Genomic DNA, 169,582 nt, shown 5'->3' with positions numbered 1-169,582 from the left:
CCTTTAAAGAAAGCGTAATAGCTCACTAGTCGAGTCGGCCTGCGCGGAAGATGTAACGGGGCTCAAACCATACACCGAAGCTACGGGTATCACCTTCGGGTGATGCGGTAGAGGAGCGTTCTGTAAGCCTGTGAAGGTGAGTTGAGAAGCTTGCTGGAGGTATCAGAAGTGCGAATGCTGACATGAGTAACGACAATGGGTGTGAAAAACACCCACGCCGAAAGACCAAGGTTTCCTGCGCAACGTTAATCGACGCAGGGTTAGTCGGTCCCTAAGGCGAGGCTGAAAAGCGTAGTCGATGGAAAACAGGTTAATATTCCTGTACTTCTGGTTATTGCGATGGAGGGACGGAGAAGGCTAGGCCAGCTTGGCGTTGGTTGTCCAAGTTTAAGGTGGTAGGCTGAGATCTTAGGTAAATCCGGGATCTTAAGGCCGAGAGCTGATGACGAGTTACCCTTTGGGTGACGAAGTGGTTGATGCCATGCTTCCAAGAAAAGCTTCTAAGCTTCAGATAACCAGGAACCGTACCCCAAACCGACACAGGTGGTTGGGTAGAGAATACCAAGGCGCTTGAGAGAACTCGGGTGAAGGAACTAGGCAAAATGGCACCGTAACTTCGGGAGAAGGTGCGCCGGTGAGGGTGAAGGACTTGCTCCGTAAGCCCACGCCGGTCGAAGATACCAGGCCGCTGCGACTGTTTATTAAAAACACAGCACTCTGCAAACACGAAAGTGGACGTATAGGGTGTGACGCCTGCCCGGTGCCGGAAGGTTAATTGATGGGGTTAGCTAACGCGAAGCTCTTGATCGAAGCCCCGGTAAACGGCGGCCGTAACTATAACGGTCCTAAGGTAGCGAAATTCCTTGTCGGGTAAGTTCCGACCTGCACGAATGGCGTAACGATGGCGGCGCTGTCTCCACCCGAGACTCAGTGAAATTGAAATCGCTGTGAAGATGCAGTGTATCCGCGGCTAGACGGAAAGACCCCGTGAACCTTTACTATAGCTTTGCACTGGACTTTGAATTTGCTTGTGTAGGATAGGTGGGAGGCTTTGAAGCGTGGACGCCAGTTCGCGTGGAGCCATCCTTGAAATACCACCCTGGCAACTTTGAGGTTCTAACTCAGGTCCGTTATCCGGATCGAGGACAGTGTATGGTGGGTAGTTTGACTGGGGCGGTCTCCTCCTAAAGAGTAACGGAGGAGTACGAAGGTGCGCTCAGACCGGTCGGAAATCGGTCGTAGAGTATAAAGGCAAAAGCGCGCTTGACTGCGAGACAGACACGTCGAGCAGGTACGAAAGTAGGTCTTAGTGATCCGGTGGTTCTGTATGGAAGGGCCATCGCTCAACGGATAAAAGGTACTCCGGGGATAACAGGCTGATACCGCCCAAGAGTTCATATCGACGGCGGTGTTTGGCACCTCGATGTCGGCTCATCACATCCTGGGGCTGAAGCCGGTCCCAAGGGTATGGCTGTTCGCCATTTAAAGTGGTACGCGAGCTGGGTTTAGAACGTCGTGAGACAGTTCGGTCCCTATCTGCCGTGGACGTTTGAGATTTGAGAGGGGCTGCTCCTAGTACGAGAGGACCGGAGTGGACGAACCTCTGGTGTTCCGGTTGTCACGCCAGTGGCATTGCCGGGTAGCTATGTTCGGAAAAGATAACCGCTGAAAGCATCTAAGCGGGAAACTTGCCTCAAGATGAGATCTCACTGGGACCTTGAGTCCCCTGAAGGGCCGTCGAAGACTACGACGTTGATAGGTTGGGTGTGTAAGCGCTGTGAGGCGTTGAGCTAACCAATACTAATTGCCCGTGAGGCTTGACCATATAACACCCAAGCAATTTGCGTCGGCTCTCTAATCCAGAGCAACCAGATTGCGGTGTGTGAAGACGAAACGAACCGAAAGTTCGAAAGACTCACAAAACACCGAAGCTATCACATACCCAATTTGCTGAAGCGAGGCCAACTGGTCACGACTCAGTACCCGAATTTCTTGACGACCATAGAGCGTTGGAACCACCTGATCCCATCCCGAACTCAGAAGTGAAACGATGCATCGCCGATGGTAGTGTGGGGTTTCCCCATGTGAGAGTAGGTCATCGTCAAGATTAAATTCCGAAACCCCTATCTGCGTATGCAGGTAGGGGTTTTGTTTTTGGCGTGGAAAAAGCATGCTCAATCGAGCACAAATTGGCGCAGTTATTTTTGTCCCGGGACACTAGAATAGGTCCAACTTTTTCAGAGTCAGAGCGCTTATGCCGGATTCGGTTGACGCCAAAGAGCTGTCAGAATTACCACTGGAAAATCTGGTTGCCTGCCATGAGTGCGACTTGCTCATGCGTAAGCCAGAACTCGCCCATGGCGAAAAAGCCCTGTGCCCGCGCTGCGGCTACGAGCTTTATGCCAATCGGTATAACGTCGTACAGCGCAGTCTCGCACTGGTCATAGCCGCCTTGTTGTTGTTTATTCCGGCGAACTTTTTACCCATCATGCAGCTCCATCTACTCGGGCAGTCTTCGCAAGACACTGTCTGGAGCGGCGTTGTCGCCCTTTTTGACACGGGCATGCAAAGCGTTTCAGTGATTGTATTCCTGTGCAGCATGGGGATCCCGCTGCTCAAGCTGCTGTGCCAACTGGCCGTATTGTTGAGTATCCGTTTTGATGTCGGGCGCAGCTACGGTTTGTTGCTCTATCGCATTTATCACCATATACGCGAATGGGGGATGCTCGAGGTTTACTTCATGGGCGTGCTGGTGGCGATCGTCAAACTGGCAGATATGGCAGCCATCACCGTCGGCCTCGGCCTGGCGTGCTTCATTGGTTTATTGCTGATTCAAGTCTGGCTGGAGGTTGTAATGTCGCCTCACCAGATCTGGCAAGCGCTATCAGGAGAGGATGCCCATGCGGGCGATTGATGCAGGCATTCTGATTTGCAAGGAATGTCATGAATTGAACAGGCAGGAAGCTGATACCGACGAGCAAGTCTGTACTCGCTGCGGAGCGTTGGTGCATGCCCGCAGCCCGAATAGCCTGGTGCGTACCTGGGCATTGCTTATTACCGCCGCCATTCTTTACATACCGGCCAATTTGCTGCCGATCATGACCGTGAACTCCCTCGGCAAAGGCGCGCCCAGCACGATCATGGCGGGTGTGATCGAGTTGGTGCACTACGGCATGTTCCCCATTGCGGCCGTGGTTTTTATCGCCAGTATCGTGGTGCCCACTTTCAAGCTGGTGGGCATTGCTCTGCTGCTGTTTTCCGTGCAGCGCCATCAGCCCCTTTCGGCTCGCCAGCGTATCTGGATGTACCGTTTCATTGAATTCATCGGCCGCTGGTCGATGCTCGATATCTTTGTGATTGCCATCCTCGTGGCGGTCGTGAATTTTGGGCGGCTTGCCAGTATCGAAGCCAATCTTGGCGCCATCGCTTTCGCCTCGGTGGTGATTCTGACGATGCTTGCCGCAGTAACTTTTGATCCCCGACTGATTTGGGATAACACGGAGTCGGACGACGACCATGACTGATTTGCCTGTAGCGAAAACCCGACCGGCTTCGAACTGGTCTGCCATTTGGGTGTTGCCCCTGATCGCCTTGATCATCGGCGGCTGGCTCGGCTGGCGTGCTTATAACGAGACCGGTATCGAGATTCAGGTACGCTTTGAAAGTGGCGAAGGTATTCAGGCCAACAAGACCGAAGTTGTCTATAAAGGCATGTCGGTCGGCAAGGTAAAAAGCCTCAAGCTCGATGACGAAGGCAGTTCCAAAGGCGTGATCGCCAGCATCGAAATGAACAAGGACGTAGAGCAATACCTGCGCACCAGCACGCGTTTCTGGCTGGTCAAGCCGAGCGTGACGTTGGCAGGGATTACCGGTCTTGAGACGCTGGTTTCGGGCAACTACGTTGCGATCAGTCCGGGCGAGGGTGAACCGGTTCGCAAGTTCAAGGCCCTGGCCCAGGAACCGCCACTCTCCGATGCCCAGCCCGGTCTGCACTTGACCATCAAGGCTGATCGCCTCGGCTCGCTAAACCGCGGCAGCCCGGTGTTCTACAAACAGATCAAGGTAGGGCAGATCAAGAGCTATGTGCTCTCCGAAGACCAGAGCACCGTTGAACTCAAGGTTTTCATCGAGCCGACCTACGCCAAACTGGTACGCAAACACACACGATTCTGGAACGCCAGTGGCATCAGCATCGATGCCAATCTGTCGGGTGTGAAGGTTCGCAGTGAATCCCTGGCCAGCATTGTTGCCGGTGGTATTGCGTTCGCTACACCAGAAAACCGCAAGGACAGCCCGCCTACCGACCCAAGCCTTCCGTTCAGACTGTATGAAGACTTCGATGCAGCGGCGGCCGGTATCCGGGTCAAGGTCAAGCTCAGCGACTTCGAAGGCTTGCAGGCCGGTCGTACGCCGGTGATGTACAAAGGCATTCAGGTCGGCAACCTCAAGGCGCTGAAGGTCGATCCTGATCTGTCCGGGGCCACCGCCGAGTTGACGATGGACCCGTTGGCCGAAGATTACCTGGTCGACGGCACGCAGTTCTGGGTGGTCAAACCGTCGATTTCTCTCGCCGGGATTACTGGTCTCGAGGCGTTGGTAAAAGGCAACTACATCGCTGTGCGTCCTGGCGACAAGGGTGCCGCACCGCAACGCGAATTCGTGGCGCGGCCCAAGGCGCCACCCCTGGATCTGCGTGCGCCCGGCCTGCACCTGGTGTTGTTCACCGAAAACCTTGGCTCGCTGGAAGTTGGCAGCCCGGTTCTCTACAAGCAGGTCAAGGTCGGTTCGGTACAGAGCTATCAGTTTTCGCGCACCAAAAAGCAATTGATCATCGGTGTGCATATCGAGAAGGAATACGAGGATCTGGTCAACGCCTCGACACGCTTCTGGAATGCCAGCGGCATCACGCTCACGGGTGGACTGACCGGTGGTGTTCAAGTCAAGAGTGAATCGCTGCAAAGCCTGATGGCCGGCGGTATCGCGTTTGAAACCCCGGAAGCCAAGGCGCCGCTACAAAAGCGCATTCCACGTTTCCGCTTGTTCGCCAGCCATGACGACGCCACGCAAAAGGGCGAGGTGATTACCATCAAGGTAGATCGCGCCGATGGATTGCGTACGGGCACGCCGATTCGCTTCAAGGGCCTGGATGTCGGCAAGATCGAAGACGTTGACCTGAGTGACGACCTGCAATCGGTGCTGCTGACCGCGCGGATTACGGAAGTGCCGGAGCGCATCGCCCGGGTTGGCAGTCAGTTCTGGGTGGTCAAGCCTGAACTGGGGCTGATCAAGACATCGAACCTTGAAACCCTGGTGACCGGGCAATACATCGAAGTGCTGCCGGCTGCCAAGAATCTGGGGCCGCAGAAAAGCTTCATGGCCCTGGCCAGTCCGCCTGAAGCTGTAAAGCGTGAAGACGGTTTGAGTCTGGTGCTCAGCGCCGCTCGTCGCGGTTCGCTGAAGGCCGGCGTGCCGGTAACGTATCGCGAAATCACGGTGGGCAAGGTAACGGGTTATGAATTGGGGCAAACCGCCGATCGTGTCCTGATCCATATCCTGATCGAACCGAAGTACGCGCCGCTGGTGCGTAGCGGCACGCGCTTCTGGAACACCAGCGGTTTCGACTTCGATGTCGGACTGTTCAGAGGTGCAACGGTGCGCACTGAATCCCTGGAGACGATGATTCAGGGCGGTGTCGCCTTCGCCACGCCGGACGGCGAGCGCATGGGCAGCCCGGCGCGACCGGAGCAGACCTTCGCGTTGTTCGACAAGTTCGAAGACGAATGGCTGACCTGGGCGCCGAAGATTTCGCTGGGTAAATAGTCTGAGGGTTATGTAGCGTCAGTGATGACGCTTTCGCGGGCAAGCCCGCTCCCACAGGGGACTGGGTTTTTCCTGAAGAAATGCGATCAAATGTGGGAGCGGGCTTGCCCCGGGCGGCGTTCCGACGAAGAGGCCCTGAAGTTCACTGCAAAGCTAAATGGCAGACCAATGAAAAAGGCCGCGATCCAATGGATCGCGGCCTTTTTCATTGCCTTCGATTCAAGCCTCAGACCGCATCCAGCTCCGGTTCATCCGCTTGTTCGTTGACCGTCGCCTTCACCTGATCATGACGACGGATGTACTTCCAGTCCGCCTCGTCGATGTAGATTCCGGCCGGGCCGCTGCCGCCTTCCAGGTCGATGGCGACACTGGCGCAGACCTGTGGCTTCACGCTCGCCAGGATCGGCACGAAGCCCAGTTGCAAGCTGGTTTCCAGCAAGGCGGCCTGGTTCTTCTCATCGATGTCCGCTGCCTCATCGAGGTAGTACGGCAGGCGCACGCGACCGGCCTGGTCACGGTCCATCAAGTGCAGCAACAAATACATGTTGGTCAGCGCCTTGATGGTCATGGTGGTGCCGTTGGACGCGGCGCCGTCGATGTCGGTGTGAATCACCGGTTGGCCGTTGACCTTGGTGATCTCGAACGCCAGCTCGAACAAGTCCTTGAGGCCGAGCTGGTTGTGGTTCGCCGCCACCAGTCGCGCCAGGTATTCCTTGGCTTCTTCGTTCTTGTTGTCCTGCTCGGCACTTTGGCTGAGGTCGAAGACCGACAGGGTTTCGCCTTCCTCGTACTGACCGGCGCTGTGGATGATCTGGTCGATGTGCTTGAGCGCTTCCTTGTTTGGTGCGAGCACGATGCGGAAGCTTTGCAGGTTGGAGACCTGGCGTTTGTTGATTTCGCGGTTGAACAGCGCCAACTGGTGTTCGAGGCTGTCGTAGTCGCTGCGGATGTTGCGCAGGGTCCGTGCGATGTCCGTCACGGCGGCACGGCGAGCCTTGCCCAGGGTCAGGGCTTCGTCGGTTCGGTGTGCATAGGCGTTGATCAACAGCTGCAGGCGACGCTCCATATCGTCTTCGCTGTCGAACTTGGCCACGCCCTTGAGGCGCACCTGAGCGTACAGCGCTTCGATCTGGCCATCGGCCCGCAGCAGGCCTTGCCAGCTGTCCTGATAGTCGTTGAGCAGCGGCAGCAGATTGTCCATGGAGTCGTCGATCGGGTCCATGAACGGCGTGCCGAACGGCAGGTCCGCCGGCAACAGCTGACGGCGGCGCAGGGCGTCGTCGAGGGTGCGTTGCTTGGCTTCCATGTCGCCGATCTGCCGGCCGACCAATTGCAGCTTGGCCGACAGTTGCTGGACGCGCTCGGTAAAGGCGTCGCTGGAACGCTTCAATTCGTCCTGTGCGGCTTCCATCTGAGCCATCTGTTCCAGCTTGTCGCCTTCTTCGGCGCTCAGGGTTTGCGCGCGACGGAAGTCTTCCAGGGCTTTCTGCGCATCCAGCACTTGCTGGTACAGCACTTCGGTCTGGGTCTTGCTCGCGGCGCGGTCGGCGGCCACGGCTTGCTGGGTTTTCAGTTGCTTGAGTTCTTTTTCCAGACGTTCTTTCTGGTCGCGCAGGGCCGCACGGTCAGCCAGGGCCTGCAATGCCGGTGGTTCGATGTGCGAGATGTCGATGGACAGGCCCGGCACTTCGAAGCGCTCACCTTTGAAGCCGTCGAGGATCAGCTCCACGGATTTCACCCAGTCGCCGTTTTCGTCGAGGGTGATGCCATGTTCGCCCAGCGGCAGGCTGAACAGCGCGCTGTTGAACAGGCGCATCAGGCGCTCGACGTCCTGCTGCGAGAACTCTTCGCGCAGTCGGGCGTAGCTGTTGTTGTCGGCGTGATCGAGCTGCTGCTTGACCGACTTCAGGCGTTTTTCCAGGTCGCGCAGGCGCTCGTCGAGGTCTTCGGCGCTGAACTGACGAGACTGCGCCAAGGCACCGGCCAGTTCATCGTGGGCGTCCTTGGCGGCCAGCAGTTGCTGCTCCAGCACCTTGACGTCATCGACCAGGGCAAAGCGATGCTTGAGCACCGACAATTCGCCGAGCCAGCGCTGGATGCCGGTGATTTCCCGTTCCAGGCGCATCAGTTCCTGAGTGCCACCGCGCTGGTCGTTTTGCAGGGCGTCCTGCTCATTGCGGTAGTGCTCGGCCTGAATGGTCAGCTCTTCCTTGCGCGCACTGGCGTAGTCCGACCAGGTGCCCAGCAATGAATCGAGCAGCGGCGAGATGCGGTGCAGTTTGCCGCGCAGAATGTCGCGTTGCTTCACGCCGTTGGCCAATGCTTCGACCAATGGGCCGGCGGCCACCAGCGAGTTGTAGTCCTGCTCCATGCGTCGTACATCGCGGAAGGCTTCTTCGCACGCGGCAATGTAATCGACGCTGCCGGATCGCAGACTGTGTTCGAAGGCATCGAGGAACAGCTGCTTGAGTTTGGCCGCGGTGATTTCGCGCATGTGCAGCAGGTTGATGAACAGTGCGCGGAAGGTCTTCAGGCTCTGCTCACTGGTGGAGCGCAGCGGGATCAGCGTCAGGTCCAGCGGGATCGAGGTGTGGCCACCGACCAGCAAGCGGCGCAGTTCGTCCGGCTTGAGTTCGTAGGCTTTCAGGCCTTCGCGTTCAAGGTTGGTGAACAGCTCTTTCTGACGCAGGCAGGTGTCGTTTTTCTGGTAGTGGGCCAGGTCCAGCTTGCCAGCGTAGGCAAAGAACTGGTGACCGAAACCGCCACCGGGGCCGCGACCGACCACGCCGATCACGTGCGGACCGTGGGGCAGGTTGACTTCGACCAGGATGTAGCTGGTGTCCGAGGCGAAGTAGAAGCGCCGGGATTGTTCCAGGCTGTACTTGCCGAAGCTCATGTCCGACATGCGCGCCAGGATCGGGAACTGCAAGGCGTTGATCGAGGCGGATTTACCGAGGTTGTTCGCGCCGTACACCGACAGCGGCTCTTCCAGCGGGAACAGGCCGAGGCTGTAGCCGGCGGTGTTCAAAAGGGCAAAGCGGCGGATGCCGTAACGTTCCTTGCTCATGCGTCGAGCTCCTGTTCTTCGGCAATGGCCCGGGCCAGGGCGTCTTCTTCGCTTTCACTTTCGAATTCGCTCAAGTCGAGCGGATCGTCGGTCTGCAGCAGTTTTTCGTCACTGTCTTCATCGATCAGTACCGGTACCGGCAACGGCAGGACGCTGTGCAGGCTGGCGGCCAGATCGCGGTCCTGCTGCACCGACAGGCACACATCGAGGAAACGGTGCATCGGCGGCAGGAAACGGTAGACGCCGTTTTCTTCACTGGCGAAACCGAGCTGGGTCATGCGGCGCATGATCTTTTCTTCCAGCTCGTCCTGGGTCTGCACCTCGGCCTGGATGAACAGGTCGCGGTACTTTTCCAGCAGCGACGGCAGCTCATCGCGGCCGAGGCTGCCACCGTCGAGCACGGAGATCGGGTCGCGGCCCTGGTCGGCCAGGTGCTCGACGAGGATGAAGGTGAACAGCGCCAGGCGCTGGGCGGTCTTGTTCACCGCCGCTGCCGCGAGGTCCGGCACGAAGTAGTAGAAGCCGCGGGTGTCGCAGACCAGTTCAAAACCCAGTGCCTTGAACAGCGTGCGGTATTGGTCCTGAAAGTTCGACAACTGTGCGTACAGCTCCGGATCGCGGCGGCTGACGTGGTAACCCTTGAACAGCTCGCGAAAGATCGGCGCCAGATGGGACAGTTCGGATAGATCAAGATGCATGAGGAATGCTCGCAGAATTCTCGGCGGCGTCATCGCTGACCGAGAGCAGGGCGAAGGAGCGCAGGCTGACCTGGTGCTCGTGAGTAAGGTATTCGCGACGTTCCAGACGCTCGCGCTTGAAGCGTTTTTCCCGCGACAGGCGCGAGAACCAGTACAGCAATTCGTCGGTGGCGCCGTCCGGTTCCTGCTCCAGCAACCAGGTCATCAGGTCCGGCATCGGCAGGGCGTCTTCGCAGCGCTCGAGCATTTCCCGAACCGTGCGAGGCGCGCGTGGCGCATCGCCGCCTTTTTGGGTCTTGTGCGCCTTGGGGAAACGCGCCGGTTTCGGTTCGAAACGCGCTAGCGCGTAGACGTAGGCTTCAACCTGACTGGCGCTGCCGAGGAAAGTGCTTTGCGGCCGTGTGAACAGCGGCATCGCCGCTTGTGGTACGGCATCGATGCCCTTGCGCCGGATGGCGGCCAGGGCCAGCGCTGCGCCACGGGTCACGGCATTGTGCCGGCGGGCCTCTTCACGCAACGGCAAGAGCAGCTCGCGGGCATGGCGCAGGGTCAGCTGGGCGCTGGTCTGCATTTCGAGGATGCGCGCGTGGGTGCGCAGCAGCATGTCGTCGTCGACCAGGTGGCCGAGACGCTGCTGTTCGCTGAGCATCTTCAGCAGCACGGTTTCGACCTTGCGCACGCCTTGCTCGAAGGCGCCGTCGGCGTTCACCAGATCAATCATCGGCTCGACGTATTCGTCCCAGGTCGCCAGTACTTCCGCGTAACGCTGGCGCAACGGAATCTGCCGATCGCTGGTTTTCGCCCGTTCGGCGACGGCCACCAGTGCCTGTTCGTCGTTATCGAGTTTTTTCAGCACGTCACGCACGCGCATGTCGAGCAGGCGCAACTGGCGGGCCAGGTCATTACCGTCGCGAATGTCGAACGCGTCCTGGATATAGCCGGCCAGACGCTCAAGGTGGCGCAGGTAGGCTTCGATCTCCAGGCACAGGCCCAGGCGGTGTTCACGGCGCAGATAGGCGAGGAAGTCGTGAATCTGCGCATTGAGCTCGAAACGGTTCGGGCTTTTGGCCACGGGAACCAGGATGTCGAGGCGAATCCACACGTCGAGCAGGCTGGTAATGTCCTGCGGCGTGCTGTCGAGTTGCTGGGCGGCCAGTTGCGTGCGCAGTTCGTTGAGGCTCAGTGTGCCTTGGTCGAAGTGCTCGCACAGTGGCTCCAGAAGTGCCCAGTGTTCAGCGAGGGCGCGCAAGACGCGCTTGGGTTCGATCATCGGAATGGCCGGCTGGTTGGCGATTAAAAGCAGCGATTGTACTGCATCGGGGGCAATGCGATTCACTCTCGGGACGGGCTGTTGTTTTTTCTGTCCGTGAAGTCTATCGATCAACAGCGCGCGATCTTGTGCGAACGGCGGTAGAATCAGCGCACTTTAGTTATCCACAAGTGACCGACCTTTGCTTATCGAGTCCCGTCGTCGCGCTTATTTGAACGCCATGCAGGTGGTCAACTGGCTGCCGCGCACCGAATTGCCCTTTGCTGCGCCGTCGCGGCCCGAGCTGCTGGAGATACCCGAGCCGGCCGAGGCCGCGCCTATCGTACCGGCTGTCGTGGCTGAGACGCCCGTGACGCCTGTGGTCAAACCGGCCGAGCGGGTGAAGATCGAGGTGCCGCGACCATCGCTGGCGAGCACTCGCACCGGTGCCAAACCGGTGGAAGAGGCCGAAGAGGCACCCGTCGTGGTCAAGGCACCGGTCGTGCCGCCGCCGCGTTTCGCCCTGCAGTTGCTGCGGGCCGGGCGTTGCCTGCTGCTGGTGGAGTTACCCACAGGCGAATCCTTCCAGACCCGCGACCCTGCTTATCTGCTGCTCAAGGACATGCTGCGCGCCGCCGGTCTGCCGGACAGCCCGCAGATCGTCGGCGAGCCGGTGCGCTGGCCGCTGCTGGTGCGTGGCACGATGGATCAGGGCCCGGAAGCGGCCCGCGACTTCGTGCAAGGTTTTCTCTCGGTGCGCATGGAAGAAACGCCCTGCGCCTGCCTGTGGCTGATCGGCCTGCCCGCCGTGCGTTTTGCCGGCGAAGCGGATGCCGAGGCGTTCAATCGCGAGTTGCAGATCGAAGGCTTGGGCTCGGCCTGGGCGGTACCGGGCCTGGAATTATTAATGGAAGAGCCACAGCGTAAGGCTGATGTCTGGCAAGCCATGCGTCGGCTGATGGCGCGTTGGAAAGAATCGAATGAGTGACGCTGTATCGTTTCGCCCGATGACCGAGGCGGACCTGGAGACCGTGCTGAAAATCGAGTACGCGGCCTATAGCCATCCCTGGACTCGCGGGATTTTCCTCGACGGCCTGGGCAAGTACCAGATCTGGCTGATGTTCGAAGGCCAGCAACAGGTGGGCCACGGTGTGGTGCAGATCATCCTCGACGAGGCGCACCTGCTGAACATCACGGTCAAGCCGGAAAACCAGGGCCGCGGCCTGGGGCTGACATTGCTGGAGCATTTGATGTCGATTGCCTACAAGGCCGACGCCCGGGAGTGTTTCCTGGAAGTGCGCGACAGCAATACCGCAGCGTTCAAACTGTACGAGCGTTATGGTTTCAACGAGATCGGCCGACGCCGGGATTACTACCCGGCGGTGGGCGGTCGCGAAGATGCGGTGGTCATGGCCTGCACATTGGTCGATTGAGCTTAAAAGCTCTTCGCGAGCAGGCTCGCTCCCACAGAGATTTGTGTCGTACATAAAACCTGTGGGAGCGAGCCTGCTCGCGATGGCGATCTTTCAGGCACTGAAGATCAGCGCTTGCCGTCCATCGGATCGCGTCGCGCCATTTCCGCTTCATCCAGGCCATTGCCACCGCCAATATCGTCCTCATCGACGATGCTCAGGTCCCAATCCGCGCGTTTATCATTGCCCGCCTCATGAGCATCCCGGGCGCCGTCTTCACGGATCAGGGTTTCCGGGCTCAGGTCGTCGTCGGTAGGTTGATGGTCGCCGGTCGAGGCGCCCGTCAGGTCTGCTTCACGTCCGCGGCGGGGTGGCATCAGTTGTTCGCGCTCGTTTTCCGGCAGCTCGTCACCGATCCTGGCGCTGGGCTCTTCGGTGTCGAAATCCAGCTCGCGCACCGAGCCCATGCGGTCTTCGTTATCATCGACCGGTTCCGGTTGCACCGCATCGTACGGACGTCGTGAATCATTCATGGCAATTCCTCATACTGTAGGCCTTACTACGGTTGACCCACGTGGCTACCGAGAATTCCACCGGCATGGAGCCCCTTGTACCGGATCAGGAGAGTATCCGCATTTCGCGCGTGACCCCGACGGACGGTTGTCAGTCAAAGCTGCGCATCATTCTTGAGGCTTCAGAGCATGAACGAATTACAAGATCTGATTGATAACAACGAGCGTTGGGCCGCTGCGATCAAGGAGGAGGATCCTGACTTCTTCGCCAAGCTGGCCCGCCAACAGACCCCTGAGTTCCTGTGGATCGGTTGTTCCGATGCCCGGGTGCCGGCCAATGAGATCGTTGGCATGCTGCCGGGCGATCTGTTCGTACACCGTAATGTGGCCAACGTCGTGCTGCACACCGACCTCAACTGCCTGTCGGTGATTCAGTACGCGGTCGACGTACTCAAGGTCAAGCACATCCTCGTCACCGGCCACTATGGCTGCGGCGGCGTGCGCGCCTCGATGCAGGATCGCCAGTTCGGCCTGATCGACGGCTGGCTGCGCTCGATTCGCGACCTCTATTACGAAAAGCGCGAAGAACTCGCCAAACTGGACACCGAAGAAGAGCGGGTCGACCGTCTCTGCGAACTCAACGTGATCCAGCAAGTGGCCAACGTCGGGCACACCAGCATTGTGCAAAACGCCTGGCACCGTGGGCAGAGCCTGTCGATTCATGGCTGCATCTACGGTATCAAGGACGGTCGCTGGAAGAGCCTGAACGCCACCATCAGCGGCTTCGAGCAGTTGCCGCCGCAGTACCGCCTGCGTCCGTTCGAACCCCTGTAAAGCCCTTCAGCGCGGACTTTGCCGACGCCACTGTTGCAAAAACAGCTGGCCGTCGGCGTTCGGCGCTTCATCGAAGCCAGTGATCCAGCCCCGGCAGTTGTATGAACCGCAGCGGCAGGCGAACTGGCGCAGCAGTTTGTCTTCCGTGGCAGCGTAATCCATCGACAGCCAGTCACCTTTCTGAATGTCTTTGAGCGCCCACAACCACAGCTCACTCATGTCGAGAAATACGTTCGGGTCGCAAGAGTGGCGCAGCAGCCCGCAGAAATGCGGGTCATGGACATGAATATCCCGGGCCAGTTGTCGGGTATGCCGGCCACGACAGGGCAGCAAATGCCCCGATACCCGGCAGATCCGGCTTATGCGGGGAAACTCGCGCAACGCTGCCGCGGCCATGGGTGTGCCTTGGTCGTTCGAGAGAATCTCGAAATCGGCCAGGGATGGATATCCGAGGTACGGGGGTAGCTCCACAAAAGGGTAAATACCCTGCGGCGGCGGTGCGAGAGACTTGCGCAGTGCATCGGCTTTCATAACGATCCCTGTCGGCTGGGTGCTGCGACTTCCATCGGCTGACGATCCAGTCAGCGCTGCAGCACATGGAGTACGGCCCAAGCCTCTCGCAGATATCGCGGGCGGTCTACTGTCAAAACTGACAGATGGACTGCCGATAGTCGGTTTACAGCGGTGGCGCGGGCAGGGCGGTGGCCGGTGCGGGTGCCTTGAGCTGTTTGAGCTGCAACTGGATCGCTGCTGTCGAGCATTTGGCCGCCGCTTGTCCCGGCGTCAGGTTGCGAATCGAGGTGTAGAAAAGCGCACAGGTTTTTTCCTTCTCGGCCACTTGCCAGGTTTGTGTGCAGGTTTTCAGCTCGACATCGGCATTGCCGTCCGGTTGGCGGCCCATGACGGCCTGCCAGCATGCGGCACTCAAATCCTGACCCATGACTTTCAGCCCCGCCGCATCGGCCTTGGCCTTGGCATCGTTGCCGGAATAGCTTGCCGGATCGGCGGCATACCAGATGTAGCTTGGGTGGTTGGAACCCAGCACCCGCACCTTCACCCCGTCACTCGGGCTGATCGTCGCCAGCCCCAGCACATTCACGGTCGCCCCGTATTGTTGCTTGATCCAGTTACGCACCGGTGAGCCGAAGGCGACCATCGGCAATGTTTCACCGCTGGCGTGCAGGCTGACGTTCCTTACCATGGTGGTCTGGTAGTCGTTGAAGTAGCTGTAGACGCCCTCCAGGTCCTTGCCGGCGTTGGAGGGGGCGGCAATAGGGGCGATGTCGATGATGGTCTGAAAGGCCGGCGTCTGCTCGGCCGGGATGCCATTGATGGTGAGCAGCGAGGCCCACCGATCCGTGGTGGCGGACTTCAGGTAATCCTGGGCCTGGGTCAACGAATAGTCGGGCGGGAAGTGCAGCAACTCGACACTTCTGCGGTTCTCCAGGGCCATGCCCAGCGGCAGGAACAGGTACCAGCTGTACGCCCACTTGCCGTCGGCATTCAGTTTGCTGGCGCCGTTATAGGCCAGGTCACCGGCATCGAGCAGCGCTGCCAAAGGTTTTTCATAGCTATTGGGCACGCCGATGATTTGCGCGTGGAGCTGACCATTGTCGTTTTTGACCAGAACCTTCGCGTCGCCGTAGCCATCGCGCTGCACGCTCTGGGTCAGGTAATGCTCGACGGTTTGCTCGAGCGTCCAGTTGCGAAAGCAGATCACGTTGCAATTGTTGGGGTAGGCGAAGAGGCGGGTAACGCGTTCGGTAGTGCCCAGCTTCAAATTGACATCGGCGTGGGCGGTGGTGCTCAGGGTGAAGGCTGCGAGGGTGAGTGCCGCAAGTTTGAACATGCTCAGATCCTTTTCAGCGTATTAGACCAGCAGATACAGAAACCGACGGGCGGAACAACAAGGGGCCGATCAATACCGGCCCCCTTTCTTTTAGGTTACGGCATGACTGGCGGCAAATACGCCAGCGTCGTCCCCAGTGCCCATAACAACACTAGCACCAGTGGCGTGTGTACCAGTAACTGCACGAACGAGAAACCGATCAGGTCCCGCGCCTTCAGCCCCAGCACGCCCAGCAATGGCAGCATGTAGAAGGGGTTGATCAGATTCGGCAAGGCTTCGGCGGCGTTGTAGATCTGTACCGCCCAACCCAGGTGATAGTTCAGGTCATTGGCCACCTGCATCACGTACGGCGCTTCGATGATCCACTTGCCGCCACCGGACGGAATGAAGAAACCGAGGATCGCCGAGTACACGCCCATCAGCACGGCATAGGTGTCGTGGGAGGCAATGCTGACGAAGAAGGTCGAGATGTGATGCGCCAGGGTCTGCGCATCGGCGCCCTTGACCGTGGTCATCAGTGCCGCAATCGAGCCATACAGCGGGAACTGGATCAACACCCCGGTGGTGGTTGGCACCGCACGGGACACGGCATCCAGAAAGCTGCGAGGGCGCCAGTGCAGCAGGGCACCGAGCATGATGAACAGGAAGTTGTAGGTGTTCAGCCCGGAAATCGCACTGATGGCCGGTTTGGTCGAAAACTCATGGAACAACCATCCGGCAGCCAGCAGCACCAGCAGAATCGTCAGCAGCGGGCTGTGCTCCAGCCATTCGCCGGGGCGGGTGCGTGGTTGCAGCGGTGGCAGGTTGAAACTCGGGTCGACGCCACAGGCCTTGGCGTCACGCGCCGAATTCGGGCCGGGGGCGGTGGCGTAGGCGATGATCAGCGAAATCACGATCAAGGCCAGCAACATCACGCCGGACTGCCAGAGAAAGATCGTCTGGGTGAATGGAATCACCCCGGTGATCGACAGAATCGAGGGCGGCAGGCTACCCGGGTTGGCCTGCAATTGAGCCGCCGATGACGACAGGCCCAGGGCCCACACGGCACCGAGCCCCAGGTAGGCGGCGGCACCGGCGGCACGGTAATCCATTTTCAGATCGGTGCGGCGGGCGAGGGCGCGCACCAGTAATCCGCCGAACACCAGGGACAAGCCCCAGTTCAGCAGCGAGGCGACCATCGAGATCAGCGCGACCCAGGCCACGGCAGAGCGGCCGTTTTTCGGGATTTTCGCCAGACGGTCGATCAGTTTCACCGCCGGTGGTGAACTGGCGACCACATAACCGCCGATCACCACGAAGGCCATCTGCATGGTGAAAGGGATCAGGCTCCAGAAGCCATCACCGAAGGCCATGGCGGCGTCGGTGGGCTTGGCGCCCATGGCCATGGTGGCCACCGCCACGATAATCACCGCCAGGGCAGCAAACACCCAGGAGTCGGGGAACCAGCGTTCGGCAAAACTTGAACAGCGCAGGGCAAAGCGGGCGGAGCGGCTATCTTCGATATCAGCGGCCACGGGGGTACCTCGAATTTTTATGTTTGTAGTGGTCTTCGGGGCGGCAACCGCCCGTCTGGACAGACGCCAACATTAATTCAAGCCGTGGATTTTTGCGGGGCTGATTCGTGGCTATGGGACTTTGGTCTAACGGGTTGTCCGCCAGCGCGTTTGCGTAGACCATGGGCGCCTTGGTTTTTGCCTGTGCCAGAGTTCTTTACATGACTGCCAACACCGATTCGCGCCCGGCGCCGTTCAGCCGCTCGGACTACAAGACCCTGGGGCTTGCCGCCCTGGGCGGCGCGCTGGAAATCTACGACTTCATCATTTTCGTGTTTTTCGCCCTGACCCTCAGCCAGTTGTTCTTCCCGCCGGAAATGCCCGAGTGGCTGCGCCTGCTGCAAAGCTTCGGGATTTTCGTCACCGGTTACCTGGCGCGACCGTTGGGCGGCATCCTGATGGCGCACTTCGCCGATCGCCTAGGGCGCAAGAAAGTCTTCAGCCTGAGCATCCTGATGATGGCGTTGCCCTGCCTGCTGATCGGGATCATGCCGACCTACGCGCAAATCGGTTATTTCGCACCCCTGTTGCTATTGGTTCTGCGTGTTCTCCAGGGCGCGGCGGTGGGCGGCGAAGTGCCGAGTGCCTGGGTTTTCGTCGCCGAGCATGCGCCGGTCGGTCACCGGGGCTATGCCCTGGGTTTCCTGCAGGCGGGGCTGACTTTCGGCTATCTGATCGGTGCCTTGACCGCGACCTTCCTGGCGCAGGCCTTCACTCCGGCGGAAATTCTCGATTACGCCTGGCGTTATCCCTTCCTGCTCGGCGGCGTGTTTGGAGTGATCGGCGTCTGGCTGCGTCGCTGGCTCAGCGAAACCCCGGTGTTCATGGCCATGCAGGCGCAGCGCGAGGCGGCTGGCGAACTGCCGCTACGCACGGTCCTGCGTGAGCATCGGCTGGCCATTTTGCCGGCGATGATTCTCACCTGTGTGCTGACTTCGGCCGTGGTGGTGTTCGTGGTCATTACCCCGACCATGATGCAGAAAACCTTTGGCATGACCGCCAGCCATACCTTCGCCTTGAGCGCACTGGGCATCGTGTTCCTGAACATCGGCTGCGTGCTCGCCGGGCTGCTGGTCGACCGCATTGGCGCCTGGCGCACGGTGATGTTCTATAGCCTGCTGCTGCCGCTGGGCATCGGTGTGCTTTACAGCTGCCTGATCACGGGCGGTGACTGGGTCGGCCTGGCTTACGCCGTGGCAGGGCTGGCCTGCGGGGTGGTCGGCGCGGTGCCATCGGTGATGGTCAGTCTGTTCCCGGCGCGAATTCGCGTCTCGGGCATCTCGTTTACCTACAACATTGCCTACGCCGCGTGGGCGAGTGTCACGCCGCTGTTGTTGATCGGCCTGATGCCGTGGAGTCCGTGGATCTGCGTGATGTTCAGTGCGTTGATGGGCATGGTGGGCGTGGGCAGTGCGGCTTATTTCGGTGCGCGGATGCCGAGAATCGCAGGCTGTTCTGCCGCTGGCGCGCATTGATCGGGCGCGTCGTCACTATTTTTGTAGGACAAGCCTGAAGCACGCTTAAGAAAATGTTTCCAAGGCCGATGGTTAGGCTGCATATCGCTTTTTATCCCTGTCCATCGGTGCTTTCCCATGTTCAATAAACGCTTGAAGCAGGAGCTGTCGGCTCTTCGTGAAGAACTCTCCAGCCTCCAGCAAGTGAAGGAAAGTCTGGAAAGCGAAATGCTGGTGCTGACCCTCGACAGCGATGGACGGGTTCAGTCGGTCAATCAGAACTTCCTCGGCGAAATGCATTACAAGAGCGCCGACCTGATCGGCCGACACATCGACGACCTCGTCCCGGAACACGTGAAATTCGACGAATTCCAGCAACGCTTCAAGAGCGCGTTGACCCGTGGCGAGCACTTCGCCGGTGCGGTACGCCTGTTGCGTGGCTCGGGTCAGGAAGCGTGGTTGCGTTCGATCCTGCAGCCAGTGCGCTCGGCGGACGGTCGGATCAAGTGTTTCTCGATCTTCTCCAGCGACCTGACCCGCACCATCGAGGCCTCCCGCGAACACGAGAACCTGATCGGTGCGCTGGTGCGCTCCACGGCGGTGATCGAATTCGACCTCAACGGCAACGTGCTGACCGCCAACGACCGCTTCCTCAGTGGCATGGGTTACAGCTTGGCGCAGATCAAGGGCAAGCATCACCGTACCTTTTGCCTGCCGGAGGATTACAACAGTGCCGAGTACCAGAACTTCTGGCGTCGGCTGAACGCGGGTGAGTACGTGGCCGACCGTTTCAAGCGTGTCGACAGCCATGGTCGTGCGGTCTGGCTGGAGGCGTCCTACAACCCGGTGGTCGATGCCAACAATAAGCTCTACAAAGTGGTGAAGTTCGCCACGGTGATTACCGATCAGGTCAATCAGGAGCAAGCCGTCGCCGAGGCGGCCAACATTGCCTACAGCACCTCGCAGCAAACCGACCAAAGCGCCCAGCGCGGTAACGCCGTGGTGACCCAGGCCGTGGACGTGATGCGTGACCTGGCCAAACACATGCAAACCGCCGGCGACGGCATCGAAGCCTTGAACGAGCAGTCGCTGGTGATCGGCACCATCGTCAAAACCATCAGCGGCATTGCCGAACAGACCAACCTGCTGGCGCTCAACGCGGCCATCGAAGCGGCGCGTGCGGGCGAGCAGGGTCGCGGCTTCGCCGTGGTGGCGGATGAAGTCCGGCAACTGGCGTCGCGTACCAGCCAGGCCACCGACGAAATCGTCCTCGTGGTGCGGCAGAACCAGGACATGGCGCGCAACGCCGTGGCCTTGATGACCGATGGCAAACTCCAGGCCGAACAGGGCCTGGCGCTGGCGGCGGAAGCGGGCACGGTGATTGTCGAGATCCAGGACGGTGCACAGAAAGTGGTCAATGCGGTGGGGCAGTTTGCCAATCAACTCACTAACTGACCTGCGATCAGCTTTTGGTGGGAGTGGGCTTGCTCCGGGCGGCGTTCCGACGAAAGCGGTGTGTCATTCAACGCAACCGTGACTGAACTGACGCTTTCGCGAGCAAGCCCGCTCCCACAGGGTTACGTGGGCGCTACAATCGGCTCCTTTCCCCCAGGAGCAGACTTCCATGAGCGCTTCCCACCGCCGTCCGGTTCCCTTGTCCAAGGCTTATCGTCTGCTCAATCATGGCCCGACCGTGCTGGTCAGCGCCGCCAACGATGGCCGGCGCAACATCATGGCGGCAGCCTGGGCCATGCCGCTGGATTTCGAACCACCGAAAATTGCCGTGGTGCTGGACAAGTCCACCTGGACTCGCCAGTTGCTGGAAGCCTCGGGCACTTTTGTGCTGAATGTTCCCTGCGCTGCCCAGGCCGACATTGTGCAGACCGTTGGTTCGACCTCCGGCCTGGAGTTGAGCCAGGACCAAGGGCGCGACAAGTTCGAGACCTATGACTTGCAGACATTCACCGGCGAGTCGGTCGATGCGCCGATGCTCGAGGGCTGCGTGGCCTGGCTGGAATGTCGTCTGTTGCCGGAGCCGAACAATCACCAGCAATACGATCTGTTCCTGGCCGAAGTGATTGCTGCCCAGGCCGACGAGCGCGTGTTCAGCGAAGGGCGCTGGCACTTCGAAGGGCAAGACGCCTTGCGCACCTTGCACCACGTGGCGGGCGGGCACTTCCTGACCATTGGCGAGCCGGTGGACGGCAAGAGCTTGCAGCCGTAAGGTTTCGACTATTGAGGTTGTAAGCACATTCACCAGGAGGCCAGGCGATGAGAAAACTGCGTGTAGGGATAATCTTTGGCGGGCGCTCGGCAGAGCATGAAGTGTCGTTGCAATCGGCGAAGAATATCGTCGACGCCCTCGATCGCTCACGCTTCGAGCCGGTGCTGATCGGCATCGACAAACAAGGCCACTGGCACCTCAACGACCCTTCAAATTTTTTGCTGAATCAGGAAAACCCGGCGCTGATCGCCCTCAACCAGTCCAATCGTGAGCTGGCCGTGGTGCCGGGCAAAGCCAGCCAGCAATTGGTGGAAACCAGCAGTCAGGAACTGCTCGGCCATGTCGATGTGATCTTCCCGATCGTCCACGGCACCCTGGGTGAAGACGGTTGCCTGCAAGGTTTGCTGCGCATGGCCGATCTGCCGTTTGTCGGCTCCGATGTGCTCGGCTCGGCGGTCTGCATGGACAAGGACATCAGCAAGCGCCTGCTGCGCGATGCCGGCCTGGCCGTGACGCCGTTCGTGACATTGACCCGCGCCTCGGCGGCGCGCACCGGGTTTGCCGAGGTTCAGTCCCGGCTCGGTTTACCGCTGTTCGTCAAGCCGGCGAACCAGGGCTCTTCCGTGGGTGTGAGCAAGGTCACCGACGAGGCCGAATACAGCGCAGCGGTGGAGCTGGCGTTGAGTTTCGATACCAAGGTGTTGATCGAATCTGCCGTCAGCGGCCGCGAGATTGAATGCGTAGTGCTCGGCAATGAAGAGGCGATCGCCAGTGGTTGCGGCGAGATTGTGGTGCGCAGCGGGTTCTATTCCTACGACAGCAAATACATCGATGACACGGCCGCAGAAGTCGTAGTGCCGGCCAATATCAGCGTCGAGGCCAGCGAGCGTATTCGCGCCCTGGCCGTCGAGGCGTTCCAGATCCTGGGCTGCTCCGGCCTGGCCCGTGTCGATGTGTTCCTGACCGACAGTGGCGAAGTGCTGATCAACGAAATCAACTCGCTGCCCGGTTTCACCCGCATCAGCATGTACCCGAAATTGTGGCAGGCCACGGGCATGACCTACAGCGAGTTGGTGACGCGATTGATCGAACTGGCGCTGGAAAAACATCAGGTTCGGCAGGGGTTGAAGATCAGTCGTTAAGTGCGCTGCTGAAGGGCGCTGCGTTTATCCAGTTCACACGCGTTATCGTTAACCACCATCGCAGGCAAGCCAGCTCCCACAAAAGAACGCGCCCACGCCGAAACTGTAATTAAATGGACTCGCCCAAGCCGAGGCGTCTGTGCGCCGCGGTGGCATTCTTATAGAAGCCAACGACAGCGAGGGCGAGGCCATGAAAAAGCATACGATGTTCAATCAGTCTTTGTCAGCCGACGTGTCGGCGTGCACGACCGTTGCGGTAGATCTTGCAAAAAAGGTCTTTCAGGTCGCCGGGGAGGATGCTCTCGGCCAGGTAAAATTCGAGGATCGAATCAAGTCCCGCGAGGCCTTCCAGGTATTTCTGCACAAGCTTCCCGAGAGTGTGACGGTCTTGGTGGAAACCGGGCCAGGCGCTCAGGCGTGGGCGCGGTTACTGCAAATACAGGGCAATCCGGTCCGCATCCTGCCGGCCCAGCTTGTTGCCAAACATCGCTGTGGCCCGAAAAATGATCACAACGATGCGTTCGCTATCCTACGTGCAGGCCGCGATAGCACGATTTCAGCCGTTCCGGTCAAGAGCCCGGCGGCGCTCGCGATGCAGGCACTGCACCGAGCTCGACAGGGATATATACGGCGACGCACGGCGGTGGGCAATCAGATGCGCGGTTTGCTGCTGGAACATGGCGTGGCTCTGGCGCAGGGCGAAATGGCGATCAGCCAGCTCGTGCCTCGGATATTGGAAGATGTTACCCAGCCATTGCCCGATCTACTGCGCGAGCTGATCGCCGAACTGCTGGGTGAATGGAGTCAACTGGGTGAACGCGTCAACGTACTGACCGGCCGACTGGAAACGGCGGCGAAAGAGAGTGAGATAGCGAGGCGGCTGATGACTGTGCGCGGTGTTGGTCCAATCATCGCCACGGCGCTGCTGGCCAAGCAGACCGAGCCTGAACGCTTCGCCAACGCCCGGCAGTTTGCCGCGTACTTCGGGTTGGTGCCCAACCAGCACAGCAGCGGCGATAAAATCCGACTGGGCAAGATGTGCAAACATGGCGATGCCTACTTGCGCAGTCTGACGATCCAAGGAGCCCATGCTGTTTTAAGGCAGATACGATCTGACTCACAGCAGCCGGACGACCAACGTCTACAGCGTTGGATCTCCCGCCTGGGGCGCAAGGAGGCGGCAGTGCGATTGGCCAACCGCAACCTGCGCATTCTCTGGGTACTACTACAAAACGATCAGACTTATCATCGCCGGCCGGGAAATGGCCCCGAGGTGGCGATGAGTCACTGATCAATAGCGTTCTGCCACCGGGGCGTTAAGCCGCTCCAACCCATGCTAAAAAACATTGACCCCAGGTCAGACCGTCGCGGATTGATGCCTGGGCTCCTACCGGCCCTTGAGGCCTCACTGTAATCGGCATACCGCGCGCTTATCCAATGTTGGCCAGAAGCCGTTCAAGGCTTCCTCAAACAGGCCTGATACATAGATGCAACCGGGCAGCAGTGTTTAGAAGCAGGTTGAAAGTGGGGGCGAGTCCATACATAGGAGCCAGCTTGCTGGCGATGGACGCAAGTGCGCCGCGTTTATCCAGATCACACGCGTTATCGTTGACGACCATCGCTGGCAAGCCAGCTCCCACAAAGGACCGCGTCCGGGTCGAAAATGAAGTGAGTTCCAGACCAGTCAAGCCCCCCAAAAAGGGCCTGTTCACTGGCAGGCCTTTCATCACTCCAGCGCGTGACTCAATCCCCCAGCGCCTGCCCCTCACGCCGCGGGTCGGCACCTCCCGTCAGTGACGCTTTGCCCTGGGCGTCCTTGACCCGAACAATCGCCTGGGTGCCGCTGGTCATGTCGATTTCGCTCACGCTGTGCCCTTTGTCTTTCAGCGCCTGAATCAGCGCGGGGCTGAACTGGCCCTGTTCCAGTTCGGTCGGGCCGTTGCGGCTGCCGAAGTTGGGCAGGTTGATGGCCGCTTGCGCATCGAGATTCCAGTCGAGCAGGCCGATGGTGGATTTGGCCACGTATTCGATGATTTGCGAGCCGCCGGGGGAGCCGACAGTGGCGAGAAATTCGCCGCTCTGGCGGTCGAAGATCAGGGTCGGCGCCATGGATGAGCGCGGGCGTTTGCCGGGTTCGACGCGGTTGGCGACTTTCTGCCCGTTTTCCTCGGGGATGAACGAGAAGTCGGTCATCTCGTTATTGAGCATGAAACCCTGAACCATGATGTGCGAGCCGAACGCTGACTCGATGGTGGTGGTCATCGACACGGCGCCGCCTGCGTCATCGACGGCCACCACTTGCGAGGTGGAAATCCGCAGTGGCGAACGGTCCGGCGCATAGGCCACCTGGATGCCCGGCGGCGTGCCGGGTTTGGCCGTGCCCATGCTGCGTTCGCCGATCAGGGCGGCACGGCTGGCAAGGTAGGCCGGGTCGACCAGGCCTTTGACCGGCACGGGCACGAAGTCGCTATCGGCCAGGTACTGCGCGCGGTCAGCGTAGGCCAGGCGTTCGGCTTCAGAGATAAGGTGCACGGCTTGCGGGTCGGGTTCGCTGCCGGCCGGGGCTGTGGTCTTGACCGGTTTCAGCGGTGCCAGTGCCAGGCGCTTGTCGCGAGCCTCCAGGGCTTGCAGCGTACCGAGGATCTGCGCCACGGCGATCCCGCCCGACGACGGTGGCGGCATGCCGCAGACCTGCCAGCGCTTGTAGTCGGTACACAGCGGTGCGCGTTCCTTGGCCTGATAGTTGGCGAGATCGGTCAGGGACAGGCTGCCGGGGTTGGCGTGGCCCTGAACCTTGGCGGCGATTTCCTCGGCGACCGGGCCTTTGTACAGGGCATCCGGACCTTCGTGGGCGATGCGTTTGAACACGGCGGCCAGTGCCGGGTTCTTCAGGTGGGTGCCAACGGCTTTCGGGCTGCCATCGGCATTACGGAAGTAAGCCATCATTTCCGGAGAGCGTGGCATGGACGAATCTGCGGCGATCAACTGGTGCAGGCGCGGTGAAATGGCAAAGCCTTGCTCGGCGAGCCGGATGGCCGGTTCAAACAGCTGCGCCCAGGGCAGGCGTCCGTGTTTTTGATGGGCCAGTTCGAGGGCACGCAGTACGCCGGGCGTGCCCACCGAGCGGCCGCCAATCTGCGCCTGGGTAAAGCCCATCGGTTGTCCATTGGCTTGCAGGAAAAGTTTTTCGGTGGCACCGGCCGGGGCGGTTTCACGGCCGTCGTAGGTGCGCACGGCTTTGCCATCCCAAAGTACGATCAATGCGCCGCCCCCGATGCCCGAAGACTGTGGCTCGACCAGCGTCAACACCGCTTGCATCGCAATCGCGGCATCAATGGCCGAACCGCCCCGGCGCAGCATCTCCCGCCCGGCTTCGGCCGCCAGCGGGTTGGCCGCCGCTGCCATGAATTTCTCGGCGTGTTGAGTTTTCAGGTCAGTGCGGAAACCGGAAGCGCTTTCCGGGGCGAGCGGCAACGTCGGCACCGAAGCGTTGTTGCACGCGGCCAGGGTCAAGGCACTGACAATCAGTGCCAGGGCAGGCAGGCGATGGCGGCGCAAAGGGAAGGTTGAGAACACGTGGGGTACTCCGTCCGTTGGATCTACGATCAGTGGACTTTATCGGCCGACCGGGAGGGACGCAAACCGGGTCCCACGGCACTGACGTTTTTGTCCTTCATCAATGGCCGGAATTTCTGTAGGGTCGTTGCCAACAGGCAGGCCAGAAAATCAACAAGAGGCAGACATGCACACCGAGTTTCCAACCCAGCCCGGCTACCGCACCCAGCGTGAACAGTTCCTGGCCGCAGCGGCTGCCGCAGGCGCAACCTTGACTGAATATCCACACCCGCTCAAAGGTCCGTTCGATGAATCTCTGAGTACCGATGTGGCGGTGTTGGGTGATCCGGGCGCCAAGCGTCTGTTGATTGCGCTGAGCGGCACTCACGGGGTTGAGGGCTTCTATGGTTCGGGCTGCCAGATCAAATGGCTGCAGGAGTTGGGCAAGCGTTCACTGCCAAAGGATGTGGCCGTGGTCATGATCCATGCCATCAACCCTTGGGGCATGGCGTGGTTGCGCCGGGTCAACGAAGACAACATCGACCTGAACCGCAATCACCTGGATTTCCAGCGCCCGCTGCCGGACAACCAGGCGTATAGCGCCCTGCATGAAATCTATGCCTGCCCACAGTTGCACGGCCCCGAGCGAGAGCGTGCCGATGCCTTGCTCGACGAGCAGATTCGCCTGCATGGCTGGCCAGCGGTGATGTCGATTGTCGAGGGCGGCCAGCATGCTCACCCCGATGGCCTGTTCTATGGTGGGCTGGCGCCGAGCTGGTCAAACCGCACGCTGCACCGGATCGTGCAAAAGCACCTGGCCCATGCCGAAGTGGCCATGTGTTTCGACTTGCACACCGGCGCGGGTGAATACGGTCATCCGATGTTGCTGACCATTACCGAGTCGGCCTACCCGGCGCTGCCGGATGCGCAGGCGATCTACGGGCCTTGGCTCTACAGCCTGCAAACCGGCGCCGACACCCTGAGCGAAACCGGCGTGGCGGCGACGGCCACCGGCTACACCTCGCAGGCGTTGATCGATGCGCTGCCGCAGGTGCGCTTGATGCCTTTCGTCATCGAGTGCGGAACGTATCCGGGGCCGGACGTTCACCGCCATTTGCGCGATGACCACTGGCTGCATCTGTATGGCAATCCGGGTGACGCAACAGGGCGCGGGATCAAGTTGAATCTGCTGGAGCAGTTCTATCCGGCCGATAGCGATTGGCAGTCGATGGTCTGGTTGCGCACGTGGCAGATCTGGGAGCGGGCGCTGTCTGCATTGCCGACCGTGTAGGAGCGAGCTTGCTCGCGATGGACTCAAGAGCGCTGCGTTTAACCAGTAAACACGCGTTATCGTTAACGACCATCGCGAGCAAGCTCGCTCCTACATACAGGCATAAAAAACGCAGGCATAAAAAAACGGCTTACCTTTCGGTAAGCCGTTTTTAGTACTTGGTGGCTACACAGGGACTTGAACCCCGGACCCCAGCATTATGAATGCTATGCTCTAACCAACTGAGCTATGTAGCCAAGTGGCGCGCATTATTCACCGGTAACGGGGATGCGTCAAGCATAAATCTAAAATATTTCTCTGCGCTTTCAACCGTTTATCAAAATCTACCTTCCAGGCAGGGGTGAAGGGCGCCTGAGCAGGGCTACCGGATTCAACTCAAGCGGAAGCGCCCGGTGTTGTCGCTTAACGCTTTGCTGCCCTGACTCAGGGTGTCCGCTGCCTGGTTCACCGCGCGGGCACCTTCGAGCAAACGTAGCGCTGCCTGATCGACCTGCTGGATATTTCCGCTGACCTCGTCGGCGGTACTGGCCTGCTCTTCCACCGCCGTGGCGATGTGCGCCAGGGTATCGGTGACACTCTGCACCGCACTGGCGATTTCCCCGAGCCGTTCGCCAAGGCCGGTGACCGCTTGTGCATCACTCTCTGCCTGAGTGCACGCGGCCTCCATCAGGTTGACGGCCTCGTTCACGGTGTGACGCAGGCTGTCGACCGTGCCGGCAATCTGTGCGGTCGACGATTGGGTGCGCTGCGACAGGCTGCGTACTTCATCGGCCACTACCGCAAAGCCACGCCCTTGTTCGCCCGCTCGCGCCGCCTCGATGGCGGCGTTGAGTGCCAGCAGGTTGGTCTGCTCGGCGACGCCGCGAATGGTGTCGACCACCAGTTGAATCTGCTGTCCTTGCTCGCTGACTCGGCCCAATGCCGCAGCGGTTTCGTTCAGGCGTTGATTGAGCTGCTGGATGCTCGCGGTGGTGCGCTGGCTGTCGCGGCTGCTGTCGGCGGCAATGCGCCGGGTGTGCTGGGCGCTGCCGGACGCCTGTTCGCAACTGTGGGCGACCCCTTGTGAGGTGGCGGCCAGTTGCGTCGCCGCCGCGGCAATCTGGCTGATCTGCAACTGCTGGGCTTCGACTTCGCCCAGGGCGTCACTGGAGTGATGGTTGAGGGATTGCACCGCGTGGCTCAGTTGCAGGGTTTCGTGATCCACGCCTTGCAGGCTGGTGCGCAGTTGCACCACGGCGACGTTCAGCGCGGTGCTGATGACCGCCAGTTCGTCCCGTCCCTGAATCGGTACTTGCAGGCTCAGATTGCCATCGCGCAAGGCCTCGGCCAGTACCGTGATGCCGCTGGCGCTGCGGCGGATCGAGGCCTGCAAGCAGATGAACAGATACAGCGCGGCCAACAGCAGGCAGCCGAACACGACGGCCACCACAATGAACTGGCGGATCGCCGAGTCGTGGTAATAATCCAGGCGTTGATCCAGCGACACCAGCGACTGCTGGCGCAATGAAGCGAGGTCGGAGAGCAGGGCGTCGAGACTGCGCTCGAAGTCCTCGGGCTTGAGTTTGATGCTGCCGCCGAACACGCCGTCATCCAGCACCTTCAGGCCTGAGTCCAGGCGCTTGAGGCTGTCATGGTATTGCCCGGCCCAGGTTTGCAGGGCGCTGGGCAAGCGCGCTTCGAGCAGCCCCGCCGTTTTCACAAGCTGCTCTCGTGCATCGCCGATGCGGCTGCGCAGGTCGCGCAGTTGCAGTCGGCTTTGCAGGGTGAACTGCCCGGACACTACCGACGCTTGGCCCACCGCCGCCAAGCGACCGACCCGTTCGATCAGGTCGGGTGCGTGTTGGGTGGAGATCTGGGTCAGCAAGTAGGTTTCCAGCCAGGGTGCCAGTGTCAGGCGATTGTCCATGGCGATCTGCTCGCGCAAGGCTTGCAGGGCGCTCAGGGCGTTGGTGAAGCGATCGTAGCCATCCGGCCACCAGCCGACGCTGCCCAGGCTTTTTGAGTCGAGGCCATCGAGGGCGGTCTGCAGGGCCTGATAACGGCTCAGTGTTTCGCTCTCGGCAGCTTCTTTTTGCAGGGTATTGCCCAGTTCGGCAGTGGCCTGGCTGACGGCGGGCTGGACCGCATTGAAGGCGGCCATCGCGGCGAGGGTGGCCGGTGTCGGCTGGCGATTGGTTTCCGTGGCGCGCCAGCGGGCGGCGCGATCGCGCTGGGCGGTGAGCAGGTCATCCAGTGCGTCAAGGGCCAGCAGTTGCCGCACCCCGGCGCGTTCGCCGGAGATCAGGCTGAGTTTGTCGCGATAGTCCTGGCCGATCATCCACAGGCTGCCGGCCAAGGGCAGGATGAACAGCAAAAACAACAGCTGAAATTTACGTGCGAAGCCAAATCGCCCCAGCAGTGCGATCCCCGGTGATAAAAAAGCCTGCATGCCCCAAGACTCCTCTGGACACCACGCACCATTGGCGTGCGTCGGAGGTTGTTGCACCGCCGACTTGTGCCCGCTAAAAAGGCCTCGAAAGTTCACCCTTGTCTGCTCTGTAGGCCGACTCTGTGGCGAAACTTCCCATTGTCGGCCTCCTTTGTAAGGAAGCCGCGTTCAAGCCGACAAAGTAGGCAAGATTCAGACCATGGCGTTGCGCCATCAATGGTGTGGCGATGAAAACCGAGGTCGTTAGCAGGCTAAGGGGATGGCGTTGCCGCACTGAAAAATGGCACATTGGCGCACCTGCCCGTTTGTACCTCCTGTTGTCTGGAAATTCCCATGGCTATCAGCAACGCCCAGACCGGCTCAGTGCCGGCGTCCGCTACGCCCCAAAGCAGTCCCCTGGTAATGCGCATCATCGGTGCGGTGGCGCTGGCGCATTTGATCAACGACCTGATCCAGTCGGTGCTGCCGTCGATCTACCCGATGCTCAAGGCCAGCTATGGCCTGACCTTCACCCAGGTCGGCCTGATCACCCTGACGTTCCAGTTGACGGCCTCGCTGTTGCAGCCGTGGGTGGGTTACTACACCGATCGCCATCCCAAGCCGTGGCTGCTGCCAGCGGGTACGGTGTGCACCCTGGTCGGCATTCTGATGATGTCGGTGGTCGGCAGCTTCCCGCTGATTCTGCTGGCGGCGGGCTTGATCGGCATCGGTTCTTCGACCTTCCACCCTGAAGCGTCCCGCGTGGCGCGACTGGCTTCGGGCGGGCGCTTCGGGCTGGCGCAATCGACCTTCCAGGTTGGCGGTAACGCGGGCTCGGCGTTTGGCCCCTTGCTGGCGGCAGCGATCATCATTCCCTACGGTCAAGGGAACGTGGCCTGGTTCGGCCTGTTCGCGGTGTTTGCGTTGTTCGTGCTGTACCGGATTAGCCGCTGGTACGCCAACCACTTGAACCTGTTCAAGCTCAAGCAAGGTCAGGCAGCGACTCACGGCTTGTCCAAGGGCCGAGTGACCAGCGCGCTGGTGGTGCTCGGGTTGCTGGTGTTCTCCAAGTATTTCTACATGGCCAGCCTCACCAGCTATTTCACCTTCTACCTGATCGAGAAGTTCGACCTGTCGGTCGCCAGTTCGCAGTTGCACCTGTTCCTGTTCCTTGGTGCGGTAGCGGCGGGGACATTCTTTGGCGGGCCGATCGGCGACAGGATCGGGCGTAAGGCCGTGATCTGGTTCTCGATCCTCGGCGTTGCACCGTTCACCTTGTTGCTGCCCCATGTCGACCTGTTCTGGACCAGCATCCTGAGCGTCGTCATCGGCTTCATCCTCGCCTCGGCGTTCTCGGCCATCGTGGTGTACGCCCAGGAACTGGTGCCGGGCAATGTCGGGATGATCGCCGGGGTGTTCTTCGGATTGATGTTCGGTTTCGGCGGGATTGGCGCGGCGTTGCTGGGGCACCTGGCGGATATTCACGGTATCGAGTACGTGTATTACCTGTGTTCGTTCCTGCCGCTGCTGGGGGTGTTGGCGATCTTCCTGCCGCGTACGAAAAAGTCCTGATCCAGCACAAATCCCCTGTGGGAGCGAGCTTGCTCGCGATGTCGGAGTGTCAGTCAGTATCTTTGTTGGCTGACACACCGCTATCGCGAGCAAGCTCGCTCCCACAGAAAAGCAAAAACAAGGCACAAAAAAGCCGCGTATCAAACGCGGCTTTTTCATGGGCGTGTGGCTTACACGTTGAAGCGGAAGTGCATCACGTCGCCGTCCTTGACGATGTAGTCCTTGCCTTCCAGGCGCCATTTACCGGCTTCCTTGGTACCGGCTTCGCCCTTGTACTGGATGAAGTCGTTGTAGGCGATCACTTCGGCGCGGATGAAGCCTTTCTCGAAGTCGGTGTGGATCACACCAGCGGCTTGTGGTGCGGTGGCACCGACGCGCACGGTCCAGGCGCGGACTTCTTCGACACCGGCGGTGAAGTAGGTCTGCAGGTGCAGCATTTCGTAGCCGGCGCGGATCACGCGGTTCAGGCCAGGCTCTTCGAGGCCCAGGGCTTCGAGGAACATGTCTTTCTCTTCGCCGTCGTCGAGCTCGGCGATTTCCGCTTCGATCTTGTTGCACACCGGTACAACCACGGCGCCTTCTTCTTCGGCGATGGCGCGTACGACGCCCAGGTGCGGGTTGTTTTCGAAACCGTCTTCAGCAACGTTGGCGATGTACATGACCGGCTTGGTGGTCAGCAGGTGGAAGCCCTTGATCACCGCTTTTTCGTCGGTGCCCATGTTCTTCATCAGGCTGCGTGCAGGCTTGCCTTCGGTGAAGTGAGCGATCAATTGCTCCAGCAGACCTTTCTGGACCACTGCGTCCTTGTCACCGCCCTTGGCGTTGCGCGCGACTTTCTGCAGTTGCTTTTCGCAGCTGTCGAGGTCGGCGAAGATCAGTTCCAGGTCGATGATTTCGATGTCGCGTTTCGGGTCGACGCTGTTGGAGACGTGAATCACGTTCTCGTCTTCGAAGCAGCGGACCACGTGGGCGATGGCATCGGTTTCACGGATGTTGGCCAAAAACTTGTTGCCCAGGCCTTCACCTTTCGACGCGCCGGCAACCAGGCCCGCGATGTCGACGAATTCCATGGTGGTCGGCAGGATGCGCTTTGGATTGACGATGGCTGCCAGGGCTTCCAGACGCGGATCCGGCATCGGCACGATACCGCTGTTCGGTTCGATGGTGCAGAAGGGGAAGTTCTCGGCCGCGATCCCGGATTTGGTCAGGGCGTTGAACAGGGTGGACTTGCCGACGTTAGGCAGACCGACGATGCCGCAATTGAATCCCATGGTGTTTTCCCCGAGGAGTGAGTCAGGCCTTCTGGCTGTGCAGGTTTTTCATCGCGCGGTTCCATTCCCCGGCGAGGATATCCGGCAGCACGCCGAGGGCAAAGTCGATGCTGGCATCGAGTTTTTCCTGTTCGGCGCGTGGCGCACGACCCAGGACGAAATTTGAAACCATACTGGCAACGCCCGGGTGGCCAATGCCAAGCCGCAAGCGGTGAAAGGTATTCTGATTGCCCAGTTGCGCAATGATGTCGCGCAACCCGTTGTGACCGCCATGGCCGCCGCCCACTTTGAGCTTGGCAACGCCCGGAGGCAGGTCGAGTTCGTCGTGCGCCACGAGGATTTCTTCAGGCTTGATGCGGAAGAAACCGGCGAGTGCCGCCACGGCCTGGCCGCTGCGGTTCATGTACGTGGTGGGAATCAACAGACGAACATCCTGACCCTGGTGCGAATAGCGCCCGGTCAGGCCGAAATATTTGCGGTCCGCCACAAGGTTCACGCCTTGTGCGTTCGCGATGCGCTCAACAAAAAGGGCCCCTGCGTTATGCCGGGTCTGTTCGTATTCAGCGCCTGGATTTCCCAGGCCAACGATCAGTTTGATGGCAGTCACGATAGGGGCCCTTCATTGGAGTGGTGGATAACATCGCCGCAATCAGGGAGAGCGGCGAAAGTGGACGAAAGTTGCTCATTTACCATGATGTAAACTCCGCGTTCTCGCCCGCTTTCTCGCTATGCTCTAGTCCGCGATGTTTCCGGTCACTCCGGCGTACAGAGTAAAATTACTCTGCAGCGCCTTCTGCAGCTTCTGGAGCAACACGTGGAGCGTGGACGTTGGCAACAGCCTTGTCATCGCCGTGTGCCAGGGCCACGAACTCAACGCCTTTAGGCGCCTTGAGGTCCGACAGGTGAATGATCGAACCGATTTCAGCGTTAGCCAGGTCGACTTCGATGAACTCAGGCAGATCTTTCGGCAGGCAGGAAACTTCGATCTCGGCAACAACGTGCGAGATTTCGCCGCCTTTCTTGGTCGGTGCTTCTTCGTTGATGAAGTGCACTGGAACGATCGCGGTCAGTTTCTGGCCAGCGACTACGCGTACGAAGTCAGCGTGCATCACGTGGCCTTTGGCCGGGTGACGCTGCAGGGCTTTGATCACGACGTTCTGCTTGGTGCCACCAACGTTCAGCTCGATGATGTGGCTGTAAGCCGCTTCGTTTTCGAGCAGTTTGGCAACTTCTTTGGCCAGCATGCTGATGGATTCAGGGGCTTTGTCGCCACCGTAAACTACAGCTGGAACCAGGCTTGCGAGACGACGCAGGCGGCGGCTCGCACCTTTCCCCAGGTCGGAACGCACTTCAGCATTCAGAGTAAAATCGTTCATGTTGTATCTCCAAAATAACCACACTCGCCCCAGCGTTTGCGACCAGCGCTAAAGGCGATATGGGCAAAAAAGCCCCGCCCCGACAGGAATGCCGGGGCGGGGCGCTTTTCGTCAACGAGACATTTCGAGAAGGGCAGGGCCCTTAGCGGAACATCGCGCTGATCGATTCTTCATTGCTGATGCGGCGGACCGCCTCGGCAACTACCGGTGCGATATCCAGTTGGCGGATACGCGCGCAGGCTTGTGCTGCAGCGGACAGCGGAATGGTGTTGGTCACCACCAGCTCGTCCAGCACGGAATTTTCAATGTTCTCGATTGCCCGACCCGACAGCACAGGGTGCGTGCAGTAGGCGAAAACCTTGGCAGCGCCATGCTCTTTCAGGGCCTTGGCCGCGTGGCACAGGGTGCCGGCGGTATCGACCATGTCATCGACCAGAATACAGGTACGCCCTTCGACATCACCGATGATATGCATCACTTCAGAGTGATTGGCTTTCTCACGGCGTTTGTCGATGATCCCGAGATCCACGCCCAGGGATTTGGCAACGGCACGTGCACGCACGACGCCACCAATGTCCGGGGACACGATCATCAGGTTTTCGAAGCGCTGATCTTCGATGTCATCCACCAGAACCGGGGAGCCGTAGATGTTATCTACCGGAATATCGAAGAAACCCTGGATTTGGTCAGCATGCAGATCAACCGTGAGAACACGGTCGATGCCGACTACGGTAAGCATGTCAGCCACGACTTTCGCGCTGATAGCCACACGTGCGGAGCGCGGACGGCGATCCTGACGGGCATAACCAAAGTAAGGAATAACAGCAGTGATACGAGTAGCCGAGGAGCGGCGGAAGGCATCAGCCATCACTACCAGTTCCATCAGGTTATCGTTGGTCGGAGCGCAAGTCGGCTGGATAATGAAGACGTCTTTACCGCGGACGTTTTCATTGATCTCGGCGGTAATTTCGCCGTCGGAGAATTTACCGACAGAGATGTCACCGAGAGGGATATGCAGCTGACGTACGACACGCCGAGCCAGATCGGGGTTAGCGTTCCCCGTAAAGACCATCATCTTGGACACGCGCAGTACCTGAAGGCTGAGGGTAACCTGGATGAGTATAGGAAAATGGCAGGGGCGGCTGGATTCGAACCAACGCATGGCAGGATCAAAACCTGCTGCCTTACCGCTTGGCGACGCCCCTGTATCTGTTGCAACGATTACCCGGTAATCGGTTCCTTTAGAGCAGACTTTGAAGCTTGCGATGCAACATCGAAACGTTGCTTCCTTTTGCTACAAAACCTGTAAGGGTCTCTGTCAGAAGGGCCGAGACTTTATCAGCTTCAGCTTTGCTTGGGAAGCCCCCAAACACACAACTTCCAGTTCCGGTGAGTTTTGCTTCGGTAAATTTACCTAACAAATTCAAAGCGTTACGTACCTCTGGATAACGCCTTGTTACCACCGGCAAGCAGTCATTTCGACTGTTTCCCTTGGGAACGGGGCGCACTTTAATGGGAGGAGTGTTACGTGTCAACAACGGATCTGAAAAAATTTCTGCCGTACTTACAGAGACTTGCGGTACCAGCACCAGATACCACGGTTCTTCGGGGTCGACAGGGGTCAGTTTCTCCCCCACGCCCTCGGCGAAAGCCGCATGACCACGAACGAAAACCGGGACGTCGGCGCCCAGGGTCAATCCCAGGCAAGCCAGGCGATCTTCATCCCAGCCCAATTGCCACAGGTGATTGAGGCCGAGCAAAGTCGTTGCGGCATTCGAACTGCCGCCGCCAATGCCGCCGCCCATGGGCAGGATCTTTTCGATCCAGATATCGACGCCCAGCGAACAACCGGATTGCTCCTGAAGTTTTTTCGCGGCCTTGACGATCAGGTTGCTGTCGTGGGGCACGCCTGCGAACTCGGTGTGCAGCTGAATGACACCGTCATCGCGCAGGGCGTAGGTGATTTCGTCGCCGTAATCGAGAAACTGAAACATCGTTTGCAGTTCGTGGTAGCCATCTTCGCGGCGACCCAGGATGTGCAGCATCAAATTGAGTTTGGCCGGAGACGGCAAAGTCAGGCGATTGGCTGGCATGTCATGACCCCAGTTTGCGTGGTTGCCAGGCCTTGATCACCAGTGTGACGTCAAGGTCGGTGCCATGCAGCTTGATGCGCTCGGGCAGCCAGTAACCGTTTTGCTGGGTGTAGTCGGTGTATTCGACCTGCCAGCCATCCTGCTCGAGGTTGGCCAGGCGACTGTCGGTATCCAGGGTCAGGCGACTTTTGCTGTCCGGCGCGGGGAGCCCGCGTACCCACCAGGCCAGATTGGACACCGGCAGCTTCCAGCCCAGCTGTTCTTCGAGCAGCACTTCCGGATTCGGCGCGTCGTAGCGTCCCTGGTTGGCGACTTCCAGCGACACCTTGCCCGGACGTCCGGTCAGGCGAGCCGCACCGCGGCCCAGTGGTCCGGACAGGCGAATGTCGTAGTAATCCTGGCGCTGCAACCAGAACAGCGTGCCGCTGCCCGAGTCTTTCGGGGCGCGAATGCCGATCTTGCCGTCGATCTGCCAGCCATCGAGGCCGGTCAGTTGCTGTTTGTGCTCGCGCCATTGGGCGGCGTTGCCATGACCCTCGACCGACTCGCGGGGACCAAGGCCTGCGCAACCGGCGAGCAGGGCGATAAAACCGAAAACGATGAAATGGCGCAAAAACATAATCTTAAAGAGTCTCTGATCCGGTCAGGCGTTTGATTGTGCCACGCAGGGTCGGGCTGTCAGGCTGTTCCTTGAGGAATTTGCCCCAGACCTGTCTGGCTTCGCGCTGTTTGCCATTGGCCCACAGGACTTCGCCCAGGTGCGCGGCGACTTCCTGGTCGGGGAAGCGTTCCAGGGCCTGGCGCAGCAGGCGCTCGGCTTCGTCGAGATTGCCCAGGCGGTAATTCACCCAGCCAAGGCTGTCGAGTACCGCAGGGTCTTCCGGACTGATCTGGTGTGCCTGCTCGATCAGGGCCTTGGCTTCGGCGTAGCGCGTGGTGCGGTCGGACAGGGTGTAGCCGAGGGCGTTCAACGCCATGGCATTGTTCGGGTCGCGCTTGATGATCGTACGCAGGTCTTTTTCCATCTGCGCCAGGTCATTGCGTTTTTCCGCCTGCATGGCACGGGTGTAGAGCAGGTTCAAATCGTCCGGGTATTGCTCCAGGGCTTGATGCAGAACGCTCCAGGCCTTGTCGCCCTGATTGTTGGCGGACAGGGTTTCGGCTTCGATCAGGTACAGCTGGATCGCGTAATCCGGCTGCTCGTCGCGCTCTGCTGCCAGCTTTCTTTGGGCTTCGGCGGTCCTGCCGTTTTCTATAAGGATGTCGGCCTGACGCAATTGCGCCGGCAGGAAATCGTTGCCCGGGCCAACCTTGGCGTACTCGTTCAATGCGCCTTGCGGGTCGTTTTGTTCTTCCGCGATGCGGCCGAGGTTCAGGTGCGCCGAGTCGACGTGGCTGTCCCGGGCGATCAGGTCTTCAAGATAACCCTTGGCCTCGTTCCACGCCTTGGCTTCCAGGCAGACCAGTGCCAGGGAGTATCGCAGATCGTCGTCTTCCGGATACTGCTGAACCAGGCTCGAGAACTCGGCCTTGGCGTCGTCCATGCGGTCCTGTTCGACCAGCATCCGCGCATAAGTCAGGCGCAGGCGCTTGTCGTCCGGGTATTTCTTGATGCTTTTCTGCAGCAGCGGCAAGGCCTCGTCACCGCGATCGAGGGTTTGCAGCAGGCGTGCGCGCAGCAGAATCGGGGCAATTTCGTCGTCGTCCGGCGGATTGTCTTCCAGCAGTTTCAGTGCGCCTTTGGTGTCGCCATCCTGTTGCATCAGCAGCGCCTTGCCGAAAATCAGCTGGCTGTTGTTCGGATGGCGCTGCAGCAAGCGGTCGAAGCTTTTCATCAGGCCGTTGCGTGTGTCCTGGTCGGTGTCGGCCGCCGACAGCGCCAGGAAGTCGAAATGAGTGTCGCCCTTGCCTTGCAGGACTTTCTCCATATAGACCATGGAGTCGTCATAACGCCCGGCGCGGGCCAGCTGCACGGCAGCGGCGCGTTGCGCTTCGAGGTCGTCGGGGGCGTTTTTCGACCAGATCAGCGCGGTGTCCAGGGCAGCCTGGTCGGCGCCCAGGTATTCGGCGATACGGAATGCCCGCTCCGAGATGCCCGGATCCTGGGTGTTGATGGCCTGGGTCACATAGTTGTCCAGGGCAATGTCGAAACGATTGCGCTGGCCAGCCAGTTCGGCGCTCAACAGGCTGAAGACGGTTTCCTCGCTGAAGGAGCTGTAGACCTTCGGCTTTTCAGGGGCCGGGGTGCTGTCTTCAACCGGCGGCGTACCGTCCGACGAAACGGGTGCCAAGGCCTGGCAGCCGCTGAGGAAGACAAAAGCGAGGAGCAACGCGGAAGATCTATTCATATAGGAAGAGGACGACTAACCTGCGGTCGGATCATCATGACACAAGCTTTAGGCCAAACATAACCGGCCCGCCAATTTACCCAATCCCCGGACTTTCGCGATGCCCCTGTAGGAGCTGCCGCAGGCTGCGATCTTTTGACTTTGCTTTTCAAGATCAAAAGATCGCAGCCTGCGGCAGCTCCTACAAAGAGCCGAAACGAGAATTGCTCGCAACGTGAGTGTCGCCTACCGGCGCGATAGATATCGAGTAGTTGTTCTGATTCCGTCGAAGTAGGACAATTGCCGGCTTCACGTCACCATCAGCGACTTTGAATGGCCTTCCTTGCACTCGGTATTAACCACAAGACTGCTTCAGTAGACGTCCGCGAGCGCGTGGCTTTTACCCCTGAGCAGCTGGTTGAGGCCTTGCAGCAGCTCTGCCGACTCACCGACAGCCGCGAAGCTGCGATCCTCTCCACCTGCAATCGCAGTGAACTCTATATAGAACAGGATCACCTGTCGGCGGACGTCGTGCTGCGCTGGCTGGCCGAATATCATCATTTGAGCTACGACGAGCTGCGCGAAAGCGCCTATGTGCATGAAGATGATGCGGCAGTTCGTCACATGATGCGGGTGGCCTCCGGGCTCGACTCGCTGGTGTTGGGCGAGCCGCAGATTCTCGGCCAGATGAAGTCGGCCTATGCCGTGGCTCGCGAGGCGGGCACCATCGGGCCATTGCTCGGGCGGCTGTTCCAGGCCACGTTCAACGCGGCCAAGCAGGTGCGCACCGACACGGCCATCGGCGAGAACCCGGTGTCGGTGGCATTTGCCGCGGTGAGCCTGGCCAAACAGATTTTCAGCGACCTGCAACGCAGCCAGGCCTTGTTGATCGGCGCCGGCGAAACCATCACCCTGGTCGCCCGCCATCTGCATGACCTGGGGGTAAAGCGCATCGTGGTCGCCAACCGTACCCTGGAGCGCGCGAGCATCCTGGCCGAACAGTTCGGTGCCCATGCGGTGTTGCTGTCGGATATTCCGGCAGAGCTGGTGCGCAGCGATATCGTCATCAGTTCCACCGCCAGCCAGTTGCCGATCCTGGGCAAGGGGGCAGTGGAAAGCGCCTTGAAACTGCGCAAGCACAAACCCATTTTCATGGTGGATATCGCCGTTCCCCGCGACATCGAACCGGAAGTCGGCGAGTTGGACGACGTTTACCTCTATAGCGTCGACGATCTTCACGAAGTGGTCGCCGAGAACCTCAAGAGCCGCCAGGGCGCTGCCCAGGCCGCCGAAGAGATGGTCTCGGTCGGCGCCGAAGACTTCATGGTCCGCCTGCGTGAATTGGCGGCGGTGGACGTGCTCAAGGCCTATCGTCAACAGAGCGAACGCCTGCGCGACGAAGAATTGCAAAAGGCCCAGCGCATGCTGGCCAACGGCAGCAGCGCCGAAGAAGTGCTGGTGCAACTGGCTCGCGGGCTGACCAACAAACTGTTGCACGCACCGAGCGTGCAGTTGAAAAAGCTCTCTGCCGAAGGTCGCCTGGATGCGCTGGCGATGGCCCAGGAACTCTTTGCCCTCGGTGAGGGCTCATCGGATAGCTTTTCGGATAAAAAACCGCAATGAAAGCGTCACTGCTCAATAAGCTGGATATTCTCCAGGACCGTTTCGAGGAATTGACCGCCCTGCTGGGCGACGGCGAGGTCATTTCCGATCAGAACAAGTTCCGTACCTATTCCAAGGAGTACGCGGAAGTTGAACCGATCGTGGGCACCTATAAAGAACTGCTGAAAGTGCAGGATGACCTCGAGGGCGCCCAGGCTCTGCTCAAGGACAGCGACCCGGACATGCGTGAAATGGCCGTGGAAGAAGTCCGCGAGGCCAAGGAACGCCTGGTCACGCTCGAAGCCGACCTGCAGCGCATGTTGCTGCCCAAGGACCCGAACGACGGGCGCAACGTGTTCCTCGAAATCCGTGCCGGCACCGGCGGCGACGAGGCGGCGATTTTCTCCGGCGACCTGTTCCGCATGTATTCGCGTTACGCCGAGCGTCGTGGCTGGCGGGTGGAGATTCTCTCGGAAAACGAGGGCGAACACGGCGGCTATAAAGAGGTGATTGCCCGGGTCGAGGGCGACAACGTCTACGGCAAGCTCAAGTTCGAGTCCGGTGCGCACCGTGTGCAGCGGGTTCCGGCGACCGAATCCCAGGGCCGCATCCACACGTCGGCCTGCACCGTGGCGGTATTGCCCGAGCCGGACGAACAGGAGGCCATCGAGATCAACCCGGCCGATCTGCGCATCGATACCTATCGCTCCTCCGGCGCCGGTGGCCAGCACGTCAACAAGACCGATTCGGCGATCCGCATCACTCACTTGCCGTCCGGCATCGTGGTCGAGTGCCAGGAAGAACGTTCGCAGCACAAGAACCGCGCCCGGGCGATGTCCTGGTTGTCGGCCAAGCTGAACGATCAGCAGACCTCCGCCGCGGCCAACGCCATCGCCAGCGAACGCAAGCTGCTGGTCGGTTCCGGTGATCGCTCCGAGCGCATCCGCACCTACAATTTTGCCCAGGGCCGGGTCACCGACCATCGGGTCAACCTGACCTTGTATTCCCTCGACGAGATCCTCGCTGGCGGCGTCGAGGCGGTGATCGAGCCGTTGCTGGCCGAGTACCAGGCCGATCAACTGGCGGCGATAGGTGAGTAAATGACGATCATCGCCAGTTTGTTGCGTGCCGCCGATTTGCCCGACTCGCCGACGGCGCGTCTGGATGCCGAATTGCTGCTGGCGGCGGCGTTGGGCAAGTCCCGCAGTTTCCTGCACACCTGGCCGGAACGCATCGTGCCGAGCGAAGCGGCGCTGACGTTCGCCGAGTATTTGCAGCGCCGCCGCAGCGGCGAGCCCGTAGCCTATATCCTCGGCCAGCAAGGTTTCTGGAAGCTGGATCTGGAAGTGGCACCACACACGCTGATCCCGCGCCCGGACACCGAACTGCTGGTGGAAGCTGCGCTGGAACTGTTGCCGGCCACACCGGCCAAAGTGCTCGACCTCGGTACTGGCAGCGGCGCGATTGCCCTGGCGTTGGCCAGCGAGCGTCCGGCCTGGAGCGTCACTGCTGTGGATCGCGTGCTGGAAGCGGTGGCCCTGGCCGAGCGCAATCGCCAGCGTCTGCACCTGAACAACGCCAAGGTGCTGAGCAGCCATTGGTTCAGTGCCCTGGAAGGTCAGCGTTTTGAGCTGATCATCAGCAATCCGCCCTACATTGCAGCGACCGATCCGCATCTGGTCGAGGGCGATGTGCGCTTCGAACCGGCCAGCGCCCTGGTGGCCGGTGTCGACGGGCTCGACGATCTGCGTCTGATCGTCGCCCGGGCGCCGGATCATCTCGACGCTGGCGGCTGGCTGATGCTCGAGCATGGTTACGATCAGGCCGAGGCGGTCCGCGATCTGCTGCTGACCCGCGGTTTTGAAGAAGTCCACAGCCGCACCGATCTGGGCGGTCACCAACGCATCAGTCTGGGGCGCCTGCCGTGCTGAATGATCAGGAGTTGCTGCGTTACAGTCGGCAGATTCTGCTGCAACACATCGATATCGACGGCCAGTTGCGGCTCAAGGACAGCCGCGTATTGATCGTCGGGCTCGGCGGCCTTGGCGCACCAGTGGCGCTGTATCTGGCGGCCGCCGGCATTGGCGAGATGCACCTGGCGGACTTCGACACGGTCGACCTGACCAACCTGCAACGCCAGATCATTCACGACACCGACAGCATCGGCATGGGCAAGGTCGATTCAGCGATCAAGCGCCTGACGGCGATCAATCCCGAGGTCCGGTTGATCGCCCATCGCGCGGCGCTGGACGAAGACTCCCTGGCCGCCGTGGTGGCCGGGGTGGATCTGGTCCTCGATTGCTCGGACAATTTTTCCACCCGTGAAGCGGTCAATGCCGCGTGCGTGGCAGCCGGCAAACCGCTGGTCAGCGGTGCGGCGATTCGCCTCGAAGGCCAACTGTCGGTGTTCGATCCGCGTCGGCCAGAGAGTCCTTGCTACCACTGTTTATACGGGCACGGCAGCGAAGCCGAACTGACCTGCAGCGAGGCCGGCGTGGTCGGGCCGCTGGTGGGACTGGTCGGCAGCCTGCAAGCGCTTGAAGCGCTGAAGTTGCTGGCCGTATTCGGTGAACCACTGGTGGGGCGCCTGTTGCTGATCGATGCCTTGGGCACGCGCTTTCGCGAATTGCGGGTCAAGCGTGATCCGGGCTGTAGCGTCTGTGGTTCGAAACATGCGTGAAGCGCCGATTGGCGTGTTCGACTCCGGTGTCGGTGGGCTCTCGGTGCTGGCCGAGATCCAGCGCTTGCTGCCCAACGAGACGCTGATGTACGTCGCCGATTGCGGCAATGTTCCCTATGGCGAGAAAACCCCGGAATTTATCCAGCAGCGTTGCAGTGTGATGGCCGATTTCTTTCAGCAGCAGGGCGCCAAGGCCCTGGTGCTGGCCTGCAACACGGCAACGGTGGCCGGCGTCGCCGACTTGCGTCGCGACTATCGCGATTGGCCCATCGTCGGCATGGAGCCGGCCGTCAAGCCGGCCGCCGCCGCGACGCGCTCCGGCGTGGTAGGGGTGTTGGCCACCACTGGCACCTTGCAGAGCGCCAAGTTCGCCGCGTTGCTCGACCGTTTCGCCACGGATGTGAAAGTGATCACCCAGCCCTGTCCCGGGCTGGTGGAGCTGATTGAAAACGGCGACCTGCACAGCGCCGAGCTGCGTCAGCTGTTGGCCGGGTATGTCGAGCCACTGCTGGCGGCTGGCGCGGACACCCTGATTCTCGGCTGTACCCATTACCCCTTTCTCAAACCGATGCTCCGGCAGATGATCCCCGCGGACATCAGCCTGATCGATACCGGAGCCGCCGTCGCGCGGCAACTCCAGCGGCTTTTGGCCGAACGCGAACTGCTTGCCGCCGGGCCTGCCCGTGAAGCGCAGTTCTGGACCAGCGCTGATCCGCTTCATTTCAGAAATATCTTGCCGATACTGTGGAATACCTCTGGCGTTGTGCGAAGCTTCAACAGGTAGAAGGCTGTCTGGGGGGAGTACGAAAAATCGGGGTGAACTTCTGATAAATCGCTGACTTCTATAGTTTTGCTGGGCCAGGCAACAAAAAAATCATACGAAATCGTTCGGAAAAGGAAGTTTCTAGTGAAGCGACTATTCTGCTTGGCCGCGATTGCGGCCACATTAATGGGGCACACCTTTACTGCGCAGGCGGCAGGTGTGGAGTTCGCGGTTGGTCAGACCAGCGATTCGACCATGACGTATCGACTGGGCATGCAATTCGCCTGGGACCAGAGTTGGTGGCAGAGCGACGTGGGTCGTCTGACCGGTTACTGGGATGGCGCCTATACCTATTGGGAGGGTGACGAGAAATCCAGTAACCACAGCCTGTCGTTCTCGCCTGTGCTCGTCTATGAATTTGCCGGCCAGAACGTCAAACCCTACATCGAGTTCGGGATTGGCGTGGCGGCGTTTGCCAGCACCGAAGTCGAAAGCAGCGATCTGGGCAGCGCCTTCCAGTTTGAAGACCGCTTTGGATTCGGTTTGCGCTTTGCCGGCGGACATGAAGTCGGGGTTCGTGCGACGCACTATTCCAACGCCGGGATCACCACTCCGAACGATGGTGTAGAGAGTTACGCATTGCATTACACGATGCCGTTGTAAGCACCAAGGTCCCATGTGGGAGCGAGCTTGCTCGCGATGACGGTGTATCAGCCAACATTGATGTTGAATTTGAAGCCGCTATCGCGAGCAAGCTCGCTCCCACAGGGGGGCGCTTTGCTTTCAGTTCAGCGATACGCCGTCGAAATCCCCAGGCGTTCGTCGATGCATTCCGGTGCGCCCATCTCGAACTCCCGGCAGATCAGCGGACGTTTTTCGTAGATGGTGCACATCATCGTGTTGCGATCCAGTGCGGCACACCAGCCGTCGTCCAGGCGCAGCATGACTTCCCCGCCCCAGTCATCGGTATCGATGAACCGTTCAGGCACACCCGTGTCGGTGATCAGCATGACTTCGAGCTGGCAGCAGCAGGCAGCGCAGGTCGAGCACGTGACTGCGGGTTCCGCGATTTGCGTATGGGGGATGTTTTTCATGCCGCGCAGTGTAAGGCAGTCACCCGGTGCTGTGTGAAAGGTCTGACGGACGCCCAGGTATCGGCGCGTCCGGGATACCGCTGCCGATGATGGCGATTTTCAGGGTTGGTCCTTGATCGGTGGCTGACTGCGCACCATGCGTTTGCCGATCTCCAGTTTCACTTGGTCCGGCCGTTTGGAGAGCGGCCAGAGGGCAGCCATGAACGCAGCCGGGAAAGCGATTTCCAGCGGGCGGTCCTTGAGCTTTTCGAAGATGTGTCGTGCGGCTTTCTCCACCGGCCAGCTCAAGGGCATGGGAAAGCCATTTTTCGCCGTCAGCGGCGTTTCGACAGCCCCGGGGCTGATCACTGTGAGTTCTATGCCTTCAGGGGCCAGGTCGATGCGCAGGGATTCGAACAGGTAACGCAGCCCGGCCTTCGAGGTGCCATACGCCTCTGCCTCGGGCAGTGGCAGGTAAGTTACCGTACTGGCCATGGCAACCATATGTGGTGCGGTGCCGGCACGCAGCAAAGGCAGGGCGGCGTCGATGCAATAGGTACTGGCTAACAGGTTGGTACGCAACACGTGCTCGACAATCGCCGCATCGAACTGCCTGGCATCCACGTACTCGCTGGTGCCGGCATTGAGTATCACGGTGTCCAGCGAGCCCCAGTCCTCGGCAATCTGTTCGCCGATCTCGCGCACAGTCTGGCTGTCGGTCAGGTCACCGGCCACCACCAGCACTTGCCCCGGATAGCGTTGCGACAATACTTTCAACTGCGCTACCGAGCGCGAACTGACGGCCAGGTGCGCACCGGTTTTCAGGATTTCTTCGGCCATGGCCGCACCAATGCCACTGCTGGCACCGGTCAGCCAGTATCGTCGTGAGAGCGTACGACTCATCCCAATCTCCTTTTCAGCCAGGCCATTGCCCGGCCCAATACGGGTAAACATTTATAAAGCAAAGCCCCGGCATCAAGGTAGTCCCGGTGGCGGTGATTCATGATCCAACGGCGGCGTATTGCCGTGACGGCAGGTTTTTGAACGCCGTCAACGCTCGCGTCCGGGATGTGCTCAAGTCGACGATCGGTGAAGGGTAATCCACCCCACCAAACAGGCCGCCGAGATTGGCAGGGTTATGCACGTCTTTTTTATTCAGCCCAGCCAGTTCCGGCAGCCATTGCTTGATGAACACACCTTCGGGATCGAATTTTTCCGATTGGCTCAGCGGGTTGAAGATCCGGAAGTAAGGCGCCGAGTCGGTGCCGGTGGAAGAACTCCATTGCCAGCCACCATTGTTCGCCGCCAGATCGCCATCGATCAGGTGACGCATGAAAAAGCGTTCGCCTTCGCGCCAGTCGATCAGCAGGTTCTTGGTCAGGAACATCGCCACCACCATGCGTAGGCGGTTGTGCATCCAGCCGGTGGCCAATAGTTGGCGCATGGCGGCGTCGATGATCGGCAAACCGGTGCGCGCCTGTTGCCAGGCGGCCAGTTCATCGGGAGCGTCGCGCCAGGCCAGCGCTTCGGTTTCCGGGCGAAATGCGCGGTGCCGGGACACTCGTGGGTAGCCCACCAGGATGTGTTTGTAGAATTCGCGCCACAGCAGTTCGTTGATCCAGGTGACGGCGCCGGTGTTGCCGCTTTCGAACTCACCCTGATTGCTGTTCAACGCGGCGTGCAGGCATTGGCGAGGAGAAATCACCCCGGCGGCAAGATAGGCCGAGAGCTGACTGGTGCCGGGTTTTGCCGGGAAGTCGCGTTCGTTCTGGTAGTGCTCGATCTGCGCTTCGCTAAAGTTGTCGAGGCGACGCCGGGCTTCAGTTTCGCCGGCCGGCCACAGGCTGCGCAGGTGATCACCGGGTGTTGCGAAACCCTCGACGCTCAAGGGGATCGCATCGCTGGCAATGTTCAGCGGCGCTTGTTTGTGCGGCGCGCGTACCAGGCTGGGCATCGAGTGGTGCAGTCGTTCGTAGCAGACTTTGCGGAACTGGCTGAAGACCTGAAAGTAAGTGCCGGTCCGGGTCAGCACGCTCCCGGGCCTGAACAGCAATTGATCGAGGTAGCGGTGAACTTCGATGCCTTCGGCCTGTAGCGTACGGACGACCGCTGCATCGCGACGGGACTCGTGGATGCCGTACTCTTCGTTGAGGTGCAGCGCGTCGACCTGCCACTGCCGGCACAGGTTCAGCAATACGCTGGGCGCGTCATCCCAGCGGGGAGCCTGGCGGATCAGCAGGGGAATGTTCAGTTGACCCAGTTCGCGGCTCAGCTCGCGCAGGTTACGCAGCCAGAAGTCCACTTTGCAGGGCGCATCGTCGTGTTCCAGCCATTGCTCCGGACTCAGCAGGTACACCGCCACGCAGGGGCCACGAGCCGCGGCGGCCGAGAGGGCAGTGTTGTCATGTAGACGCAAGTCGCTGCGCAGCCAGATCAATTGCATAGAGGAATCCACGCGATTCATTTAAATCAGCCCGCGCTGAACGAGTACCTGATGTGCCGACAATGGATCTTCGGCCAGGTACAGGTCAGCGATTTCGGTGGTACTTGCGGACAACTCGGCGTGGTGGATGCACACCGTTGGTCCGGCAATCATTTTTGGGCAACTGACACCTTTGAAAAGTTTCGGCAGTTGCGCCAGGTTCATGGCCTTGCTGGAGTACAGCAGAACCCCGCGGGGTTGCAGCAGTTCGACCGCCAATGCCAGTTCGCCGACAGGCAGCGGCCCGTCGAAGACTTCCACCGGGCAATCCGCGCTGCTGATCAGCCAGGCCGTGAGCCACAGCTGAGGTTCCATGGGCAGGTCCGAGTGGTTGATCAACAGCATTGGCGCGGTGCGCAACTGACGATTGTCATGGTAGATGCGTGCGCCGAATTTGCTGCGTAGCCAGGCACAAAAAAAGCCCCGTTCCATCTGCGCACCGAATTGGCCTTGCCAGCGTTGCTCCAGAGCGGCCAGCAAAGGCATGAGCAATTGCTCGCACAGGGTTCGCGGCGGATACAGGGCCATCGCCTGATTGACGTTGTCATCCAGGGCGCGTTCCTGCAATCCGCTGACCGCCTGCAGCAACGTTAGCTGCAATGTGTGCCAATCGTTGTCGACGGACTCGCTGAATATCTGCGGCGTATCGAGCAATTCCTTGACCTGGCTGACGGCGACGCCGCGGTTGAGCCAGGTGAGGATGGCCTGGATGCGTTGTACATGATCGGCCGAGAACAGCCGATGCCCCTTCGGTGTGCGTTGCGGCACGATAAGGCCGTAGCGCCGCTCCCAGGCGCGCAGGGTCACGGCATTGACGCCGGTCAGGCGTGCCACTTCACGGATGGGCAGCCAGCCTTCGTCCAGTGCTTTTTTAAAGTCATCGCCGAGGTCTTCGCGGGCGCTGGTGTCGAGTGTTTTTTTCATCAGATAGCGTTTCGCAGGCTGAGGTTTTCCGGGTGCGGTTGCAGATAGACCTGCTGTGCGATGTACGGATCGGGGTGTTGGCGAAAGTGATGTTTGAGCAGCGTCAACGGCACCACCAACGGCACGATGCCTTGGTGGTACTGGCTGATCAGCTGTTGCACTTCCTGCTTGTCTTCGCGGCTGATGGCCTGTTTCAGGTAACCGCTGATGTGTTGCAGGACGTTGGTATGGGTGCGGCGGGTGGCGCACTTTTTCAACGCAGCCATCAATTCGCTGAAATAGCGGGGGCCCAGTTCCTGCGGATCGTTTTTGCCCATGCTACCCAGCAGGTGGCCCAGGGCTTTGTATTGCACCGGGTTGTGGGCCATCAGCAGGTATTTGTAGCGTGAGTGAAAGTCCGTGAGGCCGCGCCGGGTCAGGCCTTCCTGGCGTAGCTGCTGCCAGGCGCTGTAGGCGAATACGCGGGTGAGGAAGTTTTCCCGAAGCACCGGATCGTTGAGCCGGCCGTCTTCCTCCACCGGCAAGTCCGGGTGCAGCAGGCAGAAGGCCTGGGCGTAGATCCCGCGACCGCCAATGTCCGCCCGTGTGCCGTTGGCGTGGTAGACCTTGACCCGCTCCAGGCCGCAGGACGGGGAATTTTGCATGAAGATATAACCGCAAATATCCCCCAGCTGCGCTGCCATCTCCCGGCCGTAGGTGGCCAGCGGTTGTGTCACGTTCAGGTTGTGATCCAGGGTTCCCACGGCTTCGGGTTGATCGGCGCCACTCACCAGCCGAATCGGTTGGCGCGGTACGCCGAGGCCGATGGCCACTTCCGGGCAGACCGGGATGAAATCGAAGTAATCAGTGAGGGTACGGCTGCACAGCCGCGACTCCTTGTGCCCGCCGTTGAAGCGCACATCGAGTCCCATCAGGCAGGCGCTGATGGCTATTTTCGGTTTGACGGGGGCGTGGGACATCGGAACACCTCGAATCTGAACCTGTACAAACATTTGCGTCTGTACAAGATAACTTCATCATAGATTCGAAGTTGTACAAGTCAAATTTTTTGTATAGGTTTTTTCGAGCAATGCCCCTGTAGGAGCTGCCGAAGGCTGCGATCTTTTGATCTTGAAAAACAAAATCAAAAGATCGCAGCCTTCGGCAGCTCCTACGGTTCATTGCAGGTGTTCATGCAAGCGGCGGGCGGCTTCCTGACCGCTTAGCCAGGCGCCTTCAACGCGTCCGGACAGGCACCAGTCGCCACAGGCGTACAGCCCCAGGTCGGCATCGGCCAGGGTGCCCCATTCGTGACTGCTGGCGGGGCGGGCGTAGAGCCAGCGGTGGGCGAGGCTGAAGCTCGGCGCAGGCATGGAATCGTGCAGCAGTTCGGCAAACGCGCCGTGCAACTGTTCGATCACCGCTTCCTTGGGCAGGTCGATGTGTTGCCGGCTCCAGGCACTCGTGGCGTGCAGCACCCAGGTGTCGAGGGTGTTGTCGCGCCCGGGTTTGCTGCGGTTGCGGGCCAGCCAGTCGAGTGGGCTGTCCTGTACGAAGCAGCCTTCCATGGGCGTTTCCAGCGGCGTTTCGAAGGCCAGGGCAATGGCCCAGGTCGGGTCCATTTTCACCCCGGCGGCGGCCCCCGCGAGTTTCGGCGCCGATGCCAGCAGAGCCGTGGCCTGTGGCGCGGGCGTGGCGATGACGACGTGGCTGAACGGTCCGTGGGTGAAGCCCTCGGCGTCCTGCAGATGCCAGTGTTCTTCCCCGCGATAGACCTCGGTGATCCGGCAGGCGAAGTGCACTTCAAGATCACCGAGCAGGGCGCGAGTGATTGCACTCATGCGGGGCGTGCCGACCCAGCGGGTCTGCTCGTCCGGCGACAGGTTGAGCTGACCGCCATGGTAGGTGTACAGCTGCGGCGTCCACTCGGCGACCCAGCCTCTGGCCTGCCAGCGCTGGACTTCCGTGACAAAGCGGCGGTCGCGGGCGGTGAAGTACTGCGCGCCCATGTCCAGAGCACCCGCATCGCTACGCTTGCTCGACATGCGCCCGCCGCTACCGCGGCTTTTATCGAAAAGTTGAACCACGTGCCCGAGGTCCGTCAGGGCCTGGGCGGCGGAGAGTCCGGCAATGCCGGTGCCAATGATTGCGATAGGTACAGTCATAGGGGCCTCGTTTACCTTTCTGTACAGACTACGCCGGCGTTCAAACCTGTACAATATTGTTTTTTGGTATAACTTTTAGCGTTCTCGTTCTGACAGCTTGGCCTATTGTTAAACATAGAGCCTGCTCGATACCAAAGATCCCTGCTTATAAAAATAGACTAGTGGACAGGGTAAAACGCCACGCGAGGAAGAAGTCATGCACATATTGCTGACCGGCGGTACTGGTTTGATAGGACGTCAGCTCTGCCGGCACTGGTCGGGGCAGGGCCATCGCCTGACAGTCTGGAGTCGCAAGCCTGAAAAAGTCGCGAAAACCTGTGGTGACCAAGTACGTGGAATTGCCCGGTTGGAGGATCTTGGGCAGGAACCGGTGGATGCGATCGTCAACCTTGCCGGCGCGCCGATTGCCGACCGACCCTGGACGCACAAGCGTAAAGCCTTGTTGTGGAGCAGTCGGATCACGCTGACTGAAACCCTGCTGGCGTGGCTTGAGAGTCGCGAGCAGAAACCCCGGGTGTTGATTTCCGGTTCGGCAGTCGGCTGGTATGGCGACGGGGGCGAGCGCGAACTGACCGAGGACTCGGGGCCGGTCAGTGAGGACTTTGCCAGCCAGCTATGCATCGCCTGGGAAGAAACCGCGCAACGGGCTGAAGCGCTGGGCATTCGCGTCATCCTCATTCGAACCGGGTTGGTGCTGTCGGCCGAGGGCGGCTTTTTGTCGCGGCTGTTACTGCCCTTCAAGCTGGGGCTGGGGGGGCCGATTGGCAACGGCCGGCAATGGATGCCATGGATTCATATCGACGATCAAATCGCTCTGATTGATTTTCTTCTGCATCGCAACGAGGCCAGCGGTCCCTATAATGCGTGCGCACCCAAACCGGTGCGCAACCGCGAGTTTGCCAAGACGTTAGGCAGCGTACTGCATCGCCCGGCATTCATGCCGATGCCGGCCTTCGCCTTGAAGGTCGGGCTGGGCGAGTTGTCCTTGCTGTTGCTGGGCGGTCAACGGGCCACGCCGGTTCGCTTGTTACAGGCGGGTTTCACTTTTCAGTTCACGGATTTGCGCGCGGCTCTGGATGATTTGTCCGCTCGCCTTTGAAATAGGATGTTGCATGACCGATCACGCGTTGCTTCTGGTCAATCTGGGTTCACCTGCCTCCACCTCGGTGGCGGATGTGCGCAGCTACCTCAATCAATTTCTGATGGACCCGTACGTGATCGACCTGCCATGGCCGGTGCGGCGCTTGCTGGTGTCGCTGATCCTGATCAAGCGTCCCGAGCAGTCGGCCCATGCCTATGCCTCGATCTGGTGGGACGAAGGCTCGCCACTGGTGGTGCTCAGCCGTCGCCTGCAACAAGCCATGACTGCCCAATGGCAACATGGCCCGGTCGAGCTGGCGATGCGTTACGGCGAGCCATCGATCGAGTCGACGCTGGTGCGCATGGCTGCGGCGGGGCACAAGCGGATAACCCTGGCGCCGCTTTATCCACAGTTCGCCGACAGCACCACCACCACGGTGATTGAAGAAGCCAAGCGCGTGCTGCGCGAAAAAGGACTCGACCTGCAACTGTCGATTCTTCAGCCGTTTTATGATCAACCGGAGTACCTCGACGCCTTGGTCGCCAGCGCGCGGCCTCATTTGCAGCAGGATTACGATCACTTGTTGCTGAGCTTTCACGGATTGCCGGAGCGGCACCTGACCAAGCTCGATCCGACGGGCAAGCATTGCTTCAAGAATGAGGATTGCTGCAAGAACGCATCGCCAGTAGTTTTGGCCACCTGCTATCGCGCGCAATGCCTGCGTACGGCATCGGAGTTTGCCAAGCGCATGGGCTTGCCGGACGGCAAGTGGTCGGTGTCATTCCAGTCGCGCCTGGGACGCGCCAAATGGATCGAACCCTACACCGAGGCGCGCCTCGATGAGTTGGCCAAAAGCGGCGTGAAAAAGATTCTGGTGATGTGCCCGGCGTTCGTTGCCGATTGCATCGAGACCCTGGAAGAGATCGGTGATCGCGGCAAGGAGCAATTCCGCGAGGCGGGGGGCGAGGAGTTGGTGCTGGTGCCGTGCCTCAACGATGACCCGCATTGGGCGCGGGCGTTGAGTGCGTTGTGCGAGCGCGCGCCGTTGGCGCTTTGAAAGCTTCGCGAGCAAGCCCGCTCCCACATTGGATTTCGGTGTACACATATATTGTGTCCAGCACCGATCAAATGTGGGAGCGGGCTTGCTCGCGAAGAGGCTCTTACAGTCAGCGAAAAATCCGAACCTGCTTAGATCAACGGCTCATTCGCTTTTTTGTGCTTCCAGCTGTCATTGCCCGGCAGGATCAGGTTCAAGCCAATCGCCACCACCGCGCACAGCGCGATGCCTTTGAGGCCGAAGTCGTCCGGCCCCGTGCCGGTGCCGATCAGTACACCGCCGATCCCGAACACCAGGGTCACCGACACAATCACCAGATTGCGCGCCTCGCCCAGATCGATCTTGTGGCGGATCAGTGTGTTCATCCCCACCGCCGCGATCGAACCGAACAGCAGGCACAGAATCCCGCCCATCACCGGCACCGGAATGCTTTGCAGCAGCGCACCGAACTTGCCGATGAACGCCAGGCTGATGGCGAAGATCGCCGCCCAGGTCATGATTTTCGGGTTGTAGTTCTTGGTCAGCATGACCGCGCCGGTCACCTCGGCGTAGGTGGTGTTGGGCGGGCCGCCAAACAGACCGGCCGCCGTGGTGGCAATGCCGTCGCCGAGCAGGGTGCGGTGCAGGCCGGGCTTCTTCAGGTAATCGCGACCGGTCACGCTACCCACGGCAATCACGCCGCCGATGTGTTCGATGGCCGGGGCCAAAGCCACCGGAACGATGAACAGGATCGCCTGCCAGTTGAATTCCGGCGCGGTGAAGTGCGGGATGGCGAACCAGGGTGCCGCAGCGATCTTCGCGGTATCGACCACGCCGAAGTAGAACGACATGCCAAAGCCCACCAGCACGCCGGAGATGATCGGCACCAGGCGAAAGATGCCCTTGCCGAAAACCGCAACGATCAGCGTGGTCAGCAGTGCAGGCATCGAGATCATCATCGCCGTCTGGTAATGAATCAATTCACTGCCATCACCGGCCTTGCCCATGGCCATGTTGGCGGCAATCGGTGCCATCGCCAGGCCAATCGAAATGATCACCGGCCCGATCACCACTGGCGGCAGCAGGCGGTCGATGAAACCGGTGCCTTTGATTTTCACCGCGAGGCCGAGGAAGGTATAGACGAAACCCGCCGCCATCACGCCGCCCATGGTCGCGGCCAGGCCGAACTGGCCCTTGGCGAGAATGATTGGGGTGATGAAGGCAAAGCTCGATGCCAGGAACACCGGCACCTGACGCCCGGTGACGATCTGGAACAGGATCGTCCCCAGGCCGGCCGTGAACAACGCCACGTTCGGGTCGAGACCGGTGATCAGCGGCATCAACACCAGGGCGCCGAAGGCCACGAACAGCATCTGTGCACCCGACAGCACCGTGCGCCAGAGCGGATCGTTGAACTCTTGCTGCATGGTCACGCGTCCTTCTGCTTGGTGCCGAAGATCTTGTCACCGGCATCGCCCAGCCCCGGGATGATGTAGCCGTGTTCGTTCAGTTTTTGATCAATGGACGCGGTGTAGATGATCACGTCCGGGTGAGCCTTCTCGACCACGGCAATGCCTTCTGGCGCAGCGACCAGCACCATGGCGCGGATGTCCTTGCAGCCGGCTTTTTTCAGCAGGTCGATGGTTGCAACCATCGAGCCGCCGGTAGCGAGCATCGGGTCGATGATCATGGCCAGGCGTTCGTCGATTTCCGGCACCAGCTTCTCGAGGTAGGTGTGGGCCTCGAGGGTTTCCTCGTTGCGGGCCACACCCACGGCGCTGACTTTGGCGCCCGGGATCAGGCTGAGCACGCCTTCGAGCATGCCGATGCCGGCACGCAGGATCGGCACCACGGTAATTTTCTTGCCGGCGATTTTCTCGACCGACACAGTGCCGCACCAGCCATCGATATCGTAGGATTCCAGCGGCAGGTCTTTGGTGGCTTCATAGGTCAACAGGGCGCCGACTTCCTGAGCGAGCTCACGGAAATTCTTGGTGCTGATGTCTGCGCGGCGCATAAGGCCAAGTTTATGACGGATCAGCGGGTGGCGGATCTCATGGATGGGCATGGGGAAAGGCTCCGGCGGCGGGCAAAAAAACCGGCCTAGATTAATCTATCCGAGGGTGTTGTCCTATAGACATACAGTACGTTAGTCCACAAACGCTTGATCTGGCCTCGCTTGATGCGTACCTTTGCCCGCTTTTCCTGAATCCGCCATCCCCTGGAGAGCACCATGTCTGCTGATCTCGAGCATATCCGTCAAATCATGCGAGAGGCTGACTGCCTGTACACCGAAGCTGAAGTCGAGGCGGCCATCGCCCGCGTCGGTGCACAAATCAACGATCAACTGGCGGATTCCAACCCGGTGGTGTTCTGCGTGATGAACGGCGGGCTGATTTTTTCCGGCAAGCTGCTGACCTATCTGCACTTCCCGCTGGAAGCGTCCTACCTGCACGCTACCCGCTATCGCAACGAAACCAGCGGTGGCGACCTGTTCTGGAAGGCCAAGCCGGAAGTTTCCTTCATCGACCGTGATGTGTTGATCATCGACGACATTCTCGACGAAGGTCACACCCTGGGTGCGATCATCGACTTCTGTAAGCACGCTGGCGCACGTAAAGTGCACACCGCTGTGCTGATCGATAAAGACCACGACCGCAAGGCCCGTCCGGACCTCAAGGCCGATTTCGTCGGTCTGCCGTGCGTCGACCGCTACATCTTCGGTTACGGTATGGACTACAAAGGCTACTGGCGTAACGCCAACGGGATTTTCGCCGTTAAAGGAATGTAAGACATGGATACGCCGCGTTTTCTGGATCAGACCTTGTTCGCCGAGCTGGCCGGGAAAGCCGCGGCCAATCCTCGCGGGCGCCAGCATCACAATTTCCATCAGATGGAAGACGCTTGCCATCGCATGGCGGTGGGGCTGCAGCCGTCCACCTATATCCCGCCTCACCGGCACCTGGGTGACAACAAGGCCGAAACCCTGTTGGTCCTCAAGGGACGGCTGGGCGTGCTGATCTTTGACGAGACCGGCATGGTGCTGAGCAAGACCGTGCTCGAGGCCGGTGGCGACTGTGTTGGCGTGGACCTGCCAACCGGTGTGTTCCACGGTCTGGTGGTGCTGGAGGCCGACAGCCTGATGTTCGAATGCAAGGCCGGTCCTTACCGTCCGGTCGGTGAAGGCGAGCTGGCGCACTGGGCTCCGCGCGAAGGCGAGCCTGGTGTTGCCGAGTATCAGGCCTGGATGCACGCGCAGTTCGATTGATTTTCTTCCTGTGGGAGCGGGCTTGCTCGCGAAGAGGGAGTGTCAGTCAACATCAAGGCGACTGACACACCGCTTTCGCGAGCAAGCCCGCTCCCACAGGGTGTCGTGTTCACAGCCCCACGTCCGCTCGCCCATGCTAGAGTGCCCGGCCCCGATCCGGAGCCTGCCATGAACCCTTTTATCCGCAGCTGCGCCGCCCTGTTGCTGACCCTCAGCCTGCCTCTGGCCGCCGCCCCGGCGCCCATGCACAGTCAATTCCTGCCGCCGGACGACCTCACTCTGCGCGCTGCTGATCCCGAGCAGCAGCAACTGATGCAGGTCACCGATTATTCGGTGGTGGTCGGTGCTCAGCGTCAATCCACTCAACAGCCGATTCCGGTCACTTCGCCGTTGCTGATTCGTCTCAAGGGAAAATCCCTGAACAAGGGCGCTACCATCAGTCAGGTACTGGTCAATTTCGATGGTGAAAGCAAAAGCCTGAAGAAGCCGGTTTACGACGAGCCGAGCAAGACTCTGACCCTCTATTACCCGCTGGCGCAATACCGGGTGGTGATCGACTTGCTGCGCAACGACACGGTGTATTGCCAGTTTCTCAGCTACGCCAATGGCCATGTCTGGGCCGATCTGCATACCGGCAGCAATCGTGTGCGTTGAGCCCTGTGCCTGCGCGGGGGTAAACTGCCCGCCCCGTGAAATGTCTGCGAGCTGGAGTCGGCAATGCGTAAAGATAAAAAACAAGTGATTGGTGACGAGATCGGTGATGAGCAGATCAAGTTGTTCCTCGATTTCGAACCGGTCGACGCGACTTCTCCGTCCCTGCACAAACTGGTCAAGGCCTACCGTGGTCTGCGCATCGACGATTTCGAGCGTTTCCTGACGTTCTTCGTCGAAGCCGGTTACGACGTGAATGGCAAGGATGAGCACGGCAATGACTTTGTTGCCTTGATCAAGGATCAGCGCAATGCACCGGATTACATCGAGTTGATCGAGAAGGTTCGCGGTTAAGATCAGTAGATCGCAGCCTTCGGTAGCTCCACAAGGAGCGATCTTTCAAAGGCATAAAAAAACGCCCCGCTCTCAATGAGAGCGGGGCGTTTTTCATGGGGCCCAATCAAGCGTAGCTTTCGGTCTCGCTGCTGGCTTCAACCAGTTCCAGGGCAACGTTGTTCTGCGTGCTGATCTTGCGATACAGCGCAGCGTCGGTTTCCAGAACTTTCTCCCGGGCCGGGAAGATTTCTGCCAGTTTGCCAGCCCATTCGCCCTTGGCTTTGCTCGGGAAGCATTTCTCGATCAGCTCGAGCATGATCGAAACAGTCACCGATGCACCAGGCGAAGCACCGAGCAGTGCAGCCAGGGAACCGTCCTTGGCCGCGACCAGTTCGGTACCGAATTGCAGGATGCCGCCTTTTTTCGGGTCTTTCTTGATGATCTGCACCCGTTGGCCGGCCACTTCCAGGCGCCAGTCTTCGGCTTTCGCCTCCGGGTAGAAGCGACGCAGGGACTCCAGGCGCTGCTCCATAGATTGCATCACTTCGCTGACCAGGTACTTGGTCAGGTCCATGTTGTTTTTCGCCACGGCCAGCATCGGGCCGATGTTGCCGGCGCGAACCGACAGCGGCAGGTCCATGAAGGAGCCGTGCTTGAGGAACTTGGTGGTGAAACCGGCGTACGGTCCGAACAGCAGGGACTTCTTGCCATCGACCACGCGGGTGTCCAGGTGCGGCACGGACATTGGCGGTGAACCTACGGCAGCCTGGCTGTAGACCTTGGCCTGGTGGTGCTTGACCACTTCCGGGTTGTCGCAGCGCAGCCACTGGCCGCTGATCGGGAAGCCGCCGAAGCCTTTGCTCTCTTCGATGCCCGAGGCTTGCAGCAGCGGCAGTGCCGCGCCGCCAGCGCCGAGGAAGACGAATTTGGCGTCGACTTCACGGGTATTGCCGCTGTTGACGTCCTTGATGCTGACGGTCCAGCCGCCGTTGCTGCGCTTGAGGCCAGTCACGCGCTTGCAGTACTTGACCTGGGCATCGGGTGCGCTGGTCAGGTGCTTGAGCAACTGGTTGGTCAAGGCGCCGAAGTTGACGTCGGTACCATTGATCACGCGGGTGGCGGCAAGGGTTTCGCCGGGGTCGCGCCCAGGCATCATCAATGGCATCCACTCTGCCATTGTCGCCTTGTCTTCGGTGTACTCCATGTCGGCGAAAGCGTGGTGCTTGCTCAGCACCTTGAAACGTTCCTTGAGGAAGGAAACGCCGCTTTCACCCTGCACGAAACTCAGGTGTGGCACCGGGCTGATAAACGATTTGCACGAGCCGAACGTGCCTTTCCTGGTCAGGTACGACCAGAACTGCTTCGACACCTCGAACTGGGTGTTGATGTGCACGGCTTTCTTGATGTCGACGGCGCCATCGGCTGCCTGCGGTGTGTAGTTGAGCTCACACAGCCCGGCGTGACCGGTACCGGCGTTGTTCCAGGGGTTGGAACTCTCCGCAGCACCGGAATCCATCAGCTCGACGACTTCCAGCTTGATCGCGGGGTCGAGCTCTTTGAGCAGCACTGCAAGGGTGGCACTCATGATGCCGGCCCCAACCAGTACTACGTCGACTGCTTCGTTATGCGCCATTTAACGCGTCTCCAAAATCTGCAGCACCAAATTGTCGGCATGGCTGCCAGGCATTCCGGGGCGTGTCAGTGTGGCCCCAGGGTATTCATGGCAGTATCGCCATGTCCGAATCTTCGCAATTTATCGCAACTTCGACGGACGCTACCTGCCGGGTCTAATAAGAGTCATATGAACTCATTTCAACGTGCGACTGGCAATTCGACTTATGGTCGATACATCCGTTTGTGCAACCAAATCCGTAGCGGACAGGCTTCAGGCTCCGGTGTTCGAGGAATACTCGGTCCTGTGTCGTTGGGCTGTTGTAGACGCTAATGGTGCATGTTCAGACGCAAAACTATTCATTTGCTCGCCACACTCTTGTGAAGTTGTGAAAACCCGTTTTTTTCACGCTCTTTTGAAGACGTGAACCTCAAAAAGGGCTGTCCCAGCCTGGCACCGTGCCCGGATGGATTGCCGCCATGGGATACAGGGCAGGCAAAACGGGCAAACAGCTCAGTGACCGAGCGTAATGACAGCTCTGCAGATTCGCGAAAAGTGGAGGTTTTGCTCAACAAAACAGCAAGCGCGCCAGCTTCACTCGATCTGTGTGGGCGGCTCTCTGTGGGCGGTGCGGGGGTGTCAACACAAGCGCATTGACGATGCTGCGAGGCCCGATCAGGAGACGTCCTTATAATCGGGGTGAGATTGTATCTAAGAAACGCAGGGAAATGGTCGTGTTTAATGACTTTTATTAGGTGTTTGGTCAGGTTGTCAGCAGTTGCTGTGCACGCGAGCGTGGCTGGTAAGGTTGCGAAACGACGCGGGCGCCGGCCGGCAGCGGCTGATTCAGCCAATTCAGGCGGATTTCCTCGATTTCAACCCAGCCATCTCCCATGGGCTGCAAGCTGCACTGCTTGAAGGCCTGGCAGTGGCCGTTGCGGTCGAGCAGGGCGAAGCAACGGTGCAACGGGCGTGGCGCGAACAGAGAGATCAGATGGCGCATGGTGAAGTACCGTGTGGGTGATTGCCAGGAAGATTGCCTGTAGGCCATTACGTGCAAGTGTAGGAGTGGTGACATCTGTGTGACATGAACTGCAATCCCCAGGGTTTGTCAGAGATTTCATCAAACACTGTGAGGTGCTGGTTCCCCGCAGTGGCGCACCGCTATACTGCCGGCCTGTTTGTGCCTGATTCTGGAGAGAAGAGCATGTTGCAACGCCTGTTGTTCGGTTTGATCACTGTGACCAGTTTGACCCTGGTTGGCTGCGCCCACAGCCCGCAACAACTGAGCCCGGAACCCAAGCTGACCGCCCAGTTGGCCCCGGTCGGCCATGGCCAGCCCGTTGTGGTGCGTGTCGTGGACGGTCGCCCGTCGCCGACGCTGGGCACCCGTGGTGGCCTGTATCCGGAGACCAGCGCGATCACCGTGCAGGGCGCGCAGATCCTGCCGAAGCTGCAGGCTCAGGCTGAAGCCGCCGTGCGTCTGTTGGGCTTTACGCCGACGAACAACGCCATGAATGCGCCGCAACTGACAGTGACTTTGGCTGAATTGAAGTACCAGTCGCCCAAGGAAGGCATGTACGTGACCGAAGCCACCATCGGCGCGACGTTCCGCTCGGATGTGCAGAACGCCAACCGTCGCTACAGCGGCCGTTATGGTTCGTCCTTGGACCAGCGCTTCGGCATGGCGCCGAACCAGGAAACCAACACCAAGCTGGTCAGCGATGTGTTGAGCGATGCGTTGACCCGCCTGTTCAAGGACCCGACCGTGGGCCAGATTCTCGGCGAGTAATGCGAGCCCCTGTAGGAGCGAGCCTGCTCGCGATGGTCGTTAACGATTACGCGGGGAATCTGATACCCCGGGGCGTCCTCAAGTCCATCGTGAGCAAGCTCGCTCCTACAGGGGGCAAGGAAATCAGGCAGCCTGCGAGTAAAAATCCAGCACACTCACACCCGTCAGCAAGTCCGTTTCCGGCAAATCCGCATGTTGATGCCCACCCAAGGCGCAATACACCAGCCAATGGCGATCCTGAACGTTGAAGGCGAGGCTGCCGACGAGGGCTTGTTGTTCTTCGCTGGGAATGATGAGGTAGAGACGATCCTGGTTTTCGGCGTGGAGCATGACGTGATCCGTGTCGGTTTCGGGACGCGCATGTTCGCCGATACAGATGACGAAGCCGTGACTCAGGACAGCCATTGATCAAAAGCTTCGTTATTTGTCGGAAACAGAGGGCAGGGGCGCAGGCTTTCGGTAGAATCCGCGCCGCGGTCGCCCGTCCGGCACCTGCTACCTGTTTGACTTGAGGTTCGTGATGTCGCTGCACTTGATGACGCTGTTTACCGCCCATCCCGCCAAACTGATCAATCTGCTGGCCTTGCTCTTTGCCTTCCCGGGCGGCTGGTTGCTGCACGCCACCCGTCGCCGCGAACTGCGTGCGATGGCCAGTTTGCAGGCGCAGCGCCAGAGCAGTCCGAACGTAGAACCCACGCTGGATTGGGCGACCTTGCGCATGAACCGCTTTTTCTACATCTTCGGTTTTGCCTGCCTGGGGATGGCGCTGCTGGTGTCGTGGATCAGCACGCAGGTCTGAACCTTTTCAAAGTAAAAGATCGCAGCCTTCGGCAGCTCCTACAGGGGCACATCAATCCCGTGTAGGAGCTGCCGAAGGCTGCGATCTTTTGATCTTGATAAATCGTATCGAGCCGAACCCGCTTACAGCGGCAACCCTGCCTTCACCCGGTACTGATTACGCACCGGCGTTGCATATTGCAGCACCAGGTATGGACGATGCTCTTGCGGGCAGGCGTCCAGGCGGCGTTGCCATTCTTCCTGGGCCTTGGCCAGTTCTTCGGCCGGGAACACCTCGGCGGCCTTTGGCACCTGCAACTGCGGATCAGCGTCTTTCCACTGCGCGTAAGCCAGGTAGTGCACCGGGAACAAGCGATAGCCGCTGAGGATTTGCTTGTCCATCTCGACCGCCAATTGCTTGGTGTCTTCGAACAGTTCGGTGATCGGCGCGGCAAAGTTCACATGCACCCGGCCCTTGTAGCCGGTGATGCCCTTGGCGATGCTCACGTCATCCTCGCCCGGCACCTTGGTGTAGCTGCCAGTGGTGGCACGGATGTAAAGCTCGCGGGCCTTGGCCTGGTCGCAGGGGTCGTATTCGTAGCTGATCGACACAGGGGTCAGGTTCAGCGACTGAATGACTTCGCCGAATGGCTCGTCCTTGCGGCTCATGTGGAACATCTTGAGGATCGCCGATTCGGTGCGGTCGTCACCGTCCTTGGCGCGGCCCTCGGCCTGGGCGATCCAGATCGAGGCGCAATCGTTGCGGATCGAATGGTTGATATACGCCGACAGCAATTGATAGGCCGCCATTTTCTCCCGGCGACCGCTGATCGAGCGGTGCACGATGAAGCTCTTGTTCAGGCGCATCAGGTCGCTGACGAAAGGCTTTTGCAGCAGGTTGTCGCCGATGGCAATGCGCGGGGTCGGCAGGCCGGCGTGGTACACGGCGTAGTTGACGAAGGCCGGGTCCATCACGATATCGCGGTGGTTGGCGATAAACAGGTAGGCACTGCCGGACTTGAATTGCTCCACCCCGGTATAAGTGACACCGTCGGTGGCGCGCTCGATGGTGTGGTCGACGTAAACCTCGACTTTGTCCTGTAACGTGGCCACACAGGTCACGCCGGCAAACTCACGGCGCAGCCGATGGGCTATAAGAGGTTTGAGCGCCCAGCCTAAAGCGCCGGCAAAACGCGGGAAGCGGAAGTGGGTGAGGATATCTAGAAACGCCTTGTCGCCGAGCAGTCGGTCCAGCACCGCTGGGACTTCGCTGTCGTCGTAAGGTCGGATGGCATCGAATTCGCCCATCATGCTCTCTTGTTAGAAACGGCTAGGGTAAGTAAAGGTTTTGTTCGAAAACCGGCGGGGCAAGGTCTGAAAAAGTTGCCAGACAACAATAGCCCTGCAAATAGACCGGCGATTATACGCACAAGTCACCTGGGAGACCGCGATGCTGGAAACTGCGCAGTATGAATGTCCGTATTGTGGTGAGGAGGTAGAGACTACTCTGGATTTGTCCGGTGGCGATCAGACCTACATCGAGGACTGTCAGGTGTGCTGTCGGCCGATAACCTTCGTGTTGCAGGTTCATGAAGAGGAATGGCATCTCGAAGTGTTCAGTGAGAATGAATGAGGAGCGTGTATGCAGCGCATCTACGATCCGGAAAACCTGATGGAAGGCGAGTTGCTGCAAGGCATGCTCGCCAGCGAGGGTATCGAGGCGCATCTGGTGGGCCGTGATTTGCTCGGCGGCTCCGGGGAGTTGCCGATCTATGGCCTGCTCGGGCTGTCGGTCGAGAACGATCAGGCCGAATACGCCCGCGAGCTGATCACCGCGTACAATGCAGCGCTGCCGCTGTCCGGCGATGAACCGGACAGTTTTCCCGGCACGCTGGTCTGTTAGGCTGGCGTTCGTTTGATCAAGAGCCGTGTTGCCCCATGTGTGGACGTTATGCCCTGTTTCGCTGGAACCCTGCCTTCGCGGCGCTGCCCGGTTTTCCCGCCGACCAGAAGGCGCAGTGGAACATTTCCCCGAATGATTCGGTATTGATGCTGCGTGCCGAGCCTGACGGTCAGCGCACGCTTGCCCGCGCCCGCTGGGGGCTGACGCCACCCTGGCTGACCGATCTGTCCCGCACCCCGGCCCACGCCCGCGCCGAAACCGTTGCCGAGCAGCCGATGTTTCGCCAGGCCTTGCGCGAGCGCCGCTGCCTGTTGCCGGCCAATGGTTTCTACGAATGGCGCGGCACGACGCGCAAGCGCCCGTACTGGCTGACACCGGGGGAGGGCTCGTCATTGTTTTTTGCGGCGATCTGGGAGGCGTATCCGGTACAGGAGCAGGTGTGGCTGAGTACCGCCGTGATTACCCAGCCAGCGGCGAGCCAGCGGCGGCCGTTGATTCTTGATGAGGCGGGGCAGGCCGCGTGGCTGGATCCCGAGACGCCGTTGCATGCTTTGCAAGCCTTGCTGGCCAGTGAGCCTGCCGCGTTGCGCGAACGGGTGCTGGCCAACATGGTGAATGATCCGAAGCTCAATGGGCCGGAGTGTCTGACGCCGGGTTGAGTTTTTTTGGTGGCAGTGCTGGCCCTTTCGCGAGCAAGCCCGCTCCCACACTGGATCTGTGGCGTACACAAATCCCCTGTGGGAGCGGGCTTGCTCGCGAAGAGGGCCTGAAGGTCAAACCCTGAACTGATTGATCAACCGCCGCTGTTGCTCGGCCAGCTTGGTCAAATCCGCACTGGCCGCACTCGACTCATCCGCACCGCCGGCCACTTCATTGGCAACCTGGCCGATGTTGATCACGTTGCGGTTGATATCGTCCGCCACCGCACTTTGCTCCTCTGCCGCGCTGGCTATCTGGGTGTTCATGTCGTTGATCACCGACACCGCCTGAGTAATGGTCTCCAGTGCTTCGGCGGCCTTCGATGCGTGCAGTACGCTTTCGTCCGTGCGGTTCTGGCTGTCCTCCATGACTCGCACCACATCCCGCGTGCCTTGTTGCAGTTGCTGGATCATGGCCTGGATTTCTTCGGTGGCCTTTTGTGTCTTCTGCGCCAGGTTGCGCACCTCGTCGGCCACCACGGCAAAGCCTCGGCCCTGTTCACCGGCGCGGGCCGCTTCGATGGCTGCGTTCAGGGCCAGCAGGTTGGTCTGCTCGGCGATCCCGCGAATGGCAGTGAGGATGGCGTTGATGTTTTCGCTGTCCTTGGCCAGGGTCTGCACCACGCCGACGGCACGGCCGATCTCCACGGCGAGTGCGCCAATCGAGTTCGAGGTGTCGCGCACGATCTGCATGCCTTGGCTGGCAGCTTGATCGGCATGGCTGGCGGCCTGTGCGGCCTGGGTCGCGTTGCGCGCCACGTCCTGGGCAGTGGCGGTCATTTCCTGCACGGCGGTGGCCACCTGATCGATCTCGGCCATTTGCTTGTGTACGCCGGTGTTGGTGCGGATGGCGATGTCGGCGGTGTGTTCCGACGAATCGCTGACGCTCTGCACCGACGTCACCACCTGGGTGATCATCGCCTGCAACTTGGCCAGGAAGGTGTTGAAGCCTTTGGCGATCGAACCCAGTTCATCGGCGCGGTCGCTGGTCAGGCGCCGGGTCAGGTCGCCTTCGCCCTGGGCGATATCGTCGAGCATGGCCACCATCTGCTTGAGCGGACGAGCGATGCCGTGGCCCACCAGCCAGATCACCAGCAAACCGATACCGGCAATGACCAGGCCGACCATCGCCATGCCGAAGGTGTCGGATTTACGTTGCGCATCCAGGTCAGCCTGGAGTTTTAGCAGGTCGGCCATGACCGCGTTCAGTGGCAATTGCAGCATCAGGGTCCAGCGCGCATCGGTCTGGCCGATGCCGAACGGCAGGTACAACTCGATCCGGCCCTGGGCCTTGTCGACGGTGTAGGTGACTTCGCCGCGCTTGAGACTGGCCATGTTGGCAATCTGCTTGCTGTCGAGGATATCGCTGACTTTTTCGCCGAATTTGCTCGGATCCTTGGTGTAGGCAACGATGCGGCCATTGCCGCCGATCAGGGCCATTTCCCCGGCGCCGCTGTAGAGTTTCTGGTTGGCGCCCAGGAGCATTTCCTGAATGAAGTTCACCGACAGGTCAGCGCCGACGATGCCTTGGAAGGCACCGTTGAGCATGATTGGTTCAATGAAGGAGGCGAGCATGACGATTTTGTCGCCCACCTTATAAGGCGCAGGATCAATCACGCAGGATTTTCCGGTTTCCTTTGAGCACAGGTAGTACTCGCTGGCACGCACGCCGGTGGACAGGGTTTTCTGATCGTCGACATCCACCAGTTTGTCCAGGCCCAGGGTGCCGTCGTCGTTGCGGAACCACCAGGGCAGGAAGCGCCCGTTGCTGGCGTCGATGCCGACCACCTGGGTGCCGACGTAGGCCGCATCGTTGTGGTCCAGTGCGTCTTTTTCCCAACCGATGTAGGTGCCGAGGATTTTCGGGTTCTTGACCACGTTTTCCTTGATCAGGCCGATCAGTTGCTCACGGCTGAGGCTCAACGAAGGCTGGCCATCGGCACCGGGTGTGCCGATCAGGGTGTTGACCCGCACCAGGCCGCCGGCAATCAGCAGCGGTGCTTCGAGTTCACGCTGGATCTGGCTGACCTGGGTCTGCGCCAGGGACGTCAGGCGTTGTTCGATGACTTGCTCGAACTGGGCCTGGGTCCGTTCCTGGATCATGTCCTGCGTCCGGGCGCCGGAAAACAGCGCGTACACCACCAGCGCTGCCACGACACTAAGGACAATGGCGCCGGCAAGGGCCGCCACGGAAAACTGGATCGACTTGAATTTCATGGAGGCTCCGCACGCGAAAGGACGTCTGCCTGGGTGTATCGGCAGGGTGTCGGGCGGGCATGAGCGCGAGCTGTTGAAATGGCTGTTTTTGCCTGGCGGATGTCGCAAATGAATCAATGCGCGGCGTGACGGGCTGCGGCTTGCCCCGAAGTGTGAATTTTTTTCTGCATTGATGAGAGCTTTGCCTGAATTGCGCGTCTTATGTCTATTGTATCTGGCGTCGATACCATTCCACGCCTAGGATACCTGGCATGTTTTCAGGGAGTTTTCGATGAACAAGACATTGGCTATATATGCGCTGAGCGCAGGCCTGCTGCTCGCCGGCTGCCAGTCGGTCAACACCACCAGTGGTGGCGCTGTGGGCGTTGAGCGCAAGCAGTACATGTTCAGCATGTTGTCCTCGCAAGAGGTCGACCAGATGTACGCCCAGTCCTATACAAAGACTGTGAGTGAGGCGAGCAGCAAGGGCGTGCTGGACAAGACCAGCAGCGATGCCAAGCGTGTTCGGGCGATTGCCGACCGGCTGATTGCCCAGGTCCCGAACTTTCGTCCGGATGCGGCCCAGTGGAAATGGGAAGTGAACCTGATCAAGAGCGACGAGCTCAATGCCAACTGTGGTCCTGGCGGCAAGATCTTTGTCTACACCGGGCTGATCGACAGTCTTCAACTCACTGACGATGAACTTGCCGCGGTCATGGGTCATGAAATCGCCCACGCCTTGCGCGAGCACAGTCGTGAGGCGATGTCCAAGGCATACGGTATCGAAATGGCCAAGCAGGGCGCCGGTGCGTTGCTCGGGTTGGGCCAGGACAGCCTGGCCCTGGCGGATGCTGTAGCCAATTACGGCATGACCTTGCCCAACAGCCGTGGCAATGAAAACGAGGCGGACCTGATCGGCCTGGAGTTGGCCGCCCGCGCTGGCTACAACCCGAACGCCGCGATCACCCTGTGGAACAAGATGAGCAAGGCCAGCGAAGGTGCTCCGCCGGAGTTCCTCAGCACGCACCCGTCTTCCAGTAGCCGGACTGCGGCGTTGCAGGCGGCGATTCCCAAGGTTATGCCACTTTACGAGCAGGCCAAGAAGTCCTGATAGTCATGCGGTGAGGCTGCTGGCCTCTTCGTCGGAACGCCGCCCGGAGCAAGCCCGCTCCCACAGGTTCAGCGCAATCCATGTGGGAGCGGGCTCGCTCGCGAAGAACGATAACGCGGTCTAACGACCCATTGGGTCAAACCCACCCGCTGCTCTGCATCGCCTTGTACACCGCGACAATCGCCAGGATGAAGAACGCCGACGCCGCCAGTCGACGGATCAGGGTCAATGGCAGCTTGTCTGCGGCAAAGTTACCCGCCAGAACCACCGGTACGTTGGCAATCAGCATGCCGGCGGTGGTGCCGATGATCACCAGCCACAACTCCGGATATTGCGCAGCCAGCATCACGGTCGCGATCTGAGTCTTGTCGCCGATTTCCGCCAGGAAGAACGCGATCAGTGTGGTCAGGAACGGCCCGAACTTGCGGGCGGTGCTGGCCTCGTCGTCATCCATCTTGTCCGGCACCAGGGTCCACAGGGCGGTCGCGGCGAAGCTCGCGGCGAGGATCCAGTGCAGCATCGTATCCGAGAAGAAACTGCCGACCCAGGCACCGACTGCACCGGCGGCCGCGTGGTTGGCCAGGGTCGCGGCAACGATGCCGGCGATGATCGGCCAGGGCTTGCGGAAGCGGGCGGCGAGAATGAGCGCGAGCAGTTGCGTCTTGTCGCCGATTTCGGCCAAGGCAACGATTGCGGTGGGTACGAGTAGTGAATCCAGCATCAGGGGTTTTCCTAAGGGGCGGGTCGACACGGCTATGACACGTACAGCCTTCCCGCCCCGGGTAAGGTGTGCGTGTCATAGGTCTTGTCAAACCCTGCGATCCATCTGATGTGGATGCTTGGGTCGCATGCGCCATGGTCTGAGGACCAAGTATGTTGACGCATGCCGGACGAGCATGGCGCTCGTGGGAGACTACTCCCCTAGGACGGGGCGGATTCTGCCTTTGCAAAACCCATTCGGCAAGCCTTCTTGTTCAAAAAAAGTTTCAGCCGCGCTTTGCCCGGTAGATTCTGAAACCCTGTCCTTCGGCCTTGATCGCACATACGCCAAGGTGCTCTTCGATCAATGGTTGATACTTCAGGAAGCTGTTCGCTACCAAGCGTAGTTCGCCGCCGTTTTTCAGATGTTTGGCCGCTTTTCGCAGCAAGTTCTCCGTTGCGAAATAGTCGGTGTGCACGCCGACATGGAACGGCGGATTGCTCAGGATCGCACTCAAACCCATAGGCGCGGCATCGATTCCGTCACCGGTAATCACCTCGGCTTCCAGACCATTGGCCGCCAGGGTCAGGCGACTGCTGGCAGCGGCAAAGGCATCTACATCCAGCATCGTGACCTGGTTGTGCGGGTAACGACGTTTCACCGCAGCGCCCAGGACACCTGCGCCGCAACCGAAATCAAGCAAATGACCGCTGGGCAGTTTGTCCAGATGCTCCAGCAGTAGCGCGCTGCCGCGATCGAGGCGACCATGGCTGAATACCCCCGGCAGGCTGATGACCTTCAGCGGGCCTTCGGCCAGCGGCAGCTCGTAGGTCTGCGCCAGGCTTTCCAGCGGCTTGGCTTCAGGCGCGTTGGCCACGGTGACCTGCCACAGCTGGCAGTGGCGCGCGCTGTCGAGTTTGCGTGGCTTGCCGAAAGGGTTGAGTTGTTTGGCGGCACCTTCGATGCCGCTTTTTTTCTCGCCGACCAGATACAGATCGCGGCCGGCCAGCCGCGAGGCGAGGGCGTTGAGGATGTAGTCGGTCAGGTCCTTGGCCTTGGGCAGAAAGACCACGGCGCTATCGAACCCGCGCTCCGGTGCGTTCACGCCAAAGTGGCTGCGCCCGTCGAAGCGGGCGTCCAGCGCGGCCTGATCGCCGGCGTGCCAGCACCAGCCATGGGCATCGGGCAGGCGGCCCAGCAGGTCGTCGGCGGGCAAACCGGCCAACAACACCGCCCCCTGGAATAACTCGGCCTGGCGAAGCAGTACTTCACTGCGCGGATCCATAACTGCTCCCGTGAAAAAAAGTGCCGCAGTTTATCAACTGACGACCCGCAGCGCCTTACCGCTGAAGTATCCCAGTGCGTTTTCGGTCACTTGGCCGACGATCCGCTGGCGCGCTTCACGGCTGCCCCAGGCGTTGTGCGGGGTGACGATCAGGCGCGGGATATCGTGGGCCAGCAGTGGATTGCCGTTGACGGGCGGTTCGACGCTCAGCACGTCAGTGGCGGCGCCGCCCAGATGACCGTTGCGCAAGGCGTCGGCCAGCGCCTGTTCGTCGATCAGGCCGCCGCGGGCGGTGTTGATCAGGAACGCTTCGGGTTTCATCGAGGCCAGTTCGCGGGCGCCGATGAAGTGGCGAGTGTGTTCGTTGAGCGGGCAGTGCAGGGTCAGGGCATCGACTTGCGGTAGCAGTTTATCCAGTGGCAGGCGGTCCGGCCGGGCAGGGCGTCCGGGAATCTGCCCCAACAGCACGCGCATGCCGAAGGCTTCAGCGAGCCGTGCGACTGCGCCGCCCAATTCGCCGTGACCCAGCAGGCCAAGGGTTTTGCCTTCGAGTTCGACAATCGGGTAGTCCAGCAAGCAGAACTGTTTGGCCTGTTGCCAGCGGCCTGCGCCGACGGCTTTTTGATAATCGGCCAGGCGCGTGGCCAGGTTGAGCAGCAGCATGATCGTGTGCTGCGCCACCGACGGCGTGCCGTAACCCTGGCAGTTGCACACGGTGATCCCGTGGGCGCGGGCGGCGGCGAGGTCGACGTTGTTGGTGCCGGTGGCGGTGATCAGGATCAGCTTGAGGTCAGGGCTGGCGGCCATGGCGGCGGCGTCGATCAGGATCTTGTTACTGATGGCTACCGTGGCGCCCTTGAGGTGTTCGATGACTTGATCGGGCAAGGTCTGGGTGAATAGCTGCAATTCGCTGAAACAACTGCGCAGCGGGTTGAGGTCAAGGTCGCCGAGGTCCAGGGACGGGTGGTCGAGGAAAACGGCGCGGCGAGTATTCGGCATCAACTGTACCTTTTGTGCATTGAACGGAAGGCGTAATCTGCCGAGCCTACCAGATGAAATAAATAGTTACGCTTGGCCTGAAGGAGCCCCACATGTACTGGACAGAGTTCTTGACCGTTGCCCTGATTCACCTGTTGGCCGTGGCCAGCCCCGGCCCGGACTTTGCCGTGGTGGTACGTGAAAGTGTTACCCACGGTCGCCGCGCGGGTACCTGGACCGCACTGGGTGTGGGCACGGCGATTTTCCTGCACGTGGGTTACTCGCTCTTGGGTATCGGCCTGATCGTGTCCCAGTCGATCGTGCTGTTCAACGCCTTGAAATGGGCCGCTGCCGCTTACCTGCTGTACATCGGTTACAAGGCACTGCGCGCGCAACCGGCCAAGCCTGTGGCGGACGATCTGCACAAGGAAGCGGGGGAGCGCACGGCCCGTGGTGCCTTTACCTCGGGTTTCGTCACCAACGGTCTCAACCCGAAAGCCACGCTGTTCTTCCTCTCGCTGTTCACCGTGGTGATCAACCCGCACACACCACTGGCCGTGCAGGCCGGTTACGGGGTTTACCTGGCAGCCGCGACAGCGACCTGGTTCTGCCTGGTGGCGATGTTGTTCAGCCAGCAGCGCGTACGCGCCGGTTTTGCGCGCATGGGGCACTGGTTCGACCGGACCATGGGCGCGGTGCTGATTGCGATTGGCGTGAAGCTCGCTTTTACCGAGATGCATTGATCAATCGTGAATCCGTGTAGGAGCTGCCGCAGGCTGCGATTTTTTGATCTTTGACATGAAGAACGAGATCAAAAGATCGCAGCCTGCGGCAGCTCCTACAGTGCGTAATAAACGGCAAGTGCTGGCGTAATGCCAGTATTTGCAAGGCTCTACAAATCATTCCTTTGGCTGATTTGGCTGACGATCAGGGGCACTACAGTGCGTACTTTCAGTCACGTCCGTGCAGTCAGAAAAAGGGATTCTTATGTTGCAGACTCGCGTTATCCCCCCGGCCGAAGGCGCTTACCAATACCCGCTGCTGATCAAGCGGCTGCTGATGTCCGGTGCCCGTTATGAGAAAACCCGCGAGATCATCTACCGCGACAAGTTACGCTACAGCTACCCGACCCTGATCGAACGGGTGGCCCGCCTGGCCAACGTGCTGACAGCGGCCGGGGTCAAGCCCGGGGATGCCGTGGGTGTGATGGACTGGGACAGCCATCGTTACCTGGAGTGCATGTTCGCCATCCCGATGATCGGCGCTGTTATCCACACCATCAACGTGCGCCTGTCGCCGGAACAGATCCTCTACACCATGAATCACGCCGAGGACCGCTTTGTGCTGGTCAACAGCGAGTTCGTCGGCCTCTACAAGGCCATCGAAGGGCATCTGACCACGGTCGACAAAACCCTGTTGCTGACGGACCTGCCGGAAAAAACCGCGGACCTGCCGAACCTCGTCGGCGAATACGAACAACTGCTGGCCGCTGCGAGCCCGCAGTACGATTTCCAGGATTTCGACGAAAACTCGGTCGCGACCACGTTCTATACCACCGGCACCACCGGCAATCCCAAGGGCGTGTACTTCACCCATCGGCAACTGGTGCTGCACACCATGGGCGTGTCGACCATCATGGGCGCGATCGACAGCGTGCGCCTGCTGGGTACCAGCGACGTTTACATGCCGATCACCCCGATGTTCCACGTGCACGCCTGGGGCTTGCCGTATGTGGCGACCATGCTCGGACTCAAGCAGGTGTACCCCGGCCGCTATGACCCGGAGTACCTGGTGGAGTTGTGGCGCAAGGAGAAGGTCACGTTCTCCCATTGCGTGCCGACCATCCTGCAGATGGTCCTCAATGCCAAGGCCGCGCAGAACGTCGACTTCGGCGGCTGGAAAATCGTCATCGGCGGCAGCGCCCTGAACCGCACTCTGTACGAGGCGGCCAAGGCCAGGGGCATTCAGTTGACCGCCGCCTACGGCATGTCGGAAACCGGGCCACTGGTATCGTGCGCGCACTTGAACGATGAGTTGATGGCCGGCACCGAAGACGAGCGCACCACCTACCGGATCAAGGCCGGCGTGCCTGGGCCGCTGGTGGAGGCGGCGATCGTCGACACCGAGGGCAACTTCCTGCCCGCTGACGGCGAGACCCAGGGCGAACTGGTGCTGCGCGCACCCTGGCTGACCGAGGGTTATTTCAACGAGCCGCAGAAGGGCGCCGAGCTCTGGGCCGGAGGCTGGCTGCACACCGGCGATGTGGCGACCCTGGACAGCATGGGTGTGATCGATATTCGTGACCGCATCAAGGACGTGATCAAGACCGGTGGCGAGTGGATCTCCTCTCTGGACCTGGAAGACCTGATCAGTCGTCATGTGGCGGTACGTGAAGTAGCAGTGGTGGGGATCCCTGATCCGCAGTGGGGAGAGCGGCCGTTTGCCCTGCTCGTAGTCCGTGAAGGTCACGTCATCGGGGCGAGGGAACTCAAGGAGCACCTCAAGCCTTTTGTGGAGTTGGGGCACCTGAGCAAGTGGGCGATTCCGAGCCAGATCGCCCTTGTTACTGAAATTCCCAAGACCAGCGTCGGCAAACTCGACAAGAAGCGCATTCGTGTCGACATCAGCGAATGGCAGGCCACCAACAGCACCTTTCTTTCGACACTTTAAGCACCTCCCGGCGTGCCCGAAAGGGCACGCCGGCCCCACCAAGCAAGCGCTTGGCTTGTCAAATCGAAATATTCAGCCATCCTTGCCGTGCCGACGGGTGTCGGACTGGCGAAAGGACTGTTCCAGAGTGGCTGGCAACTGCAAATCACACTTTAGAGGGATCAAGCACTACTGCCTGCTGGCTATAGTCCGCTCAAGGATTTTTAAGAACGGGGCAACCGCACGAACCGGGGCGATGCAACTTTGGAATGACTTTGGGATGCCATGGCTCCCGGTTATCCACAACGTTTTTAGAAGTGCTCAATGCCATAAAAATAAAATGCACATGGAGTAGCGTCGATGACATCAGTAAACCAGTTCTGGCGCCGGGCGAAGCTGCCCCTGGCTGTCAGTCTTGCCTCTACGCTCGCCGGGCCAGCATTCGGCGTCAGTTTCAACGTCGGTGAAATCGAGGGGCAGTTCGACTCATCCCTGTCGGTCGGTGCCAGTTGGTCTACCGAAAGTGCCAACAAGAACCTCATCGGTGTCAACAACGGCGGCAAGGGGCTGTCCCAGACTTCTGATGACGGTCACCTGAACTTCAAGAGCGGGGAAACCTTCTCGAAGATCTTCAAGGGCATCCATGACCTTGAACTGAAATACGGCGATACCGGTGTTTTCGTCCGTGGCAAATACTGGTACGACTTTGAACTGAAGGACGAAAGCCGTCCGTTCAAGGACATCAGCGACGCGGGCCGCAAGGAAGGCGCCAAGTCCGCTGGCGGCCAGATCCTCGACGCCTTCGTCTACCACAACTACTCCGTTGCTGATCAACCAGGCTCCGTACGTCTGGGCAAGCAGGTGGTGAGCTGGGGTGAAAGTACCTTCATCGGTGGCGGCATCAACTCGATCAACCCGATCGACGTGTCCGCGTTCCGTCGTCCGGGTGCCGAGATCAAGGAAGGCCTGATCCCGGTCAACATGTTCTATGTGTCCCAGAGCCTGACCGAAAACCTCTCGGCCGAAGCGTTCTATCAAATTGAATGGGATCAGACCGTCGTCGACAACTGCGGCACGTTCTTCTCCCAGCCGGACATCGTTGCCGACGGCTGCAACGACAACCTGCGTGTACTGGCCAAGCGTTCGCAGATTCCGGCCATTGCCCTGGGGCCTTTGGCCGCCAACGGCGTGGACGTCAACAATGAGGGTGTTCTGGTGCGTCGTGGCCCCGATCGTGATGCTCGCGACGGCGGTCAGTGGGGCGCGTCCCTCAAGTACATGTTCGAACCGCTGGACACCGAGTTCGGTGCCTACTTCATGAACTACCACAGCCGTGCGCCGATCTTCAGCGCAACCGGTGCGCCGCAGTCGGTCTACAACACTGCAGCATCCCTCCAGGGTACCCCGTTCGCCGCGCTGGCGCCGTTGCTGGTGGCGGGTAATTCGCAGTACTTCATCGAATATCCGGAAGACATCCGCCTCTACGGCCTGAGCTTCTCCACCACCCTGCCTACCGGTACGGCGTGGAGCGGCGAGATCAGCTACCGTCCGAACGCTCCGGTGCAGCTCAACTCCACCGACATCCTGTTCTCCGGTGTCCGTCCTATAGGCAACAACAACCCGAACAACCCGTTGACCAATGCATCGCTGCTTACCGGCGTGCCGGGTCAGGACCTGCACGGGTATCGTCGCAAGGAAATCACCCAGTTCCAGACCACCCTGACGCACTTCTTCGACCAGGTCATGGGCGCCAGCCGCCTGACCCTGGTGGGCGAAGTGGGCGTGACCCACGTCGGCGGCCTGGAAAGCACTTCCGATGTTCGTTATGGCCGCGATCCGGTCTACGGCCCGGGTGAGTTGCCAGCCTCTGGCGCGCTCGATACTTGCGTGGCGCTCAACACCAGCACCATCAATGGTGCCGGCCCGGGTACGCCGACCAACAATCGCAGCCGCAACTGCAACGACGAAGGGTTCACCACCGCAACTTCGTGGGGCTACCGCGGTCGTGCCATCTGGGAATACAACGACGTGTTTGCCGGTGTGAACCTCAAGCCGAACGTTGCCTGGTCCCATGACGTGGAAGGTTACTCCCCTGGCCCTGGCGGCAACTTCGAGGAAGGCCGCAAGGCGGTCAGCCTCGGTGTCGACGCCGAGTACCAGAACACCTACACCGCGAGCCTGGCCTACACCAACTTCTTCGACGGCAAGTACACCACCGTGGATGACCGCGACTTCGTTGCGCTCAGCGTCGGCGTGAACTTCTAAGCACAGTATTTTCAGGACGAACGCAAATATGAAAATAACAAAGAGTCTGTTCCACGCCGGTGTTCTGGGGCTTTCGCTGCTGGCAACCAGCGTCATCGCAGCAGTTCCCCAGGCCGAGGCCGACAAGCTGGGCAAGAGCCTGACCCCGATGGGCGCCGAAATGGCGGGTAACGCCGACGGTTCGATCCCGGCCTGGAAGCCGATGGCGAAGAACGCCGGTACGGTCGACAGCAAAGGTTTCCTGTCCAATCCGTTCGCCAGCGAAAAACCGCTGTTCACCATCACGGCGCAGAACGTCGACCAGTACAAGGACAAGCTCGCACCGGGCCAGTACGCGATGTTCAAGCGCTACCCGGAAAGCTTCAAGATGCCGGTCTATCCATCCCATCGCGGTGCTACCGTGCCGGATGAAGTATTCGCCGCCATCAAGCGCAACGCCACCAACACCAACCTGGTGTCCGGCGGCAACGGTCTGGAAAATTTCGAAACTGCCATACCGTTCCCTATTCCGAAAAGCGGCGTTGAAGTCATCTGGAACCATATCACCCGTTATCGCGGTGGTAGCGTGACCCGCTTGGTAACCCAGGCCACGCCACAGCCGAACGGCTCGTTCAGCCTGGTGTACTTCCAGGACCAGTTCGTGTTCCGCGACAAGATGAAGGATTACGACCCGAAAAACCCGGGCAACATTCTGTTCTACTTCAAGCAGAAAGTGACTGCGCCGGCGCGTCTGGCCGGTGGTGTACTGCTGGTTCACGAAACCCTCGACCAGGTCAAGGAGCCGCGCTCGGCGTGGGTCTACAACGCGGGCCAGCGTCGTGTGCGCCGTGCACCGCAAGTGTCCTATGACGGCCCGGGTACCGCGGCTGACGGCCTGCGTACTTCCGACAACCTGGACATGTTCAACGGTGCACCGGATCGTTACGACTGGAAGCTCGAAGGCAAGAAAGAGATGTACATCGGCTCCGATGCCTACAAGCTCGACGATCCGAAACTCAAGTACGCCGACATCATCAAGGCCGGTCACATCAACCAGGACCTGGCGCGTTACGAGTTGCGTCGCGTGTGGCATGTAGTTGCCACCCTGAAGGAAGGTCAGCGCCACATCTACGCCAAGCGTGACTTCTACATTGACGAGGACACCTGGCAAGCAGCGGTCATCGACCATTACGACGGTCGCGGTCAATTGTGGCGCGTCGCCGAGGCGCATGCCGAGAACTACTACGACAAGCAAGTGCCGTGGTACGCCCTCGAAGCCCTGTATGACCTGCAGTCGGGTCGTTACCTGGCGCTGGGCATGAAGAACGAAGAGAAGTCGGCTTATGACTTCGGCTTCACTGCCACCACCAGCGACTTCACCCCGGCCGCCCTGCGTCAGGACGGTGTTCGCTAAGGTGAACTGAGTAGAGGCCGCACCCTCTGAAACGCCCCGACTGGTTCGGGGCGTTTTTTTTTGCTTGTAGACTTTTTGTAGCCATTTGTAGCAATTACCTTCATTCCCTATCCGTTTACGGCTAGTCTGCGGACATCTGCAACGCCGCCATCCGCAATTCAAACAAGAGCCGGCTATGACTGATTTGTCCACACCCTCAGGTTCTGCACAGGTTGCCGTCGCGACACTCGACGGGCGGTTTTTCCGTCCGCCGTTGCCCGACGGCCATGTGCTGCGTCCACGATTGTGCGAGCGTCTGAGTGCCGGACTGGCAGGCAGGTTATTGCTGGTCAGTGCCCCGGCAGGGTTCGGCAAGAGTTCGCTGGCGGTGGAGTTCTGTCAGGGGTTGCCGGCACACTGGCAAAGTCTCTGGCTGGGGTTGAGCCCGCGAGACAGTGACCCGGGACGCTTTCTCGAGCGGCTGCTGGAAGGCCTTCAGGACTATTTCCCGCAACTGGGCAGGCAATCCCTCGGGTTGTTGAAAATGCGCCAGCGCCATCAGCCGTTCGCATTCGAAGAGTGGCTCGACGGCTTGCTCGACGAACTGGCCGTACACCTGTCCACGGCGAAGCCCTTGCTGCTGGTGCTGGATGATTACCACCTGGCTCAGGGGCCGGTGCTGGACCGTTGCCTGCAGTTTTTCCTCAACCATCTTCCCGATGGTTTGCTGGTGATGGTCACCAGTCGCCAACGTCCCGACTGGCACCTGGCGCGGCTGCGGCTGTCGCGGCAATTGCTCGAATTACATGAACAGGATCTGCGCCTGACCCACGACGAGGCCTTGAGCCTGCTCGACCGGCACAGCAGCTCCTTGCGCGGTGAGGCACTGGAAAACCTGATCCAGCGCAGTGAAGGCTGGGTTGCAGGGTTACGCTTCTGGCTGCTGGCGGCTTCGGAGGCGGGCACCGATGGCGCGCTGCCGCAATCGTTGCATGGCGGGGAAGGGCTGATCCGCGATTATCTGCTCGAAGAAGTCATCGATTGCCTGCCCGCCGAGGTCCAGTCGTTCCTCTATGACACGGCACCCCAGGAGCGTTTCTGCAGCGAACTGTGCGATGCCGTTCGCGACGCCCATGACAGCGGGGAGATCTTGCGCTTCCTGCTTGCCCATCAAGTGTTCCTGGTACCGCTGGACGAGCATGGTCACTGGTATCGCTATCACCATCTGTTTTCCGATCTGTTGCGCACGCGGCCGACGTCCCAGTCGATGGTGCCGGCCGCGAGCCTGCACCTGCGCGCCTGCCGCTGGTTCAATGCCCAGGGACTGCTCGATGAGGCGGTGGAGCAAGCGTTGCGTGCCGGTCACCTGGACGTCGCAGCGAACCTGGTGCAGAACCTCTCCGAAGAGCAGCTGCTTGCCGAGCAGAATGTCGGCATGTTGCTGCGCTGGAAAATGGACTTGCCTGACAGCTTGCTGATCAGCACGCCGCGACTGATTGTGCTGTATAGCTGGGCGCTGGGCCTGGCTTGCCAGCTGGATGCTGCCGAAGAGCTGGCCAGCCATCTGAGCCGCTTCCTGCCTGCTCCGTCGGCCACCGCCCAGAAGTCCATGCTGGCTCAATGGCTGGCGTTGAGTGGCATCATTGCCCGTGGACGAGGCAACCGCGAGCTGACGCTGCAGTACTGCCGCGAGGCATTGGAAAGTCTTCCGGCCAAGCGTTACGGCCAGCGTCTGATGTGCCTCTCGACCCTGTCCAACCTGGCCATTGCCGACGGTGATTTGTGGCGGGCGCGGGGGCTGAACCGCGAATCGCTGGAACTGGCGCAACGTGTCGGCAACCCGTTGTTCGAAGCGCTGGCGCACTACGACCGCGCACGGGTGCTGCAAGCGCGCGGAGAAATCTGTCGGGCACTGGAAGAGGTCCGTCAGGGCATGCAACGCCTGCAGAGCTTGTCTGCACAACGGCTGTATGCGGTTCGCGCCCGGCTGACCTTGTACGAAGGCTTTTTGCTGGCCCTGCGCATGCAGCCGCAATTGGCGCGGGTGCGATTGCAGGCCGGTCTGAGCGAGGCGCGCGCCTGCCGTGACATCAGCGTGCTAATCGGCCACTGCGTGATTGCCAGGCTGGAAGGCAGCAGCGGCGAGTTCGCCAAAGCCTTTGCCGAACTGGCCGAAGCCGAGCGGCTCATGCACATCTGGGACGTGCCACCGATCTACTACCTGGCCATGATCACCCTGGTCAAATGCGAGCTCTGGCTGGCCCAGGGGCGTACCGATCTGGCCGAAGCCTGGCTGGCGCGCCTGGGGCAGACCTATAACGGCGAGAACGGGGCGGCACCACCGGAGTTCCATCCGCAATTGCCCTTGCATATCGAATTGCAACAAGCCTTGCTGGAAGTCATCCAGGGCCAGCCGATGCTGGCTGAAGGGCGATTGAATGCGCTGCTCGAACATGGCCAGCAAAGCGGTCGGCAGATGCTCAGTGCCATGGCGCTGACCCAGAAAGTGGCGTTGTTGCTGGGCAGCGGACGGGAGCCGGAAGCACGCAAGGCACTGGTCCAGGCGCTGGACGCCGCTGGCGGAGGCGTGCTGCAACCCTTCGAGGGCCTGCTGGCCGAGCAGCCGGACTGGCTACGTGGGCAGCTTCAACAGTGTTCACCAACCCCTGTTTCCCTGAGCCTCAGTGAAAGGCTGCCGGCATTGACTGCCCGCCCTGGAGCGGAATCCGGCGCGGCTGCGGAGCAACTCAGCACGCGGGAACTGGCGGTTCTGCGATTGATCGCCCAAGGCTGTTCGAACCAGGAAATCAGCGATCAGCTGTTTATTTCCCTGCACACGGTCAAGACCCACGCCAGCCACATCAACAGCAAACTCGGGGTCGAGCGGCGTACGCAGGCCGTGGCGCGGGCGAAGGAGTTGGGGGTGCTGGGTTAAGGATTTTTCACGTTACATATCGCGGCCCTTGGCTGGATACTCAATTGTGCGAAAATCGCCCGTCCCCGTTTATCGAGCAGGCCCCCGATGTCCCAGCATCCCACCCTCATCCGCGAAACCTTCCCCGTCGGCCCGTTGCAGTGCAACTGCACGATCATCGGCGATCCGGTGACGAAAAAGGCCATTGTCGTCGATCCGGGTGGCAATCATGAGCTGATCCTGGCGCGTCTCGATGCCTTGGGGCTGAAAGTGCTCAGCATCATTCACACCCACGCCCACCTCGATCATTTCCTGGCGTCCGGTCAACTCAAGGAGAAAACCGGCGCGACCCTGCATCTGCACAAGGAAGACCAGTTTCTCTGGGACAACCTGGAAATGCAGTGCCAGATGTTCGGTGTCCCTTACACCCCGGTACCGTCCCCGGATCGCTGGCTGGCCGATGATGAAGAGCTGGCCTGCGGTTGTGGCGTGGCGCTGCACACGCCTGGGCACACACCGGGGTCGATGAGTTTCTGGTTTGCCGATGCCAAGCTGCTGATTGCCGGTGACACGTTGTTCAAGCGTGGGGTAGGGCGCACGGATTTGTGGGGCGGCGACCAGGCCACCATCGTGCGTTCGATCAAGCAGCGTTTGTACACCCTTGACGAAGAGGCGACGGTGGTGACCGGGCATGGTCCGGACACCCGTCTGGGCGATGAAATGCGCGAAAACCCCTTTGTACGGGCCTGATTTGTAACGAACGGAATTTTTGTTTCCGGAAATGATCCAACACCTGCAAAGGCTGTGCCTTGGTCCGTTGCACCACAGAATGCAAAAAAGTAGGAGCTATACATGTTCACCACGCGTCGTTTGATTATTGTCGCTACGGCTGTGGCCGTTTTGTCCGGTTGTGCCACGCCCAACCCTTACGGCGGTCAAGGCCAGGCTCAGGGGCAGGCGGACAGCGGCTCCGAAGGCATGAGCAAGACCGCGAAGTATGGTGGTCTCGGCGCTCTGGCCGGTGCGCTGGCTGGTGCTGCGATTAACCACGATAACCGTGGCAAGGGCGCGCTGATCGGTGCGGCAGTGGTCGGTGCTTCCGCCGCCGGTTACGGCTACTACGCCGACCAGCAAGAGAAAAAGCTGCGCGCCAGCATGGCCAACACCGGTGTTGAAGTGCAGCGCCAGGGCGACCAGATCAAGCTGATCATGCCGGGCAACATCACGTTCGCTACCGATTCGGCAAACATTGCCCCAAGTTTCTATCAGCCGCTGAACAACCTGGCGGGCTCGCTGAAAGAGTTCAACCAGAACCAGATCGAAATCGTGGGCTATACCGACAGCACCGGCAGCCGCCAGCACAACATGGACCTGTCCCAGCGTCGTGCACAAAGCGTGGCCACCTACCTGACCTCGCAAGGGGTCAGCGGTGCCAACCTGAGCGCTCGCGGCGCGGGTCCGGATAGCCCGGTTGCCAGCAACGGCGACGCCAATGGCCGGGCGCAGAACCGCCGTGTAGAGGTTAACCTCAAGGCGATTCCGGGCCAGCAGTATGGTGGTCAGCAGCAAGGTACAGTTCAGCAGTACCCATAAGCGCCTGACTGAACCCCGGGCGTAAAAAAGCCCGCCCTATCCTCAACAGATCGGGCGGGCTTTTTTTTGTTGCCAGATCCGGCCCCTTCGCGAGCAAGCCCGCTCCCACAGGTTATGTGTTGAATTCAGATTTTGTGTACGACATCGACCACTGTGGGAGCGGGCTTGCTCGCGAAGAGGCCAGGCCAGGCAACAGAAATCCGGAACAGACAGAAATAAAAAGCCCCCGGACAATCACTCGTCCGGGGGCTTTGTCACACCTGAAGCCTGATTACTTCTTCAGGCCGTAATGCTCATCGAGCATGCCTGGTGCGTTCGGGGCTTTTGGTGCGTAGTCGCGAGGCGGCTCCTGATTGCGCGGTGGCGTCAGGCGTTCACGGGGTGCCTGCGCCGCATCGGCGTGCAGGGAGGCCAGCAGGCGTTGGCGAGTCTGTTCGTCCAGGGCCAGGCGGTTGGCACCCTCGGCGAGATGGTCCTGCACTTCCTGATAGCTCGCAGTCAGTTTCTTGACCAATGAAGCAGTGCTGTTGAAGTGGGTCACCACTTCGTTCTGATAACTGTCGAAACGTTCCTGAATATCGTCCAGCTGACGTTGCGTGCTGCTAGGCGCGGCATTCGGCGCAAGGCGAGCGATCAGGAACCCAATGGCGACACCCACAACCAGGGCAAGAGTCGGTAGCAACCAAACTAAGAGCGAGTGTTCCACGAGTCCTTCCTCTATAAACGGCTTTGCTTTACGTTAACGGCTCGAACCTGCGCTGTATACCGCGATTCACTCGCAATAGACAGCCACAGACAATTTGCTAGACGAGTCGACCCGATTCGAGGTCACGGAGTTCCTTCCTTGCTTATGCGCGAAACCCCTGTAGTGATTGATGGCCCGGTGGGTCAACTGGAAGCCCTTTACCTGGACAACGAGCAGCCTCGCGGCCTGGCGCTGATCTGCCATCCAAACCCGGTCCAGGGTGGCACCATGCTCAACAAAGTGGTTTCGACCCTGCAGCGCACTGCGCGCGACGCCGGACTGGTCACCCTGCGCTTCAACTATCGTGGCGTTGGTGCCAGCGAGGGCTCCCACGACATGGGTACCGGTGAAGTTGATGATGCCCAGGCTGTCGCCGAATGGTTTCGCAACAAACACCCGGAGTTGCCGCTGACCCTGTTCGGTTTTTCCTTCGGCGGTTTTGTTGCAGCAAGTCTCGGCGGACGCCTTGAGGCCAAGGGCGAGCCGCTCAAGCACCTGTTCATGGTCGCGCCGGCGGTCATGCGCCTGGGGGACCAGGATCAACTGCCGCAGCAGGGCGAGCTGACCTTGATCCAGCCGGAAACCGACGAAGTGATCGATCCGCAAGTCGTTTACCAATGGTCCGACAAGCTTGAACGTCCCCATGAGCTGCTGAAAGTGGCAGAATGCGGACACTTTTTTCATGGCAAGCTGACCGATCTCAAGGATCTGATCCTGCCGCGTCTCTCGAATTGATTGCAGTCTGACAAGCGACTACCCATGACGACTCGTACCCGTATCCTCACCGGCATCACCACCACCGGCACGCCGCACCTGGGCAACTATGCTGGCGCCATCCGCCCGGCGATCGTCGCCAGCCGTGACAGCAATGCCGATTCGTTCTACTTCCTGGCCGACTACCACGCCCTGATCAAATGCGATGACCCGCTGCGCATCCAGCGCTCGCGTCTGGAAATCGCCGCGACCTGGCTGGCCGGTGGCCTGGATGTCGAGCGCGTGACCTTCTACCGCCAGTCCGACATCCCGGAAATCCCCGAGCTGACCTGGCTGCTGACCTGCGTCGCCGCCAAGGGCCTGCTCAATCGCGCCCACGCCTACAAGGCTTCCGTGGACAAGAACGTCGAGACCGGCGAAGACCCGGACGCCGGCATCACCATGGGCCTGTACAGCTACCCGGTGCTGATGGCTGCGGACATCCTGATGTTCAACGCGCACAAGGTGCCGGTCGGTCGCGACCAGATCCAGCACGTGGAAATGGCGCGGGACATCGGCCAACGCTTCAACCACCTGTTTGGCCAGGGCAAAGAGTTCTTCACCATGCCCGAGGCGTTGATCGAAGAGAGCGTCGCCACGTTGCCGGGCCTGGATGGCCGCAAGATGTCGAAGAGCTACGACAACACCATTCCGCTGTTCAGCAGCGCCAAAGAGATGAAGGACGCGATTTCGCGGATCGTCACCGACTCCCGCGCACCCGGCGAAGCCAAGGATCCGGACAATTCGCACCTGTTCACCTTGTTCCAGGCGTTCGCCACCCCGGCGCAGGCCGACGAGTTCCGCAGCGAACTGTTGCAGGGCCTGGGTTGGGGCGAGGCGAAGAATCGTCTGTTCCAACTGCTGGACAATGAACTGGGCGAATCCCGTGAGCGCTACAACCAACTGATCGAGCGCCCGGCGGATCTGGAAGACATCCTGCAGCACGGGGCGAAAAAGGCTCGTGCGGTAGCGACACCCTTCCTCAATGAATTGCGTGAAGCGGTGGGCCTGCGCTCCTTCGTTGCCCAGACTCAGGTGGCGGCGACCATCAAGAAAAAAGCCGCGAAAGCTGCGCGTTTTGTCAGTTTCCGTGAAGACGACGGCAGTTTCCGCTTCCGTCTGCTGGCCGCCGATGGTGAACAACTGCTGCTGTCGCGCAACTTCGCCGATGGCAAGACCGCCGGTCAGGTGACCAAGCAACTGCAATCGGGTCAGCCACTGGACGTGCGAAATGACCAACTGAACTTCAGTGTCTGGCTGGAAGGCGAGTGCGTTGCCGACAGCCCGGCCTTTGCCGACAGTGCTGCGCGTGATGCTGCCGTCGAGGCTTTGCGCATCGCCCTGACACCTGTTCAGGAATAAACAACGGTCCGGCCCGACCAAGGGCCGATTGCCATTCCTCCGGGCCGTCGCTACAGTGTCGGCCCGTTTTTGTTGCCTTGCTAACGAATTATGACGCCCCTAGAACGATATCAAGCTGATCTGAAACGCCCGGAATTCTTCCATGATGCCGCGCAGGAAACTGCCGTGCGTCATTTGCAGCGCCTGTACGACGATCTGGTCGCGGCCGAGCAAAACAAGCCGGGCCTGCTGGGCAAGTTGTTTGGCAAGAAGGATCAGACCCCGGTCAAGGGCCTGTATTTCTGGGGCGGCGTAGGTCGCGGCAAGACTTACCTGGTGGACACCTTCTTCGAAGCGCTGCCTTTCAAGGAAAAGTCCCGTACGCACTTCCACCGCTTCATGAAGCGCGTGCACGAAGAGATGAAGACCCTGGGCGGCGAAAAAAACCCGCTGACCATCATCGCCAAGCGCTTCGCCACCGAAGCCCGGGTCATCTGCTTCGATGAATTCTTCGTTTCCGACATCACCGACGCCATGATCCTTGGCACCCTGATGGAAGAACTGTTCAAGAACGGCGTGACCTTGGTCGCGACGTCGAACATCGTGCCGGACGGTCTGTACAAGGACGGCCTGCAACGCGCGCGCTTCCTGCCGGCCATTGCGCTGATCAAGCAGAATACCGAGATCGTCAACGTCGACAGCGGCGTCGACTATCGTCTGCGTCACCTCGAACAAGCCGAGCTGTTCCACTATCCGCTCGACGAAGCCGCCAACGAAAGCCTGCGCAAGAGCTTCCGTGCGCTGACGCCGGAATGCACGGCTGCGGTCGAAAATGACGTGCTGATGATCGAAAATCGTGAAATTCGTGCCCTGCGCACCTGCGATGACGTGGCCTGGTTCAACTTCCGTGAACTGTGCGACGGCCCGCGCAGCCAGAATGACTACATCGAACTGGGCAAGATCTTTCACGCCGTACTGCTCAGCGATGTCGAGCAGATGAGCGTCACCACCGACGACATCGCCCGACGCTTCATCAACATGGTCGACGAGTTCTACGACCGTAACGTGAAGCTGATCATTTCTGCCGAAGTCGAACTCAAGGATCTGTACACCGGCGGGCGCTTGAACTTCGAGTTCCAGCGTACCCTGAGTCGTCTGCTGGAAATGCAATCCCACGAATTCCTGTCCCGGGCGCACAAACCGTAGGAGGATTCGCATAAAAAAGGGCCTGCATTTGCAGGCCCTTTTTTATGCGCTGAAGATCCCCCTGTAGGAGCTGCCGCAGGCTGCGATCTTTTGATTTTAATTTTTCAAGATCAAAAGATCGCAGCCTGCGGCAGCTCCTACAGTGTTTTGCGAATGCCTTGAGGCTCAGGCAGCCTGCTGAAACTGCTGCCGATACTGGTTCGGCGACAGCTCCGTGTGCTGGCGGAACAGTCGCGCGAAGAAGCTCGCATCGTCATAGCCCACCTCATAGCTGATGGTCTTGATGCTCTTGCGGCTGCCGGACAACAAGCCCTTGGCGGTTTCGATGCGCAGGCGTTGCAGGTAATGCAGTGGCTTGTCGCCGGTGGCGGTCTGGAAGCGGCGCATGAAGTTGCGGATGCTCATGCCGTGTTCGCGGGCGACGTCTTCGAAGCGGAACTTGTCGGCGAAGTGTTCTTCGAGCCAGTGCTGGATCTGCAGGATGATCACGTCCTGGTGCAGCTTCTGGCCGCCAAAACCGATGCGTCCCGGCGAGTAGCTGCGCTGTACCTCGTACAGGATGTCCCGCGCTACGGCTTGGGACACATTGGCGCCGCAGAAGCGCTCGATCAGGTAAATGTAAAGGTCGCACGCCGAGGTGGTGCCGCCGGCGCAGTACAGGTTGTCGGCGTCTGTCAGGTGTTTGTCCTGATTGAGCTGGACCTGTGGGAAGCGTTCGGCGAAGGCATTGAAGAAGCGCCAGTAGGTGGTCGCTTCCTTGCCATTGAGCAACCCGGCTTCGGCCAGCCAGAACACACCGGTGGCCTCGCCGCACAGCACGGCGCCGCGCGCATGCTGTTGGCGCAACCAGGGCAGGACTTGGGGGTAACGTTTGCAGAGACTTTCGAAATCGTCCCAGAACGCGGGAAGAACGATGATGTCGGCGTTTTCCAGCCCGCCGTCCACCGGAATCATCACATCGCTGAAGGTGTTGACCGGTTTGCCGTCGGGGCTGACCAGGCGGGTTTCGAACGCCGGTGTCAGGCCCTGGCCCAGCTGTTTGCCGTAGCGCAGGCTGGCGAGGTGGAAGAAATCCTTGGCTTGCATGAGGGTGGAAGCGAAAACCCGGTCGATGGCCAGGATGCTGACGCGCCGCAGGGGCGTGGATGCTTGGTTAGACATAATTCAACTTTATTTTTATAGGGGGAAGTGGTCACCAGACGGCTGGATCGTCTTATTTTTTGTCGGATGTGTCCAGTGTCCTGTATCGGAAGCGAGGCATAGTCTCTGAAGGTCAACTCCTTCTAAAAACAAAGAAAAGGTGCCGCATGATCCCCAGAACCTTGTTCAGTTCCGAGCACGAGCTTTTCCGCGACAGCGTGCGGACGTTTCTCGAAAAGGAGGCAGTGCCCTTCCATGGGCAATGGGAAAAACAAGGCTATATCGACCGCAAGCTGTGGAACAAGGCAGGGGAGGCGGGGATGCTCTGCTCACACTTGCCGGAAGAGTACGGCGGACTGGGGGCGGACTTTCTCTACAGCGCGGTGGTGATCGAAGAAGTGGGGCGACTTGGCCTGACCGGCATCGGTTTTTCCCTGCACTCGGACATCGTGGCACCGTACATCCTGCATTACGGCAGTGAGGCGCTGAAGCAGAAGTACCTGCCGAAACTGGTGTCCGGCGAAATGGTGACCGCGATCGCCATGACCGAACCGGGCGCCGGTTCCGATCTGCAGGGAGTGAAAACCACGGCCGCGCTCGATGGCGACGAATACGTGATCAACGGCTCCAAGACTTTCATCACCAACGGCTACCTGGCCGATCTGGTGATCGTCGTCGCCAAGACCGATCCGAAGGCCGGCGCGAAGGGCACCAGTCTGTTTCTGGTGGAAGCCAATACGCCGGGCTTCGACAAGGGCAAGCGCCTGGAGAAGGTCGGGATGAAAGCCCAGGACACCTCGGAGCTGTTCTTCCAGGACGTGCGTGTGCCCAAGGAAAACCTGCTGGGCCAGGCCGGGATGGGCTTTGCCTACCTGATGCAGGAATTGCCTCAGGAGCGCCTCACGGTGGCCGTTGGCGGGCTGGCCTCGGCCGAAGCGGCGCTGCAATGGACGCTGGACTACACCCGCGAGCGCAAGGCGTTCGGCAAGTCGATCGCGGATTTCCAGAACACCCGGTTCAAACTGGCGGAGATGGCCACGGAAATCCAGATCGGCCGTGTCTTCGTCGACCGCTGCCTGGAACTGCACCTGCAAGGCAAGCTCGACGTGCCGACGGCGGCGATGGCCAAGTACTGGGGGACCGACCTGCAGTGCAAGGTGCTCGACGAGTGTGTGCAGTTGCACGGTGGCTACGGGTTCATGTGGGAGTACCCGATCGCGCGGGCATGGGCGGATGCGCGCGTGCAGCGGATCTATGCCGGGACGAACGAGATCATGAAGGAGATCATTGCGCGGTCGCTTTGATTCATTCTTGATGGCTGAAAAGATCGCAGCCTGCGGCAGCTCCTACATGGGATTGGCGTAAACCCTGTAGGAGCTGCCGCAGGCTGCGATCTTTTAAAATTATGGCGCAGGATTCGGATGATCCTTGTGAATCGCCTCGATCCCTTCCAGCACTTCCTCCGACAGCTTCAAGTCGAAACTGGCGATGTTGCTCTCCAGTTGCTCCATGGTGGTCGCGCCAATGATGTTGCTGGTCACGAACGGCTGCTGCGTCACGAAGGCCAGGGCCATTTGCGCCGGGTCCAGACCGTGTTCGCGAGCCAGGGCCACGTACCGGCTGCAAGCGGCTTCCGACTGTAGGTTGAAATAGCGGCTGAAGCGGCTGTAGAGGCTCAGGCGACCTTTTGGCGGGCGGGCGCCACCTTCGTACTTGCCTGACAGGAAACCGAACGCCAGCGGTGAATAGGCGAGCAGGCCGCATTGCTCGCGGATGGCGATTTCCGCCAGGCCGACTTCGAAGCTGCGATTGAGCAGGTTGTACGGGTTCTGGATCGATACGGCGCGCGGCCAGCCACGGGCTTCGGCCAGGGCCAGGAAGCGCATGGTGCCCCACGGTGTCTCGTTGGACAGGCCGATGTGGCGGATCTTGCCGGCGCGGACCTGTTCGTCCAGCGCTTCAAGGGTGTCCTCCAGCGGGGTCAGGTTGGCCTCGATCTTGTGCTTGTAGCCGAGCTGGCCGAAGAAGTTGGTGCTGCGTTCCGGCCAGTGCAACTGGTACAGGTCGATGTAGTCGGTTTGCAGGCGCTTGAGGCTGGCGTCCACGGCTTCGGTGATGTGCTGCCGATTGTGCCGCAGGTTCTTGTCGCGGATGTAGTCGATGGTATTGCCGGGGCCGGCGATCTTGCTGGCCAGGATCCAGTCGCCGCGGTCGCCGCGGCTTTTGAAGTAATTGCCGATGTAGCGTTCGGTGGTGGCGTAGGTTTCGGCCTTGGGCGGCACCGGGTACATTTCGGCAGTGTCGATGAAGTTGATCCCGGCGCTCTTGGCTCGTTCAATCTGGGCGAAGGCGTCTGCCTCGCTGTTTTGCTCACCCCAGGTCATGGTCCCGAGGCAGAGGGCACTCACGTTCAGATTGGTTCGGCCTAGCTGGCGATAGTCCATCGTGCTGCTCCTTGGGCAAAACAATCATAAAAGCAGGTTGAATTATTTTTCGCAATCTGCATAATTGCGCACCTCTTTCTGCAGTGGAAGTGATGCGCCGCCGCCGAAGAATCTTGCCGTTGAACGGACGCGCCGACCCGAGCCCCCGAAAGCGTCTGTATCCGGCTGCCTTTGACTTGTCAAAGTACGCACTATTCAGTAAGATCCGCCGTCTAATTTACAGGGCGGCCCCTGAGGCTATAAAGAATGAAAACTTTTACTGCTAAACCGGAAACAGTAAAGCGCGACTGGTTTGTCGTCGACGCTGCTGGTCAGACCCTGGGTCGTCTGGCCACCGAAATCGCGAGCCGTCTGCGTGGCAAGCACAAGCCTGAGTACACTCCTCACGTTGACACCGGCGACTACATCGTCGTAATCAACGCTGAGCAAATCCGTGTTACCGGTGCTAAAACCACTGACAAAATGTACTACTCCCACTCCGGTTTCCCGGGCGGCATCAAGTCGATCAACTTTGAAAAGCTGATCGCCAAGGCCCCTGAGCGCGTGATCGAGACCGCGGTCAAAGGCATGCTGCCTAAGAACCCGCTGGGTCGCGACATGTACCGTAAGCTGAAAGTCTATGCGGGCGCTGCACACCCTCATACTGCTCAGCAGCCCCAAGAACTGAAGATTTAACGGAATAGTTCATTATGTCGGCGACTCAAAATTACGGCACTGGCCGTCGCAAGACCGCAACCGCACGCGTTTTCCTGCGTCCGGGTACTGGTAACATCTCCATCAACAATCGTTCGCTGGATAATTTCTTCGGCCGCGAAACTGCCCGCATGGTAGTTCGTCAGCCGCTGGAATTGACTGAGACTGTCGAGAAGTTCGACATCTACGTCACCGTGATCGGCGGTGGTGTGAGTGGTCAAGCTGGCGCAATCCGCCACGGCATCACCCGCGCTCTGATGGACTACGACGAGACTCTGCGCAGCGCCCTGCGTAAAGCCGGCTTCGTAACCCGCGATGCTCGTGAAGTTGAACGTAAGAAAGTCGGTCTGCGTAAAGCGCGTAAGCGTCCGCAGTACTCGAAGCGTTAATTCGCTTTCGCGTTCAAAAAAGAACGCCCAGTTTCCTCGCGGAGCTGGGCGTTTTTTTATGCCTGTGATTTATCAAAGAATTGCGCTGTGACAACTTGCCACATCCGTAGAAGCCCTATACTCCAAGGCTTGAGGGTGGTGGGCTCCGGTAATTACCTTGTCAGAATTGGGGCTTTTCATTACCATTCGGCAAAATTTTTATAAGTACATAGTTTTACTTAGTAGATGCCTGATTTAACAGGCCACAAAGCTGATGGGAGAGGACTGAATGAGCAATGACGGCGTGAATACAGGCCGGCGTCGCTTCTTGGTAGCAGCCACATCCGTGGTGGGTGCTGCAGGAGCGGTGGGGGCTGCGGTCCCGTTCGTGGGGTCATGGTTTCCCAGTGCCAAGGCGAAAGCCGCTGGTGCACCGGTGAAAGTGAATGTCAGCAAAATCGAACCAGGCCAGCAGATGATTGCTGAGTGGCGCGGTCAGCCGGTGTTCATCGTCCGCCGTACACCGGAAATCCTGGGGAACCTGAAGAAAATCGAGGGCCAGCTCGCTGACCCGACCTCCAAGAGCTCGACACAACCGACTTACGTTGATCCGGAAACCCGTTCGATCAAGCCTGAGGTTCTGCTGCTGATCGGTATCTGCACGCACCTGGGTTGCTCGCCGACCTTCCGTCCTGAGGTGGCACCTGCGGATCTGGGTAAAGACTGGGTAGGCGGTTATTTCTGTCCCTGCCACGGTTCCCACTACGATCTGGCTGGCCGCGTCTACAAGTCGCAACCTGCGCCTTTGAACCTGCCAGTTCCCCCGCATTCCTATGAGACCGATGAGATCATTGTCATTGGCGTCGATACGGAGAAAGCGTGATGAGCAAGTTCATGGATTGGGTTGATGCGCGCTTTCCCGCGACCAAGATGTGGGAAGACCATCTCAGCAAGTATTACGCTCCGAAAAACTTCAACTTCTTCTACTTCTTTGGTTCCCTGGCATTGCTCGTTCTGGTCAACCAGATCGTTACCGGTGTCTGGCTGACCATGAGCTACACCCCGTCGGCGGAAGAGGCCTTTGCCTCCGTTGAATACATCATGCGTGACGTCGAGTACGGCTCGATCCTGCGTCTGCTGCACTCCACCGGCGCTTCGGCGTTCTTCATCGTGGTCTATCTGCACATGTTCCGTGGCCTGCTCTACGGTTCGTACCAGAAGCCGCGCGAGCTGGTGTGGGTCTTCGGCATGCTGATCTACCTGGCGCTGATGGCCGAAGCCTTCATGGGTTATCTGCTGCCGTGGGGCCAGATGTCCTACTGGGGTGCCCAGGTGATCATCTCGCTGTTCGGTGCGATCCCGGTCATCGGCAACGACCTGACCCAGTGGATTCGTGGTGACTACCTGATTTCCGGCATTACCCTGAACCGCTTCTTCGCCTTGCACGTGGTTGCCTTGCCGATCGTCATCCTCGGTCTGGTGGTGCTGCACATCCTGGCGCTGCACGAAGTCGGTTCGAACAACCCGGACGGCGTGGACATCAAGAAGCACAAGGACGAAAACGGCATACCGCTGGACGGCATCGCCTTCCACCCGTACTACACCGTGAAAGATATCGTCGGCGTGGTGGTGTTCCTGTTCATCTTCTGCTCGATCGTGTTCTTCTTCCCGGAAATGGGTGGTTACTTCCTCGAGAAGCCGAACTTCGAACAGGCCAACCCGTTCAAGACGCCTGAGCATATTGCGCCGGTCTGGTACTTCACTCCTTACTACGCGATCTTGCGTGCGGTTCCGGACAAGCTCCTGGGTGTTATCGCCATGGGTGCGGCCATCGCTGTGCTGTTCGTGCTGCCGTGGCTCGACCGTAGTCCGGTCAAGTCCATGCGCTACAAGGGCTGGCTGAGCAAGATCTGGCTTGTCGTGTTCTGCATCTCGTTCGTGATCCTCGGTGTTCTGGGCGTGCTGGCTCCGACGCCAGGTCGTACGTTGCTGTCGCAGGTATGTACCTTCCTGTACTTCGCCTACTTCATTCTGATGCCGTTCTACACCAGGCTCGAGAAGACCAAACCGGTTCCGGAAAGGGTGACTGGCTGATGAAAAAACTATTTGCTGTATTGATGCTTGCTGCGCTGCCAGTGTTCGCTTTCGCAGCACCACACGGTGGTCCTGAGCTGGAAAAAGTCGACATTGACGTTTCCGATAAGGCCGCCATGCAGGACGGCGCACGCACGTTCGCCAACTACTGCATGGGGTGCCACAGCGCCAAGTTCCAGCGCTATGAGCGAGTTGCCGACGACCTGGGTATTCCCCATGAGTTGATGCTGGAGAAGCTGGTGTTCACTGGTGCCAAGATCGGCGACCACATGAACATCGGCATGCAGCCAGCGGACGCCAAGGCCTGGTTTGGTGCCGCACCGCCGGACCTGACCCTGGTTGCCCGTGTTCGCGGCACCGACTGGCTCTACGGTTACCTGAAGTCGTTCTACGAAGATCCTTCGCGCCCATGGGGCGTGAACAACAAGGTCTTCCCGAACGTGGGCATGCCTAACGTCCTGGCCGGCCTGCAAGGTCGCCAGGTGGTGGGATGCAAACAGGTTCAGATCGTCGAAGACGGCAAGAAGCAATTTGATCCACTGACCGGCACGCCGTTGACTCATGAAGCATGCGATCAGCTGACGATTGTGCCGAAAAGCGGCGCTCTGACTGAAGAGCAGTTCGATGAGAAGGTCAAGAATCTGGTAACCTTCCTGGCTTACTCGGCTAACCCGGTTAAGCTGCAACATCAGCGCATCGGTACGTACGTATTGTTGTACCTGGCGTTCTTCTTCGTATTCGCTTACCTGCTCAAGCGCGAATACTGGAAAGACGTGCACTGATAAAGCTTCAAGCTATTGCTGTTAATCGCGCGCGCCCAAGGGCGCCTCTGAATAGGTAGCGAAACTGGTGATCCAGTCGTTACGGGAGGCGCCCTCTGGGCGCGCTCGTTTTTCCGCTTTCGATAATTTCTACAAGCGAGGAGGATCGCCATGGGCGTGACCAATCGGTTGGCCTGTTACTCCGACCCCGCCGACCACTATTCCCACCGAGTGCGCATCGTACTGGCAGAGAAGGGTGTCAGCGCCGAGATCATTTACGTGGAAGCTGGACGCCAGCCACCTAAACTGATTGAGGTGAACCCTTACGGCAGCTTGCCCACCCTGGTCGACCGCGACCTGGCGTTGTGGGAGTCGACCGTGGTGATGGAATATCTGGATGAGCGTTACCCGCACCCGCCGCTACTGCCGGTTTATCCCGTGGCGCGTGCCAACAGTCGCCTGCTGATACACCGCATTCAGCGAGACTGGTGTGGTCTGGTGGATCTGATTCTGGATGCGCGGACCAAGGAGGCAGCCCGTGCCGTGGCTCGCAAAGAGTTGCGCGAAAGCCTGACGGGTGTGTCGCCACTGTTTGCCGACAAGCCGTTTTTCCTCAGTGAGGAACAAAGCCTGGTGGATTGCTGCCTATTGCCAATACTCTGGCGATTGCCGATTCTGGGTATAGAACTGCCGCGGCCGGCCAAGCCGCTGCTTGATTATATGGAGCGCCAGTTTGCGCGTGAGGCTTTCCAGGCGAGTCTGTCTGGTGTCGAACGCGACATGCGCTAAGGCTTAAGGAGCCGTTATGAACTCCAGTCGACCTTATCTGGTCCGTGCGCTCTATGAGTGGATTGTGGACAACGATTGCACCCCGCATATGCTGGTCAATTCCGAGTATCCGTCGGTGCAGGTGCCTCAAGGCTTTGCCAGTGACGGCCAGATCGTCCTGAACGTATCGCCACAAGCCGTGCGCCACTTGCACATGGATAACGAGGCGGTCAGTTTCGAGGGGCGCTTTGGTGGTGTGCCGCACACCTTGTACGTGCCTATCGCATCGATCCTGGGTATCTACGCCCGGGAAAACGGCCAGGGTATGGTGTTCGATCTTGAATCGCCGATGGGCGAGGACGACGACATCGAACCGGATGACGACCTTCCGCCACCGGACAGCGAGCCACCGCGTCCAAGCGGTCGCCCCAGTTTGAAGGTGGTGAAGTAATAAAAAAGGCGATCCGGATGGATCGCCTTTTTTATTACTTCACCACCTTCAAACGATGTAGGAGCGAGCCTGCTCGCGATGGGCGTGAACGATGACGCGGGCTGCCTGAATGAGCGCATTCACCGGACGCTTTTCGCGAGCAAGCTCGCTCTTACAAGATGTGGATCAGTCGATGTACTCGAACAGCTTCACAATCTTCTGCACGCCGGAGACGCCTTGCACCAGGTTGGTCGCCTGCGCAGCTTCCTGTTTGGTCAGCAGGCCCAGCAAGTAGACGATGCCGTTTTCAGTGACGACTTTGATGCGCGAACCAGGGATGTTCGCGTCAGCGAGCATCTGGGTCTTGATCTTGGTGGTCAGCCAGGTGTCATTCTGGCGCGCCAACAGCGAGGAGGGGGGCATGATTTGCAGCTCGTTGTGCACCTGCTTCACGCGCTGGACCGCGGCGGCAGCCTGTTCAGCCTTGGCCTTGAGGTCTGCGCGTGGCGTTTGCCCGGCGAGCAGCACGACACCGTTGTAGCTGGTGATGACGATGTGCGAGTCCTTGTCCAGGGCCGGGTCGGCCTTGGCGATGTTCACGCCAACTTTGGTGTCGATCAGGGAGTCGTCGATCTTGCTGCCCAGTGTGCGAGTGCCGCGGTCATCTTCAATGGGTGCTTCACGGCTGGCAGTCACCACCGAGGTGCAACCGCTGATGCCGAGGCACAGAGTCAAGGCCAGTAGGCCGAGGCGATTAGGGGTCATTCTTCACTCCCGAACAATTGGCTGTCGATCAAGTCGCAAAGGCAATGGATCGCCAGCAGGTGGACTTCTTGAATACGAGCGGTGACGTTGGCCGGTACGCGAATCTCCACGTCCTCGGGCAACAGCAGCGACGCCATGCCGCCGCCATCACGTCCCGTCAATGCTACGACAATCATTTCGCGATCATGTGCGGCCTGGATCGCTTGAATTATGTTGGCCGAGTTGCCGCTGGTGGAGATAGCCAGCAACACATCGCCCGGTTGGCCCAGTGCGCGGATCTGTTTGGAGAAGATTTCGTTGTAGCTGTAGTCGTTGGCGATCGAGGTGATCGTCGAGCTGTCGGTCGTCAAGGCGATGGCCGGCAGGCTCGGGCGCTCGCGCTCAAAGCGATTGAGCAGCTCGGACGAAAAGTGCTGGGCGTCGCCGGCTGAGCCACCGTTGCCACAGGAAAGCATTTTGCCTTCGTTGAGCAGGGCGTTGACCATGACCTGGCTGGCTTGCTCGATGTGCGGTGCAAGAACTTCCATCGCCTGTTGCTTGGTGTCGATACTGGCCTGAAAAAGCTGGCGAATTCGGGATTGCATGTCCATCTGTGTGACCTTAATTAGCGCGGCTGTTCGGCACGTGAATGTGCAGCCCGCAAAGCAAAGAGCAAAAGTGTTGGGTGATAGTGTCCGGTTCGTGATGCCGGTGATCAGCCATCGAAGGCATTCTGTAGCCAGTTCAGCTGATCGAGGTGGCTGTCGATGGCAATCACGTCGAAGCGGCAAGGGGAATTGGCCCAGCGCGACTCGCGCTGAAGAAAATATTGCGCGGCGAAAATCAGCTTTTGCCGTTTGCGCTCATCGATGCTATCGAGCGCGCCACCCCATTGAGTGTCTTTTCGGTAGCGGACTTCAACGAATACTACTGTATCGCCATCTAGCATGACCAGATCAAGCTCGCCGCGTTTGCACAACCAGTTCTGCGCCAGCAGGCGCAGACCCTGTTGTTGAAGATGCTCGAGCGCGTGGCGCTCGGCATCCATACCGCTTTGCTGGCGTGACCTGTCAGGCATCAGCGGGCGGTGTCCGGCAGGCGCTGGATTTGGCCATTTGCGAACTGGGCCCATGGCAACTGGCGCACGACCCGCTGGCTCTGAGTCATGCCGAGGCTGCCCGACTCACCCTCGATGCGGCTGTCCGGCAGAGACTTGAGCTGGCCCAGGCGCGGCGCCAGCCGATAGGCGTCCACGCCCATGGCGTACAGGCGTCCCAGGCTACCGGCGGCTTGTGGCCACTGGGCGGTGACCTGGCGGCGCAGTGGATCGTTGGCGTCCAGCAGCCAGGGTGTTTCGCAGAAACGAATGCCGTTCATGTCGTTGTACTGGTTGACGTCGCCGCTGGCGCTGAACACGTGAGAGGTGGCGTAGACCGGTACATCGCCTGCGTACTGGAAGTTCAGGGTCGGCTTGATCTGTTGGGCCTGTTGCGGCGTTGCGGCGAGGAAGATGAATTCGATGTCCTGGCGGCGCGACGGCTGGGCTGCCACTTGCGAGCCAACAGTGCTTTGCAGGCTCTTGGCGCGACCTTCGCTTTGACGCAGCTGGAACATGTCGGCAATCTGCTGGGCCAACTGGACCGGTTGGTCGACGCGTTCGGTGGCAACGATGGTGCCGCCATTGGCTTGCCAATCCTGGCTGAACGCCTTGAGCACGCGGTCGCCCCATTCGCCTTTCGGCACCATGATGGCTGCGCGATGCAGGCCGTCGGCGCGAGCGCGGCGCGACACTTCACGGGCTTCGTCTTCAGCGGCAAGACCGAACTGGAACAACTGCGCCGGGCCTTGATCGCCTTCGCTGTAGTTCAGCGCCAGGGTGGTGATCGGGAGTTGCGGGCGAGTGCTCAGCTGTTTGACCAGCGGCTTTTCCAGCGGGCCGACGACCAGTTGCACGCCATCGGCCTGGGCCTTGCGGTAGAACTCGTCCATGGATGTCAGGCGCGAGCTGTCATAAAACTCGATGGCAGGTGGTTTCTGCCCGGCCTGTTGTGCCAGGTAGTGGGCGGCCATGAAACCGTCGCGCAATGCTTTGCCAACCGAGGCCAACTGGCCATCCTGAGGCAGCAGCAGGGCAATCTTGCTCAGGGGCTGGCTGGCCAGCTCCTTGAGTTGGGTCAGTGGCTGCGGCAATTGAAGGGCAGCCGGGTGTTTCGGATTCTGTGCGCGCCAGTTGTCGATGGCGGCCTGTTGCTGCTCCAGGGTGCCGGCGGATTTCACGGTCAGGGCCAGGGCCATCCAGCCGCCGAGATCGTCGGTGGCGTTCGGCTGCAACTGCTCGGTCGGCAGCGAAGCGATCAGGGTCCAGATCGCTTCGTGGTTTTTGCTCGCGGCTTCACCTTTGAGCATCGGGGCAATGAAAATGCGCTCGCGAGCGGCGGCGAGGGTCTGGCCGTCGGCCTCCAGGGCGCGGGCGTGAACAGTGCCGGTGCGGACCTGTTGTTCCTCGGGCAGTTCGCTCAAGTATTGCATGCTTGGGTGGCTCAAGGCGGCCAGTGCGGCCTTGGGCTGATTGCGGGTCATGGCCAGTTCAGCCGCCAGGGTGTTGGCGAAAATCTGTGGGCCCGGCTTGAGCTGCTCGACCGGGACCTGTTGCAGGATTTGCGCGGACTGGCCGGCATTGCCCTGGCGATAGGCCAGGTCGGCAGCGCTCAAGCGCAGAAGGGCGGCATCTTCCGCAGATTTGCTTTGGGCGGCCTTCTCAAGCAGTTGCTCGATACTGGCGTCCGGTGTCCGTGGTAGTTCGCCAAGGCTGGACGAGGGCGAGCTGGCGCAAGCCGCCAGCAAGGCAGCGAGGCAGAGGGCAGATAACAGCCGCAGGCAAGCGATCATGTAAGCGTTCCTGATACTCGATCAAATTAGCGTGGAATTGTACCCAAGCACTGGCCGGGGCGCGATGTTACTGGCGTGAATCGATCAATTTAGCTGGTGTAAATGTTGCACCGGCGCACAAACGCTCGCCGATGGCGCGATTGCATGCGCGTAGCATGAGCCTCGCTACGCGCTACAATGGCGACTTTTACCGATCATGAGGTGTGCGCTTTGACTGCTCCAGGTGCTTTGAATTCTGCTGCTGGCTCGCTTTATGTGGTGGCGACGCCCATCGGCAACCTGGATGACATCAGTGCGCGGGCGCTGAAGATTCTGCGTGAAGTGGCCTTGATCGCCGCGGAAGACACCCGTCATTCGCAGCGATTGATGCAACACTTCGGCATTTCGACGCCATTGGCCGCCTGTCATGAACACAACGAGCGGGATGAAGGTAGTCGCTTTATCACGCGTCTGCTTGCCGGTGACAACGTAGCATTGATCTCTGACGCCGGAACGCCGCTGATTTCCGATCCGGGTTATCACCTGGTGCGACAGGCTCGCGCGGCAGGCATCAGCGTGGTGCCGGTTCCGGGTGCCTGCGCCTTGATTGCGGCGTTATCGGCGGCGGGGTTGCCATCCGATCGTTTCATTTTCGAAGGGTTTCTGCCGGCCAAGGCTGTGGGGCGGCGAGCGCGCCTCGAACAGGTAAAGGAAGAGCCTCGCACATTGATCTTCTATGAGGCCCCGCATCGCATACTCGAATGCCTGCAAGACATGGAGCTGGTGTTCGGTCCCGAGCGCCCGGCACTGCTTGCCCGTGAGCTGACCAAGACGTTTGAAACCCTCAAGGGGCTGCCTTTGGCCGAGCTGCGCGAGTTTGTCGAGTCGGACGGCAATCAGCAGCGCGGCGAGTGCGTAGTGTTGGTGGCGGGCTGGTCTGCCCCCGAGGAGGAGGGCGCTGTCAGCAGTGAGTCGATGCGCATCCTCAATCTGTTGCTCGAAGAAATGCCGCTCAAGCGTGCGGCGGCTTTGGCGGCGCAAATCACCGGCGAACGAAAGAATGTGCTGTATCAGATCGCACTGGATAAGCAGAAGGGCGAGTAAAACCCGACGCGCAGGCGTGCGCACCGGCGCTTAACGCTTGTTCTTCGGGCGCTCTGCCGGTAACCTTCGCGGCGGAGAGTCGATCGGACAGTCGCTGCCCTCTATGAAAATTAGGGGGGGGAGGAAAGTCCGGGCTCCATAGGGCGAAGTGCCAGGTAATGCCTGGGAGGCGTGAGCCTACGGAAAGTGCCACAGAAAATAACCGCCTAAGCGCTTCGGCGCCGGTAAGGGTGAAAAGGTGCGGTAAGAGCGCACCGCACGTCTGGCAACAGTTCGTGGCTAGGTAAACCCCACTTGGAGCAAGACCAAATAGGGTCCCAAGGCGTGGCCCGCGCTGGGACCGGGTAGGTTGCTAAAGATGTCCAGTGATGGCCATCGTAGACGAATGACTGTTCAAGACAGAACCCGGCTTACAGATCGACTCTCCACCTTTTTTCCCCTCTGCTTAAATCAATGGGCAAGGGGAATGGTGATAGCAATTTCCCTCCTTACACATTCATCCGCAGAACCTCTTTTGTAATACCAAAAAAATCTTACTCTTAATAAATTACTTTAACTTTCGAACGCAGCCTCCTGCGCTGATTCAAGTTATCGGGCAGTTTCATGTGCCGGATTCTCGTTACCCCTCCGCTAATGATCCTAAATCTCAGTTCTGTAAGGGTTTTCCTTTAATCCGCGCCTTGACGGTGTGGTGGGCGCATTCCTATAGTGTGCGCAAGTGGCGGAAAGTGGCATGAAGTGGGTTTTTTGAACTCAAAACGCTAGAATTTGGAGAAACGCTGACGTGTTTCGCGGAGCCAACGCTATCAGTCTCGATGCAAAGGGCCGTCTCGCAATGCCGAGCCGGTACCGTGACGAGCTTGATTCGCGTAGTTCCGGTCAATTGATCGTGACAATTGATGCCGTTGATCCTTGTTTGTGTGTTTACCCCCTCGATGAGTGGGAAATTATTGAAACCAAACTGCGCGCACTGCCTTCGCTTCGCGAAGAGAACCGCCGCCTGCAACGTTTACTGATTGGTAATGCCGTCGATCTCGAGCTCGATGGCAGTGGTCGTTTTCTGGTTCCGCCGCGTCTTCGTGAATATGCCAAGTTGGATAAGCGCGCGATGTTGGTAGGCCAACTGAACAAGTTCCAATTGTGGGACGAGGATGCCTGGAACGCGGTTTCTGCCGCTGACCTGGCTGCTATTCAACAACCGGGCGCGATGCCTGATGAACTGCGTGATTTGATCCTGTGACTATTGATAGCGGCTTTAACCACATCACCGTACTGCTTGACGAAGCCGTCGAGGCTCTCGCCGTACGTCCTGATGGCTGCTATCTGGACGGTACGTTCGGGCGCGGCGGGCACAGCCGGTTGATTCTCAGCCAGCTCGGTCCCGATGGTCGCTTGCTCGGATTCGACAAAGATCCACAAGCGATTGCCACCGGGCAGACGCTAGCGGCCGAAGACGGCCGCTTTGTCGTTGTGCAGCGCAGCTTTGCCGAGCTCGGTTCGGAAGTCGCCGAACGCGGTCTGGCCGGCAGGGTCAGCGGCGTTCTGCTGGATCTGGGCGTGTCTTCGCCACAGCTCGATGACCCTGAGCGCGGTTTCAGCTTCCTCAACGACGGCCCGCTGGACATGCGCATGGATCCGTCCCGTGGCATCAGCGCCGCCGAATTCGTCAACACCGCGCCCGTGGAAGAAATCGCCCGGGTGTTCAAGGAATACGGCGAAGAGCGTTTCTCCGGTCGCATGGCTCGTGCCGTGGTTGAGCGCCGCGACATCAAGCCATTCGAGCGCACCGGTGACCTGGCAGAAGTCCTGAAGGTCGCCAACCCGGCGTGGGAAAAAGGCAAGAACCCCGCAACCCGCGCATTTCAGGGCCTGCGCATTCACGTCAACAACGAACTGGGTGATCTGGAAGCCGGCCTCGAAGCCGCGCTGGAGTGCCTGGAAGTGGGCGGTCGCCTGGTGGTGATCAGCTTCCACTCGCTGGAAGACCGTATCGTCAAACTGTTCATGCGCAAGCTGGTGAAAGGCGAAGCCGATAACCTGCCGCGCAACCTGCCGGTTCGGCATGTCGCCTTCGAACCGAAAATCAAAGTCCATGGCAAAGCGCAGACGGCCTCCGACGCCGAACTCAAAGCCAACCCACGTTCGCGAAGCGCTGTCATGCGTGTGGCGGAGAAGCTGCGGTGAGCAAGCTTTTCGCCAAGCCATTGCCCGGCGGAAGCTTCTTCATGCTGCTGCTGTTTGTCGGCGTGCTCGTTTCGGCCATCGGCGTGTCCTACAGCGCGCACTGGAACCGTCAGCTATTGAATTCGCTGTACAACGAATTGAGCGTGCGCGACAAGGCGCAGGCGGAGTGGGGGCGGCTGATTCTGGAGCAAAGCACCTGGACCGCCCACAGCCGTATCGAAGTGCTGGCCACCGAACAATTGAAAATGCACATCCCCGGTGCCGCTGACGTGAAGATGGTGGCGCCATGATGAAACTCGAAGGTGCACTCTTTCCTTGGCGGTTCCGCGTGGTGCTGGGTTTGCTCGGCATCATGGTGGCTGCGATTGCCTGGCGCATCATCGATTTGCAAGTGGTCGACCGTGCCTTCCTTAAGGGGCAGGGCGATGCGCGCAGTGTTCGTCATATTCCGATTCCGGCTCACCGTGGCCTGATCACCGACCGTAACGGCGAGCCTTTGGCCGTGAGTACTCCGGTCACCACCCTTTGGGCCAATGCCAAGGAAATGCAAACGGCCAAAGAGAAGTGGCCGGCACTGGCGGCTGCCCTGGGGCAGGACCCGAAAGCCCTGGCCGAGCGACTCGAAGCCCAGGCCAACAAAGAATTCATTTATCTGGTGCGCGGGTTGACCCCGGAGCAGGGCCAGGCTGTGCTCGATCTGAAAGTGCCGGGTGTTTATGGCATCGAAGAGTTCCGGCGCTTTTATCCTGCCGGCGAAGTCACCGCCCATATGGTCGGGTTTACCGACATCGACGATCACGGTCGTGAAGGCGTCGAACTGGCCTACGACGAATGGCTGGCTGGGGTCCCCGGCAAGCGTCAGGTGATCAAGGACCGGCGCGGCCGGCTGATCAAGGATGTCCAGGTCACCAAAAACGCCAAGGCCGGCAAGCCCTTGGCGTTGTCCATTGACCTGCGCCTGCAATACCTGGCCAACCGCGAATTGCGCAACGCGATCATCGAGAACGGCGCCAAGGCTGGCAGCCTGGTGATCATGGACGTGAAGACCGGCGAGATTCTCGCGATGGTCAACCAGCCTACCTACAACCCGAACAACCGTCGCAGCCTGCAACCGGCGATGATGCGTAACCGCGCGATGATCGACGTGTTCGAGCCGGGTTCGACCATGAAAGCGATCTCGATGAGCGCCGCCATCGAAACCGGTCGCTGGAAACCGAGCGACACCGTCGAGGTGTATCCGGGCTCCTTGCAGATTGGCAAGTACACCATCAAGGACGTTTCCAAGACCGAAGGCCCGGTGCTCGACCTGACCGGCATCCTGATCAACTCCAGTAACGTCGGGATGAGCAAGGTCGCGTTCGATATCGGCGGCGAAACCATTTTCCGTCTGGCGCAGAAACTCGGTCTCGGCCAGGACACCGGCCTGGGCTTCCCGGGTGAACGCGTTGGCAACCTGCCGAATTATCGCGAATGGCGTAAGGCGGAAACCGCCACGCTGTCCTATGGCTACGGTATTTCCGTGACCGCGATCCAGTTGGTCCACGCCTTCTCGGCCCTGGCGAACAACGGCCGCCTCGCGCCGCTGACCCTGATCAAGACCGACAAGGCACCGCAAACCACAGAGGTATTGCCAGAAGCTGTCGCGAAAACCATGCAAACCATGCTGCAACAAGTGATCGAAGCCCCGCGCGGTGTGTTCCGTGCGCAGGTGCCGGCGTATCACGTGGGTGGCAAGTCGGGTACTGCGCGTAAAACCTCGGTTGGCACCAAGGGTTACGCCGAGAACTCCTACCGTTCGCTGTTCGCCGGTTTCGGCCCGATGAGCGATCCACGCTACGCCATCGTGGTCGTAATCGATGAACCGACCAAAGCCGGCTACTTCGGTGGCCTGGTCTCCGCGCCGGTGTTCAGCCGCGTGATGTCGGGCACCCTGCGCCTGATGAACATCACCCCGGACAACCTGCCACCTACTCAACAAGCGAACGCAACACCGGTCGTTCCGCTGAAAGCCAATGGAGGGCGTGGCTGATGTCTCTGAGCCTGAACAAAATTTTCCCTCACGCCGGCCACGATCTACTGATTCGCGAGCTCGCCCTGGACAGCCGCAACGTGCGAGCGGGCGATCTGTTCCTCGCCGTGCCGGGCGGGAAATTCGATGGGCGTGCGCACATTGCCGACGCCTTGCAACGCGGCGCGGCTGCGGTGGCCTATGAGGTGGAGGGTGCCACTGTGCTGCCAATCACCGAGGTTCCCTTGATTCCGGTCAAAGGGCTGGCCGCTCAGTTGTCGGACATCGCCGGACGTTTTTATGGCGAGCCAAGCCATCATCTGAACCTGATCGGCGTGACCGGCACCAACGGCAAAACCAGTGTCACTCAACTGGTTGCCCAGGCGCTGGATCTGCTTGGTCAGCATTGCGGCATCGTCGGCACCCTCGGTTGCGGTTTCTACGGTGCATTGGAAAGCGGCCTGCACACCACGCCGAACCCGATTGCCATCCAGGCGACGCTGGGCGACCTGAAAAAGGCTGGTGCCAAAGCCTTGGCGATGGAAGTTTCTTCCCATGGTCTGGACCAGGGCCGCGTGACGGCACTGGCCTTCGACGTGGCGGTGATGACCAACCTGTCTCGCGATCATCTGGATTACCACGGCACCATGCAGGCCTACGGTGAAGCCAAGGCCAGGCTGTTCGCCTGGGACGATCTGAAATGCCGGGTGGTTAACCTCGACGACGACTTCGGGCGGCAACTGGCTGCTGAAAAACGTGAATCGCGATTGATCACCTACAGCCTGCTCGACAGCAGTGCCTACCTCTATTGCCGTGAAGCGCAGTTCGACGACGAAGGCGTGCGCGCCACGCTGGTCACGCCGCAGGGTGAACACCATCTACGCAGTACCTTGCTCGGCCGTTTCAACCTGAGCAACGTGCTTGCAGCGGTTGGCGCCTTGCTTGGCCTGGATTACGCACTGGACGAAATTCTCAAGGTGCTGCCGAAGCTCGAAGGCCCGGCCGGTCGCATGCAGCGCCTCGGCGGCGGCACTCAACCACTGGTGGTGATCGATTACGCCCACACCCCGGACGCCCTGGAAAAAGTCCTGACGGCCCTGCGTCCACACGCCAGGGGTCGGTTGCTGTGCCTGTTCGGCTGTGGCGGTGACCGCGATCGCGGCAAGCGTCCGTTGATGGCCGAAGTGGTCGAGCGCCTGGCCGATGGCGTGCTGGTGACCGACGACAACCCGCGCACTGAAGATCCATCGGTGATTTTCGATGACATCCGCGCCGGTTTCACGGCTGTGGATAAAGTCGAGTTCGTTGCCGGTCGTGGTCAGGCGATTGCCCGGCTGATCGCCAATGCCTCGGTGGATGACGTGATTGTCCTGGCCGGCAAAGGTCACGAGGACTATCAGGAAATCAACGGCGAGCGTCATGCCTTTTCCGATCTGGTCGAGGCCGATCATGCCTTGACCGCATGGGAGGTGGCCCATGCTTAAGGCCTTGCAACTGAGCGAGCTGAGCGGCGCGCTGAATGCTCGCCTGGTGTCGACCGATGCCAGTTTCGACGGCGTCAGCATCGACAGCCGCGCCATCAAGCCGGGTCAGCTGTTTATTGCCCTGGCCGGTCCACGCTTCGATGGTCATGATTATCTGAATGAAGTCGCTGCCAAGGGGGCCGTGGCCGCGCTGGTCGAGCGCGAAGTCGCCGACAGCACACTGCCGCAGTTACTGGTCAGCGATACTCGCCAGGCCCTCGGGCAGCTGGGTGCGCTCAATCGCGCCGCCTACACCCATCCGGTCGCGGCCGTCACCGGTTCGAGCGGCAAGACCACGGTCAAGGAAATGCTTGCGAGCATCCTGCGCACCCGTGGCCTGGTACTGGCGACCCGTGGCAACCTGAACAACGATCTCGGTGTGCCGCTGACCCTGCTCGAACTGGCGCCGGAGCATACGGCGGCAGTGATCGAACTCGGTGCTTCGCGCCTCGGCGAAATTGCCTACACCGTTGGCCTGACCAAACCGCACGTGGCCATTCTCAACAATGCCGGGACCGCCCACGTCGGCGAGTTTGGTGGCCCGGAAAAAATCGTTGAAGCCAAGGGCGAGATCATCGAAGGGCTGGAGGCCGATGGCGTCGCAGTGCTCAATCTCGAAGACAAGGCATTCGGTATCTGGAAGACGCGTGCCGGTGATCGCAAGGTGCTGACGTTTGCGTTGAGCAACACCAGCGCCGATTTCTACGCCAGTGACCTGGCCACCGATGCCCGTGGCTGCCCGGCATTCAATCTGCACAGCCCTGAAGGTGTAGAGCGTGTTCAACTGAACCTGCTCGGCACCCATAACGTCGCCAATGCCATGGCCGCCGCCGCTGCCGCCCATGCCCTGGGTGTGTCGCTGTTCGGTATCGCCACCGGTCTTGGCGCGGTGCAACCAGTCAAGGGTCGCACCGTCGCGCAATTGGCCAGCAATGGCATGCGCGTGATCGATGACACTTACAACGCCAACCCCACCTCCATGTGCGCTGCCGTTGATATACTGGCCGGCTTTTCCGGTCGCACCGTCCTGGTGCTCGGGGATATCGGCGAGTTGGGCGAATGGGCGGAGCAGGGGCACCGCGACGTGGGCGAGTACGCCCGTGGCAAGGTTTGCGCGCTGTACGCCGTCGGGCCAATGATGGCTCACGCCGTGAAGGCATTCGGTCCAGAGGCTTTTCACTTCAGCACGCAGGCTGAACTGATCAATGCCCTGGGCGCCGAGCAAGACACAAACACCACCATTTTGATCAAGGGGTCGCGCAGCGCTGCGATGGAAAACGTCGTCGCCGCCTTGTGCGGGTCCAGCCTGGAGAAACATTAATGCTGCTGCTGCTAGCGGAGTATCTGCAACAGTTCTACAAAGGCTTCGCGGTCTTCCAGTACCTGACCCTGCGCGGGATTCTCGGTGTACTGACCGCGCTGGTCTTGTCGCTGTGCTACGGCCCGTGGATGATCCGCACTTTGCAGAACCGTCAGATCGGTCAATCCGTTCGCAATGACGGCCCGCAGTCGCACCTGTCCAAGTCGGGCACACCGACCATGGGCGGTGCGCTGATCCTGTCGTCCATCGGCGTCAGCACCCTGCTTTGGGCTGACCTGAGCAACCGTTACGTCTGGGTCGTACTGCTGGTGACCTTGCTGTTCGGCGCCATCGGCTGGGTCGACGACTACCGCAAGGTGATCGAGAAAAACTCCCGTGGCTTGCCAAGCCGCTGGAAGTATTTCTGGCAATCGGTGTTCGGCCTGGGCGCGGCGATCTTCCTTTACATGACTGCCGCCACGCCGGTGGAAACCACGCTGATCCTGCCGATGCTCAAGGACTACAGCATTCCACTGGGCGCAGGCTTCATCGTCCTCACCTATTTCGTGATTGTCGGTTCGAGCAACGCGGTCAACCTGACCGACGGCCTCGACGGCCTGGCGATTATGCCGACGGTGATGGTGGGCGGCGGCCTGGGCATTTTCTGCTACCTGTCGGGTAACGTGAAATTCGCCGAATACCTGCTGATTCCCTATGTACCGGGCGCGGGCGAACTGATCGTGTTCTGCGGCGCACTGATTGGCGCCGGCCTGGGCTTCCTGTGGTTCAACACCTATCCGGCACAAGTCTTCATGGGTGACGTCGGCGCACTGGCGCTGGGCGCGGCCTTGGGCACCATCGCGGTGATCGTCCGTCAGGAAATCGTCCTGTTCATCATGGGCGGCGTGTTCGTGATGGAAACCCTGTCAGTCGTCATTCAGGTCGCCTCTTTTAAACTGACCGGTCGCCGCGTATTCCGCATGGCGCCCATTCACCACCACTTTGAACTCAAGGGTTGGCCTGAACCACGAGTGATCGTCCGTTTCTGGATCATCACCGTGATTCTCGTGCTGATCGGCCTTGCCACCCTGAAGCTGAGGTAGAAACTCGTGTCTCTGATCGCTTCTGACCACTTCCGCATCGTTGTCGGCCTCGGCAAGAGCGGCATGTCCCTGGTTCGCTTCCTGGCGAACCGGGGCGTGGCGTTTGCCGTGGCCGATACGCGGGAAAATCCACCGGAACTGGCCACGCTCAAGCGTGACTATCCGCACGTGGAAGTGCGTTGTGGCGAGCTGGACGTCGAATTCCTGTGCCGCGCCGATGAGCTCTACGTGAGCCCCGGCCTGGCGCTGGCGACCCCGGCCCTGCAGGCTGCCGCCGCACGTGGCGTGAAATTGTCCGGTGACATCGAGCTGTTCGCGCGTAACGCGAAGGCGCCGATCGTGGCCATCAGCGGTTCCAACGCGAAAAGCACCGTCACCACCCTGGTCGGCGAAATGGCGGCGGCGGCGGGCAAGCGTGTGGCCGTCGGCGGCAACCTCGGTACCCCGGCGCTGGATCTGCTGCGCGATGACGTCGAGCTGTACGTGATGGAGTTGTCGAGTTTCCAGCTGGAAACCACCGATCAACTCAACGCCGAAGTGGCGACCGTGCTCAACGTCAGCGAAGACCACATGGACCGTTACAGCGGTCTGCCGGCCTATCACCTGGCCAAACACCGGATCTTCCGTGGTGCCAGACAGTTCGTGGTCAATCGCCAGGATGCCCTGAGCCGTCCGTTGATGGGCGAGGGCCAGCCGTGCTGGACCTTCGGCCTGAGCAAACCGGATTTCAAAGCCTTCGGCATCCGTGAAGAAGACGGCGAGAAATACCTGGCCTTCGAATTCCAGAACCTGATGCCGGTGCGCGAATTGAAGATTCGCGGTGCCCACAACCAGTCCAACGCCCTGGCGGCCCTGGCCCTTGGCCATGCGGTCGGTCTGCCGTTCGATGCCATGCTGTCGAGCCTGCGCACCTTTGCCGGTCTCGAGCACCGCTGCCAATGGGTCCGCGACCTTGATGGCGTGGGTTACTACAACGACTCCAAGGCCACCAACGTAGGCGCCGCGCTGGCCGCCATCGAAGGCCTGGGCGCGGACATCGACGGCAAAGTCGTGCTGATCGCCGGCGGTGACGGCAAGGGTGCCGAGTTCAAGGACCTGCGCGATCCGGTGGCGGCCAACTGCCGCGCCGTGGTGCTGATGGGCCGCGACTCCGACAAGATCGGCGAGGCCATTGGCGACGCCGTTCCGCTGATCCGCGCCGCTTCCCTGGTCGAAGCCGTCGAACGATGCCGCGCCGCCGCCCAGCCGGGCGACGTAGTGCTGCTGTCGCCAGCCTGCGCCAGCTTCGACATGTTCAAGAACTACGAAGACCGTGGCCACCAGTTCGTCCAAGCCGTGGAGGATCTGGCATGAGCCTCAAAGGCATCATCAAGCCCTATCCATCGCCGCTCATCACCGGGCGCGGTATCGACCTCGACTTCCCGATGCTCGCCGGTTGCCTGACGCTGCTCGGCCTGGGACTGATCATGATTGCCTCGGCATCGACCGAAGTGGCGGCCGTGCAGTCGGGCAGCGCGCTGTATTACATGATCCGCCACCTTATTTACGCGGTGCTGGGCCTGGGTGCTTGCATCGTTACCATGATGATCCCGATCGCCACCTGGCAACGCCTGGGCTGGCTGATGCTGCTGGGTGCGTTCGGCTTGCTGATCATGGTGATCATTCCGGGGATCGGCCGTGAGGTTAATGGCTCGATGCGCTGGATCGGCTTCAGTTTCTTCAACGTCCAGCCTTCCGAGATCGCCAAGGTGTTCGTGGTGATCTACCTCGCCGGTTATCTGGTGCGTCGCCAGAAGGAAGTGCGGGAAAGCTGGATGGGTTTCTTCAAGCCGTTTATCGTGCTGCTGCCGATGGCGGGCCTGCTGCTGATGGAGCCGGACTTCGGTGCCACCGTCGTGATGATGGGGGCCGCGGCGGCGATGCTGTTCCTTGGCGGCGTCGGGCTGTTCCGTTTTTCCCTGATGGTAGTCCTGGCCGTCGGCGCGGTGGTGCTTTTGATTCAAATGCAGCCGTATCGGATGGCGCGCCTGACCAACTTCGCCGATCCGTGGGCCGACCAGTTCGGTGCCGGTTATCAGTTGTCCCAGGCATTGATCGCTTTCGGTCGCGGCGAATGGTTCGGTGTCGGCTTGGGCAACAGCGTGCAGAAACAGTTCTACCTGCCTGAGGCCCACACTGACTTCGTGTTCTCGGTCCTGGCCGAAGAGCTGGGCGCGGTGGGTTCGTTGTGCACCGTGGCACTGTTCGTCTTCGTGTGTATTCGTGGCATGTACATCGGACTGTGGGCCGAGAAGGCCAAGCAGTTCTTCGCCGCCTATGTTGCCTACGGTCTGTCGTTCCTGTGGATCGGCCAGTTCCTGATCAACATCGGCGTGAACGTCGGCCTGTTGCCGACCAAGGGGCTGACCCTGCCGTTCCTCAGTTACGGCGGCAGTTCGTTGGTGATCTGCTGTGCCTGTCTCGGCTTGTTGCTGCGCATCGAGTGGGAAAGTCGAACCCACCTGGGCAGCGAGGAGATGGAGTTCCATGAGAGCGACTTCGCCGAGGAGCCGCACCATGGGCGCTAACGTGATGATCATGGCCGGCGGCACCGGGGGCCACGTGTTCCCGGCGCTGGCCTGTGCCCGCGAATTCCAGGCGCGCGGCTATACCGTGCACTGGCTCGGAACCCCGCGTGGCATCGAGAACGATCTGGTGCCGGCAGCCGGCATCGAACTGCACCGGATCAACGCCAGCGGTCTGCGCGGCAAGGGCAAATTGTCCCTGCTCAAGGCACCGTTCATGTTGTTCAAGTCGGTCTGGCAGGCACGGGCGATCATTCGCCGTCTGCAACCGGTCTGCGTCGTGGGCTTTGGTGGCTTTGTGACCGGCCCTGGCGGTGTCGCAGCCAAACTGGCCGGCGTGCCGGTGATCGTTCATGAACAGAACGCCGTGGCCGGTACCGCCAATCGGTTGCTGGTGCCGTTGGCCGCCCGAGTCTGTGAAGCGTTCCCCGACACCTTTACCCTGTCGGACAGCCGCCGGACCACCGGTAACCCGGTGCGCACCGAGCTGTTCCTCGAGACATTGCGACCTGCCCTGGCCGGTCGCAAGGCGCGTTTGCTGATCCTGGGCGGAAGCCTTGGCGCAGAGCCGTTGAACAAGTTGCTGCCTGAAGCCCTGTCGCAAGTCGCTGTCGACTTGCGTCCGGAAGTGTTCCATCAGGCCGGCAAAAACCACGATGAAGTGACTGCAGAGCGCTATCGCGCGGCTGGCGTCGAGGCGCAGGTGCAGCCCTTCATCAAAGACATGGCCCAAGCCTACAGCTGGGCCGACCTGGTGGTCTGTCGCGCAGGCGCGCTGACCATCAGTGAACTGGCCGCCGCCGGTCTGCCCTCGATGCTGGTGCCTTTGCCCCACGCCATCGATGATCACCAGACCCGCAACGCCGAATATTTGGCCCGTGAAGGCGCAGCTTTCCTGATGCCACAAAGAACGACTGGTGCAGCGGATCTTGCCGCTCGCCTGACAGAGGTCCTGATGCAACCACAACGACTCAACGAAATGGCTACCGCGGCACGCCGCCTCGCCAAACCCGATGCCACCCGTAACGTCGTCGATAGCTGCCTGGAGGTGGCCCATGGTTGAGAGTCAGAAAGCCATGCCACAACCGGAAATGCGCCGTATTCGTCGCATCCACTTCGTCGGTATCGGCGGTGTGGGCATGTGCGGGATCGCCGAAGTGCTGCTGAACCTGGGTTATGCAGTGTCCGGCTCCGACCTGAAGGCTTCGCCGGTGACTGAGCGTCTGGAGTCCTTCGGGGCGCAGATCTTCATCGGCCACCGTGCCGAGAACGCCGCTGCCGCCGACGTGCTGGTGGTGTCGAGTGCCGTGAACACGTCCAACCCGGAAGTCGCAACCGCACTGGAGCGCCGTATTCCGGTGGTGCCGCGTGCAGAAATGCTGGCTGAGCTGATGCGCTACCGCCACGGCATCGCCGTTGCCGGTACCCACGGCAAAACCACCACCACCAGCCTGATCGCCTCGGTGTTCGCCGCCGGTGGCCTGGACCCGACGTTCGTCATCGGTGGCCGCCTGAATGCCGCGGGCACCAATGCCCAGCTTGGCACCAGCCGCTACCTGATCGCCGAAGCCGACGAAAGCGACGCCAGCTTCCTGCACTTGCAGCCGCTGGTGGCCGTGGTCACCAACATCGACGCCGATCACATGGCGACCTACGACGGTGACTTCAACAAGCTGAAGAAAACCTTCGTCGAGTTCCTGCACAACCTGCCGTTCTACGGCCTGGCGGTGGTGTGTCTGGACGATCTGGTGGTGCGTGAAATCCTCCCGCAGGTCAAGCGTCCGACTGTGACCTACGGCTTCGGCGAAGACTGCGACGTGCGCGCCATCAACGTGCGCCAGCAGGGCATGCAGACTTTCTTCACTGTGCTGCGCCCTGACCGCGAGCCGCTGGATGTGTCGGTGAACATGCCGGGCAACCACAACGTATTGAACGCACTGGCAACCATCTGCATCGCCACCGACGAAGGCGTCAGCGATGAAGCCATCGTCCAGGGCCTGTCCGGCTTCCAGGGGGTTGGCCGACGCTTCCAGGTCTATGGCGAACTGCCGGTTGACGGTGGCAACGTGATGCTGGTCGATGACTACGGTCACCACCCGACCGAAGTCGCGGCCGTGATCAAGGCCGTACGCGGTGGCTGGCCGGAGCGCCGCCTGGTGATGGTCTACCAGCCACACCGTTACAGCCGCACCCGCGACCTGTACGACGATTTCGTCAATGTGCTGGCCGACGCCAACGTACTGCTGCTGATGGAGGTCTATCCGGCCGGCGAAGAGCCGATTCCGGGTGCCGACAGCCGCAAACTGTGCAACAGCATCCGTCAGCGTGGCCAGCTCGATCCGATCTACATCGAGCGTGGTGTCGACCTCGCGCCAGTGGTCAAGCCGCTGCTGCGTGCCGGCGACATCCTGCTGTGCCAGGGCGCCGGTGATATCGGTGGTCTCGCACCGAAACTGTTGAAAAGCGAGTTGTTCGCCGGCGCCGTTGCCGCACCGGAGAAGGGGAAGTTGAAATGACTGCTGCCTACGCCAACCTGGTCTCCACGATCGCGCCGAAAGACTTCGGCCGTGTCGCCGTGCTGTTCGGCGGCAAGAGTGCCGAACGCGAGGTGTCCCTGAAGTCGGGCAACGCGGTTCTCGACGCGCTGCTAAGCGCCGGTGTCGACGCGTTCGGCCTCGACGTGGGTGATGACCTGCTGCAGCGTCTGCAGAGCGAAAAGATCGACCGCGCCTTCATCATCCTCCACGGTCGTGGCGGTGAAGACGGCAGCATGCAAGGCCTGCTCGAATGCCTGGGCATTCCGTACACCGGCAGCGGCATCCTGGCGTCGGCCCTGGCGATGGACAAGCTGCGCACCAAGCAGGTCTGGCACAGCCTGGGCATTCCGACGCCACGTCACGCAGTACTTTGCAGCGAGGCCGATTGTATTTCGGCAGCGACGGAACTGGGCTTCCCTTTGATCGTCAAACCGGCCCATGAAGGTTCAAGTATCGGTATGGCCAAAGTGAGTTCCGCGTCCGAATTGATCGACGCATGGAAAGCGGCCAGTACCTACGATTCGCAAGTGTTGGTCGAGCAATGGATTCACGGTCCGGAGTTCACCATCGCCACTCTGCGTGACCAGGTGTTGCCTCCGATTGCCCTGGGCACGACGCACAGCTTCTACGACTACGACGCCAAGTACATCGCCAACGATACCCAGTACCGCATTCCATGTGGTCTGGACCGCGTCAAGGAACAGGAACTCATGGAACTCACGGCGAAAGCCTGTGAAGCGCTGGGTATCGCCGGTTGGGGCAGGGCAGACGTGATGCAGGACGCCGAAGGGCAGTTCTGGTTCCTGGAAGTCAACACCGCACCGGGCATGACCGATCACAGCCTGGTGCCGATGGCGGCCCGTGCTGCCGGTCTGGATTTCCAGCAACTGGTTCTGGCGATTCTGGCCGAGAGCGTTGCCGGCAATGCTGCCGGTTACCAAGAGTCGACGAGAGGTTAAGGCCATGCAAGGCGCTCAGCTCAGACATCAGCCTCCCGCACCCGGCCGCAAGCCGGTGCCACGGGGTGCCAGCCGAATGGTGGCCAAAGAGCCGATGTCCGCGCGCCTGCCGAAAGCCAACTTCGGTTTTCTCAAAGCGTTGTTCTGGCCGGTGCTGCTGGTGGCCTTGGGGTTCGGTACTTACGAAGGCGCGACACGCTTGTTGCCGTATGCCGACCGGCCGATCTCCAGGATCAACGTGCAGGGCGACCTGAGTTACATCAGCCAGCAAGCGGTGCAGCAGCGGATCGCCCCGTACGTGGCGTCGAGCTTCTTCACCATCGACCTGGCGAGCATGCGCACCGAGCTTGAAACGATGCCATGGATTGCCCACGCCGAAGTGCGTCGGGTGTGGCCGGATCAAGTGGTGATCCGCCTGGAAGAACAACTGCCGGTGGCCCGTTGGGGGGACGAATCGCTTTTGAACAACCAGGGCCAGGCCTTCACCCCGCGCGAGCTGGCGAACTACGAACACTTGCCTCAGCTGTTCGGCCCGCAGCGGGCCCAGCAGCAGGTGATGCAGCAGTACCAGGTGTTGAGTCAGATGCTCCGGCCTCTGGGCTTCTCGATTGCACGCCTGGAGTTGCGTGAACGCGGCAGCTGGTTCCTGACCACCGGACCCGGCAGTGCCGGCCCGGGGATCGAACTGCTGCTCGGACGCGGCAACCAGGTGGAAAAGATGCGCCGCTTCATCGCCATCTATGACAAGACGCTCAAAGAACAGATTACGAACATTGCGCGCATCGATCTGCGCTACGCCAACGGCCTCGCCGTTGGCTGGCGGGAACCTGTAGCGCCCACGGCAGCCCAACCCGCTGTCGCGAAGAATTAAGAAGAGGCAGGACCCATGGCAAACGTGCAAAGCGGCAAAATGATCGTCGGTCTCGATATCGGCACCTCCAAGGTGGTGGCGCTGGTAGGCGAGGTCGCGGACGACGGCACGCTGGAAATCGTCGGGATCGGTACCCATCCGTCCCGTGGCCTGAAAAAAGGCGTGGTGGTGAATATCGAATCCACCGTGCAATCGATCCAGCGCGCCATCGAAGAAGCGCAGTTGATGGCCGGTTGCCGCATTCACTCGGCATTCGTCGGCGTGGCCGGCAATCACATCCGCAGCCTGAACTCCCACGGCATCGTGGCGATTCGTGATCGCGAAGTCAGTTCTGCCGACCTCGAACGCGTGCTCGACGCTGCCCAGGCCGTGGCGATCCCGGCTGACCAGCGCGTGCTGCACACCTTGCCGCAAGACTACGTGATCGATAACCAGGAAGGCGTCCGCGAGCCGCTGGGCATGTCCGGCGTGCGTCTGGAAGCCAAGGTCCACGTGGTCACCTGCGCCGTCAATGCCGCGCAGAACATCGAAAAATGCGTGCGTCGCTGCGGCCTGGAAATCGACGACATCATTCTCGAGCAGCTGGCTTCCGCCTACTCGGTGCTGACCGACGACGAGAAAGAGCTGGGCGTGTGCCTGGTGGACATCGGTGGCGGTACCACCGACATCGCGATCTTCACCGAAGGTGCGATCCGTCACACCGCGGTCATCCCGATTGCCGGTGACCAGGTGACCAACGACATCGCCATGGCGTTGCGCACTCCGACCCAGTACGCCGAAGAAATCAAGATTCGCTACGCCTGCGCCCTGGCCAAACTGGCCGGTGCCGGTGAAACCATCAAGGTGCCAAGTGTTGGCGACCGTCCGCCACGCGAACTGTCCCGCCAGGCCCTGGCCGAAGTGGTCGAGCCGCGCTACGACGAACTGTTCACGCTGATCCAGGCCGAACTGCGCCGCAGCGGCTACGAAGATCTGATCCCGGCCGGCATCGTGCTGACCGGCGGTACCGCGAAGATGGAAGGTGCCACTGAACTGGCCGAGGAAATCTTCCACATGCCGGTGCGCCTGGGCGTACCGCATGGCGTGAAAGGTCTGGATGACGTAGTACGCAACCCGATCTATTCCACCGGCGTCGGCCTGTTGATGTACGGCCTGCAGAAGCAGTCCGACGGCATCTCGTTCTCGGGCATCGGCAGCCGCGACAGCTACAGCAACGAAGAGCCACAGGCTCCGCTGCTGGACCGCCTGAAGAAGTGGGTCCAGGGCAATTTCTGAAGATTTACCGCAACACCGTTACACCGAAGCACGCAGTAGGCGAAAAAACTAGAGAATGTAAAGGAGAGGGAAAATGTTCGAACTCGTAGACAACATCCCCGCAAGCCCGGTAATCAAAGTTATCGGTGTCGGCGGTGGCGGCGGCAACGCTGTCAACCACATGGTCAAGAGCAACATCGAAGGCGTCGAGTTCATCTGCGCCAACACCGATGCTCAAGCGCTGAAAAACATCGGCGCGCGTACCATCCTGCAACTGGGCACCGGCGTGACCAAGGGCCTGGGCGCTGGCGCCAACCCTGAAGTCGGCCGTCAAGCTGCTCTGGAAGACCGTGAGCGCATTGCCGAAGTCCTGCAGGGCACCAACATGGTGTTCATCACCACTGGCATGGGCGGCGGTACCGGTACCGGTGCTGCGCCGATCATCGCCGAAGTGGCCAAGGAAATGGGCATCCTCACCGTTGCGGTGGTGACCCGTCCGTTCCCGTTCGAAGGCCGCAAGCGTATGCAGATCGCCGACGAAGGCATCCGCATGCTCTCCGAAAGCGTCGACTCGTTGATCACCATTCCCAACGAGAAGCTGCTGACCATCCTCGGTAAAGACGCCAGCCTGCTGTCGGCTTTCGCCAAGGCTGACGATGTACTGGCCGGAGCCGTTCGCGGTATCTCCGACATCATCAAGCGTCCGGGCATGATCAACGTCGACTTCGCCGACGTGCGTACCGTGATGAGCGAAATGGGCATGGCGATGATGGGCACTGGCTGCGCCAGCGGTCCGAACCGTGCACGCGAGGCCACCGAAGCGGCCATTCGCAACCCGCTGCTGGAAGACGTGAACCTGCAAGGCGCTCGCGGCATCCTGGTAAACATTACCGCCGGTCCGGATCTGTCCCTGGGCGAATACTCCGACGTGGGCAGCATCATCGAGGCATTCGCTTCGGAACACGCGATGGTCAAGGTCGGTACCGTTATCGATCCGGACATGCGCGACGAGCTGCACGTGACTGTCGTTGCAACCGGTCTGGGCGCTAAAATCGAGAAGCCTGTGAAGGTCATCGACAATACCGTTCACACTTCGATGGCTGCACAGCCACAACAACAGGCCCCTGTTCGTCAGGAAGCTCCAGCGGTGAACTACCGTGACCTGGACCGTCCGACCGTCATGCGCAACCAGGCCCAGGCCGGTGCTGCGACTGCCGCGAAGATGAATCCGCAAGATGACCTGGACTACCTGGACATCCCGGCTTTCCTGCGTCGTCAGGCCGATTGATGAAATGTATCAGGGCTATGAAGGTGATTGGTGTTCAGCAAAGGCGTGGTCTGCTATCATCGCCAGCCTTTGTTGATACCAGTTCGCAATTTGCGCTGAAGCGGCCCATGCCATGATTAAACAACGCACCCTGAAGAATATTATCCGTGCCACAGGTGTCGGCCTGCACTCCGGGGAGAAGGTCTATCTGACCCTCAAGCCAGCGCCTGTCGACACTGGCATTGTGTTTTGTCGCGCCGACCTCGATCCCGTGGTGCAGATTCCTGCCCGCGCGGAAAACGTTGGTGAAACCACTATGTCGACCACGCTCGTTAACGGTGACGTCAAAGTGGACACGGTAGAGCACTTGCTCTCGGCCATGGCAGGCCTGGGCATCGATAACGCCTACGTCGAGCTCTCCGCGTCCGAAGTCCCGATCATGGATGGTAGCGCCGGACCTTTCGTATTCCTGATTCAATCGGCTGGCCTGGAAGAACAGGACGCCGCCAAGAAGTTCATCCGCATCCTGCGTGAAGTGACAGTGGAAGATGGCGACAAGCGCGCTACTTTCGTCCCTTTCGAAGGGTTCAAAGTGAGCTTCGAGATCGATTTCGATCACCCGGTTTTCCGTGACCGCACCCAAAGTGCAAGCGTGGATTTTTCCAGCACTTCGTTCGTAAAAGAAGTCAGCCGCGCCCGTACCTTTGGTTTCATGAGTGACATCGAGTACCTGCGCAAGCACAACCTCGCACTCGGCGGCAGTGTTGAAAACGCTATTGTGGTCGACGCCGATGGCGTACTGAACGAAGACGGCCTTCGCTATGAAGACGAATTCGTGAAGCACAAGATTCTCGATGCAATTGGTGACCTCTACCTGCTGGGCAATAGCCTGATTGGTGAGTTCAAGGGCTTCAAGTCCGGCCACGCACTGAACAACCAGCTGCTGCGCAAGTTGATTGAGCAGACAGATGCCTGGGAAGTCGTGACGTTCGAAGACGCCAGCACTGCACCGATCTCTTACATGCGCCCGGTTGCGGCCGTGTAAGCAAAAAACCTCTCTAGTTTTTTAAAGGCTACCTTCGGGTGGCCTTTTTTTATGTCCTGATTTTGATGGTGGCAGTGAAGGCCCCTTCGTCGGAACGCCGCCCGGAGCAAGCCCGCTCCCACAGGGGGGCGCAATCAACTGTGGGAGCGGGCTTGCTCGCGAAGAGGCCAGTCGGTTCAGCATAAAATTCAGCTGGCATACACCACCCGGTTACGCCCCCTCTCCTTGGCCTGATACAGCGCCTTGTCCGCATTGAATAGCAACTGTTCCAGGGTGATATCGCTGGCCGCTGTCCAGGTGGCAATACCGATACTCACACTCATCGGTCGCTCACCGGCGTCGACCAGTGGCAGTTTTTGTACAGCCTCACGAATATGTTCGGCAATCTGCCGTGCACCGTCACCGCTTGTTTCGGCCAGGACCACCGAAAACTCTTCGCCCCCGTAGCGCGCCACCAGGTCTGTGGGGCGGTGAACATTGGCACTGATGACCTCGGCCAATGCCCGTAACGCTTCGTCGCCGGCCTGATGCCCGTGCCGGTCATTGAAGGCCTTGAAGTGATCGGCATCGATCATCAGCAAGGACAACGGCTTGCCACTGCGCTGCGCGCGAAACCATTCATGGCGCAGGGTCTGATCAAGGGATCGGCGGTTGGCCACGCCGGTCAAGGCATCGGTGGCCGCCAGTTGCGCCAATTCCTGCTCGGCACTCTGGCGCAGGCGCAACTCGCGGCAGAGCAGCCAGGTCAACCACAGCAAACCGATGCACAAAACCCCGGTAGCACCGCTGATCACATAGGCCGTACGGTTCCAGGTGGCGAACACCTCATCCACAGAAAGCGCCACGATGACAGTCAGCGGCAGGTTGCCGACCCGGGTAAAGGTGTACAAGCGCCGTTGATGGTCGACGCTCGACACACTTTCAAAGGTGCCATTGCGCTCCTGCAGCATGCGTACGACGTTGGGGCGGCTGGAGAAGCTTTTGCCGATGGAGTTCGGTTCCCGGTACGGCTTCTGCGCCAGGAGGATCCCGTCATTGTTGATGATGCCCAGCGTGCTGCCGGTGCCGATGTCGAGGCTGTTGAACAACTGATCGAAGTAGCTCATGCGCATCGAGGCTACCGCAACCCCCAGAAACTCACCCGTGGGCGAGGAAATGCGCCGGCTGAAACTGATGCGCCATTGGTCGCTGTCATCGCAGTCGCAGCGCGGCTTGAACGGTCGGCTGATAAACATGCCTGTATCACGATTGAAGACATGGGCCAGGAAATAATCGCGGTGAGCGAAGTTACCCGGTTTCGGTTCGATCAACGATGAGTCGGCCAGTACGTCGCCGTGCTTGTCCAGCAGCAGGATGTCGCCCTTGTAGCGCGCGGTGGTGGAGCGGTCGAACAGCGCCAGATGACGAATCTGCGGCGAAACCTGTTTCAGGTCGTCCCGTTGGGCAGCGGCGATCAGGCCCTGCAAGGTCAGATCATAGAGCTCGACCGTACGCAGGACATCGGCATCGATCAGTTGCGCAATGGTGGTCGCGCTGCGTGTGGCGATCTGTTGGGCGTAGGCGTGTTCGCGGATCAGCAGAAAAGTGACGATGCACAGGATCGAGATGACCGTCAGGGTGCTGCCGAAGATCACCATGATCTCGGGTCGCCCGGATGGGCCTAGAAAATGTGGGGTGCGGCTTGCGGTCATAGGGCTGACGTCTGCTAAAGGGACGTTGTAAGCGTAGTTGCATTAACGTAGCAGCCGGGTGAATCGTGCCTGTTGCTCTAACGACTGGTCAATGGTGTGGGCATCAGCGCTTGTCGTTGCGAAAATTGCAATGAAAGTTGAATCGCCATTATAAAAAAAGCCGCTGAAAGCAGCGGCTTTGCAGACAACTTTTCAAAGGGAAGAGCCGATGAACAGTGTCGTGGGAAGCGGGAGTGAACGGTGCAGATCAGCTGTCCTTCTCGACCTGTGGCCGGGCCTGATTGGTCGAGGCTTGCGGGGCTTGGGCGTCTTGCGCAGCCTTGGCCGTCATCTCGATCTGATGCTCTTCGAGCGCTGCAGCGCGTGCGGCGTTATGTGCGACGAAAGTCTGCGATTCTTCCGCCATCGCCAGTGGCGACAGGAACAAAGAGGACAAAACGAAAGCGCTGGCAATACCCATACTGTTGGACATCTTTAAAACCTTCTTGCTTGGCAAGTGCTGTTTGGTGCGGGCAAAGATAAGGATCTTGAGCGAGGGGAAAAAGAGCGGATTCATGAAAGGACTGTTGCTGTTATGGCAACAGTTGGTTGGTTGCACACTTGTGTTCAACCCGGAACCAATGTGGGAGCGAGGGGGTCAGACAGGAAGATGAATGCCGAAGGTATTCATCCCATGGTCACTGCGCACGAACACATCGCCGCCATGCATCAACGCAATCGCCTTGACGATGGCCAGCCCAAGGCCATGGTTGTGGCCGCTGTTGCTGCGCGATGCATCGACCCGGTAGAAGCGTTCGAACAGCCGTGGCAGGTGTTCGTGGGCAATCGGTGAGCCGGGGTTGGCGACGCCGATGCTGACCTGATGTTCTGCGGCTTCAATGTGCACTTCAATCACCTGGCCGGGCGCAGTGTGCTGCACCGCGTTGTTCAGCAGATTGATCAACGCCCGGCGCAGATGGGCGATCTCGATGCTCACTTGCGCGTCACCACTGACCTCTACCTGGACCTGAGCGTCCTCGAGAATGAAGTCCAGATATTCCAGGGTCGTGGCCACTTCATCGGCCAGCGACGTGGACGTCAGTCTGGTTGCCTTGTTGCCCTGATCGGCACTGGCCAGGAACAGCATGTCGTTGATGATCGAACGCAGCCGCTCAAGCTCTTCGAGATTCGATTGCAGCACTTCGAAGTAATGCTCGGCGGAGCGTCCGCGGGTCAATGCAACCTGGGTCTGGCCGATCAGGTTGGTCAGTGGCGAGCGCAGTTCGTGGGCGACGTCGGCATTGAACGATTCAAGGCGTGAGTAGGCCTGCTCGACCCGTTCCAGGGTCGAGTTGAACGAGCTGACGAACTGATCGAGTTCCGGCGGCAACGGTGACAATCGCAAGCGCCCCGAGCGCAACGGCGGAGCCAGGCGCCGGGCTTCCTGGGACAGTTTGATCAGCGGCTTGAGGCCGATTCGCGCCACCCAGTAACCCAGTGCCGAGGCCAGCAGCACGCCGACGATCGCCAGGCTGATCAACGCGACCAGCAGGTGATGCTGGGTATGGAAAAACGTTTCAGTGTCGATGGCGATCATGAAGCGCAGCGGTGGGCGCTGGTCCTTGGCCGGGAATTCGCTGACCAGCACTTTCAGCGGATAGGGGTTATCCGGCAGATGCATGTCGCGCATGCCCAGTGGACCTTGGGCAAAGGCGCGGACCTGCGGGGTCAGGTTGCCGTATTCGTAATGTGGATCGCCGCTGATGATCCAGAAGCTGATGCGCTTGTCTTCTTCGCTCAGCAGGTTGAGCTTGTTGTTGATCTTCACCCAATGCTCAGGCGTGCCGTAACGGCCGACCGTGGATTCGAGCACACTGTAGCGCGCATCCAGCTCGGCTTCGGGCAACAGGCCCAGGCCTTTGTCGACCTGCTGGTACAAGGCCCAGCCGATCAACAGGAACACCAGCAGCGCCACCAGCGTGAACATCCCGCTCAGGCGCAAGGCGATGCTGTTACTGGACACCACGGCTCTCCAGCACATAACCCATGCCGCGAATGGTGTGCAGCAGTTTCTCTTCGAAGGGTCCGTCAAGCTTGGCCCGCAGGCGTTTGATCGCGACTTCGACGACGTTGGCGTCGCTGTCGAAATTGATGTCCCAGACCATCTCGGCAATGGCGGTTTTCGAGAGGATTTCCCCCTGGCGCCGGGCAAGCACGCTGAGCAGCGAGAACTCCTTGGCGGTCAGGTCCAGCCTTGCGCCGCCGCGAGTAGCCTTGCGGCTGATCAAATCTATCCACAGGTCGGCAATGCTCACTTGCACCGGTTCATGACCGCCGCTGCGCCGGGTCAGCGCTTGCAGGCGTGCCACCAGCTCAAGGAAGGAAAACGGTTTGCCCAGGTAATCATCGGCGCCGTCACGCAGGCCCCTGATGCGATCTTCCACACGTTCGCGGGCGGTGAGCATGATCACCGGGGTCTGCTTGCGCGCACGCAAGGCGCGCAACACGCCGAAGCCGTCGAGGCCCGGCAACATCACGTCGAGGACGATCACCGCGTAGTCGCTCTCCAGCGCCAGATGCAGGCCTTCGACCCCATCCCGCGCCAGGTCCACGGTGTAACCCTGTTCCGTCAGGCCGCGGTGCAGATAGTCCGCGGTTTTTTCTTCGTCTTCGATAATCAGGACGCGCATGACCCCGCCTCAGTCTGTGGTCGCCAGCGCCGGTACTGGCAAAGGTTTGGGCCTATGAAATAACCGCTCCAGCCACAAGTATATGACCGGCGTGGTGAACAGCGTCAGCGCCTGGCTCACCAGCAAGCCGCCGACTACCGCGATCCCCAGGGGTTGGCGCAACTCGGCGCCAGTGCCGTAGCCAAGCATCAGCGGCAGGGCGCCAAGCAGCGCGGCGAGGGTGGTCATGATGATCGGCCGGAACCGCGTGATGCAGGCCTTGAAGATCGCTTCTTCAGGCGACAGTCCGCCATTACGCTGCGCTTCGAGGGCGAAGTCGATCATCAGGATGCCGTTTTTCTTGACGATACCGATCAACAGCACCAGGCCGATCAAGGCCATGATCGAAAAGTCCTGGCCGCAGATCCACAGCATGATCACTGCGCCGAGGCCCGCAGAAGGCAAGGTCGAAATGATCGTCAGCGGATGCACGAAGCTCTCGTAGAGCACGCCGAGAATGATGTACACCGCCAACAGCGCCGCCAGGATCAGCCACGGCTGGCTGGCCAGTGAACTCTGGAACGCCTGGGCCGCGCCCTGGAAATTACCGCTGATGGCGGTTGGCATGCCGATGTCGGCCTTGGCCTGGTCGAGCATGATCACCGCATCGCCCAACGCCACGCCGGGCGCCAGGTTGAACGACAGGTTGGCGGCCGGGAACATGCCGTCATGGGCGATGGACAGTGGGCCGATAGTGGGCGCATCGAACCTGGCCAGGGCCGACAGCGGTACCATTTCCCCGCTCAGGGGGGAGCGCAGGTAGAAATAGTTGAGGCTTTCGGCTTTGCCGCGTTGCTGTGTGTCCAGCTCCAGGATCACATTGTACTGGTTGACCTGGGTCTGGAATTCATTGATCTGTCGCTGGCCGAAGGCATCGTACAGGGCTTCGTCGACGTCGCTGGCGGTCAGGCCGAAACGCGCCGCGGCGCTGCGGTCGATGCTGATGTGGGTGATGCTGCCGCCCAGTTGCAAATCGTTGGAAACATCGCGGAAGGCCGGGTTGGCGCGCAGTTTTTCCGTCAGGCGCTGGGTCCAGGTGCTCAGGGTCGGGCCATCGTTGCTCTTGAGCACATACTGATACTGGGCACGGCTCGGGCCTGAACTGAGGTTGATGTCCTGGCCGGCGCGCAGGTACAGGACGATGCCCGGTACTTTCATCAGTTGCGGACGAATCCGGTCGATGAACTGACTGGCCGAGACATCGCGGTCGCTGCGTTTTTTCAGGGTGATCCAGAAACGGCCGTTGGCGATGGTCTGGTTGCTGCCGGAGACACCGACCGAGTGCGAGAACGTTTGCACGGCAGGGTCGGCGGCGACGATTTCCGCCATGGCGAGGTGTTTTTTCACCATGTCGCCGTAGGAAATGTCAGCGGCGGCTTCGGTGGTGCCGAGGACGAAGCCGGTGTCCTGGATCGGGAAGAAGCCTTTAGGAATGAAGATGTAACCGGCGACGGCCAGACCCAGCGACAAAGCGAACACGCCGATCATCGTTTTCTGATGGGCGAGGGCGCGGCGCAGGCCTTTTTCGTACCAGGCCAACAGACGCTCACCAAAGCCCGGTTTGTCGTGGGCATGATGCACTGGCGCGCGCATGAACAGCGCGGCCAGGGTTGGCGCCAGGGTCAGCGACACCACCACCGAAATCAAGATGGTCGAGGTGGCGGTCAGGGCGAACTCCTTGAACAGTCGCCCGACCACGCCCCCCATGAACAGCAACGGAATGAACGCCGCCACCAGCGAAAAGCTGATCGACACCACGGTGAAACCAATCTCGCCCGCGCCCTTGATCGCCGCTTCGCGCATACCGTCGCCGGCCTCCAGGTGCCGGTGAATGTTTTCCACCACCACGATCGCATCATCGACCACAAAGCCCACGGCCACCACGATCGCCACCAGCGTCAGGTTGTTCAGGCTGAAGCCCATGACGTACATCAGCGCAAAACTGGCGACCAGCGAAACCCCCAGCACCGCCGACACAATCAGGGTCGCCGACAACTGGCGCAGGAACAGCGCCATCACCGCCACCACCAGCATGATCGCGATCAGCAGGGTGATTTCGACTTCATGCAAGGACGCGCGAATGGTCTGGGTCCGGTCGATTAGCACCTTGACCTGCACCGAGGCGGGGAGCATCGCTTCCAGCGCCGGCAAGACGGCCTGGATGCGGTCCACGGTTTCGACGATGTTGGCGCCTGGTTGGCGGAAGATCACCAGGTTCACCCCCGGTTGTGAGCCCGCCCAAGCCTGGACGTAGGCATCTTCCGATCCGTTGACGACTTTGGCGACATCGCGCAGATGAACCGGCGCGCCGTCCTTGTAGGAAACAATCAGCTGGCTGTAGTCCTCCGGGTGGAACAACTGGTCGTTGGTGGACAGGGTCGAGATGCTCGACTCCCCGTACAGCGCACCCTTGGCCAGGTTGAGGCTGGTCTGCTGGATCGCCAGGCGGATGTCGGCAAGGGTCAGGCCGATGGCGGCGAGTTTGTCCGCCGAAACCTGGACGCGGATCGCCGGACGCTGCTGACCGGTGATGGCGACCTGGCCTACACCGTCGACCTGACTGAGTTGACGGGACAACAGGGTTTCCGTCAGGTCGCTGAGCTCCGGACCGGGCATCAGCGAGGAGTTGACGCTGAGGATCAGCACCGGGCTGTCGGCCGGGTTGACCTTGCGCCAGGTCGGCAGGTTCGGCATGTCCTTGGGCAGCTTGCCCGCGGCCGTATTGATCGCCGCCTGCACTTCCTGGGCGGCGGTGTCGATGCTCTTGTCGAGGGTGAATTGCAGGGTCAGGATGGTCGAGCCCAGTGCACTGCTCGAGGTCATCTGGGTCACGCCGGGAATGGCACTGAATTGCACTTCAAGGGGGGTGGCCACCGAGGAGGCCATGGTTTCCGGGCTGGCGCCGGGCAACTGCGCGGCCACCTGGATGGTCGGGAATTCTGCCTCCGGCAACGGCGCTACCGGCAGGCGCGGAAAGGCGATGACGCCCAGCAGCACCAGGGCGAACGTCAGCAGGACCGTGGCCACCGGGTGGTCGATGCACCAGGCGGATACCGAACCGTGGCCCTTCATTGTGCCGCCTCCGATTGCACCACTTGCGCCGGCTCGGTCATCACCTGCACCGTCGACCCCGGTTTGAGCCGCGACTGACCATCGCTGACCAGTACATCACCCGGTTTCACGCCCTTGATGATGTCCTGGCCGCTGCCTTGATAGACCATTTGCACCTGTACGGCTTCGACCTTGTCGCCATTGACCCGGTACACGAAGTGCTGGTCGAGGCCGCGTTGTACGACCGTCGGCGGCACCACCAGCGCATCTTTATCCAGGGCTGTCTGAATCTTTACCGTCACCAGCAGACCCGGCCACAGCTTCTGCCCCGGATTGTCGAACTCGGCCTTGGCGCGAATGGTGCCAGTGTTGGCATTGATCTGGTTGTCGATCAGGGTCAGGTGACCTTCGCCGAGCAGGTTGCCGGTTTCGCCGTCGGTGTCAGCTCCGATGTAGGCCTTGACCCGAGCGTGCTGCGGGTCGTTGATCAGGCCCTGCAAGGTCGGCAGCATTTGCTGCGGCAGGGAGAACTCCACGGCGATCGGGTCGATCTGGGTCACGGTGAACAGGCCTTGGGTGTCGGTCATGCGCAGGAAGTTGCCTTCATCCACGGTGCGAATGCCGACGCGACCGGTCACTGGGGAGCGAATCTGTGTGTAGGAAAGTTGTACCTGAGCTGCGTCGATTGAAGCCTGATTGCCTTGGGCGGTGGCTTTGAGTTGGTTCACCAGCGCCTGTTGCTGGTCGTAGGTCTGCTTGGAAACGCCGTCGTCAACGCTCAGCAGTTTGTAGCGTTTAAGGTTGACCAGCGCCACTTGCAGCTGCGCCTGGCTTTCGCCCAGCTGTGCCCGGGCCTGGTCGAGGCTGGCGCGGATCGAGCGGTCGTCGATGGTGGCCAGCAGGTCGTCTTTTTTCACCAGTTGGCCTTCCTTGACCATGATTTTGGTGAGGATGCCGTCGATTTGCGGACGGACCACGACGCTGTGCAGGGACAGCACCGACCCGATGCCGCTGACATAGCGTGGCACGTCTTTTTCGGCGACGGCGACCACGCGCACCGGGATGGCGGTGGGGGTGGCGAGTTTGGTCTTGACCGGTTTGGTGGCATACCACAGGCCCAGCGCTGCCAAGACGATCAGAAGGGCGACAAGCAGGGCGGGTTTTTTCTGGATTCGCATGCGAGTGAGGCGCCGGGGCTGGGTGGTCGGTAGGTGAGTAAGGTAGTTTCCTTTATAAACCTGTTTGCTGGTCAGGAGGGTGACTGCTAACTGACGGCGCTGTCAGTTTGTGTGTCTTGGCGGCCTTTCAGCCGACCATGTTCTTGGTTGACCGAGTACATATCCGTTTCTTTGGTAATGGCGGCTTATGGTTCCGCCCTTTCGGCGGGTTACTTGGAAGAGCCTGTAGGAGCGAGCTTGCTCGCGATGGAGGTCAACGTTGGTAGAAGCGCCGATGGAGGTCGTCACAGGTTGACGGACAGGCTCAGGGCGTGAGGGGGCGTGTACCGCAAAAGCGCCCGAGGCGACCTACCGGGCCGGCCTGATTGTCTGGTTCGGTGTACACAGTACCTGTGGGAGCGGGCTTGCCCGCGAAGGCGGCCTGACAGCCGACCAATCTCTTGCAGATGTACTCGATTCCTGTGGGAGCGAGCCTGCTCGCGAAAGCGGTGTATCTGCTCACAGTGATGTTGAAGGTGAGAACGCTATCGCGAGCAAGCTCGCTCCCACAAAGATCAATCTGTGAACTGAGAGATTTTCAGTTCGCCACCCGAACCCCGCCCAGACTCCCACTCAATTCATACGCCGCCAGTTCCGCCTGATGCGCCGCCAGCAACTCCGGCAACGATCCGCGCAAATACTCGACCCAGGTCTTGATCTTCGCATCCAGGTACTGACGCGAAGGGTAGATCGCATACAGGTTCAGCTCCTGCGAGCGGTATTTGGGCATCACCCTCACCAGCGTGCCGTTGCGCAGGCCTTCTATCGCGGCGTACAGCGGCAGGACGCCAACGCCCATGCCGCTGATGATCGCGGATTTCATCGCATCGGCGGAGTTCACCAGAAACGGTGAGCTGTTGATGGTGACCATTTCCTGGCCGTCAGGACCGTCGAAGGCCCATTTTTCCAGCGGGATCACCGGGCTGACCAGGCGCAGGCAGGCGTGGTTGAGCAGGTCGCTGGGTTTTTGTGCGCAGCCGTTGGCTTTGACGTAGGCCGGCGAGGCGCAAACGATGCTGTAGGTGATGCCCAGGCGTTGGGAGACGAAACCCGAATCCGGCAGTTCGCGGGCGAGGACGATGGACACGTCGTAACCCTCGTCGAGCAGGTCCGGCACGCGGTTGGCCATGGTCAGGTCGAAGGTCACGTCCGGGTGGGTCTTGCGGTAGCGGGCGATGGCGTCGATCACGAAGTGCTGGCCGATGCCGGTCATGGTGTGCACTTTCAGTTGCCCGGCCGGGCGTGCGTGGGCGTCGCTGGCCTCGGCTTCGGCTTCTTCGACGTAGGCCAGGATCTGCTCGCAACGCAACAGGTAACGCTTGCCGGCTTCGGTCAGGGCGATGCGGCGGGTCGTTCGGTTGAGCAGGCGGGTTTGCAGGTGGGCTTCCAGGTTGGAGACCGCGCGCGAGACGTTGGCCGTGGTGGTGTCCAGTTGCACGGCGGCGGCGGTGAAGCTGCCGGCTTCGGCCACGTAACTGAAGGCGCGCATGTTTTGCAAAGTGTCCATGGGGTGCTCTCTCGTCGAATGACAAATTGTGACACGAAGTTTCTGTTTATTTACAGGCGACTAAAGATCGACTTACGGATTATCTCGTTAACGGTAACAAAGATTCACAGGAATCCCAGCTTATCGCCATTCAGGCCTCCCCATAGAATTGCGCAACTGGGCAACCGGGGCTCGACCCACCGCACAACCTGTGGGAGCGGGCTTGCTCGCGAAGAGGGCATCACATTCAACAGAGATGTTGACTGACAGACCGCTTTCGCGAGCAAGCCCGCTCCCACAAAAGCGGATCTCCGGTTTTCAGAAAATTTCGTGCCTCCCCCTATTTTCAGGAAATCGCAGCAGTGCCGCGTCGCATCAGCAGAGCGCTTCAGCCGCTCAGTGTTTTGGCTTTAACCCTGGCAATCAGCGGCTGCATCGGAACCGGAGGTATTGCCCCGCAGGGCAAGGCGCTGGAGGCCAATTCGCTGGTCACCGACCAAGCAATCCAGAGCGCCGCGCAAGATGCGAATTGGCCCACCGCGCAATGGTGGCAAGTCTATGGCGACCCGCAACTGAATCGCTGGATCGACCTCGCCCTGCAAGGCAGCCCGAGCCTGGCGATGGCTGCCGCCCGGGTGCGTCAGGCCAGGTCCATGGCTGGCGTGGCGCAAGCGGCCGAGTCGCTGCAGATCAATGGGGACTCGACCCTCAAGCGTCACAACTGGCCTACCGACCCGTTCTATGGCCCCGGCGAGCTGGCCAACAGCACCACCTGGGACAACAACGCGGCGCTGGGTTTCAGTTATGCCCTCGACCTCTGGGGCCGTGAAAGCAATGCCTCCGAGCGCGCCGTGGACATGGCGCACATGAGCGTCGCCGAAGCGCGACAGGCCCAGCTGGAATTGCAGGACAACATCGTGCGCGTCTACATCGAACTCTCGCTGCATTACGCGCAACGGGACATCGTTGATGCAACCTTGAAGCAGCAACAGCAGATCCTTGAGCTGGCGCAGAAGCGTTTGAAGGGCGGCATCGGCACCCATTTCGAAGTCAGCCAGGCCGAGACGCCGCTGCCGGAAACCCATCGCCAGCTCGATGCCCTCGACGAAGAAATCGCCCTGAGCCGCAACCAGCTCGCCGCCCTCGCCGGCAAGGGGCCGGGTGAGGGCGCGCAGCTGCAGCGGCCAACGCTTTCGCTGGGAGCGCCACTGAAATTGCCGTCGTCGCTGCCGGCGCAATTGCTCGGCCAGCGCCCGGACGTGGTCGCCAGCCGCTGGCAAGTGGCGGCGCAGGCGCGGGGCATCGATGTCGCCCATGCCGGGTTTTATCCCAACGTCGATCTGGTCGGCAGCCTCGGCTATATGGCCACTGGCGGCGGGGCCCTGGAGTTCCTGACCGGCAAGAAGCTCAACTACAGCGTGGGTCCGGCGATTTCGTTGCCGATTTTCGATGGCGGGCGTTTGCGTGCCGAGTTGGGCGAAGCCTCGGCCGGGTATGACATCGCCGTGGCCAAGTACAACCAGACCCTGGTCAATGCCCTGAAAAACATCTCCGACCAGTTGATCCGCCGCGAGTCCATGGACAAGCAGCAGGCGTTCGCCGCCGAGTCGGTGGCCACCGCGCAGAAGACCTACGACATCGCGATGATCGCTTATCAGCGTGGCCTGACCGATTACCTCAATGTGCTCAACGCCCAGACCTTGCTGTTCAAGCAGCAGCAAGTGCAGCAGCAGGTCCAGGCGGCGCGTTTGAGCGCCCATGCGCAATTGGTGACGGCGTTGGGCGGTGGTTTGGGTGCCGGCAACGACGTGCCGAACGACAGCCAGACCCAGGCGCCGAAAACCCCGAGCCTTTTGCGTTGAACACAAAACCTGTGGGAGCGGGCCTGCTCGCGAAGGCGGAGTTTCAGACGACATTTATGCTGCCTGACACTCCCTCTTCGCGAGCAGGCTCGCTCCCACAGGTTCCGGTTTTCACTGGAATTTATTGAGCAGGATTAGATGACTCCCTTGCCCACACCCTTGCGCTGGCTGTACTCCCTTGAATGGCGCCGGGGTTTCTTCGACTGGGCACGCAGCGACGGCGTGACCTGGGTCTACATCTTCAAGGTGCTGTTCGCGGCATTCCTGACGCTTTGGCTGGCCATGCGGCTGGAGCTGCCGCAACCACGCACGGCGATGATCACCGTGTTCATCGTCATGCAGCCGCAAAGCGGCCAGGTGTTCGCCAAGAGTTTCTATCGTTTTCTCGGCACCCTGGCCGGGTCGGCAGTGATGGTCGCGCTGATCGCCCTGTTTGCGCAGAACACTGAGCTGTTCCTCGGTTCGTTGGCGATCTGGGTCGGTATCTGCACGGCCGGTGCCGCGCGCTGCCGCAACTTTCGCGCCTATGGATTTGTCCTCGCCGGATACACCGCCGCGATGGTCGGTCTACCTGCGCTGGCCCATCCGGATGGCGCGTTCATGGTGGCGGTCTGGCGGGTGCTGGAGATCTCGTTGGGCATTCTCTGTTCGACCCTGGTCAGTGCGGCGATCCTGCCGCAATCGGCCAGCGCGGCGATGCGCAATGCCTTGTACCAGCGCTTCGGCGTGTTCGCCCTGTTCGTCACCGACGGCTTGCGCGGTCGCAGTCAGCGCGAGGCGTTCGAGGCCGGCAACGTGCGTTTCATCGCCGAAGCCGTGGGTCTTGAAGGCTTGCGCAGCGTCACTGTTTTCGAAGACCCGCACATGCGCCGGCGCAATGGCCGGCTCAGTCGCCTGAACAGCGAATTCATGGGCATCACCACGCGCTTCAACGCCTTGCACCAGTTACTCGAACGCCTGCGCAGCAGCGCGGCAGACCAGGTGGTGGAGGCGATCAAACCCGGCTTGCAGGATCTCGCCGAGCTGCTCGACGGCTTCAGCGGCCGAGCCCTGACCAGCGCCGATGCAGCGCGTCTGGTCGCGGTGCTTACCGCCTACAAGGAAGGTTTGCCGGCGCGGGTGCGCTGTCTGCGGGCGACGTTCCAGCAGAGCAATCCGAGCGAGGCCGGGCAACTGGATTTCCACACCGCCTACGAACTGCTCTATCGCTTTGTCGACGACTTGCACAGTTATGCACAGACCCACGCGTCGCTGGCCGATCACAGTCACGAACGGGAGCGCTGGGACGAGCCGTTCACCCCGCAAACCAACTGGCTGGCAGCGGCAGCATCGGGGATACGCGCGGCGTTCATTCTGGTGGTGTTGGGCAGCTACTGGGTGGCAACCGCCTGGCCGAGCGGTGCGACCATGACCCTGATTGCCGCCGCGACCGTGGGCCTGTCCGCCGCCACCCCGAACCCCAAACGCATGGCCTTTCAGATGGCGTGCGGGACATTGCTCGGGGCGCTGATCGGCTTCGTCGAGATGTTTTTCATTTTCCCGTGGATCGACGGATTTCCATTGCTGTGCGTGATGCTCGCACCGGTGATCGTACTCGGCTCGTTCCTGACCTCGCGGCCGCAATACGTGGGCGTCGGCCTGGGCTTGCTGATCTTCTTCAGCACAGGTTCAGTGCCGGACAACCTGACGGTCTACAACCCCTACAGCTTCATCAACGACTACATCGCCATGGTGCTGGGCATGCTGGTGTGCGCAGCGGCCGGAGCGATCATTCTACCGCCCAACAGCCGCTGGTTGTGGCGTCGCCTGGAGCAGGACCTGCGTGGTCAGGTGGTGTATGCCATCAGCGGCAAGCTCAAGGGCCTGGCGTCGAGTTTCGAAAGCCGCACCCGCGACCTGGTGCATCAGGCCTACGGCTTCGCGGCGGGCCAACCGCAGGTGCAGCGGGACTTGCTGCGCTGGATGTTCGTGGTGCTGGAAGTCGGCCACGCGATCATCGAATTACGCAAGGAGCAGGCGACTCTGCCGGTGCATCCGGCCTATGCCGAATCCCAGCCATGGCGCCAGGCAATCCGGGTGATGGGGCGTGCACTGGTGCGGCTGTTCCTGCAACCGAACAGCAGCAACCTCGAACGCGCGCTGATCGCCGTCGATCACGCGATCAGCCGTGTGCAGTCCACCGACGAGCCCTTCGCCCCGCACTTCGATACCTCGGCGTTGCGCCGGGTGAAGAGCTACCTGCACTTCATCCGCACCTCGCTGCTCGATCCGCAATCACCGCTCGCCGGCTACATGAATGCCAGTGCCAGCGCCAAGCCACAAGGACTAGAACATGCCTCGTGAAATCGCCTTCCACGGCGTGTACATGCCGACCATGACCCTGATGTTTTTCATCGCGGCGGCCCTGGCCTGGGCGCTGGACCGGTTCCTGTCCGGGTTCGACCTGTACCGTTTTTTCTGGCACCCGGCGTTGCTGCGCCTGAGTCTGTTTACCTGTCTGTTCGGCGCTTTGGCACTGACTGTTTACCGTTGACTCTCTATCACTGAGAAATGCCCTGATGAAAAAGTTTTTCAGCCTGCTCGCGACCCTGCTGGTGCTGGCCCTCGCGCTGTGGATCGGCCGCTCCCTGTGGGAGCACTACATGAACACGCCGTGGACCCGCGACGGCCGCGTGCGCGCCGACATCATCAACGTCGCCGCCGACGTCACCGGCGAAGTGGTGGACGTGCCGGTGCGTGACAACCAGCTGGTGAGAAAAGGCGATTTGCTGATGCAGATCGACCCCGAGCACTACCGCCTGGCGGTCAAACAAGCGCAGAGTCTGGTGGCATCGCGCAAGGCAACCTGGGAGATGCGCAAGGTCAACGCCCATCGTCGCGCCGATATGGACAACCTGGTGATCTCCCGGGAAAACCGCGACGACGCCAGCAACCTCGCCGACTCGGCCCTGGCTGATTACCAGCAGGCCCAGGCGCAACTGGAAGCCGCCGAACTCAACCTCAAACGCACTGAAGTGCGCGCCGCAGTAGACGGCTACGTGACCAACCTCAACGTGCATCGTGGCGACTACGCGCGTATCGGCGAGGCGAAAATGGCCGTGGTCGACATGAACTCGTTCTGGGTCTACGGCTTCTTCGAGGAAACCAAGCTGCCCCACGTACGCGTCGGTGATAAGGCCGACATGCAACTGATGAGCGGCGAAGTGCTCAAGGGCCACGTGGAAAGCATCTCGCGCGGCATCTACGACCGCGACAACCCGGAGAGTCGTGAACTGATCGCCGACGTCAACCCGACCTTCAACTGGGTGCGCCTGGCGCAACGGGTACCGGTGCGCATTCACATCGATGAAGTGCCGGAGGGTGTGGTGTTGGCGGCGGGGATTACTTGTACGGTGGTGGTGAAGCAGGAGGGTGGGGCATAGCCGGTAGACCGAGTCGCCTGCTTCGCGAGCACCGCCGCTCCCACATTTTTGAATGCAACCCCTGTAGGAGCGAGCCTGCTCGCGATGAACCAGAGCGCGCCGCGTGTATTCAGAATGCACGCGTTATCGTTGACGTCCATCGCGAGCAGGCTCGCTCCTACAGTCGATCGTCGTCGTGTTCAGCAGAAGGTCTCTTGCAAATGCCGCCAAAGAATCCTTTCATCTACCTTCTCGAACACAACCGTGGAACGACGACTGGAGTGCAGCCCGGTCGCATCGGTCTGTTGTTCGCGGTAACTCACGGTGGCGCCACCCTCGTACAACGCGATGCCACGCAGCTCGCTGAGCTCGATCCTGAACCCGAGTTTCTTGCCGCCCGCCAGCCTGAACAGTTCGTTCAGCGCGTCAAAGTCCAGTACCCGGCCGAGCGGAGAGACCATGGAGAACTGCGGCGAAAAACGCGTCAGCAGTTTTTCCAGCTCGGACGCGTCACGCTCCTCGGCCAGCCATTGTTCGATGGCCACGTGGGCCAGGATCACTTCGTCGAAGTATTCGGTGTAGTCGGTCATGTTGTTTCCTGAAATTCTGCGGTGTCTGTTCTGACGCCTTCGCGGGCAAGCCCGCTCCCACAGGATTAGCGCTATTTCAAAATCTGCGCATGACCTGTGGGAGCGGGCTTGCTCGCGAAGGGCGCGACGCAGTGTCAGAGCTGCCCACGCAACCCGAACCGCTTCATCAGCCCGGATTCGAGCAAGCCCTTGGGCAGCAAACTGGCCATCAGCGGCAACGCGCGGCTGCCATTGCCCAGGCGGATCAGCCGTGGCGGTTTGGCTTGCTGCACGGCCTTGAGCAATCCGGCGGCAAACTCACTGGCCGGGGTCGGCCTGTCCTGGGAAGCTCTGGCCCGTGCGCGTATACCTTCACGCAGCGGGAACCATGGCGATTGTTCACTGATCAGTTGCTCGGCTTCGTGCCCGGCATTCTTGGCAAAACTGGAAGCGATGGCCCCCGGCTGCACCTCCATGACCCGCACGCCGAACGGCGCCAGTTCCATGCGCAAGGCATCGCTCAAGGCATGCACGGCGGCTTTCGAGGCGCAGTAGGCGCCGGCGAATGGCGTGACCAGTACGCCGGACACGCTACCGATATTCACCACCAGCCCCTTGGCCCGGCGCAGCACCGGGAACAAGGCGCGGGTGACGCCGACGATGGCGAACACATTGGTTTCAAACTGGCGCTGCATGGCCGGTACGCCGCCATCGAGCAACGGCCCCATGGCGCCATAACCCGCGTTGTTGATCAGCACGTCGAGGCCGCCGGTTTGCTGGTTGATCCGCTCACTCAAAGCTTCGAGCGCCGCGGCATCGTTGACATCCAGTTGCACGGCTGTGAAGCCCGCGGCGTTGAGTGCCGCGACATCTTCGGCCTTGCGGGCACTGGCCCAGACTTCATAGCCGGCGACCTTGAACGCATCGGCAAGGGCACGGCCAATGCCGCTGGAGCAACCGGTAATCAACGCAACGGGCATGGCGCATTCCTTGTGCAAAAAATGGGGGAGGGATCAGTCGGAAAAACTACCCTGCAATCGCTCGGCGCGAAACTCCAGGGTTTCCGGTCGGTAGCCAGGGCGCAACGGCGGCAGTGGCAAGCAATCTTCCCAGTTGCCACCGGCCTGCAATTCGCCGGGGCCGCGATAACGCGGGGCGGAGTATTGGTTGTCGGCCAGGTTCACCGTATCGCCCGGCGCATAGGCCGCAACCCGCCAGCGCAGTTCCGTCAGCGGCACGTCATTGCCATTGTTCATCGTCAGTTTCAGCGGTCGGTCGGCCGGGCAGTGCTCGGGCGCATAGCTGATGCGCAACTCCAGGCGTTGCAGTTGCTTGAGTTCGCGGTGGTCCATCCAGATGACCCAGGTCGCGACGATGCCCAGCCCAGCGGCGACGGCCAGGGAAACGGGCAAGGCCTTCGCTGGATAGCGCAGCAGCAGGATCAGCCAGGTGATGACCAGCAGGACGCCGATGAACATGACGTAAATCTCGGGAGCAGAGAGGGTCATCCTACCTAAGCGCAGGTGGGGTTGGCGATGGGCGGGATGTGGCGATGGTACGCAAGACCATCTGTCGACACTGTAAATTCTGACAGTAGCCGGGCCCTTGATAGACAGGCTTATATCAGGGGGAGTGATTCCGGAGCGCATACTGTGCCATCAACCCCACCAATCCACCGCCACACCCCGAGCCTGACCGCGATTGACCCTCGGGGGCTGCCGGTGCGTGCCGTGGGTTACTGGCGTGACGTCGACGACGTGCGCCCTCAGGCTCGGGTCAACCGCACGGTCCATGATTGGGCGGGGCGAGCGATTGCGCAGTGGGACCCGCGATTGTTTCTGGACGCTTCGGCTCCAGCCAATCTGCAAACGACTCATGCGCTGTCCGGTGCAGAGTTGAGTACGAACAGCGTTGATGCCGGATGGCGTGTGGCGCTGTTGGGTGAGGCAGGGCAACCGATCCACTACTGGGATGGCCGTGGCTCGCAGCGCTGGATGCAGTACGACACTCAGTTGCGCCCGGAATCGGTGTTCGAGCAGCCGCTGGATGGCAAAGCGCTTTGCACGGAGCGTTTGAGTTACGGCGCGAGCGATCAGGCCTCTGCCGAGCGCAACCAATGCGGACAACTGATCCGCCACGATGACCCGGCGGGCTCGCAGCAGTTTGCCGAGTTCGGACTGCACGGCACGGCGCTGGGGCAGACGCGGCATTTTCTGAACGACCTGATGCTGCCGGACTGGCCCGAGTCGATAGCGGATCGTGAGTTGCTGTTGGAACCGGGCGAGGGCGCCACCACCCGTTCACAGGTCAATGCATTGGGTGAGGCCTCCCATCAAACCGATGCCAAGGGTCACCGCCAGTTGTTCAGCCAGACCCTCGACGGGCAGTTGCGCGAGGTTCGCCTGCAACTCAACGGCACACCCACCCCGAAAACGCTGGTCAGCGCCATCACCTACAATGCCCACGGCCAGACCGAACGGGAAGTCGCCGGCAACGGTGTGATCACCACGCTGGAATACGACGCGCAAAATGGCCGATTGACCCGCCTCAGTGCCCAACGCGGCAACGAAGTCCTGCAAGACCTGAACTACGCCTACGACCCGGTGGGCAATGTGCTGAGCATCAAGGATGCCGCGCTGCCGATTCGCTACTTCGCCAACCAGCGCATTGAGCCGACCAGCCATTATCGCTACGACAGTTTTTCGCAACTGATTGAAGCCACTGGCTGGGAGGCAGGGGGCTCAAACAAGGGGCCGCAGTTTGCAACTTTCGACGATCCCGCGGCCTGCGCCAATTTCCGCCAGCAATATAGCTACGATCCGGGCGGCAATTTGCTGGAGTTGACCCACGAAGGCCCGCAAAGCCACGGTCATCGATTGGTGGCAGCAGCGCACAGCAACCGCTGTTTGCCGGTGCTGGAGGGCGTGGAGCCGGGTGAGGACGACTTCCGCCGAGGCTTCGACGCCAACGGTAATCTGCTCAACCTGCAACCAGGACAAACGCTGAGTTGGGACCTGCGCAATCAATTGTATGAAGTACGACCGGTCGAACGTGTTTCGGGCCTCAATGACCGCGAACGTTATGTCTACGGTGCCGACGGGATGCGCCTGCGCAAAGTCCGCGAGACCCTGGCCCATGCCCGGACGTTGGTCGCTGAAACCCGCTATCTGCCAAACCTGGAACTGCGCAATTACAGCGGTACGGGTGAAGTGTTGCAGGTGATCAACGTCCAGGCCGGGCGCTGCAGTGTTCGGGTGTTGCATTGGGAGTCCGAAACACCAAAGGACGCTGCCAATGACCAATACCGCTACCACCTGAACGATCATCTGGGCTCCTGCACCCTGGAGCTTGATAAGGACGGCGAAGTGATCAGCCAGGAGCGTTATCACCCATATGGCACCACCGCCTGGTTCTCTGGACGCGGGGAGGTGGAGGCGAGTTACCGAACAGTGCGTTATTCAGGGAAAGAGCAGGACGTGACGGGGTTGTATTACTACGGCTACCGGTATTATCAGCCAGGGGCCGGACGCTGGTTGAGCTCCGACCCAGCGGGGGCGATAGACGGATTGAACCTTTACAGGATGGTTCGGAATAATCCTGTCAATCTCGCAGATAAAAATGGTTTAGCACCAGACACTATAGAGGAGGCGTTAGAGATACTTGTAAATGAAAACGTGGGGGATATTGCGCAGGAGGTGCTCAGGCGTCAATGGAAATCAAAAACTTGGAAGCCAAGTGATGTCAGAAATGAAACCCATGATGTTGAGTTTGATGTGGCAAAAAAAACACTATCTTATGATGAGCGCAATGCTATCGCTAAATACACAGGTACGGACTTTCAAGAGCTGGTTAGGCAATCAAGAGTTGGCGGAGGGCAAAGCAAGATGGCAAAAAACAATACGGAAATACATAATGTGGTGACAGCATTGCTGCTGGCGATGGATAAACTCCCTGACCCAAAATTTGATATTATATATCGAGGGGTTAATGGCTTTACTGGATTCAATGAAGATACGGCAGACGGCGCGCAGATAAAAAACAAAGGTTTTGAGAGTTTCTCTTCAGGGCGTGCGGTAGGCATGACAATAGATAAGGACACACTTTTAATGTTGAAAAATCCTGAGGGTATTAAGATATCTACTATATCTGCACTTTCAGCTTTTCCCGGTGAAAGAGAGGTGCTGCTGGGTCCTAATCCTATATACGTTATTGAAGACGTTATTACAGAGGTCAGGCATCCGAAAAGTTTTGAGGTGTTCAAAAACCCAGATTTAATTCCTACCATGGAAAATGTCAGGGTGGTTATTTCAGCAACCTTAAAAAGTGCATACTCAAACTGGAGGAAGGAATATAGAAAAATAGACACCGAAAAATGAAGATCGGGTAATTCAAGTGGGGACGTATGGAGTGGCAATTATTCCATGTTTTATGTAAGGTTTGTTTTTGTAATCGAGCGGAATTGCTTTCTCCGAGGGGGGCTGATGAAATCTCCTTTTTGGACAAAAAATGTAGTCCCCGTGCCGGAGTTTTCTCATCTTGCTCATGCTTCTCTACGTTCGAATAAACTGACTAATTCGGACTGGGAAGGAGTGACACACTCAAATGTCTGCTGATGACACGGCAGCTTGCTCTACCCACTTTTCTGATGATGACTGAAACGACCTCATAAAACCGGCCGCTTTCTTGGTAGTTTGACTGTCTCAATGAAGTGTCCATCATGTGGATGGAAATCACATAATTTGGCTAGCGCGTCAGTTAATGTGGTTTGAAAAGGGCAATCTATTGTGTGTGAGCGCTCGCAATACTGTGTGTCACCTCTGCTATTTAGGTAGCCGTACGCCATCCGTCTGATGATCTTTCGAGCAGGATTGTTATGACGCAGCTGATTAGCTTCATTGACGCAGACCCGGTTAATCACCTCTCGGCTAAATTTGGCCACCGCATGGAAGAGGTCGTAGACAATTCGAGCTTTGGGGCAGTGCTCACGAACCTCCAGTTCAAAAGCGGTGTTCATGTCCATCACCACCGCTTTGATTCGAGCGCTCCTCTGCGACTCCAGATCCTCGAAGAACTGGCATTCATTCAGCGACGGTTGGTTGGGCTCCATCGCGTGCAACACATAATCCAGGCAAGAAAAAGCCCCCACCCAACCCACTGCGGATTGGGAACGCAGCGAGGTAGCTGGGGGCTCAGGGGTTACAGATATTTACTGCGCGATAGTCTTCACCGCAACCCCACGCTCAACCGGCGTAGACCGCCCGTAGATATCTTCAAACCGCTCGATATCGTCCTCACCCAGATAACTCCCCGATTGCACCTCGATGATCTCCAACGGAATCTTCCCCGGGTTACGCAGGCGATGCACCGAAGCAATCGGAATATAGGTCGACTGGTTCTCGGTCAGCAGGAACACGTTCTCGTCACAGGTCACTTCCGCCGTACCGCTGACCACGATCCAGTGTTCAGCACGGTGGTGGTGCATCTGCAGCGACAGGCACGCGCCCGGTTTGACCGAGATGTGCTTGACCTGGAAGCGGCCGCCCATGTCGACCGAGTCGTAGGAGCCCCACGGACGGTAGACTTCGCAGTGGTTCTGGGTTTCGCTGCGGCCCTGTTCGTTGAGGGTGTTGACCATCTGTTTCACGCCTTGGACCTTGTCCTTGTGGACGATCATCATGGCGTCCTTGGTTTCGACCACGACGATGTTTTCCAGGCCGATCACCGACACCAGTTTGCCGTTGCCGTGGATCATGCAGTTTTTGCTGTCCTGGATCACCACGTCGCCCTTGGTTACGTTGCCGTTGGCGTCTTTTGCATTCACTTCCCACAGCGACGACCAGCAGCCGACATCGCTCCAGCCGGCGGTCAGCGGCACGACGCAGGCGCGTTGGGTTTTTTCCATCACCGAGTAGTCGATGGAATTGTCCGGGCAGCAGGCGAAGGTGGCTTCGTCGAGGGTGATGGTGTCGGCGTCCTGGTGGCTGCGTTCCAGAGTCAGCAGGCAGGTGTCATAGATGTCCGGATCGTGCTTTTTCAACTCTTCGAGGAAGCGGCTGGCGCGGAACAGGAACATGCCGCTGTTCCAGAAGTAACCGCCGGACTGGACGAACTCGGTGGCGCGCTTCACGTCGGGTTTTTCGACGAAGTGCGAGACGCGGCTGACGCCTTCGGGCAGCAGCGAATCGTTGGTCGACTTGATGTAGCCATAACCGGTTTCCGGCTTGGTCGCCGGCACGCCGAACAGCACCATTTCACCGTTTTCGGCAGCGACTGTGGCCAAGGCCAGGGCGCGTTGCAGGGCTTTCTGGTCTTCCAGGACGTGGTCGGCCGGCAGTACCAGCATCAGTTCGTCGCGACCTTCATTGACCAGCATCATCGCGGTCAGGGCCACGGCCGGCGCAGTGTTGCGCCCGAACGGCTCCATCAGGATGCGCTGGGATTCCAGTTTGCGCGCCGCTAATTGCTCGTTGACGATGAAGCGGTGGTCTTTGTTGCAGACCACGATGGGCGTGTCCATGCCTTCGAACACCAGTCGCTCCAGGGTTTGCTGGAACAGGGTGTGTTCGCCGGTCAGGGCCAGGAACTGTTTAGGGAATTGTTTGCGGGAAAGCGGCCAAAGACGTGAGCCACTACCACCTGACAAGATTACTGGAATCATGTTGTTACTCCTGGAATATCGATTGGTTAGAGCTACTGCGTTCTGTCGTTTCACTCTTGTTTTTGTTTCGTAGCCCGATTGACGCCTAGATACTTTTGAGGGAGCGGGCTTGCTCGCGAAGGCGATGGATCAGTCGACATTGATGTTGAATGTCAGACCGCTTTCGCGAGCAAGCCCGCTCCCACAGGGGGGATGCGTCAGTCAGGCAAATTGTTTAGCGCGTCGATACCGGGCGTTTCACCCAGACCGGCGACAGGCTGCTGCCGCTGCCGGTGACGTACAGCACCGCGGCTTCACCGCGTTCCAGGGCGACCGGTTTCACGTCGCCGACTTTGGTGGTGCCGTCATAGAGCGCCAGGCTGACTTTCACCGGGTTGATTTCACGCTCGCCGCGACCCTTGGGCGCAACGTTCGGGACCACGTCGGTCTTGCCATCGGCGGTTTTCAGGGTCAGCGCCTTGTCGCTGAGGTTTTGTACGCGGACCAGGGACTTCTGCTTGTTCTTGAACGGCGGCTCCTCGATCAGTTGCGGTGCGCCGCTGGCGTTGTTGACCAGGGTGTAATAGTGGTCGCCGGCCAGTTTCACCGGCAGGCTCTGGCTACCGACCTTGGCGCTGTAGTCGCCGCCCGGCATGAAGCTGAAGTCAGTGCTCGACAGTGGCGCGACCTCGCTCAGGTTGGTGCTGCCGACGGTGGCGCTGACTTCGGCGTTGCTGGCGTTGTAGATGCGCACGAAGGTCGAGCCTTTCGGTGCGGTCGGGCCGTACAGGGCGGCGTCGCCAGCGGCGAAAGCCTGTACCGACAGCACGCTGAGGCCGGCAACCAGGGCAAGGCGTTTGGCGAGACGACGAGGAGTAGTAGTGAAAGTCATGGTGTACCTCTCTTTCAGTTTTGCGCCCGGTCGGGCGTCTCGGATTTGTTGTTGCTGGCTACGTTTTGTTGGCGGGCGCCGGCTTGTTTAAGCTCTGCGACCCACTGCGGGTCGGCGTCGCCGATTTCGTTGTTTACAGGCAGATATCGTTCAGGGAACTCCCAGATCAGCACTTGTGGCGGGCTGTTCTTGAAGGCATCGCTTTTCAGGTAGCTGAGCATCGGCAGAATCGGGCCGTGACCGTCTTCGGCGTAATTGACCACGTCGCTGTTCAGCGCTTGCTTGAGCGCACCGACGAAGTTCCAGTTCGGGTTGGCGCTGTAGCTGGTGCCGATCAGGGCCACCGGCACTTCGGTGTTGGCAAACAGCGCGTCGTCACCGGCGGGCTGGTCTTCAGCCGCGACCGTATTGCGCTTTTGCAATTGTTCTTGTTTAGGCATCAGGTTTTCGAACAGCGGGTCCAGCGGCAGGAACAGACGCAGGTCGCCCTTGTGGGTGATGGTCTCGGCAGGTTCGGTGACGAAGCGCTGCGGCTCGCCGCTCAGCGGGTACTTGTCGGCGATGGTCCTGGCCAGACGGTTGGCGGCGATCTCGGCGCCTTGCGGCGTCCAGTGGGTGTCGGTGCGCAGGAACACCTGCTGGCCATTCTGCTTGGCCTGTTGCAGCGGGCCGAGCAGGTCGGGGGCCGGAATCCGGTCGGCGGCCAGGCGCTGGTGGAAGTCCTTGTAGAGGTTGGCGTGGATGCTCGCCGGTTTCTCCTCACCGAGGTGTTCCGGGTACAGGCGCACCTTGGCCGGCACCACTGCCATCACCAGTTGCACGCCTTTTTCCTTCAAGGTCTGGCGCACGCCTTCGACCAGCGCGTAGTTGCCTTGCAGGTTCAGCTCTTCGTTGACCACCGGGTGGAATTCTTCATCGCTGTACAACCACTGGTCGCGACCGAGCACTACGCCCGGACGACCTTCGTTGAACAGTTTGAAATCCAGCGCGGCCCAGAGGTTGGTGCCCAGGCGCTTGATCGGGAACTCGTCGTCGTAGTGCGTTTCCACGGCTTTGCTCCAGCGGCCGTTGAGCACCGTCGCATCCGCGTTGGTGCTGAAGCCGAAGAAGCTGCGCACCGACCACAGACCGAGCACCAGCAGGGTCACCAGGAACAGCGCGATGTAGAAGATGCGTAATGAGCGGGTCATGGTCAGATCCCTCAGAACTGGAAGTAAAGGAACGGCGAGAAGCTTTGCGCCGAGAGTTTGAGAATCGAGGCGATGAACAGCAGCAGCACCAGCGCACGCATCACGTAGCGCGACCAGTCAGCGGTCCAATAGGCCGGTTGCACCTGGGCCTCGACGCCGACGGTGTAGCCAGGCTGGTGGATGCTCGCCGGGTTATCCCCAGGCACGGCCTTGATCGTTCCCGGTGTCGCAGCGGCAGGGCCGTCGGCGTCGACGTTCACTGCAGGCTTGGTCTTGACCGGAGGCTGATTGCTGTAGAAATCGCGCAGGCCGAAGAACGCCAGGGTCACGTAGGCCACGATCAGGGTTGCCACTTGCAGGCCGGTGAGGCTGGCCTGGTTGAGTTCCGACAGCGACCAGTCGCCGAAGCTGAACATTGCGCCGTACATGCGCCCGGCCACGTGCAGGTTTTCCGCGCGGAAGATCACCCAGCCCATCACCACCAGCAGGAAGGTCAGTGCCCAGCGGATCGGGTTGATGCTGCGTGGCGAGGTGTTCAGGCCGATGGCTTTTTCAATCGCCAGCCACATGCCGTGCCAAGCACCCCAGACGATGTAGGTGATGTTCGCGCCGTGCCACAGACCACCGAGCAGCATGGTCAGGAACAGGTTGCGATAGGTCATCAGCGTGCCTTTGCGGTTGCCGCCCAGGGTGATGTACAGATAGTCACGCAGCCAGGTCGACAGGCTGATGTGCCAGCGCCGCCAGAACTCGGTGATCGACTGGCTGATATACGGCTGCTTGAAGTTTTCCATGAAACGGAAACCCATCATCAAGCCCAGGCCGATGGCCATGTCGCTGTAGCCGGAGAAGTCGAAATACAGCTGCGCGGTGTACGCCAGGGCGCCGAGCCAGGCATCGCCCGTGCTCGGGTTTTGCAAGGCGAAGCAGTGGTCGGCCACCACCGCGAGGGTGTCGGCGATGAAGACTTTCTTGATGAAACCCTGCATGAACCGCGTGCAGCCCTCGGAGAACTTGTCGAGAGTGTGGGTGCGGTTGTTGAACTGGTCGGCCAGGTCGCGAAAACGCAACACGGGACCGGCGATCAAGTGCGGGAAGATCGCCACGAATGCTGCGAAGTCGATCAGGTTGCGGGTCGCCGGGGTGTCGCCACGGTAGACATCGATGATGTAGCTGATGGACTCGAAGACGTAGAACGAGATCCCGATCGGCAGCAGCACGTGAGTCAGGATGAAAGGCGAAAGACCCACCGATGTCATCATCGCGTTGATGCTGTCGACGCCGAAGTTGGCGTACTTGAAGTAGCCGAGGATGCACAGGTCGACGGCCACGCCGAGCAGCAGCCAGCGCTGCGCCGGTTTGGTCCTGACCCCGGCGGCACCGACTTTCAGGCCGATCCAGTAGTTCCACAGCGTGACGCCGGCGAACAGTGCGAGGAAGTCCACACGCCACCAGGCGTAGAACACGTAACTGGCAATCAGCAGCAGCAAATTGCGATAGCGTTGCCCGCTCAGGTAGTACAAGCCGAGGAAGATCGGCAAGAACAGAAACAGGAACACGTTGGATGAAAATACCATCCCGATCTCTCCATGTTTAACCAACAGTCAAGGGCCAACGGCCCCCCCAAACCCCCCACCGAAAACCGAGGGAATATCACTCAACTCAAATCTTGCACTGACCCCTTGTGGGAGCGGGCTTGCTCGCGAAAGCGGTGTATCAGTCGACATCATTGGTGAATGTCAGACCGCATTCGCGAGCAAGCCCGCTCCCACAGGAGTTTTGTGGTGGTGCTAAGAACCCTTGCCCTTTTCATTGGCCGGGTCGTAGACCTTGGTCAGGTCACCGCCGAGGCGGAAGGTCTTGAACGGTTGCATCTTGTGTTTCTTGGCCAGCACCTCGGGCGAGCAGGTGTAGAGCGTGCAGAACGGTTCGAGCCAGGCGAATTTCGAGTCGACCTTAAGGTCGGTCATGTCCTGTTCCTTGCCGTTCTTTTCCTCGAACTCATCCGGGTCTTTCACCCCGGCGAGCACGCGATCACCGAGGCGTTTCAATGCACCGTTGTTTTCCTGACGCAAGTCCACGCCGTTGACCTGGGCGAAACTGGCGATCATCGCCAGCGGCGGCAGGGCGTAGTTGTGGTAGGCCAGGGCCCGCTGCTGACGCTTGAGTTCGTTGGGCAGGTAGCCGTCGGCGTCGACCTGGTTGGCGCCGACCTTGAATTCCTTCACGGCCCAGTCGAACAGGTCGCGGCGGTTGGTGGCGACGGAAGTGGCCATCACCGACCACGCGGCCCAGTACGAGTGGTTGTTGGTCTGCTCGAGCGGCAGGTTGTCCCAGTCGCTGACCACCTGGTCGGCCATCTTGCTGAACCAGGCTTCGATCAACTGCGACTCTTGCTGATGGTTGGCCAGCGGACGGGAGTCGGAAAACTTCAGGCGAATGTATGAAGACGCCATGCTGCCCAACGCCCATTTACGCATCGACTTGCCGGTGTGGTTGAAGTCCTTGGACATCAAGGCATCGGCCTTGGCCCACGCGGTCAACCAATTGAGCGTGCATTCCAGTTGTTCCGGGCGACCGTCACGCATGAACTGCATCACTTGCTTGCTGGTGCCGCGCTCGATCTTGGTGATGTCGGCAGTACTTTCACGGAAGGCTTTTTCCGACTGCACGTTCAGGGTCGAGCGGGCCTTGTCCGAACCTTCGTACTTGCTGCGAAATTGCAACGAGCCGGTGTAGGGCGTCGGCATCGCATCGCAGCTTTCGCTCTTGTCGCCGGTTTTGACCTTCTCTATCGGTGCGAAGTAACCCTGTGGCGGACGCAATGGCGCCGCCGCTTGTGTGGCGCCAGCAAACATCGCCAGGCTCAACAGCGTCGGTGCCAACAGATGCTTCAGTTTCGGATTTCGCATAGCAGACCTCATTGCCCGACCGAAGCAGTACGCTGCTCGGCGCTCGGGAATACGTTGCGTTTGCAGATTTTCGCTTCGACTTTCTGAGGCGCGGCACCGGCTTCGGGGCCCTGGACTTCAACGGCCAGCAGGTTCTGCGAGGCCCAGTCTTCGTCCGTGCGCAACTCGAAAGCGAAACGCCCGTCAGTCTCGGAGGTTTCCGGTTTTTCGATCTTGATGTCCTCGTGGCGACCGTTCATGTACCAGAGGGTGGCTTGCAGGGTTTTCACCGACGTATCGGCGAAGCGGATGTCGACCTGGTGGCTAGCGTTGCGCAGGTCCATGTTCTTGCTGTTGACCATCAATTCGTTTTTGCCCGGCTTGAGCGTGGCGCTGCCGGACATCTGTGCATCCTTGCCTTCGCAACCGTTGTCCAGCAGCGCCATCATCTGGCGGTAGATGGTTTCCTGGTCGAGGCGGTACAGCGGCGAGAATTCCCAGATGAGAATCTTCGGCGGGTTCTTCTGGAACTCATCGCTGCCCAGGTACTGCAGCATCGAACCTTCCAGGCCGCCGCCGGGGAACGCTACGTTGAGAATGTCGGCGCCGATGGCCTCTTCGAGGAAACCGGCGAAGTTGTAGTTCTTGCCACTGTGGGAGGTACCCACGAGGGTGATTTGCGGATTGCCGGAATCGCCGAACAGATCGCCATCGCCCGCTTCGCCCTTCGGCTCGGTGATGAACTGATCCATGTACTGGATCGCGTAGCTGGTGCCACAGAGTTGACCGGCCATGTTGTGCAACGTTCCGGTCTTGCCCATGCGACCCGACTTTTTGGTCTCGAATTCGCGCTTGGGAATGTCGGCGTATTCAGGCAATTGCTTGACCTTCTCGGCGACGATTTTCGCCGTGCGCTGGGCACCGTACGGGGTCCAGTGCTGGTCGCCGTGGAAGTAGAAGTCGTGGGCGGGCAGGGTCTCGGGTAGCGACTCGTCGGCCAGCGGCGACAGGTCCGGAACGACGTAGCCCATCTGCGCGAAACGGCCCAGCATGGTCTTGTAGTTTCTCAGCGCCTTGTCGAAGTCGAAGCTGGCTTTCTCCGCCGGGTTGAGCTTGTTGCGGTTCACCAGGCCACGGGTCGGCTGGTACACGACAACCAGTTCCACGCCTTTGCTCTTGAACGCATCGTGCAATTGCTTCATGCGTTTGTAGCCGGCGGGCGTGGTGTCGAATTCGGTGCGCAAGTCTTCCTGCGTACGGAACAGCCAGTCGCCCTGGGCCTGTACCAGCGTGGTGAAGTTCTGCTGATAGCGGGTGGTGTAGTTCTTCGCATCGTGCGCCGCCGGGCACAGGCTGCAGCACGGTTCGGCGCTGAACTTGGGCGCTTGAACTTCATCGGCACGCGCGCCAGTGCTGGCCGCGAGAATGCCGGCGGTCAGGGCCGACAGGCTGAGTAATTTGATCAAGTGTGGGTGCATAAGATTATCCTCAGTCCTGCATTTCGGTCTGGCGTTCGACGGGGTCGATCAGCACGGCTTTCTGCTGGCGCACCAGCAGGTCGAGAATTTCATCCTGACGCTCGCCAAGGATGCCGGTGAAGCTGATACCGCTGGATTTGGTCGGGGCGAGCATGGACACGCGATACAACTCGACACTCAGCGGCGAGTCGATGGACAGCGGGCCGCTGCCGTTGGCCGCCAGCTCACCGCCGACCACGATCAGCGACACCTGGGCGTCGAACGGGTCGAGCTTGATGTCACGGTCGGTGTTGCTCAGGTCCTTGATGTGGCCGTAGACGCCGGTCAGCCCGTTGGCCATGGCGACGTTTTCGTACAGGCGAATGTTCACGCTGTTACGAATGCGGATGCCGTGGCGACGGTTGCTGATCACCTTGTTGCCCCACAGCAGGTTGTCGGCACTCTCGTAGAGAGTGATGCCGTCGGTGTGGTTCTGGTAGATCTCGTTGTAGGCGATCAGGTTGTTCACGCTGTTACGGTCGATCACCAGGCCCGACAACTTGTTGTCGTAACTGCGGTTGTTGAAAATGAAGCTGTCGTTGACCTCACGGGAAATAATGATCCCGTGCTTCTTCTTGGTCCCGTAGACCGTGTTGTCGGCAATGATCAGGCCGTGGGAACGGTCGTGCGGGTCGATACCGTAGACGATGTTGTCTTTGTAGGTGTTGCCCTTGACCACGAAGTCGCGGGTCTCATAGCAGTAGAAGCCGTACCACATGTCCGAGAACTCGGAGCCGACGATCCAGCCGGTCGGCTCAGGACGCTTGAGCACCTTGGCCATGTTCGGCGTGTACTGGGAAATACTCACGCCGTAGGACTTACTGTTGGCATAGCCGAAACTGGCGATCTTGCTGTTGGCGATGTAGGTCTCGGTGCCGCCCCAGGACAGCAGGAACGGACGGAATTCCTTCGGCGAATTGAACGTCGCCGGGCCGTTGTCCTTTTCGCGCCAGCCAGTGATTTTGGTATCGCGTACGAACAACTGACCGTCGTTGACCAGGAACGCACCGCCCTCCTGGGACAGGCGCAGTTCCTGGGTCTGTTTGTCGATTTCGAGGATGCCGTGACGACCGACCACGATCGGCAGCCTGGCGAGGTACACGCCCGGTGACGTTTCGATGACGTACTTCGGCAGTTTCTTCGCCACGTCCTTGAGGTTCATGTAGCCGTCGTCGACGAAGATCGCCTGCGGGATGCCGTGCTGACGCACCACCCACTCGGCCATCTTGTTGTCGCCACCGATGAAGTCCTTCAGGGCGTCTTCCTGCATCATCCGGCGCAGGCTGACTTTACCGACCTTGCTGCGCACGATTTTTTTCGCGATGGCCTCGGCGGTGTAGCCCGAGACGTCCGGCAGCGTCGGCTTGGCCAGTTCCAGCGGCGCGGTCGGCGCGCTGCTGACGGTGTAGGTCTTGGCATGTTGCAGTTCCTTGGCAACAGTGGCCGGCTTGGCGGGGGCAGCCGGCTCCACAGTCGCGAAGGCTGCCGCACTTGCCAGTAGCATCGCGCCGGCCAGCAAGGTCAAGGAACCTTTCTTGGCACTGTTCATGTCGAGGACTCCCTTCGCGCTCTGCATCAGAATTTCCAGACCACGTCGATGAACGCGCGATGCATGTACGAATCGACTTCTTTGCCATAGGCGTCGCCGGGCTTGAACACACCGCCACGGAACCGCACCAGGGCCGAAGGTTCATCGATCTTCTGGCTCAACGCCGCTGGCAACAGGCCTTGCTTGAAGTACTTGGTGACGACCAGATCCATTTCCTGGCCAAGGTCTTTTTCGCCATCGTTCAGCGGCAGGGAGGTGCTGGACAACACGGCGCCGGTCACGTCGTCGGTGTTGTTCTGCACGGCATCGATGCCGTCGCTGGTGATCGGCTTGTTGCCGTCGACGCGCCAGAATTTGTGGTAGATCAGGCTGGCGTCGTACTCGTCGTTGAGCATCCACGAACCGAACAGCGTGGCCGATTGCATGTTGTTCATTTCGCCACGGAAGGCTTCGCCGAAACGGTGCACGCGTGAACGTGTACCGGTGTAGTTCGAGCGGTTGCTTTCCAGGCCGTTCTGTTCGTAATCGGCGCTGGCCCGGGCGTAGGCCGCACCGACTTGCCATTGCGGATCGAGGCGCAGGCGCACGCCCAGGTCGGTGGCCCAGCCATCGACATTGCCGCTGCTCTTGGGTTGTGCGGGGGCGGTGCCATCAGCGTTCAGCGGGTTGACCGTGTCGCGGTCGCCACTCATGCCGGTGATGCTGCCCCAGTAGTTGACGGTATTGGTGTTGCGCCAGTTGTAGGCATCGCTGTTGGCCTGCAAGCCCAGCCAGCTGATGTCGCCATTCTGTTTTTTGTCCAGCGAATCGGAAGGTACGCCCGGTTCCGGATAGTCGAGCTTGCCGTCATCGTGAGTGTGGTGACCGCGAATGCCGGCCCAGTGACCCGGTGTCCATTGGTATTCGGCATCGGCGTAGGCGTGCAGGCGATCCTTGTCCTTGGGGGACAGTTCTTTCAGGTCAGTGCGGTACTCGCTGAAGCGCTCGGCGACACCGGCGTTGGCGCGCAACAAGGTGGTGTCGAAGGTCCAGTTCAGGGCTTCGATGTTGGTATCGCGCCATTGACCGTCGTCGTTGTGCAGACGCTGACGACCGAATTTCAGGATCTCGCCGGGGTAGGGCGTGAAACCCCTGTAGCCGACCCAGAATTCGCGCATCGCCAGGTAGTTCTTCTTGGTTTTGCGGTCATTGTTGCTGGTGTTCTCGGTGCCTTCGGACTCTTGCAGTGTGTCGGTCTCGATGATGTCGGTGGACGTCACCGCCTGACCCATGGCGTAAGCGCTCCACGCGCCGCTTTCGCCATACACCCACGGGCGCAGGTCAAGGCCGACGCCGTTGACGTCGCCGCCGCGCTGGGTGCCGAGGTCACGGTCGTCTTCGGACTGGCCGGTGATTTTCACGTCCAGGCCGAAGTTCTTGGTTTCTTCAGTCATCGCTGCCAGTGTCGGGCAAGACCAGATCAGCGCGAACGTCAGGCCGATGCCGGCCTTCATGAATGGATTCAACTTCATAGGGATTCCTCGCCATCTTCTTCTTGCAGGGCATGCATTTGCAGCGTGTTCTGGCTCAAGTTGCCGCGAACCGCCTGTTCCTGTTTCAACAGGCGCTGGGCCTCGGCCAGCTGCGCAGGTGGCAGTTGCGCTTCGAGTGTTTGTGCAAGCTCAGTGGCTTGCGGGGTGTTCTGCGCCTTGGCCAATTGGCTGAAGACGTACGCGTTGAGCGGGTCGGGCTTGGTGCCTTTGCCTTGGGAAAACAGCTGGGCGATGGCGAAGTCGGCGCTGTTCTGGCCGTTGCGCGCAGCGGTCAACAGGTGATCCAGCGCCTTCTGCGGATAGACCTTGCCCAGGTAGCCACGGCGGTAGATCTGGCCGAGGTAGTAATCGGCGGCGACTTCGCGGCCGACGGCTTTCTGGAAGTGTTCTTCGGCGACCTTGGCGTCGGCCGGGACCATCTTGCCTTCGTAGTAGAGCTTGCCCAGCAACAGTTCGGCGCGTGGCTGGTCGGCGGCGCGGCCGTTGTCCAGGTACTTCATCATCTGGTCGACGTCGCCCAGTTCGGGGAAGTCGTAGATCAACTGCGCCAGGGTGACCCACGACGCCGGGTAGCCGGGTGCGATCGGTTCGAGCAGCGATTGCGCGGTCTTCTCGTCGGTCTTGCCCAGGGTCGCATCGGCGAGCACACGGGCGACGCTGTCGACCCGTTGCGCGGACACGGTGCCGCGAGCGTGAGCCGCTTGCATCTGCTTGATCAGCTCGGCCTGTTGCTCTGGCTTGGCTTGTTTCTGGTAGACCGTGGCCAGTTCGACGTAGCAGATGTCGCTGGTGTTGAGCGCGCCCTTGCAGATCTTTTCCACGTCATCCAGATGCTGGTCGTAGGTGCCCTGGGTGCGATAGAGCAGCACTTGCGCCAAGCCGGCTTCCGGCTTGTTCTCGGCACGCCATTGGCTGATCTGCTGCTGGGCATTCACGTTGGGAAAGCTGTGCGGGTATTGCAGGTACAGCATCGCCAGCGGAATCAGCGTGTTGCCTTCGCCCGCGGCGGCGGCTTTTTTCAACAGGGTTTCGGCCTCGTGCTGCTCGGCTTCGGTGGAACCGGGCTTGGCCACCAGCAGGCGACCGAGGCGTGCCTGGGCGCGCGGCGAAACGCTGGCCGCGGCGCGGTAAGTCGCCTCGGCCTGTTTCATCTGCGCCGGGTCATGGCTGTCGACCTGGATATCGGCCAGGCCGACCTGTGCTTCGCTGTAGCCCAGGTCTGCCAGTTGTCGGTAGTTCGCCGCAGCGGTGGCGGTATCGCCGCGCTTGAGCGCTTCGTTGGCCAGGCGCTGGTCGGGGAGGCCGGCGCAACCGGCGAGGCTCACCGCCAATGCCACGGCACACAGCGAGCCCATGTGGGAGCGGGCTTGCTCGCGAAAGCGGTGTGTCAGCAAGCATTGATTCTGAATGCTAAACCGCATTCGCGAGCAAGCTCGCTCCCACAGGGGATGTGGTGTGTTCAGAAAATTTGGAGTAGTCACAGGCATATCCTCGACTTAAAGACCGACAGCCATGGCTTTGTCGATCAGCCAGTTCAGGTTCGGGCCACGGTCGCTGCTGACTTCCACCGGGCGGCCGGCGAGGGCGCTGTCCAGGGTTTCGTCCGGCTGGATCAGCACGCGGATGTCCGAGGACAGGTCGGCGCTTTTCAGGCTGGTGCTGCTGACGATCTTGCCGGTGCGGCTCTTGTCTTCGCCGGCGATCTGGAAGCGCACCGAAGCACCCGGGCGTACGTCGCCGAACTGGCGATAGGAGAAGCGCGCTTCAACATTGGCTTCGCCGCCCCGCGGGACCAGTTGGAAGATCACGTCGCCCTTGCTGGCGTACTGACCGTCGGCGACCATTTGCTGGGCCACGGTGCAATCGCAAGGCGAGGTCAGGGTGCCGGTCATCTGCTTGCCGAACAGTTCTGCAACCTTGGCCGGTTGCAGTTGGTCTTCGTCCAGATGGCCCTTGAGCACGTCGAGCATGCTGGTGCTGAAAGTCGCCAGCGGTGCGCCCTTGGCGGCTACGCCGTCGGCTTTCACCAGGCTCTGTACGGTACCGTCGCGAGGCATGGTGATGTTCACGCCCGGCACGCTGACCAGTCCGGCCTGGGCATGGCTGACGAAGTACATGCCGTACACCGATTTGAAAACAAAACCGAAGGCGGCCAGGCCGACAGCGAAGATCCCCAGGCTGAATGTCACGGCTTTCAGGCGTCCGAACGCGGACATGCCATGGCCACCGTCCTTGACCTTGCGTGCCTTGGTGAAGTTGTCGCGCTGCAGAGTCGCCAGCATTTCACCCACGCTGACGATGTCGCCAGCCAGGTGCGAAGTGATCAGGTGGCGCAGGGTCGAGATGTCCCGTGGTTCCAGGTTCTGGAACTGGCAGCCGGCACGTCCGGTTTCGCGGTCGAAGGAGCGGACCTGCAACTCGACGTCCATGGCCAGGCCGAGGTTGTCGATGACGAATTGCAGGCGGGCCTTGTACACATCGCCAATTTTCAGCGGCAACTGGCCGGCGTTGAACGCCAGGCCACCGGCGGAAAGGTCGATCACCCGGGCTTCGACCGGTGTCCGGTCAGGGCCGAAGAAGCGCAACTTGGCCGGGATTTTCACGCGGGCGTGTTGGCGCTGGGCTTCGGATTCGTGCACTACGTTGGCGTTGACGGCGGTATTCATAAGGGCGATTTCCTGGTTAATTCAATAAGGGGGCGGTCAGACCATCAACAGCAGCACGGCGACAAAAATGCTGCCGGCAGAGAAGGTCATGGTCCGAGACGACCAGGTGTTGAACCAACGTTGAAAGCTGGCGAGATCACGGGTCAGAGAAGTGGGTTGGCGAGTCCAGGACTGTTGGTCGAGGCGGAAGAACACGTAGATCTTCACCAGCGCGCCGACGATCTGGTTGTAATAGAGAATCGCCGGGTAGGCCGGGCCGATCCGGTGTCCGGAGCACGACAGCAACAAGGTCAGGATGAACCGGGTGATGCCGATCCACAGCAGGTACACCAGGATGAACGCGGTGCCGTACTTGAAGCTGGCGATCAGCGCCACGGTAAGGCCCAGCAGCGAGGTCCACATCGACACGCGCTGGTCGAACAGCACCACCGAAGTGAACATGCCGAGGCGTTTGATCCCCAGGCCCAGGGCACGGGAGTTCTGCCGCAGGTTGTTGCCGTACCAGCGGAACATCAGTTTGCGACTGGCCTTGATGAAGCTCTTTTCCGGCGGGTGTTCAACGGTGTTGATCGCCGCGTCGGGCACGTAGAACGTGTCGTAGCCCAGGCGCATCAGGCTGAACCAGCTCGACTTGTCATCGCCGGTAAGGAATTTGAAGCGACCCAGGCGCCAGTGTTGCAGCGAGTCGCTTTCCACGTCGGCGATGAATTCCGGGTTGGTGACCACGGTGGCGCGGAACACCGACATGCGCCCGGTCATGGTCAGCACGCGCTTGGACAGGGCCATCGAGCACATGTTGATGTGGCGCTGGGCGAAACGCAGCTTGTGCCATTCGCTCATGATGTAGCCGCCGCGCACTTCGCAGAATTCGTTGGTGGTCAGGCCGCCGACGTTTCCGAACAACTGGAACCACGGCACGGTCTTGCGCACTACGCCTTCGCCGAGCACGGTGTCACCATCGATCACTGCGACCACGGCGCGATCGTCCGGCAGGTGCCGGGAGATGGCGCGGAAGCCGTAGGCCAGGCCATCGCGCTTGCCGGTGCCGGGAATGCGCACGAAGTCGAGCTTGACCCGGGCCGGTGGGTTCATCCGGTTCCACAGGCTTTTGACCAGCAGCTCATCGGACATTTCCACGATGGAGCAGACCACGGTGGTCGGCAGGTCGCAGTCGATGGCTTCGCGGATCACCGAGCTGTAGACCTGCGCAGTGGTCAGCGCATCGATACGAAAGCTGGTGACCATCAGAAACACATGGGACGGGTCAGCCGCTTTGCCCAGCTTGCGCACTTTGCGCCGCAGGTGCGGGTAGACGATGTACAGAAAAATCATGCCGCGCACAAAGTGCGTGGCACCCATCGAGTAGCGCCAGATACCCACGGCGCCAATCAGGAAAATGAAGTCCTTCGACTCGGAGTCGAACGTGGACAGGGGCAACGCCATGGCGAGGCCCATCAGTAAACTCAGGTAGAACAGCCAACCGGCGGCCTGGAGTAGGCCGTGCTTTAGCCTGTGCATAATCTGCATCCGTCTAGATCTCGGGTTAACGCAGGCGTACAAACCTGTAGGAGCGAGCTTGCTCGCGATGGTCGCCAACGATGACGCTGGGTATCTGATACCCAGCGGTGTTCTCAGGTGCATCGCGAGCAAGCTCGCTCCTACAAGGGGCTTACCAGCAGATGCCTTCGGTGCGACCGTTGACGCTGGTGGCCTTGGACATGAAGCCCACCAGGTCGATCACCTGCTTGCCGTGTGGAACGTCCTGCACCAGGGCACGGAATTTCTCGTCACGGTTGCCGAGGATGATCACGTCGGAGTTGTTGATCACCGCGTCGAAGTCGGCGTTGAGCAAGGACGAGACGTGCGGGATCTTCGACTCGATGTAGTCCTTGTTGGCACCGTGAACGCGGGCGTACTCGACGTTGCTGTCGTAGATGCTCAGGTCGTAGCCCTTGCCGATCAGCATTTCCGCCAGGTCAACCAGCGGGCTTTCGCGCAGGTCGTCGGTACCGGCCTTGAAGCTCAGGCCCAGCAGGGCGACTTTGCGTTTGTCGTGGCTGGAAACGATGTCGAAAGCGTTCTGCACCTGGGATTCGTTGCTGCGCATCAGCGAGTTGAGCAATGGCGCTTCCACGTCCAGGGAGCTTGCGCGGTAGGTCAGTGCACGCACGTCCTTTGGCAGGCACGAGCCGCCGAAGGCGAAGCCCGGGCGCATGTAGTACTGGGACAGGTTGAGGGTCTTGTCCTGGCAGACCACGTCCATCACTTCGCGACCGTCGACGCCGACCGCCTTGGCGATGTTGCCGATTTCGTTGGCGAAGGTGACCTTGGTGGCGTGCCACACGTTGCAGGTGTACTTGATCATCTCGGCGACCGCGATGTCCTTGCGGATGATCGGCGCGTCGAGTTCTTCGTACAGCGATTGCAGAACGTCACCGGACGCTTTGTCGAACTCGCCGATGACGGTCATTGGCGGCTGGTCGTAGTCGGCGATGGCGGTGCTTTCGCGCAGGAACTCAGGGTTCACGGCCACGCCGAAATCAACACCGGCCTTCTTGCCGGAGCAGTCTTCGAGAATCGGGATGACCACGTTGGCCACGGTGCCCGGCAACACGGTGCTGCGCACGACGATGGTGTGGCGGGTGGTCTTGTCACGCAGGACAAAACCGATTTCGCGGCACACTGCCTCGATGTAGTTCAGTTCCAGGTCGCCGTTCTTTTTGCTCGGCGTGCCCACGCAGATCATCGACAGGTCGGTGTCGCGAATCGCCTCGGCGAAGTTGGTGGTGCCACGCAGGCGACCGGTCTGGATGCCCTGGGCCAGAAGTTCGCCCAGGCCTGGTTCAACAATCGGCGATTTGCCGGCATTGATCATATCGATCTTGTCTTTGGCCACATCGACGCCAACGACGTCATGACCCCGTGCAGACAGGCAACCGGCACATACTGCGCCAACGTAACCCAAACCAAATATGCTGATGCGCATCGCAATTACCTCTGTATTGATCAAGCCATTTAGATGGCCGGAGTTAATGGTGTTCAGCGTGTTTTAGTGCACTCGCAAGTGCGCCTTACAGGCGCAGCAATGCCGTGTGCTGGCATATAAGTTACGAGTGTCTAAATAAATGCACTCAAGGGGTGCGCAACTAGGCCTTGTTGTTATGATTTGCCCTGTTATGCAGCCGATCCTCCTTTCGAAGGATGCAGGTGCAACGGCCTTGCACGCTCGATCTCAGGCCGGAAGCCCGTAGATCAAGCGGTTGGGTGCTCGGGTGAGCACGTTTATAGGGGCACAGCCGTGGCCTTGTAGGGGATAGTCATGCTGCGTTATCTCCTGTCCGCTTGCAGTTGCTCAAATCAGTGATTAGTCAGCGCAAGTTAGTATTGCAACTTGGCTACAAGAATCGCTTATCTGCGTAAGTTATCTCGTACAGGCACGGCGAGAATCGTTACCAGTGGTATGAACGGCACGTTTGGACATAGTTCCAGTCCGCTCATCGTGAAATCTGAAATTTCTTGAAATATTGAGAAAGATGGCACTGCTCTCATATTGATAGCACTTGCCGTTTGGCCCTTGATATATAGGCTGATAATTGGGTCGGATAGTTTTTTGCCACTACTGTTAAAAAAAGTCAGTGCCACTACGCAAAAAAATGATTGAAGTCGAGTGAAACTAAAGTTAGGAAATGATTAATGGTTTTTTGACGCCAATAGGTTGGCGATTAGAGGGGGAATTGTCGGACGATCAATGGGCAGCGCATGAGGGGTTGTTCGCTCATGCGCCGACCGGCTGCATCACTCTGGTGCGTGATCGCGCAGAAACACCAGGTTGTCCGGTTTGGACTGTTCAGCGCTGTAGCGATAGCCTTGAACGTCGAATTGCTTGAGGGTGGCCGGATCGTTGATGCGTTCTTCGATGACGAAGCGGCTCATCAAGCCGCGAGCCTTTTTCGCGTAGAAACTGATGATCTTGTACTGGCCGTTCTTCAGGTCCTTGAACTCGGTATTGATGATGCGTGCGTTCAAGGCGTTGCGTTTGACCGCCGAGAAATACTCGTTGGACGCCAGGTTGAGCAGCACGTCATCGCCTTGATCGACCAGCGCTTCGTTCAGCCATTCGCTGATGCGTGTACCCCAGAAGGCATACAGGTCCTTGCCCCGGGCGTTGGGCAATTTGGTGCCCATTTCCAGCCGATAGGGTTGCATCAGGTCCAGTGGACGCAGCAGGCCGTACAGGCCGGACAACATGCGCAGATGCTGCTGGGCATAGTCAAAATCGGCTTCGCTGAAGGTTTGTGCATTCAGGCCTGTGTACACATCGCCCTTGAAGGCCAGCAGCGCCTGCTTGGCGTTTTCCGGGGTGAACGCGGGCGTCCAGCTGCCGAAGCGCGCGGCGTTGAGCCCGCCGATCTTGTCGGAAACGTGCATCAATTCGCTGATCTGTGCCGGGGACAACTCGCGCAACTGCAGGATCAGCTCCTGGGAGTGGTCGAGGTACTGCGGCTGGGTGAAGCGCTGGGTCGCCGGCGGTGTTTCATAATCGAGGGTCTTGGCGGGTGAAATCACCATCAGCATGAGTCGTCTCCTTTAATCGTGGCGGCGATTCTAGGGGGTTGTCGGCGTCGACTCCAGCTATGGCGTCCATAGGTGGATGGCCGGTGGCTTTGCACCAAACCCTGTGGGAGCGAGCTTGCTCGCGATAGCGGTCTGACATTCGGAAAAGATGTTGGCTGATGCACCGTCATCGCGAGCAAGCTCGCTCCCACAGGAGATTGGGGTTGCTGCGGGAATGAGGGCCGCGATCAGCTATAGTGCCGCGCGGGTTTTGTTATGGAGACATCCCATTGCGTATCGCTTTTCTCATCTCGATCTGGCTACTGAGCGTCGCTGCCATCGCGGCACCGGGCGATGTGGCGACGCTTGATCGCAGCACCTGGCCAGAAAAACTCGTCAGTCCAACGCTGTTCGACGTGGCGTCGAGGGCCGAGATCCTCATGTTTTCCAGTGTGCTGTTGGCCAGCGAAGCGCTGGACGAGCCCGCCATGGCCCAGCGCCTGGGCTTGCGTAGGATCAACCTGGAATCGGTCAACCGGGTTCGCCAGCATCTGTGGCAACGGCTGCTGGCCAACTACAACTACGCCCAACAGAGTTGCGACCAGGATGCGTCGTTCTGTTTTCTGGTCGAAGACATGCCCACCCTGCGCGAACAAGCCGCCAAGTTCCAGGTCAGTGCAGACAGCTACTACATCAAGTGGGCCGAACCGAGTCGTGTGTTCCACACCCAGTACCTGGACGAACAATTGCGCAAGGCCGCCCTGTTTCCGCAAACCAGCAGCGAAGTCGATCATTTTGGCGACTATGAGCGCTCCGGCGACGGGATGCACGACCGGCTGTTTCTGCTGACCTTCGACAGTGCAGCCAACGCCGCGCCGGACAATACCACCTGGGTCACCGAGTACCTGCGCAAGTCGAACATGAGCGGGACGTTCTTCGTCCTCGGCAAGGACATCCAGTCCCGTTTGGCCGAGCAATCGGTGAGTCACCTGCAAGCGACCTACTCGACCCAGTGCATCGGCGTGCAAGGCTGGGAATTTCGCTCCCACAGTCACTGGCAGGACTGGCAGGACTCGGTGCGCCGCAGCGCCGAACTGGTCAAAAGCAAACTGCCGGAGAACTTCGTGCCACTGTTCCGTCCGCCCGATGGCCAGCGCCGTTCCGATGCCGAAGGCTTCTTCAAGGCTCAGGGTTTGCAGGTAGCGCTGTGGGACATCGACGCCCAGGACGGCGCCGGCAAACTCAAGGGCAACCCGAGTGCGCAACGGGTGCTGACCCTGATGCTGCTGTGGCGGCATGGGGTCATCAATTTCAATGTGAAGCAGGATGGGGTGAAAACGGCGTTGCCGTGGCTGGTCACGCAAACGGCGCCGGTCGGGATCGGTTGGGAGGATTGCCAGGATGCGTTTCGCTGAAACGGCCAAACCCAGTAAACATTGGGTTTTTTGTGATTTTGGACGGAGATTCGTTGCAGGTGGACTTCCGACTGTAAACGGGTGATGGCAGTCCGCCAAGTGTTATTGGTCACTCTGAAAAATAAACTTCAAAAAAGCGTCAAAGTGCTTTTTTCTGTCACACGTTTTGGAGTATTACGAAGACAGACCGCCGAAACCTGCAACACAGGTGGCGTCTCCCAAGACCCAGCTATGCAGGCAAAACACTTGAGTCCCCGCAGGTGTATTCGGCAGTCACTTCGAGGCGCAGCACCGTCAGGGTATTGCGTCGAATGGCTCCCACAAAGGTGACCGAGTATGGATGATCACGGACGTAGCTCTTCTTCCAACCAGCCAATCCTTTATGTACTCGATACCAACGTATTGATTCACGATCCAAACGCGCTGCTCAACTTCGAAGAACACCACGTCGCAATCCCGATGACCGTGCTTGAAGAGCTCGACAAGCTCAAGAGCGGGCATCATAGCGTTGCCGCCGAATGCCGCCAGGCCATCCGCCTGATCGACAAGACCCTGGGCGATGCCTCACCCGAGGACGTCGAGCAGGGTGTGCCGATCCAGCGTGGCAAAAGCGGACCCAAGGGTTTGCTGTCAATTCTGATGAGCAAGCATGCCGAGCCGAACCTGATTCTGCCCGAGCACCTGAATGACAACAAAATCATCAATCAACTGATCGATCTGCACACACGCGACCCGAAGAAGCCCGTGGTGCTGGTCACCAAAGACATCAACATGCGCCTCAAGGCGCGCGCCTGCGGGATCGCGGCCGAGGACTACAGCACCGACCAGCTGGTCGATGACGTGTCCTTGCTGCCCAATGGCTACCACAACATGACCGGCTCTTTCTGGGACCGCGTGAGCAAGGTTGAAACCCGTCAGGACCACGGCCGCACCTGGCATCAGGTGCAGTTGATCGACAACCTGCCGGCGGTGCACATCAATGAATTCATCATTGATGAACAGGGCTTTGTCGGCTGGATCAAGGAGATCGAAGAGGACCGCTTGCTGATCCTCGACCTGCACCAGGAACCGCTGCTGCACCAGGAGGCCTGGGGCCTGAAACCGCGTGATATCTATCAGAGCCTGGCGTTGTACGCCTTGCTCGATCCGGACATCCACCTGGTCAACCTGTCGGGTGCCGCAGGCTCGGGTAAAACCATCCTGGCGCTGGCCGCTGCGATCGAACAGACCATGGTCAGCAAACGTTATCGCCGCATCATCGCCACCCGCAGCGTGCAGGGCCTGGACCAGGAAATCGGCTTCCTGCCCGGCACCGAGGCGGAAAAAATGGAGCCATGGCTGGGCGCCATCACCGACAACCTCGAAGCCTTGCACATGGATGACGAAAGCACCCATGGCAGCGTCGACTACATCCTCAGCAAAGTGCCGTTGCAGTTCAAATCCCTCAACTACATCCGGGGCCGCAGCTTCCAGCAGAGCCTGATCCTGATCGACGAATGCCAGAACCTCACACCGCACCAGATGAAAACCATCATCACCCGTGCCGGCGCCGGTTCCAAAGTGGTGTGCCTGGGCAACCTGGCACAGATCGACACCCCTTACCTGTCCGCGACCAGCTCCGGGCTGACCTACCTCACTGAACGCTTCAAGGACTTCCCGAACGGGGTGCACATCACCTTGCAAGGGGTACCACGCTCGATCCTGGCCGAATACGCCGAATCGCATTTGTAATTGTCCACCGAAACCGGGCGGCCCTACAGCCGCCCGGTTTTTGTGGAAGTATGAAAAACCTGTGGGAGCGGGCTTGCTCGCGAATGCGGTGGATCAGTCACCCATGCATTGACTGACCTGCCGCTTTCGCGAGCAAGCCCGCTCCCACATTGGTTTGTGGTGGGCCGACAATCGTGCGTGCGAAAAATTGACCCACAGGTTTACAATCGACGCTCCTGATCAGGAGTAATCCCGTGCTGACTCATCTCGATTCCCAAGGCCGCGCCAACATGGTCGACGTCACTGAAAAAGCCGTGACGTTCCGTGAGGCGACGGCCCAAGCGCTGGTGCGCATGCTGCCCGAGACCCTGCAGATGATCGTCAGCGGCGGCCACCCCAAGGGTGATGTGTTTGCCGTGGCGCGCATTGCCGGCATCCAGGCGGCGAAGAAAACCAGTGATCTGATTCCCCTGTGCCATCCGCTGATGCTGACCGGCGTCAAGGTCGAGCTCAGTGCCGAAGGCGACGATTCGGTGCGCATCGTGGCGCGCTGCAAGCTGTCCGGGCAGACCGGCGTCGAGATGGAGGCCCTGACCGCCGCCAGTGTCGCCGCGCTGACCATCTACGACATGTGCAAGGCCGTGGACCGCGGCATGACCATCGAAAGCGTGCGTCTGCTGGAGAAGGTCGGCGGCAAGAGCGGACATTTCCAGGCGGAGCAGCCATGAACGTGACCGTGAAGTTTTTCGCCCGTTATCGTGAAGCGCTGGGGCTGGACTCGGTGAAGGTTGAAGGCAACTTCGCCACCGTCGACGATGTCCGAGCCCTGTTGGCCCTGCGTGACGGTGCCGAGGTATTGCGCGAGCAGAACCTGATGTGCGCCCGTAACGAAGACCTCTGCCAGCTCGACGAGCCGGTCAGCGAGGGCGATGAAGTGGCGTTCTTCCCGACCGTGACCGGAGGCTGAACCATGGCCATTCGCGTGCAGTCCACGCCGTTCGATCCGGGCGCCGAGGTCAACGCCATGCACGACGCCAATGTCGGTGTGGGTGCGGTGGTGAGCTTTGTCGGCTATGTGCGCGACTTCAATGACGGTCTGGACGTCGCCGGGATGTTCCTCGAACACTATCCCGGCATGACTGAAAAAGCCTTGGGCAAGATCGCCATCGAGGCGGAGCAGCGCTGGCCGCTGCTCAAACTGGAAGTGCTGCACCGCATCGGCGCCCTGGAGCCGGGCGAGCCGATTGTCTTCGTCGGCGCGGCCAGCGCCCATCGCCAGGCGGCATTCGACGCCTGCGCCTTTGTCATGGATTACCTGAAAACCCGCGCGCCGTTCTGGAAAAAGGAAAACACCAGCGACGGGCCGCGTTGGGTGGAAGGGCGTGACAGCGATCATGCGGCGGCGGATCGCTGGAAGCAGTAACTCCTGCGGCGCTCTCAAGTCAGCCTTCGCGAGCAAGCCCGCTCCCACAGGTACAGCGCAATCCCTGTGGGAGCGGGCTTGCTCGCGAAGAGGCCATCAGTTGCAGCCAAAACTTTCCTGACAAACCACCCGACCATCGGCCGGCACGGGCTGCATTTGCCTGATTGACGACCAATACATAAAAGTCCAAGATGGAATTATAAGTACAAAAAAGTTTCCACCCCATTTCAGCTTTTTCTTCTGTCTTGCCAAACCAACAACAACCGCGAGAAAACGAACATGAAGAAGTTTCCCCTCATCACCGGTCTGGCCCTGAGCCTGTTGGCGTGCAGTTCTGTGTTCGCCGCCGAGAAAACCCTGCGCATCGGCATCGAAGCCGCGTATCCACCGTTCGCTTCGAAAACCGACAAAGGAGAGATCGTCGGTTTCGACTATGACATCGGCAATGCCCTGTGCGCGCAGATGAAGGTCAAGTGTGTGTGGGTCGAAGGCGAGTTCGACGGTCTGATTCCTTCTCTGAAGGTGAAGAAAATCGACATGGCGCTGTCGTCCATGACCATCAACGAAGACCGCAAGAAGTCGGTGGACTTCACCCACAAGTACTATTTCACCTCGTCGCGCCTGGTGATGAAGGACGGCGCGGTGGTGGATGACCAGTACGCCAGCCTCAAGGGCAAGACCGTCGGCGTGCAGCGCGCCACCACCACGGACCGTTACGCTACCGAGGTGTTCGAGCCCAAGGGCATCAACGTCAAGCGCTACAGCAACAACGAAGAAATCTACATGGACCTGGCGGCTGGTCGCCTCGACGCGATTTTTGCCGACACCATTCCACTCAATGACTTCCTGTCGATGCCGCGTGGCAAGGGTTATGCCTTTGTCGGGCCGGAGCTGAAAGATCCGAAGTATGTGGGCGAGGGGGCCGGGATTGCCGTGCGCAAGGGCAACACTGAACTGGTCAGCGAGCTGAACACGGCCATTGATGGCATTCGTGCCAGTGGTGAGTATCAGAAGATTTCGGACAAGTACTTCAAGTCCGACATTTACGGCGACTGATATTCCGCTTTCGCGAGCAAGCCCGCTCCCACATTGGATCTCCCTCAAACACAGATTTTGTGTTCGACGCAGAGCCAGTGTGGGAGCGGGCTTGCTCGCGAAACGGCCAGATCCAGCAATACAAATCTCAGGGCCTAGCCCTTCAATTCCTTCAAATGCTTGTACACCGTCGCCCGGCCCATGTTCAGCACATTGGCCACGTAGTTCGATGCGCTTTTGCCCTTGAACGCGCCTTCGGCGTGCAACGCCAGCACCAGCTCACGTTTGTGGTCGCGGGTCAGCAGGTTCAGGCTCAACTGACGTTCGCGCAGCCAGGCGTGGAGGAAGGTGTTGATCCGCTCCTGCCAGTCATCGCGGAACAGTGCATCCGGTTGCGGGATCAGTTTGGTCGGCGACAGGAACAGGTCCAAAGCGGCCTTGGCATTCTCGAACAGCGAAATATTCAGGTTGATGCACAGCACCGCCAGCGGATGACCTTCGCTGTCGCGCAGTACCGTGCTTAGGCTGCGAATCTTCTGGCCATCCCAATTGAGCTTTTCGTACGGCCCGATGTTTCGTTCGCTGACATCGTCGCTGAGCATGTCTTCCAGCGCCGAATCGTCGCCGATTTCCCGCTTGGACAGGTTGTTGGCGATGTAGTCAACCTTTTGCGTGCGCAGGTCGTGCAGCACCACTTCGGCGTGGGGGAAAAACAACGTGGCGATGGCGTCGGCGATCGCGTGGAAGTTATCCAGGGAAGTGTCGTCCAGGGCCGAGTCTTTTTCGGGGGCGTTCATACAGTGGAACTCCAGGCAGCGTCAGCGCCCCATCAAAGGGGCGCTGAAAGTGTGCCGTAATCGTGGGGGCACGTCACCTGAGGATCAGGCTCAGCCGAGGCGGGCAGGGGAGAGCATGTCGGCATTCAGGCCAAACCGGCCGAGCGACTCGGGCAACGCTGCACCGCGCACCAGTGCGGCGCTGGCCTGGCCCATGGCCGGCGAAGTCTGGATGCCATACCCGCCTTGCGCCGCGACCCAGAACAGCCCTGGCACCTGTGGATCGAAACCGGACAGCAAATCGCCGTCGCTGACGAAGCTGCGCAGGCCGGCCCAGGTGCGGGTCGGGCGGCGAATGGTCAGGGTCGTGGCTTCTTCGATCTGGTAGATGCCCATGGCGATGTCCAGCTCTTCAGGCTGTACGTCATGGGGCTCCACCGGGTCGGCGTTGGCCGGCGAACCGAGGAACATCCCGGCGTCGGGTTTCATGTAGAACGATTCGTCGAGGCTTACCAGCATTGGCCAATGATGGATGTCCACGCCCTCCGGGCCGGCGAAGATGAACGCGGCGCGGCGTTTCGGTTGCAGGCCCAGGGGCCTTGCGCCGGCCAGTTCGCCGATCCTGTCGGCCCAGGCGCCGGCGGCGTTGATGATGACCGGGGCGCTGAACGTCTGAGTGCCGGTCTGGACGTGCCAGATACCCTGGTCATCGCGGCTCAGGCTGACGACTTCGGCGTCGGTGTGGACTTCGCCCTGATTGCGGCGGATGCCGCGCAGGTATCCCTGATGCAGGGCATCGGTGTCGATGTCGGTGGCGGTCGGATCGTAGATCGCGCCGTGGACTTTTTCCCGGCGCAGGATAGGTACCAGCGCACAGGCCTCGTCGGTGCTGAGCAATTGCATCTCCGGCACCGTGGCTTTCGCGCTCTGGTATTGCCTGTTCAGTTCGTCCGGGTCGCCGGTGAAATCCACGGTCATTTCGCCGCGTGGCGTCAGCAGCGGGTGTTCGCAGAAACCGCTGGGCGGATTGTCGAAAAAGTCCCGGCTGGCCAGGGTCAGTGCGCGAACCTGCGGGGTGCCGTAGGCGGCGGTGTACAGGGCAGCCGAACGTCCGGTGGAGTGGTAGGCCGGATGGGATTCGCGTTCGAGTACGATCACACGGCCATGCTGCGACAGCCAGAAACCGGTGGAAGCGCCGGCGATACCGCCGCCGATGATGATGAAATCTGCCTGGCTCATGAACGTCTCCTGTGAGGCGCGATGCTGAAATTGTAGTGATCCCCTGTGGGAGCGGGCTTGCTCGCGAAAGCAGTTTGACAGTCAATATCTCAGGTGAATGTCAGACGCTATTCGCGAGCAAGCCCGCTCCCACAGGTTTCGCGTTGTTAGTGATTCAGCTGGTAGATGGCATTGGCCAGCGCAATGTCTTCCAGGCCCAGGCCGATGGAGCGGAAAAACACATGCCGATCGTAACCGGGGCGCTGGACTTTATCGCTGAGCAGGTCCGGCAGGTCGCCGACAATCGCGCTCTTGTCCCAGCCATGTTGTTCGCCGGCGATCAGCATTTCACCGGCTGCGCCCGGAGTGGTCAGGCGATAGTCGCAGTACACCTGCATGTCATTGAGGCTTTGCGGCGGCACTTCGTGGGCACGCGGCGCGTTGGTACTGATGGAGGTGATCAGCGCCGGTTTGCGCAAGCTCGACGGGTCGATCACCGGACCTGCGGATGAGGTGCAGAGCATGATCACGTCGGCGTCCTGCACGGCAGCTTCGCGACTCTCGACGATGTTCAGGCGTGGCTCGATGTTTTTCAGCAGGCTCACGGTTTGAGCATCATCGCTCAGGTGCGGCGCGTACAGGCTGATGCTCTGCCAGTCGCGCAGGCCTTTCACGTAATGCAGGTGCGCCTGGGCCACTTTGCCGCTGCCGATGATGGCCAGGCGATTGGCAGTCAGCGGCGCGAGGGCATCGACCGCCACGGCGGTGGTCGCGGCGGTGCGTGCGGTGGTCAGTTCACCCGCGTCGCACAGCAACAGCGGCTGGCCGGTGTGCATCGACATCAGCACAGTCCATGCAGTCACCAAGGGTCCCTGCTCACGGACGATGTACGGCGAAGTCTTGATGCCGTACACGCCGTCTTCTGCCAACACACCCAGGTAGTTGATGAAGTCACCGGCGCCCTGGGGAAATTCCACCAGTTGTTGTGCCGGTTGCACGGCTTGCCCGGCCGCCAGGTCACGGAACATTTTGCGCAGGATCTGCGGCACGTCGACCTGAGCCAGCAGCTCGCGAGCCTGGTTCTGGTTGATCACTTGGGGCGTATTGGACATGGTCGGCTCCGGGACTGAAAGTAAACTAATTTGTCCATTATGGACTTTTAGTTGTATCTCACAATATCCGGGCGAAAAAAAAGCGCAGTCCGTTTCCGGCTGCGCTTGTCTTTTCAGCGTCCTTTAGTGTGGGCGCTTGCGCTCAACCGCCCGCAACAGATGCGTCGGTGGTGTTTCACAGCTGATCTTGCGCCCCAGTTTTTCCTCGATGGACGGTAACTGGTAGGAATCGTCTTCACCGGCAAAGCTGATGGACACACCGTCGGCGCCAGCACGACCGGTCCGTCCGATGCGGTGCACGTAGTCGTCCGGCACTTCCGGCAGGGTGAAGTTGATTACGTGACTGATGCCGTCGATGTGGATACCGCGACCGGCCACGTCGGTGGCGACCAGGACGCGGATCTTGCCTTCGCGGAAACCTTCGAGGGTCTTGATGCGCTTGTGCTGCGGTACGTCGCCGGACAGTTGCGCAGCGTTGATGCCGTCGCGCACCAGGCGTTCTTCGATGCGTCGCACTTCATCCTTGCGGTTGGCGAACACGATCACGCGTTCCCAGCCATTGTCGTTGACCAGGTTGTAGAGCAGCTTGTACTTGTCGGCAGCGGCCACGGCGTAGATGTGCTGCTCGACGTTTTCGTTGGCCACGTTGGTGACTTCGATTTCGACGATGGCAGGGTCGGTGGTCCATTGCTTGGCCAGGTTCATCACGTCTTCGGTGAAGGTCGCGGAGAACAGCAGCGTCTGGCGCTCGGCCTTCGGTGGCGTCTGGCGAATGATCTGGCGCACTTGCGGGATGAAGCCCATGTCGAGCATGCGGTCGGCTTCGTCCAGCACCATCACTTCGACCATGTCCAGATGCACGTCGCCGCGCTGGTTGAAGTCCAGCAGGCGGCCCGGCGTGGCCACCAGGATGTCGCAGTGGCGGGCTTCGAGGTGCTTGAGCTGCTTGTCGAAGTCCATGCCGCCGACGAAGGTCATGACGTTGAGGCCGGTGTACTTGGTCAGGTCGGCGGCGTCCTTGGCGATCTGCACCACCAGTTCGCGGGTCGGCGCGATGATCAGCGCCCGTGGCTCACCCATGTAGCGCTCTTTCGGCGGCGGGGTTTGCAGCAACTGGGTGATGATCGAGATCAGGAACGCAGCGGTTTTGCCGGTACCGGTCTGGGCGCGGCCGATGGCATCTTTGCCGGCGAGCGTGAAGCCCAGCACCTGTGCCTGGATCGGTGTGCAATACGGGAAGCCCAGGTCCTGGATGGCGTGCATCAGTTCAGGGGCCAGCTTGAAATCGTGGAAGCGGGTTTTGCCTTCCTGGGGCTCGACAACGAAGTCTTCGAGTTTCCATGGGATGACCGGCGCCTTGGGCTTGGGTTCGCGGCGCGGTTTGGCGGGTTTCGGTGTTTCGCTGAGCGGCTGTTCCGGGGCTGCTATCGCTACAGGCTGGGCAGCGGGTGCGGGCTTGGGCTCATGCTTGGGTGCCGTCGTGGTGGCGGTCCGTTCAGGCTGATTACCGTCGGTGCGGTGGCTGGGAGCGTGAGACGGAGCGCTGGGGACTGGCGCGAGTTGCTCAGTCTCGCTTTTACCGAACATTTTCTTGAGTGCTTTGAGCACGGTCATCTCATCAATTGGTTAAGGAATGTACGCCGGCCAGTGTAATGCAAGAATCGGGCGCGGCGTAGTGGGATGGATCAAAGGGACCTTTAAACAAAGAAAGGAACCTGAAGTATTAACGCAAGCGCTCGGTGAGCCAGGTGCCGATGTCGCGAATTTCCTCGGGTAACACTTCGTGGCCCATTGGGTATTCCTGCCATGTCACGGTGACACCACGATGCTTCAAGTGCTCGTAGGCGCTGCGTCCCATCGAGTTCTGCACCACGTCGTCGTATTGGCCGTGCATCGACAGTACCGGAATGCGCTGCTGGCTGGCGGACAGTTGCAGTTCGTCGCTGAAGGTCGGTGCATAAGTAGAAAGGGCAACGACGCCACCCAGCGGTCCCTGCCACTTCAGAAACGCGGTGTGGAACACCACGGCACCGCCCTGGGAAAAACCGGCCAGAAAAATCCGCGAGGCGTCTATTCCGCTGGCTTTCTGCGATTCGATCAGTTCGATGATCCAGTCGGCAGACTCCTCCAGTTGCTCGCGGTTGATCGCGCGCGCGGGGCTCATGGCCAATATGTCGTACCAGCTCGGCATCTCGTATCCGCCGTTGATGGTGACGGCGCGGCTCGGCGCCTGGGGCAAAACAAAGCGGGTGCTCAACAGGGATTCCTGCAGGGCTTCGGCCACTGGCAGGAAGTCGTAGCGATCGGCACCCAGGCCGTGCAGCCAGATAACGCAGGCGTCTGCGGTCTTGACGGGTTCAAGAATCAAGGGGTTGGTCATGGCTGCTCCAAAAGTGTGCGTGCGCTCTCATTGAGTGCGAGGGCTGAGTGCGTGTCTGGTTGATCAGTTACGAAGATGTCGCAAGGTTACAAGTTTTGCTATTGACCTGCAGCTGAACCGCTTCGGCGAGCGGTGTGGTACGGGCTTTGCTATGGCGAACTCTGTATGAAAAATCCTACGCCTGTCGGTAACACTATCAGGCCGAGGTTGTTAGTGGGATTGAAAAGAATCCGGTGATGGATGTTCGCCAAAGGCCGATACGGGGCTTCGCGAACGTGAAAGGGCTACAGCCCGTTCGGCCGACTGGTGAGAGCGAGTTTTCCATGACGTGGATTTTCTCCTACTAGACTCATAGCTAACGTCTTACGTCGGTTGACCCAAAAACAAGCCAACACGGGTCGACTACGCCTCAAAAGGGTGCGACAGGACTCACGCTCCGACACAACAAGAGCAAAACTGGAGGTTTGAATGAAGATGTTGAAATCCACCCTGGCTATCGTGACTGCAGCCGCGGTACTCGGTGTCAGCGGGTTTGCCCAGGCGGGCGCAACCCTGGATGCAGTGATGAAAAAAGGTTTCGTGCAGTGTGGCGTCAGCGATGGTCTGCCAGGCTTCTCGGTTCCGGATTCCACCGGCAAGATCGTCGGTATCGATGCTGACTACTGCCGTGCAGTGGCGGCGGCTGTCTTCGGCGACGCGACCAAGGTCAAGTTCAGCCAGTTGAACGCCAAGGAGCGCTTCACCGCGCTGCAGTCCGGCGAAATCGACATTCTGTCGCGCAACACCACAATGACCAGCTCCCGTGATGCGGGCATGGGCTTGAAATTCCCGGGCTTCATCACTTACTACGACGGCATCGGCTTCCTGGTAAACAACAAGCTGGGCGTGAAAAGCGCTAAAGAGCTGGACGGTGCAACCATCTGCATCCAGGCCGGTACCACTACCGAGCTGAACGTTTCCGACTACTTCCGCGGCAACGGCCTGAAATACACCCCGATCACCTTCGACACCTCCGACGAAAGCGCCAAGTCGCTGGAATCCGGTCGTTGCGACGTACTGACCTCCGACAAATCCCAGCTGTTCGCCCAGCGCAGCAAGCTGGCTTCGCCGAAGGACTACGTGGTTCTGCCGGAAACCATTTCCAAGGAGCCTCTGGGCCCGGTCGTGCGTAATGGCGACGACGAGTGGCTGGCCATCGCGCGCTGGACTGGCTACGCCATGCTCAACGCTGAAGAAGCCGGCATCACTTCGAAGAACGTCGAAGCCGAAGCCAAGGGCACCAAGAACCCGGATGTTGCCCGTCTGCTGGGTACCGACGGTGAATACGGCAAAGACCTGAAAGTGAAGAAAGACTGGGTCGTGCAGATCGTCAAGCAAGTGGGTAACTACGGCGAAGTGTTCGAGAAAAACCTCGGCAAGAGTACTCCGCTGGAAATCGACCGCGGGCTGAACGCTCTGTGGAACGCTGGCGGCATTCAATACGCACCACCAGTGCGCTGATGGTTCTATCACCCGGTGGGCCAACCACCGGGTGATGTTCTGTTCCATTATTTCCGGGGCACTTCATGCAAAATTCAATCGGCGCACCTAAGCAGAGGCTCAGCCTCAGCGATCCACGAGTGCGTGCGTGGGTATTCCAGATCATCACGATTATCGGGGTGGTCTCGCTGGGCTGGTATCTGTTCGATAACACCCAGACCAACCTGCAGCACCGGGGCATTACCTCCGGTTTCGACTTTCTCGAGCGCAGTGCCGGTTTCGGCATCGCTCAACACCTGATCGACTACACCGAAGCGGACACATACGCCCGGGTGTTTGTCATCGGCCTGCTCAACACGCTGCTGGTGACCTTCATCGGCGTGATCCTGGCGACGATCCTGGGTTTCATCGTGGGTGTGGCGCGGCTGTCGAAGAACTGGATCATCGCCAAAGTGGCGACGGTGTACGTGGAAGTCTTCCGTAACATTCCGCCGCTGCTGCAGATCCTGTTCTGGTACTTCGCGGTGTTCCTGACCATGCCTGGGCCGCGTAACAGCCACAACTTCGGCGATACCTTCTTCGTCAGCAGCCGTGGTCTGAACATGCCGGCGGCGCTGATGGCGGATGGTTTCTGGCCGTTTGTGATCAGCGTTGTAGTCGCCATCGTCGCCATCGTGCTGATGTGCCGCTGGGCCAACAAGCGCTTCGAAGCCACCGGCGTGCCATTCCACAAGTTCTGGACCGGCCTGGCCTTGTTCCTGGTGATTCCGGCCCTTTGCGCGCTGGTTTTCGGCGCCCCTGTGCACTGGGAAATGCCGCAGCTCAAGGGCTTCAACTTCGTGGGCGGTTGGGTACTGATCCCGGAACTGCTGGCCTTGACCCTGGCGCTGACGGTGTACACCGCGGCGTTCATCGCCGAGATCGTGCGTTCGGGCATCAAGTCGGTCAGCCACGGCCAGACCGAAGCGGCGCATTCCCTCGGCCTGCGCAATGGTCCGACCCTGCGCAAGGTGATCATCCCGCAAGCCCTGCGCGTGATCATTCCACCGCTGACCAGCCAATACCTGAACCTGGCGAAGAACTCCTCGCTGGCGGCCGGTATCGGTTATCCGGAAATGGTCTCGCTGTTCGCAGGAACGGTGCTGAACCAGACCGGCCAGGCGATCGAGGTGATTGCGATCACCATGAGCGTGTACCTGGCGATCAGTATCAGCATTTCCCTGCTGATGAACTGGTACAACAAGCGCATTGCGCTGATCGAGCGGTAAGGAAAAGCGCATGAGCACTCATACTTTCAAACCTGACATGCCCCCTCCGAGCAGCAGCATCGGTGTGGTGGCGTGGATGCGCGCGAACATGTTCTCCAGCTGGCTCAACACGCTGTTGACCCTGTTTGCGTTCTATCTGATTTACCTGGTTGTCCCGCCGATCCTGCAGTGGGCGATCCTCGATGCCAACTGGGTTGGCACCAGCCAGGCCGACTGCACCAAGGAGGGCGCCTGCTGGGTGTTCATCCAGCAGCGCTTCGGCCAGTTCATGTACGGCTACTACCCGCCGGAACTGCGCTGGCGCGTCGACCTGACCGTGTGGCTGGCGATCGTTGGCGTGGCGCCGTTGTTCATCTCGCGCTTTCACCGCAAGGCCGTGTATGGCCTGAGCTTCCTGGTGCTGTACCCGATCATTGCCTGGTGCTTGCTGCACGGCGGCGTCTTCGGCCTGACCCAGGTGGCGACCAGCCAATGGGGCGGCCTGATGCTGACCCTGGTGATCGCCACCGTCGGCATCGCCGGTGCCTTGCCGCTGGGGATTGTCCTTGCCCTGGGGCGTCGATCGAACATGCCGGCGATTCGAGTGGTCTGCGTGACCTTCATCGAGTTCTGGCGCGGCGTGCCGTTGATCACGGTGCTGTTCATGTCCTCGGTGATGCTGCCGCTGTTCCTGCCTGAAGGCATGAAT

General features: G+C 60.1%; 147 protein-coding genes, 2 tRNA genes, 2 rRNA genes, 1 other RNA gene, 4 pseudogenes and 1 riboswitch (2 of these 157 only partly in view). Of the genes and pseudogenes, 84 read left to right on the top strand and 72 right to left on the bottom strand.

Annotation, left to right across the window (positions count from 1 at the left end; all coding sequences use genetic code 11):
* From KSS91_RS24535 to KSS91_RS24515, 5 genes are all read left to right on the top strand, one after another.
* Positions 1-1,825 (top strand): 23S ribosomal RNA (locus KSS91_RS24535); it begins 1,069 nt to the left of the window's first position.
* A 166-nt stretch (positions 1,826-1,991) separates the two neighbouring features.
* A 5S ribosomal RNA gene (gene rrf, locus KSS91_RS24530) occupies positions 1,992-2,107 on the top strand.
* 147 nt (positions 2,108-2,254) lie between these two features.
* Positions 2,255-2,914 carry a paraquat-inducible protein A gene (locus KSS91_RS24525; RefSeq protein WP_015096843.1) on the top strand — a complete coding sequence of 220 codons (660 nt, stop codon included), beginning with the start codon at positions 2,255-2,257 and terminating at the stop codon, positions 2,912-2,914.
* Entirely contained in the window at positions 2,901-3,524 is a 624-nt protein-coding gene (locus KSS91_RS24520) for a paraquat-inducible protein A (protein ID WP_015096842.1), read from the top strand. The genes KSS91_RS24525 and KSS91_RS24520 overlap by 14 nt, the downstream gene beginning before the upstream one ends.
* The gene (locus KSS91_RS24515) at positions 3,517-5,820 is read left to right on the top strand and encodes a PqiB family protein (RefSeq protein WP_217836368.1); all 2,304 of its coding nucleotides are present in this window, start codon (positions 3,517-3,519) and stop codon (positions 5,818-5,820) included. Before KSS91_RS24520 ends, KSS91_RS24515 begins: the two co-directional genes overlap by 8 nt.
* Before the next feature lie 226 nt (positions 5,821-6,046).
* Here KSS91_RS24515 and mksF read toward each other — a convergent pair whose 3' ends face one another.
* Genes mksF through mksB form a run of 3 tightly spaced genes read right to left on the bottom strand, consistent with a single transcriptional unit; the run spans position 6,047 to position 10,855 of the window.
* Entirely contained in the window at positions 6,047-8,887 is a 2,841-nt protein-coding gene (mksF, locus tag KSS91_RS24510; protein ID WP_102701500.1) for an Mks condensin complex protein MksF, read from the bottom strand.
* The gene (gene mksE / locus KSS91_RS24505; RefSeq protein WP_007978043.1) at positions 8,884-9,585 is read right to left on the bottom strand and encodes an Mks condensin complex protein MksE; all 702 of its coding nucleotides are present in this window, start codon (positions 9,583-9,585) and stop codon (positions 8,884-8,886) included. The genes mksF and mksE overlap by 4 nt, the downstream gene beginning before the upstream one ends.
* Positions 9,575-10,855 carry an Mks condensin complex protein MksB gene (gene mksB, locus KSS91_RS24500; protein WP_217836367.1) on the bottom strand — a complete coding sequence of 427 codons (1,281 nt, stop codon included), beginning with the start codon at positions 10,853-10,855 and terminating at the stop codon, positions 9,575-9,577. The genes mksE and mksB overlap by 11 nt, the downstream gene beginning before the upstream one ends.
* Positions 10,856-11,075: 220 nt before the next feature.
* On the opposite strand from mksB, the gene KSS91_RS24495 reads away from it, so the two are divergent.
* Entirely contained in the window at positions 11,076-11,822 is a 747-nt protein-coding gene (locus KSS91_RS24495; protein ID WP_217838473.1) for an energy transducer TonB, read from the top strand.
* Positions 11,815-12,267, top strand: coding sequence for a ribosomal protein S18-alanine N-acetyltransferase (gene rimI, locus KSS91_RS24490; protein WP_007978046.1), 453 nt, complete (start codon positions 11,815-11,817; stop codon positions 12,265-12,267). Before KSS91_RS24495 ends, rimI begins: the two co-directional genes overlap by 8 nt.
* 107 nt (positions 12,268-12,374) lie before the next feature.
* Here the strand turns inward: rimI and KSS91_RS24485 are convergent, their stop codons facing one another.
* Complete coding sequence (locus KSS91_RS24485) at positions 12,375-12,779, bottom strand: serine kinase/phosphatase (protein WP_217836366.1); 405 nt, start codon at positions 12,777-12,779, stop codon at positions 12,375-12,377.
* Positions 12,780-12,947: 168 nt separating this feature from the next.
* On the opposite strand from KSS91_RS24485, the gene can reads away from it, so the two are divergent.
* Positions 12,948-13,592, top strand: coding sequence for a carbonate dehydratase (gene can, locus KSS91_RS24480; protein WP_015096835.1), 645 nt, complete (start codon positions 12,948-12,950; stop codon positions 13,590-13,592).
* Between the two features lie 6 nt (positions 13,593-13,598).
* On the opposite strand, the gene KSS91_RS24475 is transcribed toward can, so the two are convergent.
* The 3 genes from KSS91_RS24475 to KSS91_RS24465 form a co-directional block, all read right to left on the bottom strand.
* The gene (locus KSS91_RS24475; RefSeq protein ID WP_015096834.1) at positions 13,599-14,123 is read right to left on the bottom strand and encodes an SET domain-containing protein-lysine N-methyltransferase; all 525 of its coding nucleotides are present in this window, start codon (positions 14,121-14,123) and stop codon (positions 13,599-13,601) included.
* 145 nt (positions 14,124-14,268) lie between these two features.
* Entirely contained in the window at positions 14,269-15,441 is a 1,173-nt protein-coding gene (locus tag KSS91_RS24470; protein WP_217836365.1) for a hypothetical protein, read from the bottom strand.
* A gap of 95 nt (positions 15,442-15,536) precedes the next feature.
* Positions 15,537-16,955 (bottom strand): short-chain fatty acid transporter, encoded by a 1,419-nt coding sequence (locus KSS91_RS24465; protein WP_095965592.1) that lies wholly within the window; start codon positions 16,953-16,955, stop codon positions 15,537-15,539.
* A gap of 200 nt (positions 16,956-17,155) precedes the next feature.
* Here KSS91_RS24465 and KSS91_RS24460 point away from each other — a divergent pair, with 200 nt between their 5' ends.
* The 6 genes and pseudogenes from KSS91_RS24460 to KSS91_RS24440 all read left to right on the top strand — a co-directional run bounded on the left by KSS91_RS24460 (position 17,156) and on the right by KSS91_RS24440 (position 23,105).
* Positions 17,156-18,469 (top strand): MFS transporter, encoded by a 1,314-nt coding sequence (locus KSS91_RS24460; RefSeq protein ID WP_217836364.1) that lies wholly within the window; start codon positions 17,156-17,158, stop codon positions 18,467-18,469.
* A 117-nt stretch (positions 18,470-18,586) separates the two neighbouring features.
* Positions 18,587-19,315: pseudogene (locus KSS91_RS28905) on the top strand (PAS domain-containing protein); the annotation flags it as partial.
* Entirely contained in the window at positions 19,295-19,903 is a 609-nt protein-coding gene (locus tag KSS91_RS28900) for a methyl-accepting chemotaxis protein (RefSeq protein ID WP_263986916.1), read from the top strand. The pseudogene KSS91_RS28905 and the gene KSS91_RS28900, both read left to right, overlap by 21 nt.
* Before the next feature lie 169 nt (positions 19,904-20,072).
* Positions 20,073-20,672, top strand: coding sequence for a flavin reductase family protein (locus tag KSS91_RS24450; RefSeq protein ID WP_217836362.1), 600 nt, complete (start codon positions 20,073-20,075; stop codon positions 20,670-20,672).
* A gap of 47 nt (positions 20,673-20,719) precedes the next feature.
* Positions 20,720-21,814 (top strand): D-alanine--D-alanine ligase, encoded by a 1,095-nt coding sequence (gene ddlA / locus KSS91_RS24445; RefSeq protein WP_217836361.1) that lies wholly within the window; start codon positions 20,720-20,722, stop codon positions 21,812-21,814.
* Positions 21,815-22,046: 232 nt separating this feature from the next.
* Complete coding sequence (locus KSS91_RS24440; protein WP_217838401.1) at positions 22,047-23,105, top strand: IS110 family RNA-guided transposase; 1,059 nt, start codon at positions 22,047-22,049, stop codon at positions 23,103-23,105.
* A gap of 452 nt (positions 23,106-23,557) precedes the next feature.
* On the opposite strand, the gene ggt is transcribed toward KSS91_RS24440, so the two are convergent.
* Positions 23,558-25,390 (bottom strand): gamma-glutamyltransferase, encoded by a 1,833-nt coding sequence (ggt, locus tag KSS91_RS24435; protein WP_217836360.1) that lies wholly within the window; start codon positions 25,388-25,390, stop codon positions 23,558-23,560.
* 166 nt (positions 25,391-25,556) lie between these two features.
* Here ggt and KSS91_RS24430 point away from each other — a divergent pair, with 166 nt between their 5' ends.
* Positions 25,557-26,660: a DUF2817 domain-containing protein gene (locus tag KSS91_RS24430; RefSeq protein ID WP_217836359.1), complete on the top strand. Its 1,104-nt coding sequence runs from the start codon at positions 25,557-25,559 to the stop codon at positions 26,658-26,660.
* 159 nt (positions 26,661-26,819) lie between these two features.
* Here the strand turns inward: KSS91_RS24430 and KSS91_RS24425 are convergent.
* Positions 26,820-26,896, bottom strand: a tRNA-Met gene (locus KSS91_RS24425).
* Positions 26,897-27,030: 134 nt separating this feature from the next.
* A complete protein-coding gene (locus tag KSS91_RS24420; RefSeq protein ID WP_437179764.1) occupies positions 27,031-28,566 on the bottom strand; it encodes a methyl-accepting chemotaxis protein in 1,536 nt (511 codons plus the stop codon).
* 855 nt (positions 28,567-29,421) lie between these two features.
* Here KSS91_RS24420 and KSS91_RS24415 point away from each other — a divergent pair.
* A complete protein-coding gene (locus KSS91_RS24415; protein ID WP_217836357.1) occupies positions 29,422-30,639 on the top strand; it encodes an MFS transporter in 1,218 nt (405 codons plus the stop codon).
* Positions 30,640-30,809: 170 nt separating this feature from the next.
* On the opposite strand, the gene ychF is transcribed toward KSS91_RS24415, so the two are convergent.
* The 8 genes from ychF to KSS91_RS24375 form a co-directional block, all read right to left on the bottom strand.
* The gene (ychF, locus tag KSS91_RS24410; RefSeq protein WP_217836356.1) at positions 30,810-31,910 is read right to left on the bottom strand and encodes a redox-regulated ATPase YchF; all 1,101 of its coding nucleotides are present in this window, start codon (positions 31,908-31,910) and stop codon (positions 30,810-30,812) included.
* A gap of 22 nt (positions 31,911-31,932) precedes the next feature.
* Positions 31,933-32,517, bottom strand: coding sequence for an aminoacyl-tRNA hydrolase (gene pth, locus KSS91_RS24405; RefSeq protein WP_007973893.1), 585 nt, complete (start codon positions 32,515-32,517; stop codon positions 31,933-31,935).
* A 169-nt stretch (positions 32,518-32,686) separates the two neighbouring features.
* A complete protein-coding gene (locus tag KSS91_RS24400) occupies positions 32,687-33,286 on the bottom strand; it encodes a 50S ribosomal protein L25/general stress protein Ctc (protein WP_007973891.1) in 600 nt (199 codons plus the stop codon).
* 142 nt (positions 33,287-33,428) lie between these two features.
* On the bottom strand, positions 33,429-34,370 hold the full coding sequence (locus tag KSS91_RS24395; protein WP_003171603.1) for a ribose-phosphate pyrophosphokinase: 942 nt from the start codon (positions 34,368-34,370) through the stop codon (positions 33,429-33,431).
* A gap of 46 nt (positions 34,371-34,416) precedes the next feature.
* A tRNA-Gln gene (locus KSS91_RS24390) sits at positions 34,417-34,491 on the bottom strand.
* Between the two features lie 36 nt (positions 34,492-34,527).
* Positions 34,528-35,379: a 4-(cytidine 5'-diphospho)-2-C-methyl-D-erythritol kinase gene (ispE, locus tag KSS91_RS24385; RefSeq protein WP_217836355.1), complete on the bottom strand. Its 852-nt coding sequence runs from the start codon at positions 35,377-35,379 to the stop codon at positions 34,528-34,530.
* A gap of 1 nt (position 35,380) precedes the next feature.
* The gene (gene lolB / locus KSS91_RS24380; RefSeq protein WP_015096820.1) at positions 35,381-35,998 is read right to left on the bottom strand and encodes a lipoprotein insertase outer membrane protein LolB; all 618 of its coding nucleotides are present in this window, start codon (positions 35,996-35,998) and stop codon (positions 35,381-35,383) included.
* Positions 35,999-36,002: 4 nt separating this feature from the next.
* Positions 36,003-37,727 carry a tetratricopeptide repeat protein gene (locus KSS91_RS24375; RefSeq protein WP_217836354.1) on the bottom strand — a complete coding sequence of 575 codons (1,725 nt, stop codon included), beginning with the start codon at positions 37,725-37,727 and terminating at the stop codon, positions 36,003-36,005.
* A 312-nt stretch (positions 37,728-38,039) separates the two neighbouring features.
* Between KSS91_RS24375 and hemA the strand changes: the two genes are divergently transcribed.
* The 6 genes from hemA to KSS91_RS24345 all read left to right on the top strand — a co-directional run bounded on the left by hemA (position 38,040) and on the right by KSS91_RS24345 (position 43,414).
* Complete coding sequence (gene hemA / locus KSS91_RS24370; RefSeq protein WP_007973881.1) at positions 38,040-39,329, top strand: glutamyl-tRNA reductase; 1,290 nt, start codon at positions 38,040-38,042, stop codon at positions 39,327-39,329.
* Entirely contained in the window at positions 39,326-40,408 is a 1,083-nt protein-coding gene (prfA, locus tag KSS91_RS24365; protein WP_007973879.1) for a peptide chain release factor 1, read from the top strand. The genes hemA and prfA overlap by 4 nt, the downstream gene beginning before the upstream one ends.
* Entirely contained in the window at positions 40,409-41,239 is an 831-nt protein-coding gene (gene prmC / locus KSS91_RS24360; RefSeq protein WP_217836353.1) for a peptide chain release factor N(5)-glutamine methyltransferase, read from the top strand.
* Positions 41,233-41,988 (top strand): molybdopterin-synthase adenylyltransferase MoeB, encoded by a 756-nt coding sequence (locus tag KSS91_RS24355; protein WP_217836352.1) that lies wholly within the window; start codon positions 41,233-41,235, stop codon positions 41,986-41,988. Before prmC ends, KSS91_RS24355 begins: the two co-directional genes overlap by 7 nt.
* Positions 41,981-42,772, top strand: a complete 792-nt coding sequence (gene murI, locus KSS91_RS24350; RefSeq protein WP_217836351.1) for a glutamate racemase — start codon at positions 41,981-41,983, stop codon at positions 42,770-42,772. The genes KSS91_RS24355 and murI overlap by 8 nt, the downstream gene beginning before the upstream one ends.
* Positions 42,773-42,895: 123 nt before the next feature.
* Positions 42,896-43,414, top strand: a complete 519-nt coding sequence (locus KSS91_RS24345; RefSeq protein WP_217836350.1) for an acyloxyacyl hydrolase — start codon at positions 42,896-42,898, stop codon at positions 43,412-43,414.
* A 125-nt stretch (positions 43,415-43,539) separates the two neighbouring features.
* Here KSS91_RS24345 and KSS91_RS24340 read toward each other — a convergent pair whose 3' ends face one another.
* The 7 genes and pseudogenes from KSS91_RS24340 to KSS91_RS24310 all read right to left on the bottom strand — a co-directional run bounded on the left by KSS91_RS24340 (position 43,540) and on the right by KSS91_RS24310 (position 49,374).
* On the bottom strand, positions 43,540-43,845 hold the full coding sequence (locus KSS91_RS24340; protein ID WP_217836349.1) for a YkgJ family cysteine cluster protein: 306 nt from the start codon (positions 43,843-43,845) through the stop codon (positions 43,540-43,542).
* A gap of 99 nt (positions 43,846-43,944) precedes the next feature.
* A complete protein-coding gene (locus KSS91_RS24335) occupies positions 43,945-44,727 on the bottom strand; it encodes an SDR family NAD(P)-dependent oxidoreductase (protein ID WP_217836348.1) in 783 nt (260 codons plus the stop codon).
* A pseudogene (locus KSS91_RS24330) lies at positions 44,724-44,822 on the bottom strand (transcriptional regulator); the annotation flags it as partial. The gene KSS91_RS24335 and the pseudogene KSS91_RS24330, both read right to left, overlap by 4 nt.
* A gap of 2 nt (positions 44,823-44,824) precedes the next feature.
* Positions 44,825-46,267: a deoxyribodipyrimidine photo-lyase gene (gene phrB / locus KSS91_RS24325; RefSeq protein ID WP_217836346.1), complete on the bottom strand. Its 1,443-nt coding sequence runs from the start codon at positions 46,265-46,267 to the stop codon at positions 44,825-44,827.
* A gap of 21 nt (positions 46,268-46,288) precedes the next feature.
* Complete coding sequence (locus KSS91_RS24320) at positions 46,289-47,230, bottom strand: MerR family transcriptional regulator (protein WP_217836345.1); 942 nt, start codon at positions 47,228-47,230, stop codon at positions 46,289-46,291.
* Positions 47,230-48,189: a YbgA family protein gene (locus tag KSS91_RS24315; protein WP_217836344.1), complete on the bottom strand. Its 960-nt coding sequence runs from the start codon at positions 48,187-48,189 to the stop codon at positions 47,230-47,232. The genes KSS91_RS24320 and KSS91_RS24315 overlap by 1 nt, the downstream gene beginning before the upstream one ends.
* A gap of 198 nt (positions 48,190-48,387) precedes the next feature.
* On the bottom strand, positions 48,388-49,374 hold the full coding sequence (locus tag KSS91_RS24310; protein WP_008016642.1) for an NAD(P)/FAD-dependent oxidoreductase: 987 nt from the start codon (positions 49,372-49,374) through the stop codon (positions 48,388-48,390).
* Between the two features lie 196 nt (positions 49,375-49,570).
* Between KSS91_RS24310 and KSS91_RS24305 the strand changes: the two genes are divergently transcribed.
* Positions 49,571-50,473: a TIGR01777 family oxidoreductase gene (locus KSS91_RS24305; RefSeq protein WP_217836343.1), complete on the top strand. Its 903-nt coding sequence runs from the start codon at positions 49,571-49,573 to the stop codon at positions 50,471-50,473.
* Between the two features lie 13 nt (positions 50,474-50,486).
* Positions 50,487-51,512: a ferrochelatase gene (hemH, locus tag KSS91_RS24300; protein ID WP_126047516.1), complete on the top strand. Its 1,026-nt coding sequence runs from the start codon at positions 50,487-50,489 to the stop codon at positions 51,510-51,512.
* A gap of 131 nt (positions 51,513-51,643) precedes the next feature.
* Here the strand turns inward: hemH and KSS91_RS24295 are convergent, their stop codons facing one another.
* On the bottom strand, positions 51,644-52,918 hold the full coding sequence (locus tag KSS91_RS24295) for a uracil-xanthine permease family protein (RefSeq protein WP_095965568.1): 1,275 nt from the start codon (positions 52,916-52,918) through the stop codon (positions 51,644-51,646).
* 2 nt (positions 52,919-52,920) lie between these two features.
* Positions 52,921-53,559 carry a uracil phosphoribosyltransferase gene (upp, locus tag KSS91_RS24290; protein WP_007973856.1) on the bottom strand — a complete coding sequence of 213 codons (639 nt, stop codon included), beginning with the start codon at positions 53,557-53,559 and terminating at the stop codon, positions 52,921-52,923.
* A 165-nt stretch (positions 53,560-53,724) separates the two neighbouring features.
* Between upp and KSS91_RS24285 the strand changes: the two genes are divergently transcribed.
* The 4 genes from KSS91_RS24285 (at position 53,725) to KSS91_RS24270 (ending at position 55,764) form a co-directional block, all read left to right on the top strand.
* Positions 53,725-54,282: a hypoxanthine-guanine phosphoribosyltransferase gene (locus tag KSS91_RS24285; RefSeq protein WP_007973854.1), complete on the top strand. Its 558-nt coding sequence runs from the start codon at positions 53,725-53,727 to the stop codon at positions 54,280-54,282.
* A gap of 3 nt (positions 54,283-54,285) precedes the next feature.
* Positions 54,286-54,759, top strand: coding sequence for a WbuC family cupin fold metalloprotein (locus tag KSS91_RS24280; RefSeq protein WP_015096807.1), 474 nt, complete (start codon positions 54,286-54,288; stop codon positions 54,757-54,759).
* Between the two features lie 168 nt (positions 54,760-54,927).
* The gene (locus KSS91_RS24275) at positions 54,928-55,413 is read left to right on the top strand and encodes a hypothetical protein (RefSeq protein ID WP_217836342.1); all 486 of its coding nucleotides are present in this window, start codon (positions 54,928-54,930) and stop codon (positions 55,411-55,413) included.
* 63 nt (positions 55,414-55,476) lie between these two features.
* Complete coding sequence (locus tag KSS91_RS24270; RefSeq protein WP_007973850.1) at positions 55,477-55,764, top strand: PA4642 family protein; 288 nt, start codon at positions 55,477-55,479, stop codon at positions 55,762-55,764.
* Positions 55,765-55,870: 106 nt separating this feature from the next.
* Here the strand turns inward: KSS91_RS24270 and mqo are convergent, their stop codons facing one another.
* Together mqo and KSS91_RS24260 are read right to left on the bottom strand one after the other, a co-directional pair.
* Positions 55,871-57,379, bottom strand: a complete 1,509-nt coding sequence (gene mqo, locus KSS91_RS24265; RefSeq protein WP_217836341.1) for a malate dehydrogenase (quinone) — start codon at positions 57,377-57,379, stop codon at positions 55,871-55,873.
* Between the two features lie 742 nt (positions 57,380-58,121).
* On the bottom strand, positions 58,122-58,361 hold the full coding sequence (locus KSS91_RS24260) for a hypothetical protein (RefSeq protein WP_015096803.1): 240 nt from the start codon (positions 58,359-58,361) through the stop codon (positions 58,122-58,124).
* Between the two features lie 204 nt (positions 58,362-58,565).
* Between KSS91_RS24260 and KSS91_RS24255 the strand changes: the two genes are divergently transcribed.
* Entirely contained in the window at positions 58,566-59,150 is a 585-nt protein-coding gene (locus KSS91_RS24255) for a YajG family lipoprotein (protein WP_007973847.1), read from the top strand.
* Positions 59,151-59,273: 123 nt separating this feature from the next.
* On the opposite strand, the gene KSS91_RS24250 is transcribed toward KSS91_RS24255, so the two are convergent.
* On the bottom strand, positions 59,274-59,480 hold the full coding sequence (locus tag KSS91_RS24250; protein WP_015096802.1) for a hypothetical protein: 207 nt from the start codon (positions 59,478-59,480) through the stop codon (positions 59,274-59,276).
* A gap of 190 nt (positions 59,481-59,670) precedes the next feature.
* Here KSS91_RS24250 and KSS91_RS24245 point away from each other — a divergent pair, with 190 nt between their 5' ends.
* Complete coding sequence (locus tag KSS91_RS24245) at positions 59,671-59,949, top strand: hypothetical protein (protein ID WP_217836340.1); 279 nt, start codon at positions 59,671-59,673, stop codon at positions 59,947-59,949.
* Between the two features lie 122 nt (positions 59,950-60,071).
* On the opposite strand, the gene KSS91_RS24240 is transcribed toward KSS91_RS24245, so the two are convergent.
* Positions 60,072-61,235, bottom strand: a complete 1,164-nt coding sequence (locus KSS91_RS24240) for a 1-acyl-sn-glycerol-3-phosphate acyltransferase (protein WP_205886335.1) — start codon at positions 61,233-61,235, stop codon at positions 60,072-60,074.
* 142 nt (positions 61,236-61,377) lie between these two features.
* On the opposite strand from KSS91_RS24240, the gene KSS91_RS24235 reads away from it, so the two are divergent.
* From KSS91_RS24235 to KSS91_RS24225, 3 genes are read left to right on the top strand one after another with little or no spacing between them, the layout of a single operon-like run.
* Complete coding sequence (locus tag KSS91_RS24235; RefSeq protein WP_053159662.1) at positions 61,378-61,560, top strand: CPXCG motif-containing cysteine-rich protein; 183 nt, start codon at positions 61,378-61,380, stop codon at positions 61,558-61,560.
* A 9-nt stretch (positions 61,561-61,569) separates the two neighbouring features.
* Positions 61,570-61,830: a putative signal transducing protein gene (locus KSS91_RS24230; RefSeq protein ID WP_007979315.1), complete on the top strand. Its 261-nt coding sequence runs from the start codon at positions 61,570-61,572 to the stop codon at positions 61,828-61,830.
* Positions 61,831-61,865: 35 nt separating this feature from the next.
* Positions 61,866-62,489: an SOS response-associated peptidase gene (locus KSS91_RS24225; RefSeq protein ID WP_217836339.1), complete on the top strand. Its 624-nt coding sequence runs from the start codon at positions 61,866-61,868 to the stop codon at positions 62,487-62,489.
* A 114-nt stretch (positions 62,490-62,603) separates the two neighbouring features.
* Here the strand turns inward: KSS91_RS24225 and KSS91_RS28895 are convergent, their stop codons facing one another.
* A complete protein-coding gene (locus KSS91_RS28895; protein ID WP_371317821.1) occupies positions 62,604-63,347 on the bottom strand; it encodes a methyl-accepting chemotaxis protein in 744 nt (247 codons plus the stop codon).
* A 111-nt stretch (positions 63,348-63,458) separates the two neighbouring features.
* Positions 63,459-63,656: pseudogene (locus KSS91_RS28890) on the bottom strand (HAMP domain-containing protein); the annotation flags it as partial.
* A 1,360-nt stretch (positions 63,657-65,016) separates the two neighbouring features.
* Between KSS91_RS28890 and KSS91_RS24215 the strand changes: the two are divergent.
* The gene (locus tag KSS91_RS24215; RefSeq protein ID WP_217836337.1) at positions 65,017-65,835 is read left to right on the top strand and encodes a M48 family metallopeptidase; all 819 of its coding nucleotides are present in this window, start codon (positions 65,017-65,019) and stop codon (positions 65,833-65,835) included.
* Between the two features lie 136 nt (positions 65,836-65,971).
* Here the strand turns inward: KSS91_RS24215 and KSS91_RS24210 are convergent, their stop codons facing one another.
* From KSS91_RS24210 to KSS91_RS24200, 3 genes are all read right to left on the bottom strand, one after another.
* Positions 65,972-66,556, bottom strand: coding sequence for a TMEM165/GDT1 family protein (locus KSS91_RS24210; RefSeq protein WP_007972537.1), 585 nt, complete (start codon positions 66,554-66,556; stop codon positions 65,972-65,974).
* 89 nt (positions 66,557-66,645) lie between these two features.
* A riboswitch (yybP-ykoY riboswitch) is annotated at positions 66,646-66,769 on the bottom strand.
* A 52-nt stretch (positions 66,770-66,821) separates the two neighbouring features.
* Positions 66,822-67,820 carry a methyltransferase gene (locus KSS91_RS24205; RefSeq protein WP_217836336.1) on the bottom strand — a complete coding sequence of 333 codons (999 nt, stop codon included), beginning with the start codon at positions 67,818-67,820 and terminating at the stop codon, positions 66,822-66,824.
* Between the two features lie 33 nt (positions 67,821-67,853).
* Complete coding sequence (locus KSS91_RS24200) at positions 67,854-68,819, bottom strand: 2-hydroxyacid dehydrogenase (protein ID WP_217836335.1); 966 nt, start codon at positions 68,817-68,819, stop codon at positions 67,854-67,856.
* Positions 68,820-68,911: 92 nt separating this feature from the next.
* Here KSS91_RS24200 and KSS91_RS24195 point away from each other — a divergent pair, with 92 nt between their 5' ends.
* From KSS91_RS24195 to KSS91_RS24165, 7 genes are all read left to right on the top strand, one after another.
* On the top strand, positions 68,912-69,541 hold the full coding sequence (locus KSS91_RS24195; RefSeq protein WP_007972540.1) for a LysE family translocator: 630 nt from the start codon (positions 68,912-68,914) through the stop codon (positions 69,539-69,541).
* 244 nt (positions 69,542-69,785) lie between these two features.
* Entirely contained in the window at positions 69,786-71,468 is a 1,683-nt protein-coding gene (locus tag KSS91_RS24190) for a fatty acid--CoA ligase (protein ID WP_126052836.1), read from the top strand.
* Positions 71,469-71,807: 339 nt separating this feature from the next.
* On the top strand, positions 71,808-73,712 hold the full coding sequence (locus KSS91_RS24185; protein ID WP_217836334.1) for a DUF1302 domain-containing protein: 1,905 nt from the start codon (positions 71,808-71,810) through the stop codon (positions 73,710-73,712).
* Between the two features lie 28 nt (positions 73,713-73,740).
* Entirely contained in the window at positions 73,741-75,105 is a 1,365-nt protein-coding gene (locus tag KSS91_RS24180) for a DUF1329 domain-containing protein (RefSeq protein ID WP_015096792.1), read from the top strand.
* Positions 75,106-75,280: 175 nt separating this feature from the next.
* Positions 75,281-78,019, top strand: coding sequence for a winged helix-turn-helix domain-containing protein (locus KSS91_RS24175; protein ID WP_217836333.1), 2,739 nt, complete (start codon positions 75,281-75,283; stop codon positions 78,017-78,019).
* 87 nt (positions 78,020-78,106) lie between these two features.
* Positions 78,107-78,748: an MBL fold metallo-hydrolase gene (locus tag KSS91_RS24170; RefSeq protein ID WP_217836332.1), complete on the top strand. Its 642-nt coding sequence runs from the start codon at positions 78,107-78,109 to the stop codon at positions 78,746-78,748.
* 102 nt (positions 78,749-78,850) lie between these two features.
* Positions 78,851-79,591, top strand: coding sequence for a YiaD family glycine zipper/OmpA-like lipoprotein (locus tag KSS91_RS24165; protein ID WP_217836331.1), 741 nt, complete (start codon positions 78,851-78,853; stop codon positions 79,589-79,591).
* A 271-nt stretch (positions 79,592-79,862) separates the two neighbouring features.
* Here the strand turns inward: KSS91_RS24165 and KSS91_RS24160 are convergent, their stop codons facing one another.
* Complete coding sequence (locus KSS91_RS24160; RefSeq protein ID WP_126047494.1) at positions 79,863-80,297, bottom strand: Z-ring associated ZapG family protein; 435 nt, start codon at positions 80,295-80,297, stop codon at positions 79,863-79,865.
* A 144-nt stretch (positions 80,298-80,441) separates the two neighbouring features.
* Between KSS91_RS24160 and KSS91_RS24155 the strand changes: the two genes are divergently transcribed.
* The 3 genes from KSS91_RS24155 (at position 80,442) to zapE (ending at position 83,636) form a co-directional block, all read left to right on the top strand.
* A complete protein-coding gene (locus KSS91_RS24155; protein ID WP_126047492.1) occupies positions 80,442-81,071 on the top strand; it encodes an alpha/beta hydrolase in 630 nt (209 codons plus the stop codon).
* A gap of 24 nt (positions 81,072-81,095) precedes the next feature.
* Positions 81,096-82,451: a tryptophan--tRNA ligase gene (locus KSS91_RS24150; protein ID WP_217836330.1), complete on the top strand. Its 1,356-nt coding sequence runs from the start codon at positions 81,096-81,098 to the stop codon at positions 82,449-82,451.
* Between the two features lie 90 nt (positions 82,452-82,541).
* A complete protein-coding gene (gene zapE, locus KSS91_RS24145) occupies positions 82,542-83,636 on the top strand; it encodes a cell division protein ZapE (protein ID WP_007998226.1) in 1,095 nt (364 codons plus the stop codon).
* A gap of 165 nt (positions 83,637-83,801) precedes the next feature.
* Here the strand turns inward: zapE and KSS91_RS24140 are convergent, their stop codons facing one another.
* The gene (locus tag KSS91_RS24140; RefSeq protein WP_177325126.1) at positions 83,802-84,722 is read right to left on the bottom strand and encodes a GlxA family transcriptional regulator; all 921 of its coding nucleotides are present in this window, start codon (positions 84,720-84,722) and stop codon (positions 83,802-83,804) included.
* A gap of 221 nt (positions 84,723-84,943) precedes the next feature.
* On the opposite strand from KSS91_RS24140, the gene KSS91_RS24135 reads away from it, so the two are divergent.
* Positions 84,944-86,080 carry an acyl-CoA dehydrogenase family protein gene (locus tag KSS91_RS24135; RefSeq protein ID WP_217836329.1) on the top strand — a complete coding sequence of 379 codons (1,137 nt, stop codon included), beginning with the start codon at positions 84,944-84,946 and terminating at the stop codon, positions 86,078-86,080.
* Positions 86,081-86,179: 99 nt separating this feature from the next.
* On the opposite strand, the gene KSS91_RS24130 is transcribed toward KSS91_RS24135, so the two are convergent.
* A complete protein-coding gene (locus tag KSS91_RS24130) occupies positions 86,180-87,220 on the bottom strand; it encodes an NADP(H)-dependent aldo-keto reductase (protein ID WP_217836328.1) in 1,041 nt (346 codons plus the stop codon).
* Positions 87,221-87,466: 246 nt separating this feature from the next.
* On the opposite strand from KSS91_RS24130, the gene rplM reads away from it, so the two are divergent.
* The 7 genes from rplM to KSS91_RS24095 all read left to right on the top strand — a co-directional run bounded on the left by rplM (position 87,467) and on the right by KSS91_RS24095 (position 92,355).
* Positions 87,467-87,895: a 50S ribosomal protein L13 gene (gene rplM, locus KSS91_RS24125; protein ID WP_003228062.1), complete on the top strand. Its 429-nt coding sequence runs from the start codon at positions 87,467-87,469 to the stop codon at positions 87,893-87,895.
* A gap of 14 nt (positions 87,896-87,909) precedes the next feature.
* Positions 87,910-88,302, top strand: coding sequence for a 30S ribosomal protein S9 (gene rpsI, locus KSS91_RS24120; RefSeq protein WP_003228056.1), 393 nt, complete (start codon positions 87,910-87,912; stop codon positions 88,300-88,302).
* Between the two features lie 268 nt (positions 88,303-88,570).
* Positions 88,571-89,164 carry a ubiquinol-cytochrome c reductase iron-sulfur subunit gene (petA, locus tag KSS91_RS24115; protein ID WP_015096779.1) on the top strand — a complete coding sequence of 198 codons (594 nt, stop codon included), beginning with the start codon at positions 88,571-88,573 and terminating at the stop codon, positions 89,162-89,164.
* Complete coding sequence (locus tag KSS91_RS24110) at positions 89,164-90,375, top strand: cytochrome b (RefSeq protein ID WP_095965541.1); 1,212 nt, start codon at positions 89,164-89,166, stop codon at positions 90,373-90,375. Before petA ends, KSS91_RS24110 begins: the two co-directional genes overlap by 1 nt.
* Positions 90,375-91,157 (top strand): cytochrome c1, encoded by a 783-nt coding sequence (locus tag KSS91_RS24105; protein ID WP_015096777.1) that lies wholly within the window; start codon positions 90,375-90,377, stop codon positions 91,155-91,157. Before KSS91_RS24110 ends, KSS91_RS24105 begins: the two co-directional genes overlap by 1 nt.
* 150 nt (positions 91,158-91,307) lie before the next feature.
* Positions 91,308-91,925, top strand: coding sequence for a glutathione S-transferase N-terminal domain-containing protein (locus KSS91_RS24100; RefSeq protein WP_126047488.1), 618 nt, complete (start codon positions 91,308-91,310; stop codon positions 91,923-91,925).
* 16 nt (positions 91,926-91,941) lie between these two features.
* A complete protein-coding gene (locus KSS91_RS24095) occupies positions 91,942-92,355 on the top strand; it encodes a ClpXP protease specificity-enhancing factor (RefSeq protein ID WP_007972582.1) in 414 nt (137 codons plus the stop codon).
* Between the two features lie 165 nt (positions 92,356-92,520).
* Here the strand turns inward: KSS91_RS24095 and KSS91_RS24090 are convergent, their stop codons facing one another.
* The 4 genes from KSS91_RS24090 to KSS91_RS24075 all read right to left on the bottom strand — a co-directional run bounded on the left by KSS91_RS24090 (position 92,521) and on the right by KSS91_RS24075 (position 95,967).
* Entirely contained in the window at positions 92,521-93,099 is a 579-nt protein-coding gene (locus KSS91_RS24090; protein ID WP_015096776.1) for a BON domain-containing protein, read from the bottom strand.
* Positions 93,096-93,689, bottom strand: coding sequence for a phosphoheptose isomerase (locus tag KSS91_RS24085; RefSeq protein ID WP_007972584.1), 594 nt, complete (start codon positions 93,687-93,689; stop codon positions 93,096-93,098). The genes KSS91_RS24090 and KSS91_RS24085 overlap by 4 nt, the downstream gene beginning before the upstream one ends.
* 104 nt (positions 93,690-93,793) lie before the next feature.
* Positions 93,794-94,156: a YraN family protein gene (locus KSS91_RS24080; protein WP_095965538.1), complete on the bottom strand. Its 363-nt coding sequence runs from the start codon at positions 94,154-94,156 to the stop codon at positions 93,794-93,796.
* Positions 94,156-95,967, bottom strand: coding sequence for a penicillin-binding protein activator (locus tag KSS91_RS24075; RefSeq protein ID WP_217836327.1), 1,812 nt, complete (start codon positions 95,965-95,967; stop codon positions 94,156-94,158). Before KSS91_RS24075 ends, KSS91_RS24080 begins: the two co-directional genes overlap by 1 nt.
* 177 nt (positions 95,968-96,144) lie before the next feature.
* Between KSS91_RS24075 and rsmI the strand changes: the two genes are divergently transcribed.
* The 18 genes from rsmI to lpxC all read left to right on the top strand — a co-directional run bounded on the left by rsmI (position 96,145) and on the right by lpxC (position 115,665).
* Positions 96,145-97,050: a 16S rRNA (cytidine(1402)-2'-O)-methyltransferase gene (rsmI, locus tag KSS91_RS24070; RefSeq protein WP_193601761.1), complete on the top strand. Its 906-nt coding sequence runs from the start codon at positions 96,145-96,147 to the stop codon at positions 97,048-97,050.
* Between the two features lie 75 nt (positions 97,051-97,125).
* Positions 97,126-97,479, top strand: an RNA gene (gene rnpB, locus KSS91_RS24065) — RNase P RNA component class A.
* A gap of 355 nt (positions 97,480-97,834) precedes the next feature.
* On the top strand, positions 97,835-98,290 hold the full coding sequence (gene mraZ / locus KSS91_RS24060) for a division/cell wall cluster transcriptional repressor MraZ (RefSeq protein ID WP_007917012.1): 456 nt from the start codon (positions 97,835-97,837) through the stop codon (positions 98,288-98,290).
* The gene (gene rsmH, locus KSS91_RS24055; protein ID WP_437179712.1) at positions 98,287-99,234 is read left to right on the top strand and encodes a 16S rRNA (cytosine(1402)-N(4))-methyltransferase RsmH; all 948 of its coding nucleotides are present in this window, start codon (positions 98,287-98,289) and stop codon (positions 99,232-99,234) included. Before mraZ ends, rsmH begins: the two co-directional genes overlap by 4 nt.
* Complete coding sequence (ftsL, locus tag KSS91_RS24050; RefSeq protein WP_007998257.1) at positions 99,231-99,524, top strand: cell division protein FtsL; 294 nt, start codon at positions 99,231-99,233, stop codon at positions 99,522-99,524. Before rsmH ends, ftsL begins: the two co-directional genes overlap by 4 nt.
* Positions 99,524-101,263 carry a peptidoglycan D,D-transpeptidase FtsI family protein gene (locus KSS91_RS24045; protein ID WP_217838471.1) on the top strand — a complete coding sequence of 580 codons (1,740 nt, stop codon included), beginning with the start codon at positions 99,524-99,526 and terminating at the stop codon, positions 101,261-101,263. The genes ftsL and KSS91_RS24045 overlap by 1 nt, the downstream gene beginning before the upstream one ends.
* Positions 101,263-102,726, top strand: a complete 1,464-nt coding sequence (locus KSS91_RS24040) for a UDP-N-acetylmuramoyl-L-alanyl-D-glutamate--2,6-diaminopimelate ligase (protein WP_217836326.1) — start codon at positions 101,263-101,265, stop codon at positions 102,724-102,726. The genes KSS91_RS24045 and KSS91_RS24040 overlap by 1 nt, the downstream gene beginning before the upstream one ends.
* Positions 102,719-104,086, top strand: coding sequence for a UDP-N-acetylmuramoyl-tripeptide--D-alanyl-D-alanine ligase (locus tag KSS91_RS24035; RefSeq protein ID WP_217836325.1), 1,368 nt, complete (start codon positions 102,719-102,721; stop codon positions 104,084-104,086). The genes KSS91_RS24040 and KSS91_RS24035 overlap by 8 nt, the downstream gene beginning before the upstream one ends.
* Positions 104,086-105,168 carry a phospho-N-acetylmuramoyl-pentapeptide-transferase gene (gene mraY / locus KSS91_RS24030; RefSeq protein ID WP_015096766.1) on the top strand — a complete coding sequence of 361 codons (1,083 nt, stop codon included), beginning with the start codon at positions 104,086-104,088 and terminating at the stop codon, positions 105,166-105,168. Before KSS91_RS24035 ends, mraY begins: the two co-directional genes overlap by 1 nt.
* 6 nt (positions 105,169-105,174) lie before the next feature.
* Complete coding sequence (gene murD / locus KSS91_RS24025; protein ID WP_015096765.1) at positions 105,175-106,521, top strand: UDP-N-acetylmuramoyl-L-alanine--D-glutamate ligase; 1,347 nt, start codon at positions 105,175-105,177, stop codon at positions 106,519-106,521.
* Positions 106,518-107,735, top strand: coding sequence for a putative lipid II flippase FtsW (ftsW, locus tag KSS91_RS24020; RefSeq protein WP_015096764.1), 1,218 nt, complete (start codon positions 106,518-106,520; stop codon positions 107,733-107,735). The genes murD and ftsW overlap by 4 nt, the downstream gene beginning before the upstream one ends.
* Positions 107,725-108,795 carry an undecaprenyldiphospho-muramoylpentapeptide beta-N-acetylglucosaminyltransferase gene (gene murG / locus KSS91_RS24015; protein WP_126047474.1) on the top strand — a complete coding sequence of 357 codons (1,071 nt, stop codon included), beginning with the start codon at positions 107,725-107,727 and terminating at the stop codon, positions 108,793-108,795. Before ftsW ends, murG begins: the two co-directional genes overlap by 11 nt.
* The gene (gene murC, locus KSS91_RS24010) at positions 108,788-110,248 is read left to right on the top strand and encodes a UDP-N-acetylmuramate--L-alanine ligase (RefSeq protein WP_217836324.1); all 1,461 of its coding nucleotides are present in this window, start codon (positions 108,788-108,790) and stop codon (positions 110,246-110,248) included. Before murG ends, murC begins: the two co-directional genes overlap by 8 nt.
* Complete coding sequence (locus tag KSS91_RS24005; RefSeq protein WP_217836323.1) at positions 110,245-111,228, top strand: D-alanine--D-alanine ligase; 984 nt, start codon at positions 110,245-110,247, stop codon at positions 111,226-111,228. The genes murC and KSS91_RS24005 overlap by 4 nt, the downstream gene beginning before the upstream one ends.
* A gap of 4 nt (positions 111,229-111,232) precedes the next feature.
* Positions 111,233-112,099 (top strand): cell division protein FtsQ/DivIB, encoded by an 867-nt coding sequence (locus tag KSS91_RS24000; RefSeq protein ID WP_015096761.1) that lies wholly within the window; start codon positions 111,233-111,235, stop codon positions 112,097-112,099.
* A 15-nt stretch (positions 112,100-112,114) separates the two neighbouring features.
* Positions 112,115-113,374 (top strand): cell division protein FtsA, encoded by a 1,260-nt coding sequence (gene ftsA / locus KSS91_RS23995; RefSeq protein ID WP_007972611.1) that lies wholly within the window; start codon positions 112,115-112,117, stop codon positions 113,372-113,374.
* Positions 113,375-113,447: 73 nt separating this feature from the next.
* Entirely contained in the window at positions 113,448-114,641 is a 1,194-nt protein-coding gene (gene ftsZ / locus KSS91_RS23990; protein ID WP_007972612.1) for a cell division protein FtsZ, read from the top strand.
* Between the two features lie 112 nt (positions 114,642-114,753).
* Positions 114,754-115,665: a UDP-3-O-acyl-N-acetylglucosamine deacetylase gene (lpxC, locus tag KSS91_RS23985; protein WP_007939852.1), complete on the top strand. Its 912-nt coding sequence runs from the start codon at positions 114,754-114,756 to the stop codon at positions 115,663-115,665.
* Positions 115,666-115,853: 188 nt separating this feature from the next.
* Here the strand turns inward: lpxC and KSS91_RS23980 are convergent, their stop codons facing one another.
* From KSS91_RS23980 to KSS91_RS23950, 7 genes are all read right to left on the bottom strand, one after another.
* Positions 115,854-117,356 carry a sensor domain-containing diguanylate cyclase gene (locus KSS91_RS23980; protein ID WP_217836322.1) on the bottom strand — a complete coding sequence of 501 codons (1,503 nt, stop codon included), beginning with the start codon at positions 117,354-117,356 and terminating at the stop codon, positions 115,854-115,856.
* 247 nt (positions 117,357-117,603) lie between these two features.
* On the bottom strand, positions 117,604-117,828 hold the full coding sequence (locus KSS91_RS23975; RefSeq protein ID WP_217838470.1) for a hypothetical protein: 225 nt from the start codon (positions 117,826-117,828) through the stop codon (positions 117,604-117,606).
* Between the two features lie 165 nt (positions 117,829-117,993).
* Positions 117,994-119,358, bottom strand: a complete 1,365-nt coding sequence (locus tag KSS91_RS23970) for a heavy metal sensor histidine kinase (protein ID WP_217836321.1) — start codon at positions 119,356-119,358, stop codon at positions 117,994-117,996.
* Positions 119,348-120,025 (bottom strand): heavy metal response regulator transcription factor, encoded by a 678-nt coding sequence (locus tag KSS91_RS23965; RefSeq protein ID WP_102698516.1) that lies wholly within the window; start codon positions 120,023-120,025, stop codon positions 119,348-119,350. The genes KSS91_RS23970 and KSS91_RS23965 overlap by 11 nt, the downstream gene beginning before the upstream one ends.
* Before the next feature lie 9 nt (positions 120,026-120,034).
* A complete protein-coding gene (locus tag KSS91_RS23960; RefSeq protein ID WP_217836320.1) occupies positions 120,035-123,136 on the bottom strand; it encodes a multidrug efflux RND transporter permease subunit in 3,102 nt (1,033 codons plus the stop codon).
* Entirely contained in the window at positions 123,133-124,293 is a 1,161-nt protein-coding gene (locus tag KSS91_RS23955) for an efflux RND transporter periplasmic adaptor subunit (RefSeq protein ID WP_126047468.1), read from the bottom strand. Before KSS91_RS23955 ends, KSS91_RS23960 begins: the two co-directional genes overlap by 4 nt.
* 577 nt (positions 124,294-124,870) lie before the next feature.
* Positions 124,871-125,839 carry a LysR family transcriptional regulator gene (locus KSS91_RS23950; protein ID WP_007972623.1) on the bottom strand — a complete coding sequence of 323 codons (969 nt, stop codon included), beginning with the start codon at positions 125,837-125,839 and terminating at the stop codon, positions 124,871-124,873.
* Between the two features lie 341 nt (positions 125,840-126,180).
* On the opposite strand from KSS91_RS23950, the gene KSS91_RS23945 reads away from it, so the two are divergent.
* The 4 genes from KSS91_RS23945 to KSS91_RS23930 all read left to right on the top strand — a co-directional run bounded on the left by KSS91_RS23945 (position 126,181) and on the right by KSS91_RS23930 (position 131,102).
* A complete protein-coding gene (locus KSS91_RS23945; RefSeq protein ID WP_217836319.1) occupies positions 126,181-127,680 on the top strand; it encodes an efflux transporter outer membrane subunit in 1,500 nt (499 codons plus the stop codon).
* 138 nt (positions 127,681-127,818) lie between these two features.
* Positions 127,819-130,023 carry an FUSC family protein gene (locus KSS91_RS23940; RefSeq protein ID WP_217836318.1) on the top strand — a complete coding sequence of 735 codons (2,205 nt, stop codon included), beginning with the start codon at positions 127,819-127,821 and terminating at the stop codon, positions 130,021-130,023.
* Positions 130,013-130,213 carry a DUF1656 domain-containing protein gene (locus tag KSS91_RS23935; protein ID WP_007896379.1) on the top strand — a complete coding sequence of 67 codons (201 nt, stop codon included), beginning with the start codon at positions 130,013-130,015 and terminating at the stop codon, positions 130,211-130,213. Before KSS91_RS23940 ends, KSS91_RS23935 begins: the two co-directional genes overlap by 11 nt.
* Before the next feature lie 25 nt (positions 130,214-130,238).
* The gene (locus tag KSS91_RS23930; protein WP_126047457.1) at positions 130,239-131,102 is read left to right on the top strand and encodes an efflux RND transporter periplasmic adaptor subunit; all 864 of its coding nucleotides are present in this window, start codon (positions 130,239-130,241) and stop codon (positions 131,100-131,102) included.
* A gap of 179 nt (positions 131,103-131,281) precedes the next feature.
* Here the strand turns inward: KSS91_RS23930 and KSS91_RS23925 are convergent, their stop codons facing one another.
* The 3 genes from KSS91_RS23925 to KSS91_RS23915 form a co-directional block, all read right to left on the bottom strand.
* Positions 131,282-131,671 (bottom strand): DUF4440 domain-containing protein, encoded by a 390-nt coding sequence (locus KSS91_RS23925; RefSeq protein ID WP_217836317.1) that lies wholly within the window; start codon positions 131,669-131,671, stop codon positions 131,282-131,284.
* A gap of 134 nt (positions 131,672-131,805) precedes the next feature.
* Positions 131,806-132,630 carry an SDR family oxidoreductase gene (locus KSS91_RS23920; RefSeq protein ID WP_015096748.1) on the bottom strand — a complete coding sequence of 275 codons (825 nt, stop codon included), beginning with the start codon at positions 132,628-132,630 and terminating at the stop codon, positions 131,806-131,808.
* A 33-nt stretch (positions 132,631-132,663) separates the two neighbouring features.
* On the bottom strand, positions 132,664-133,128 hold the full coding sequence (locus KSS91_RS23915; RefSeq protein WP_217836316.1) for a multidrug transporter: 465 nt from the start codon (positions 133,126-133,128) through the stop codon (positions 132,664-132,666).
* A 252-nt stretch (positions 133,129-133,380) separates the two neighbouring features.
* On the opposite strand from KSS91_RS23915, the gene KSS91_RS23910 reads away from it, so the two are divergent.
* Complete coding sequence (locus tag KSS91_RS23910; protein ID WP_217836315.1) at positions 133,381-136,026, top strand: RHS repeat-associated core domain-containing protein; 2,646 nt, start codon at positions 133,381-133,383, stop codon at positions 136,024-136,026.
* A 478-nt stretch (positions 136,027-136,504) separates the two neighbouring features.
* Here KSS91_RS23910 and KSS91_RS28885 read toward each other — a convergent pair.
* The 14 genes and pseudogenes from KSS91_RS28885 to yaaA form a co-directional block, all read right to left on the bottom strand.
* A pseudogene (locus KSS91_RS28885) lies at positions 136,505-136,688 on the bottom strand (transposase); the annotation flags it as partial.
* A 168-nt stretch (positions 136,689-136,856) separates the two neighbouring features.
* Positions 136,857-138,308 carry a mannose-1-phosphate guanylyltransferase/mannose-6-phosphate isomerase gene (locus KSS91_RS23900; RefSeq protein ID WP_015096746.1) on the bottom strand — a complete coding sequence of 484 codons (1,452 nt, stop codon included), beginning with the start codon at positions 138,306-138,308 and terminating at the stop codon, positions 136,857-136,859.
* Between the two features lie 214 nt (positions 138,309-138,522).
* Entirely contained in the window at positions 138,523-139,179 is a 657-nt protein-coding gene (locus KSS91_RS23895) for an alginate O-acetyltransferase AlgF (protein ID WP_015096745.1), read from the bottom strand.
* A gap of 14 nt (positions 139,180-139,193) precedes the next feature.
* Positions 139,194-140,369: an alginate O-acetyltransferase gene (locus tag KSS91_RS23890; protein WP_217836313.1), complete on the bottom strand. Its 1,176-nt coding sequence runs from the start codon at positions 140,367-140,369 to the stop codon at positions 139,194-139,196.
* Positions 140,370-140,380: 11 nt separating this feature from the next.
* The gene (locus KSS91_RS23885; RefSeq protein WP_217836312.1) at positions 140,381-141,946 is read right to left on the bottom strand and encodes an MBOAT family O-acyltransferase; all 1,566 of its coding nucleotides are present in this window, start codon (positions 141,944-141,946) and stop codon (positions 140,381-140,383) included.
* A gap of 213 nt (positions 141,947-142,159) precedes the next feature.
* Positions 142,160-143,281 carry a mannuronate-specific alginate lyase gene (locus KSS91_RS23880; protein ID WP_217836311.1) on the bottom strand — a complete coding sequence of 374 codons (1,122 nt, stop codon included), beginning with the start codon at positions 143,279-143,281 and terminating at the stop codon, positions 142,160-142,162.
* A gap of 8 nt (positions 143,282-143,289) precedes the next feature.
* Entirely contained in the window at positions 143,290-144,738 is a 1,449-nt protein-coding gene (locus KSS91_RS23875) for an alginate O-acetyltransferase (RefSeq protein ID WP_217836310.1), read from the bottom strand.
* A 10-nt stretch (positions 144,739-144,748) separates the two neighbouring features.
* A complete protein-coding gene (algG, locus tag KSS91_RS23870; RefSeq protein WP_217836309.1) occupies positions 144,749-146,326 on the bottom strand; it encodes a mannuronan 5-epimerase AlgG in 1,578 nt (525 codons plus the stop codon).
* A 26-nt stretch (positions 146,327-146,352) separates the two neighbouring features.
* Positions 146,353-147,837, bottom strand: coding sequence for an alginate export family protein (locus tag KSS91_RS23865; protein ID WP_217836308.1), 1,485 nt, complete (start codon positions 147,835-147,837; stop codon positions 146,353-146,355).
* A complete protein-coding gene (gene algK, locus KSS91_RS23860) occupies positions 147,834-149,339 on the bottom strand; it encodes an alginate biosynthesis TPR repeat lipoprotein AlgK (RefSeq protein WP_302469720.1) in 1,506 nt (501 codons plus the stop codon). Before algK ends, KSS91_RS23865 begins: the two co-directional genes overlap by 4 nt.
* A gap of 15 nt (positions 149,340-149,354) precedes the next feature.
* A complete protein-coding gene (locus KSS91_RS23855) occupies positions 149,355-150,524 on the bottom strand; it encodes an alginate biosynthesis protein Alg44 (RefSeq protein ID WP_217836307.1) in 1,170 nt (389 codons plus the stop codon).
* Between the two features lie 36 nt (positions 150,525-150,560).
* A complete protein-coding gene (alg8, locus tag KSS91_RS23850) occupies positions 150,561-152,042 on the bottom strand; it encodes a mannuronan synthase (RefSeq protein WP_437179711.1) in 1,482 nt (493 codons plus the stop codon).
* A gap of 151 nt (positions 152,043-152,193) precedes the next feature.
* On the bottom strand, positions 152,194-153,510 hold the full coding sequence (locus KSS91_RS23845) for a nucleotide sugar dehydrogenase (protein WP_015096735.1): 1,317 nt from the start codon (positions 153,508-153,510) through the stop codon (positions 152,194-152,196).
* An 809-nt stretch (positions 153,511-154,319) separates the two neighbouring features.
* Positions 154,320-155,099, bottom strand: coding sequence for a peroxide stress protein YaaA (gene yaaA, locus KSS91_RS23840; RefSeq protein ID WP_095965506.1), 780 nt, complete (start codon positions 155,097-155,099; stop codon positions 154,320-154,322).
* A 269-nt stretch (positions 155,100-155,368) separates the two neighbouring features.
* Between yaaA and KSS91_RS23835 the strand changes: the two genes are divergently transcribed.
* The 6 genes from KSS91_RS23835 (at position 155,369) to KSS91_RS23810 (ending at position 160,682) form a co-directional block, all read left to right on the top strand.
* Entirely contained in the window at positions 155,369-156,493 is a 1,125-nt protein-coding gene (locus KSS91_RS23835) for a polysaccharide deacetylase family protein (protein WP_217836306.1), read from the top strand.
* A 336-nt stretch (positions 156,494-156,829) separates the two neighbouring features.
* Positions 156,830-158,224, top strand: a complete 1,395-nt coding sequence (locus KSS91_RS23830) for a PhoH family protein (protein ID WP_007972659.1) — start codon at positions 156,830-156,832, stop codon at positions 158,222-158,224.
* Positions 158,225-158,457: 233 nt separating this feature from the next.
* On the top strand, positions 158,458-158,931 hold the full coding sequence (gene moaC / locus KSS91_RS23825; RefSeq protein WP_007972660.1) for a cyclic pyranopterin monophosphate synthase MoaC: 474 nt from the start codon (positions 158,458-158,460) through the stop codon (positions 158,929-158,931).
* A complete protein-coding gene (locus KSS91_RS23820; protein WP_217836305.1) occupies positions 158,928-159,170 on the top strand; it encodes a MoaD/ThiS family protein in 243 nt (80 codons plus the stop codon). The genes moaC and KSS91_RS23820 overlap by 4 nt, the downstream gene beginning before the upstream one ends.
* Positions 159,171-159,173: 3 nt before the next feature.
* Positions 159,174-159,626 (top strand): molybdopterin synthase catalytic subunit MoaE, encoded by a 453-nt coding sequence (gene moaE / locus KSS91_RS23815; RefSeq protein WP_015096731.1) that lies wholly within the window; start codon positions 159,174-159,176, stop codon positions 159,624-159,626.
* A 279-nt stretch (positions 159,627-159,905) separates the two neighbouring features.
* Positions 159,906-160,682 carry an ABC transporter substrate-binding protein gene (locus KSS91_RS23810; protein ID WP_015096730.1) on the top strand — a complete coding sequence of 259 codons (777 nt, stop codon included), beginning with the start codon at positions 159,906-159,908 and terminating at the stop codon, positions 160,680-160,682.
* A 134-nt stretch (positions 160,683-160,816) separates the two neighbouring features.
* Here KSS91_RS23810 and KSS91_RS23805 read toward each other — a convergent pair whose 3' ends face one another.
* The 5 genes from KSS91_RS23805 to KSS91_RS23785 form a co-directional block, all read right to left on the bottom strand.
* Positions 160,817-161,458, bottom strand: a complete 642-nt coding sequence (locus KSS91_RS23805; RefSeq protein ID WP_007972668.1) for a helix-turn-helix transcriptional regulator — start codon at positions 161,456-161,458, stop codon at positions 160,817-160,819.
* Between the two features lie 90 nt (positions 161,459-161,548).
* Positions 161,549-162,676, bottom strand: a complete 1,128-nt coding sequence (locus tag KSS91_RS23800; RefSeq protein ID WP_217836304.1) for an NAD(P)/FAD-dependent oxidoreductase — start codon at positions 162,674-162,676, stop codon at positions 161,549-161,551.
* A 146-nt stretch (positions 162,677-162,822) separates the two neighbouring features.
* Positions 162,823-163,767 carry an ornithine cyclodeaminase family protein gene (locus KSS91_RS23795; protein WP_217836303.1) on the bottom strand — a complete coding sequence of 315 codons (945 nt, stop codon included), beginning with the start codon at positions 163,765-163,767 and terminating at the stop codon, positions 162,823-162,825.
* Positions 163,768-163,890: 123 nt separating this feature from the next.
* The gene (gene rhlB, locus KSS91_RS23790) at positions 163,891-165,381 is read right to left on the bottom strand and encodes an ATP-dependent RNA helicase RhlB (RefSeq protein ID WP_015096727.1); all 1,491 of its coding nucleotides are present in this window, start codon (positions 165,379-165,381) and stop codon (positions 163,891-163,893) included.
* Positions 165,382-165,490: 109 nt separating this feature from the next.
* Positions 165,491-166,147, bottom strand: a complete 657-nt coding sequence (locus KSS91_RS23785; RefSeq protein ID WP_217836302.1) for an alpha/beta hydrolase — start codon at positions 166,145-166,147, stop codon at positions 165,491-165,493.
* A 468-nt stretch (positions 166,148-166,615) separates the two neighbouring features.
* On the opposite strand from KSS91_RS23785, the gene KSS91_RS23780 reads away from it, so the two are divergent.
* The 3 genes from KSS91_RS23780 to KSS91_RS23770 all read left to right on the top strand — a co-directional run.
* Positions 166,616-167,647, top strand: a complete 1,032-nt coding sequence (locus KSS91_RS23780) for an amino acid ABC transporter substrate-binding protein (protein WP_217836301.1) — start codon at positions 166,616-166,618, stop codon at positions 167,645-167,647.
* Positions 167,648-167,712: 65 nt separating this feature from the next.
* Positions 167,713-168,894 (top strand): amino acid ABC transporter permease, encoded by a 1,182-nt coding sequence (locus KSS91_RS23775; RefSeq protein WP_217836300.1) that lies wholly within the window; start codon positions 167,713-167,715, stop codon positions 168,892-168,894.
* 10 nt (positions 168,895-168,904) lie between these two features.
* Positions 168,905-169,582, top strand: the 5' portion of a protein-coding gene (locus KSS91_RS23770; protein ID WP_015096723.1) for an amino acid ABC transporter permease. Its footprint extends 420 nt past the window's final position; 678 of the gene's 1,098 nt are visible here — the first part of the coding sequence; it begins with the start codon at positions 168,905-168,907; its stop codon lies off the right edge, out of view.

The sequence above is a fragment of the Pseudomonas azerbaijanorientalis genome, assembly GCF_019139795.1.
Taxonomy (GTDB): Bacteria; Pseudomonadota; Gammaproteobacteria; order Pseudomonadales; family Pseudomonadaceae; genus Aquipseudomonas; species Aquipseudomonas laurylsulfatiphila.
This window is presented reverse-complemented; position numbering and strand designations above follow the sequence as displayed.

What these genes read in the sequence shown, in the direction of transcription:
- zapE (WP_007998226.1), top strand. Translation starts at nt 82,542, where the DNA reads ATGACGCCCCTAGAACGATATCAAGCTGATCTGAAACGCCCGGAATTC.
- upp (WP_007973856.1), bottom strand. Translation starts at nt 53,559, where the DNA reads ATGCCCATCCATGAGATCCGCCACCCGCTGATCCGTCATAAACTTGGC.
- KSS91_RS24035 (WP_217836325.1), top strand. Translation starts at nt 102,719, where the DNA reads ATGCTTAAGGCCTTGCAACTGAGCGAGCTGAGCGGCGCGCTGAATGCT.
- lolB (WP_015096820.1), bottom strand. Translation starts at nt 35,998, where the DNA reads ATGTTTTTGCGCCATTTCATCGTTTTCGGTTTTATCGCCCTGCTCGCC.
- KSS91_RS24215 (WP_217836337.1), top strand. Translation starts at nt 65,017, where the DNA reads ATGAACAAGACATTGGCTATATATGCGCTGAGCGCAGGCCTGCTGCTC.
- KSS91_RS23955 (WP_126047468.1), bottom strand. Translation starts at nt 124,293, where the DNA reads ATGCGAATCCAGAAAAAACCCGCCCTGCTTGTCGCCCTTCTGATCGTC.
- KSS91_RS23805 (WP_007972668.1), bottom strand. Translation starts at nt 161,458, where the DNA reads ATGAACGCCCCCGAAAAAGACTCGGCCCTGGACGACACTTCCCTGGAT.
- ychF (WP_217836356.1), bottom strand. Translation starts at nt 31,910, where the DNA reads ATGGGATTCAATTGCGGCATCGTCGGTCTGCCTAACGTCGGCAAGTCC.
- hemA (WP_007973881.1), top strand. Translation starts at nt 38,040, where the DNA reads ATGGCCTTCCTTGCACTCGGTATTAACCACAAGACTGCTTCAGTAGAC.
- KSS91_RS23795 (WP_217836303.1), bottom strand. Translation starts at nt 163,767, where the DNA reads ATGTCCAATACGCCCCAAGTGATCAACCAGAACCAGGCTCGCGAGCTG.
- mraY (WP_015096766.1), top strand. Translation starts at nt 104,086, where the DNA reads ATGCTGCTGCTGCTAGCGGAGTATCTGCAACAGTTCTACAAAGGCTTC.
- KSS91_RS24525 (WP_015096843.1), top strand. Translation starts at nt 2,255, where the DNA reads ATGCCGGATTCGGTTGACGCCAAAGAGCTGTCAGAATTACCACTGGAA.
- KSS91_RS23900 (WP_015096746.1), bottom strand. Translation starts at nt 138,308, where the DNA reads ATGATTCCAGTAATCTTGTCAGGTGGTAGTGGCTCACGTCTTTGGCCG.
- KSS91_RS24285 (WP_007973854.1), top strand. Translation starts at nt 53,725, where the DNA reads ATGTCTGCTGATCTCGAGCATATCCGTCAAATCATGCGAGAGGCTGAC.
- KSS91_RS28895 (WP_371317821.1), bottom strand. Translation starts at nt 63,347, where the DNA reads ATGGCCGAGATCGATCAGGTGGCCACCGCCGTGCAGGAAATGACCGCC.
- mksE (WP_007978043.1), bottom strand. Translation starts at nt 9,585, where the DNA reads ATGCATCTTGATCTATCCGAACTGTCCCATCTGGCGCCGATCTTTCGC.
- KSS91_RS23785 (WP_217836302.1), bottom strand. Translation starts at nt 166,147, where the DNA reads ATGACCAACCCCTTGATTCTTGAACCCGTCAAGACCGCAGACGCCTGC.
- KSS91_RS24195 (WP_007972540.1), top strand. Translation starts at nt 68,912, where the DNA reads ATGTACTGGACAGAGTTCTTGACCGTTGCCCTGATTCACCTGTTGGCC.
- KSS91_RS23930 (WP_126047457.1), top strand. Translation starts at nt 130,239, where the DNA reads ATGAAAAAGTTTTTCAGCCTGCTCGCGACCCTGCTGGTGCTGGCCCTC.
- mqo (WP_217836341.1), bottom strand. Translation starts at nt 57,379, where the DNA reads ATGGCGCATAACGAAGCAGTCGACGTAGTACTGGTTGGGGCCGGCATC.
- KSS91_RS24105 (WP_015096777.1), top strand. Translation starts at nt 90,375, where the DNA reads ATGAAAAAACTATTTGCTGTATTGATGCTTGCTGCGCTGCCAGTGTTC.
- can (WP_015096835.1), top strand. Translation starts at nt 12,948, where the DNA reads ATGAACGAATTACAAGATCTGATTGATAACAACGAGCGTTGGGCCGCT.
- rsmI (WP_193601761.1), top strand. Translation starts at nt 96,145, where the DNA reads ATGGCGACTTTTACCGATCATGAGGTGTGCGCTTTGACTGCTCCAGGT.
- KSS91_RS23855 (WP_217836307.1), bottom strand. Translation starts at nt 150,524, where the DNA reads ATGAATACCGCCGTCAACGCCAACGTAGTGCACGAATCCGAAGCCCAG.
- KSS91_RS23920 (WP_015096748.1), bottom strand. Translation starts at nt 132,630, where the DNA reads ATGCCCGTTGCGTTGATTACCGGTTGCTCCAGCGGCATTGGCCGTGCC.
- KSS91_RS24040 (WP_217836326.1), top strand. Translation starts at nt 101,263, where the DNA reads ATGTCTCTGAGCCTGAACAAAATTTTCCCTCACGCCGGCCACGATCTA.
- KSS91_RS23810 (WP_015096730.1), top strand. Translation starts at nt 159,906, where the DNA reads ATGAAGAAGTTTCCCCTCATCACCGGTCTGGCCCTGAGCCTGTTGGCG.
- rhlB (WP_015096727.1), bottom strand. Translation starts at nt 165,381, where the DNA reads ATGACCGTGCTCAAAGCACTCAAGAAAATGTTCGGTAAAAGCGAGACT.
- mksF (WP_102701500.1), bottom strand. Translation starts at nt 8,887, where the DNA reads ATGAGCAAGGAACGTTACGGCATCCGCCGCTTTGCCCTTTTGAACACC.
- KSS91_RS23865 (WP_217836308.1), bottom strand. Translation starts at nt 147,837, where the DNA reads ATGAAGTTGAATCCATTCATGAAGGCCGGCATCGGCCTGACGTTCGCG.
- ftsA (WP_007972611.1), top strand. Translation starts at nt 112,115, where the DNA reads ATGGCAAACGTGCAAAGCGGCAAAATGATCGTCGGTCTCGATATCGGC.
- KSS91_RS24170 (WP_217836332.1), top strand. Translation starts at nt 78,107, where the DNA reads ATGTCCCAGCATCCCACCCTCATCCGCGAAACCTTCCCCGTCGGCCCG.
- KSS91_RS24260 (WP_015096803.1), bottom strand. Translation starts at nt 58,361, where the DNA reads ATGCGCCATCTGATCTCTCTGTTCGCGCCACGCCCGTTGCACCGTTGC.
- KSS91_RS23875 (WP_217836310.1), bottom strand. Translation starts at nt 144,738, where the DNA reads ATGCACCCACACTTGATCAAATTACTCAGCCTGTCGGCCCTGACCGCC.
- KSS91_RS24080 (WP_095965538.1), bottom strand. Translation starts at nt 94,156, where the DNA reads ATGCCTGACAGGTCACGCCAGCAAAGCGGTATGGATGCCGAGCGCCAC.
- KSS91_RS24340 (WP_217836349.1), bottom strand. Translation starts at nt 43,845, where the DNA reads ATGAAAAACATCCCCCATACGCAAATCGCGGAACCCGCAGTCACGTGC.
- KSS91_RS24075 (WP_217836327.1), bottom strand. Translation starts at nt 95,967, where the DNA reads ATGATCGCTTGCCTGCGGCTGTTATCTGCCCTCTGCCTCGCTGCCTTG.
- KSS91_RS24475 (WP_015096834.1), bottom strand. Translation starts at nt 14,123, where the DNA reads ATGAAAGCCGATGCACTGCGCAAGTCTCTCGCACCGCCGCCGCAGGGT.
- KSS91_RS24520 (WP_015096842.1), top strand. Translation starts at nt 2,901, where the DNA reads ATGCGGGCGATTGATGCAGGCATTCTGATTTGCAAGGAATGTCATGAA.
- moaE (WP_015096731.1), top strand. Translation starts at nt 159,174, where the DNA reads ATGGCCATTCGCGTGCAGTCCACGCCGTTCGATCCGGGCGCCGAGGTC.
- KSS91_RS23895 (WP_015096745.1), bottom strand. Translation starts at nt 139,179, where the DNA reads ATGACTTTCACTACTACTCCTCGTCGTCTCGCCAAACGCCTTGCCCTG.
- KSS91_RS24460 (WP_217836364.1), top strand. Translation starts at nt 17,156, where the DNA reads ATGACTGCCAACACCGATTCGCGCCCGGCGCCGTTCAGCCGCTCGGAC.
- KSS91_RS23975 (WP_217838470.1), bottom strand. Translation starts at nt 117,828, where the DNA reads ATGTCCAACAGTATGGGTATTGCCAGCGCTTTCGTTTTGTCCTCTTTG.
- KSS91_RS23940 (WP_217836318.1), top strand. Translation starts at nt 127,819, where the DNA reads ATGACTCCCTTGCCCACACCCTTGCGCTGGCTGTACTCCCTTGAATGG.
- KSS91_RS24255 (WP_007973847.1), top strand. Translation starts at nt 58,566, where the DNA reads ATGTTGCAACGCCTGTTGTTCGGTTTGATCACTGTGACCAGTTTGACC.
- KSS91_RS24190 (WP_126052836.1), top strand. Translation starts at nt 69,786, where the DNA reads ATGTTGCAGACTCGCGTTATCCCCCCGGCCGAAGGCGCTTACCAATAC.
- alg8 (WP_437179711.1), bottom strand. Translation starts at nt 152,042, where the DNA reads ATGCACAGGCTAAAGCACGGCCTACTCCAGGCCGCCGGTTGGCTGTTC.
- KSS91_RS24450 (WP_217836362.1), top strand. Translation starts at nt 20,073, where the DNA reads ATGAGCGCTTCCCACCGCCGTCCGGTTCCCTTGTCCAAGGCTTATCGT.
- prmC (WP_217836353.1), top strand. Translation starts at nt 40,409, where the DNA reads ATGACGATCATCGCCAGTTTGTTGCGTGCCGCCGATTTGCCCGACTCG.
- rimI (WP_007978046.1), top strand. Translation starts at nt 11,815, where the DNA reads ATGAGTGACGCTGTATCGTTTCGCCCGATGACCGAGGCGGACCTGGAG.
- KSS91_RS23980 (WP_217836322.1), bottom strand. Translation starts at nt 117,356, where the DNA reads ATGACCGCAAGCCGCACCCCACATTTTCTAGGCCCATCCGGGCGACCC.
- KSS91_RS24315 (WP_217836344.1), bottom strand. Translation starts at nt 48,189, where the DNA reads ATGTCCCACGCCCCCGTCAAACCGAAAATAGCCATCAGCGCCTGCCTG.
- yaaA (WP_095965506.1), bottom strand. Translation starts at nt 155,099, where the DNA reads ATGCTGATGGTGATTTCACCCGCCAAGACCCTCGATTATGAAACACCG.
- KSS91_RS24100 (WP_126047488.1), top strand. Translation starts at nt 91,308, where the DNA reads ATGGGCGTGACCAATCGGTTGGCCTGTTACTCCGACCCCGCCGACCAC.
- KSS91_RS24420 (WP_437179764.1), bottom strand. Translation starts at nt 28,566, where the DNA reads ATGGACAATCGCCTGACACTGGCACCCTGGCTGGAAACCTACTTGCTG.
- KSS91_RS24085 (WP_007972584.1), bottom strand. Translation starts at nt 93,689, where the DNA reads ATGGACATGCAATCCCGAATTCGCCAGCTTTTTCAGGCCAGTATCGAC.
- KSS91_RS24485 (WP_217836366.1), bottom strand. Translation starts at nt 12,779, where the DNA reads ATGAATGATTCACGACGTCCGTACGATGCGGTGCAACCGGAACCGGTC.
- KSS91_RS24245 (WP_217836340.1), top strand. Translation starts at nt 59,671, where the DNA reads ATGTCGCTGCACTTGATGACGCTGTTTACCGCCCATCCCGCCAAACTG.
- KSS91_RS24240 (WP_205886335.1), bottom strand. Translation starts at nt 61,235, where the DNA reads ATGGGCGAATTCGATGCCATCCGACCTTACGACGACAGCGAAGTCCCA.
- KSS91_RS24495 (WP_217838473.1), top strand. Translation starts at nt 11,076, where the DNA reads ATGCAGGTGGTCAACTGGCTGCCGCGCACCGAATTGCCCTTTGCTGCG.
- KSS91_RS24000 (WP_015096761.1), top strand. Translation starts at nt 111,233, where the DNA reads ATGCAAGGCGCTCAGCTCAGACATCAGCCTCCCGCACCCGGCCGCAAG.
- KSS91_RS23800 (WP_217836304.1), bottom strand. Translation starts at nt 162,676, where the DNA reads ATGAGCCAGGCAGATTTCATCATCATCGGCGGCGGTATCGCCGGCGCT.
- KSS91_RS24175 (WP_217836333.1), top strand. Translation starts at nt 75,281, where the DNA reads ATGACTGATTTGTCCACACCCTCAGGTTCTGCACAGGTTGCCGTCGCG.
- KSS91_RS23950 (WP_007972623.1), bottom strand. Translation starts at nt 125,839, where the DNA reads ATGGACACTTTGCAAAACATGCGCGCCTTCAGTTACGTGGCCGAAGCC.
- ddlA (WP_217836361.1), top strand. Translation starts at nt 20,720, where the DNA reads ATGAGAAAACTGCGTGTAGGGATAATCTTTGGCGGGCGCTCGGCAGAG.
- KSS91_RS24250 (WP_015096802.1), bottom strand. Translation starts at nt 59,480, where the DNA reads ATGCTCCACGCCGAAAACCAGGATCGTCTCTACCTCATCATTCCCAGC.
- KSS91_RS24140 (WP_177325126.1), bottom strand. Translation starts at nt 84,722, where the DNA reads ATGCAAGCCAAGGATTTCTTCCACCTCGCCAGCCTGCGCTACGGCAAA.
- KSS91_RS24090 (WP_015096776.1), bottom strand. Translation starts at nt 93,099, where the DNA reads ATGACCCCTAATCGCCTCGGCCTACTGGCCTTGACTCTGTGCCTCGGC.
- KSS91_RS23885 (WP_217836312.1), bottom strand. Translation starts at nt 141,946, where the DNA reads ATGGTATTTTCATCCAACGTGTTCCTGTTTCTGTTCTTGCCGATCTTC.
- KSS91_RS24205 (WP_217836336.1), bottom strand. Translation starts at nt 67,820, where the DNA reads ATGGATCCGCGCAGTGAAGTACTGCTTCGCCAGGCCGAGTTATTCCAG.
- KSS91_RS24095 (WP_007972582.1), top strand. Translation starts at nt 91,942, where the DNA reads ATGAACTCCAGTCGACCTTATCTGGTCCGTGCGCTCTATGAGTGGATT.
- KSS91_RS24515 (WP_217836368.1), top strand. Translation starts at nt 3,517, where the DNA reads ATGACTGATTTGCCTGTAGCGAAAACCCGACCGGCTTCGAACTGGTCT.
- KSS91_RS23880 (WP_217836311.1), bottom strand. Translation starts at nt 143,281, where the DNA reads ATGCGAAATCCGAAACTGAAGCATCTGTTGGCACCGACGCTGTTGAGC.
- KSS91_RS23780 (WP_217836301.1), top strand. Translation starts at nt 166,616, where the DNA reads ATGAAGATGTTGAAATCCACCCTGGCTATCGTGACTGCAGCCGCGGTA.
- algG (WP_217836309.1), bottom strand. Translation starts at nt 146,326, where the DNA reads ATGAACAGTGCCAAGAAAGGTTCCTTGACCTTGCTGGCCGGCGCGATG.
- KSS91_RS23830 (WP_007972659.1), top strand. Translation starts at nt 156,830, where the DNA reads ATGGATGATCACGGACGTAGCTCTTCTTCCAACCAGCCAATCCTTTAT.
- phrB (WP_217836346.1), bottom strand. Translation starts at nt 46,267, where the DNA reads ATGCAATTGATCTGGCTGCGCAGCGACTTGCGTCTACATGACAACACT.
- ispE (WP_217836355.1), bottom strand. Translation starts at nt 35,379, where the DNA reads ATGCCAGCCAATCGCCTGACTTTGCCGTCTCCGGCCAAACTCAATTTG.
- KSS91_RS24335 (WP_217836348.1), bottom strand. Translation starts at nt 44,727, where the DNA reads ATGAGTCGTACGCTCTCACGACGATACTGGCTGACCGGTGCCAGCAGT.
- KSS91_RS24320 (WP_217836345.1), bottom strand. Translation starts at nt 47,230, where the DNA reads ATGAAAAAAACACTCGACACCAGCGCCCGCGAAGACCTCGGCGATGAC.
- KSS91_RS23935 (WP_007896379.1), top strand. Translation starts at nt 130,013, where the DNA reads ATGCCTCGTGAAATCGCCTTCCACGGCGTGTACATGCCGACCATGACC.
- murG (WP_126047474.1), top strand. Translation starts at nt 107,725, where the DNA reads ATGGGCGCTAACGTGATGATCATGGCCGGCGGCACCGGGGGCCACGTG.
- KSS91_RS24200 (WP_217836335.1), bottom strand. Translation starts at nt 68,819, where the DNA reads ATGCCGAATACTCGCCGCGCCGTTTTCCTCGACCACCCGTCCCTGGAC.
- KSS91_RS24305 (WP_217836343.1), top strand. Translation starts at nt 49,571, where the DNA reads ATGCACATATTGCTGACCGGCGGTACTGGTTTGATAGGACGTCAGCTC.
- KSS91_RS23775 (WP_217836300.1), top strand. Translation starts at nt 167,713, where the DNA reads ATGCAAAATTCAATCGGCGCACCTAAGCAGAGGCTCAGCCTCAGCGAT.
- KSS91_RS24470 (WP_217836365.1), bottom strand. Translation starts at nt 15,441, where the DNA reads ATGTTCAAACTTGCGGCACTCACCCTCGCAGCCTTCACCCTGAGCACC.
- KSS91_RS24155 (WP_126047492.1), top strand. Translation starts at nt 80,442, where the DNA reads ATGCGCGAAACCCCTGTAGTGATTGATGGCCCGGTGGGTCAACTGGAA.
- mksB (WP_217836367.1), bottom strand. Translation starts at nt 10,855, where the DNA reads ATGATCGAACCCAAGCGCGTCTTGCGCGCCCTCGCTGAACACTGGGCA.
- KSS91_RS23890 (WP_217836313.1), bottom strand. Translation starts at nt 140,369, where the DNA reads ATGACCCGCTCATTACGCATCTTCTACATCGCGCTGTTCCTGGTGACC.
- KSS91_RS24400 (WP_007973891.1), bottom strand. Translation starts at nt 33,286, where the DNA reads ATGAACGATTTTACTCTGAATGCTGAAGTGCGTTCCGACCTGGGGAAA.
- KSS91_RS24310 (WP_008016642.1), bottom strand. Translation starts at nt 49,374, where the DNA reads ATGACTGTACCTATCGCAATCATTGGCACCGGCATTGCCGGACTCTCC.
- KSS91_RS24375 (WP_217836354.1), bottom strand. Translation starts at nt 37,727, where the DNA reads ATGAATAGATCTTCCGCGTTGCTCCTCGCTTTTGTCTTCCTCAGCGGC.
- KSS91_RS23960 (WP_217836320.1), bottom strand. Translation starts at nt 123,136, where the DNA reads ATGAAGGGCCACGGTTCGGTATCCGCCTGGTGCATCGACCACCCGGTG.
- KSS91_RS24165 (WP_217836331.1), top strand. Translation starts at nt 78,851, where the DNA reads ATGTTCACCACGCGTCGTTTGATTATTGTCGCTACGGCTGTGGCCGTT.
- KSS91_RS24005 (WP_217836323.1), top strand. Translation starts at nt 110,245, where the DNA reads ATGACTGCTGCCTACGCCAACCTGGTCTCCACGATCGCGCCGAAAGAC.
- KSS91_RS23845 (WP_015096735.1), bottom strand. Translation starts at nt 153,510, where the DNA reads ATGCGCATCAGCATATTTGGTTTGGGTTACGTTGGCGCAGTATGTGCC.
- hemH (WP_126047516.1), top strand. Translation starts at nt 50,487, where the DNA reads ATGACCGATCACGCGTTGCTTCTGGTCAATCTGGGTTCACCTGCCTCC.
- rpsI (WP_003228056.1), top strand. Translation starts at nt 87,910, where the DNA reads ATGTCGGCGACTCAAAATTACGGCACTGGCCGTCGCAAGACCGCAACC.
- KSS91_RS24235 (WP_053159662.1), top strand. Translation starts at nt 61,378, where the DNA reads ATGCTGGAAACTGCGCAGTATGAATGTCCGTATTGTGGTGAGGAGGTA.
- KSS91_RS24185 (WP_217836334.1), top strand. Translation starts at nt 71,808, where the DNA reads ATGACATCAGTAAACCAGTTCTGGCGCCGGGCGAAGCTGCCCCTGGCT.
- KSS91_RS24275 (WP_217836342.1), top strand. Translation starts at nt 54,928, where the DNA reads ATGAACCCTTTTATCCGCAGCTGCGCCGCCCTGTTGCTGACCCTCAGC.
- KSS91_RS23925 (WP_217836317.1), bottom strand. Translation starts at nt 131,671, where the DNA reads ATGACCGACTACACCGAATACTTCGACGAAGTGATCCTGGCCCACGTG.
- KSS91_RS24295 (WP_095965568.1), bottom strand. Translation starts at nt 52,918, where the DNA reads ATGCAGCAAGAGTTCAACGATCCGCTCTGGCGCACGGTGCTGTCGGGT.
- rplM (WP_003228062.1), top strand. Translation starts at nt 87,467, where the DNA reads ATGAAAACTTTTACTGCTAAACCGGAAACAGTAAAGCGCGACTGGTTT.
- KSS91_RS24110 (WP_095965541.1), top strand. Translation starts at nt 89,164, where the DNA reads ATGAGCAAGTTCATGGATTGGGTTGATGCGCGCTTTCCCGCGACCAAG.
- KSS91_RS23915 (WP_217836316.1), bottom strand. Translation starts at nt 133,128, where the DNA reads ATGTTCATCGGCGTCCTGCTGGTCATCACCTGGCTGATCCTGCTGCTG.
- KSS91_RS24180 (WP_015096792.1), top strand. Translation starts at nt 73,741, where the DNA reads ATGAAAATAACAAAGAGTCTGTTCCACGCCGGTGTTCTGGGGCTTTCG.
- lpxC (WP_007939852.1), top strand. Translation starts at nt 114,754, where the DNA reads ATGATTAAACAACGCACCCTGAAGAATATTATCCGTGCCACAGGTGTC.
- murI (WP_217836351.1), top strand. Translation starts at nt 41,981, where the DNA reads ATGCGTGAAGCGCCGATTGGCGTGTTCGACTCCGGTGTCGGTGGGCTC.
- petA (WP_015096779.1), top strand. Translation starts at nt 88,571, where the DNA reads ATGAGCAATGACGGCGTGAATACAGGCCGGCGTCGCTTCTTGGTAGCA.
- KSS91_RS24230 (WP_007979315.1), top strand. Translation starts at nt 61,570, where the DNA reads ATGCAGCGCATCTACGATCCGGAAAACCTGATGGAAGGCGAGTTGCTG.
- KSS91_RS24135 (WP_217836329.1), top strand. Translation starts at nt 84,944, where the DNA reads ATGATCCCCAGAACCTTGTTCAGTTCCGAGCACGAGCTTTTCCGCGAC.
- KSS91_RS24270 (WP_007973850.1), top strand. Translation starts at nt 55,477, where the DNA reads ATGCGTAAAGATAAAAAACAAGTGATTGGTGACGAGATCGGTGATGAG.
- KSS91_RS24430 (WP_217836359.1), top strand. Translation starts at nt 25,557, where the DNA reads ATGCACACCGAGTTTCCAACCCAGCCCGGCTACCGCACCCAGCGTGAA.
- KSS91_RS24045 (WP_217838471.1), top strand. Translation starts at nt 99,524, where the DNA reads ATGAAACTCGAAGGTGCACTCTTTCCTTGGCGGTTCCGCGTGGTGCTG.
- prfA (WP_007973879.1), top strand. Translation starts at nt 39,326, where the DNA reads ATGAAAGCGTCACTGCTCAATAAGCTGGATATTCTCCAGGACCGTTTC.
- KSS91_RS23965 (WP_102698516.1), bottom strand. Translation starts at nt 120,025, where the DNA reads ATGCGCGTCCTGATTATCGAAGACGAAGAAAAAACCGCGGACTATCTG.
- KSS91_RS23820 (WP_217836305.1), top strand. Translation starts at nt 158,928, where the DNA reads ATGAACGTGACCGTGAAGTTTTTCGCCCGTTATCGTGAAGCGCTGGGG.
- KSS91_RS24210 (WP_007972537.1), bottom strand. Translation starts at nt 66,556, where the DNA reads ATGCTGGATTCACTACTCGTACCCACCGCAATCGTTGCCTTGGCCGAA.
- KSS91_RS24225 (WP_217836339.1), top strand. Translation starts at nt 61,866, where the DNA reads ATGTGTGGACGTTATGCCCTGTTTCGCTGGAACCCTGCCTTCGCGGCG.
- KSS91_RS24130 (WP_217836328.1), bottom strand. Translation starts at nt 87,220, where the DNA reads ATGGACTATCGCCAGCTAGGCCGAACCAATCTGAACGTGAGTGCCCTC.
- KSS91_RS24150 (WP_217836330.1), top strand. Translation starts at nt 81,096, where the DNA reads ATGACGACTCGTACCCGTATCCTCACCGGCATCACCACCACCGGCACG.
- ftsZ (WP_007972612.1), top strand. Translation starts at nt 113,448, where the DNA reads ATGTTCGAACTCGTAGACAACATCCCCGCAAGCCCGGTAATCAAAGTT.
- ftsW (WP_015096764.1), top strand. Translation starts at nt 106,518, where the DNA reads ATGAGCCTCAAAGGCATCATCAAGCCCTATCCATCGCCGCTCATCACC.
- murC (WP_217836324.1), top strand. Translation starts at nt 108,788, where the DNA reads ATGGTTGAGAGTCAGAAAGCCATGCCACAACCGGAAATGCGCCGTATT.
- KSS91_RS24415 (WP_217836357.1), top strand. Translation starts at nt 29,422, where the DNA reads ATGGCTATCAGCAACGCCCAGACCGGCTCAGTGCCGGCGTCCGCTACG.
- KSS91_RS24280 (WP_015096807.1), top strand. Translation starts at nt 54,286, where the DNA reads ATGGATACGCCGCGTTTTCTGGATCAGACCTTGTTCGCCGAGCTGGCC.